The 230,686-nt window shown below is 51.8% G+C and carries 186 protein-coding genes, 2 tRNA genes, 3 rRNA genes and 1 other RNA gene (2 of these 192 running past the window's edge); 133 read left to right on the top strand and 59 right to left on the bottom strand.

Features of this window, described 5'->3' with window-relative positions:
• A protein-coding gene (gene fghA, locus E0F26_RS05100) for an S-formylglutathione hydrolase (RefSeq protein WP_279242964.1) crosses the window boundary here: on the top strand, positions 1-305 show its final stretch. 547 nt of this gene lie to the left of the window's left edge; 305 of the gene's 852 nt are visible here — the last part of the coding sequence; the start codon falls outside the window, past its left edge; it ends in the stop codon at positions 303-305.
• A 127-nt stretch (positions 306-432) separates the two neighbouring features.
• On the opposite strand, the gene E0F26_RS05105 is transcribed toward fghA, so the two are convergent.
• From E0F26_RS05105 to E0F26_RS05130, 6 genes are read right to left on the bottom strand one after another with little or no spacing between them, the layout of a single operon-like run.
• Entirely contained in the window at positions 433-687 is a 255-nt protein-coding gene (locus tag E0F26_RS05105) for a hypothetical protein (RefSeq protein ID WP_279242965.1), read from the bottom strand.
• 26 nt (positions 688-713) lie between these two features.
• Complete coding sequence (locus E0F26_RS05110) at positions 714-1,499, bottom strand: enoyl-CoA hydratase/isomerase family protein (protein ID WP_279242966.1); 786 nt, start codon at positions 1,497-1,499, stop codon at positions 714-716.
• Positions 1,500-1,535: 36 nt separating this feature from the next.
• Positions 1,536-2,021, bottom strand: a complete 486-nt coding sequence (locus E0F26_RS05115) for a GNAT family N-acetyltransferase (RefSeq protein WP_279242967.1) — start codon at positions 2,019-2,021, stop codon at positions 1,536-1,538.
• Positions 2,022-2,023: 2 nt separating this feature from the next.
• A complete protein-coding gene (locus E0F26_RS05120) occupies positions 2,024-2,176 on the bottom strand; it encodes a DUF5989 family protein (RefSeq protein ID WP_279242968.1) in 153 nt (50 codons plus the stop codon).
• Positions 2,176-2,625 (bottom strand): SxtJ family membrane protein, encoded by a 450-nt coding sequence (locus E0F26_RS05125; protein ID WP_279242969.1) that lies wholly within the window; start codon positions 2,623-2,625, stop codon positions 2,176-2,178. Before E0F26_RS05125 ends, E0F26_RS05120 begins: the two co-directional genes overlap by 1 nt.
• Entirely contained in the window at positions 2,598-4,451 is a 1,854-nt protein-coding gene (locus tag E0F26_RS05130; protein ID WP_279242970.1) for a carbamoyltransferase family protein, read from the bottom strand. Before E0F26_RS05130 ends, E0F26_RS05125 begins: the two co-directional genes overlap by 28 nt.
• A gap of 78 nt (positions 4,452-4,529) precedes the next feature.
• On the opposite strand from E0F26_RS05130, the gene E0F26_RS05135 reads away from it, so the two are divergent.
• The 3 genes from E0F26_RS05135 (at position 4,530) to E0F26_RS05145 (ending at position 7,897) form a co-directional block, all read left to right on the top strand.
• Complete coding sequence (locus tag E0F26_RS05135; protein ID WP_279242971.1) at positions 4,530-6,599, top strand: tetratricopeptide repeat protein; 2,070 nt, start codon at positions 4,530-4,532, stop codon at positions 6,597-6,599.
• A gap of 73 nt (positions 6,600-6,672) precedes the next feature.
• Complete coding sequence (locus E0F26_RS05140) at positions 6,673-7,464, top strand: enoyl-CoA hydratase (RefSeq protein WP_279242972.1); 792 nt, start codon at positions 6,673-6,675, stop codon at positions 7,462-7,464.
• Positions 7,465-7,468: 4 nt separating this feature from the next.
• Positions 7,469-7,897, top strand: a complete 429-nt coding sequence (locus E0F26_RS05145) for a CoA-binding protein (RefSeq protein WP_420887695.1) — start codon at positions 7,469-7,471, stop codon at positions 7,895-7,897.
• A gap of 54 nt (positions 7,898-7,951) precedes the next feature.
• Here the strand turns inward: E0F26_RS05145 and E0F26_RS05150 are convergent, their stop codons facing one another.
• Positions 7,952-9,268 carry an MFS transporter gene (locus tag E0F26_RS05150; RefSeq protein ID WP_279242973.1) on the bottom strand — a complete coding sequence of 439 codons (1,317 nt, stop codon included), beginning with the start codon at positions 9,266-9,268 and terminating at the stop codon, positions 7,952-7,954.
• Positions 9,269-9,494: 226 nt separating this feature from the next.
• Here E0F26_RS05150 and betB point away from each other — a divergent pair, with 226 nt between their 5' ends.
• From betB to E0F26_RS05165, 3 genes are all read left to right on the top strand, one after another.
• Complete coding sequence (betB, locus tag E0F26_RS05155; protein ID WP_279242974.1) at positions 9,495-11,000, top strand: betaine-aldehyde dehydrogenase; 1,506 nt, start codon at positions 9,495-9,497, stop codon at positions 10,998-11,000.
• A 129-nt stretch (positions 11,001-11,129) separates the two neighbouring features.
• A complete protein-coding gene (gene betA / locus E0F26_RS05160) occupies positions 11,130-12,839 on the top strand; it encodes a choline dehydrogenase (RefSeq protein ID WP_279242975.1) in 1,710 nt (569 codons plus the stop codon).
• Positions 12,839-13,957 carry a BCCT family transporter gene (locus E0F26_RS05165; RefSeq protein ID WP_279242976.1) on the top strand — a complete coding sequence of 373 codons (1,119 nt, stop codon included), beginning with the start codon at positions 12,839-12,841 and terminating at the stop codon, positions 13,955-13,957. The genes betA and E0F26_RS05165 overlap by 1 nt, the downstream gene beginning before the upstream one ends.
• A 16-nt stretch (positions 13,958-13,973) precedes the next feature.
• Here the strand turns inward: E0F26_RS05165 and E0F26_RS05170 are convergent, their stop codons facing one another.
• Entirely contained in the window at positions 13,974-15,332 is a 1,359-nt protein-coding gene (locus E0F26_RS05170) for an FAD-dependent oxidoreductase (RefSeq protein ID WP_279242977.1), read from the bottom strand.
• A gap of 225 nt (positions 15,333-15,557) precedes the next feature.
• Between E0F26_RS05170 and E0F26_RS05175 the strand changes: the two genes are divergently transcribed.
• Complete coding sequence (locus E0F26_RS05175) at positions 15,558-17,057, top strand: BCCT family transporter (RefSeq protein WP_279242978.1); 1,500 nt, start codon at positions 15,558-15,560, stop codon at positions 17,055-17,057.
• 21 nt (positions 17,058-17,078) lie between these two features.
• On the top strand, positions 17,079-18,749 hold the full coding sequence (locus E0F26_RS05180) for a carboxylesterase/lipase family protein (RefSeq protein WP_279242979.1): 1,671 nt from the start codon (positions 17,079-17,081) through the stop codon (positions 18,747-18,749).
• Positions 18,750-18,790: 41 nt separating this feature from the next.
• On the opposite strand, the gene E0F26_RS05185 is transcribed toward E0F26_RS05180, so the two are convergent.
• The gene (locus E0F26_RS05185) at positions 18,791-20,350 is read right to left on the bottom strand and encodes a molybdopterin-dependent oxidoreductase (protein ID WP_279242980.1); all 1,560 of its coding nucleotides are present in this window, start codon (positions 20,348-20,350) and stop codon (positions 18,791-18,793) included.
• A 21-nt stretch (positions 20,351-20,371) separates the two neighbouring features.
• Positions 20,372-20,947, bottom strand: coding sequence for a LysE family translocator (locus E0F26_RS05190; RefSeq protein WP_279242981.1), 576 nt, complete (start codon positions 20,945-20,947; stop codon positions 20,372-20,374).
• Between the two features lie 392 nt (positions 20,948-21,339).
• On the opposite strand from E0F26_RS05190, the gene E0F26_RS05195 reads away from it, so the two are divergent.
• From E0F26_RS05195 to E0F26_RS05210, 4 genes are all read left to right on the top strand, one after another.
• Entirely contained in the window at positions 21,340-22,542 is a 1,203-nt protein-coding gene (locus E0F26_RS05195) for an acyl-CoA dehydrogenase family protein (RefSeq protein WP_279242982.1), read from the top strand.
• Positions 22,543-22,559: 17 nt separating this feature from the next.
• Entirely contained in the window at positions 22,560-23,618 is a 1,059-nt protein-coding gene (locus tag E0F26_RS05200) for an acyl-CoA dehydrogenase family protein (RefSeq protein ID WP_279242983.1), read from the top strand.
• 2 nt (positions 23,619-23,620) lie between these two features.
• Positions 23,621-25,288 (top strand): carboxylesterase/lipase family protein, encoded by a 1,668-nt coding sequence (locus E0F26_RS05205; RefSeq protein WP_279242984.1) that lies wholly within the window; start codon positions 23,621-23,623, stop codon positions 25,286-25,288.
• A 94-nt stretch (positions 25,289-25,382) separates the two neighbouring features.
• Positions 25,383-26,969: an amidase gene (locus E0F26_RS05210; RefSeq protein WP_279242985.1), complete on the top strand. Its 1,587-nt coding sequence runs from the start codon at positions 25,383-25,385 to the stop codon at positions 26,967-26,969.
• A gap of 20 nt (positions 26,970-26,989) precedes the next feature.
• On the opposite strand, the gene E0F26_RS05215 is transcribed toward E0F26_RS05210, so the two are convergent.
• On the bottom strand, positions 26,990-28,927 hold the full coding sequence (locus tag E0F26_RS05215) for a class I SAM-dependent methyltransferase (protein ID WP_279242986.1): 1,938 nt from the start codon (positions 28,925-28,927) through the stop codon (positions 26,990-26,992).
• A gap of 325 nt (positions 28,928-29,252) precedes the next feature.
• Here E0F26_RS05215 and E0F26_RS05220 point away from each other — a divergent pair, with 325 nt between their 5' ends.
• The 5 genes from E0F26_RS05220 (at position 29,253) to E0F26_RS05240 (ending at position 33,757) form a co-directional block, all read left to right on the top strand.
• On the top strand, positions 29,253-30,041 hold the full coding sequence (locus tag E0F26_RS05220) for a hypothetical protein (RefSeq protein ID WP_279242987.1): 789 nt from the start codon (positions 29,253-29,255) through the stop codon (positions 30,039-30,041).
• 342 nt (positions 30,042-30,383) lie between these two features.
• On the top strand, positions 30,384-31,229 hold the full coding sequence (locus E0F26_RS05225) for an enoyl-CoA hydratase-related protein (protein ID WP_279242988.1): 846 nt from the start codon (positions 30,384-30,386) through the stop codon (positions 31,227-31,229).
• A 10-nt stretch (positions 31,230-31,239) separates the two neighbouring features.
• A complete protein-coding gene (locus E0F26_RS05230; protein ID WP_279242989.1) occupies positions 31,240-32,520 on the top strand; it encodes a dipeptidase in 1,281 nt (426 codons plus the stop codon).
• Between the two features lie 73 nt (positions 32,521-32,593).
• Positions 32,594-32,827, top strand: a complete 234-nt coding sequence (locus E0F26_RS05235; RefSeq protein ID WP_279242990.1) for a hypothetical protein — start codon at positions 32,594-32,596, stop codon at positions 32,825-32,827.
• A gap of 81 nt (positions 32,828-32,908) precedes the next feature.
• The gene (locus tag E0F26_RS05240; RefSeq protein WP_279242991.1) at positions 32,909-33,757 is read left to right on the top strand and encodes a thrombospondin type 3 repeat-containing protein; all 849 of its coding nucleotides are present in this window, start codon (positions 32,909-32,911) and stop codon (positions 33,755-33,757) included.
• 46 nt (positions 33,758-33,803) lie between these two features.
• Here the strand turns inward: E0F26_RS05240 and E0F26_RS05245 are convergent, their stop codons facing one another.
• Genes E0F26_RS05245 through E0F26_RS05255 form a run of 3 tightly spaced genes read right to left on the bottom strand, consistent with a single transcriptional unit; the run spans position 33,804 to position 36,139 of the window.
• Positions 33,804-34,724, bottom strand: coding sequence for an FAD:protein FMN transferase (locus E0F26_RS05245; RefSeq protein ID WP_279242992.1), 921 nt, complete (start codon positions 34,722-34,724; stop codon positions 33,804-33,806).
• Positions 34,717-35,910 carry a DUF3570 domain-containing protein gene (locus E0F26_RS05250; RefSeq protein ID WP_279242993.1) on the bottom strand — a complete coding sequence of 398 codons (1,194 nt, stop codon included), beginning with the start codon at positions 35,908-35,910 and terminating at the stop codon, positions 34,717-34,719. Before E0F26_RS05250 ends, E0F26_RS05245 begins: the two co-directional genes overlap by 8 nt.
• Positions 35,897-36,139, bottom strand: a complete 243-nt coding sequence (locus E0F26_RS05255) for a DUF4266 domain-containing protein (RefSeq protein ID WP_279242994.1) — start codon at positions 36,137-36,139, stop codon at positions 35,897-35,899. Before E0F26_RS05255 ends, E0F26_RS05250 begins: the two co-directional genes overlap by 14 nt.
• 226 nt (positions 36,140-36,365) lie before the next feature.
• On the opposite strand from E0F26_RS05255, the gene E0F26_RS05260 reads away from it, so the two are divergent.
• The 3 genes from E0F26_RS05260 to E0F26_RS05270 all read left to right on the top strand — a co-directional run bounded on the left by E0F26_RS05260 (position 36,366) and on the right by E0F26_RS05270 (position 40,113).
• Entirely contained in the window at positions 36,366-37,232 is an 867-nt protein-coding gene (locus E0F26_RS05260; RefSeq protein ID WP_279242995.1) for a DUF2306 domain-containing protein, read from the top strand.
• A 342-nt stretch (positions 37,233-37,574) separates the two neighbouring features.
• Positions 37,575-39,536, top strand: coding sequence for an ABC-F family ATP-binding cassette domain-containing protein (locus tag E0F26_RS05265; RefSeq protein ID WP_279242996.1), 1,962 nt, complete (start codon positions 37,575-37,577; stop codon positions 39,534-39,536).
• A complete protein-coding gene (locus E0F26_RS05270) occupies positions 39,526-40,113 on the top strand; it encodes a DUF1415 domain-containing protein (RefSeq protein WP_279242997.1) in 588 nt (195 codons plus the stop codon). Before E0F26_RS05265 ends, E0F26_RS05270 begins: the two co-directional genes overlap by 11 nt.
• A 71-nt stretch (positions 40,114-40,184) precedes the next feature.
• Here E0F26_RS05270 and E0F26_RS05275 read toward each other — a convergent pair whose 3' ends face one another.
• Complete coding sequence (locus E0F26_RS05275) at positions 40,185-41,639, bottom strand: spinster family MFS transporter (RefSeq protein WP_279242998.1); 1,455 nt, start codon at positions 41,637-41,639, stop codon at positions 40,185-40,187.
• 342 nt (positions 41,640-41,981) lie between these two features.
• Between E0F26_RS05275 and E0F26_RS05280 the strand changes: the two genes are divergently transcribed.
• The 5 genes from E0F26_RS05280 (at position 41,982) to E0F26_RS05300 (ending at position 48,505) form a co-directional block, all read left to right on the top strand.
• Positions 41,982-43,742, top strand: a complete 1,761-nt coding sequence (locus E0F26_RS05280; RefSeq protein WP_279242999.1) for a hypothetical protein — start codon at positions 41,982-41,984, stop codon at positions 43,740-43,742.
• A gap of 258 nt (positions 43,743-44,000) precedes the next feature.
• Positions 44,001-44,840 carry a metal-dependent hydrolase gene (locus E0F26_RS05285; RefSeq protein ID WP_279243000.1) on the top strand — a complete coding sequence of 280 codons (840 nt, stop codon included), beginning with the start codon at positions 44,001-44,003 and terminating at the stop codon, positions 44,838-44,840.
• Between the two features lie 2 nt (positions 44,841-44,842).
• Positions 44,843-45,934 carry a hypothetical protein gene (locus tag E0F26_RS05290; protein ID WP_279243001.1) on the top strand — a complete coding sequence of 364 codons (1,092 nt, stop codon included), beginning with the start codon at positions 44,843-44,845 and terminating at the stop codon, positions 45,932-45,934.
• 247 nt (positions 45,935-46,181) lie between these two features.
• On the top strand, positions 46,182-46,673 hold the full coding sequence (locus tag E0F26_RS05295; protein ID WP_279243002.1) for a DUF3015 family protein: 492 nt from the start codon (positions 46,182-46,184) through the stop codon (positions 46,671-46,673).
• Positions 46,674-46,684: 11 nt separating this feature from the next.
• Positions 46,685-48,505: an Lnb N-terminal periplasmic domain-containing protein gene (locus tag E0F26_RS05300; protein WP_279243003.1), complete on the top strand. Its 1,821-nt coding sequence runs from the start codon at positions 46,685-46,687 to the stop codon at positions 48,503-48,505.
• A 239-nt stretch (positions 48,506-48,744) separates the two neighbouring features.
• Here the strand turns inward: E0F26_RS05300 and E0F26_RS05305 are convergent, their stop codons facing one another.
• Positions 48,745-49,224, bottom strand: coding sequence for a hypothetical protein (locus E0F26_RS05305; protein ID WP_279243004.1), 480 nt, complete (start codon positions 49,222-49,224; stop codon positions 48,745-48,747).
• Between E0F26_RS05305 and E0F26_RS05310 the strand changes: the two genes are divergently transcribed.
• Positions 49,213-49,506 (top strand): hypothetical protein, encoded by a 294-nt coding sequence (locus E0F26_RS05310; protein ID WP_279243005.1) that lies wholly within the window; start codon positions 49,213-49,215, stop codon positions 49,504-49,506. The genes E0F26_RS05305 and E0F26_RS05310 overlap by 12 nt on opposite strands.
• Before the next feature lie 18 nt (positions 49,507-49,524).
• Here the strand turns inward: E0F26_RS05310 and E0F26_RS05315 are convergent, their stop codons facing one another.
• On the bottom strand, positions 49,525-49,905 hold the full coding sequence (locus E0F26_RS05315; RefSeq protein WP_279243006.1) for a hypothetical protein: 381 nt from the start codon (positions 49,903-49,905) through the stop codon (positions 49,525-49,527).
• A 188-nt stretch (positions 49,906-50,093) separates the two neighbouring features.
• Between E0F26_RS05315 and E0F26_RS05320 the strand changes: the two genes are divergently transcribed.
• On the top strand, positions 50,094-51,068 hold the full coding sequence (locus E0F26_RS05320) for an isopenicillin N synthase family dioxygenase (protein ID WP_279243007.1): 975 nt from the start codon (positions 50,094-50,096) through the stop codon (positions 51,066-51,068).
• Between the two features lie 340 nt (positions 51,069-51,408).
• On the opposite strand, the gene ssrA is transcribed toward E0F26_RS05320, so the two are convergent.
• Positions 51,409-51,799: a transfer-messenger RNA gene (gene ssrA, locus E0F26_RS05325) on the bottom strand.
• 63 nt (positions 51,800-51,862) lie between these two features.
• Between ssrA and E0F26_RS05330 the strand changes: the two genes are divergently transcribed.
• From E0F26_RS05330 to E0F26_RS05370, 9 genes are all read left to right on the top strand, one after another.
• On the top strand, positions 51,863-52,543 hold the full coding sequence (locus tag E0F26_RS05330; RefSeq protein ID WP_279243008.1) for an AzlC family ABC transporter permease: 681 nt from the start codon (positions 51,863-51,865) through the stop codon (positions 52,541-52,543).
• Complete coding sequence (locus tag E0F26_RS05335; RefSeq protein WP_279243009.1) at positions 52,540-52,851, top strand: AzlD domain-containing protein; 312 nt, start codon at positions 52,540-52,542, stop codon at positions 52,849-52,851. Before E0F26_RS05330 ends, E0F26_RS05335 begins: the two co-directional genes overlap by 4 nt.
• Positions 52,852-52,873: 22 nt before the next feature.
• Entirely contained in the window at positions 52,874-53,380 is a 507-nt protein-coding gene (locus E0F26_RS05340; protein ID WP_279243010.1) for an MOSC domain-containing protein, read from the top strand.
• A complete protein-coding gene (locus tag E0F26_RS05345; protein ID WP_279243011.1) occupies positions 53,380-53,802 on the top strand; it encodes an HIT domain-containing protein in 423 nt (140 codons plus the stop codon). The genes E0F26_RS05340 and E0F26_RS05345 overlap by 1 nt, the downstream gene beginning before the upstream one ends.
• A gap of 531 nt (positions 53,803-54,333) precedes the next feature.
• Positions 54,334-54,837 (top strand): EF-hand domain-containing protein, encoded by a 504-nt coding sequence (locus E0F26_RS05350; RefSeq protein WP_279243012.1) that lies wholly within the window; start codon positions 54,334-54,336, stop codon positions 54,835-54,837.
• A 36-nt stretch (positions 54,838-54,873) separates the two neighbouring features.
• A complete protein-coding gene (locus E0F26_RS05355) occupies positions 54,874-55,401 on the top strand; it encodes a sigma-70 family RNA polymerase sigma factor (RefSeq protein WP_279243013.1) in 528 nt (175 codons plus the stop codon).
• Positions 55,398-55,841 (top strand): hypothetical protein, encoded by a 444-nt coding sequence (locus E0F26_RS05360; RefSeq protein ID WP_279243014.1) that lies wholly within the window; start codon positions 55,398-55,400, stop codon positions 55,839-55,841. Before E0F26_RS05355 ends, E0F26_RS05360 begins: the two co-directional genes overlap by 4 nt.
• A gap of 1 nt (position 55,842) precedes the next feature.
• The gene (locus E0F26_RS05365) at positions 55,843-56,358 is read left to right on the top strand and encodes a periplasmic heavy metal sensor (protein WP_279243015.1); all 516 of its coding nucleotides are present in this window, start codon (positions 55,843-55,845) and stop codon (positions 56,356-56,358) included.
• A 102-nt stretch (positions 56,359-56,460) separates the two neighbouring features.
• Positions 56,461-57,216 carry a sulfite exporter TauE/SafE family protein gene (locus E0F26_RS05370; RefSeq protein ID WP_279243016.1) on the top strand — a complete coding sequence of 252 codons (756 nt, stop codon included), beginning with the start codon at positions 56,461-56,463 and terminating at the stop codon, positions 57,214-57,216.
• Positions 57,217-57,218: 2 nt separating this feature from the next.
• On the opposite strand, the gene smpB is transcribed toward E0F26_RS05370, so the two are convergent.
• The gene (gene smpB / locus E0F26_RS05375; protein ID WP_279243017.1) at positions 57,219-57,704 is read right to left on the bottom strand and encodes an SsrA-binding protein SmpB; all 486 of its coding nucleotides are present in this window, start codon (positions 57,702-57,704) and stop codon (positions 57,219-57,221) included.
• Positions 57,705-57,777: 73 nt separating this feature from the next.
• Between smpB and E0F26_RS05380 the strand changes: the two genes are divergently transcribed.
• Genes E0F26_RS05380 through E0F26_RS05390 form a run of 3 tightly spaced genes read left to right on the top strand, consistent with a single transcriptional unit; the run spans position 57,778 to position 59,863 of the window.
• Complete coding sequence (locus E0F26_RS05380) at positions 57,778-59,097, top strand: hypothetical protein (protein ID WP_279243018.1); 1,320 nt, start codon at positions 57,778-57,780, stop codon at positions 59,095-59,097.
• A gap of 10 nt (positions 59,098-59,107) precedes the next feature.
• Complete coding sequence (locus E0F26_RS05385) at positions 59,108-59,554, top strand: type II toxin-antitoxin system RatA family toxin (RefSeq protein WP_279243019.1); 447 nt, start codon at positions 59,108-59,110, stop codon at positions 59,552-59,554.
• Positions 59,555-59,557: 3 nt separating this feature from the next.
• On the top strand, positions 59,558-59,863 hold the full coding sequence (locus tag E0F26_RS05390) for an RnfH family protein (protein ID WP_279243020.1): 306 nt from the start codon (positions 59,558-59,560) through the stop codon (positions 59,861-59,863).
• On the opposite strand, the gene E0F26_RS05395 is transcribed toward E0F26_RS05390, so the two are convergent.
• A complete protein-coding gene (locus E0F26_RS05395; protein WP_279243021.1) occupies positions 59,860-60,339 on the bottom strand; it encodes an outer membrane protein assembly factor BamE in 480 nt (159 codons plus the stop codon). The two genes, E0F26_RS05390 and E0F26_RS05395, sit on opposite strands and share 4 nt — an antisense overlap.
• Before the next feature lie 30 nt (positions 60,340-60,369).
• Between E0F26_RS05395 and fur the strand changes: the two genes are divergently transcribed.
• Positions 60,370-60,783 carry a ferric iron uptake transcriptional regulator gene (gene fur / locus E0F26_RS05400; protein WP_279243022.1) on the top strand — a complete coding sequence of 138 codons (414 nt, stop codon included), beginning with the start codon at positions 60,370-60,372 and terminating at the stop codon, positions 60,781-60,783.
• Positions 60,784-60,900: 117 nt separating this feature from the next.
• On the opposite strand, the gene recN is transcribed toward fur, so the two are convergent.
• The gene (gene recN / locus E0F26_RS05405) at positions 60,901-62,547 is read right to left on the bottom strand and encodes a DNA repair protein RecN (RefSeq protein ID WP_279243023.1); all 1,647 of its coding nucleotides are present in this window, start codon (positions 62,545-62,547) and stop codon (positions 60,901-60,903) included.
• Positions 62,548-62,727: 180 nt separating this feature from the next.
• Between recN and hrcA the strand changes: the two genes are divergently transcribed.
• From hrcA to E0F26_RS05465, 12 genes are all read left to right on the top strand, one after another.
• Entirely contained in the window at positions 62,728-63,762 is a 1,035-nt protein-coding gene (hrcA, locus tag E0F26_RS05410) for a heat-inducible transcriptional repressor HrcA (RefSeq protein ID WP_279243024.1), read from the top strand.
• Positions 63,763-64,150: 388 nt separating this feature from the next.
• Entirely contained in the window at positions 64,151-64,720 is a 570-nt protein-coding gene (grpE, locus tag E0F26_RS05415; RefSeq protein ID WP_279243025.1) for a nucleotide exchange factor GrpE, read from the top strand.
• 127 nt (positions 64,721-64,847) lie between these two features.
• Positions 64,848-66,776, top strand: coding sequence for a molecular chaperone DnaK (dnaK, locus tag E0F26_RS05420; protein WP_279243026.1), 1,929 nt, complete (start codon positions 64,848-64,850; stop codon positions 66,774-66,776).
• A 120-nt stretch (positions 66,777-66,896) separates the two neighbouring features.
• Entirely contained in the window at positions 66,897-68,018 is a 1,122-nt protein-coding gene (gene dnaJ / locus E0F26_RS05425; RefSeq protein ID WP_279243027.1) for a molecular chaperone DnaJ, read from the top strand.
• A complete protein-coding gene (dapB, locus tag E0F26_RS05430; RefSeq protein WP_279243028.1) occupies positions 68,018-68,818 on the top strand; it encodes a 4-hydroxy-tetrahydrodipicolinate reductase in 801 nt (266 codons plus the stop codon). The genes dnaJ and dapB overlap by 1 nt, the downstream gene beginning before the upstream one ends.
• A gap of 20 nt (positions 68,819-68,838) precedes the next feature.
• Positions 68,839-69,687: a thioredoxin gene (gene trxA, locus E0F26_RS05435; RefSeq protein ID WP_279243029.1), complete on the top strand. Its 849-nt coding sequence runs from the start codon at positions 68,839-68,841 to the stop codon at positions 69,685-69,687.
• 144 nt (positions 69,688-69,831) lie between these two features.
• Positions 69,832-71,007: an acyl-CoA dehydrogenase family protein gene (locus E0F26_RS05440; RefSeq protein ID WP_279243030.1), complete on the top strand. Its 1,176-nt coding sequence runs from the start codon at positions 69,832-69,834 to the stop codon at positions 71,005-71,007.
• Between the two features lie 30 nt (positions 71,008-71,037).
• Positions 71,038-72,180 (top strand): acyl-CoA dehydrogenase family protein, encoded by a 1,143-nt coding sequence (locus E0F26_RS05445; protein ID WP_279243031.1) that lies wholly within the window; start codon positions 71,038-71,040, stop codon positions 72,178-72,180.
• Between the two features lie 2 nt (positions 72,181-72,182).
• Entirely contained in the window at positions 72,183-72,977 is a 795-nt protein-coding gene (locus E0F26_RS05450) for an SDR family oxidoreductase (RefSeq protein ID WP_279243032.1), read from the top strand.
• Positions 72,978-72,987: 10 nt separating this feature from the next.
• Positions 72,988-74,712, top strand: a complete 1,725-nt coding sequence (gene aceK / locus E0F26_RS05455; protein ID WP_279243033.1) for a bifunctional isocitrate dehydrogenase kinase/phosphatase — start codon at positions 72,988-72,990, stop codon at positions 74,710-74,712.
• Between the two features lie 11 nt (positions 74,713-74,723).
• Positions 74,724-75,431 carry a histidine phosphatase family protein gene (locus E0F26_RS05460; protein ID WP_279243034.1) on the top strand — a complete coding sequence of 236 codons (708 nt, stop codon included), beginning with the start codon at positions 74,724-74,726 and terminating at the stop codon, positions 75,429-75,431.
• Positions 75,428-75,979, top strand: coding sequence for a histidine phosphatase family protein (locus E0F26_RS05465; protein WP_279243035.1), 552 nt, complete (start codon positions 75,428-75,430; stop codon positions 75,977-75,979). The genes E0F26_RS05460 and E0F26_RS05465 overlap by 4 nt, the downstream gene beginning before the upstream one ends.
• Here E0F26_RS05465 and E0F26_RS05470 read toward each other — a convergent pair.
• Positions 75,972-76,829 (bottom strand): acyl-CoA thioesterase, encoded by an 858-nt coding sequence (locus E0F26_RS05470; protein WP_279243036.1) that lies wholly within the window; start codon positions 76,827-76,829, stop codon positions 75,972-75,974. The two genes, E0F26_RS05465 and E0F26_RS05470, sit on opposite strands and share 8 nt — an antisense overlap.
• A 29-nt stretch (positions 76,830-76,858) precedes the next feature.
• Entirely contained in the window at positions 76,859-78,142 is a 1,284-nt protein-coding gene (locus E0F26_RS05475) for a TetR/AcrR family transcriptional regulator (RefSeq protein WP_279243037.1), read from the bottom strand.
• A gap of 148 nt (positions 78,143-78,290) precedes the next feature.
• Between E0F26_RS05475 and E0F26_RS05480 the strand changes: the two genes are divergently transcribed.
• A complete protein-coding gene (locus tag E0F26_RS05480; protein ID WP_279243038.1) occupies positions 78,291-79,040 on the top strand; it encodes an enoyl-CoA hydratase/isomerase family protein in 750 nt (249 codons plus the stop codon).
• Here the strand turns inward: E0F26_RS05480 and E0F26_RS05485 are convergent.
• From E0F26_RS05485 to E0F26_RS05500, 4 genes are all read right to left on the bottom strand, one after another.
• Positions 79,027-83,379, bottom strand: coding sequence for a hybrid sensor histidine kinase/response regulator (locus E0F26_RS05485; RefSeq protein WP_279243039.1), 4,353 nt, complete (start codon positions 83,377-83,379; stop codon positions 79,027-79,029). The genes E0F26_RS05480 and E0F26_RS05485 overlap by 14 nt on opposite strands.
• A gap of 72 nt (positions 83,380-83,451) precedes the next feature.
• On the bottom strand, positions 83,452-83,778 hold the full coding sequence (locus E0F26_RS05490; protein WP_279243040.1) for a hypothetical protein: 327 nt from the start codon (positions 83,776-83,778) through the stop codon (positions 83,452-83,454).
• A 556-nt stretch (positions 83,779-84,334) separates the two neighbouring features.
• Positions 84,335-85,735, bottom strand: a complete 1,401-nt coding sequence (locus E0F26_RS05495) for a S8 family peptidase (RefSeq protein ID WP_279243041.1) — start codon at positions 85,733-85,735, stop codon at positions 84,335-84,337.
• Positions 85,732-87,534, bottom strand: coding sequence for a putative bifunctional diguanylate cyclase/phosphodiesterase (locus E0F26_RS05500; protein WP_279243042.1), 1,803 nt, complete (start codon positions 87,532-87,534; stop codon positions 85,732-85,734). Before E0F26_RS05500 ends, E0F26_RS05495 begins: the two co-directional genes overlap by 4 nt.
• Before the next feature lie 208 nt (positions 87,535-87,742).
• Here E0F26_RS05500 and nadA point away from each other — a divergent pair, with 208 nt between their 5' ends.
• Positions 87,743-88,816 (top strand): quinolinate synthase NadA, encoded by a 1,074-nt coding sequence (gene nadA, locus E0F26_RS05505; RefSeq protein ID WP_279243043.1) that lies wholly within the window; start codon positions 87,743-87,745, stop codon positions 88,814-88,816.
• On the opposite strand, the gene E0F26_RS05510 is transcribed toward nadA, so the two are convergent.
• Positions 88,813-90,279, bottom strand: a complete 1,467-nt coding sequence (locus tag E0F26_RS05510; RefSeq protein ID WP_279243044.1) for a M48 family metalloprotease — start codon at positions 90,277-90,279, stop codon at positions 88,813-88,815. The genes nadA and E0F26_RS05510 overlap by 4 nt on opposite strands.
• A gap of 109 nt (positions 90,280-90,388) precedes the next feature.
• Here E0F26_RS05510 and E0F26_RS05515 point away from each other — a divergent pair, with 109 nt between their 5' ends.
• The 5 genes from E0F26_RS05515 (at position 90,389) to aceF (ending at position 99,236) form a co-directional block, all read left to right on the top strand.
• Positions 90,389-90,637, top strand: coding sequence for a sulfurtransferase TusA family protein (locus tag E0F26_RS05515; protein WP_279243045.1), 249 nt, complete (start codon positions 90,389-90,391; stop codon positions 90,635-90,637).
• A complete protein-coding gene (locus E0F26_RS05520) occupies positions 90,634-91,689 on the top strand; it encodes an AI-2E family transporter (RefSeq protein WP_279243046.1) in 1,056 nt (351 codons plus the stop codon). The genes E0F26_RS05515 and E0F26_RS05520 overlap by 4 nt, the downstream gene beginning before the upstream one ends.
• Entirely contained in the window at positions 91,686-94,577 is a 2,892-nt protein-coding gene (locus tag E0F26_RS05525; RefSeq protein ID WP_279243047.1) for an insulinase family protein, read from the top strand. Before E0F26_RS05520 ends, E0F26_RS05525 begins: the two co-directional genes overlap by 4 nt.
• A gap of 324 nt (positions 94,578-94,901) precedes the next feature.
• Positions 94,902-97,553 (top strand): pyruvate dehydrogenase (acetyl-transferring), homodimeric type, encoded by a 2,652-nt coding sequence (aceE, locus tag E0F26_RS05530; protein WP_279243048.1) that lies wholly within the window; start codon positions 94,902-94,904, stop codon positions 97,551-97,553.
• Positions 97,554-97,565: 12 nt separating this feature from the next.
• The gene (gene aceF / locus E0F26_RS05535; protein ID WP_279243049.1) at positions 97,566-99,236 is read left to right on the top strand and encodes a dihydrolipoyllysine-residue acetyltransferase; all 1,671 of its coding nucleotides are present in this window, start codon (positions 97,566-97,568) and stop codon (positions 99,234-99,236) included.
• 107 nt (positions 99,237-99,343) lie between these two features.
• Here the strand turns inward: aceF and ppc are convergent, their stop codons facing one another.
• Positions 99,344-101,959 (bottom strand): phosphoenolpyruvate carboxylase, encoded by a 2,616-nt coding sequence (gene ppc, locus E0F26_RS05540; protein WP_279243050.1) that lies wholly within the window; start codon positions 101,957-101,959, stop codon positions 99,344-99,346.
• A gap of 3 nt (positions 101,960-101,962) precedes the next feature.
• On the bottom strand, positions 101,963-102,820 hold the full coding sequence (gene hexR, locus E0F26_RS05545; RefSeq protein ID WP_279243051.1) for a transcriptional regulator HexR: 858 nt from the start codon (positions 102,818-102,820) through the stop codon (positions 101,963-101,965).
• Positions 102,821-103,002: 182 nt separating this feature from the next.
• Between hexR and gap the strand changes: the two genes are divergently transcribed.
• On the top strand, positions 103,003-104,031 hold the full coding sequence (gap, locus tag E0F26_RS05550) for a type I glyceraldehyde-3-phosphate dehydrogenase (RefSeq protein ID WP_279243052.1): 1,029 nt from the start codon (positions 103,003-103,005) through the stop codon (positions 104,029-104,031).
• A gap of 267 nt (positions 104,032-104,298) precedes the next feature.
• Here the strand turns inward: gap and pgl are convergent, their stop codons facing one another.
• From pgl to E0F26_RS05585, 7 genes are all read right to left on the bottom strand, one after another.
• Positions 104,299-104,979, bottom strand: a complete 681-nt coding sequence (gene pgl, locus E0F26_RS05555) for a 6-phosphogluconolactonase (RefSeq protein ID WP_279243053.1) — start codon at positions 104,977-104,979, stop codon at positions 104,299-104,301.
• Entirely contained in the window at positions 104,972-106,420 is a 1,449-nt protein-coding gene (zwf, locus tag E0F26_RS05560; RefSeq protein ID WP_279243054.1) for a glucose-6-phosphate dehydrogenase, read from the bottom strand. The genes pgl and zwf overlap by 8 nt, the downstream gene beginning before the upstream one ends.
• Positions 106,421-106,435: 15 nt before the next feature.
• Positions 106,436-107,062 (bottom strand): bifunctional 4-hydroxy-2-oxoglutarate aldolase/2-dehydro-3-deoxy-phosphogluconate aldolase, encoded by a 627-nt coding sequence (gene eda, locus E0F26_RS05565; protein WP_279243055.1) that lies wholly within the window; start codon positions 107,060-107,062, stop codon positions 106,436-106,438.
• On the bottom strand, positions 107,063-108,058 hold the full coding sequence (glk, locus tag E0F26_RS05570) for a glucokinase (protein ID WP_279243056.1): 996 nt from the start codon (positions 108,056-108,058) through the stop codon (positions 107,063-107,065).
• A gap of 8 nt (positions 108,059-108,066) precedes the next feature.
• Entirely contained in the window at positions 108,067-109,872 is a 1,806-nt protein-coding gene (gene edd, locus E0F26_RS05575) for a phosphogluconate dehydratase (protein ID WP_279243057.1), read from the bottom strand.
• A gap of 112 nt (positions 109,873-109,984) precedes the next feature.
• Positions 109,985-110,884, bottom strand: coding sequence for an ROK family protein (locus E0F26_RS05580; protein ID WP_279243058.1), 900 nt, complete (start codon positions 110,882-110,884; stop codon positions 109,985-109,987).
• Positions 110,885-110,954: 70 nt separating this feature from the next.
• Positions 110,955-111,383 (bottom strand): MAPEG family protein, encoded by a 429-nt coding sequence (locus E0F26_RS05585; protein WP_279243059.1) that lies wholly within the window; start codon positions 111,381-111,383, stop codon positions 110,955-110,957.
• 160 nt (positions 111,384-111,543) lie between these two features.
• Here E0F26_RS05585 and fabV point away from each other — a divergent pair, with 160 nt between their 5' ends.
• The 21 genes from fabV (at position 111,544) to E0F26_RS05690 (ending at position 134,899) form a co-directional block, all read left to right on the top strand.
• On the top strand, positions 111,544-112,734 hold the full coding sequence (fabV, locus tag E0F26_RS05590) for an enoyl-ACP reductase FabV (protein ID WP_279243060.1): 1,191 nt from the start codon (positions 111,544-111,546) through the stop codon (positions 112,732-112,734).
• A gap of 1 nt (position 112,735) precedes the next feature.
• Positions 112,736-113,563, top strand: a complete 828-nt coding sequence (locus tag E0F26_RS05595; RefSeq protein WP_279243061.1) for an MBL fold metallo-hydrolase — start codon at positions 112,736-112,738, stop codon at positions 113,561-113,563.
• A 61-nt stretch (positions 113,564-113,624) separates the two neighbouring features.
• Positions 113,625-115,250 (top strand): long-chain-fatty-acid--CoA ligase, encoded by a 1,626-nt coding sequence (locus E0F26_RS05600; protein WP_279243062.1) that lies wholly within the window; start codon positions 113,625-113,627, stop codon positions 115,248-115,250.
• A 185-nt stretch (positions 115,251-115,435) separates the two neighbouring features.
• A complete protein-coding gene (locus E0F26_RS05605; RefSeq protein WP_279243063.1) occupies positions 115,436-116,947 on the top strand; it encodes an AmpG family muropeptide MFS transporter in 1,512 nt (503 codons plus the stop codon).
• Positions 116,944-117,510 (top strand): hypothetical protein, encoded by a 567-nt coding sequence (locus tag E0F26_RS05610; RefSeq protein ID WP_279243064.1) that lies wholly within the window; start codon positions 116,944-116,946, stop codon positions 117,508-117,510. The genes E0F26_RS05605 and E0F26_RS05610 overlap by 4 nt, the downstream gene beginning before the upstream one ends.
• Positions 117,511-117,595: 85 nt before the next feature.
• Positions 117,596-118,045 carry an FxsA family protein gene (locus tag E0F26_RS05615; protein ID WP_279243065.1) on the top strand — a complete coding sequence of 150 codons (450 nt, stop codon included), beginning with the start codon at positions 117,596-117,598 and terminating at the stop codon, positions 118,043-118,045.
• Between the two features lie 151 nt (positions 118,046-118,196).
• Complete coding sequence (locus E0F26_RS05620) at positions 118,197-118,487, top strand: co-chaperone GroES (RefSeq protein WP_279243066.1); 291 nt, start codon at positions 118,197-118,199, stop codon at positions 118,485-118,487.
• Positions 118,488-118,522: 35 nt separating this feature from the next.
• Positions 118,523-120,166 carry a chaperonin GroEL gene (groL, locus tag E0F26_RS05625; RefSeq protein ID WP_279243067.1) on the top strand — a complete coding sequence of 548 codons (1,644 nt, stop codon included), beginning with the start codon at positions 118,523-118,525 and terminating at the stop codon, positions 120,164-120,166.
• Positions 120,167-120,628: 462 nt separating this feature from the next.
• The gene (locus E0F26_RS05630) at positions 120,629-121,255 is read left to right on the top strand and encodes a urate hydroxylase PuuD (protein ID WP_279243068.1); all 627 of its coding nucleotides are present in this window, start codon (positions 120,629-120,631) and stop codon (positions 121,253-121,255) included.
• 112 nt (positions 121,256-121,367) lie between these two features.
• Positions 121,368-122,141: a kinetochore Spc7 family protein gene (locus E0F26_RS05635; RefSeq protein ID WP_279243069.1), complete on the top strand. Its 774-nt coding sequence runs from the start codon at positions 121,368-121,370 to the stop codon at positions 122,139-122,141.
• Positions 122,142-122,163: 22 nt separating this feature from the next.
• Entirely contained in the window at positions 122,164-123,681 is a 1,518-nt protein-coding gene (locus E0F26_RS05640) for a fumarate hydratase (RefSeq protein WP_279243070.1), read from the top strand.
• 36 nt (positions 123,682-123,717) lie between these two features.
• Complete coding sequence (sbcB, locus tag E0F26_RS05645; RefSeq protein ID WP_279243071.1) at positions 123,718-125,181, top strand: exodeoxyribonuclease I; 1,464 nt, start codon at positions 123,718-123,720, stop codon at positions 125,179-125,181.
• A 93-nt stretch (positions 125,182-125,274) separates the two neighbouring features.
• Positions 125,275-126,288: an aspartate carbamoyltransferase gene (locus E0F26_RS05650; protein ID WP_279243072.1), complete on the top strand. Its 1,014-nt coding sequence runs from the start codon at positions 125,275-125,277 to the stop codon at positions 126,286-126,288.
• Positions 126,285-126,911, top strand: coding sequence for an NUDIX domain-containing protein (locus E0F26_RS05655; RefSeq protein WP_279243073.1), 627 nt, complete (start codon positions 126,285-126,287; stop codon positions 126,909-126,911). Before E0F26_RS05650 ends, E0F26_RS05655 begins: the two co-directional genes overlap by 4 nt.
• A complete protein-coding gene (gene murJ, locus E0F26_RS05660; protein WP_279243074.1) occupies positions 126,908-128,500 on the top strand; it encodes a murein biosynthesis integral membrane protein MurJ in 1,593 nt (530 codons plus the stop codon). The genes E0F26_RS05655 and murJ (E0F26_RS05660) overlap by 4 nt, the downstream gene beginning before the upstream one ends.
• Before the next feature lie 62 nt (positions 128,501-128,562).
• The gene (gene ribF / locus E0F26_RS05665; protein ID WP_279243075.1) at positions 128,563-129,507 is read left to right on the top strand and encodes a bifunctional riboflavin kinase/FAD synthetase; all 945 of its coding nucleotides are present in this window, start codon (positions 128,563-128,565) and stop codon (positions 129,505-129,507) included.
• A 20-nt stretch (positions 129,508-129,527) separates the two neighbouring features.
• The gene (gene ileS / locus E0F26_RS05670; RefSeq protein ID WP_279243076.1) at positions 129,528-132,329 is read left to right on the top strand and encodes an isoleucine--tRNA ligase; all 2,802 of its coding nucleotides are present in this window, start codon (positions 129,528-129,530) and stop codon (positions 132,327-132,329) included.
• A 49-nt stretch (positions 132,330-132,378) separates the two neighbouring features.
• Complete coding sequence (gene lspA, locus E0F26_RS05675) at positions 132,379-132,867, top strand: signal peptidase II (RefSeq protein WP_279243196.1); 489 nt, start codon at positions 132,379-132,381, stop codon at positions 132,865-132,867.
• On the top strand, positions 132,864-133,316 hold the full coding sequence (locus E0F26_RS05680; protein ID WP_279243077.1) for an FKBP-type peptidyl-prolyl cis-trans isomerase: 453 nt from the start codon (positions 132,864-132,866) through the stop codon (positions 133,314-133,316). Before lspA ends, E0F26_RS05680 begins: the two co-directional genes overlap by 4 nt.
• On the top strand, positions 133,316-134,269 hold the full coding sequence (ispH, locus tag E0F26_RS05685; protein ID WP_279243078.1) for a 4-hydroxy-3-methylbut-2-enyl diphosphate reductase: 954 nt from the start codon (positions 133,316-133,318) through the stop codon (positions 134,267-134,269). Before E0F26_RS05680 ends, ispH begins: the two co-directional genes overlap by 1 nt.
• A 102-nt stretch (positions 134,270-134,371) precedes the next feature.
• Positions 134,372-134,899 carry a pilus assembly FimT family protein gene (locus E0F26_RS05690; RefSeq protein WP_279243079.1) on the top strand — a complete coding sequence of 176 codons (528 nt, stop codon included), beginning with the start codon at positions 134,372-134,374 and terminating at the stop codon, positions 134,897-134,899.
• Here the strand turns inward: E0F26_RS05690 and E0F26_RS05695 are convergent.
• Positions 134,896-136,287, bottom strand: coding sequence for a sigma-54-dependent transcriptional regulator (locus E0F26_RS05695; protein ID WP_279243080.1), 1,392 nt, complete (start codon positions 136,285-136,287; stop codon positions 134,896-134,898). The genes E0F26_RS05690 and E0F26_RS05695 overlap by 4 nt on opposite strands.
• A complete protein-coding gene (locus E0F26_RS05700; RefSeq protein ID WP_279243081.1) occupies positions 136,284-137,888 on the bottom strand; it encodes a sensor histidine kinase in 1,605 nt (534 codons plus the stop codon). The genes E0F26_RS05695 and E0F26_RS05700 overlap by 4 nt, the downstream gene beginning before the upstream one ends.
• Positions 137,889-137,990: 102 nt before the next feature.
• Here E0F26_RS05700 and E0F26_RS05705 point away from each other — a divergent pair, with 102 nt between their 5' ends.
• A complete protein-coding gene (locus E0F26_RS05705; RefSeq protein WP_279243082.1) occupies positions 137,991-139,610 on the top strand; it encodes an NAD+ synthase in 1,620 nt (539 codons plus the stop codon).
• 49 nt (positions 139,611-139,659) lie between these two features.
• Here the strand turns inward: E0F26_RS05705 and E0F26_RS05710 are convergent, their stop codons facing one another.
• A complete protein-coding gene (locus tag E0F26_RS05710; RefSeq protein WP_320416196.1) occupies positions 139,660-140,568 on the bottom strand; it encodes an outer membrane protein assembly factor BamD in 909 nt (302 codons plus the stop codon).
• A gap of 91 nt (positions 140,569-140,659) precedes the next feature.
• On the opposite strand from E0F26_RS05710, the gene rluD reads away from it, so the two are divergent.
• The 10 genes from rluD to E0F26_RS05760 all read left to right on the top strand — a co-directional run bounded on the left by rluD (position 140,660) and on the right by E0F26_RS05760 (position 154,523).
• Positions 140,660-141,631, top strand: a complete 972-nt coding sequence (gene rluD / locus E0F26_RS05715; protein ID WP_279243084.1) for a 23S rRNA pseudouridine(1911/1915/1917) synthase RluD — start codon at positions 140,660-140,662, stop codon at positions 141,629-141,631.
• Positions 141,621-142,376 carry a peptidoglycan editing factor PgeF gene (gene pgeF / locus E0F26_RS05720; RefSeq protein ID WP_279243085.1) on the top strand — a complete coding sequence of 252 codons (756 nt, stop codon included), beginning with the start codon at positions 141,621-141,623 and terminating at the stop codon, positions 142,374-142,376. The genes rluD and pgeF overlap by 11 nt, the downstream gene beginning before the upstream one ends.
• 132 nt (positions 142,377-142,508) lie before the next feature.
• A complete protein-coding gene (gene clpB, locus E0F26_RS05725; RefSeq protein WP_279243086.1) occupies positions 142,509-145,130 on the top strand; it encodes an ATP-dependent chaperone ClpB in 2,622 nt (873 codons plus the stop codon).
• 283 nt (positions 145,131-145,413) lie between these two features.
• Positions 145,414-145,833 (top strand): type IV pilin protein, encoded by a 420-nt coding sequence (locus E0F26_RS05730; RefSeq protein ID WP_279243087.1) that lies wholly within the window; start codon positions 145,414-145,416, stop codon positions 145,831-145,833.
• A gap of 37 nt (positions 145,834-145,870) precedes the next feature.
• A complete protein-coding gene (locus E0F26_RS05735; protein ID WP_279243088.1) occupies positions 145,871-146,230 on the top strand; it encodes a hypothetical protein in 360 nt (119 codons plus the stop codon).
• Complete coding sequence (locus tag E0F26_RS05740) at positions 146,227-147,294, top strand: hypothetical protein (RefSeq protein ID WP_279243089.1); 1,068 nt, start codon at positions 146,227-146,229, stop codon at positions 147,292-147,294. Before E0F26_RS05735 ends, E0F26_RS05740 begins: the two co-directional genes overlap by 4 nt.
• Positions 147,295-147,299: 5 nt before the next feature.
• On the top strand, positions 147,300-147,554 hold the full coding sequence (locus E0F26_RS05745; RefSeq protein ID WP_279243090.1) for a hypothetical protein: 255 nt from the start codon (positions 147,300-147,302) through the stop codon (positions 147,552-147,554).
• 475 nt (positions 147,555-148,029) lie between these two features.
• Positions 148,030-149,778 carry an acetolactate synthase 3 large subunit gene (locus E0F26_RS05750; protein ID WP_279243091.1) on the top strand — a complete coding sequence of 583 codons (1,749 nt, stop codon included), beginning with the start codon at positions 148,030-148,032 and terminating at the stop codon, positions 149,776-149,778.
• Between the two features lie 2 nt (positions 149,779-149,780).
• Complete coding sequence (ilvN, locus tag E0F26_RS05755; RefSeq protein WP_279243092.1) at positions 149,781-150,272, top strand: acetolactate synthase small subunit; 492 nt, start codon at positions 149,781-149,783, stop codon at positions 150,270-150,272.
• A gap of 336 nt (positions 150,273-150,608) precedes the next feature.
• The gene (locus E0F26_RS05760) at positions 150,609-154,523 is read left to right on the top strand and encodes a glycosyl hydrolase (RefSeq protein WP_279243093.1); all 3,915 of its coding nucleotides are present in this window, start codon (positions 150,609-150,611) and stop codon (positions 154,521-154,523) included.
• 236 nt (positions 154,524-154,759) lie between these two features.
• Here E0F26_RS05760 and E0F26_RS05765 read toward each other — a convergent pair whose 3' ends face one another.
• Both E0F26_RS05765 and E0F26_RS05770 read right to left on the bottom strand, forming a co-directional pair.
• The gene (locus E0F26_RS05765) at positions 154,760-155,581 is read right to left on the bottom strand and encodes a TauD/TfdA dioxygenase family protein (RefSeq protein WP_279243094.1); all 822 of its coding nucleotides are present in this window, start codon (positions 155,579-155,581) and stop codon (positions 154,760-154,762) included.
• A gap of 213 nt (positions 155,582-155,794) precedes the next feature.
• Positions 155,795-157,105 carry an MFS transporter gene (locus E0F26_RS05770; protein WP_279243095.1) on the bottom strand — a complete coding sequence of 437 codons (1,311 nt, stop codon included), beginning with the start codon at positions 157,103-157,105 and terminating at the stop codon, positions 155,795-155,797.
• 517 nt (positions 157,106-157,622) lie between these two features.
• Here E0F26_RS05770 and E0F26_RS05775 point away from each other — a divergent pair.
• From E0F26_RS05775 to E0F26_RS05790, 4 genes are all read left to right on the top strand, one after another.
• Entirely contained in the window at positions 157,623-158,834 is a 1,212-nt protein-coding gene (locus E0F26_RS05775) for a clavaminate synthase family protein (protein ID WP_279243096.1), read from the top strand.
• A 120-nt stretch (positions 158,835-158,954) separates the two neighbouring features.
• A complete protein-coding gene (locus tag E0F26_RS05780) occupies positions 158,955-159,866 on the top strand; it encodes a beta-keto acid cleavage family enzyme (protein ID WP_279243097.1) in 912 nt (303 codons plus the stop codon).
• Positions 159,866-160,864 carry a 3-hydroxyacyl-CoA dehydrogenase NAD-binding domain-containing protein gene (locus E0F26_RS05785; RefSeq protein ID WP_279243098.1) on the top strand — a complete coding sequence of 333 codons (999 nt, stop codon included), beginning with the start codon at positions 159,866-159,868 and terminating at the stop codon, positions 160,862-160,864. Before E0F26_RS05780 ends, E0F26_RS05785 begins: the two co-directional genes overlap by 1 nt.
• Positions 160,861-162,981 (top strand): acetoacetate--CoA ligase, encoded by a 2,121-nt coding sequence (locus E0F26_RS05790; protein WP_279243099.1) that lies wholly within the window; start codon positions 160,861-160,863, stop codon positions 162,979-162,981. Before E0F26_RS05785 ends, E0F26_RS05790 begins: the two co-directional genes overlap by 4 nt.
• 111 nt (positions 162,982-163,092) lie before the next feature.
• Here E0F26_RS05790 and E0F26_RS05795 read toward each other — a convergent pair whose 3' ends face one another.
• On the bottom strand, positions 163,093-163,863 hold the full coding sequence (locus E0F26_RS05795) for a DKNYY domain-containing protein (RefSeq protein ID WP_279243100.1): 771 nt from the start codon (positions 163,861-163,863) through the stop codon (positions 163,093-163,095).
• A gap of 81 nt (positions 163,864-163,944) precedes the next feature.
• Between E0F26_RS05795 and E0F26_RS05800 the strand changes: the two genes are divergently transcribed.
• Complete coding sequence (locus tag E0F26_RS05800) at positions 163,945-164,253, top strand: DUF2306 domain-containing protein (protein WP_279243101.1); 309 nt, start codon at positions 163,945-163,947, stop codon at positions 164,251-164,253.
• Positions 164,254-164,358: 105 nt separating this feature from the next.
• Here the strand turns inward: E0F26_RS05800 and E0F26_RS05805 are convergent, their stop codons facing one another.
• Positions 164,359-164,586 (bottom strand): DUF6356 family protein, encoded by a 228-nt coding sequence (locus E0F26_RS05805; RefSeq protein WP_279243102.1) that lies wholly within the window; start codon positions 164,584-164,586, stop codon positions 164,359-164,361.
• Between the two features lie 118 nt (positions 164,587-164,704).
• On the opposite strand from E0F26_RS05805, the gene E0F26_RS05810 reads away from it, so the two are divergent.
• Positions 164,705-165,163: an Lrp/AsnC family transcriptional regulator gene (locus tag E0F26_RS05810; RefSeq protein ID WP_279243103.1), complete on the top strand. Its 459-nt coding sequence runs from the start codon at positions 164,705-164,707 to the stop codon at positions 165,161-165,163.
• A gap of 167 nt (positions 165,164-165,330) precedes the next feature.
• Here the strand turns inward: E0F26_RS05810 and galE are convergent, their stop codons facing one another.
• Positions 165,331-166,314: a UDP-glucose 4-epimerase GalE gene (gene galE / locus E0F26_RS05815; protein ID WP_279243104.1), complete on the bottom strand. Its 984-nt coding sequence runs from the start codon at positions 166,312-166,314 to the stop codon at positions 165,331-165,333.
• Between the two features lie 221 nt (positions 166,315-166,535).
• Entirely contained in the window at positions 166,536-168,002 is a 1,467-nt protein-coding gene (ilvC, locus tag E0F26_RS05820) for a ketol-acid reductoisomerase (protein ID WP_279243105.1), read from the bottom strand.
• Between the two features lie 583 nt (positions 168,003-168,585).
• Between ilvC and msrP the strand changes: the two genes are divergently transcribed.
• The 6 genes from msrP (at position 168,586) to E0F26_RS05850 (ending at position 175,312) form a co-directional block, all read left to right on the top strand.
• Entirely contained in the window at positions 168,586-169,563 is a 978-nt protein-coding gene (gene msrP, locus E0F26_RS05825; protein WP_279243106.1) for a protein-methionine-sulfoxide reductase catalytic subunit MsrP, read from the top strand.
• Positions 169,547-170,188 (top strand): protein-methionine-sulfoxide reductase heme-binding subunit MsrQ, encoded by a 642-nt coding sequence (locus tag E0F26_RS05830; protein WP_279243107.1) that lies wholly within the window; start codon positions 169,547-169,549, stop codon positions 170,186-170,188. Before msrP ends, E0F26_RS05830 begins: the two co-directional genes overlap by 17 nt.
• A gap of 264 nt (positions 170,189-170,452) precedes the next feature.
• Positions 170,453-171,592, top strand: a complete 1,140-nt coding sequence (locus tag E0F26_RS05835) for a glycosyltransferase family 4 protein (protein WP_279243108.1) — start codon at positions 170,453-170,455, stop codon at positions 171,590-171,592.
• 159 nt (positions 171,593-171,751) lie between these two features.
• Positions 171,752-172,495, top strand: coding sequence for a hypothetical protein (locus E0F26_RS05840; protein ID WP_279243109.1), 744 nt, complete (start codon positions 171,752-171,754; stop codon positions 172,493-172,495).
• Between the two features lie 115 nt (positions 172,496-172,610).
• On the top strand, positions 172,611-174,749 hold the full coding sequence (locus E0F26_RS05845) for a YjbH domain-containing protein (RefSeq protein WP_279243110.1): 2,139 nt from the start codon (positions 172,611-172,613) through the stop codon (positions 174,747-174,749).
• Positions 174,746-175,312: a hypothetical protein gene (locus E0F26_RS05850; RefSeq protein WP_279243111.1), complete on the top strand. Its 567-nt coding sequence runs from the start codon at positions 174,746-174,748 to the stop codon at positions 175,310-175,312. The genes E0F26_RS05845 and E0F26_RS05850 overlap by 4 nt, the downstream gene beginning before the upstream one ends.
• 328 nt (positions 175,313-175,640) lie before the next feature.
• Here E0F26_RS05850 and E0F26_RS05855 read toward each other — a convergent pair whose 3' ends face one another.
• The 3 genes from E0F26_RS05855 to E0F26_RS05865 are packed head-to-tail and all read right to left on the bottom strand — an operon-like array spanning position 175,641 to position 179,583.
• Entirely contained in the window at positions 175,641-177,899 is a 2,259-nt protein-coding gene (locus E0F26_RS05855; protein WP_279243112.1) for a polysaccharide biosynthesis tyrosine autokinase, read from the bottom strand.
• A 34-nt stretch (positions 177,900-177,933) separates the two neighbouring features.
• Positions 177,934-178,365 carry a low molecular weight protein-tyrosine-phosphatase gene (locus E0F26_RS05860; RefSeq protein ID WP_279243113.1) on the bottom strand — a complete coding sequence of 144 codons (432 nt, stop codon included), beginning with the start codon at positions 178,363-178,365 and terminating at the stop codon, positions 177,934-177,936.
• A gap of 3 nt (positions 178,366-178,368) precedes the next feature.
• Positions 178,369-179,583 (bottom strand): polysaccharide export protein, encoded by a 1,215-nt coding sequence (locus E0F26_RS05865; RefSeq protein WP_279243114.1) that lies wholly within the window; start codon positions 179,581-179,583, stop codon positions 178,369-178,371.
• 88 nt (positions 179,584-179,671) lie between these two features.
• Here E0F26_RS05865 and E0F26_RS05870 point away from each other — a divergent pair, with 88 nt between their 5' ends.
• The 14 genes from E0F26_RS05870 (at position 179,672) to E0F26_RS05935 (ending at position 194,649) form a co-directional block, all read left to right on the top strand.
• Entirely contained in the window at positions 179,672-180,040 is a 369-nt protein-coding gene (locus tag E0F26_RS05870; RefSeq protein ID WP_279243115.1) for a MarR family EPS-associated transcriptional regulator, read from the top strand.
• Between the two features lie 47 nt (positions 180,041-180,087).
• Complete coding sequence (locus E0F26_RS05875) at positions 180,088-180,978, top strand: sterol desaturase family protein (RefSeq protein ID WP_279243116.1); 891 nt, start codon at positions 180,088-180,090, stop codon at positions 180,976-180,978.
• 115 nt (positions 180,979-181,093) lie between these two features.
• Positions 181,094-183,616 (top strand): polysaccharide biosynthesis protein, encoded by a 2,523-nt coding sequence (locus tag E0F26_RS05880; RefSeq protein WP_279243117.1) that lies wholly within the window; start codon positions 181,094-181,096, stop codon positions 183,614-183,616.
• A gap of 1 nt (position 183,617) precedes the next feature.
• Entirely contained in the window at positions 183,618-185,111 is a 1,494-nt protein-coding gene (gene murJ, locus E0F26_RS05885) for a murein biosynthesis integral membrane protein MurJ (protein WP_279243118.1), read from the top strand.
• A gap of 5 nt (positions 185,112-185,116) precedes the next feature.
• Positions 185,117-185,932 carry an aldolase/citrate lyase family protein gene (locus tag E0F26_RS05890; RefSeq protein ID WP_279243197.1) on the top strand — a complete coding sequence of 272 codons (816 nt, stop codon included), beginning with the start codon at positions 185,117-185,119 and terminating at the stop codon, positions 185,930-185,932.
• A gap of 22 nt (positions 185,933-185,954) precedes the next feature.
• Positions 185,955-186,731, top strand: coding sequence for a phytanoyl-CoA dioxygenase family protein (locus tag E0F26_RS05895; RefSeq protein WP_279243119.1), 777 nt, complete (start codon positions 185,955-185,957; stop codon positions 186,729-186,731).
• Entirely contained in the window at positions 186,722-187,342 is a 621-nt protein-coding gene (locus tag E0F26_RS05900) for a sugar transferase (RefSeq protein WP_279243120.1), read from the top strand. The genes E0F26_RS05895 and E0F26_RS05900 overlap by 10 nt, the downstream gene beginning before the upstream one ends.
• Before the next feature lie 23 nt (positions 187,343-187,365).
• Positions 187,366-189,144, top strand: coding sequence for an asparagine synthase (glutamine-hydrolyzing) (gene asnB, locus E0F26_RS05905; RefSeq protein WP_279243121.1), 1,779 nt, complete (start codon positions 187,366-187,368; stop codon positions 189,142-189,144).
• 69 nt (positions 189,145-189,213) lie between these two features.
• Positions 189,214-190,365 (top strand): O-antigen ligase family protein, encoded by a 1,152-nt coding sequence (locus E0F26_RS05910; protein WP_279243122.1) that lies wholly within the window; start codon positions 189,214-189,216, stop codon positions 190,363-190,365.
• Positions 190,362-191,537 (top strand): glycosyltransferase family protein, encoded by a 1,176-nt coding sequence (locus tag E0F26_RS05915; RefSeq protein ID WP_279243123.1) that lies wholly within the window; start codon positions 190,362-190,364, stop codon positions 191,535-191,537. Before E0F26_RS05910 ends, E0F26_RS05915 begins: the two co-directional genes overlap by 4 nt.
• Before the next feature lie 59 nt (positions 191,538-191,596).
• Positions 191,597-192,433, top strand: coding sequence for a 3-deoxy-8-phosphooctulonate synthase (kdsA, locus tag E0F26_RS05920; RefSeq protein WP_279243124.1), 837 nt, complete (start codon positions 191,597-191,599; stop codon positions 192,431-192,433).
• Positions 192,433-192,960 carry a KdsC family phosphatase gene (locus E0F26_RS05925; RefSeq protein WP_279243125.1) on the top strand — a complete coding sequence of 176 codons (528 nt, stop codon included), beginning with the start codon at positions 192,433-192,435 and terminating at the stop codon, positions 192,958-192,960. The genes kdsA and E0F26_RS05925 overlap by 1 nt, the downstream gene beginning before the upstream one ends.
• Positions 192,944-193,720 carry a 3-deoxy-manno-octulosonate cytidylyltransferase gene (gene kdsB / locus E0F26_RS05930; RefSeq protein ID WP_279243126.1) on the top strand — a complete coding sequence of 259 codons (777 nt, stop codon included), beginning with the start codon at positions 192,944-192,946 and terminating at the stop codon, positions 193,718-193,720. Before E0F26_RS05925 ends, kdsB begins: the two co-directional genes overlap by 17 nt.
• 5 nt (positions 193,721-193,725) lie before the next feature.
• Complete coding sequence (locus tag E0F26_RS05935) at positions 193,726-194,649, top strand: KpsF/GutQ family sugar-phosphate isomerase (protein ID WP_279243127.1); 924 nt, start codon at positions 193,726-193,728, stop codon at positions 194,647-194,649.
• Between the two features lie 37 nt (positions 194,650-194,686).
• On the opposite strand, the gene E0F26_RS05940 is transcribed toward E0F26_RS05935, so the two are convergent.
• A complete protein-coding gene (locus E0F26_RS05940; protein WP_279243128.1) occupies positions 194,687-195,109 on the bottom strand; it encodes a tyrosine-type recombinase/integrase in 423 nt (140 codons plus the stop codon).
• A gap of 528 nt (positions 195,110-195,637) precedes the next feature.
• Between E0F26_RS05940 and E0F26_RS05945 the strand changes: the two genes are divergently transcribed.
• The 8 genes from E0F26_RS05945 (at position 195,638) to rrf (ending at position 202,861) form a co-directional block, all read left to right on the top strand.
• Positions 195,638-195,859, top strand: a complete 222-nt coding sequence (locus E0F26_RS05945; protein WP_279243198.1) for a helix-turn-helix domain-containing protein — start codon at positions 195,638-195,640, stop codon at positions 195,857-195,859.
• A gap of 132 nt (positions 195,860-195,991) precedes the next feature.
• Positions 195,992-196,453, top strand: a complete 462-nt coding sequence (locus tag E0F26_RS05950) for a hypothetical protein (protein WP_279243129.1) — start codon at positions 195,992-195,994, stop codon at positions 196,451-196,453.
• Complete coding sequence (locus E0F26_RS05955) at positions 196,419-196,970, top strand: hypothetical protein (protein ID WP_279243130.1); 552 nt, start codon at positions 196,419-196,421, stop codon at positions 196,968-196,970. Before E0F26_RS05950 ends, E0F26_RS05955 begins: the two co-directional genes overlap by 35 nt.
• Before the next feature lie 554 nt (positions 196,971-197,524).
• A 16S ribosomal RNA gene (locus tag E0F26_RS05960) occupies positions 197,525-199,058 on the top strand.
• Positions 199,059-199,142: 84 nt separating this feature from the next.
• A tRNA-Ile gene (locus E0F26_RS05965) sits at positions 199,143-199,219 on the top strand.
• Between the two features lie 11 nt (positions 199,220-199,230).
• Positions 199,231-199,306: transfer RNA gene (locus E0F26_RS05970), tRNA-Ala, on the top strand.
• A 379-nt stretch (positions 199,307-199,685) separates the two neighbouring features.
• Positions 199,686-202,566 (top strand): 23S ribosomal RNA (locus E0F26_RS05975).
• A gap of 179 nt (positions 202,567-202,745) precedes the next feature.
• Positions 202,746-202,861 (top strand): 5S ribosomal RNA (rrf, locus tag E0F26_RS05980).
• Together the 16S, 23S and 5S rRNA genes with 2 tRNA genes alongside form the textbook arrangement of a ribosomal RNA operon.
• A gap of 958 nt (positions 202,862-203,819) precedes the next feature.
• Here the strand turns inward: rrf and E0F26_RS05985 are convergent.
• The 6 genes from E0F26_RS05985 to E0F26_RS06010 form a co-directional block, all read right to left on the bottom strand.
• A complete protein-coding gene (locus E0F26_RS05985; RefSeq protein WP_279243131.1) occupies positions 203,820-204,440 on the bottom strand; it encodes a sugar transferase in 621 nt (206 codons plus the stop codon).
• A gap of 258 nt (positions 204,441-204,698) precedes the next feature.
• Positions 204,699-205,985, bottom strand: coding sequence for an MATE family efflux transporter (locus tag E0F26_RS05990; RefSeq protein WP_279243132.1), 1,287 nt, complete (start codon positions 205,983-205,985; stop codon positions 204,699-204,701).
• Positions 205,982-207,328, bottom strand: coding sequence for a hypothetical protein (locus tag E0F26_RS05995; RefSeq protein WP_279243133.1), 1,347 nt, complete (start codon positions 207,326-207,328; stop codon positions 205,982-205,984). Before E0F26_RS05995 ends, E0F26_RS05990 begins: the two co-directional genes overlap by 4 nt.
• Positions 207,329-207,424: 96 nt before the next feature.
• Positions 207,425-208,588, bottom strand: a complete 1,164-nt coding sequence (locus E0F26_RS06000) for a glycosyltransferase family 2 protein (protein ID WP_279243134.1) — start codon at positions 208,586-208,588, stop codon at positions 207,425-207,427.
• Positions 208,589-208,596: 8 nt separating this feature from the next.
• Positions 208,597-209,556, bottom strand: coding sequence for a sulfotransferase family protein (locus E0F26_RS06005; protein WP_279243135.1), 960 nt, complete (start codon positions 209,554-209,556; stop codon positions 208,597-208,599).
• The gene (locus E0F26_RS06010) at positions 209,553-210,611 is read right to left on the bottom strand and encodes a glycosyltransferase family 4 protein (protein ID WP_279243136.1); all 1,059 of its coding nucleotides are present in this window, start codon (positions 210,609-210,611) and stop codon (positions 209,553-209,555) included. The genes E0F26_RS06005 and E0F26_RS06010 overlap by 4 nt, the downstream gene beginning before the upstream one ends.
• A gap of 227 nt (positions 210,612-210,838) precedes the next feature.
• On the opposite strand from E0F26_RS06010, the gene E0F26_RS06015 reads away from it, so the two are divergent.
• The 3 genes from E0F26_RS06015 to E0F26_RS06025 all read left to right on the top strand — a co-directional run bounded on the left by E0F26_RS06015 (position 210,839) and on the right by E0F26_RS06025 (position 212,751).
• Positions 210,839-211,210 carry a hypothetical protein gene (locus E0F26_RS06015; RefSeq protein ID WP_279243137.1) on the top strand — a complete coding sequence of 124 codons (372 nt, stop codon included), beginning with the start codon at positions 210,839-210,841 and terminating at the stop codon, positions 211,208-211,210.
• Between the two features lie 32 nt (positions 211,211-211,242).
• On the top strand, positions 211,243-211,782 hold the full coding sequence (locus E0F26_RS06020; RefSeq protein WP_279243138.1) for a hypothetical protein: 540 nt from the start codon (positions 211,243-211,245) through the stop codon (positions 211,780-211,782).
• Positions 211,783-212,115: 333 nt separating this feature from the next.
• Positions 212,116-212,751 carry a shikimate kinase gene (locus E0F26_RS06025; RefSeq protein ID WP_279243139.1) on the top strand — a complete coding sequence of 212 codons (636 nt, stop codon included), beginning with the start codon at positions 212,116-212,118 and terminating at the stop codon, positions 212,749-212,751.
• 47 nt (positions 212,752-212,798) lie between these two features.
• Here the strand turns inward: E0F26_RS06025 and E0F26_RS06030 are convergent, their stop codons facing one another.
• On the bottom strand, positions 212,799-214,070 hold the full coding sequence (locus E0F26_RS06030) for a Xaa-Pro dipeptidase (RefSeq protein ID WP_279243140.1): 1,272 nt from the start codon (positions 214,068-214,070) through the stop codon (positions 212,799-212,801).
• 34 nt (positions 214,071-214,104) lie between these two features.
• Positions 214,105-214,971: a DUF1295 domain-containing protein gene (locus tag E0F26_RS06035; RefSeq protein ID WP_279243141.1), complete on the bottom strand. Its 867-nt coding sequence runs from the start codon at positions 214,969-214,971 to the stop codon at positions 214,105-214,107.
• Between the two features lie 214 nt (positions 214,972-215,185).
• Here E0F26_RS06035 and E0F26_RS06040 point away from each other — a divergent pair, with 214 nt between their 5' ends.
• The 3 genes from E0F26_RS06040 (at position 215,186) to E0F26_RS06050 (ending at position 230,596) form a co-directional block, all read left to right on the top strand.
• Positions 215,186-216,856, top strand: coding sequence for a carotenoid oxygenase family protein (locus tag E0F26_RS06040; RefSeq protein ID WP_279243142.1), 1,671 nt, complete (start codon positions 215,186-215,188; stop codon positions 216,854-216,856).
• Positions 216,857-217,198: 342 nt separating this feature from the next.
• Positions 217,199-223,801, top strand: coding sequence for a S8 family serine peptidase (locus E0F26_RS06045; RefSeq protein ID WP_279243143.1), 6,603 nt, complete (start codon positions 217,199-217,201; stop codon positions 223,799-223,801).
• Between the two features lie 267 nt (positions 223,802-224,068).
• Positions 224,069-230,596, top strand: a complete 6,528-nt coding sequence (locus tag E0F26_RS06050) for a S8 family serine peptidase (protein WP_279243144.1) — start codon at positions 224,069-224,071, stop codon at positions 230,594-230,596.
• A gap of 66 nt (positions 230,597-230,662) precedes the next feature.
• Here E0F26_RS06050 and E0F26_RS06055 read toward each other — a convergent pair whose 3' ends face one another.
• Positions 230,663-230,686: the final stretch of a VanZ family protein gene (locus E0F26_RS06055; protein WP_279243145.1), read on the bottom strand. Its footprint extends 330 nt past the window's final position; 24 of the gene's 354 nt are visible here — the last part of the coding sequence; its start codon lies beyond the right edge, outside the window — the gene reads right to left on this strand; it ends in the stop codon at positions 230,663-230,665.

Consider the following 230,686-nt stretch of genomic DNA (forward strand, 5'->3'; position numbering starts at 1 on the left):
CTTGGGGGCATAAGGCGTTCTCCGCTTATCTTGGTGAAGATAAAGAAGAGTGGAAACTGCACGATAGCTCTGAGCTCATTCGCTCGGGCGCAAAAGCCATACCGCTCCTGGTTGATCAAGGTGCCTCAGATCAGTTTCTTGTCGAGCAGCTCAAACCTGAGTTACTCAAGGAGGCTTGCGACATAACCGCCTTTCCGCTCACCTACAGAGAGCATGATGGTTATGATCATAGCTATTTCTTCATCGCGACCTTTATGGAAGATCATCTGCGATTTCACGCAAAGCATTTGGCTCAATCAGAGTAAGCGTCCGCTGAGGCAGCACAGCTCGTTCGCTCACGGTGTCGTCCTCTCCTGACGAAAGAAACGACACCGTGTAATGCTTGGTACTATGGCGAGTCGGTTTGCGGCTAGGCGGTTTGCGACCTGTCAGTCAAATTGCGAGAAAGAGGTCGAGACCACTAAGCACCAATACTAGGCGCAAGATAAGTTTTGAGCGCTTGTCGAGTGCATCAAACTGCTTCTTGAGTTCCGCCAGTTCTTCTTTCGCAGTGTCACCTGCATCGACAATTTTCTCGCGACTTGCTGCTATTGCACTTGCGGCAGCGACACCGGCCGTCGATACCCCCATGGCACGGAGTAAGCGGCGGCGGCTCAGTAGTGATGTGTCAGTTTGGTCGTCGGTCATATCGGTAATTACGGACTCCTGCTCAATTAAGACTGATTAAACACGGGTTTTCGTTTCTCGAGGAAGGCTGCCATTCCCTCCTGCGAATCAGGCGTCCCGAGCGTCGCTGCGACGGCCCGTTTCTCATCGTCAATGGATTCATCGAGGGTTTTGGTTTCAAACCCGACAACGGTATCTAACACCGCTTTCACGGCAAGGCGGGGTTGCGCAGCCAGCTCTTCGCCAAGCGCTTGTGCGCGCGCTTTTAATTGCTCAAGCGGAACCACCTCCGTCACGAGACCCATCTTTAGTGCTTCGTTTCCGTCGATTTTACGGGCGCGCAAAATCATATCGAGCGCATGCGACCGACCCACGACACGAGGAAGGCGAGCTGATCCGCCCCAAGCAGGGACACTGCCTAAATCCATTTCGGGCAGTCCTATTTTTGCTCCTTCGCTCGCTGCGATACGAAAATGGCAAGCCAGAGGTAACTCAAGTCCAGCACCGAGGCAGTAGCCGAAGAAGGTGGCGATCGCGGGTGTCCCACCGTTTTCGATCATGCCCAGCACACGGTGGCGTTGTGCGAAAAACGCTTCTGGACTGCCCGCGCGTTTAATGCCCTCGGGGATTTGTCTGAGATTCATGCCAGCGGAGAAATTCGCTAGGCCCTCTGCGGTGAAGACCATGGCGCGAATCGCGTTATCAGCGAGCACCTCGGGCAGTTGCTCTTCCAGACGATCGATGTAACTCACCGGCATGAGATTGAAGGGCGCGTCGTTAACACTGAAGGTCGCAACGTGATTGGTTACCGAAAAAAGATAGGGATCGTTCATCACGGTGCTCTCCGTTGCAGCATCACTTTTGGTGTTTTAGTCAGCGAGCCATTTGTACATCACAAAGGCATCGACCAAACCCAGTGTCGGATGGTTAAAGGCCCGCGGCAAGGTCCCGACAATATCGAAACCCAATTTTTTCCAGAGTGCGACAGCGATGTCATTACTAGACGCGACAAAGTTGAATTGCATGGCGCGATAACCCATTTCGACGGCAATACCCTGAGAGTGCAGGCACATTTTTTGAGCCAAGCCTCTGCCGCGAGCCGCGTTTGTTACCATGTAGCCGCAATTACAGACGTGCTTACCCGGGCCATCCTGATTGGTTTTCAAGTAGTAGGTTCCCAGAATCTCGCCGTTTTCTTCCAAGACAAATGTTCGATCGGGCTTTGTCATCCATAACATTTCCGCGGTCGACCTGTCGGTGTCGACAGGGTAAGCATAGGTGTCGCCGGCCTTAGTTATTTCGCTGAAGATGGGCCAAATATTGGGCCAGTCAGCCGCCGTTGCCTCGCGGATCATATTTAAAAAATAGTGTAAATGAACGGTGCTAGCGCCGAGCCTTGTGTCATAACAACCAACACACCTAGCAGGAGCATGATGCCAATGATGGGTGCCATCCAGAGCTTCTTGCGCTCTAGCATGAAACCCCAGAGGTCCTTTAGTAGGTCAAACATTAATAAGGTCTCTCAAAGTGGTCAGCGTCTCGTTGACTGCTCGTCACGCGATAACTGTCTTGGGTGGTATCCCCTGTTTTGCGCAACAGCGCATCTCGACCGACGAGGCTCATGATTATGCCAAGCGGTGCGAATACCAAATAGTAAAGCATGAACATGATAATACGGGTATTGACGTAACCGGCGATCAGTCCGAACCGCATCCAGGCGCGGTAAAATGGCGTGAGTGCGCGGGGCAAAATAACGGCAATGGCGCTTAGAATGGCAGCAATAGCCCAAGGCCAAGGTGGGAATGGGTGTCCAAGCATCCACGGCAGCAAGACGCCAAACAGTGCGACAAGTATTGCGCTGAACAGGAGACCGAACTGGCGAAGTTCTCTCGGGGTTGTGGGTAGGTCGGGTGTTTGATTCATCACAATTGTCAGTCCAGCTGAAACGTTTCTTTCCATGATTCGTCGTCATGCCATTCGGGTTGCTCGGCTTTGATGAGTAGCGCATTTTCCAAAACCAGCAGATCCATCTCCGTTCGCATGAAGCAGCGATACGCATCTTCAGGCGAACAGACAATGGGCTCGCCGCGAACGTTGAACGAGGTGTTGATCAGCACGGGACAATCTGTCACCGCCTCAAAGGCTGAGAGCAGGCCATGAAAACGCGGGTTTGTCTCCTCGTGCACGGTCTGTAGTCTCGCAGAGTAGTCAACGTGCGTGATGGCGGGTACCTGTGAGCGCGCGACGTTGAGTTGATCAATGCCAAACAAGCTCTTCTCCTCATCAGACATGGGGAGGCGCCGCTCTTCCCTAACGGTTGCAACCTTAAGCATGTAGGGGCTTGTGCTCTCGGTATTGAACCATTGGGATACCGCGGCGGCTTTAATAGCAGGGGCAAACGGCCTGAACGACTCGCGATTTTTGATTTTAAGATTCATGACCGACTGCATGGTGGGTGAACGCGCATCACCAATAATCGATCGAGCACCCAGTGCACGCGGACCAAATTCCATTCGACCATTGAACCAGCCGACCACCGCACCACGATCCATCGCGGCGGCAATCTCGGGCATTAACTCGGTGTCATCGTATCGATGAAACGGGGCTTCGACACCCCTTAAGTAGTCTTCTATTTCGTCCTGACTGAATGACTTTCCAAGGTAAGCGCCGTGCATTGTATCGTTGAGATCATTGGCCTCTCGGGGTTTGTTTAGGTACTCATGCCATGTCGCAAGCGCTGCGCCCAAGGCACCGCCGGCATCGCCAGCTGCTGGTTGTATCCAAATCTGCTCGAAGGGTCCCTCGCGCTCGAGTCGACCATTGGCCACGCAGTTAAGCGCAACACCGCCGGCGAGGCACAGGTGATCAACTTCGAGCTCTTTATGAATCGTCGTGGCAAGCTTTAATACAATGTCTTCGGTTACCACTTGGATGGATGCGGCGATGTCCATTTCACGTTGCGTAAGCTCAGCCTCAGGCTTTCGAGGTGGACCACCAAACAAGGCATCAAAGCGGCGATTGGTCATGGTTAGCCCGGTCGCGTAGTCGAAGTAGCGCATGTCGAGTCTAAAGGTTCCGTCGGGCTTGATATCGATGAGATGGTTTTTGATGAGGTCGACGTACCGCGGTTCGCCGTAGGGTGCGAGCCCCATGAGTTTGTATTCACCGGAATTGACCTTGAAGCCGGTGTAGTAGGTGAATGCTGAATACAGCAGCCCTAAGGAGTGTGGGAAGCGTATTTCCCATTGCGGTATCAGTGTCGAGCCATCGCCCAGCCATACTGAGCTGGTCGCCCACTCGCCTACCCCGTCTAGGCAGAGCACGGCCGCTTTTTTGAACGGGCTGGCGAAAAAGGCCGAGGCGGCGTGCGACCCATGATGTTCGTGAAACAGAAGGGGTGGTAAAGCTGTCTGCTCCAGCCCCGATAAAGAGCCCAGTTCACGTTTCAGTGTTACTTTTAAAAAGAGTTTCTCTTTTAGCCAGACCGGTATGGCCATGACGAACGAGCGAAAACCTTTGGGGGCGAAAGCGAGATAGGTCTCCAGCAGCCGCTCAAACTTCACCAGCGGTTTGTCATAAAACGTAATGTAGTCGATCTCGTCGAGACTCAGGCCCGCCTCGTCGAGGCAATAGCTGATGGCATTTGCGGGGAAGGCGGCATCATGCTTTTTTCGCGTGAAGCGCTCCTCCTGCGCTGCGGCCACAATCTCGCCGTCGACCAGTAATACGGCGGCGCTGTCGTGGTAATACGCAGAGAGGCCTAGAATGTTGATTGACGTTCTCATTAGCTTTAGTGTCGTCCGCCTCCAGAGAGTCTGGCTATCTTTGTTACTGTGTAAGCAACGCCTTGAGGACTGTATCTCATGTCACAAGCAAGAAACGCATTATTCACCATCATAACGGCTGTCGTTATCCCTCTGCTATTTTTTGTCCTGCTCGAGGGTGTTTTACGTTTAGTGGGCGTTGGTACCGATTTCAATTACTTCAACGAGATCGAGATTGAGGGTGAGATTTACTATCAGGAAAACATCGATTTTGCTGATCAATTTTATCCGTCCTCGCTGAATGTAGGGCCTCTGCAAAACACGTTTGTAAAAACGGCGAGCGACAACCGTCTGCGAGTCTATGTATTGGGCGGCTCCGCCGCTATGGGGTTTCCGCACAAAAACCATGGTGTCGACAGACTACTCACTGCCCAGCTGAACGCGCTATTTCCCGACAAGGAAGTCGAGGTGATCAATACGGCGATGACGTCCGTCAATTCGCACGTTGTTTACCAGGTGGCTGAAACGATCCCTGCAAACTCGGCCGATGTGGCTGTGATACTCATGGGAAATAATGAGGTCGTAGGGCCCTATGGCCCTGGAACATTCAATCAAAACTTTCTTTCAAGTCTCGGTGCCATAAGAACGTTGCAGTGGGCAAAGCGGCTCCGTATCTGGCAGTGGCTCGATCAAGCCTTTCAAGGGGTCCAACCGAGCGACGCAAAGACTGACCTTGAGTGGCAAGGAATGCAGATGTTTGTCGAGAACGGCGTGGCTGAAAGCGACCCGCGCATGAGCGACGTGTATGCGCACTTTGAGGCTAACCTCAGAGATATCATCGATATTCTGTCGAGCAAAGGAATGCACGTTGTATTGTCCACCGTGCCGGTCAACCTTCGCCATTCAGCGCCATTTTTATCGGTGACAGATAACGCGTTGAGTCCTGAGCTGAGTCAGCAAGTCTCGGATCTTAAAGCGCGTGCCGCGGCACAATCTCGCAATTTACAATGGCGTGCGGCCTCAACCTTATGGCAGCAGGCCATCGAAATAGATCCAGGTCACGCTGACAGCCATTTTCAGCTGGCGACGAGTCTTGAGCGGCAGGGCGATCATCTCGGCGCTAAACGGCACTTCGAGCGTGCACTGGACCTCGATGCGCTGAGGTTTCGTGCCGATACCAAGATCAATGACCGTATCAGAACAGTGAGCAAAGATTACCCCTCAGCATCACTGAGCTTTGTGGACAGTGCCGCTGCGTTCGATCGTGCAAGCACGCCCTTTCCTCCCGGGTGGGAGTCTCTCGTGGAGCACGTGCACTACACGTTCGCAGGGAATGATGTTTTGGCCCGTATCTTTTCTCGCGCGATAGCAACTCAAGTCACAGGTGAAAGGCCGCAAGGCGTACTTAACAGTGAAGAGGTGGCAGAGCGTGTTGGTTATCCCAATCACGAGACAATTGAAAATATAAAAAACTTACAGGGTATGGCTGAGCAGCCTCCCTTCCCGGGTCAGAGTAATTACACGGATTACCTAGCGCAGATGGCCGTCGAGCTGTCAAAAATTAAGGGTCAAGTGGGCGAGCCCAAGGATGTGGTACGAAGACGTCAAAAGGTGCTGACACAGGGAAATGCTGACTGGAAAGTCCATTTCGAGATGGCTGCACTCGCGAAATACCTTAAAAATAAACAGGCTCAGTACTACCACCTAACAACCTTAAACGAGATTTATCCGCACAATCGTGAGAGTCAGATGAATCTTGCTACCTTACTGAGTCAAGATGGTCGATGGGCAGAGGCCATCCCCATTCTCGAGCGATCTTTGCGCTACACACGAGGCCGAGAACAACAAACAGTTGAGACTTTAGGTTGGCTGGGCACTGCGAAATTACGTGTAGGCGCCGTGCAAGAGGCTGTTGGGTTGCTTGAGTCGATACCAAAGGATTACCCGCAGCAAGTGGGTCTGAGCCTGAGGGCATATGGCAATTTGATCAAACACGCGGTTGACAGCGGCGACAGGCCATTGGTCGAGGCGTATCTTGATGATTTACAGACCTATGCGCAGCACCTAAAAGATACGGGTCTGGCCGATGACTACCCAATGCTTGCTCGAAGGATGTCTCAGCTACTCAATATGGGCGGCGATCCAGTTGCCGCCCGTCAATGGCGCTAACCCGGAGGCCTTTGCCAGCGGGCGCAAACTTCTGTTTAATCCGGTGAAATGTAACGACTTTGTCGAGGGCATTATGGCGACGGAACTTATTTTAAAAACGCTGGACAAGGGCGTCCTCTGGCTCACACTTAACAACGAAAAACAGCGGAACCCGCTCTCCAGCCAGATGCTGTCCACTCTTACCTCAGTTCTCGACGAGGCCTATGTCGATGATGCTGTGAGATGCATTGTCATCTCGGCCAAAGGCGCCGTTTTTTCCGCGGGACATGACTTAACGGAAATGGCGAGGGGGCCGGATGAGACGCAAGAAGCATGGCGCCCAAGGATTCTCTCAATCCTCGAAGCCTGCGCCACGATGATGCAGCGCATCGTCCACGGTCCCAAAGCAGTCATTGCCTGTGTGCAGGGCACTGCAACGGCAGCGGGCTGTCAGCTCGTGTCGGCTTGCGATATGGCGATTGCCTCCAGTGATTCCCGTTTCTGTACGCCGGGCGTAAATCTAGGTGCCTTTTGTACGACACCCCTAGTGGGCATTGGTCGCAACCTCTCTAGAAAGCACGCACTTGAAATGGCGCTCACGGGCGAGTTTTTCAGTGCGGCTGATGCAGAGCGATTTGGCCTGATCAATCGCAGTGTGTCACCTGACGACGTTGTAGCTGAGACCCAGGCCTTGGCGGCGCGCATCGCCTCGCGCTCGCCACAAAGTATCCGCGATGGTAAGACGGCCTTTTACACACAGATTGAAATGCCTCTCAACGATGCCTTTGAGCACGCCAACCGAGTCATGGTAGAGGCAATGACCTCCGATGAATCGCGCCAGGGTGTGAAGGCGTTCTTTGAAAAGCGTACCCCAGAGTGGGGGTGATCGCGTGCTGATCGAGTCCGATCAGGGTCTCGCCAATCTGCTTAAGACCGTGCGCCATGTTGCGCTGGTGGGTGCGAGCCATAAACCGGAGCGGCCGAGTTATCGAGTTCTGACGTTTCTTCTTGAGAAAGGCTATCGGGTCACGCCGGTAAATCCGGGTCTGGCGGGTCAAACCCTTCAGGGTCAGACCGTGGTCGGGGCACTGAGTGATATTGATGAACCCGTCGATATGGTGGATATCTTCAGGCAGGGTAGCGCGTTACCGGCGTTGGTCGACGAGGCCATCGCAATCGGTGCGCCTTCACTGTGGACACAGCTCGATGTTAGGCACCCTGAAGCTGAGCAAAAGGCGTTGGACAACGGGCTGACCGTCGTTATTGATAAATGCCCTGCGCAGGAATGGCCACGCCTAGAAGCGGGTGGCCTCATCTAAACGGGAGTAAGCGCCACCCGTTACATAACCGTAGCCTGGCAGGTTTGTAACTGCTCAGAGTGTGCTGCCCTTGGTTTCCTCCAAGTGAGATAGTGACCAGAGCGTCAGCAGGGCGGCAATCGCGATGTATACCGATACGTAGAAGATTCCGAAACTATCCCAAAGCAGAACGGCAATCGTCGGAGCCAAAGCCCCGCCGATAATGGCACCGAGTTGGTACCCGAGTGAGGCTCCTGAGTAGCGCACTTCAGTGCTGAATAGCTCCGTAAAATACGCCGCTTGCGGTCCGTACTGCATGCCGAGGAACAAGAGCCCAACAGTAATAGCTAAACAAATGAACAGCGGGTTACCCGTGTCAATCAGCGGGAACAAGGCAAAGCCCCAAGCGCCAGTAAGGATGGCGCCCCAACGATAGACATTTTTCCTGCCTATCCTGTCTGACAAGCCCGAGAAGTAGAATTGCGTCGGCACCATAATGGCGGCCGCCACGAGGACCGCAGTCAGCATCAAGTCTTTAGACAGCATTAGGTTGGGCGATTGCATCCCGTAAGAAATAACGAAAGCGATAAGAATATAAAACGTTACCTGTACGGAGAGAAACGCGCCGGCTGCCAACATAATGCGCTTTGGATATTTTCTAATGGCTTCAATAACGGGCGAGCGCTTAACGGTCTCAACCGGCTTGTCCGTTGCTGACTGTGCATTGCTGAGAGATTGAAACGCCTGGGTGTCCTCGATTTTGAGTTGTATGTACATCGAGATACCGATCAGCACGATGCTGGCAATAAAGGGAAGTCGCCAACCCCAATCCATGAACGCCTCGTCACTCATTGAGCTGCTGACGCCAATAAAGGCTAGGTTTGCCAGTACGACGCCGAGGGGCGCACCCGCTTGGGCATAGGCCCCGTACCACCCGCGCTGATCTGCCGGCGCACTCTCCGTGACTAACAACATGGCGCCACCCCACTGGCCACCAATCGCTAACCCTTGAACAAATCGCAGCAGCACAAGCAGTATTGGTGCAGCGACACCTATCGATGCATACGTGGGTAAAAAGCCGATGAGTGTGGTGGTAACGCCCATCATCATCAGGGCGACCACGAGTGTCCGCTTGCGACCAATACGATCACCGAAATGCCCAAAGACGACGCCACCAAGCGGGCGGGCTAAAAAGCCAACGGCGAGGGAACTGAAGCTAATTAGCAGCGCTGTCGTGGGATCTTCCTGCGGGAAAAATGCTATTGGGAAAATGACCGCCGCTGCGGTGGCGTAGAGAAAGAAGTCGTACCACTCGATGCTCGTCCCTGCGAGCGAAGTCAATGCGACCCGCCGCATGTTTTGCTGCTGATCCTGCCCTGTTGTGTCACTCATTGTTATATCTCTTAGTCTTGGCTTTTATTGTTAGTTCGATGATTGCTGAGCCATCAGCCTTCATCTAATAGCGAGATCGCGCGCGGGTCAATGGGTGGCGGGTGGGTTCAGAGCCTACTCAGGCTGCGGCAAAGGTGCATAAAGAGCGTATTAACTGCTCGGCTGAGGGCGATGACTGTGCAATCATTGTGCGACGAACCCATCAATAATAAGTGACAGTCACGCCATGGACGTACCAGCAACCGCGCCCTTTTATGACAAAACCAGCACCTTGGGACCACAACGCAGCTTCATCAACGGGAGTTACGTTTCATCCTCGTCGGGACAGACATTTCAAACGCGTCACCCCGGTACGGGCCATGTGATCTGCGACGTAGAAACTGCGGATGATCGTCTCGTCGACGCAGCAGTGGCTTCGGCTAGTGCGGCGTTTGCGGCGTGGTCCGCAATGCCCGTTGCCGAACGCGGCGCCATTTTGCGACGCGCGGCGGCGCTGCTGCGAGATCGAAATCAGGAGCTCGCGGAACTCGAGACGCTCGATACGGGGAAAGCGATTCAAGAGACAAGTGTTGTCGATATCATTAGCGGCGTTGAGGTGCTCGAATACTATGCGGGGGTTACGCAGAGCCTCGGTGGCTCGCACGTTGACCTACCACCCGAGGCCTTCGCCATTATGCGGCGAGAGCCGCTTGGCGTATGCGCCGCCATTGGTGCGTGGAACTACCCAATACAAATTGCGCTCTGGAAGTCGGCACCGGCGCTCGCTTGCGGTAATACGATGGTCTTTAAGCCCTCGGAAATGACACCGTTGACCGCCCTGAAGCTCGCTGAAATCTACACCGAAGCGGGTATGCCGGATGGGGTGTTCAACGTCGTGCTCGGCAGTGGTGAGACCGGTTCGGCCTTGGTGCAGCATCCCGACGTAGCGAAAATATCGCTCACGGGCTCTGTGGCGACGGGGAAGCGCGTTGCCGCATTGGCCGCCGAATCCCTAAAAAAAGTGACGCTCGAATTGGGTGGCAAGTCACCCATTGTGGTGTTCGATGACAGCGATATAGAGAGCGCTATTAACGCGGCTTTAGCGGGTAATTTTTATTCCACAGGTCAGGTTTGCTCCAACGGAACTCGGGTATTCGTTCATGACACTATCTTCGATCGTTTCGTTGAAGAGGTCGTAGAGCGGACGACGCGTATCCGCGTGGGTGATCCCTTTGACCCCGAAGTCCAAATGGGACCCTTGGTGTCAAAACAGCAACTTGAGAAGGTTGGCTCGTATCTCGAGCAAGCCAGCGCTTCAGACGATGTTGATATCCGCTGCGGCGGTGAGGTTCTCGCCACTGACGACCTTACTGGCGGCTACTTCGTCTCACCTGCCGTTGTGGTGGCCGCGAGCGATGACCATGCCGTTGTCACTGAGGAGGTGTTCGGGCCACTGATGACGATTTTAAAATTCACCGATGAGTCAGAGGTGATCGACCGCGCAAATGCCACGCGCCTGGGACTCGCCGCTGCCGTATTCAGCCAGGACTTTTCGCGCGCTCATCGGGTTGCTAATAAGCTTCAAGCCGGAATTGTGTGGATTAACGAATACAACATCACCCCGGCAGAAATTCCGTTTGGTGGATACAAAGAATCAGGAATCGGCCGTGAAAACGGCCTACAAACTATTGAGCATTTCACACAGACCAAGACGATCTATGCCAATCTAGGAAAGGTTGAACCGACGTATTAGTGCATGACTCACGAAGCAAGTCGCTCAGTGTGAGAGGGTGCGTAAAATCCTGAGTTCGAGAAAGAAAACAGGCCACAGAAATCTGTGCTTGTAGAGAAAAACAGGGAATAAAAAGAAGAGATTTTCGCGGTGGCACAAACATACGATTACATTATTGTCGGCGGCGGATCAGCGGGCTGTGTTCTGGCAAATCGGCTCTCCGCGAACAGCGAAGTCTCGGTTTTATTGCTGGAAGCCGGTGGCAGTGGTCGGAGTATCTTTGTTGATATGCCCAGTGCGTTCGCGATTCCCATGGCGTCAAAAGAATTTAATTGGGGCTTTTTTAGCGAGCCCGAGCCCGGTCTTGACGGTCGCCCAATGGATGCCGCTCGCGGTCGCGGTCTGGGCGGATCATCTGCAATCAATGGCATGGTCTATGTTCGTGGACACCCCGGTGATTTTGATGAGTGGGAGATGCTGGGAGCTGAGGGTTGGAACTACGCCAGCTGTCTTCCCTATTTTCAGCGTGCGGAGACGTGGATGCACGGTGGCGACGATTATCGGGGTGGCGACGGCCCGGTGGGAACCTGCAATGGCAATAACCGCAAAAATCCGCTTTATCAGGCTTTCGTCGATGCCGGCGAGGAGGCTGGGTATGGTCTAACCGATGACTACAATGGTTTCCGCCAAGAAGGGTTTGGCCCCATGCATATGACCGTCAAAGGTGGCATGCGGTCCTCGACCCGACGGGCCTATTTGGAGGCCGCGCGATCTCGCCCCAACCTCACCGTGATCACACGAGCTGAGGTCGAATGTGTCGGACTTGAAGCAGGCGTTGCAAGAACGGTCGCATACTGGCGCCACGGATCTCGTCAGGAGGTCGTAGCGAAACAGGAAATCATTTTAAGCGCAGGTAGTATTGGCTCACCCAGTATTTTGCAGCGCTCAGGTATTGGCCCACGCGATGTACTCGAGAAGGCAGACGTCTCCGTTATCCATGAGTTACCGGGGGTGGGTGCCAACCTGACCGATCACCTAGAGGTCTATTTTCAGTATCGTTGCAAGGCACCCATCACGCTCAACGGCGCGTTAGATCCTTTGTCAAAACTAAAAATCGGCGCACAGTGGCTCCTTACCAAAACGGGCCTCGGTGCCAGCAACCATTTTGAGTCTTGTGGCTTTATTCGAACACGCGCAGGCGTTGCATGGCCGGATATCCAGTATCATTTCTTACCCGGTGCTGTCCGCTATGACGGAAACGCCGCATTTGATGGTCACGGGTTCCAGGTCCATGTGGGTCCAAATAAACCCGAGAGCCGGGGCCATGTTCATATCCGCTCTCGCGATATACGGGAAGCCCCCGAGATTGTGTTCAATTACCTCGCCACCGAGAAGGATCGTGAAGATTGGCGTATTTGCCTTCGGCTCACCCGTGAAATTCTGAATCAACCCGCTCTCGATGGTTTCAGAGGGGCTGAAATCCAGCCGGCAATCGATCTGTCTGATGACGAGGCTGTCGATGCCTGGGTGCGCGACAACGTTGAGACCGCCTACCACCCGTCATGTAGTTGCCGCATGGGGGGGGCTGACGACGCCCTTGCCGTTGTCGACGCAAATTGTCGTGTTCGCGGGGTCACAGGACTTCGGGTCGTTGATTCGTCTGTCTTTCCCAGCATTCCCAACGGAAACCTTAATGCCCCGACGATCATGGTCGCCGAGCGCGCTGCCGCGCTTATTCGAAATGAGACGATGCTGGCGTCTGACGCTAAACGTTGGCAGCCAACTGATTGGCAGTCCACCCAGCGCGAGGGGTCAGCTCAGCGGCCTCTGGATACAGACATGTTGAGTGCTGCGCGTTGATGACCGTGCTGTCGATGGCCATGGCCATAGCACTCGCCACGACCGCCTATGTTGTTCTTCGGTGGCCGCGCTTTCGCTGCTTTGGTGACACGCCACTCCCGAGGGCCACATTTCTGGCCATACTGTTCACTTCAGGGCTCGACGTTGGACTCATCATGTTTCCCCTTATTGACTTTGAGACCTATGCCACCGGCGTGGACTATCAATTTGCCAGTCCCCTCGTCATCGAGTTTGGTTTTTGGGGCGGTTTAGTCTGGGGTTTTTATATACTCACGACATTGTATTTTTGCGCGTTGGAACCGCGCCTACAGCTATTTCAGCGACCTGCTGTGAAGTTCGTGCATAACCTCGTAGTGATTGCGACCTGCGCATTTACCGCCTACTTGTTCCTCGCGTATTTACCCTCTTATTTGCCCGGTATCAGCCAGGCGGTTACCTATTCGCTGGTTGTGCTCGTCGTGGGTTTAGCCGTTCTCTCAAGTACCCGGCTGACTGTCCTCAAATACTTAAGCGTTGGCTCGACGCTGTTGTTTTTGTGTCTCATCGGCGTGGTCTGGTTGGCGTCCGGTGTGGGACTTCGTCAGGCATGGAGTGAGCTCGCAGGGCTCAGTGCCTACGGACAACACCTCGGTCGTTTCCTTACGCCAATAAACGATTACCACGGTTTTTATCTCAGCTGGTGGTTTGCCTGGTCAATCATGATCGGACAGTTCGTTGCGCGATTTACGAATGGCATCGAGGCGTGGAAACTGGCGCTGGCGGTTCTGATCATCCCGTCTATCCCCATCGCGCTATGGTTTAGTGTGCTGTTTGGGCTATTCAAAATCGGGCAGCCGATGGCTACGGGCCTTAATTTAATGATGATGGGCGTAGGTGTTCTTTTCGTTATTAACTCGCTCGATTCGCTGACTCGACTTTATGCACAGAACCTCGATTGGACGGCAGAACGCTTAGGCTTTAAGACCTACATGCTGGCTCATATGACCTTACTTCTGGGCTTGGTTGCGTTGTATCAATTCACACCGCTTAAAATCGAATGGATTGGAATGATCGTTATCGCACTCTATGCGGTAGTTTATGTATTGATCCTCCGACATCGTGCGCTACTGAGTGTCTGAGACAGGTGTCGGGTTGTCAGTGTAGCCTCGCGCCTTGACGTTTGAGCTCTGTTTGAAGGGCAGAGACTGAAAGGCCTTCAAAACTATCGTTGTGCTTTACGGACAACGCTGCGGCGGTTCCAGCCGCCTGCCCGGTTACAGCACAACACATCATATTGCGTGTGGCGGCATGGCTTACCTTGTCGCCTCCGGTAATGCGCCCTGCACAGATCAGGTTTTTTACACCTTTTGGCAATAGGGTTCGGTAGGGGAGGTGGAAGTACCGTCCCGTAGTGGGGAGGATTAAAATCCCGTAACCGTCTATAAACTCAGGGAAAATACCCACGGACTCTTCAAAGCGCGCTTGCTCGCGCACGTCTAGCTCGGTCATGTTGTATGCGGCATCGATCTTGCGCGTGTCACGAATGCCCAGCGTCATGCCAAAGTTTCGCAATTTCGCGTTCTCACAGCCGGGTTGAAAGGCCTTAAGCGCATCCACCGCCATCATCGCTTGGCGCCGCCCCTCCATTTCGCCGCGTGTCAGGTCATTAGGATCAGTCCCGTCATACCCGAGAAGGTGCACGAGGTTCATGTATGTCAGGTCGCCTGTGTCATACAGTGCGCCCCATGTGCCTGAAATGGTATCGAGGCTTTTAGGGATCAAACCCTCGTTGCGTGCTCGCTCGAACGGTTTTCTCAGAAAAGGCGAGAACATGTCGTCTTCTTTGCCTGTCGTTTCGATCGTCCACTGGCCGTATGCCCAATCGGCATAAGTATGAGGCTCCGCTTTGACGTGTTCGATAAATCGCTGCTTTTCAACGCCGGTGAGGGAGAACATTACGGAGGCACCAATCATCTCCTCTTTGGGTTGCTTGATCGTTAGCGCGCCCGCTCGGTGAGCGACATCCGCATCACCCGTAGCGTCGACAACCCGTGAGGCCATAATCGCCTCACGACCGGCTTTGCTCTCAACGATTGCACCCGTGATGCAATCGCCCTCCATAACCGGCGCAACAAAGAGGCGATGGAGCATGGGTGTTATGCCTGCCTCAAGCACGAGGTCGTCTGCTACTGCCTTAAATGCCTCGCCGTCAATGGCATGGCTTTTCGACTGTGGCTCGGCCACCGATGCGCCAGCGGCTTTGGCCCGCTCTTCAAATTCAACACCAATTCCCTCGCTGTCGATCGTGGCATCGTGACGATACCAAGCAAAGCCCTCGACCCCCACGGCGGTGATGTTGCCCCCAAAGCAACCAAAGCGCTCCAGGAGGGTAACTTGCACACCTGTTCTTGCGGCCGCGATAGCGGCGGCTAGACCTGCGGGGCCGCTGCCAATAACCAGTACGTCGGTTACGTGGACGACATCAATTTCCCGTGCAGGTTCTGTAATTTTCATAATTCGCTCTCGGGCAAAATAAAGGTGCGGCCCATCCTTCAAAACGCATCTGGATGGCACAGCCAGGCCATAATTATTGAGAATACATTTTTTAAAAGGGCCTTTATCTAACACCCCGGCGTGATGCGCCGGGCCAGGGGTGTCAGCCAAAAACGGGTCGACAGATCTTATTTCTAAAATACGTTACCCTCTTTGCACTCTATAAAAAAAAACTGGGATGTTGCTATGGCGCCGGCGGTAGATCGCGTTAATTTTGTTCTAACCCTCTTTGTAATGTTGGGGCTTGCGGTTCCGCTGTTGTTATTTCCCGAGGCTAGCTCGCTGGCGCTGCAGACCTCTTACGATTGGATCGCCGAGACCTTCGGGTGGCTTTACATCCTGACGGCTATATCGGCTTTTGGTTCGGTGATTTTCATCGCATTTGGGCCCTACGCGAAAGTCACATTAGGCAAAGAGGCGCCCGAATTCAGCACGGCAAGCTGGGGTGCCATGCTGTTTGCCGCCGGTATTGGCGCAGGGATGATGTATTGGTCCGCCATAGAGTGGTCTTTTTATGTCGACGCCCCACCCTTTGGTGCGGCGCCAAGATCAGCGGAGGCGTACGTATGGGCCTCGTCGTTTGGGCTTCATCACTGGGGAATAGTGGCTTGGTCCTTCTACTGTCTACCGACCCTTGCCATCGCTTATCCTTTCTACGCGCGAGGTGTTCCTAAGCTTAAGTACAGCATTTCCGCATCTCACTTCATAAAGGGTGGGGAGTCCTCCATCGGCGCGCGGTTAATGGATAGCTTTTTCATGATTGCGCTAGTGGGCGGCATTGGCAGTTCGTTGGGCTTTTCAACGCCACTTATTGCCGCGTTACTCTCGCGACTCACGGGTATACCGACAAGTTTCGGTATGGAGCTTGCGGTCGTAGCTGTCTGCGTTGCCATGTTTGGCACCAGCGTTTGGCTCGGGCTTACCCGGGGTATTAAGCGCCTGAGTGATTTCAATATGGTGCTTGGGTTTGTGTTGCTTGCGGCGGTTTTACTCGCAAGTGATACGGTCTTCTTACTTCGAATGGCCATTAATTCGATAGGGCACACGCTGCAGAACACGGTTGGCATGATGTTCTGGACCGACCCGATCAATAACACCGGGTTTATTGAAGATTGGACGATATTCTATTGGGCGTGGTGGCTCGCTTACGGCCCATTTATCGGGATTTTTGTAACCCGTATCTCAAAAGGGCGGACATTACGTGAAGTCGTGCTCGGTATGCTGGGAATGGGTTCGCTCGGTGTGTGGTTGTTTTATCTGATTGTCGGTAACCATAGTTTGGGTCTTCAGCTAAGGGGTGAGGTTGATGTGCTGGCGGTCCTCGCTGAGTCTGGCGGCAACCAGGCAATTATTGCAGGTCTTGACGCCTTGCCGTTTGCAGCTGTCTTCGTTGTAGCCTTTATTCTTCTCACCAGTATCTTCACCGCGACGAGTTACGACAGCGCATCCTATGTGCTTGCGGCCAGTGCATCGAAGTCAATGAAACCGTCGGAAGATCCTCCCCGGTGGCACCGCGTTTTTTGGGCGGTGGCGATTGCGATATTACCCATAGCCCTAATGTATGCAGGTGGGCTCAAGGAGGCGCAGACGGTTGTGTTGGTGGTATCTCTTCCTCTCGTGTTCACGTTTTGGCTCTCTGGTATCTCGCTATTGCGATCACTGAAAGAAGATGCGCCTGAAGGCTGAGAGCTCGAGGACTTCGGAGTAATGGGCACTTATCCTCGCAGGCTTGCCCTGCGCGTTTTGGGTGTCTGTTTGAGCGGCTGCTGTTTAATAGGCTGCGAGGCCACAGGCGATAGGGCAAGCGGCCCTGACAATCGCGAGGCGGAACCCGCGGTTGGCCGCCCTATGACGCCCGTACCTCAGGTGACAAGCCAGGGAATCACTTACCGCGGTATCTTTACTCACCACAGTACAGATCAGAGCACGAATCAGAATGTAGATCAGAGCACGGGTCATGGTGTCGCCCGCTTCGCGGGCATCCCCTTCGCCGCGCCACCCGTTGGCAAGTTGCGTTGGGAGCGTCCTCAGCCTCTTGTGCCCGCTGCGAATTCAATTGATGCGACTCAATTTGCGCCCGCCTGCATGCAAACAGGCAGTGGTCTTGCGTGGTATCACGGCATGATGAGTCGTGTTGGTGTCGATCCGAGCTTGATGCAAGCGCCTGACTACGCAGAGGATTGTCTGTATCTCAATGTATGGACCGATCTCAGTATCACCCAAAAGAAACCCGTATTGGTGTTTATCCATGGTGGGTCGAATACCGGTGGTTGGAGCTACGAGCCAAACTACCATGGCGAGGCGCTTGCGAGAGAGGGCGTGGTGGTGGTTACGGTCGCGTATCGGTTGGGGGTCTTTGGCTGGCTTAGCCATCCCGATATGTCAGTTCAAAATGTCGGCTTGCATGATCTTGCGGCCTCATTGATGTGGGTCCGGGAGCATATTGAAGATTTCGGGGGAGACGCTTCACGTATTACGGTGTCGGGTGAGTCGGCTGGTGCTGACAATGCGCTGCACTTGGCACTAACGCCCAGCCTGCAGGACACGATTGCCGGCGTTATTCATCAGAGTGCTGGCTGGTCTGCCACCAGTAGTTTATCGCCACAGGCTGCGTTCTCTCTCGGTAAAGCGTTTGTCGAACACCATGTGGGGCCAAGGGGGCGTTTTAGTGATCTCAAGTCGGTACCGGCAGATGCGCTTCTAGAATCGCAGCAATCACTTTTTTCGAATCATTACTTCAGCCCGATACGTGATGTCGAAACGCTTCCAGTGACGCTTGAGACCCTGATAAAGTCAGGCGATTTACCGGCAATAAAGCTCTTAATCGGATCCAACCTCAACGAAGCGCTGATGTATCTCTCGGCAGACGCGTCGCTCAAAGAGGTACTCGATGAGCGCGTGCCTCAGGCGGCTCATACCAAGGTGGTTGCCGCACTGGGTCTTGAGTTAACTGAGCGACAACAGTTGGATCGACTAGCCTCTTCGCTTCAGTACACCTGCCCGTCTTTGGCCATTGCGTCCGCCGTAGCGTCGGCGGACGGTGAGGCCTGGGTCTACCGTTTTGACCGAGTTCGGGACGGGTTTGACCCGATCGGCGCTTACCATGGGGCAGAGCTGCCCTACGTATTCGATCGCCACGATGCGTGGCTACCAACCGACCAAACGGACAAAAACATCACTCAAGCGCTCGTGGGCTATTGGCGGGCGTTTATCGCCGCATCTGGCTCTGACTCAATCAAGACGGCTGTCCCAAGAGCCAAGGCGTGGCCTCAATGGGGACCTACTGAGCGAATTCTTCAGATAAACGGCTCGCTGCGAGTGGGACCTCATCCGGATGCCGAGCTGTGTAGGGTGCTTGCCCAGACCGGTGCCTTGTAGCGTGCCCTTCGTAACTATTTTCGGGTCAAAGGGCCCGGTCTCTACCGACCCTGAGTAATAAAGTCGACCAGTGCCGAAACTTCATTGTCACTTAACTGCTCGGCATAGGAGGGCATGGCACCAACACCTTGTGCAAGTGCGGCGCGGATCCGTTGCGCGTCGGGTTTCAGTTTATCGAGTTTAGGGCCAATGACGCCCTTGGCACCCGCCGCATCCAAGCTATGACAGGTAGCGCAGCTCGGTTGGGTTGCATGGTTGAAAAGCTGTCTTCCCAAACTTGCGTGTTCGCTGTGACGTGGCTTCGCTTCTTTTGCAGTGTAAGTGGCACCTGCACCGGTCGCGACCGTCTCTGTGGCCGTAAGTCGCGCAACGCCCGAGTTACTCTCACCTAATCGCGCTTCTGCTAGGGTGTTATCACTTACCGCGACCGACAAGCCGTGGTCGCGCCAGCCGTTGTGGCCATACCCGCGCTGATTTGCCGGGAAGTCGGCGGGCTGTTGGGCTCCGGTTTTGTCGGTGGCTCGACTGACAAGCAGGTATTCACCATTGTCGAGCTCAGTGTCCAGTGAAAAGGTGCGCCAAGCATTCGCACCCAAGTCAGGGCCGTACAACATCGCTTGTCGCCAGTTGCTCCCTCCATCAAGAGAGACTTCAACGCTCTCAATACCGCGTTCTCCCGCAAAGGCCACGCCGAAGATACGGTGTCGACCCGGGGGGATGGGTTGGCCGTCGGCCCCAGGGCTATTCACCCAGGACTTGACTGGCATGCGATACATCGATGGGTGACTCACGTTGCCACTCTTTCCCACAGGGCGAAGCCGATAGCCTGATTGCTGGATTTTATTGGATGACTCTTTCATTGTGGCAGCGAGGGTTCTCAGCCACTTCACATTGTTGACGCCGAAGTAGCCTGGAACCAAGAGCCGAACAGGTCCGCCGTGAACGAGTGGCAATGGTTCGCCATTCATCTCCCAAACAAGCAAGCAATCGTCGAGCCCTTTATCTAACGGTACAGAGCGCTCCACCGCGACGGTCTGTGGATCGATCCCCTCGGGTAACATCTCGCCACCCGTTCCAGTCAGGAAGGAGGCGTCATTATTAGCGCCGCCAAATTGTGCGAGGACATCTGCAACTCGAACGCCGGTCCATAGTGCACACCCAGCAGCTCCGACTGACCAAGGTGAACCGGACGGCTTGTGGTCAAAAAAAGCGCGACCGTTACCCGAACACTGAAGCACCGCAGCGACGGTGGTGGTCGGCAGTAATTTTAGGTCGGCAAGTGTGATGCCCCCCTCGGACTGACACCCTTTTACCTGAACGGTCCACGCATCTGGGTTGGCGACGAGGGTCGATTGAGGCATCGGCAGATTGTTGCGCACGAAAAAGTGACTGATCGGGGTAATAGGGCCTTGGCCATAAGCGTCCCGAGCGGTTTCAAGTGCTAAAGGCCGCTGGTTGTGCTCAATAAAGCGCGCTCGCGTCTTACCCGACGGCAGCAAGGGCTTAACAACCCCCCAGGCGACACTAGGGAGTGTCACTACCGCCATGGTCAGTAGTTTTAAAACGCTGCGTCGTGATGACGGATGTTCAACCGATTTCATTGGGACTATTCTCTGACGGCTTTACTGCATAACCGCCCACACGATGACGCCGAGTGTTAACAAAATCAATGCTCTGTGGACTATCAGACTTTGATCAAGCGCGCGGCTGAGTGCCGCACCGGCGAGACACCAAAGTGAGTGAAAGAAAAGTTGTGCGATAAGAAAGCTAAGAGGAACAATGACAATTCTCTCCCAATCAGTGGAGAAACCCTCGCCAAACTGTGAGAGCGCAAGCGTTGCCATCATCCAGGTTTTTGGGCTGAGCGGGTGCACGATGGCGCCCGTCCAAAACGAAAACCGATTTTGTGCAGATTGAGCAGACGGCGGTGTCCAGTTTCGAAGTGCCAGATAGGCCATGTAACCGGCAGAGGCGAAAACAAAGATGTCAGCGATGCCGGGAGAGGACTCCAGTAGCTTCATGAGTCCAAAGGCAAGCGCGATGTTCAACATGAGCTTGCCGACTAACAGTCCACCAATGAACGGAAGGGTTCGCAAATACCCTTGCTGTGCCCCCGCGGTCATGAGCAGCATATTGGCGGGTCCCGGTGTCGCTACCATGGCAATGATAAAGGCCCACAGGGCGAAGTAGGGATCCATAGGCATCTCATTTACTGGCATCTAGTCATGTGTTGTAGATGGTAACCGAGAGTCGCCGCTTGAGGTGAATGTGACCGGTTAATGCTCTGCCATATTGCCTGCTCGATGAGCCGTATCTGACTGTCTTGAAACAACCCAAGTGCACTTGCAGGCCGGAAAAGTGTTATTGCTTTTAGCAGTGCTCCGAAGGGGGGCATGGGCGATATGAGGGTTAGCATGGGGCGTCCGTTTTAACGGCGGGCCGTGAGAGGTCCGTGCTTTCGAACGGTTTCAATATCGTTCTATGTTGGTTGCGCTATAGTGCGAATTGGGCATTACAACTGCCTAGAAAAAGAATAAAAGAATAGCCAAAACAAGCTTGCACAACACCTTGAGCAACTTAGGGAGACGGTATGGATCTATCTTACGGGGCAGAATATGACGCGTTCCGAGAGGAAGTGCGCGGGTTCATTCAAGACAATAAAGAAAAGCAGCCACAGGCCGGCGACGGCATAAAAAGCCAAGCCATGCGTGAATGGCAAGCACTGTTGATCGAAAACGGCTACCACAGTCGAACCATTCCCAGCGAATACGGTGGCTTTGGCGCCGAGCCCGACATCATAAAGTCGCGCATCATTGCAGAGGAATTTGGTGCAGAACGTATGCACCGGGGCTTCAACGGTCAGGGGGTTACGATGCTCACGCCCGTCTTGTTGGAGATGGGTACTGAAGAGCAAAAGAAAGCCTTTGTTGAACCTACTATTCGTGCAGAGATGATTTGGTGTCAGGGTTACTCGGAGCCTGGAGCCGGTAGTGATTTAGCCAGCCTCACCACCAAAGCCGAGCTCGACGGCGATGACTGGGTGATTAATGGACAGAAAATTTGGACTAGCACTGCACACCACGCAGATTGGATATTTTGTCTTGTGCGAACAGAACCGGATGCACCCAAGCATCTGGGTATCTCGTTCCTGCTGTTTCGTATGGACACCCCCGGCATTGAAATCAGACCTCTCGTCGATATGACGGGCGATGCGAATTTTAACGAAGTCTTTTTTACCGATGTGCGCGTGCCGAAAAACCAAATTGTGGGCCAAAGAGGCCAGGGCTGGCAGGTGGCGAATGCGATCTTAGGTTATGAGCGCGGTTCTTTGGCAACGCCCGATGCGGCAGTCAATCGACTCAACGGAGTGAAGCGGCTGATGCGCGAGGAGAGCCTTAATGGCCAGGCAATGATTGAAAATCCTGTCTTTCGAGACCGACTACTGAGACTCGAGGGCCGCGTGCTCGCCATGCAATATAACGATATGCGTTTGCTCTCGGCGAAGATTAACAAGAATCAGGATGTGCGCTTGGCGAGCATGATCGTCAAGCTAATGGGTACCGAGCTGCGTCATGAAATCGAGTGTTTAGGCATCGATGTCATGGGCGAGATTGGCCTGAGCTATGGCGATAACCCCCATGTTCGCGGTCGTGGCTCGTGGCAGTACCAATACATGTTTTATCTCGGACTGATTATTGGCGGCGGCACCTCGCAGATTCAGAAAAATATCATCAGTGAGCGCGGACTTGGCATGCCCAAAGAGCCGAAAATTCCCGCGACGAGCGCCAAATAAGAGAGGGGGTCTGAAAAATGGAATTTGGATTATCACAAGATCAACTGCTTCTCGATGACAGTCTAAGAAAGTACTTGTCGACAGAAGTTTCACTCGAAAGCGTTCGAAAGGTCGCGGCGGGTGATATCTCTGATAACGACATGTGGCGTGGTCTCGCGGATATGGGACTAGCGGGCATGGTCATACCCGAGGCGCACGGGGGCGCCGAGCTCGGTATGCTCGATGCTGTCGCTGTTGCAGAGGCACTGGGTTACGCCGCGTGTCCCGGACCCTTTCTCAGTACTGCGATCATGGGTGCACACCTACTCAACCGCGCCGGGGCAACGGATCCACTCGCCGGTATGGCGAGGGGTGACTACCGTGTGGGCATTGCCTTCAGCGACTTCTTGGGGGCTCGAAAAGGCCGAGTGACCGAGGTTAATGGACAGTTATCAGGGCAGTCACTCTATGCACTGGATGCCGATGCGGATGCTTATTTGGTGGCTTTGACCGACGGTCGCGTTTACATGGTGGAAACGGAGCATCTAGCGCGTAAACCGCTTACGACGATCGATATGACGCGCAGTGTCTGTGAACTGAACTTTAATCAGACGCCGGCCTGTCTTGTGACGGACGATGCGGAGTTAGTTCGTGACACGGTCTACCGTGGCCGCAGCATTCAAGCGGCCGATACCTTGGGTGCGGCTCAATACATGCTCGATCAGGCCGTCGCCTATTCGTTAGACAGAAAGCAGTTCAATCGCGCGATTGGCTCCTTCCAAGCGGTGAAGCACATGTGCGCTGAAATGGCATCGCAACTCGAGCCCTGCCGTGCTTTTGCGTGGTACGCAGGGCATGCGTTTGACGAATCGGCCGACGATGCAGCAACCACGGCTTGTCATGCTAATGCGCATCTTGCCGAGGTCGGGCAGTTTGTGGCTAAAACGAGTACGGAAGTCCACGGTGGTATGGGCTTTACTGACCTTGTTGGCCTGCATTACTGGTTTAAACGAATTGGCTTTAACCGACAGCTGTTGGGCTCACCTGAGGCGGTTAGGCATGAAATTGCACTGTTGCAAGGCCTTTGCACCAGCTGACAATGGAGTTTGATTCACACAAAGTGGCAAGGCGAGAGGTGGCAGATATGCATGCTAACGCGATTAAAATGGTGAAGCGCTTAGCGCTACTGGTATTACTCTCACAATTATTGGGTTGTGGCGATGAATTCGGTGTTACAGCGTCTTCAGCGAGCGAGGTTAAGCAGCTTACTGAAGGTCAAGTAACGGGCATTGACTCACCGTTCGACGGCGCGATTACGGTTTTTCGCGGACTGCCTTACGCTGAACCACCGGTGGGTGACTTGCGATGGCAGGCGCCACAGCCACCTGCTAATTGGTCTGGCGTGAGGGTGGCCGATACATTTGCCGATAGCTGTCATCAACCGCGTCATTCCTCAAATTTCGTTTGGCGTCGCGAGGATTTTCCTGTCTCAGAGGACTGTCTCTACCTAAATATTTGGGCACCTGAGAGTGCAGAAAAATTACCGGTCATGGTGTGGTTTCACGGCGGGTCGCACGTCAGTGGGCAGGGCCACTCGCTGATTTTCGACGGCACCACACTTGCCCAACACGATGTACTGGTCGTCACCATCAATTACCGCCTTGGCCCGCTCGGGTTTCTCGCCCACCCATGGCTTTCTGAGGAGGCCGCGTCGGATTCAGCTGTCGGCACCTCTGGGAACTATGGGTTGATGGACAAGATTGCGGCGCTTCAATGGGTGAAGCGAAACATCGAAGTGCTTGGCGGTGACCCCCAAAACGTGACGATCTTCGGGCAGTCCGCGGGCTCTCAAAGTGTGTGCTCACTGATGACCGCGCCGAGTGCGCAAGGTCTCTTTCACAAAGCAATTGGCCAGTCTGCGGCGTGCGTGAATCAGTTAACGCAAGCGGATGCGAACGGCCATGAGCGCGGTCAGGCGCTAGTCGATGCATTAGGGGCGTCTTCCATTGAGGACCTACGCGGTGCTGAGCCTGATGCATTGCTTGTGGCAATGACCAAGTCAAATTGGGAGTCAGAGAGTCGCATTGTTATCGACGGGCGTGTGTTGCCAAGGTGGCCTCATGAGGTGTTTGCTGCGGGCGAGCAGAGCGATATACCCCTTATGCTCGGCTTTCTTGCCGACGAGGGCTACGAGCTTTTTGAAGTGGAGAGCGCCTTAACAGAAGCCGAACTACAGGGGTTTTTGGAGTATGTGGGGGGTAAGCGAGCGGCTGAGCTCAAGGCGGAATACGACGCGTCGAGCATGACGCCAGGTGAGCTCAAGCATGCAATCTCCACAGACTTATTCATGGCTTATGGTATGCGGCAGTGGGCCTCATACCACGCCGATGCAGGCCAAGATACCTACCTGTATTTTATGGATCACGTACCACCTGCGTTTCACATTTACATGCCAGATCAACCATTCTTGGCGCTTGAGGAGGGGCCCCGAAGCGGTGGGGCCTATCATTCGGGCGACTTGGCCTATGTATTTGGCACAATCGACAAGGTGGGTTATGACTGGACCGACACGGATCGCATGGTCTCAGCGCAAATGATGGCGTATTGGACCCACTTTGCGAGAACGGGTAGTCCCAATGTGCCCGGACAGTCTGACTGGCCTGCGTTTGACACTGTGGATCTCCACACCCGCGTTATAAATAGTGCGCCGACAACGGTGAACGGTGTGAGAAACACCATAATGAGCATATTCGCGAGCGCGGAGTAGAAGGGCACTGGGTGCCGAGGCCTATGGGTAGCCGCTTCAGCGACCTAAGGGCCGCTGTTGGTTTTTGTTAGTCGTTTTCACTGGGAGCGCATTTATGAGAAGACTATTCATCACAACATCGATCGCATTCATCCTTGGGGGCTGTGGTGCCCAAGATGAATCAGCGCACGCCACACAGGCTAAATCGGTCCCGACGGCGCCTGATGTGGTGTCGATGACACTACCTGAATTAAGTGTGGGCTTGGCGAATGAAGCGTTTTCGTCGGTCGACCTCGTTCAAGCTTACCTAGGACGAATTGAGCGCATTGATCGGGCTGGCCCTAAACTCAATGCGGTTATTTCGGTGAACAAAGATGCCCTGAAGCTTGCTCAAAAAAGCGACTTGCGGCGCGGAGAAGGGCGTGCGCTCAGTCCTCTCGATGGTATTCCTGTGCTGCTCAAAGACAATATAGAGTCTAGAGATCAGCTTGCGACCACTGCCGGCTCAACAGCGCTTCTTGACAATGTCACGGGGCGAGACAGCCCCCTTGTGGCGGCGCTTCGCGCATCGGGTGCGATTATTCTCGGCAAGACTAATCTGAGTCAGTGGGCGAATTTTCGGTCTTCCCACTCCGTTTCGGGATGGTCGTCAGTGGGTGGCTTAGTCAAGAATCCACACGTGCTAGATCGACAAGCCTGCGGTTCAAGTTCTGGGTCAGCGGCCGCAGCCGCAGCTAGCCTTGCAGCGGCGACGGTGGGTACTGAGACCAACGGCTCGATCATCTGTCCCTCGCAGGTAAATGGCGTGGTGGGACTGAAGCCTACGCATGGGCTTTTGCCCATTGAGCACATTGTTCCTATTGCGGCCACGCAGGACACGGCGGGGCCCATCACCAAGTCGGTGGTAGGGGCCGCGCTCATGCTGGATGGGATGACCGGGTGGCAGAACGATTACGCTGGTTCGTTGGACGCCAGTGTCATCAAGGGAATGCGCATCGGTGTTCTGGATTTTTCACGCAATGACAGCCCCCGTCTGAATGCGCAGTTCGACGCAGCGATTGCCCGAATGGCAGCCGCAGGCGCAACGCTTGTTCGCATCGAGGGAAATGACACACCACCTGAGTTCTGGGGAGCAGCGCGCTTAGTATTAGGCGCCGAGTTCAAGGTGTTCCTAACTGAATACCTGAGCGGATCACCCGCCGATATTCCCATTCGCAGTCTCGCTGAGCTCGTTGCGTTTAATAACGACAACGCTGAGGTCGAGCAGGCTGTCTTTGGTCAGGACATCCTCGAGTCGTCGCTGGATGCGCCCGCCATGGAAAGTGATACTTATCAGGACGCATTGGCACTGATCCGCAGAACCACCCGCGACAACGGTATCGACGCGCTACTTCGCGAACATGATATTCAGGTCTTAATGGGCCCCAGTGGTCCGGTTTCCCCACGAGTCGATGTCGTCAACGGTGATGTTTGGCCAGCTTGGGCGGGTGCAGGCGCAATGGCTGCCATCAGTGGCTACCCCAATCTGACGGTACCTATGGGGACGATTGCAGGCGTGCCAGTGGGTGTCTCGTTTATGGGCGGTCGTGGGGCTGACGCGCTGTTGTTATCTGTCGGAGTGGCCTTCGAGGCGTCGGGATCTGGATCTCCCGAGCCCCAATATAAGCCCTCAGTGGAGGCTGAGGACATGCGGGCGCTGTAGGCCCGCTTCATGACAAGCGATCAGTCCTCCGAAAGCTCGATGGGCGCCTCGTCTAGGCGCACCCAATGCCTTGCATCCAGAATGTACCGGGTTTGAACATCGTCAAGGTAGTCGAAAAAATTATGGGTGTGTCCCACGAAAAACCGGTTGTCTTCAACAGCAAAAATATCCCAGAAACGACGGTTATAGATGACGCACCCTTCGAGCTCATCTGACGCACACGGGTCATAATTATCAGGCCCGTTATTTCGGTAAAAGTTGATCGTCAGATTCTCAAATTCGTTAGTCCAGTCACCGGTATTGATCCGCGATTCACTGACGGTAACGATTCCGTCTCCATCTTGGTCTTCGGTCCATACACTGCGTGCCGTTCCATCCGCATTGATGTCGATCCAGAATTGAGAGTTACGATCGTCCAACCAGCTCCATTCGAGTGTGTAAACGCCGGGCGTAAAGGCATTCGCATCAACTTCACGTTTTCCGCCAAAGGCCACGTTCATTCCCACTACGAAATCAGAAGCGTCGCGTTCGATCACGCCCCACACTCGATTAGCAAGCGGCAAATACTCCAACGTTGTTCCATGCTCTGTGGTGATCAGGAGGTGGCCATCGGGATTGGCTCGCCATGAAAAGCTTCCAATCTCGGCGCCGGCTCCGGCATTTGCCGGATCAAAGATCATGAAGTCGAAAGTGATGTCACGACGGTAAAAACGACCATCGGGATAGTCCTCGGACCATCGACCCGGGATCGGCAGAATCCAATCTGAAATATCCGCTTGTGGTTGGTCAAAGGCATCACCGGTTGAGGCAAAAAATGCTTTTGCACCGCGGCCAGCGTCTTTGTCGTCGTATCTGTCGAAGGGCTGCGCCTCGAGAGCATCAGCATTATCTGGATAGCGCTTCATGAAATAGTCGACAATGTTGACTACATCATAATCAGACTGCTCAGATACAAAGGTTAAGTCTGTTTTCGTGAGAACGATTTCCTCCCTAACTTCTTCCTCTATGCCATCGCCATCGATATCAATCTTCACTGTCTTCGACTCAACAACCCAGTTGTCGTAATAAAGCTCGGTCGTTTTCTCCGCTTCAGTCCACGCAAACTCCCTCATCTCGTTCTGACTGTTGGTGAAGCGAATACCGGTGCCGTCGGGCAAGAACTGGTAGGCCGATGACCGATACCCTGGCTCAAAAATAAATACATTTTCGAGCGACGCCGGTCGCTGAAGCATGATCGTCGCGGCGCTCTCAATGGTTTCCATCTTGGCATCGACTTTTATGGTGCCCCCGGCGGCGTTCATCATTTCGACGGCGCTATGAAGTGCGTCAATGGAAGTTGCCAGGTCCATGGTGGTTGTGCCATCAGGAATCATTCCCGATTTCATATCAGGGTTGTTGATGGCTAGGCGGATGGCCGAGGATGCAATGAGGAGCTCTTCTGCATTGATATTTAACGTGGCGTTTCGCCACGCGACCGGCGAATCAGCCATAACACCGCTCTGCTCGATCATTGCCAGGCCAGCGGCTGCCGTGGTCATCTCTGAAATATGGGTTGCAGCGTACTCGTTGACCGTCAGTATATTGTCACTGCCAGCCAACGACTTCAGTGCTGATACCGCTCCGAGCACACTTTTAAATTCAATGAAGTCCTGACTACCCTGGCCTTGCGCATTTACGACTGCAAATCCGCTTTCGGAGACATCTTCATTTAAGGTGAGCTCATATCTACCTTGAGCATCGGTGGTTGTGGTGAACGTCTTCCCCGACAGGGAGAGGGAAACTAAGGTTCCCTGATCGAGGAAGCCAGGCACCGTACCCTCGATGACAAAGGGTGCTGGGGGTGTCGTTACGACAGGCTCGGGGGCACTGTCGTAGCCCGATCCGCCTCCGCCGCAGGCGGTGAGGCTGCCCGCAAAGGCAATAAGACCATAAGTAAATGATGTTGAGCGCGGGGACACGAGAGGTTCCTTATTTTAAGGTTACTAAAACAGATACGACAACGTATCTGATTTGGTGCGTAAAAACCTGCATGAAGAGGGCCGTTGTATTGGACACAAACTGAACTTCAGGGAGTCCTGACACCGGGAAAAGAGCGATTTTGCACTAAAGGGCGCGATCTGAGTTCCGCACCGAATGAGTGAAAAGGAGTCAAATCAGACACTGCTCAACGAAATTCATAGACAAGCTTGGTAAGCGATGTAGATTTTGGTTCGGGGCAGCGTTTGCGGTTCCACTTCGCTAACGTTCAGAGCTCCACAGACAATACTAATCTGGGGCAAGACAATGAAAGCATTTAAGCAAGTTGTATTAGGTTCCGTTGTATTCGCAATATCGCCGTTCCTAGCGGCAGATGACCACGCAACATTTACCGGAGGAATGGATCCCACAGAGCCGATGTCGGTTCAGGCGAATCTTTGCACGTTAAATGATGGCGTTTCTTTGAGTGACTATGAAAAATTCTTCGACCGATATCGAAAATGGGCGAAGAAAAATGACGCTGAGGTAGCGTCGGTCCGGCAGTTCCCCCTCGCTACCCACAACAATGCCATGAACCCCTATCCCGCTGACTTTGTCGATTTCTTAGTCACGGATTTTGAGAACGCGGGGACCTCTTGGGACAAGTGGTTGTCCGGTAAGTCAGGTCAGAAACTCAATGCGCAGTGGCAAGAGATGGCGTCGTGCAACGTTAAATTTGCACCGATGTTTACGATGTGGGCCGATGTGCCGGCAATGAATGCCGACAACGACCGAGTGGTGACGTGGAATTGGTGCACACGAAAAGACGGCGTGTCTCACGATGATCTAAATGCCGCTCACGCACAGTTTGTTAATGACAACCCTGACGGTATTGGAAACATAGCCTGGTTCATGATGTATCCAAACATTGGCGGAGGTGATGCAGCCGGTGAGTTCGCCCACGTCGTTGTTTATCCCGATATGGCAGGTTTGATGGAGCACCAAGAATGGTACGCCAAGGGCGGATGGCGCGGTCGGATGGATTACTACCAAATGGTGGACTGTACGGGCGAGGCGTTGATGACGGAGCAGGTTCTGGGTCGTCCCGGCGCTTAAGCCTATGGGCATTCTCAATAGCCGCGCTTGTCGCGGCTTTTTTATGCGGGCTTATTGAGGCGTGCTTACTTGTGTTGCGGGTTACCTGTGCGCGTCGGATGCCATGAACGCCCTCTAACATTGCATCATTGCACCCATTAGCTACCGAGGCGTCACAAGTGAACCCTCCTTTCGTTTATTCGGCTGTTGTTGGAAATGCACAGCGTGGGGTATCGAAGAGGGCGGCGTTTGAGACTTAACTTTGCACTCAGGGGTCGCGAGCGCTACCGTAGCGGAAATCAAAAAATAATCAGCGTTCAAATCTGCTGCGCTGGCATACAAATACCAAGAGGAGATCAACCCATGGCCTACGAATGCTTTGATTTAAATGTTTCAGAGGGCATTGCCCACATTCGTTTTAATCGTCCAGAGAAGGCGAATTCAATGATTCCTGCCTTTTGGACTGAACTACCGGCTGTGGTGAATGAACTCTCTCGCGATGCCGCGTGTCGGGTCATCGTGCTTTCTGCAGAAGGACGACACTTTTCTTCTGGCATGGATATCTCAGTGTTTACTGAGGGTGGCTTGGACGGTCCAGAGAATGGCAGTCGATTCGTGCGCGCGGAGGCGTTTAGGCATCACTGTATGGCGTTGCAGGATGCGTTCACTTGTCTTGAAGAAGCGCGAATGCCAGTACTGGTTGCAATTCAGGGGGCTGCGGTAGGTGGCGCGATGGACTTGATTACGGCCTGTGACTGTCGCTATGCAACGCGTGATGCGTTTTTCTCCGTCCATGAAACGGCAATTGGTATGACGGCCGATGTGGGCACCTATCCGCGCTTGGTGAAACTGATTCCAGAGGGGTGGGCGCGTCAAATGTCTTACACCGCTGAGCGAGTCAGTGCAGAGAAGGCGCGTGACATCGGGCTGGTTAACGATGTTTATGATTCGGCAGAAGACATGCTCGAGGCAGTCATGAATATCGCGCGTCAAATTGCCGCTCATGCGCCGCTTGCGGTTTCTGGAGCCAAGCGCATGGTGAACTATGCAAGAGATCACAGCACCGCTGATGGGCTTGACTACATTGCGACATGGAACGCCTCCATGCTCGATGGCGAAGCCATTCGCAACACGTTTATGGCGCAGGCCAAAGGTGAAACACCGCAGTATGAGGAACTATTGGCGGTGAAGAAGGCGGCCGGCGAGTAGCCGCTAACCCATGGGCAGCATGGTGAATAACCTCATAATAAAGGTGGTCCTGGCGTTTTTGACGGCAGTACTCCCGCTTGTCGCGTCGGCAAACCCTGACGAGGGACTTCTCGAGCGAGCGCGTGATATTCATGGGCAAAGTTTAACGCTCGACGCGCACGCAGATATTGAAATCCCGGGGAAACCCTCCATGTACGTGGGTCCAGACGGACTCTCGAAAGTCGCGCCACAAAAAATGCGGGATGGTCAGCTTGATGCGGTCGTAATGGCAATTGCCGTTGGACCCAAAGCGCGAACTGGACCCGGTTTCACCGAAGCGCGGCGTATTGCAGACGAAAAACTGAGGGCGGTTAAGGCGCTCGTTGAAGACACCCAAAATCAGACACGTCTTGTTACAAGCGCGGACGAGTTGCTGGCGACCGTCGCTCAAGGAGACCGGGCTATCATCTTGAGTGCCCAAAATGCGCTTATTTTTGGCATGGACGCCACCGCGATTGATCATTTTTACAGTCAAGGTGTTCGGATGTTCGCGCTGACACACATGGGGCATAACGACTTTGCAGACTCGTCTCGCCCCTTGTTCAACGCGGCAACGGGTGAGCGAGAGGTCAGCGCCGAACATGGAGGGCTGTCGGCACAGGGAGTCGAAGCCATCAAACGCTTTAACGCGTTAGGTGCCGTGATTGATGTCTCGCAGTTATCCACTGAAGCGACGCTACAGGTTGTGAGAGAGTCCCAAGCGCCAGTTGTTGCCAGTCATTCAAACGTGCGCGCATTAACCGATGTGAGCCGCAACCTGAGTGATAACGAAATACGGCGTATCGCAGCAATCGGTGGCGTGGTACACGTAGCGCCGTTTGCGGGTTATTTGTTTGATTCACAAGACCCCGCGATCGACGGTGCGATCCGCAAGATGCGCCGCGAGGCGGGTATCGATGAGGATTACCTGTATCCGTTTGAACTTTATTGGGAAATCACAGACCCCACGGTTAAAAGAACGTTTTTGCGTGGGGTGCGTGCTTTACTGGGTCCAATTTCACTCGACACGATGCTCGACCACATTGACTATATTGTGACTCTTGTGGGCGTTGATCACGTCGGCATTGGTACGGACTTTAATCATGGGAGTGGTATCCCCGGCTATAACGACGCCAGTGAGTCTTTGAACGTCACACTGGGCCTACTCCAGAGAGGCTATTCAGAGGCTGATATTCAAAAAATTTGGGGGGGCAACTTCGTTCGAGTTTGGAAAGCGGCAGAGAAGCAACGAACGATACCCAATGAGTCCTGAAGTCGAAGCCTGAGACGAGGTGAGTCTGCCTCGCCAGAAACGATAAAACGCCCGACCAGTCGACGCGTATCGTGTGCGTCCTCGGGCATTCACTCCCAACGCACCTGATTACCAACACCCAAAGCCCTTTTGGGGTACAAGCCGCTTCCCCATTGCAGTTATGGGTGTAGGTGTCGCAAGACTGAGGCTCGACTTCTTGGCGTCGTCAGAACTTGGCTTTGACGAACGACCCGAAGGTTCGGTATTGCTCGCTGTCAGCGTAGGCCTGCCGAACGGACCCCTCAAAACTGCCGACATGCTTCATTAAGTCAGGTCCGCCGAGGGCGGAGCTTTCAACGGCGCCGTCAACATTTTGTCTTTAGATAAGCGCTGTTCTTAGGTGGCTATGGTGACGCCTTCGCGTACACTCATTCCGATGACACCACAATTATTCAGACAGGGTTTGGTTTCGATCTTCGTTGCGGCGTTGAGTCTGCTTAGCGTGATCTCGGTTGCGGGGGTTCATGCAAGTGAGCCCAAGTCTGAGTCGGTCGTATCCACGCAGTCGACAACGCCGATCGCGCCGGAGATTATGTTTTTTATCCTAAAGGGCAATGGGGATGGCGGCGAAGACACCGTCCAAATTACAGATACAGACGCCGACGGTGTGGCGGACGCAGACGATCTATGTGCCAACACCCCAGCGGGTGCCGCGGTGAATGCGCAGGGGTGTGCGGACTCTCAAATCGATGACGATGGCGACAGTGTCACTAATGACCTTGATCAGTGCCCGTCGACGCCCACGGACGAAACTGCGGATGCCGTCGGATGTTCTCCCTCGCAGCTGGATTCTGACGACGATGGTGTATCAGATGACCTTGATCAGTGTCCCAATTCTTCTTCAGGCGTCGTTGTAGACGACTCGGGCTGCGAGGATACGAGTGGCTCCTTGCAAGATGACTATACACAGAATGTAAATCCGCTTATCGCCGATTTTCAGCGTGGCTGCACAAGTTCGGGCTGCCATGGCCGGGTGGGCGCACCTGGTGGACTGAGCTTATATGGTGCAAGTGTTACTGGTAGTCCTCAGCAAAACTACGACTCGATGGTCTCCTACATCGATCGCAGCAGTGCATCCCGACTCCTTGGTAAGTTATCAGGAACACTTGGTCATGGTGGTGGTGTTCGCTACGGGACTCAGACGTCGGGCTACCAAGTGATTAAAACATGGGCTGAGGCGGTTGAAGTGCGTCCGTAACCGATTGTCGTGACGACAAAGAGAGAGGCGCTCTCGCAAGAATGCCTCAGCGATTAGCTAAGGGTCCCTCGAGCTGGCCGAATTCATTAATAATCAACCACGGTAGGTCCGCAGCTAGCAGCCACGCCTTAGCGCTTTCACTGCCTTTTAGGCACGCGATGGTGGCAACGGCGCCAGCCATGAGTGCATTTTCACCAACGACGCTTACGCTGATTGCGCCCGCTACCGGGTAACCTGTCTTTGGGTTCAGGAAGTGGCTGTATCGCACTCCTTTATGCGTGAAGAAGCGTTGATAGGATCCGCTACTGGTGAGGGCTGCGTCCTTTAACTCGATTGTGGTCACGGGTTTATCGGGCTGACTGGGGTCAGCTACACCAATCCGCCATGGCATATCGTGGTCATTTGTGCCGCTCGCAAAAACATCGCCGGCGAGCTCGACAATCGCGTCGTTAAATCCGCGCTGCCTCAGTAATTTCACCGCCAGATCCACAGCATATTCCTTGACGACGCCGCCCAGGTCCAGCGAGGTGGTGGCTTCGGGCAGATACACGCCATCAGCACTAATGTTAACCTTGTGCCAGCCGATGCGATTAAGGAGGGTGGGCAGTCTTTCGGGCACATCAATCTGGCCACTTTGTAGATTCCAGACCGTGTTTAGTGTGCCAGCGGTTGGGTCAAATAGACCATCGCTTTGTTCGTGCAGTCGACTGCAAACGTGGAGTAGTCCTCGTGTTTCATCGTCTACTGTAGTGACGGTACCTGACCCTGCGTTGCGGTTTATCTCACTAATGACACTCCCTTCGACATAGCGGCTGTACTTCGCTTCAAGACGGTCGAGTTCTGCTCTCACTTCGTTACAGGCGTCCTCAGCCCGCTCGCGCATCGGCGCAATATGACGAAGGGTAAGCGAGGCCGGCCCTCCCATGACACGAAACTGCTGTTGGGTGAAGCTGCTTGGCTCAGTCAAAGCGCCACGACACTCCGACCGTCATGCGCCAGAAGTCCACTAGGGCGGGAGACTCTTCGCCACCCGATAAACCCCAGCTATGTTCACTCATGTAGCGTTCGACTTGACCTTCGAACTGCCAGTCGCCGACGGCTAAGACACCCCGAACACCTGCTGTGAGCGCCCCGTAAGAGGAAAGACGAAAATCGTCAGCATAATAACGCTCATCAAGCTGAGCTCTCGTTGAGAAGAAATCAGCCTGTTCTTGGCTGTAGTAGCGAATATACGGCTTTAGACTATGTCCTCGTATTTCCTGGTGCCAGGCGACTTCCGCAGTGTGAGAATGAGTGCCCCAGCTGTCGTCGTAGTAACGGTAATCGAGGTGAAGTGATCCCTGCGCTTCAATAAAGTGCCGGCGATAACCGGTGCTTATCGCGAAGCGTTCGTGCTGGTCGGGTCGCTGGTCAAACAGCTTGTAGGGGTCAGATAAATAACCGTCACTCACTGTGTAGCTAAGCCCGACTCGCATGAGCGCGGTGCTGGACAGAATTTGGCTCATGCCGAAATAGACTGACTGGGTGTCCAGAGATCCTCTCTCTATCGATACCGGTATATTGCCTTGCTCTGGCTCTAAAGAATCGTTCGAGCTGCTGAGTGATGTTGTCCAGGTTCTCGCATTGTCCTCACTGTTCCAAGAGGCATCAAATGCCCATGAGGTGGCTTCGTAATCGTCTTCTTTGGACTGTGCCACGTTAAATCCAGCATTACCGTCCGCCCAAAAATAGCGGGTAGTAACACCGACTTCGACACGCTGATCGGAGATGCTCGCGCCGCTCGTAATCACCCCGGGATCACCGTCAACATTGGTACCGATAAACCAAGGTGAGGCGCCGCTCATGACATCATTTTGCACATCGAGCGCAACGGACCACGATCCACCTACCGGCGTCTCGAACCAGAATTGGGTTATATCGATGTCGTAGCGATCCCTGCTCCCAAAGATGAAGGTCGACTCGGCCAGTTGATCCTCGTCGTAATGGGAATATCGGATACCCATTTCGGAATAGGCGGGCGGTGCGTCAGCTTGCGCTGACTGATAAGCGGGTATTGCTGCAATAGCGGTACCCAGGGCTTGTACTATCGGACTTTTGGCGCTGAGCTTTTGCGGCGCGCGGGACATTGGCGACTGATTCTTAGTTACAGCCACATCCACCTCCGGCGGCCTTTGCACCTCCCGAGGAGGCCTCTTTACTGGTGTAAACGTGACCCGCTAAGCGCCCCTCGCGCGGGAAGTTATCCCACTGCATGCCGGTTTTTGCTAAATAACCTCTTTCCCAGGCGGGCACCTCTTCAATGCCTGCGCACCCAGACATAATAAGCAGTAAGCCAATGGAGACAAAGGCGGCCCGCTGTGGTCTTAAAGCAAGGATACGCATGAGAAACGCCTATTTTGGAAAGCTGATAATCAGTTTAATGGTCCTTGAGGTGAAGCAAAAGGCTCGTCGAACTGATTGACAGACAATAGGGTTGAGTCTTCAGCACCACGACGCCCTAAGGGCTCGCCTATTTTTTTTCTTAGCGTGCTGGTTCATGATGCACTTGGAATAGGAGGGCCCTAGGCTCGGCTCGAACAAAAACAATAATCAAAAAAGGCTACGAACTATGCCACTCAGCGTGATGGGTTTTTATGGTGCGGTCCTCGTGTGGGGCGCGCTCATCAGTCGAGGTTTGTTCAGGCCAAAACAGTGGCCGCTCATTGCGGGCTTTGGGTTGGTCTTGCTGCTGTTTCTCAATATCAGATACGTGTTGGAGGGTGCGCCGGCTGGGATTGCGTTTTTCATTAGTCTCTATGATTTCTTCGACAACCTGGGTTTGCCTGCGGGCGAGGTGCCGTCGGCAATGACTACCTGTTCCAACAATGCATGTTCTTTGTGGGGGGGAACCTTTGAACTGCATCAGAGCTGGGGTGTGGCCTTCTTTGATCGATTTGTCGAGGCACCGTTACTGCGAACCAATGCGCTTTATGTCCACTTGGTTTGTAACTCAATCGTTTTCGTACTGATGCATATTCAGCTGTTTCGGCCGGGTCACAGTGTTGAGGGAGCAGGGCATGCTTGGGTGGGTCGACTGACCCTGATGTTCCTCACGATCGGGACGGTTGCCGCGTTGTTCCTGGCCAGTGAACATAATGCGGTTAAATCCTACGGTGGGATTTGGGCAGAGTGGGGCTTTTACTCGATGTCGCTGTGCGTTTACGGTGCGGCTGTCATGGGGGCGCGCACGGCTATTCGAGGGGACTGGGAGCGACATCGTATCTGGATGATCCGCTTTGTCGGGGCCATGTATGGCGCGTTTTGGGGATTCCGTGTGCTGCTTGTTATCACGGGGCCGCTACTTCGTGAGTGGGAAAGTGCCTCGCTGCTGATCTCTATCTGGGCCTCTGCGCCCTTAGGTTTAGTTATTGCAGACGGCCTGCGCCGCCACTGGGATCGGCAAGTGGCAACTCCCGCACCGTTGGCCACTCAATAACGCCCCGTCGATTCTTGCCAAGACACTCAAGACGGTAGGAAAACCCTCCGAAGGCTGTTCCCTCCCGTCAGTGCGCAGCGTCGACACCGATACGGCGGTATGGGAGCGAAGTGGTTGAGTGGTCTCCTCGGAACTTTCTATCTAATGAGTAAGCGACGCCAAGCACTAATATGAGACACTTGCGGCCTCGGCCTTCCTCTTTTCGGATATCCCCACACTAGGGAGATGAACCCGTTCCAATGACGGGTTAGGCGAGCGGTCCACTTGCTAGCCGTGAGAAGGCTCAAAGACAGGCAAGTGGGTAATGTAGGTAAGTAGGTAATTGAATAAAAAGTCTCCCAATTGATCATCCTAGACGACATCACCCTCCGCCGAGGGCCCAAACTCTTAATAGAGGGCGGCTCTGCCACGTTACAGCCGGGCCAGAAGCTTGCGCTCATTGGGGCGAATGGCACGGGCAAGTCGAGCTTGTTCGCCATGCTCATGGGAGCACTCGCCGCCGATAGCGGCACTATCCGCGGTATGGCAGGACTTCGACTGGCGCACATGGCGCAGGAGCTCGAGGCCAGCACCGCAACAGCACTGAATTTCGTGATGGCAGGCGATGCCGCTGTGTTCGCGCTTGTTCAATCAATTGCTAAAGCGGAGCGTGACGAGGACTTCGAGCACGCGGCATCGCTCTACCAGGATCTCGACGCACTTGATGGCTACGACGCACAGCGTCGTGCCGAACAACTGCTGCTGGGCTTGGGCTTCTCTTCATCTGAACTCAGTAACGCCGTTACCGATTTTTCGGGTGGTTGGCGCGTGCGCCTCAATTTGGCGCGGGCGTTGATGACGCCCTCCGATGTGCTCCTGCTCGATGAGCCCACAAACCACCTGGATCTCGACACCATGTTGTGGCTTGAGCAGTGGTTGCTTCGCTATGAAGGTACGTTGCTCATGATCTCTCATGACCGTGATTTCATTGATGCCATTTGCGATCGCACCTTGAGTTTGGAGGGGCAGGGGCTGGTGACTTATCGCGGTGGCTATTCAGCGTATGAGAAGCAACGTGCCGAACGCATGGCTCAGCAACGGGCACAGTTCGCGCGTCAGCAGCGCGAGATTGCGCACATTGAAGACTTTGTGCGTCGGTTCAGGGCGAAGGCAACCAAGGCTAAGCAGGCACAAAGTCGTCTAAAAGCACTCGAGCGCATGGAGACACTGGCGCCAGCGCATGCAGACTCGCCTTTTTATTTTCAGTTTCCCGAGCCGGGTAAGACCAGCGATCCCTTGCTGTCAGTCGATGAACTGACCCTAGGTTATGGCGAGGAAGCTGTCTTAGAGCGTGTGTCATTCTCACTCCACCCCGGCGACCGAATAGGCCTATTGGGTAAGAATGGCGCGGGAAAGTCCACGCTGCTTAAGGGCTTAATGGGGGCCCTGCAAGCTAAGAGCGGAAGGCGAGTTACGGGTGCACATTTGCGCATTGGTTATTTCGATCAGCAACAGTTAGACGTACTCGATCTCGATGCGAGTCCGCTCCTGCATTTGCAGCGACTCAGCCCAAATGCTCGCGAGCAAACCATCTTTGATTTTTTGGGTGGGTTTAATTTTAAGGGTGATCGTGCCAAGGAGATCATCCGACCGTTTTCGGGAGGCGAGAAAGCACGATTAGCGCTGGCTATGGTGGTTTGGCAGGACCCAAACGTGCTTATTCTCGACGAGCCCACTAACCACCTCGATTTGGAAATGCGTCATGCGCTAGCAATGGCCTTGCAAGGGTATACCGGCGCCATTGTCCTCGTCAGTCACGATCGCCACCTACTTCGCCATGTTGTCGAGTCGCTCTGGTTAGTCGAGGGCGGCTCGGTAACCGAATACCCCGATGACTTACCGACTTACGAGAAATGGGTTCTAGCGGGCGATAAAACCTCAAAACAGTCGGGTGCTGGTGAAGCCAAGAGCGCAACGCCAAAGCCGGGTGCGACCAATAAGGCGGCGCCAAGCAGCACGAGTGCGGGGGACCTCGCGCGTGAAAAGGGCGTGAAAGGCAAGGAGCTGCGTCAAAGCGGCGCGGAGCAACGCGTGCGTTTGAAGCCACTGCGTCAAGCATTGCAGAAAACAGAGAAACAACTCGAGCGTCTTCAAAATGAGCTAGCGAAACTACAGGAAGCGCTTGCTGACCCTGCTCTTTACGAGGCAGACCAGCGAGATCGGCTCGCAGCCATTGTAAAAGACGAAGGCGCTTTGAAGGCGGAAGTCGAGGGGGTAGAAGAGCAGTGGATGGAACAGCAACAGGCACTCGAAGATGCGAGCTAGTAAGGGCGACACCGCGGACACCGAAAAAGACAGCGTAGTAGAGGCTACGGAGCGAAAAACACGTGCATGGCTCGCCGCGTTTGTTGTGGGACTCAACCTCTGTCCGTTTGCTCGACCCGTTGTGGGATCCGATGCCTTGCGCATCGAAGTCTGCCAAGCGACCGACCCAGAGGGTATAGCCCGTGCCTTGGTAAATGAAATCGCGGTCATCCAAAACGCGTCCGAGGCGGAGGTGGCGACTACGCTGGTGGTATTCCCAAACGCATTGACAGAGTTTGAGGCCTATCTAGAATTTCTAGATAACGCTGAGTTGCTGCTTGAGGAGATGAATCTGCAGGGTGTTCTGCAGCTGGCGAGCTTTCACCCCGACTACCAATTTGCGGGTGAGCCTGTTGACGCCACAAGCCATTTTACTAATCGCGCACCGTTCCCAATTATTCATCTACTTCGTGAGGCTATGGTGACACGGGCGCTCGACGGCTTCCCAAACCCAGAGGAAATACCTGAGCGCAATATCCTCACGCTTGAAGGTTTGGGTCATGAGCGCATTCAGGCAATGCTTGCAGCGCTAGGCTGATACGCCGCTCTCCGGTAGCGGAGAGGTGAGTGCATACGCTAGGGTAAAAGTCCGGCAGTATGCACTCGCATTCAGCCCGGGTTGCGGTCAACCATGTCTTTACTCAGTCTTGGCCACGTCAGCAAGAAAAAGAGCGAGCAGACAGCGTAGAGGCTGGCGGTAATGAGTATTGCCGACTGAAGGCTCTGCGCGTAGACCGCACCGCACGCCTCTTGCAAGTTTGAATCCAAAAGCCCAATCACCTTCGGGTGGCACTGGTTGCGAGAGAGTTCCTCGACGGTCACACCAAGCTCAGTAATCCCATTAACAAAGAAGACGTCGGATATCGCGCCAATGAACAGGGGCCCAAACCCGTAGCCTAGTAGATTGACGATGAACAGAAGCACGGCGGTCGCGGTTGCACGGACACGCATGGTCACAACGCCCTGTCCAATGGTGTATTGCGCCGCGAGATAACCGTATTTTGAGAAGCCGGCAATGCTCAAACCGATACCTGCCCACAGCAAGCTTTCTGTCGTAAACGCAAAGAGATAGAAAGGGACTGAAATGCCAAGGCCTATGGCGGGTACCCAAGCAATAGCTCCTGGGTATATTTTGTAGAGCCTGGTGGCAATCCAGCCAGTTCCGAAGGTGCCAAAGGCTGCCGCAAGGGCGACCGGTGTATTAATCCAAATAGCGGCTTCGCCTGCAGTGATGCCGTGTGATCGCACAAAGAAAATAGATTGGAAGGAGCTGATGCCATAGCCGCAGAACGCGGCAATCGTGGCGCCTGCGGTCATGAGCCAAAAGGCAGGCTTCTTCGTCAACTCTTTGAGAGCTTCCCCTAATGCCACCTCGTCTTTAGGTTCGGTGCCCGTTGGGTCGGTGTATCCGCGCGGCGGCTCAGTGACGGTTAGTTTGAAAATAATGGCAATGAGGAGGCCCGGTAAGCCGAGAACAAAGAAGGCGGCTCGCCAGTCAAAGGCGTCGGTAACCCAGCCGCCGATGAGATTGGCAAATAATCCTCCGAGCGTTACCCCCATCGCATAGACACCGAGGGCTTGCGAGCGATCTCTCGGTGCGTAGTAATCTGCAATGAGTGAGTTTGCCGGCGGCGTGCAGCCCGCTTCGCCAATGCCAACCCCCACACGACATAGCAGCAAGATCCAGAACGCACCAATGGTCATCGAGCCAATCGTTACCTCGGTAGCCAAACCACACAGCGCAGTCATCATTGACCAGAGCGCAATACAGACCGTCATAATCCACACGCGGTGACCCGTATCAGCGACTCGCGCCAGTGGGATGCCAACAATCGTATAAAGCAGTGCGAACCCAAACCCGGTTAGCAAGCCAAACTGCGTATCTGAAATACCTAATTCCGGGACAAGCTCGGGACCGACCACGGCGAGTAGACCGCGATCGACAAAATTTAAGATGTAAATCAGTGTCAGCGCGGAGAGAACATAGGTTCGGTAGGGCTTCGTGCCAAAGCCCGTGTTGTTGCCAGGGCCCCCTGGCTCTGCAGGGGAGGTTACTGCTGTCATGTGAGAATTTCCCTAAAGAAATTAACGATCGTTATTGGTCTTATTAATGGCCTCGCTTATCAAGAGGAAACACGGCCACTTCTTGTGTTGTTTACGGCAATGAGTATGACCACACATGCCTTTAGAAGTCACGAGTTGGTTTTAACTTCTCTCCCCAAAACGCCGTCGTGGCGCTCTGAACTGACCTTACACACCCGTCATTAATCCTTCCCTCAGCCCAAGCGTAGGGTTTCACCGTGTCGGGGTTCGCATTTTCGTTATTTTGTTCTTCGCCCTAAAACGGCAGTACTTGAATGCCGGGGTGTTGGGGGTATCTTGAGCAGGGAGAAAAGAGGGGGTGTCATGCTTGTCGGCTCGGTTACAAAGTTTTTGAAAGGTGGGTTGTCGCCGGCTCATGTTTGGGTGAGCGTTAGTCTAGGGTTCCTCTTAGGAATGCTTCCAGACTACGGTGCCAGCGCGGGTCTGGTCGCCATTGTCTTCTTGTTTGCTTCGCTCACACGTGTGAATACGGGGTTATTCGTGCTGTCTTTTGTTGTCGCTAAGACCCTCTTACTGTTGGGCCTACCTTGGCTTTTTGCGTTGGGCCATTCAGCACTCCAGGGCGTGTTTGGCACGGCGCTGGTGAAGCTAAGCCAGCTACCTCTCTTGGCCTGGTTCGGGTTTGAACGCTATGCGACGGTGGGCGCTCTCATTGTCGGTGTGCCGCTTGCGCTGGCCACAGCTTTTATCGTCAATGGCGGTGTTCAAAAAATGCGTAACGCGAGCGCTGGCTTACAAGCGAATGCAACGTTCGACGCATTCGCACAATCATTTCTCGGTCGGACGGCACTCACTTTGCTGCTTGGCAAGTCGTCCAAAGAAGGCCTGGGCTCTGTGCTCAACAAATCCGTTCCCTTGTTTCGAGTAAAAGAGGGACTCATTGGCGCTGCGCTCATTGCACTCCTCGCGCTGGGTATTTGGCAATGGGCGAAATCAGATCTTAAGAGCGCCTTAGTGCCGGTGCTCGAGCGGGCCAATGGAGCCACGGTGGATATCGACCGCCTGAGCTTGAATATATGGACGGGAACGCTGGATGTGACTGGCTTGGAAGTGGCAGACCCGTCTGATCTGTCGGTGAACTTATTCTCGGCCACAGAGTTACGGATTTCGGTGTCCAGTGCGGCCCTGCTTTCCAAACGCATTTTGGTGAAGGAAGTTCGAGCTCAAGAGGCTCGCTCTGGTATGCCTAGAATGAGCCCCGGCCAATTGACGGGCCCTTTGATTGGGCCTGTAGCCGTCACGGCGCCCACGTCAGACGAAGTGGGTAGTTATGTGAAGGATGCAGAGGCCTGGCTCGATCGTTTAAGACAAGTTCAGGCGCTATTGAAGCGTTGGGAGGGCGTCATTCCAGAGGGCTCTGAGTCTGAGCCCGCTATCGGCTCCCCCAGTTACGCGGAGTGGTTAGACGAACAAATTGCGCAAAGTGGTTACACAGGGCTGTCATTTACGCCCATTGAAGATAGCTATTGGTCTGCGTTGGCAGAGAAGGTGTCAGTGGATTCAATTCGCATCGCCGCGTTCGCCGACAAGGACCTGTCCGTTCTGGCTGAAAATCTTGCCTCAAACCCCAAGCAACTCGCCGTCTCTCCGCGCATCGAGATGGCTTCAGACGACGGGTCAATTGGGATGCTCATGCAGCTCGATGAGTTAAGCGGCGCGGGGGCAAACCAGCTTGAGTTAAGTTTCGACGGCCTAGATGCAAAGAGCACTTTGTCGGCGTTGAAACCGGATATCGCCAAGCGCGTTAATGGCGGGCAGATCGATCTGAGCCTCGACGGAGAGTTCCGATACGCCGGTGAGGGTGAGTTAACTCTGGATTTACTCGCCACGCTGACAGATTCAGAGTTCATCATTAAGCGCCGAAAGCTTCCGGTGGCTAATTTTATGGTGCCCGTTAAGGTCCGGGGGTCATTCGCTGCACCCAAGGTCCGAGTGGATAACAAAGCCATGGAAGACCAACTCAAAGGCGTCGCTGAAGATGCCCTTAAGGATGAAGCTAAGTCGAGGGTGGAAGACAAGATTAAGAGCAAGCTGGGCGATCGGCTTAAGGGGTTTATCAGATAGACGTGTGTCTACTTCAGACGTGGTGAGACAGCCCTTTCTTATTCGGACAACTGACAAAACACTCCACAAAAATGAGACTTTGTGGACCCCGAAAACCCGCTCGAAATTTTGGTTTGGTGGGAAGTGGCACATCCACTCGAGCTGCTCTTAGATAATTCGCCATCCCGCAAATTGTCGTCGTCATCGGTAATGCCAGTGGTTCGAGGCATCTAAAACGGCTATCTTTTGGCCTTGGAGAACAGGAAGCGCAGCGACACTATGAGTAATTTAGTTGTCAGGCAAATTGACTTCGATGTAGATCAGGCCAAATTTATTTGGAATCCTGACAACCCCTCTTTCTCTGTTTTAATGAATCAAATTACGTTCTTTGTTGTCGGCTTTGAAAAGTACATGTGCCGTGTGATGCGCGATGCCGAAGCGCACATTACTGACGCGGCCGTGATGGAAGAGGCCCGAGCCTTCCGCATGCAAGAAGCCATCCACGCCCAAAAGCACATGCGTCATGCCCGAGCCCTCATAGCGCAATATCCGGCATTGCAGGGCGTGCTCGATAAAGTCCTCGCAAGCTACGACGATGTCTACAGCACCCACCCATTGGAATACCACTTAGCCTATGCGGGTGGCCTCGAAGCAATTTTCACCCCTTTTTTCAAAATGATTCTGGATCACCGTGTAGCCCTATTTGAAGAGGGTGAGGCTCAAGTGGCATCGCTTTTTGTTTGGCATTTTTGCGAAGAAATCGAGCACCGAAGTTCCGCCTACGATGTTTACAACCACGTGGTAGGCAGTCATTGGTACCGCATTCGAAACACCGGCGCATTTCAAAAGCATACTCGGGATCTTTTCGACATGATCAAGAACGAATTTGAGTTGGTGGTTAAAGACGTGCCCAAAAACGCTTATTCAGACAACCCCTTTGCGCGCATACCCATACGGGCGCAGTTACGATCAGCCGTCGGTGTCCTGGCCTCACAGTTCCCCTGGCACGACAGCGTGAACCAGCCTTTGCCCGACTATTATGGCGAGTGGCTTGGCCACTGGGAATCTGGGGCCGATGTTTCTCAAGTTGTCGGTAAAGTAACGCTCGGTGCTCAGTGACCGTGACTGAGACTGAGTCAGCACTCACGTTTACTCAGCTGGTTGAGCGTCTAGGTGGCTTTACCCCCCAAAATATTGAAAGTTGGGCCTTTGTAAAAAGCCCTTTTACGCTGTCCCACTGGACCATGAATGTCGTTGAAGTGTTGCTCATCGTCGGTGCGCTCTGGGGTCTGCGTCATAGCATCGCCCGTTTTAAGGCAGGCGAGTCTGTCTATTTAGGCTTTTGGCTAGCGTCAGTCATCTTTATGCTGGCGCTGGAAATTCCGGTGTATTTTCCTGAAAAACTGGGCGCACCCGACAACGCCCTGTTTTTTATTCATAACGAATTTTCAGTGCAGTTCTTCTTTGGGCGAGCGCCGCTGTACATCCTAGCGCTGTACCCCGCGATTATGTACGCAGCCTTTGTTCTTGTTCGGCAAGCGGGGCTCTTTGACCAACGCTGCGGGGCATTCATTGGAGCATTAGGCGTAGGCGTCGTTCACCATGTGTTCTATGAGATTTTTGATCACTTTGGGCCCCAGTATGGCTGGTGGACGTGGAACTACCCCAACTTCACCTCTTCCCTCGCCTCGGTGCCGGTCTCTAGTATGGTGAGCTTTGCCTTTGTGGGGCCGATAGCGCTAACGCTCGCCACACAACTTTTAGTCCCCAAGTCTGTCGCCATGGACAATGCAGACGCCAAGGACGCAAGTGGTCGGGTTCGACGCTTCGCGCTGGGCACTCTGCTGGCCGGGCTGTTAACCCCCGTCATTTTTGTGCTGCTCACACTCGACACCTGGTTCAGTCTACTCGGCATTGAGATGACCCCTCGCTCGGAGATGGTAGCCTCGGTGGCGCTTGTTGGGACGGCGTTACTCCTTACAGTGGGTCAATTGCTGCGATTAACCACTTTTTCGAGCCGGGGCTTGTGGGCGTATTCCAAAGCTTATCTCGCGCTGTTTCTCGGGGTTTTTGCGGGCCTGTGGTTATATGCGCTACCCGATTACTTTTCCGCAGTCGAGGGCGTCACCTCACAGGGGTACCCCATAGGCTCATTGCCCTATGTGCTGGGTTGCAGTGGCTTCGCCATCTTTTTTCTTTTGCGTGAACTGTAACTCTCAATCCCTAGCGAGTGTTTTTACGTGTCTCACGGTTAAAAAAATCTCAATTACATTCATGGGATATTGTCCAAGTGGGTGAGGGCTCTTCTGATTAACGTGACAATTCAGGCGAACAATAAATTCGTTTAGCTGGCGGGTATTGCGAGCACGTAATAAACATGCAACATTTAGTGCGTCACTAGGCGGTTCTTGCCCGGCGATTTTGAAGCAAGTAGAAAATTGAGTAATAAGGAAGCTGTATATGAAAATATTAAAGGCCGCAATAGGCGCAACGCTCATGTTAAATGCGTCGGTTGCCCTCTCGCAAATAGGTGAAGGGGAAGCCGGTGAAGGGCCAAGCCCGTATGTCGACTGTGGTATCGGTGGTGCGCTCTTCCCAACCACAAGTTGGGCTGCTGTGACTTCTAACGTGATCTGGGACGCCGGTACTACAGCTGTTACCTCGGCTACGATGAGCCCTGAAACGTGTAACGGTAAATCAGTAGCAATGGCTGAGTATGTTAAAGGCAGTTATGCCTCACTTGAGATGGATATTATCTCGGGCCGTGGTGCTTATCTGAATGGACTGAGTCAGGTTTCTGGGTGCGGTGCTGAGCCTTCCGAAGCATTTGTAACTGCTGTACGGAACTCTGTTAAGAACGCTGTGAGTTCTGAGTCTGCGGTGGTGGAGCAAGATAAGCAGGCAATGCTTTTCAATGCTGCTTACAACGCTAGCTTGTCCTGCACTTCGTAACAAAGTAGCTAATGATCTTTACTAAGGAGCCAATATGGCTCCTTTTTTTGGTCTTGCCATTATTTCTGAGTGAATCGGTTTACGCTTTTCCTAAGTACGGTCGAAGTGAGTCCGCTGCTTTTACGGCTCAGTGGTTAGAGATACTCCATGCTGACGTTCACGGAGACAGCTTTAAGACGCGAGTGGTGTCTGAAGGCTTTCTCATTACATCTGATTCAACAGTGTTCGACGCTGGTGAGGAATTGGTGGCGTCCTTGGAGCATTTTAAAGCAGGGATGGGAGTGTGTTCTCGACCCTCGCGGTACCTCTTTTTGGCTGGGGAATTCGGACTTCCAATTGAGGCGCTCGAACGATGTGAGTTCCTTGATGATTTGTCATTCTCCGACTTAGAAGGGTCAGATGTCACGGTCGTCTACGCTTCCGGTTACTTGGGAAATCCAGCGTCGTATTACGGACACATGTTTCTCACCGTAACGCCGCCGTCTTCTTCCAACAAACTTCTAGATAAAGCTATTAACTACGGAGCAATAAATGCGTCTGGAGATAATCCTGTGTCGTATATTGCGAAAGGCTTATTTGGCGGATACGAGGGCGCCTTCAGTCTCAGTAGCTACTATGTGTTTGATAATCAGTACAGGACGATTGAGAACCGCGATTTATGGGAATATCGCCTTCATCTGGATGACAAAGCGAAGCTGCAACTACTCACCCATATAGCTGAATTATCCAAACACAAGTTCAACTATTACTTTATGGGGCGCAACTGTGTCAGTGCCTTTGCCGAAATTATAAATGTCGTAGCTAAGAGAAACTTTGACGCCGCAAACACTGCTTTGGTTTATCCACATGCTTGGCTGAAGTATCTTGTTAGCGACAGCTCAATTCCTGTCTCTAGTCAATTGGTCCCATCACGCGCCACGGAATTTAGATCGCTCTATAAGAGACTCAGTACCACTCAATTGACAGCTATAAATAAATACGACGTTACTGAAGGTCCGGTGCTCTCGGTACAGCAAGACTCTGATGAGGTTGTTGTACTAGATACTCTTTTGCTCTACTCCCAGGCCTTCAAAGACGATGAGACTTTCAGAGAAGACGCCTTACGAGAGGTAACAGCAAAGCGACTCGATATTGACCTAGTGTCTGAGAGCTATGAGTTCCAGAGAGAGGCGAAACTGGAACCACACATTGGCCGCAATCCGGCAAAACTCAGCTGGGGGCTTGGCTCAACAGATGACGATGTTGTAAGGCTCTTTAGTTTGCGACCCGCATTTTATGATGAGGCGGACGGAGCGTCCCTCGGTTTCGGCGGCAATGCGCTGGTCATGATTGATAATCTTTTTTCGCAGGATGACCAGGGCGAAGTCAGGTTAGAGACACTCGACTTACTAGCCATTAATGAGATAAATCCTAAAGCCTCGGGTTTTCGCAATGATGGCAGCTTGGGATGGACGGGCCACATTTCCTACGAACGTAAAGGGTCGGCGTTCTGTCGTTCGTTATGTGCAGGACTGGAGTCTAAGTTGGGCCTTCTTACTAATATCAGTCCCAATGACAGTGGTTCATTGGCACTTGGCGGGGCTTTTTACCTGTCTCAACAGTCTGGCGCTCACTTTCGCGCGTCAGTTTTTGCTAGTGGAATAATTAATATCAGTGAAAATATTGCGGTTATTGGCAAAGTAAGTGCCTTTGACCGCTCAACTAGTCATCGGCCGAATACAATAAATCAATTGGGAGTTTCTGCTTGGATTACGGAAAATTTAAGATTCTCCTTAGAGTATCGAAAGCACAGGCGTGAGAGTGTTTCTGTAAATGTTGACCACTACTTTTAGCAGCAGATAAACGCGATTTTTGTTTCATAATTCCGAAAATTGCGATCAGCTGTAGCTGGCCTGGCCAGATGCTTGGTCACCTGTATTGAGTCTCTAGTAGAGCTGGTAGTCAGTGTGCTCTAGTCCCACAGACATAAGGCGACTTCGCTAGCGTTCGAAGGAGTGGCGCAGCGCGCCCCCAAGGCTGGTGCGCCCTGAGAAAATGGGTGCGCTAATCAATACAGAAACGGTTGTTATTGTTACTTCGAAGAGGCACTGGCTGCTTTTATTTCAACCTGAACGTCCATGGCATCTAAGGTCGCTCTCACGTCGTACGTAATCCACGCAGCCCAGAGGATTGCGGTCGCTGAAACCCAGGATGCAGGTAGCAAAACGAATGCTAACACCCATAGCGCAATAAAAAACGGCCAGCGCTTGAAAGCCTTCGCGAATCGTTTCGGTGTTGACTCTACGCCGGGAGAGTAGGCGAACGACCTTATGCCTAGGAACCAAGCGTTCGCCACAAGTGCCGCGATGAACACAAGTTTTGGCGGCGGTGCCGCATCGATCTCTGGGTTCTCGTCGAGTGGTGCGTGGACCCCATTGTTTCCAGTTTTCAGTGCCTGTTCAATGGCGTTCCAAACGTGCACCGGCGTGGGCCTTGCAACGGTGCCGTTGAGATTTTTCTCGGACGGCACGGATCGCCAGCGATAGAGAATCTCACACGATTGATTGATCACCAGCACGCCGGGCTGGAAAAAACCCTTAGGATGTTCGACCTTCCAGTTGGCACCGCGCTGCAGAAACTCGGTTTTTCCTCGGCTGGCGTAGAGAGTCAGCCAGTCGCGATCATTACAAATGCGCGGTATCTCCTGGTGTGGGTCACCAATATTTTCAAAGTTAAGGTCCCAGTGAGTATGCGCTTTATGCGCAAGATACTGTGGCTCGCTAGTTACGGCGAAGACCTCACCGCCTGCCGCGCGAATCTTCTCGACAACACCGTCGTCAATATAGCTCCGTAACTCGGAGCGACAGGGCGGTCACCAAAACCCTCGGTAAAACAGCAGGACCACGAATGAGTGCTGGGCAATGGTCGCGTCAAGCCACGGGAGGCGGGCGCCCGGAGGTGGGTCGAGCTCAGCCTGTGGCTTATTTTCTTCTGCTGGCTGGCTAACCACAAATTCAATCGACCAAGGGGTGCCCGTGCCGCTAACCCGAAACGAGTGTTGCTCGCAGCGATCGCCACCACAGAGAATTAGCTTTAAATCACCGGATTGATCGAGAGCGTTATCGGCGTCGATGATGCCCGTTGCGCTAAACGTATCACCCGCAGCAAGGTCAGAGTCATTGAAAAACGCCACCGCTGCATCAACACGTTCGCTGAGCGCGTAGGGGATTGTTTCGCTGACCTGATGGAGCATCGCTGTCTCGCAGAAGAGCCTGAGCCTATCAAACTAGTTAAAAAGACTATCAGAGGTCAACTTAAATACCTTCGGTGACTGGTATTTGGAGATAAAGCACAGTAGCCGCTAGGATGGTCTCGTACTCACGTACCGGAGTAGGCCAACTACACTGATGTGCAGAGGCCTAGCAAAGGAGAACTATAACCATGTCTACTGTGCCGACAATCGACTTATCTAATGTTGACGCTGCCGCGCTAGCTGCCATTGACCAAGCCTGTCTTGACCATGGATTTTTTAAGTTAAAAGGCCACGGTCTTAACGACGCTATTGATGAGATGTGGCGCGAAGCCAGGCGCTTTTTTGCGCTGCCCAGAGACATTAAGCAATCAGTGATGCGTCAGCCGGATCGCGCCTTTGGCTACTTTGATCGAGAGCTCACCAAGCAGAGGCGCGATAAAAAAGAGGTGTTCGATTACTCAGCGAAACCCGAGCCAATGTTTGGTTCGGGTGGGTCGAGCTACTGGCCTGACGATTCTGAGGGGCAGTTGACCGAACACGGTGCAGAGCGCTTTCAAGAGGTGCTTCTCAACTTTTACAAGAAGCAGCACGTTTTGGCGCACGAGATTATGCAGTTGGTGTGTCGGGCCATGGGCGCACCTGAGGACGCCTTGGATGACCTTTTTGGTGAGCGCCACACCAGCACGGCGCGTCTTAATAACTACCCCACAGAAGACCCTGTTCCCGAGGATGAGCGCGACTCCACGATTGAACTCGCCTCTGTAGCACTTGGTGAACACACCGACCCCGGCGCTGTCACGTTGCTGCTTCAGGATGATGTGGGTGGCTTGCAGACCGAAGCAGACTCTGTTGGCTGGGTAGACATTGAGCCCGAGGAACACACCTTCATCATCAACATCGGGGATATCGTGCAGGTTTGGTCTAATGGGCGCTACAAAGCCGCGGTTCATAGGGTCACTGCTGTACCCGACGGTGGGTCACGACTATCGATGCCGTTCTTCTACATGCCCAAGGCCGATGCGCTCATCAAGCCGATCACGTCGGGTGAAGACGCGAAATACAGAGCGTTCACTTGGCGCGAGTTCATTAACAAGCGTATTGCCGATAACTACGAAAAGGTGGGCGATGAGGATATGCAGGTGACGGATTATCTGCTGGGATAGCAGGACCTTTCACTTGCAGGGTAATCGGTAGGGCTTCTGCTGTCGCGTGCGCTCACTTGTCCAGCTCATTGCTTAATATTTTTCAGAGTCATTAAGGCTGCTTTTCAGATCTTCGTGTGCTCGTCTCTATCAACCGCTAAAACAAAAAACGGCCGCCTCGAGAGCTCCAGCACTGAATCGCGCACCGCTCGAGTTCGTTTCGATCTAAAGGAGGTCGCTCTCGGCCTTCCATGGCCTCCCGGGCTGGCCAACGTCGTGTTGGCCACCCATGCCGTACTCATCTCTGACTGCCGCTTAAAACAAAAAAAGGGCCACCTAGCGGCGACCCTTTTCTGGTTTTTGGTGGAGGCGGCGGGAGTTGAACCCGCGTCCGCCAGTACTCTGCCTTTGGCTCTACATGCTTAGTTTCCGTTAATTAATTTAACGGCCAACAGCCCAACGGTCAGGACGTAGACCGCGATTCTCGTAAAATTTGACGGTGACTCCCGAGACCTAAGCCACCGCGGTCCAGTTCTGAATGACAGTCACACCCGCGATACTGGCATCTTAGGTTAGACCGCCAGGGCCGAAGCACCTGGATGGTGTTACAAAGGGCTACTTACGCAGCCAGTTGTGCACCGTAGTTGTCGTCATTGGCAACTATTAAGTTACAGCTTTGGATTAACGTGATTGGCTGTCATCACGGCATGCACCGCAGGTTTCGTTACCGTCGTCGAATCCGTAACGCCCCCGTCTGAAAAGTATACATCACGCTCTCTAGAGCCACACTGAAATAGTTCACGTACACTCCGCGCATGAAAAATATCCCACCTATTGTCAGAGCGGCTTTTGCCGACATGGTGCCGCTGTTTCTGCCCGCCTTACCGTTTGCCCTGCTTTTTGGCGTGATGGTGGTTGAGTCTGGTGTCTCGAAGCTCCTTGGCTGGTCGAGTTCCGTCATTATGTTTGGTGGCTCGGCCCAAATGACATTGATTACGTTGGTGGGAGAGGGCGCTGCGGTGTCCGCCGCAATCACAACAACGCTCATTGTGACGGCCCGACACATTCTCTACTCGGTCACGCTCGCTCCACGATTTCAGGTGCAGCCTCGATGGTTTCGTTGGCTCGGTCCCTATGTATTGATCGATCAGGTCTTCGCTTTAACGCAGGTGCGCGACCTCAGCGATGACGACGACTTTCGTCGTTATTACCTAACGGCGGGTTTTACCTTTTGGGGTATGTGGGTGCTATTTACCGGCTTGGGCATTGTTCTCGCGCCCATCATTCCAGAAGGAATCGGCATAGAGATTGCCATAACGCTCATGTTCCTCGGCCTTTTGCTAATGGCAATTCGGCGTCGGGCCCAAGTGGTGACAGCGGTACTTAGCGGAGGTATTGCGCTCGTGTTTGCCCATCTCGACAATCAGCTCGGTCTCATCGTTGCGGTAGTGGCCTCGCTTTGTGTGGCCAGTGTCACCGAATGGAGGCGTTCATGAGTCTTTTCTGGGGCATCGTGCTGGCCGGCTTGGGGGCCTATACAATGCGCGCATCGTTTGTGGTGCTACTCTCAGGCGTCACGTTCCCTGACCGAGTTATTCGCATTCTCGATCACGTTGGGCCTGCAGTAATGGCCGCCTTGGTCGTGACGACACTCACCGGTCCCGGTGGGCAACTCGAGGCCGGTCCCGTTGAGTTTCTGACGCTTGGTATCATGGCTGGGGTGACCTTGTGGCGAAAGGACTTACTCATCGGCCTTCTTGTGGCCCTTGCCGTATTCTTTGCGTTAAACGCAGTGGTGGCTTAGCAGTGATTGCCAAGGAGAAAGTATGACAAAGCGACCTAACCCCCTCGACCGTTACGCGCGCGACCTTGCGCCGGGCGAGCTCACGTGGATCGGTGTTCGACCCAGGCGACGTGAGTCCTTACTTTCAGTAAAGTCTACGCAGGCAGTGGCGACGCTCGGCTTAGAGGGTGATCACCGAATGGGCAAAACGCCCGGCTCCGGGAGGCAGGTATCCATTATCTCTGAGGAGTTCATTGCGCAGGCGGCGCATTTCTTAGGTCGCGATGAGATAGACCCCGGACTGTTGCGTCGTAACTTGGTGGTGAAGGGTGTGAATCTCAATGCCTTGCGACGTCAGCGGTTTCAAATTGGTTCGGCTGTGTTTGAGGCAACCCAGCTGTGTCACCCCTGTGCGCGCATGGAAGAAAATCTTGGCAAAGGGGGTGTCGCCGCAATGATTGGTCACGGTGGCCTGTGCGCTAAAATTATTGAATCCGGCGATATTGCACTGGGCGATGCAATTACGGTGCTACCGCCGTTGGAGGGCTGATGGACGATCCTTACGCGTTTGAGCTCGACCCGCAATTGCAGGCCGACACGGTGCTTGTTTCAGATTGGCATCTTTGTCAGGTTCGGTTGATGAATGACAGTCGATACCCCTGGGTAATTTTGATTCCAAAAGTCCCGGGTGTTGCGGAGATTCACGAGCTGGCGAACGAGCAGCAGCATCTACTGCTTGAGGAGTCTATTCGACTCTCTACAGCGCTCGAGCAATTATTCTCTCCGCACAAGCTAAATGTGGCCGCGCTGGGGAACGTGGTCCGCCAGCTGCACGTTCATCACATTGTGCGTTTTCAAAATGACGAGACATTCCCGAAGCCTGTTTGGGGTATTGGTGACGCGATTCCCTACGATACGGATGCACTGCGCGATACCGTAAATGGACTTCAGATCGCCTTGGACATTCTTTAAGCGAGGTGTTTTTAGTTCGTTACCGCATCACGGGCGGTCATATTTGCCCTGTTCAGGGTAAGGCATTAACCTCGTTGAGCCCTAGTTTTTTGCAATCTGCAAAAATTTATGCGGCCAAGACCTCATTTTCTACGAGAAAGATTTGGCGGCAGTTACTCTTTTGTTTAAGACGCTGAACGAAGAATTTCGCATGGCTCAATGAGTTAAAAAAGACACTCTGGCGAGCGGTGTTTTCCAACCAAGAAACACTGTAGATCATAGCGGTGGCCCTCTTCTTCTAAGCATTTGTCACTGCGCTTTGCTTTTTTAAAAAAGGGCCCTTTTTATGGGGCCCAACCCAGAAAAGCCACTGTGACTGAGCGCAATTACGTATCACTCGAGAATGATATTCGCAAAATGCAATTATTATTGCAATATTAAATTCGCAAAATGCGAAAAATTAATCATCCCGGTCCGCGACGGGATTTGATATACCGCTGCGTATCAGTAACGTCATGAATAAACGCGCCAGTGGGCGTAAAGGAGAATGCTATGAATCGACGTCCTCTACTTATGTTAGCTATGGCTGCTGCGCTGAGTTTTCCCGCTGTGGCAATGGATCATGGTGACGAGTCGCGCGAACCGCACCGGGCGGTCAAGGCCCTTAAGCAGATGGATGCAAACGGCGACGGTATGATCAGCTTCGATGAGTTTCGCCCGCCTGAGGGACGCGATACGCCCGAGATGCGAATGGATAGCGATGGTGATGGCATCCTCAGTCGCGACGAGGTGAGTGCGGCAGCGACTGCGCGAACCGAAGAAGCGCTCGCCCATTTCGACCGACTGGACGCGGACGGAAATGGTGTCGTCACGCAAAGCGAGCGCCGCCGCAATGCATTTAATCGGATGGACAGCGATGGTGACGGGCTCATTACGAAGCGAGAGCTGAAAGAGGCGCGCGGTGAACGCAGGCGGAAGATGCAAGAGCGCGGCGGTCGCCGCGGACATCATCCCAAGGATGGGCACCGAGGTGCGCACGCTGATAGGCCGAACTAGGCTTTTATCGATTTCTGTTTGAGTTAACCGATTACAGTGCACAGTGACGAGGCAAAGCTGGTCGATCTTGTTTGCAAGGGGGATCAGCGTGCCTACACCGAGTTGGTGATGCGCCACCTGTCCTCCATTGAGGTGTACGCCAAGCGCATCGTCAGTGATGAGGCGCTCGCACAAGACATTGCTCAAGAGGTGATGACGGTTCTTTGGCAGCGGTCGAGTGATTTTAATCCGGCTAAAGCGCGCCTTACGACCTGGCTGCACCGCATCGCACATAATCGGTGTGTTGATGTGCTGAGAAAGCGAAAACGCGAGGTTAGTCTAGACTCGGATGAGCCGCAGCGAGAGGCATTAGCGCCCGCGCCGAGTACTCTAGCTCAGCCGTCGATTGATGCAGGGCTTAGACGATTACCTGAGAGCCAGCGCACGGCACTGGTGCTCACTTATTATCAAAACTTATCGAACCGTGAAGTTGCAGAGATTATGAATTCCTCGGTTCGCGCCGTAGAGTCCTTGTTGGTGAGGGCGCGCGGTAATCTAAAAAAGCAGCTGGAGGCACAGCAATGAGCCTAGAAGATAAATCACACAAACGGGCACGTGATGTTGTGGCCGCCTACGGTGCCGAGCCGAGTGCTTGGCCTGACGAGTATCGCGCCGATGTGCATCATGCGCTGTCAGCACATGATGACTTAGCGCAGCAGCTGTCTGAAGCGAGGACGTTGGACGACTATTTGAACCAGTCTTCGATTGTTGCCGCTCTGGATGGAGAGCGCGTAGCTAGGCAAATCGCGCAGCACGTCTCGCAGCAGTCGACATGGCGCGCACGACTCAGTGTTCGTCTCGAAGCCTTGGCAGAGTCGATGTCATCAAATGCTTGGAAACCCGCCTTTGCGGCGAGCATTACACTCAGTGCAGGGGTTGCGTTGGGCTCGGCGGCTTACGTGCCGGTTGAGGACTGGTCGGGAGTTGAGCAATACAGCTTCACCATGGTGGGCGAGGACTATTGATATGAGTCACAGAGCATTGATTGGTTTGGTTGTTGTATCGGTTGCGCTGAATTTATTACTCGCCGGGGTGATCGGCGGGCATGTGCTTTCAGGGCAAGGGAGGTCCATCCAGCCTTTGGCATGGGCGCTTAGGGATATACCGCCCGATATTCGTGCGCAGGTCCGACCGATTGTGCGCGCGCATTCGCGCGAGGTGATGTCAGTGCAGCGCGACGTTCGAAGATCCGAGCGTCGACTGCGTCAGCTTATCGAGTCAGACACGTTAAATCGCGAGGATTTACAGCAGGCCTTGACTGACATGCGGGGGTCGGCCGTTCGCTATTACGAGGTTATCCATGCGGTGGGATTGGATGTCCTTTTGTCTCTTGAGGTGGATGAGCGTATTAAGGCGGCCCCGTACTTGTTTCGCCCGCCGGGCGCTAAGTCGGCGATGAGAAAGGGCGAAGGACGTCCTAGGCCACCTCGGCGTGATGCCGCCCCAAAACCCGATGAAACGGCGCCGCAGCCACAAAATTAGTCCTCTTATCGCAACCGCAATTATTCCCGGGTGAATAAATTAGGGTGAGGAAACCTGCGGGTTGGCCTACTATAGCCGCGCCTAAGAGGAGGGTAGCGGTACATGGAGTTTGTTTTCGATTTATTGTCGCCACTTCAGCTTGCTGCTGTGGGCGTCACGGCGTTCGCCGCTGCGCTCCTCAGAGCGTTTACGGGTTTTGGCTTTGCCATGATCGCAGTGCCCGTCTTCTCTTTACTCCTTTTACCCAATGAAGCGGTGGTGCTTGCCGCTGCGTTGACGGTCGTTGTGAGTTCAACGAGCTACAAAGAGTGGTGGGGTAAGTTTCCAGTGGATCAGTTCCTGCCAATGATCGCGGGTTCGTTGGCGGGCACGGCTGTGGGAGTTTATCTCTTAAGCGGTATGTCTCGCTCAGAGTTTCAACTTTGGATTGGTCTGTGCGTTATTGCTGCGACGCTGGCTACGGCCCTTGTTAAACCATCGACAAAGCAGAGGGTCCCTAAGCCTCTCACAGCCGGTACGGGTGTAGCATCGGGTTTGATGAACGGTGCTTTTGCGATTCCCGGACCACCGGTGGTGGTCTATGCCATGGCCGTTATTGCCGAGCCCGCTGCGGCTCGCGCCTTTCTTATGGCGTTTTTCTTCGCCTCCAATGTGCTCGCGGTCATGATGTTCAGTGTCGCGGGAATGGTCACGGCGACGCCGCTGGTGCTGTTGCTCTTAGCATTTCCGCTGAGCTTCTTAGGTGATTTGTTAGGGCATTACGCTTTTCGCCGATTTGGCGGCGCGTCTTATCGCCCAGTTGCGCTTTTGGTGGCCCTAGCCCTGGGTGGTTGGAATACCTACGCGGGCTTGCAGTAGCCTTACTGCTTCACGTTTTCCCGAACAATCCGGGCTTTATCGCGCTGCCAATCGCGCTGCCTTTCTGTGTCGCGCTTGTCATGCTGCTTCTTACCTTGAGCTATGGCGATCTTGGCTTTCACGAGGTGGCCTTTCCAGTAAAGCGCGGTACAGACACAGGTTTGGCCCTGTTGAGTGATCGCCTGATTGAGCTTGGCGAGCTCTTTTTTGTGCAAGAGTAGTTTTCGTGAACGAGCTTTTTCTACCACGTAGTGCGTGGATACCGTATCGAGGGGACTTAACTGCGCGCCGAGCAAAAAGGCCTCGCCTTTGGTCATAACAACAAAGGAATCAGTGAGCTGAACGCGACCGGCTCGAAGCGCCTTGACCTCCCACCCCATAAGGGCGACACCCGCTTCAAATGTGTCGAGCAGGTGGTATTCAAACCGAGCACGTTTGTTCTGCGCTATGGTGTTGTCTGCTGGTTTTTTTGTTTTGCCTTTACCCATCGCCGCATTATACGCATGGCGGACTGCACTGTCTGATGTTTATAGTATCGGTATTGTTTAGTGGAAGATTGAATTGGACAACAACGTTCAACAGCCGTGGCGAGGCCAAACCACCCTCGTTCTAGCGCTTCTTGCTGTCGCCCTCGGGTTGGGCAATGTCCTCCGTTTGCCGTTCATCATCGGTGAGCAAGGCGGTGGTGCCTTCTTGCTCGTTTACTGTGCCGTGCTTGCGATCGTGGTGGGGCCTTTGCTCATTGCAGAGTTAACACTGGGAAGTTTGGGGCGCGCATCCCCCATGGGTTCGATTCAATGGGTGGCGTCGCTTGCGGGGCGCGATACGCGTTGGCGTTGGATTGGCGCGTTGCAGGCGCTACTTGCTTTCTTGGTCGCTACGTTATTGCTGGTGCCGATTGTCGTGGGGACTGAAGCGGCCTATGCCATCTATCAGGGCCAGTGGGGCGCTGCGAGCGCCGGAGAGATCGTTAGTGCGCTGTCGGAAATTGAAACGGCAGACCACCTCAGAATCTTAGCCCTAGTTGTTGGGGTCGTTGTCTTTATTGCGCTACCTGGGCCACAGGTTGTACTGAGTATCGTTGGCTGGATTCTCGTGCCCCTGATCCTTGGCATGCTCTACGTGGCGCTCGGCTTTGCTTTAGATGTGGGTGATTTATCGGCTGCCAATGAATGGCTTTTTAAGTTTCGTCCAGAGCAACTCTCTCGGCAGGGCATTCTAACGGCGGCGCTCGCCGCGTTATCAACACTTGGCGCTGGGGTGGGCATCGGGCTTGTCTTTGGCAGCCGCTCGCCACAAGGGCTACCGCTCATTCGGTCTGTGGTTGCCGTTGGCATTCTCGACACCGCTATCATGCTCGTCACAGCCATCGTTATTGTGGCGGTTACCGCGGCAGTTGATGTGGAGATGACACAGGGCTTGGCGCTACTTGTGGTATCACTGCCCTATGCCTTCGTAAATCTTCCAACGGGCGAGCTTTATGGCTTGTTGATTATGGCGTCGATCTTGTTATCAAGCCTCGCGGCGCTGATTGCCCTCATCGAACCCATGGTTGCCATATTGCGGCGCGAAATGGAAATACCCCGCTTCATTGCCATGAGCATTATTGCGCTCTTGTTGTATGGTGCGTCGTCAGTGGCGATTACCGAAGATGGCCTTCGGCAGACCATTGACGGATGGCTGGTACCACTCCTGATTCCCTGTGTGCTGGGCATTACCGCGCTCTTCACGGGCTGGCGGATTCCCAGGCCCATTTTGCGAGCTGAGAAGTATCGCGAGCCCTTCCTATTATTTTATGGCTGGTTTTTGTTACTTCGCTGGGTGGCGCCTATTTTGTGTTTCACGCTCGGTATACTCACGCTACTTAGATTGACGAATTAATGGAGTCAGTTTGGCAACAACCATAAACAAGACGGCACTCCTGCCACACTCGGCCCAGACCATGTTTGATCTTGTCGCTGACATTGCCCGCTACCCCGAGTTTTTGCCGGGTTGCTCGGGTGCACAGGTTCTTGAGCAAACAGATAATGAAGTGGTTGCGCGTCTCGATCTGACCAAAGCGGGCGTGACGCAGTCGTTTGTAACGCGCAACACGAACACCCCACACACCTCCATTACTCTGGCACTTGAAGACGGTCCCTTTGACTCGCTAGGGGGGGAGTGGCGATTTGACGCGTTGAGCGAGGATGCCTGTCGTGTATCGCTCGATCTGTCGTTCCAATTGCGATCCGGTCTGCTTAAGATGGCGGCCAGTCGTTTGTTCGAAAGCGTCGCCAACGATATGGTTGACGCCATGGTGTTACGTGCGAATCAACTTAAAAAAGAGAAGGCTAATTAGCGCATGTCGGAAATGATCACCGTTGAAGTCGCCTATGCGCTGCCAGAGAAGCAGCGTATAGAGAGGTTGTCTGTGGCGACGGGGACGTCGGCGCTGCAGGCGGTTGAGCAAGCGAACCTTGGGCGTTTCTTTGATGAACTACCCGACACTTCCGCTATGAAGCTTGGGATCTTTGGGAAGGCGATTCCCCCCACACATGAGTTGCAGGATGGCGAACGAATCGAAATTTATCGTGACCTACTCATTGACCCGAAAGCGGTTAGGCGCGCCAGAGCCGAAAAAGCGAAAGCGGAACGCGCGGAGACCTAGAGCGCAGTACTTTCGTTAGCCCCTTGGTCAGGCGTTTTTTCTGAGAGTTCTTCTGATGCGTCATCGGCCGACTCAACGGGGTCAGGCTCTGGCCAGTTCTCGCCAACCAAGTCACCCTCAACGTCGACTAAGACGTCATTTTCAAAGACTACCGTCAGTCGTCTTCGCAAAAGCGTGTCATTTCCGCGACGAACGAGACGAATGTAATCCCATCGGTCGTTGTTGAACGTATCTTCAACAATTGGGGTGCCCAGTAGAAACCGAACCTGCCGGCGCGTCATCTCAGGCTTGAGCTGATCAACCATTTCTTGATCGACAATGTTTCCCTGGTCGATATTGATCAGGTAGACGCCTGGGAAGCCAATGTTATTGCAACCTGAGAGCGCCAGGGTGGGCACGAGAAGAGATAAAAGAATGATCAGACGCGTTCGGTACACTACGATGGCCTTTCCTGTTAAGACAACGGCTGGCATCATAACTCTATTAACCGTCCTCGAGGAAATCTTGTGAGTAATCAAAACGTCGACCTTAAGCGCGCCGGCCTAAAAGTTACGCTTCCTAGGTTAAATATCCTCTCTATCTTGAGTGAATCGGCCGGTGAGGGTGCTCACTTAAGTGCGGAAGATGTATACCAGCGACTGCGTGACGCAGGAGATGACGTGGGTCTAGCAACCGTCTATCGCGTGCTGACACAGTTTGAAACCGCGGGTTTGGTGGAGCGCCACAATTTCGAATCTGGCCACTCGGTGTTCGAGCTTGCAACCGACGATCACCACGACCATATGGTCGATGTTGATAACAATGAGGTGATCGAGTTTGTCGATGAGGAGATCGAGGCACGGCAACACGCCATTGCGGCTGAGCGTGGCTACGAGATCATCGATCACTCGCTGGTGTTATACGTCCGTAAGAAGCGATAACAAGACGCGTCACAGAAAGAGGCGCGCTCTCGCTTGCTTTGACGCCTTGCCGTGCTTGCTCTCGCCTTACTGCTAAGGTGTTGCACTGTGAACGTGTCGCGCGATAGGGGTGAGCGGCTAATCTGCTGCAAGCAACTCACGGGCATTCTCACGCGTAGCTTCAGTGACCACGGCACCGCCCAACATTCGACTGAGCTCCTCCACACGTGCATCTCCAGACAGGTAGCTCAGGCTTGTGGTGACCACCTCATTACCTGCTTTACTCACCTGAATATGCCTGTGACCTTTTGCGGCAACCTGTGGCAGGTGGGTGACGCACAACACCTGAACATTACTGGACAGTCTTCTCAGTAATTTTCCGACAACATCAGCCACGGCGCCGCCGACGCCGACATCGACTTCGTCGAAAATCATGGTCGGTGCTGTTGCCATATCAGAGACCGCTACTTGCAGGGCCAGCGAGATGCGGGAGAGCTCGCCCCCAGACGCCACTTTGTTGAGCGGGCCGGGTTTACTGCCGGGGTTGGTAGCAATCCAGATTTCTATTTCCTCGAGGCCGCGCGGATCGAGCTTGTCAGGTTCAATGGCTATGAAACCCACCTCTAAGGTGCAGCGCTCCATTGCGAGCTGGGCCAGAAGTTCCATTGCGCGTTCGGCTAATGCCTGGGCACCTGCAGCTCTCTTTTTGCTCAGGGCTTTTGCTGCTTTAAGCCATGCCTGCTCTCGTTCGCTTATTTCAAGCTCTAGCTCGTCAAGTCGCTGATTTCCCTGTTCTAGCCCCTCAAGTTCGTCGCTCAGAACCGTGAGATGACTAGCGAGTGCCTCCGCCTTAATTCGATGCTTTCTCGCAAGCGTGTAGGCAGCGTCGAGGCGCTTCTCGACTTCTTGAAGTTTCTGCGGGTCGAGCTCGATTCGGTCAAGGTAGCGCCGTAACTCTGAGGCGGCTTCCTCAAGTTGTATCTGTGAGGACGCGACCATTTCACGGCTCTCGTCGATTTTTGCCCCTAAACGCTCGTCGCTGAGTGCCGTAACGGAGGAGCGTAACTGATCGCCCAGTTGAGCACAGTGCTCGGACACCTCATGAACGGTCTCTCTAATCCAGTTGGCATTGCTAAGCAGCGTCTGCTCTGACTCCAGAGACTCGAGCTCACCTTCGGCGAAGTTCAGTTCGAGAAGCTCCTCGATCTGATAATTGAGAAGGTCTCTTCGCTCTTCAAGCTCTTTGCTAGAGGATGCCAAGGCGATGAGCTCTTGCTTGAGTGCGCGGATGGCCTCGGCCTCGGCGGCGACGCCGCTTGCTTCCTCGCCTATTTCGGAAAATTCATCGAGTAATTCACGTTGGACGGCACGACGCAGCAGCGATTGATGCGCGTGTTGACTGTGAATGTCTACGAGAAGCTCACCGAGCTCAGAGCACTGTGCGAGCGTTGCGGGCGAGCCGTTTATGAAGGCCCGGGATCTGCCGTCTGACGTAACGGTGCGGCGAATGAGGCACTCATGACCTTCAAGCAAAGCCGCTCGCTCGAGCCACGCTTGGGCTAGGGGTAAATGCTCGACCGAGAACAAGGCTGATATTTCTGCTCGGTCTGCCCCAGCTCGAACAGCGCGAGCGTCGGCACGGTCGCCAATGCACAAGCCCAGCGCGTCCAACATGATCGACTTGCCAGCGCCTGTCTCGCCCGTCACGCACGTCATACCATCGTGCAACTCAATATCGAGTCGCTGCACAATGGCGTAGTCGCGTATGGAAAGGTCAGTAAGCATAGGCTGTCAGTGTTTTTTGGGCGTAAGCCCGCGTCGTCAATAACCAGCGTTTTTATTTAATAGTGACGTTATAGCCCAGCCGCAGAAATTTCGGAACAGCAAGTGAAGCAAACCTGCAGATCCTATTCGTTCTTTTCGAGTCAGGTTCGGTGTGCTAAAACCCATGGAGGAGAATAAAACATGGCATTTGAAGGTTTATCACCACGAGCAGAGTCCTTACTACGGACGCTCGTCGATATGCATATCCGCGAGGGACAGCCGGTAGGCTCCAAAGCGCTGCACGTCGAAAGTGGTATGTCGGTTAGCCCGGCAACGATAAGAAATGTCATGTCAGACCTTGAGGATCGCGGGTTCTTGTTGTCGCCGCACACCTCTGCAGGAAGAATCCCTACTGCGCAGGGATACCGGCTGTTCGTCGACAGTCTTCTGCAAATGAGCCCCATTGATGAAAACGCCATTCAAGCGCTCAAGAGTGAATTAAACCCCTCTCGCCCATCATCGGAGCTGATTGCTTCTGCCTCCAACCTCCTGACCCAAGTGACTTCTCAGGCGGGAATTGTGACCGTTCCAAAACAAAAGGCATCACAGCTTCGTCAAATTGAATTCCTGCCGCTTTCGGATTCTCGTGTGCTCGTCATTTTGGTCGTGAACGAAAAGGAAGTGCAGAACCGTGTCATTGAGTTGTCGAAGCCACTGTCGGAGGAGCAGCTTCGCTCGGCTGCCGATCGGATAAACAGGCGTTACGCGGGCAACGATTTAGCCAGTGTGAAACAGTTGCTCGTCGCTGAGATGGCAGAGGCGCGCTCGCGCATCGATGAGCATCTTGAGGCCGCATTGCAGTTGGCCAAGGACGCGATGGATGTAGAGGACGCAAAAGATGAGTATGTCGTCGCGGGTGAGCGCCGATTGCTTCAGCAGGCGTCCGCTGGTGATATGGATAAGCTGCGCGAGCTCTTCGATGCCTTTGAGCGCAAGCGCGACCTACTCGAACTTTTAGATCGGTGCTCCCGCGCTGACGGTGTTCAGATCTTTATTGGTGAAGAGGCGGGCTACGAGGTGCTGGGCGACTACAGCGTGATCACGGCGCCCTACGCACAGGGCACGCAGCCCGTAGGCGTGCTGGGTGTCATTGGGCCAACGCGCATGGCTTACGAGCGCGTCATCCCACTCGTCGACATTACCGCCCGACTTCTTACCGCCGCACTGTCGCGTTGAGCGCGCGGGCCTTGGCTGCGGCAGTGCGAATGCGCTAGCGAGCTCGAGCCGAGCTTAGCTATTTGTCTCCCCCAGGCTTTTGAATGACACGTGGCAAGCACGCCGTTACCGTGACGTGTTTTTCCTAGGCCGGGGTGGCGAATCCGCCGCTCCGCTTGTTTGTTTTCTCAACCTTTTTTCGCCGGCTATGCGCGTGCGCTTAGCCCCTCGCTCAGAAGCCTGCAGCAGTTGTTTTTAGAGCGGTTTTTCGTCGATCACGATCTCTGACTGCGTTGTCCTTGGACTCAAAATGTAAATATCCCCAAAAGTTGAGGGTTTTTACCTTGAAAACTTAATTCAACGCCCCATTTACCCCGTATTGAGAGAATTCACTAGCAGGAGACGTTGCATGTCGAGCGAGAACAACGACATTCAAGACAACAAGGAAGAGATGGAATCCCAGGCGGAGGTCGAGTCGGCTGAGGTTGATACGGCCGATGTTGAGATCGACGAGCTGTCGGAGGTAGAGGCGCTTCAAGAGGAAGTGGCTATGGCCAAAGATGCTGTCCTCAGAGCACAGGCTGATGCCATCAACGCCCAGCGTCGAGCAGAGATGGAAGTTGAGAAAGCGCGCAAGTTTGCGCTCGAGCGATTCGCGCAAGATTTGCTTCCCGTCGTCGACAACCTCGAGCGGGCTCTTGAGGCCTCATCGGGCTCAGAGGGTGACGATCTTTCTGCGGTTGTTGAAGGTGTTGAGCTGACGCTGAAGAGTTTGGTTGATGTGCTGTCGAAAAATGGCATAACCCCGGTCGATCCACACGGGGAGCCCTTTGATCCGCAAGTTGCGCAAGCTATGAGCATGATCGAAAACCCAGACGTTGAACCGAATACGGTTATCGCCGTGATGCAAAAAGGTTACCTGCTCAAAGACCGGCTTTTACGGCCTGCCATGGTCATGGTGTCAAAGGCTGCCTCGTAGGGTGTGACTGACAGCACGACAACAATTTTTTAACGCTTTTTGACGGGCGCGCTTGAAAAACGAAGAGCAAGACCCATCTAGAGAGACAAGATGAAACGCCGGGTGTGCCCGGTTGTAGGAGAGAGAAATGGGAAAGATTATCGGTATTGACCTCGGGACCACCAATAGCTGTGTGTCGGTTCTTGAGAGTGGCAAGCCTCGCGTTATTGAGAATGCTGAAGGCGGCCGCACCACACCTTCCATTGTGGCGTACGCGGACGACAGCGAAGTCCTCGTTGGTCAGTCAGCCAAGCGTCAGGCAGTTACCAACCCAACGAATACGTTGTTTGCGGTGAAGCGCCTGATCGGTCGAAGATTTGAAGACAAGGTTGTTCAAAAGGACATCTCCATGGTGCCTTACAACATTGTTAAAGCCGACAATGGAGATGCTTGGGTTGAAGCGAAGGGCGAGAAGATGGCGCCACCGCAGGTCTCCGCTGAAGTGCTTCGTAAGATGAAGAAGACGGCGGAAGAGTACCTCGGCGAGTCAGTAACTGAAGCCGTGATCACAGTACCCGCCTATTTCAACGACTCGCAGCGTCAAGCGACGAAAGACGCTGGCCGTATCGCGGGACTCGAAGTAAAGCGAATCATTAACGAGCCAACAGCGGCGGCACTTGCCTACGGCATGGACAAAGCGCAGGGCGATCGTACGGTTGCGGTCTACGATCTTGGCGGCGGCACCTTCGATATCTCCATCATCGAGATTGCGGAAGTTGACGGTGAGCATCAGTTCGAAGTACTTGCGACGAACGGTGATACCTTCCTAGGCGGTGAGGATTTCGACCTGCGCCTGATCGAGTTCTTAGCCGATGAGTTCAAAAACGAGAACGGCATCGACCTGCACAACGACCCTCTTGCGCTGCAGCGCCTGAAGGAGGCGGCCGAGAAAGCGAAGATTGAGCTGTCGAGCTCGCAGCAAACAGAAGTGAATCTGCCCTACATCACAGCGGATGCAACCGGTCCTAAGCACCTTGTGGTGAAGCTGACACGTGCCAAGCTTGAGTCTTTGGTGGGCGAGCTTGTTTCGCGCTCTCTTGAGCCCTTGAAGGTTGCGCTCACAGACTCGGGTCTCTCAGCAAGTGAGATTGACGATGTCATTTTGGTTGGCGGTCAGACACGTATGCCGCTGGTCCAGCAGACGGTAGCGGATTTCTTTTCAAAAGAGCCTCGCAAAGATGTAAACCCTGATGAAGCGGTCGCCATGGGTGCATCGATTCAAGGTGCGGTCCTTGCGGGTGATGTAAAAGATGTTCTGTTGCTTGACGTGACACCGCTCACGTTGGGTATTGAGACTATGGGCGGTGTTGCAACACCCCTCATCGAGAAGAACACAACCATTCCGACCAAGAAGTCGCAGGTGTTCTCTACAGCAGATGACAACCAGACTGCAGTGACTATTCACGTGGTTCAAGGTGAGCGAAAGCAAGCGGCATCGAACAAGTCATTGGGTCGTTTTGACCTCGCCGATATCCCGCCGGCGCCACGCGGTATGCCGCAAATCGAAGTGACGTTTGACCTTGATGCAAACGGCATTCTGAACGTGTCTGCGAAGGACAAGGCTACAGGCAAAGAGCAGTCAATTCGTATCACGGCGTCTGGTGGCCTCTCGGAGGACGACATCGAGCAAATGGTTGCTGATGCAGAGGCAAACGCCGAAGCTGACAAGAAGTTCGAAGAGTTGGTTACGGCCCGCAACGCGGCAGACGGCATGATCAACGCGGCGAAGAAAACGCTTGAAGAAGCCGGTGAGCACGCAACCGATGATGAGCGTTCATCAATCGAAGCGGCAATCAGTGAAGCGGAAGAAGCACTCAAGAGTGATGACAAAGACACTATTGAGGCTGCAACCACGAAGCTTACTGAAGCGACAAGTGGTGTTGCTCAAAAGATGTATGCCGCTCAAGCAGAAGCAGGTGAAGCACCTTCAGAGCAAGCAGCGCCCGAGGACGATGTCGTTGACGGCGATGTCGTTGATGCAGAGTTCGAAGAGGTTCGTGAAGACGACAAGCGTTAATTTTTGCGGTCTTGAACCGCTTAGGTTTGTGACACGTTAAACGCTGTACGGGTTCTGGCTATGGGTCGGAATCCGTTTTTTTTTAAGTAGGCCGCTCATGTTCGAGTGGCGGGAATGACTATGTCAAAGCGCGATTATTATGAGGTGTTGGGGGTCGAGAAGTCGTCTTCAGCACAAGACATCAAAAAGGCGTATCGACGCGTTGCGATGAAGTACCACCCGGACCGCAATCCGGATGATGAAAACGCAGACGAAAAGTTCAAGGAAGCGTCCGAAGCATACGAAATTTTGAGCGATGCGGAGAAGCGGCAGGCTTACGATCAATACGGCCATGCGGGTGTCGATCCACAAATGGGTGGCGGCGGCTTCCAGGGCGGCAGTTTCAGCGACATTTTCGGTGATGTTTTTGGTGACATCTTTGGTGGGGGCGGTGGCGGCAGACGTCAGGGCCCTCAGCGAGGCGCTGACCTTCGTTACACCTTGGAAGTATCGCTTGAAGATGCAGTTCGGGGAAAAACGGCAGAGATCAAGGTGCCCTCACTGCAGCACTGCGATACCTGTGATGGGTCGGGCGCAAAACCGGGAACGTCAGTCAAAACCTGTGGTACCTGCGGTGGCTCCGGCCAGGTTCGTATGCAGCAGGGTTTCTTTCAGGTTCAACAAACCTGTCCCACCTGCCGTGGTCGCGGAAAAGTCATCGAATCGCCATGCAATGTTTGTCATGGAGAAGGGCTTGTTGAGAAAACGAAGACGCTGTCCGTTAAGGTGCCACCGGGTGTCGATACGGGCGATCGTATTCGTCTTAGCGGCGAGGGAGAGGCAGGGCCTTCTGGCGGTCCCAACGGTGACCTCTATGTGCAGATCTCTGTAAAGCAGCACCCCTTGTTTGAGCGCGACGGTCGAAACCTCTACTGCGAATTTCCCATCAGCTTTGCCGATGCGGCGCTCGGTGGAGAGCATGAGATCCCCACGCTCGATGGGCGCGTGAAGCTTCGAATACCTGCGGAGACGCAAACGGGGAAGTTATTCCGTCTGCGTGGGAAGGGCGTTAAGCCTGTGCGTGGTGGCCCCGTGGGAGACCTGCTTTGTCGCGCGGTTGTAGAAACTCCTGTTAACCTGAACGCAGAACAAGCTGAGTTACTCGAAAAGTTCCGCAAGAGTCTGGGCGAGAGCGGTGATCAGTCGCCTCGACAATCCAGCTGGTTCGACGGGGTGAAGAGTTTCTTCGAAGGACTGAATTGATGGCGTTGAGAGTTGCCGTAACGGGTGCGAGCGGGCGAATGGGCCAGGCGGTTGCTCGTGCGGTGATTGCCGACGATGCGGCCGAGTTGGTGGCGTTTGTTGCGCGGCCGGGCAGCGCACTTGTTGGCACTGAGGTCACAGCATTGCTTGGCGCTGATGCACCCGGCTTGTTGATATCAGAGACGCTCGTGCTCGAGGGCGTAGATGTCGTCGTCGATTTCACGTTGCCAGAGTCAACACTTCACACTGCGAAGCTTTGCGCGACAGCGGGTATCCCCGTCGTCATTGGCACAACAGGCTTTTCGGGAGAGGAACTTTCGAGCTTAGAGCGCAGTCTGTCCTCGCTGGCATTTTGCCGTGCAGCTAACTTTAGTACCGGCGTCAATCTCGCCTATCGTTTACTGACGATTGCAGCTGAGGTCATGGGCGGCGATGCTGACATCGAAATCCACGAGGCACATCACAAACACAAAATCGATGCGCCATCGGGAACGGCGTTGGCCATGGGGCAGGTAATTGCGGATGCCATGGGAACATCGCTCGATGAGGTGGCGCGCCATGATCGGTCTTCACAACGCGCGGCGCGTGAGCCAGGTTCGATCGGCTTTTCTGTCACGCGGGCGGGAGACATTGTGGGTGAGCACACCGTGATGTTCGGCACCGAAGGTGAGCGACTCGAAGTCACCCACAAGGCGAGCAGTCGCCATGCTTTTGCTGCAGGCGCATTGCGAGCTGCACATTTCTTACGGGACAAGCCTGCTGGGAGCTATAGCATGGCCGATGTCCTGGGTCTGTCATAAAACAACCGTCAGAGGAATTCATGAACGTTATCGATATCGATCAAGAAAACGCGCAACAGTATTTGATCGATGAGTCGTTCAATCGTCCCGTGGTTGTCGACTTCTGGGCTGATTGGTGTGCGCCTTGCAAGCAGTTGATGCCGCTACTGGAAAAGCTAGCGGATGAATATGCCGGTGCTTTTTTACTGGCAAAGATAAACGCCGATGAGCAACAGGGTATCTCTCAGCAGCTGGGCGTCAGAAGCCTCCCTACCGTAATGGTGTTTAAGGACGGTCAGCCTGTTGATGGCTTTGCTGGCGCGCAACCAGAGACGGCTGTGCGCGAGCTGCTGCAAAAGCACTTGCCTTCACCCTGGGATGCCAAGATTGCCGAGGCCACTGAATTGCTTGATCAAGGCAATACGGCCGATGCAGTAGGGCTTCTAAGAGCCGCCTGGGAGGAATCGAATAAGCTACTCGATGTCACACTTGCCTATGCTGGCGCGCTGATCGAGGCGAATCGTTTAGATGAGGCTGAGCAGGTGTTGGACGAGGTTCGCCTAGTTGATCGAGAGGCCGTGCATGAGCAGCTCATGGCGCAGATTGAACTAAAGCGTGAAGCGGGTAAGTCTCCAGAGATTGAGGCGCTTGAGCGAGAACTAGGATTAGACGAGTCGAACCACGGCATTCGCGTGAAGTTAGCCGTTCAGCTCTCGGCAGCATCACACTTTCGCGATGCGCTGGAGCATCTATTGGTTGTTCTGCGATCCGACCGAGACTGGAATAACGGTGAAGCCAAGCGAATGTACCTTGATACAATTGCCACAATTGGAAAAGGCGACCCGTTAGCCGCTGAGTATCAGCGAAAACTATTCTCTATACTGTATTAAACGAGCGAATTAAGGCTGCTTTAGCCGCACTTTTTCTTGCAAACAATTACCAAAAAGCCTACATTCGCTCCGTTGAAAAAACCTACTCAAGGTTCAAATTTGCCGGCATTCCTCGGCGATGACGCACTCATGGGAGCATAGACAATGGATATTGCATTAGCAGCAGAAGATCTCGCGTTCCGCGACGAGGTCCGCAACTTCCTCGATACTGAATTCGACGCCGAAATGCAGGCGCACCTTAAGAGCCGCGGCTCTAAGGGCATGATCGAGTGGCAGAAAAAGCTTTACGCCAAGGGGTGGGTAGCACCCAACTGGCCCGTTGAGCACGGCGGTACAGGTTGGTCGGCAACTCAAAAGTACATCTGGGAATCAGAGCGGTCGTTGCGTGGTATTCCCGACGTGGTGCCCTTTGGCTTGGTTATGGTGGCGAACGTTATTATGGCGTTTGGTACGGATGAGCAAAAATCCTATTTCTTGCCGCGTATTCTTCAGAGTGAAGACTGGTGGTGTCAGGGCTATTCTGAACCCGGTTCGGGCTCGGACCTTGCGAGCTTAAAGACAAAAGCTGAGCGCGACGGTGACGATTACATCATCAATGGCGCCAAGATCTGGACGACCTACGCACAGCACGCGGACTGGATTTTCTGTCTTGTTAGAACGGACAACAGTGGTAAGAAGCAGGAAGGCATTACGTTCATCCTGGTCGACATGAAGTCAGAGGGCATCAAGGTCAACCCCATTATCGGTATCGATAACGAGCACAACCTCAACGAAGTTGAATTCAACAATGTCCGCGTTCCAGCAAAGAACGTTGTCGGCGAAGTTGGAAAGGGTTGGACTGTGGCGAAGGCGCTGTTGGCGCACGAGCGCACAGGCATTGCTGGCGTTGCCGACATTAAGCGCAACGTTCGCTTATTGCGCGATGCGGCTGCGGCTGAAGTGAATGGTGGTCAGAGACTACTTGATGATCCGGGGTTTCAGCAGCGTCTTGCGGATATTGAAGTTGAACTGATGGCGCTTGAGTTCACTGAGCTTCGCACGCTGGCGGCGATGGCGGCAGGTGGATTCCCAGGGCCTGAGTCTTCGCTTTTGAAAATTAAAGGCACCGAGCTTCAGCAGGCGACGCAGGAGCTTCGCATGGATATCGCGGCGTACTATCAGGGTGTTTTACCAACCGATATGGACCCCGAGGTACTGGGTCATGAGTTCGGATCAGATGCACGTCGGGCGTTTATGTACGGCCGTGCTGCAACAATTTATGGTGGTTCTAACGAGGTTCAAAAGAACATCATTTCCAAGTATGTACTTGGTCTCGAGTAAGGACGCATTTCCCGAAGGAGCTATGAAAAAATGAACTTCGATTACACAGAAGAACAGCAAATGGTCCGCGATTCGATCGCGCGCTTTGTACAAGATGATTACGACTGGGACACGCGACGTGCAATTGTCTCAAGTGATGAAGGCATGAGTCGCAGCAACTGGCAGACCATGGCCGAGTTGGGCTGGTTGTCCATTCCCTTTTCAGAGGCCGATGGCGGTTTTGGCGGAAACATTGTCGATTTATCCGTTGTTATGGAGGAGATGGGTAAGGGTCTTGTGGTCGAGCCTTTCTTCCCAACGGTTGTCCTGTTTGGCGGCCTAGTCGCGCGGGCGGGTGACGAGGCACAGCGTGCTTCTATCCTTGAGAGCGTTATTGGTGGTGAGACCTTGGGCGCTTTTGCTTACGTTGAGCGCCAGAGTCGATTCGCGATTGCCGACTGCAAAACGTCAGCGACGAAAAACGGCGACGGCTACACTCTCAACGGTGAGAAGGTTGTGGTCTTCAACGGCGAGAACGCAGACACACTGGTCGTACTAGCTCGCACCTCTGGCGACCAATCTGATGAAGACGGTTTGTCACTGTTTGTCGTGGACGCGAATGCCGAGGGTGTTTCAAAGGTTTGTTACCCCATGATGGACGCGCAGCGCGTTGCAAACATCACGTTTGATAATGTGCAGTTGGATGCCGGTAGCCTCTTGGGTGCTGAGGGCGGTGCCGCTCCCGTCGTCCACGAAGTAGTCCGCGAGGCGTTGGTTGCGCTGGCATCCGAAGCCGTGGGCATCATGGGTACGTTGAATGCGAAGACGCTGGAGTACACAAAGACGCGAGAGCAGTTCGGTGTGGCAATTGGTTCGTTCCAGGCCTTACAACACCGAATGGTCGATGCCATGATGGCCTACGAGCAATCTAAGTCCTTGCTATTCAAAGCGCTCTGCGAATACAAAATCGATCCTGCTTCAGCTGAAGCAACGATCCACGCATTGAAGGTCCTTATCGATCGCAATAGTAAGCTGATCTATGGCGAAGCCATTCAGATGCACGGCGGTATGGGTATCACTGACGAGCTTGATATCGGTCACTACGCAAAGCGTCTTATGATGATTAACGCGACGCTTGGCGACGGTAGTTTCCACCGTAGCAAGTTCATCGAAACCACCTACGCGGCGGCATAGAGATGAAGATCGCTGGCAAGGTCTGTGTTGTAACGGGTGGCGCCAGCGGTATCGGCAAAGCGCTTGCAAGTCGTTTTGTTGCGGAGGGCGCGAGCGCTGTGGTCATAGCTGACCTTAACGGCGATGCGGTCTCTGCCGTTGCTTCTGAAATTGGCGCTCAATCCTTTGCGGTGGACGTGCGCGACGAGTCTGCCATAGCGGCCATGGTGGCAGCGGTAGAGTCTGAGCACGGTCAAATCGATCTGTTTTGTTCTAACGCCGGGATCATTGGCGTCGATGGTGAGCCTTGGTGGGCGACAGGTGCTGACAATGCGCTGTGGCAGCGCATGTGGGAAATCCATGTGATGTCCCACGTTTACGCTGCGCGAGCGTGCTTACCGTCTATGATTGCGCGTGGGGACGGATACTTTCTCAACACGGCCTCGGCGGCAGGGCTGTTAGCGCAGATAGGTTCGGCACCGTATTCGGTTACTAAGCACGCAGCGGTATCGTTTGCTGAGAGCCTCTCTATTACACACGGAGACGATGGCATTAAAGTCAGCTGTCTCTGCCCCCAAGCTGTGGATACAGCCATGACGGCTGGGACCGAAGGTGGCGGTGTGGCGGGCGTTGACGGCATGTTATCTGCCGATGCTGTGGCTGACGCCGTTGTGAGTGGACTCGATGCCGAGTCATTTTTGATTCTTCCTCATCCAGAGGTCGAGGATTACCGTCAAAATAAGGCCCGCAGCTACGATCGTTGGCTGGGTGGCATGCGAAAACTGAGACGTCTGTTCACGGATCCTGTCGGTCAGTAGACTGCTTGGCATGGACAAACAGTCCCGGCTAGCCCGCACCATTCTAAATGGCTTCACGGCCTATTTCGCAGAGTTTGAAAATATCACGCTCTCGGCCCGTACGCGTTTTGAAAACGCGGAATGGCGAGCTGCGCAAGAAGCGTCAATGCGTCGCATTGATATCTATAAGATCAAAGTGCTTGAGACGATCGACGTCGTTGAATACATCGCGGCGGATCGTTTGCACGATCTGGATTTTTGGGCAGAGACACGCGATATCTACGCACAGCTCGTGCGCGGCATGACCAATTTTGAAATTGCCGAGACGTATTACAACTCAATCTTTAACTCAGTATTCAAGCATCGCTGGATTCGCGACGACTATGCGTTCGTATTTTCACCTCAGGGTGACATGCCGCCTGTGGACGTGCGGCGCGTTCTTAATACGTATCGGACACGAGGGGAAATTCGTCAGGCAGTTGAAGCGATGCTGCTTGAGTATGCGATGTCATATCCCTATGAGGATTTTCAGCGAGAGCTTAATCGCGTTACTGAGGTCATGACTGAGGCGGTCGTTGATGCAGGTATCGATAAGCGGGCGGATATTGAACTTCATGCGTTAGAGCACCACTTCTTTCGAAACAAAGCGGCGTATATCGTGGGGCGCATAGCGGGGAAGGGGCTTCAGATTCCCTTTGTGATACCGATGCTGCATACCGAGAGTGACGAGACACCGGCAATATACCTCGACGCCTGTCTACTGGGCTCTGACATCATCTCGAAATTGTTCAGCTTCACCCGAACCTATTTTATGGTGGATGCGTCGATTCCTTCGCAGTATGTGTTGTTTTTGCAGCAGCTTATGCCCCGTAAAGCGGTATCTGAGATTTACAGTTGTATCGGCCATCACCGACACGGCAAAACCTACTACTACCGAACAGCGACCCGCCATATGCGCGCGACCGAGGACGCGTTTGTCCCCGCGCCGGGTATCAAGGGTATGGTGATGGCGGTGTTTACGCTGCCATCTTATGAATATGTGTTCAAAATCATAAAAGATCGATTTACCCCGCCGAAAGAAGTCACACACCAAGAAGTGCGTGATAAGTATCAGTTGGTAAAACGCTGGGACCGGGCTGGACGGATGGCGGATACGCAGGAATTCGCCAACTTGGTTTTTGATGCGTCTCGCTTCTCAGAAGAGTTGCTGGAGGAGCTCAACGCAACCTGTCCTTCGCAGTTCGAGATTAGCGGTCGGGCACTCATTATCAAGCACTGTTATGTTGAACGGCGCATGCAACCGCTGAACCTTTACTTAAAGGATGCGACGGACGAAGAAGTCGATGCGGTGATGTTCGACTACGGCAATGCGATCAAGGAATTAGCCGCTGCAAATATCTTCCCAGGTGACATGCTACTTAAGAACTTTGGCGTCACCCGGCACGGGCGGGTGGTCTTTTACGACTACGATGAAATTCAGCCGCTTTTGGAAGTGAATTTTCGAAAAATCCCGCCACCGCGAGACGATTACGAGGAGATGTCGAGCCGTCCTTGGTACACGGTTGGGCCGAATGACGTTTTCCCCGAGGAATTCCGGCTCTTTTTCTCCGGTAATGCGCGCGCGAGAAAGGCATTTGATCAGCTTCACAGCGACCTCTACGAAGCCTCGTTTTGGACCAATTTACAGGACAAGCTCCGCGATGGCTTTGTGGAGGATTTCTTTCCGTACTCTAGCAAGCTGCGTTTTCAGCGGTAGGCGATTTTTATATGGCTAATCTTCTTGTAATTAGACACGGTCAAGCGTCGTTCGGCGCCGAAAACTACGACCAACTCTCGCCTTTGGGGCAGCGTCAGGCAGACCTTACCGGTCAGTTCTTGGCAAAAATGGGTGTGACATTCAGTGCTGCCTACAGCGGTGACCTCTCCCGGCAGCGTGAAACGGGACAGCGCGTCATTGATCAGCTTGAGAAGCCCCCCCAACTCATTATCGACCCCCGATTTAATGAAGTGCAGACCGACGAGCAGATTGAGGTAATGATGCCACTGCTCAAGGAGCGTGATGCGCGTTTCGCAGACCTCGTTGCGGCGATGGACACAGACACAAAGTCATTTCAAAAGATCATTGAAACGGTCTTTAATTATTGGGTGAGTTCGGACTGTGATGTTTCCGGCATTCAAAGTTGGGCCGATTACAGCGAGGGTGTGGTCAGTGCGTTTGAGGGGGCTATGGCATCTGCTGCCTCTGGGACCGACACAGCGATTTTTACGTCGGGCGGTACCATCGCAACCATTGTCGGGCATGTCTTGAGGTTAACCTCTGACCGTGTCTACGAGTTTTACGAGCCGGTGTTTAACTGCTCCATTACCCGGATTATTTTTAATTCACGCAAGTGTTCACTCTCAACATTCAACGACGTAGGTCATTTGCAGCTGATGAGTGCTCAGTTAGAAGAGCGGTTGGTAACGTATCGATGACACAAATTTGGATTGTCAGGCATGGCGAGGCGGCGGCGAGTTGGGAGAAAGATCCTGACCCGGGACTTTCGGAGCTTGGACAACAGCAAGCCGAAAAAACAGCCCTCGCCTTGTTGGATATAGTGCCCGAAGGCGCGACGCTTCTATCGAGTCCACTAAAACGGGCTCAAGAGACGGCGGCAGCCTTTGCGCAAAAATACGGTGCGCAGGTCAGTATTGACTCGCGTTTCTCTGAGGTGCGCTCGCCTGTGCCTCTGAGTGGTCGGAAGCTGTGGTTACAAGAATTCATGCAGCAGGATTGGTCAGAGCAGACTCAAGACTTATGGGATTGGCGCCACGATATCGTCGCAGGGCTAAGGGGCTGTGAGGGCCCCACCGTCATTTTCTGCCATTTCTTGGTGATTAACGCCGTGATATCCGAGCTTCAAAACAAATCAGCCGTGCTACAAGTGTTCCCAGCGAACGCCTCTTATCATGAACTTGCTCTGAAAGATGGAACACTCTCGCTGGTACAGCTAGGCGAGCAAATGCAAACGCGGGTTAACTAGCCCGATCTCTTCGGATTCGCATCAAGCCCTCCTGGGCTGTTGATGCTATGAGTTTTCCGTCTCGACTCCACAGCGTGCCCCGGTTGTAGCCTCGACCGCCACCGGACCAGGGACTGTAGGTGTCATAGAGCACCCAATCCTGCATGCGAGGTACCTCGTGGAACCAAATGGCATGATCCAGTGAGGCTCCAATAAAGACTTTTTCAGGGCGCTCGTAGGGGAAAGCAGAAAAGGCCGTGCTGTATAGCGAAAAGTCAGAAATCATGGCTAGGGCCGCTTGCTGCGTTCGCACATTGTCCTCAAAGGGCCCGATGACGCGAAACCATGACTGACTCACCGGCTCTTGCGCTTGGGGTAGTCGCTCAGTGACGCGTTCCCGCTCAGTGCCAAAGAGGTCGAGCAGCGTTCGCGGCATATTATTGTCGCGCTCGGCATTGAGGGCTGCTGCCTCTTCCGGTGAAATGACGTCGGGCATCGATAAAGAATGAGACATGCCTTCTTCATGCACGTGATAAGAAATAGAGGTGTTAAAAATGGCCTCGCCCTTCTGCCTTGCTACGACGCGGCGTGTGCAAAAAGATCGACCATTTCGGATCGGGTCGACTTCGAGCTCAATTGGTACGTTGGCATCGCCTGCACGCAGGAAATAGCAGTGCATGGAGTGTGCCGTTAGGTGCTCCTCGACTGTCTCGTAGGCGGCAAGCAGGCACTGTGCGACCACCTGACCGCCAAAGAGGCGAAACTGCGGTTTTAAGCTATCGCCAATAAACCAGTAATCGCCAACGCGCTTGGGTGTCACCACGTCCAGGACCTCAGAAAAGGTCAATCTGGGGATTTCATTTGTACTCATTGTTACCTCGAGCTTTTTACTCTGGGCCGTTACCGCGGGCGGAGTCCAAAGAAAAAGACATTAAAAAAGTCATGGGCAGCAGACGTCACGTCGTCGAATCGTCGCCATTGGTCAATGTCCGCTGCTGCGTTTATGGCGCTCACTAAAAGAAATCGAGACACCAAGGTGTTTGGGGTTTCCATCGTACCCTCGGCTACACCCTGCGAAATGAGTTTATCAATTTTTGCGTGTGTCTCTTCGGAGCGATTGAGCACCTGACGTCGGATATCGCCAGGAAGCGCTGTGATTGTATTGTATCGGATGAGTGGCCCACTTTCAGAGTTCTGAAGGCCAAAGATGGCCAGGCAAATATCCCCTAATTTCTCAAGCGGCGGCGTCATCTTGTCGTCCTGCAGCGAGATGATGCTGTCGAACTGGTCTATGGTGAACTCATAGCACTGAGCGAGTAACGCTTCCTTGCTCGAGAAGTGATAATAGAAGGCACCTTTGGACACGTCTAAGGACTCGGCAATGTCGTCGAGTGACGTGCCGTTGAACCCTTTGCGATTGAAATGACGTATCCCCGCGCGCAGAAACGCCTCTTGTTTCATGCGGTTTTGCGCTTCTCGATTGAAGCCTTGGCTCGCGGTGCTTGTTGCCCGAGGGCGAACGTTGCCCAGCGAAAAACCGGCCTCATGGGGAACGAGACCATTGGAGAAGAGCGTTCTGACAACTTGTGTTGCCTGTTTTGCGTCGCGCTCTGGCATTTCGTAAAGCCAGTAAAAAGACCAATCCAATGCAGTTAATAAGGCGCGTGTCGCACTGGTCGTGTGGCAGTCACGAATAACGCCCTTGGCAATTCCGTCGCGCAAATAACCTCTGAAACGCTTAAACACCCTTAGGTAATCCAGCTCAAGCTCTGTTCGTTGCTCGGTTGGCAATACGGCGAGTTCTAGGGGCGCCGCGTAGTAATCTCCGCGTCCGGCGAGCGAGTCCAAACTTATCTCAATATGCCGTTCCATAGCGCGAATGACACGCTCGAGGGGGTCGTCTGTTTCCTGCTCTACCTCGTCTAACGAGCGGTGCAGTCGCTCCATGGCGCTGACATAGCACTGATAGATCAAATCTTCTTTTGTTTTGACGTAGTAGTAGAGACTTGTTTTGGTAAGTCCCAAGCGATTTGCAACATCCGCAAGCGTCGTTGACCGAGCCCCTTTGGTGTTAAAGAGCTTTGCAGCGCGTGACAAAATAGCAGCACGCTTTGCTGAGTGTTGAGCGCCACGACTGAAGGGCGATCCAGTACCCGTTTTGTTTGGAATTGCAGAATCTGGCATCGGACTCGGTTTGGGCTCTTAATGTTGTTTGACGCCGAGGGACATTCCCGGCGTTCGAATATTTGAACTTTAAGTATTTTTTTTGAACCTGTCCATCCAGACGGACCGACTCGTGACACAATAAGCATTGAAAAGAAGGAGAGAGCAGATGGCAGATTCGATTCGCTTTACTATTGATGGCTCCTTAGCTGAGCTGACACTCGCTGCACCCGAGCGTCGCAATGCAATTGGCTCACAGGAAATTCAAGCGGTGAAGGCGGCTCTATCCTCCATTCCAGAGAGCTGCCGGCTTTTCGTGATTCGCTCCGAGGGCCCGGTATTTTGTGCCGGCGCCAATTTAAAAGAAATAACAGACGGCACCATGAACGGTGATGACTTTCAGTCCATGACGAATGCCATCGCAGAGCTTCCGATTCCGACTCTCGCGATTGTCGAGGCGGATGTTTTTGGCGGCGGAGCTGAGCTTTTATTCAGTTGTGATTTTCGTCTCGCGGTTGAAGGCAAGAAACTTATGATTCCGGCTGCGGCCGTTGGCTTGTGCTACCCGGTAGAGGGTATTCAGCGAATGACTCAGCGACTAGGGAGCACCTTGGTCAGGCGCTTACTGCTGACAACAGAACCCGTATTATTCAAAACGCTATTCGACTACGGTGCTATCGATTGGTTGGTGACCGAGGCGTCGGTTGGTGCCCGATCAGCTGCGGTTATCAATAAGCTCACAGGCCTTGCGCCTATGTCGCTTTCCGCGATGTTGCGCATCATAAAAATGGTTGAGACCAATACGTTTGATCGATCAGAGGCGCAACTACTTGCGGATGAATGCAGTGCGTCAGAGGACTTGCAAGAGGGGTTACGAGCGCAACGTGAGAAACGCGCTCCTGTCTTTAAGCGCCGTTAGACCCGTCGACGCCTGTATGTTCTGAGCGTAGCCGAACGTAAGCTGCGAGTAACTGTCGGAGACTCTCTCGTACGAGCTCGTCCAGTTCGTTGGCCTCTTCTGGTGTGAGTGTGTGGTGATCATCCTTGGCTGATGCCTCGATCTCCGCTAAGCGGTCGCCAAGTACGAATGCACCGATATTCCTCGCGGAAGATTTGTATGCGTGCGCCAAGCGGCGTGTTTCTGCTGCATCGCCCTCGCGGGTGGCCATTTCTATTTCGTTTATGAAGGTAGGTGTCTGCTGCTCGAACAATCCCACAACCTGGTCTACTAAATCCATGCCGGATTCAGGATTGATTTGTGCGATAGCAAGCAGCGTTTCTTCGTTGATTAGCGTATCTACATTACTCGCTTTAACAGGCCTTTCTGGAGTTGCTTGGGCATGGGTCAACAGCATTCGTCTGAGATCGCCTGTGGAGAAGGGCTTTACCATAACGTCGGTCATACCAGCTTGCAGTGCTTCATCGAAGTCACCTGCCGAGGCTGATGCAGTGGCGGCAATAATGGGAAGTTCATAACCTTTGGTACGAATTGCCCGAGTCGCTTCGAAGCCGTCCATCACGGGCATTAAACAGTCCATAAGCACGATGTCGAATTGCTGCTCATCGACCGCCTGTACTGCGAGTAAACCATTCTCTACCGCTTTGTATGAGGCGCCTAGGCCCGTCAGCATGCTCTCCACAAGCAGTTGGTTCACGGGATTATCCTCAGCTATCAACACACGCAGACCGTTGAGCTGTTGCGCGGTATCAGGACTCGTTTCTGACTCGAAGCTGTTAAATGCCTCGCGTAGCGTCGCGCCCGTGACAGGTTTGTGTATGAAGTCCCAGGTTTTGGTTGCGATTAGCGGGTTGTCGCTGCGTATTTCTGTTAGCAGCAGTCGATGGTCGAACTTATCTTGGTCAGCAAATGCTCTGAGGGTTTCTGTATCGCTGATCTCGTCGACAACCACAGCGACGGTATCGAGGGGAGCCTCGTCGGGGTGGCTAATACGTAGCGTCTCAAAACCAAGGCGTAAGGCTTGAGATTGAAAGCTCAGAGCGAGCTTGTCGTCTTCAGTGCACAGCGCCACCGTACCGCGTTGACTTACGCGTGCCTCAGTTTCTCTGGTCAGTGGGATGGTTATATGAGCGAGCGTCCCTTTGCTGTTAGGTCCATCAAACAGCTCAAGATTGCCACCCATAAAGGTCATGTAGCTCTTGCAAATAGCAAGGCCAAGACCCGTACCACCAAAGCGACGTGTGGTTGTTGCGTCGGCTTGCGTGAATTTGTCAAAAACCTTGTCACGCGACTCTTTTGGGATGCCCACGCCAGTATCGGCTACGGCGATTACAACCGCGTCGTTCTCATCGAGGAAGGTTTTGATATCAACACTACCAACCTCGGTGAACTTCACAGCATTACCAATAACATTTGTCAGCACTTGTCTGAGTTTTTGCGCGTCACCACGGTAGGCGCCGGCGACGTTGTAATCGTGAATAACACTGAGCTCTACTGACTTACGCTGCGCGGGCTCACCCTGCAGGTAGGTCACGTCATCGACAAGGTCGCAGACGTCGAATAGTTCCTCATCAAGCTCAAGTTTGTCTGCTTCAATTTTAGAAATATCTAAGATTTCATTTATGAGGTTAAGTAACGTTTTACCGCTGTTCATAGCGGTGCGCGCGAGCCGCGACTGCCGAGGCGAAACACCTGTATTGAGCAGGAGTTCATTCATTCCAATGATGCCGTGCAGGGGTGTCCTTATTTCGTGACTCATTACGGCCAAGAATTCAGTCTTGGCTTGGCTTGCCTTTTCGGCGTCTCGTTTAGCCAGTTCTAGCTGATGGGTGCGTTCTATTACCTGCTGTTTCATTTCAGCTGCACGATCGATGGAGATCTGCAGCGCGCGTCGTGAACGCAGTACAAAGAGCAAAATAGTCAGCAAAATGGCAGCGGTGTAACCAACATATGCTTGCACCGTTTGGTACCAGGGTGGTGCAACGATAATGGGGAGCGATAAGCCGCCGCGATTCCAGACACCATTACTACCCCGGGCCGCTAATTCAAGCGTGTAAGATCCTGGGCGCAATGTCGTTAGCTGAACCTTGCCGTCGGTTGATTCCCAATTGTAAATGGGAGTGAGGCGGTGTTCGTACTCGATATTCCAGGGGGCACGGTAATCTGCTGCGAAAAACTCCACCGTGGTCAGCGTATCGCTGGCATCGAGTTCTAACATGTCATCGGTTGAGGTGGGGTAGAAGCTGCGACCCATTATGTCGATCGAGCCAAAGCCCATATCAACCGGTCGTTTATCAAGTGTTTCTAGGCGCCCGTCAAGATAGGTGACGCCTCTCGGACTTCCAAAGAAAAGCATGCCGTCGGCGCTCTTATAACTTGCACCCGAGTTGTACTCTTCAGCGGTCACACCCAGCCGAGAGGCGAAATGTTGGACCGAGCCGGTTTCCTCAACGACTCGTGTCAGGCCGTCGTTATGAGCCAGCCACAGAGCACCATTATTGTCGTATTGAATACCAACGATCGCGAGGCTGGGTAGCTCAAACTGCCGTGAAAGATTCAAAAGCTCGGTGCCTTCACCTGAGGCGTCACGGCTTACGCGATAAATCCCCGAATCATCAGTACCCAGAAGTAGCGAACCATCGGGTTCAACCTCAATATCGATGATGGTGGTATCGACCCCTATAGCTTCACTTAATGCCGTGCCATCCACCGATAGCGGTCTTATAGCTGTGAGGGTGGGGTCGATGACGCCTAAGCTCTGTGACATTCCTACAAATACGGATCCAGCTTTATCCTCGGCGAGGGTAATGGGATAGTCACTTAAGTACTCACCAGGCGGATTGCGCAGAACTCTTTTCACTCGACCTGATGGAGCGACAATCGCGGTCCCGCCTCCGAACGTCGACACCACGACATCGCCAGAGGAGTGCGGAAGAATAGAAGTCACGCCAGGCGCTTGAAGCGCAAAAGGATTATTTGAATCGAGCGCAATAGCCTCCATTTGGTCGGATACCGTGTTTAGCCGGTACAGCCCTGCATCAAAAGTGCCTATCCATAAAATCTCGGCCTGACTCGCGAGAGACATAATTTGATTACTGCGTAGCTCAGGGGTGTTAGCAGTATTAATCCAGCGAAATCTTGTTTCGCCCGGCGCGAGTCGACTCAGACCGTCCTGTGTTCCAACCCAAATAGTACCGTCGCTCGTCTGGTGAACCGCGTTAACGTGATTGTGAGAGAGGTTAGAGTTGGTGGCATTGAAAGCGTCAAACTGCGTCTGCGCGCCTTGCGCGAGACCCGCGCGCGTTCCCACCCAGTAACTACCATCCGAGGACTTATAAAGCCCTACGATCCAGTTACTGGGAAGGCCAGTGAAGGAATCACCGTAATACCTGAAGGTCCTGCCCGCATCCGCTGTGAACACCAAGCCGTTTTGGGTGCCTAACCATACGCCCGTATCGTCGCTGTATGCACTTGTAATTAAGTTCGATGGTAGGTCGTCGCTACCCGGCCCTTCAGTTACATGTCTCACAGAATCTCTTTCAAGATTAACAACAAAGAGGCCACTCGAAATCGTTCCGATGAACACATTTTCGCCATGGATTGCCGCAGAAGTAGTGATTACTGGCGTGTCGATGGCCGACAGCTTTGCCCGCTCAGCTATGCGGACTTCACCAGTATCTGTGATGCTAAATTCGTAGACGGCCTCAGAATTGATACCGATCATCTTATTCCCAAGAGGAATAAGTTTTACGATAGGGGTGGCTCTAATTCTTTTGCCCTGTTCTCGAATGTTTGGCTCAGGGAGTTCAAATAATTCCGCGCGACCAACCCCCGGCCTGTAAAGACCGATAGAGTCCTTAAGACCAATCCATAGTCGGTCCTGACTGTCGAATGCAATCGAGTTAGATTCGCCCTCACTTACAAATGTTACGGGCGTTTCGAACTGTTGTGTTCCGGGGTTGAAAACCTGAAGAGAGCGAGTAAGCACCCAGAGCCTCCCCGCTGAGGATACGGCTAGCGCCTTTACACCGCCAGGCTTTAAACCTCCATCATCCGCATTTGCAGCAGTGAAGATATCAACGTCCTCACCCCGCTGGCGCGTTAAGCCCTCTTGCGTTGCGAACCACAGTGCGCCACTTCCGTCTTGTGCTATTTCACTGACTTCAATCGAGTTCAGCTTGCTGTTGACTGGGGATTCCCAAAAACTGATATCTGTCGTAGCTTTTGCGAAGGCACAAAAAACCAGTAAGGTCGCCCCCACTGGCTGCGCTAAGAGTCTTTTGTGCCACGTTGTGTTCATAGCCCCATTATCAAGGGTCTGAACATTACCTCAAGTACGGCTTGAGGGTGTTTTACGCTGGTCTTAGAAATCTTATTTGTCTTTTTTGTCTCGTCGCGAGGGCATTGTTGTGCCACCTGTCGTGCTTGGCCACGTGATCACCGAAGGCTTCACCGCAAGACTCTTTGCTTTTACGACGCGCTCTGCAGTTACTTGTGTGCGAACAGGAGTACTGCCCCACTGGAAAGACTTGATCTGACTCGCTGCGAGTTCTGTACCAGCGGTCTGAGTCACGGTAGCAGCTGTCTGCGGAACAACTTTTGTTGAAACCATCGCAGCACCCACAGGCTGGCCGGCGAAGGTGACATTGGACAGTGCGAGAGTAGCTACTGCTGCTGCAACGGTGATTACATTTTTCATCTTTAGCTCCTAGCGTCTGTGCGCTGAATTAAGTCAAAACGCCGATGGCTCTACCTTGGCTATCGGTTGGGTTCAGACTAGGGAGCAGTGGCATCGAGTTACAGTTTGTGAATAACCCACGCGGTTTGATCCGGGTGCCCAAGATGGGTGAAGACTTTTGGGCAGGATTTTTTAAAAAAGTAGGTTCTTGGGTTTCGAGTTTTTCTTTTTAAGCGCCTTGGGGTGTGGGGTTTAAGTCCGGCCCCACTGCAAGCCCCTATCTACGCCAATAAATAACCCACAAAAGTCGTTGCCTATTTGCATTGCACATTATTTATACCGCAAAAACAAAATGTGGCGGACGGGCTCGGTGATCTGACGTGACCCGAAGGTTGGGTATCAGACACCGATGTCAGCCCCCAATCTGTCAGAGGGGTTACACGGTGCATGCGACAACTGGTGTATCCCGTCTCAAGCACGTGATGCCACATACAGGGAGTCTGCGTGCCTGAGACGACCTAATTACAGCGGTAGATGGGTATGCGCGCCTTCAATCCTTGCGTCTATATACGCGCGTCTATTTATGCGGGTCTAATGTGTAAGCGCCTTCGATAACAGTACCGGGCGATAAACCCTCGAATCGCTCCTCACAGTCAGTGTCAGTTGCACGAAGTGCAGCACTGATATCAATCAAGCCTCTTCCTTGTGACATCGGTGAGATGGGTGTTTTGCTTTCCCTTGCCAGCGGCCTCGCTGTATTTGCAAGTAAGCATTTGACGTCATTATTTGACAGTTCTGGTCTCGCTTCGAGCAACAGTGTTACCAGTCCCGCAACAACCGCTGAGGCCTGTGAGGCACCACTCGTTACCCACAGTCCGTCCTTCGTAAATTCCGTTGGTTCGTGGCTTGGACGGCTGACGGTTGGTGGCAAAAATGCCGCGAGACGCGTCCCCGGCGCCACAATGTTCGGTTTGATGTGTCCTGAGTGTGTTGGGCCTCTTCCTGAGAAGGGTGCAACGCGAATTTCGCTCGCAGAATTATCGAAAGAAGCCGCTCCGACGGTAATCAACCAGGGATTGTTTCCGGGCGCTGTCACCGAGGAAAGGTGGGGTCCTAGATTGCCCGCCGAGACCACCACAACGAGGCCCGCATCCCAAGCGGCTGTCAGGGCGCGATTGAGGGGATCTAGATTGTAAGGGAGTTCTGTTGATGCGCTGATGGATAAATTAAGGACCCGAATACCGAATCGTTCTTTATTCACTGTCACCCACTGAACAGCTCGAATCACGTCTAAAAACTGTGCGCGTTCCTGCGCATCGAAGGCTTTGACAATAACCAGTGACGCAAGGGGTGCTATACCCGCCCAATTACTGCCTGCCCCCACAATAAGGCTACTTACATGTGTTCCGTGCCCCGTACTGTCTGAGACGTCACCACCCTCAATATCGGTAACTGAGTTGTAGCGTGCAATGATTCTTGGAGATGGCTCACCCCAGGTGGCATTTTTTGAGATACCGGTGTCGACGATGGCCAAACCAACACCTTGGCCTGTGAGGCCTTGCTCGTCTCGAGCAATAAGCGTCTCTAACCAATCGTTCTGAACGGGGGCGCCTCGTTCACTTCGCAACCAATCTGCAGCGTGTTTGGTGATGGCGTACTCGGGTGCCTCCTCGTCAGATAGCGCGGCATCGATAATGATGTTATCAATCTTCCGATTTTCGGAGAGTTTCTGGATGCTTTGCGGCGACAGTAAAGCGCCAACGGCGTTAAGTAACGGTAGGTTGTGCGTAATGATGCCGCCCGCTGCCAAAACTTGCGCTTTAGCGAGAGCCTGCGTCTTTGCGACAACCAGTGCGCTTTTTTGTGGCCGTTCGCTCTCTCTGTCAGGTGCGTTTTGCGTGTGGGTGGGCAGTGGTGAGCAGCCGATTAGAAGTAAACTCAGGATGAGCCCCAGCCAAGGTCTTGTCCGCAGGATCATCCGTCTTCTGAGTCTAGACCGACAGTTGCGCGGAAGTCGTGTTGACAAAGCCTGGCGAGTTCATCGATCGGCACAGGCTTCGAGATAAGGTAGCCCTGTATAGAATAACAACCGCGTTCGCGTAGATAGGTTGCTTGTTCTGCCGTTTCAACCCCCTCAGCAACTAAATCAAGCCCTAGCGCCTGTGCCATCGAAACAATGGCATTGACGATTGCGTTACCTGATTCTGAGCCGAGATCATTAACGAAAGTCCGATCAATCTTCAGCGTGTTGAGTGGGAATTGCCGTAAATAATTCAACGATGAGTAGCCTGTGCCGAAGTCATCGATTGCGAGTTTAAAGCCCAAGTTTCTGAGCTGGTGGAGCTTGCCAATACTGTCATCACCACTGTTCATGATGGCGCTTTCGGTGAGCTCAAGCGCAATTTTGTATTGAATCTCTAGCTGTTTGAGTGTCGAGGTTAAGCGCTCTACAAAATTACTTTGATTAAATTGTAGCGGCGATAGATTTATGGCCAAAGACATCTTACTTGGTAGCTGCCCGGCATAGGCCTTTGCATCGGCATTGACCCGATTCAAAATCCAATCGCCAAGCTCATTAATCAGTCCACTTCTCTCCGCCACAGGAATAAATCGGTCGGGTGAGATGGCATTTCCCTGCTCGTCCTCCCAACGCACAAGCGCCTCTGCACCGATAATGGCACCGGTAAATAAATCGACTTGTGGCTGATAAACCAGCGAGAGTCCCGTTGTGAGTAACGAGTGACGCAGTCCCTCTTCGATCGAGAGTTCTTGCGCAGAGTCGTAAGCAATAGAGCTGTCGTACATTCTCGCGCGCTGACGACCTTCCGCTTTGGCGGCGTAGGCCGCGGAGTCGGCGCGAACAAGTAGTTCTTCAGGTGCACGGCCGTGATCTGGGGCCATCGCAATGCCAATGCTGGGTGTAATGACCAACGTATGACCCGGGATTTGAATCGGTTCAGACAAACAGTCTATAAGGTGCTCGGCAATTTGGTTGAGTTGCTCTTCGCCGTAGGGGTTTCTGACAATGACTGAAAATTCATCGCCGCCGGGGCGGGCAATTTCCAACGCAAAGGCATCGAGTGGATATGTTTTCTTCGCGCCGGGGTATTCGGAAGCGATGGGACCAATCTCAGCCGCGCACGTCTGCAGACGAGACGCTATTTTCTTGAGGACAAGATCACCGCGCTCATGCCCAATGGAGTCATTGATCCGCTTGAAGTGATCGATATCGATCATGATCAAGCCTGTCTGGCCTTCGTTCTTTTCGGAGTTGACCAAATTTCTTCGTAACTGCTCGGTAAAGCTACGTCGATTAGGAAGGTCGGTTAAATGGTCAAAGTAGGCCAGATATCGAAGGTGATCTTCTTTTGATTTAAGTTCTTTGTAGGTGTCGGCAGAGCGCAACATGTATTTGACCAGCCTGCCTAGCAGCGGCCAATTCAAGGGCTTGGTAATGTAGTGGGTGGCGCCGGCTTCGAACCCCAGGTCAATCGTTTCCTGGTCATCCGCCCCAGTAACAATAAGTATGGGGGTGTCTTCGCTCTCTACCCGGGCACGCAGATGTCGGCAGGTTTCAATGCCACTGATACCCGGCATATCGACATCCATAAAGACAAAGTCAGGGTTGTTATTGGCGACGAGGTCGAGCGCCTCGTGCCCGTCTTGGGCTTCTAAGATTCGCATACCCTCCGACTCTAGGCACTGTCGGATAAGAAGGCGTTGCATGCTGTCATCGTCACATACAAGTACCAATGGGTTGTCGTTTGGTTTTACCACCAAGTCTTCATTCCCTTATGTACGCATTGCTTCTCAGTCATGTCATCGGTATTACTTTATTATTAGGTCGTCACCCTAGCTGAGTCTTTACGCTTCATCACTCACCGGCTGGCGACACAGCCTTACTGAGGCAAAGCCTGAACTTCGGGCTTTTACTTCCTTCATATGAAGGTAAACTGCGCGCTACGCATTGTGAAGGCTTTTTTTGGTGTCGATTGCAGATCAAAAACTCCGTGAGATACGCGAGCAAGTTCAGACGCATTTAGCGAGCGTACCCGCTCGGTTGACGCCCGAGCGGCAGTCAGCGTTGGAGAATAAGATTCGTGCACAGTTAGATGCCCATAACGCAGTGATTGTCGCGCATTACTACACCTCACCAGAGATACAGGCCCTGGCCGAGGCCACTGGTGGCTGTGTGTCGGACTCCCTGGAGATGGCGCGCTTTGGGCGAGATCATCCCGCTGAGACCCTGCTCGTAGCGGGCGTACGATTTATGGGGGAGACCGCAAAAATACTGACGCCAAACAAGCGCGTGTTGATGCCTACACTCGAAGCTACCTGTTCGCTCGATGAAGGGTGTCCTATCGACGAGTTTTCCGCTTTTTGTGATGCGCATCCAGATCGGGATGTGGTCGTCTACGCCAACACCTCTGCGGCGGTGAAGGCGCGAGCCGATTGGGTGGTCACCTCAAGCATTGCGCTTGACGTTGCCGAGCACCTCGCAGATGAGGGTAAAAAGGTGCTGTGGGCACCCGATCGACATTTAGGCGATTATGTTCGCCGCGAGAGTGGTGCGGATATTTTGGTCTGGGATGGTGCTTGTATCGTGCACGAGGAGTTCAAGGCCAAAGGCATATTAGATCTCAAAAACGTACACCCAGATGCCGCGGTGCTAGCGCATCCAGAGTCGCCTGCCTCGGTACTTGAGATAGCAGACCACATCGGATCAACGACACAAATCATAAGAGCCGCAACCGAATTACCCCAGCAAAAATTTATCGTGGCGACGGATCAGGGCATCTTCTACAAGCTGCAGAAAGCCGCTCCTGACAAAACCTTTTTGATTGCGCCAACGGCGGGAGAGGGTGCTACCTGCAGAAGCTGTGCCAACTGTCCCTGGATGGCCATGAATGAACTCGAATTGCTCTCTGACGTGCTCGATGCGCCGGAAGGTCGGGAGGTTTTTGTTGATCCTGCGCTGGCTGACCGCGCTATGAAGCCGCTAGACCGAATGTTGTCATTTGCGCAGTCGTTAAACACGAGTGTCGTAGGGCGAGCTTAAGAGTTCTCCAGCTCCTCTCTTATGTCCATTACATCTCGCAGCCGCTCATTAATGGTGGCCGACTGCGTGAAGTTATTGTTCACAAGCTTAAGCGCATAGCTGAGCTGGCTCTGGGCGGCATCGAGCGCGCCGACCAAAATGAAGTATTCGGCCCTAGATTGATGAAGACCAATAATGTCACCTGCTAAACCCTGCACTTCAGCTAAGCGGTACCAAACGCCAGGGTCCTCTGGCTTGCGCTTGCTTTGAGTCTTCAATATCTGGGCGGCGATGTGGGGCATTCCCGCCTGCCATAGGGCATCGGCATAAGCCATGGTGAGGGGATGGTTGCCAGGTGACAAATTCAATCGCCGCTTGAGTTGTTTCAAAGCCGACTGATGTCTTCCTAGAGCCGTGTCGATGGTTGCATTAGCGATAAGAAAGGCGATGTTGTTGGGATCCGGTTTCATCGCTTGTTCGAGCGCATTGCGAGCTTTTACAGGCTCGTTAGAGTCTAGCTGAGCTAGCGCCAGTCCGTACCATCCGGCGGCGGCCTCAGTTCCGCCTTTGAGTGTCTGCTCTTTGAAAAGATCGATGGCTGCCTTAGGCGTTCTGGCGAGTTGGTGCCGGACGCGTGCTTGCATGAGTTGAAAATCAAAGCTCTTGGGCCGTATAACGCGTCGCTCGGCCCGAGCACGGTTGCGCATATCGGCAACGCGCTTCTCCGAGAGCGGGTGTGTTCGCAAAAACTCGGGAAGTCGATTGGTGCTGTAAAGGCGGTGGGATGCAAGCATTCGCTCGTGCATATCGGCCGCTGCATGAGGGTCACGACCAGAGGCAACGAGCGTTCTTAGACCAATGCGATCGGCTTCGGATTCGTTAGCGCGTGAGTACCGTAGCCGGGAGTCTTGAGCCGCCGCTTGTGTGGCCGTCATCGCCGCAAGTCCCGCATCGGATCCGGCAGTAGCTGCCAGCGCGATAGCGGCCATCAGTCCGGCAATGGTTAAAGAGCTTTGACTCTGCGCTTGTTCCCGCTGTCGAGAGAAGTGGCGCTGACTTAAGTGCGCGATTTCGTGCGCGAGGACCGCCGCGAGCTCGTCTTCAGTTTCAGCCTGGTGGACCAGACCATTGTGAACGCCAACAATGCCACCTGGTACCGCGAACGCGTTAATCGTGGGGTTGTCAACGACGACAAGCTGAAGCTGTCTGTCGTGAAGATCGCTGTGAAGAACCAATTGAAAAATTAAATTCTCGATATAATCGTAGAGCAGAGGGTCATCGAGAACAGGAGCCTGTGCGCGAAAAACTTTTAGCCACAAGCTACCAAGCCGACGCTCGTATTCCTCGGAGTAGAGACTCGTGCTCGAAGCACCGAGATTCGGAATCTTTAAGTTCTCATTAGCGGCTAAGGCTTGTGCGAAGCCGAGCGTCACCATCGCGGTTGCGATAAAAATAAACAGGCGGTGAAGGAAGGCTTTTAGCATGGCGAGACTTTAACTGACTTTCGCGTCTGTGGCTTCGTAAGGTGTGACAAAAGAACCGCTTGTTGGTTCCTAATGAGGGTATACTCGCCCCGGAGGCTCTGGATTCTCGATGTTTAATGTCCAAACAATAGATGCTCGCGGCAAGCGATGTCCCATACCGGTGTTAATGGCGAAACGCGCTATTGCCAAGGGGGTACTTACAGACAGCCTCAAGGTTTTGGTAACAGACCCATCAGCTCCGAAAGATTTTGAAACCTTTGCGCGACTCGAAGGTCATACCGTCAGCTGGGAGCGATTGGAAGCGATGTTTGCGATTACACTTAAGCTGAAATCGCCGGCGCCTGGAGATAGTCCATGATCGATACAATCAAGCAGTGGTACGAGCAACACTTGACTCACAAAGAGTCTGTGATCCTCGTGATCATTATGGCGCTAACGTTCTTGCTGCTAACGACAATGGGCGATGTATTAATGCCTGTGTTCGTCGCGCTGATTCTGGCTTATCTCATGCAAGGTGTCGCAGATAGACTTGTGGGCTGGGGGCTTAATGAAACGCTTGCACTGGCCGGGTCAGCCTTTCTGTTTTTGGGTATCTTCACAGGCTTTACGGTGGGTCTTGCGCCGTTGGTTTGGCGCCAGCTTGGCAGTCTGATTAGAGAAGCACCGGCCATGGTGGAGGCGGTACAGACTGAGGTTGCAGGAATTGTTGCGAAGTATCCCACCATGATTGAGCAAGCGCCGATCGACGAGTTGATGTCGACCCTCCAAGGGCAAGTTGCATCGTTTGGGCAAGCAGCCTTGGGTTTTGGCCTCTCATCGATACCGGGAGTCCTGACGTTTGCTATTTATATGGTGCTTATTCCGCTCATGGTGTTCTTTTTCCTTAAAGACCGTGAAGTCATTTTGCAATGGGTGCTCAATTTCTTTCCGACGGAGCGGCCGCAGCTTGATCAAATTGGGCGGTTAATGAACGTGCAAATTGCGAACTATGTTCGTGGCAAGGGTATCGAGATTTCTATTATCGGCGCCGTGAGTTATGCCGCCTTCACAACCTTCGATTTGAACTACACCGCTTTACTGGCACTACTGGTTGGGTTGAGTGTCATCGTGCCCTATATCGGAGCGTTTCTGGTGACAATTCCCGTCATGCTGGTGGCGCTACTTCAGTTTGGTCTTGCAGGTGACTTTTACTGGGTGGTTGGGCTTTACATGCTGATACAAGTGCTCGATGGCAACGTGCTTGTTCCACTCTTATTTTCTGAGGCGGTAAATTTGCATCCGGTGGCGATCATTATTGCGGTGCTCGTCTTTGGCGGTTTGTGGGGTGTTTGGGGCGTCTTTTTTGCTATACCCCTGGCAACACTTTGCAACGTCCTACTCGTATCTTGGCCAAAGGCAGCCACTGAATGAATCAATTGAAGGGAGAAGCTATGCAGGTTTGGGGTTGTCTTCGCGCGGGTATTGGCGCTGTTTTATTGGCCCTTATGGTTGGGTGTGGTTCAGAGGAAACTGAATCGATTGAGCCCGTGGTCGTCAATAAAAGCCCTAACGATAATCGTAGTTACGCGGCAGTAACCTTGGATAATGGTCTAAAGGTACTGATGGTCTCAGATAGCGAAACTGAGAAATCAGCGGCCGCCTTGAGTGTCGGTGTTGGTGCGTTCTCGGATCCAATGGATTTCCAAGGGATGGCTCACTATTTAGAGCATATGTTGTTCATGGGCTCAGAGAGCTTCCCAGAGCCCGATGGTTATATGAATTTCGCGGCTGAGAATGGGGGCAGTTCGAATGCCTACACCTCGAGTGAAATCACGAACTATATGATTACCATCGAGAATCAGGCGTTCCCGGAGGCCTTACATAGACTCTCGGAGTTCTTCTCGGCACCTATATTGGATCCGGATTACATCCAAAAAGAAAAAAATGCCGTTAATGCCGAGTGGTCTATGCGCCGAGAATCAGAAGGTCGCTCGATTTACCGGCTACAGCGTGAGTTGTTGGGGGAGCACCCGGCGAACCGATTCACAATCGGGAATCTTGAAACGCTGGCTGACAAGGAGACCCGTCAGCTTCACCCGGCGACGGTCGAGTTCTTTGAGCAGTACTACTCCGCCAATCTTATGGCGTTGGTTTTGATTAGCCCGCTGCCTGTTGCCGAAATGGAAGCCTTGGCAAGTCAATACTTTGCACTGATTCCCAATAAAGAAACTGATAAACCCACCGTGACGACCGAGCTCGATTTCTCGAAAGTGGCGGGTAAGTTAATTCGGTTTAAACCTCAGCGCGATCTCCGGGAAATGCGGATCAGCTACATTATCGATAACAATCAGGCCGAGTGGCGGAGTAAGCCCGGTGATTACCTTGGTTATGTTATCGGCTCTGAGATGCCCGGTGCCCCGGCCGATAAGCTTAAGTCGCTCGGTTTGATCAGTGAGCTCTACACATCAAGCTACGAATCGCTCTATGGTAACTACGGAACCTTTGAGGTCAGCGTTCAGCTGACCCCTCAGGGGATGAAACGCCGCGAGGAAATTTATGATGTTGTGACGGGCTATATTGAGCTACTTCGCCGCGAGGGCGTGGATGATCGATACGTCGAGGAATACCGGCAATCGCTGCAGAATCGATTTACGTTCCTCGAGAAGACAGATGACTTCTCCTATGCGTCCAGCCTAGCTGCGGCCATGCAGGATTACCCGATTGAAAATGTCATTGATGCCCCCTACCGATTTGATGGCTTTAACCAGGAAGCCGTTGATACATTGCTGTCCCAGCTGGTCGCTGAGCGCTCCAACGTATGGTTTATTTCGCAGGAAGAGCCGACAGACAAAGAATTGCAATTCTATGTCGCCCCGCACTCGGTTGAAGAGTGGCTGCCTCGTGATACATCGGCAGCGCTTGCGTTGGTTGATCGACTAGGGCTGACCTTGCCTAGCCAGAATGCGCTGCTACCTGAACGTTTTGATATCAAGTCCCCGCCTCAGGTCGCCACGGCGGTCGAGGTCGCTGATAACGTGACGTTCTGGCTGAAAGGAAGTGAGAACTTTGAGGGGCTTCCCAAGGGCTTTACGCGCATCCAGATAAATACGCCGAAGGCTTTTAATGATGTGGATAGCTTTGTTTATCTGGCGTTGTGGGAGTCACTTTACAACCTCAAGCAGGCGCGTCTAGCGACAGAGGCTTCCGTTGCCGGTATGTCATTGTCGATGTCCGCTGGAAGTGGTGTCTCCCTCACCATGTCGGGCTTCACCGATAAGCAGCCAGAGTTGCTGTCTCGGGCTTTAGCGGGTCTTCGGGTTGAGGCGACTGAGCTTGAATTAGGTCAGGCGGTCGAGCGTTATCTCCGGTCAATAGAAAACGCGAAGCGGGCCTTCCCCTACACTCGGCTATCACCTTTACTCGGGCTTCTGACGAGAGAGGGCCAATTCACCGACAGTGCACTTGCCTTGTCCGCGGCAAAAGCGACGCTAACCAACTTGGAAGCGTTTATCGACGCAACGTTGTCCGAGAGTCACTTGCGCGGCTTCTTCTTTGGTAATTACGATGAGGCCGATGTCATTTCGACCTACGAGCGGATGGCTAAAGTGGTTAATGCAAGTCCAAGTGCCGGTTATGCCCGAGCTGATGTGTACGATCCCCAGCCAGGTGCAACCTACCTACTCAACCGCGATGTTCCGGTAGAGGATCTTGGCATGCTGTACGCCTTTGCTGCGCCGGAGGCGAGTGTGAAGAATCGTGCGCTGAGTCGGATTCTTGCGAGGCACCTGCGCGTGCGAGCCTTTGAGACGCTTCGCACGGAAGAGCAGTTGGGCTATGCAGCGGGCGGAGGGTCGCTCGATCTATATCAACACCCGATGGTCATTTTTTATATCCAAACACCCGTGAAGGGACCGCAGGATATGCTCGATCGCTTCAATCAATACACGATTGAATATCGGGAGGAATTGGCTGACTTGTCACAAGATTCCTTTGAGAAGTTTAAAGCTGGAGTTTTAACCTCTCTAACTGAACCGCCCAAAAATTTATCGTCGGAGGCGGGTCCCTTTGCGTCTGATTGGGCGATCGAAAATTATGATTTCGATAGTCGCGACGAACTGATTACGGCGGTTGAGTCTGCCACGCTCGATGATGTTAGAGCGTTTTTTGACAGCACCGTTTTCTCAGAGGAGCGCTCAAGGTTGGTGATTCAGCTGCGTGGAAAACGTTTCGCCGATGAAGCCTTTGCGACCCTAGATGGCGGTGTGGTGGTCGATGACATCGACCAATTCCATAGCGAAATGGCCGTTCAGGCCAAATAAGCTTGTTTCTCGCTCGGCCATCGTCTCACAGTAAGAGAGTCGATGGTCTGAATGGGAAGGGTCTCGTTACACCGTACCCCCAGCGTTATCACCCATTACTTTGCAGCAACGTTCCGCCAGTCCGTCAATAAGGCGCCGCATTACGTGGCGCCGTAGCGCGACGTAAAACCGCCAACCCCTCTCCAGCGCACGCTTTTCGCGCTATTTTGTTGTTTTTAAGTTCTAAAACAGAACTATATAGAAAGATTAGGGCTAAATGTGTAGTCTGCGCGCTGAGAAGAAGCAATAAATAAGTTCTAAAATAGAATCTATAGCGGGGATACGATGAGTTCGCAGCTTGATCCAATTGAAACACGAGAGTGGTTAGAGTCATTTGATGCGCTTAAGCGCGTTAACGGGGAAGGTGCATCGAGTGAGTTGATCGGCAAACTGACTGCGCATGCGCGCGATCAAGGTGTCAGCTTACCCGCGGCCATAACAACGCCCTTTAAAAATACGATTAATCCGAGGGATGAGCGGGTCATGCCGGGCGATCTCTTCATGGAGCGTCGTATTCGGTCGTTAATTCGATGGAATGCAATGGCGATGGTTATGCGCGCCAATGACAATGAAGACGGCCTGGGCGGTCACATCTCAAGTTTCAGCTCCAGCGCGACCTTGTATGACGTTGGAATGAACTACTTCTTCAGAGGAACGGCAAACGGCCATCCCGGTGATCTTGTTTTTTACCAAGGTCACAGTGCACCTGGCATGTACGCCCGCTCATACTTAGAAGGGGTGTTTGACGAAAATCATTTAGAGAACTTCCGACGTGAGGTGTCAGGGGATGGACTGTCCTCTTACCCACACCCCTGGTTAATGCCGGATTACTGGCAATTCCCGACAGTATCTATGGGCCTGGGGCCGATTCAGGCGATCTACCAAGCACACGTTATGAAATATCAGCAAAAGCGGGGACTGGTTGACCATCGGGACCGCAAGATCTGGTGTTTCCTCGGGGATGGGGAGTGCGATGAGCCGGAATCGTTGGGCGCGATCGGTCTTGCTGGCCGCGAGGGCTTGGGAAATCTCCACTTCGTTGTGAACTGCAATTTGCAGCGGCTTGATGGGCCGGTCCGAGGTAATAGCAAGATCATTCAAGAGCTCGAAGGCGTTTTCCGCGGGGCCGGTTGGAACGTCATCAAAGTTATTTGGGGGCGCAGATGGGATCCGCTGTTTGACCGTGATGAGTCGGGCATGCTGCTAAAACGCATGGATGAAGTCTGCGATGGAGAGCTGCAGAATTGTAAATTCAACGGCGGCGCGTACACGCGTGAGCACTTCTTTGGAAAGTACCCAGAGACCCTGGATCTCGTCAAAGACCTGAGTGACGACGACATCATGTACCTCAACAGAGGAGGGCATGATCCCTATAAGGTCTATGCAGCCTATGCGGCAGCTTGTGAAGAAACTGAGCGACCCACTGTCATTTTAGCAATGACTGTTAAAGGGTACGGCACCAGTGAAGCGGGAGAGGCCAGTAACGAAACCCACTCGCTGAAAAAGCTGGACATCAAGAGTCTCAAGGCCTTTCGCGACCGTTTTGGCGTGCCAATACCGGATAAAGATCTGAAGGATGTGCCTTTCTACAGGCCTCCCGAGGACAGTCCGGAAATGCGTTATTTGCGAGAGAAGCGTGCGGAACTCGGGGGTAGCATACCGGCGCGACGAGCGACGTCTTATAGCTTGCCTGTTCCCGCCAAGTCCGTTTATGCAAGTCAGCTAAAAGGCAGTGGTAAACGCGAAATATCGACCACCATGGCGTTTGTGCGTGTGTTGTCATCCCTCGTGAAGGATAAGCAAATTGGCGAGCGTGTCGTGCCAATTGTGCCTGATGAGGCAAGAACATTTGGCATGGAAGGCATGTTCCGCCAGCTGGGCATTTACTCTTCAGTGGGGCAGCAATACACGCCTCACGATGCAGGTCAGATCCTCTACTACAAAGAGGAAGAGACCGGGCAGATCTTAGAAGAAGGTATTAATGAGGCGGGCGCTATGTCTGCCTGGCTAGCTGCGGCTACCTCTTATTCGGTCTCTGATTACCCTATGGTGCCGTTTTACATCTTCTATTCGATGTTTGGCTTCCAACGTATTCACGATCTAGCCTGGGCGGCGGGCGATAGCCAAGCACGAGGTTTTCTCATGGGAGCGACGGCGGGTCGGACTACGCTCAATGGCGAGGGGCTGCAGCACCAAGACGGGCACAGTCACTTGATGGCAACAACGATTCCAAACTGTATTTCATACGATCCAACCTACAGTTACGAGCTAGCGACCATTATTAGCTCGGGTATGAAGCGCATGTTCGAGGACGGCGAAAACGTTTTCTATTACATCACGACGATGAACGAAAACTATGTCCACCCGGATATGCCCGAGGGTGTCGAGGACGGCATCGTAAAGGGGCTTTACCCGCTTAAAGTATCGACAGCTAAGTCGAAGAAGCGTGTGCAGTTGATGAGCGCGGGAACGATCATGCGTGAAGTCGAAGCGGCGGCAGAAATTCTAGAAAGCGACTACGGTGTTGCTGCAGACATCTGGAGCATGACGAGTGTTAACGAGCTCGCTCGTGATGGCCAAAGAGTGGTTCGACAAAACATGATGAATCCTGCTGAGGCGCCTCAGATCCCCTATGTTACGCAATGCCTCGAAGCGACTGAGGGGCCTATCATTGCCGCCACGGATTATATACGAGCGCATACGAACCAAATCCGAGAATTCATGCCGAGGTCCTTCACGGTACTGGGTACTGATGGCTTTGGTCGAAGTGATACCCGAGCTCGGCTCCGAGAGTTTTTTGAGGTTGATCGCCGGTACGTTGTATTCGCCGCGATGACCGCTTTGGCTGACGAGGGTGTCATCCCGCGATCAGACTTGGCAAAAGTGATGAGTGATCTCGGCATTGATCCCTCAAAGCCTGATCCTACAACGGTTTAAGGAGGAGCAGTCGTGGCGAATTATACGATTTGTGTTCCTGATATTGGCGGTGCTGAAGGCGCTGAGGTTGTTGAGCTCCTCGTTGGGGTGGGCGATCAGATTGACGTCGAGCAGAGCCTGATTGTGCTTGAGTCAGACAAAGCCTCTATGGAAATTCCGGCTTCCCATGCGGGCATTGTCTCCGAGCTAAAAATGGCTCTTGGCGATGAGCTCTCAGAGGGCGATGCGATCTTGGTCATTGAACTCGCAGACGGCGAAGCCGTGGCCACTGTGCAGGAGGAGACCCCGTCTGTCACCGCCGAGGAAAGTGCGGTCGTCGCGGTGGACAACGCTGCCGTGAACGATCAGCCGGCGGATACGAGTGGTAGCGATGCAGTGCGCGACATTGTTATCGCAGTACCTGATATTGGTACCGACGGTGATGTCGAGGTTGTTGAAATCCCAGTTGCCGTGGGAGACGTGTTGGAAGAGGGGGATTCGATCGTCGTTCTCGAGTCCGATAAAGCGTCTATGGAAGTTCCGTCAACGACTGGCGGAGAGGTACTCGCTTTATTGGTTGAGGAAGGTGCTCAGGTGAAGGAGGGGTCTTCCTTAGTACGGATACGCACTTCAGGCTCTAGTGAGTCTGCGGGAGCAGCATCTGAAGCACCAGCACCAGCACCAGCACCAGCACCAGCACCAGCAGCACCAGCACCCGCACCCGCACCAGCACCCGCACCTATGGCACCGCGACAGCCGGCAGAAGCGGCGCAATCTGCTGAATCAAATGATTCCAGCAGTCTTTATGTGGGGCCTGCGGTGAGAAAGTTGGCTCGGGAGTTCGGTGTTGATCTGTTCAAGGTCACGGGGTCTGGTCCGAAAGGGCGCATTATTAAAGAGGATGTTCAGGCGTACGTTGCCAAGCGACTGTCAGAGCCGTCCGCGGGGTCCGTTGTAACAGAGTCCGGGATCCCATCCGTCGCCGATATCGATTTCTCAAAATTTGGCGCCATTCGGCATGAAGATCGGTCGCGTATTGAGAAAGTCACCGCCGCTAACATGTCGAAGTCTTGGCTCAACGTACCGCATGTGACGCAATTTGATGATGCTGACATTACCGATATGGAAGAGTTCCGTAAGTCTTTAAAAGCGGAGGCCGAAAGGCGAGGAAGTAAGCTTTCGCCGCTTCCGTTCATCATTAAAGCTGTGGCGCTTGCGCTCAATGAAAACCCCAAAATTAAATCCTCCCTCGCAGAGCAGGGCGAGGCACTGATTTACAAGGACTACTGTCATATCGGTATGGCGGTCGATACACCTAATGGGTTGGTGGTTCCGGTTATCCGGGATGCGGATAAGAAGTCGATCTGGGTGTTATCCGATGAGATTCGCGATCTCGCTGCAAAGGCGAAAGATAAGAAGCTCAGGCCTGATGAAATGCAGGGCGCTGTATTTACTATCAGCAGTCTCGGGAATATTGGCGGTCGCGGTTTTACGCCCATCGTTAATACCCCAGAGGTGGGCATTTTAGGTGTGAGTAAGGCATCCACTCAGCCAGTCTGGGATGGTGAGGCGTTTCAGCCAAGGGTGATGTTGCCCGTTGCGCTGTCATACGATCATCGCGTTGTTAACGGCGGGGATGCGGGACGCTTCCTGACCTACCTTGTGTCCTTGTTGAGTGACATCCGCCAGTTGGCTATGAGCTAGCTATACGGCTGGGGCGTTGCATAACGCCCTAGGCGTTGGTGTTTTGAAGGGCCATATCAGCCCTTCACGATCAGCGGGTTAGCGCTCTTTTAGGGTTTGGTGTGCCACTAGCCGGTGTTACGCATGCCCGCAGCGACGCCGGCAATGGAGACCATCAGCGCACGCTGTACCGATTCACTCTCACTTTCTCTCACCCGGCGTAGCAGCTCTATCTGCACCAGATTCAATGGCGCAGTGTAGACGTTGCGAAGACCTATGGATTCGAGGCCCCAGGGGTCTGAAGCCATAAGCGTGTCCACGTCGAGAATCTCCATGAGTGATTCAATGTCAGCGCCGAGCTGCTGTCGCAAATCGCGCCCCAAGCTTCGTAAGTCCTCGCGCACGAGCGTGTCGTCGTAAAGCGAATTGATGACGAGGTCGGATTTGGCGTACACCATATCCAACATTGACAGACGCGATGCAAAGAAAGGCCACTGGTCACGCATTTCTCTTAGCTCGGCCAACTTGCCATTCTGGACGGCCGCGCTGAGCGCCGAGCCTGCACCTAGCCATGCTGGCAATACCAGGCGACTTTGGGACCATGCAAATATCCAGGGAATGGCTCTAAGCGTCTCGATGCCTCCGCCGGTTCGTCGCCGAGCGGGACGTGAGCCGAGGGGGAGGCTTGCCAGTTCAGGCTCGGGTGTCGCTTGCCTGAAGAACTCGACAAAATTTGGATTGTCGCGTACCCAACTCCGGTAGTCTGCGCAGGCTTGGTCAGCAAGTGCATTCATGAGCTCTCGCCACTCAGGTTTTGGGATAGGCGGTGGCGTTAGGTTGCCTCGCAAGATGGCACTGGTGTATTGCCCCAGCGTATTGCTCGCTAGGGGTTTGAGCCCTAACTTAACCCGAATCATCTCGCCTTGTTCAGTTACTCTGAGCCCTTGCTCAAGGGAGCCAGGAGGTTGTGACAAGAGTGCCTGGTGAGCGGGCGCTCCACCTCGACCAATTGTGCCGCCACGCCCATGAAATAATTGCAGGCTTACATTGTGGGACCGGCAGATATTCAGCAGGGCTTCTTGCGCTCGATACTGCGCCCAGCCAGCTGACAGCATGCCAGCATCCTTTGCACTGTCTGAATAGCCGATCATGACAACCATCGAATGATCGATTCTCGATCGGAACTCAGCATCACTGAGCAGCGCGTCAAGCGTGCTCGGTGCGCCGTCTAGATCGTCCAATGTTTCAAAGAGCGGTGATACGGGTAAATCGAGTGGGCCGCCCGTTGCCTTCAGGAGTAATTGAACCGCCAGCACATCTGACGGTTCTGCTGCCATTGAAATGACATAGCAGCCTAATGCTTCACGCGGTGTGTCGGCGATTACACGAAACGTATCGATAACTTCCTGACAGGGCTCTGAGGCCGCAAAGTCCAATGGCAGAAGTGGCCGTGGATTCGTGATTTCTGCCTTTAAAAACGCCTGCTTATCCTCTTCGGACCACGAGGTGTAATCACCGAGTCCAAGTGCAGTTGTAATTTCGTTAATGACGTCACTGTGGCGAGTGCTTTCCTGGCGCACATCAAGCGTAACGAGATGCGCTCCAAATGACTCGAGTCGGCGAACGAGATCCAGCAGCTTTCCGTCACCGATAGCTGACAAGCCGACTTCAGATAGCGAATTTCTGCATTTTTCCAGTGTTGCAATGATATCGGCGGTGAAAAGCACCGGTGGCAGCGGATTTACGCTGTCCTGAATATAGGCGCCAAGCTCATCGCGTTGTCGTCGCACGCTATCGCGCAGTGGTTTTAAAATAGCGCGGTAGGGCTCTCTTGCATCGGCCGCTTCTGCGCGAAGGTCGTCGGTTGCGCGGGTGACAGATAACTCTTCGTAGATGGCCTCGAGATCCCGGTTTATAAGGTCTGCAGCTTGCCATCGACTGATGATCATGACCCGCCGCGTCACTTTGGCTGTGACGTTGGGGTTACCGTCGCGATCACCCCCGATCCAGCTCGAGAGACGCACAACGGGTTTCGTTCGTGGGGGTAATTGAAGGTCAAATTTACGCGCAATCGCGTCAAGGTCTCTCATAAACTCGGGAATCGCATTCCACAGCGAGTTTTCGATAACGGCAAAGCTCCACCGCGCTTCGTCGATGGGAGTTGGCCGCTGCTCTAAGAACTCTTCGGTATGCCAGATTTGCGCGATGAGATCCGCTAACCTCGACTGAATTCGGGCCTCATCAGCAAGGCCTGATTCGAGGTCAGAAAGACAGTCATGTATCTCCCCATGCTTATGAATCAGTGTGCGTCGCGTGATCTCAGTCGGATGGGCCGTAAGCACAAGGTCGATGTGCAAATTAGCGATCGCCTCCGCCAGCGATGCCTTGCTTACAGACTGGCTTAAATCCTCAATGGTGCTTGATATGCGGTTGTATGCGCCGAAGTGATCACTCACCGACTTGCTGGTGGTGAAATGCTGGTCGGCAATATTTGCCAGGTTTAGAAACTGTGCAAAGCCGCGCGATATCAGTAGCAGCTGCTCCGAATCAAGCCTTTGCAGCGCGTTGAAAAGCGCCGTGGTTTGCTCTCGTTCGGTAGCAGACTTCGACGCTTGTCGAATCGATTCGATGGTTTGATAGAGCTCTTCGCCGACCGTGGAACGAATAACGTCGCCCAGCGTATCGCCGAGCAGTCGCACATTCTGCCGCAAGGGCGATGTGTCCAATAGCGCATTGTTTGTCATGTCTTAACTCGTTGGGAATCGGGTGTCCTTAAGGCTGTCTTTGATTCGAGCGAGATGTGGTGTGAAGCCCTCTCCACGGCGCAATGTCACGCCTGTGGCAAGAACATCCAAAATGACAAGCTGTACCAGTCGAGACGTCATGGGCAAATATTGCTCTGTGTCTTCTTCTACTTTTACATTGATACAGCAGTGACTTTTTTCAGCCAGGGGCGAGCCCTCGGCAGTCAAAGAGACGACGGTCGCCTCGGTTTGGCGGGCAATCTCTGCTGCCTCAATCAAAACTTTCGTCCGGCCCGTGTGTGATATGAAAAAGAACAAATCACCCACCCCTGCCGATGCGGCAAGCATTCGCTGCATTAGAGGGTCTTCATGCGTGAAGACAGGGACGTTAAATCGAAAAAACTTGTGTTCTGCATCCCGCGCAACCGCGGCTGATGTGCCAAGGCCAAAGAAATAGACGCGTCTCGCTTGTGCGATTTGATCAACGGCCTGTGCGATAGCCTTTAGTGGTAGTCCTTCTTTTGCCGTCAAGAGCGCATTAATGGCGTTATCAAAAAGCTTCGATGGGAATGTATTGATGTCGTCTGAAAATTCTACCGCGCGGCTAACGTATTTAACGCCCGAAGCCAGCGAGGTGGCGAGTTGTAATTTGAAGTCAGGGAAGCCTGTTGCACCGAAGCGCTTACAAAATCGATTAACGCTTGGTTCGCTTACACCTGCTGCCGCGGCTAAAGACGCAATACTGGACCGTGTCGCTTCTTCCGGCGCCTTGAGTATGGCCTTCGCTACTTTTGCTTCAGACTTATTCAGCTCGCCAAGTTGGCGCTGGATGACCGCAAGCAGATTGGGTTCAGACGTCATTATGAAGTCTTCGTTGGTAAGAATATTACGAATAATGCCTCAATTACGTAGCTTTCGCACCGAAATTTTCAAGTTCTTCTTCAATAATTTGTAATAAAACTAAAATTTAGCCCATTTTTCTGATTTTATGTTTGTAATTTTGTAAATTTACTACATAATGTCGGTCATTAGAGGGGGACCTTATGGTTAACGTAGCTATCAACGGTTTTGGCCGTATTGGACGCAATATCTTGCGGGCGCTGTATGAGCGACCTGAAATGGCGTCTCAACTTCGTATTGTTGCGATTAATGATCTTGGCACCCCCGAAATCAACGCCCATCTTCTGCAGTTTGATACAACGCACGGACGCTTCGGCGCATCCGTGGTCGTGGAAGACGACGCGATGGTGGTTAACGGTGATCGCATCGCGGTTTTTGCTGAGCGGAATCCAGAAGATTTACCTTGGGGTGATCTCAATATTGATGTCGTGTTTGAGTGCACGGGCATCTTTACATCTCGCGATAAGGCCGCCGCTCATCTCAGAGCCGGTGCCCGCAAGGTTTTAATATCAGCTCCGTCAAACGACGCGGATGCAACCATCGTCTATGGCGTTAATCACGACGTAATAAATGATGATGCCGTCATTGTTTCCAACGCCTCCTGCACAACGAATTGCTTAGCACCCATTGTGGCCCCCTTGAATGCGTCTGTTGGCGTTGAGAGTGGTCTGATGACGACGGTTCATGCCTACACAAACGATCAGAACTTGAGCGATGTGTATCATTCGGATTTATACCGTGCGCGCTCAGCAACGCACAGCATGATTCCTACAAAGACAGGTGCAGCGGCAGCCATTGGCTTGGTTTTACCCGAATTGAAAGGCCGACTCGATGGGTTGGCGGTTCGTGTCCCTACAATCAACGTATCGCTGGTTGATCTGACCTTTACCGCTTCCCGGGATACGTCCATTGAAGAAATTAATGCCATTTTGGCAAAGGCGGCGGCAGCAGATCGTTTGGGCGTTTTGTCTTGCAACACGCAGCCTCTCGTATCAGCTGACTTTAACCACAACTCGTTTTCGAGCAACTTCGACGCAAACCACACGCGTGTAAGTGGACGCCTAGTTAAGGTGCTCGCTTGGTATGACAACGAATGGGGTTTTTCGAATCGGATGTTGGATACCGGCTGTCTGCTAGCAGCGGGTAGTTTACCGGTCAGTAACGCGGCATAGATTTTTGAGTGTGAGTGTTTGGGGGCCTTAGTGCCCCCTTTTTTTTTTGGCTTCAAAAGCCCCTTGGTTCAAAAGCCCCTTGGTTCTTAAGTCACTGTTGGTGAGGACAGGGCACGCGTGATTTACAAAAGAAGACGCTTTGCATGCGCATGCCTTCTGGTCGGCGTCGCAACCCTGACAGCCGAATGGGCTATTTTCTGTAGAGGTCCTAGCCTCTTTAAGCCCTAGTGAACTTCAAATAGAGAAGTCACGATTGAGTAGCCGAATTTATTCAGCAAACCAGAGGCTAAACTCGTCGTGATGAGCGAAGTGACTAATCGGGTGCATGTCGTCATCGGCGTACTTTGTAGCCTTGTCGAAGACCTCTAACTTGCTGGCACCCACGATATGAATTACGCCAAGCTTGGTATCCAGAAGTCGCTTTTTTGAAAGCGATAATCGACGATGAGGTGCGGTCGTTGGCTGCGTCATCAGTGCATCGTTTTGTGTTGTTAATCCCTCGTCGAGCTCAATGGCGCAAGGAAACAGCGATGCTGTGTGAGCGTCGTTGCCCATCCCTAGAATGACAACATCAAAGGTGCCTAAATGAGCCAGCGATTCGTTTACCTGCCGCAATTTCCCGTCAACATCTATGCTACCCGCACCGAAGTCGACCCAGTTTGCTTGCTTGGCCGCATTTTGCAGAAGCAACGTCTTTACCATGGCGGAATTGCTGTCTTCGTGGGTTTCATCGACCCAACGCTCATCCGCTAACAGAACGGTGATGTTTTTCCAGTCCAGCTCGGTTTGAGACAGCGCTGCGAAGAGACCCTTTGGTGTACTTCCGCCCGAGACGACCAGCGACGCACAGCCTTTGTCCACGAGACCCGCGCTGAGTTGTTCGCTAATTTTTTTGGCTAGCGCGGTGTCTAGTTCAACTCGCGATGAAAAATTATGCCGACTAGACATGCCAGCTCCGGAAATCTTTCTCGATGAGTACCTCTGCTTTGGCTGGCCCCCAGGCGCCTGCCTGATAGGGGAGCGCTGGCACTTGTTGTTCTTTACAGGCTTCAATGAGTTGATCACACCATCGCCAGCTTTCCTCAATCTCCTCGCGACCGACAAACAACGATTGGTCACCCTGAATGGCGTCTAGGAAAAGACGTTCGTAGGCATCGGGGATGCGGTCAAGATCGCTGCCTTCTCTGAAGTCCAGATCTAAAAGATGTGATTGAAGCGACATGCGCTCCTTCAAACTTTGTTTCTTGGAGACCATGCTGAGCTCGATACCCTCGTTAGGCTGGAGGCGAATAACGAGCTTGTTTGGGATGTTTGCGCCGTTTCCGAAGATGTTATGTGGAAGACTCTTGTACTGGATAACAATTTCGGTGACTTTTTCTGGTAATCGCTTCCCAGTGCGCAAGTAAAAGGGCACTCCCGACCAACGCCAGTTGTCGATGTGAGCCTTAATGGCAATGTAAGTTTCGGTATCACTACTGTCCATCTCACAGCCGTCTTCATCTAAATAGCCCGGAACCGCCGTGCCGCGGATCCAACCGTTGATGTACTGACCTCGGACAACTTTTTCATTGACGGACTGAGAATCGATACGTCGCAATGCACGAACAATCTTTACCTTCTCGTCGCGAATACTCTCAGCTTCGAGCGAGTTTGGTGGCTCCATGGCAACCAGGCACATGAGTTGCATTAGGTGGTTCTGCACCATGTCGCGCAGCTGTCCGACCTTGTCGTAATAGGACCATCGACCCTCGATGCCTACCATCTCCCCTACCGTGATTTGAACGTGATCGATGCAGGTGTTGTCCCATTGGCTATTGATGAAGCTGTTTGCGAAACGCAAAACCAGCAGATTTTGGACCGTTTCTTTACCCAAATAGTGGTCGATTCGGTAGATCGCCTTTTCATCAAAGTATCTTGAAAGCGCCTCATTAACATTGATCGACGACTCAAGATTTTCGCCAATCGGTTTTTCAACAACAATGCGACAGTCACCGGCTAGGCAATTTGTGGTGCTGAGGTGTTCGCAAATTGGCGCAAAAAGTGAGGGCGGCGTCGCGAAGTAGAACAGGCTTACTCGCTCGTCATCCAGCCATTCCCGTAACTCACCGTATTCATCCGGCTCTGAGAAATTGACAGCGACGTAGCTAAAACGCTGAGTAAAGCTCGCCCACTCATCGTCGCTGGGCGCGTCATCTCCCATATAGGAGGCCATCTTGCCCTTCAATACGGGCAAAAACTCATCAAGTGTTTGCTTGGTTCTCGCGACGGCTGCGATGCGCAGGTCTTTTTGCAGTAGGTTCAGGCGCTCCAGTTGGAAGAGAGCGGGAAACAACTTTCTCGCGGAAAGGTCGCCAGAGGCGCCAAAAATAATCAGATCGACAGCTGCCATGTAAGGGTCTCCCAGCTATTTGCTTAAGGTTGAAGCGCGGCGAGCGATGGCTTCGATTTCGTCCCAGCGTCCGGTTTGAATGGCTTCACTGGGGGTCAGCCAGGTCCCTCCCACTGCTCGCACGTTGGAGAGTGAGAGGTATTCGTGAGCGTTATCAGGCTTGATGCCACCTGTTGGCACAAACTGAATGTCCGCAAAAGGGCCGCTAAATGCTTTGATCGCAGCAGCGCCACCCGATGTTCCTGCTGGGAAAAATTTTAAAATAGAAAATCCTGCTGTTTTCGCCGCCATCACTTCAGTGGCCGTCACAGCACCGGGTAAAAACGGTATATCAGTCAGTAAAGCACGCTCAAATAGCTCATCAGATTGACCCGGCGACACCACAAACGACGCACCTGCATCGAGCGCCGCATCAAATTCTTTAGCTGAGCACACGGTACCAACACCCACGTTCGCAGCCGGCACATGCTCACTGATTTGTCGGATTGCGTCCAACCCGTACTGAGTGCGAAGCGTCACCTCTAAGTTAATGATGCCACCGGCGACTAAGGCTTCGGCAAGTGGGATCGCATGTTCAAGTGACTCAATCGCAATAACCGGAATCACAGGTGATGCGTTTAGAAAATCGTAAGAAGCGGTCATTTAAGTTTTATCCCTCAGCCACAAGGCGGCTCCGAGCAGCCCCGGATCTTCATGAGTTATGACATAGGTGCCAATGTTTGTTGTGTAGTCGGCAAAGCGACCTTTTGCTAAAAATCGTGCGCGAAAGTCGCTTCGGCGAAGCAGGTCGATGTATCTCGGCGCAATGCCCCCAGCAATAAAGACACCACCCATGGCGCCTGCGGTCAGTGCGAGATTCCCGGCCGACGATCCGAGCACCGCAAAGAACATAGCCATCGCTTCGCTGGCAATGGGGTTACCTTGCTGGGCCGCTTCACCGATATCACCGGGCGCTTCAAATTCGGCATGCTGCCCTCTGATTTCGGCGAGCGCTTGATAAATGTTGACGATGCCAGCACCGCAAAGCAGTCGCTCGATCGAAACGCGGCCGAAACGCGCTCGCAGACGTTTCAGTAATTCAAATTCCATATCAGTGATAGGTGCAAAATCGACGTGTCCACCTTCACCCTCTAAAACGACCGACCTTCCGCGTTCGTCAAAGACGACTGTTGCAACACCTGTGCCGGTTCCTGGCCCAAGGGCGACCATGGGTTTCTGGCTTTTCGATTCACCGGCGCCAATTTGCTCTACATCGCTCGCGGTAAGCGCCGGTAACGCTCTCGCAATGGCAGCAAAGTCGTTAATAATTTCAATGCCTGAGTTTCCCAAGTGCTCCGAAAGGAGTGCGCGATCAAAGCGCCACGGACTATTAGTGAAGCTAATGGTGTTCAAATGGGGTGGCGCAGCGACGGCGAGACAGGTCTGAGAGGGACCGGAAGTAGGCAGCCCTTGCGCCTGCCAGTCTGCCGTCAAGTGTGCGAGTACGTCGGCAAAGCTAGCAAAATCGGCGACACGATACTTTGCAAGCGGTAATGGCGATGCCGACTCAGGTGTAACGTATGCAAAACGTGCATTCGTCCCCCCAATATCGCCAACGAGGTAATGCCCTTTGTCTGTCTCAGAATTTGCTGTCGTCATAGGGTTACTCAGCTAAAGAGCGAGGACGCTCCCTCTTCTGCACTGCTCACGGCATTGCGGTTATTAGCGAACATCTGACGACCAATTGTTCGGGGAACAACCGGCGCCACTGCCGCAACGCGGCTCGATAGAACATCTTGATCAACCAGTGCGGACAATACGCCTGTCGTCGCATCAAGACGAATCACGTCGCCATTATGTATTTTAGCAAGTAAGCCGCCTTGGGAGGCTTCGGGAACCAAGTGGATTGCAGCCGGTACTTTTCCCGAGGCACCGCTCATGCGCCCATCTGTAACGAGCGCTATTTTGTATCCTTTGTCCTGCAGAACACCAAGCATTGGCGTTAATTTATGGAGCTCTGGCATGCCGTTGGCGGCTGGGCCCTGGAAACGCACAACCACAATGCAGTCCTTATCAAGTTCTCCGGCTTCAAACAGCGGCTTCAGGTCATCTTGATCATCGATTACCACGGCAGGTGCTTCGATAATGTAGTGCTTTTCCTGTACCGCTGACGTTTTGATCACGCTCCGTCCCAGGTTTCCTTCAAGCAACTTCACGCCGCCGTTGGCTGCAAAAGGTGTAGAAGCTGTGGTGAGAATCTCAGAGTCGAGGCTCTCTTTTGCCGCGGGTCGCCATTTAATTTGCTTGTCAGTCAGCACCGGCTCTTGGCAAAAATCGCCAAAACTGTCGCCAAAACACGTTTTGGCATCATTATGCATGAGACCTGCATCAAGAAGCGCTGTGAACAACGTGCCTGTACCACCTGCCGCATGAAAGTGATTCACGTCAGCCGAGCCATTGGGATAAACCCGCGCAATAAGTGGGGTAACCGCTGAAACCGCGTTGAAGTCAGACCAGTTCATTCGGTAGCCGGCCGCGCGAGCGATCGCAATGAGGTGGATACAGTGGTTGGTGGAGCCGCCTGAAGCGAGTAGGGCCACGAGCGCATTAACCAATGCCCGGGCATCCACGACGTCCGCCATTGGGCGATAGTCTCGGCTTTGTGCCGTTATTCGGGTTACGTGTTCAGCGGCAAAGTCGGTGAGCGCGTCTCGCAAGGGCGTGCCGGGATTAACAAATGAGCTGCCGGGCAGTTGAAGCCCCATAGCCTCAACCATGACTTGGTTGCTATTAGCCGTGCCATAAAAAGTGCAGGTTCCCGGCGAGTGGTAAGACTGACTTTCTGCCTCGAGTAGCTCGTCGCGCCCTATCTTGCCTTCAGCGAAAAGCTGTCGAATGCGCACCTTTTCCTTATTAGGTAACCCTGACGTCATGGGTCCCGCAGGGACGGTCATCACCGGAAGGTGTCCAAATTGCAGGGCGCCAATCAGTAGTCCCGGAATAATCTTGTCACACACACCCAGTAGGAGTGCCGCATCAAACATTTGATGTGACAGTGAAACCGCTGTTGCTTGGGCGATAATATCTCGACTGAATAGGCTCAATTCCATGCCGGGTTGGCCCTGTGTGACACCGTCGCACATGGCGGGAACACCACCGGCAATTTGGGCGGTGCTACCCACTTTTCTTACCGCAGCTTTAATGCGTTCAGGGTAGTCCTTGTAAGGTTCGTGCGCCGACAGCATGTCATTGTGCGCAGTCACAATGGCAATGTTGGCAGAATCCATCAACTTGATGACAGATTTGTCATCGCTCGAACAAGCGGCCATGCCGTGAGCAAGGTTGCCACAGCTCAATTGCTTGCGATCGGGAGCTCCCGTGCGCATGGCTTCTACATCGCCCAAGTACTCATCACGAAGATCTTTACTGCGATCTTCGATAGCGCGCGTTACCCGCACAATTTCAGCGTGCATAGCGGTTCCAGTCCCCCAATAATCTGCCGCGCATTATGTAATAAAAATACATAATTGGCGATAAAAAACAGATTATGCGTCTATTTTTGTAATTTTATTACGCGCGTGGGCCTTAAGCTGACGCCGCACCGAGCATAAACGCCCCTCGGATGCCGGAATCTAGGCCGAGACGTGCTGGCTGGATTAAATCTGCAACAGCGTCAGCATTGTCTAAGTTGGGTAGGTAGCCGGCGAGCGCAACTTGAAATTGCTCTCGAATTCGGGGAAGTAGGTGGGGTGTTTGGTTAACGCCACCGCCGAGAATTAGTCTCTCAGGTCGATGATGAAGAACAATATGCATGGCGAGCTGGCCGAGGTAATACGCTTCAATCTCATGCGCAATATGGTCAGTGTCGAGATCAGACAGTGTCGCCTGCCATCGCGCAAAAATGGCGGGGCCCGATGCCATGCCCTCTATACAATTTCCATGGAACGGACACACGCCAGAGAACGCAGTGTCCTTTGAATGTGGCGGTACACGGATGTGGCCCATTTCTGGGTGGCCAGTACCGTTAGCAATAATTCCGTTGTGGATAACGCCCACCCCAATACCGGTGCCCACCGTGACATAAGCCAGGTGGTTGATCGGGATTGGCCGTCCCCAGTGCGCTTCAGCCAGCGCGGCGCCGTTTACGTCCGACTCAATGCCAGTAGGGCAGTCAAACGCCTGTGAAAAATAGCTTTGCAAATTAACGCCTGCCCAGCCGGCCTTGGGCGTGGCGCCTATTTCTCCGTAGGTTTGGCTTTGTTTATCAATGTCTATGGGACCAAAGCTTGCGATGCCAATTGCGTTAAGCGTATCGCCGTCGAGTTCGATTTTGATGGCATCGACCACGGCTGAGAGCGTGGTATTGGGATCAGTCGTGGGAATGGTTACCCGTGCGCCTATCTGATCACCGCGACCGATCGCGACCACAAATTTGGTGCCACCTGCTTCAATCGCGGCGACGGTCTTGCTGGTTGTGAGGTCCATGTGGTCGGTTTAGCGGTGAGGTCAATAAAAGGCCGACCCTTTCGGGTCGGCCATGACGTCATAGGTCAGATTAGAGTTGAACGGTAAACATGACTGCGTGAACGGTCAGTACCGTAAGTGCCAGTGTTCCGATTAGGAACAACAAAAATCGCACCGTAATTGTGTTGACGTACATTTGCCAAAAGCTGTGAACAATGCGAGATAGGGTGTATGTCCAGGCAGCATAGAGCGAGTAGATGGAGGTATCTCCCGCCATTGCCAAGATGAGAACAGCCGCATAAAAGATCGTGGGCTGTTCCATCAGGTGGGTATAGTTGTGAGCGGTCCAGTTCGCACCCTGTGGCATTGACGCCTCACCGTCAGCGCCTCGCATGCCGGGTGGCAGGTCTCCGAGTTTCATCCCGCCGCCAACGCGTCGTGCCACTAGGATAAAGGTCATAAGTGTTGACCAAAGTGCAAGTACGGCGGCAGCGCCGAGAATTGGATTAAGCGTCTCCATTGTTGATCTCCGTTGTTGTCGTCTGTGTCGTTATTAATCTTATAGTCCGCGAGTCACTTGTCAGCCTGAGGCATGCATACGACCGCGTGCCCAGAGTGTCTAACGAAATGCTGGATGCATGCTAGACTCTTGCACCGAAATTTTGAGTGAGAGCGTTACCATGGTTATCAAACCCAAAGTCCGCGGATTTTTATGCACTACCACGCATCCTGTTGGATGCGATGAAAATGTCCGTCGTCAGATTGATCACGTTAAGTCAAAGGGCGAGATATCTGATGGGCCCAAGCGAGTGCTGGTGCTGGGATCCTCTACTGGTTACGGTCTAGCCTCTCGCATCACGGCGGCTTTTGGCTCAGGCGCTTCGACCATCGGTGTATTTTTCGAGAAAGAAGGTAATGAGAAAAAACCTGGAACGGCTGGCTGGTACAACTCCGCTGCCTTCCATCGTTATGCAGATGAAGCGGGTCTTTACGCAAAAAGTATCAACGGAGATGCGTTCTCGGCAGAGCTCAAAGATCGTGTTATCGACTTGATTAAAGAAGATCTTGGACAGGTTGACCTTGTGGTTTACAGCCTTGCGGCGCCACGTCGTACGCATCCGCTCACAGGTGATGTCCACGTCTCAACACTAAAGCCCATTGGTGCTCCGGCTGTTCAAAAAGGCATCAACACTGATAAAGGGTTGATTCAAGAGTTTCATTTGGAGCCTGCATCCCAAGAGGAGATCGATAACACCGTTGCCGTTATGGGTGGTGAGGATTGGGAGATGTGGATCGATGCTCTGGATGACGCTGGTGTCTTAGCCGCGGGCGCTAAGACCACGGCGTACACTTATATTGGCGAAAAAATCACCTGGGACATTTATTGGCACGGAACCATTGGTGCGGCGAAAAAGGATCTCGATAAACGCGTTCTCGCCATACGAGAGCGCCTGGCTGCTAAGGGCGGTGATGCCCGCGTATCCGTTTTGAAAGCGGTCGTAACACAGGCCTCAGCGGCGATTCCTGCCATGCCCATCTATTTGGCGATCTTATTTAAGGTCATGAAATCGAGGGGTACACATGAAGGTTGTATCGAGCAGATTGATCGCCTATTCCGCGACGCTATGTATGGCGATAAGGCATTAGATGAAGAGGGTCGCCAGCGGGTGGACGACCTGGAGCTGCTGCCGGAGGTTCAAGCAGAGGTGGCTGATCTGTGGGCGCAGATAGGCACCGATAACCTCGACGAGTTGTCTGACTTTGCGGGCTATCGCGAGGAATTTCTTCAGTTATTCGGTTTCGAAGTTGAGGGAGTCGATTACGACGCGGATGTCGATCCGGCGGTCACCATAGCGCAAGTGGTGAGTTGAGATGCAGGCCTACGACGAAGCTGTTCAAGTCTCGCCAAGGATCCGGCGCTTAGTGGCACCGAATCCCAGTGTCATGACAGGGCCTGGCACCAATACCTACATCATAGGAACGGATGATCTAGCGGTAATTGATCCGGGTCCGGCGATTGACGAGCACATTGAGCACATTTTGAAAGTAGGCGATGGCCGCATAACACGCATTCTCTGTACCCATACACACCCTGATCACTCGCCGGCGGCAGCGCATTTAGCGCGAAAGCTCGACGTGCCCATGATTGGTGCGGTGACCGCAGATGATCAACATCAAGATCTTACGTTTCAGCCAGACGTCCATCTGACCCAAGACGCGATATTCTCAGGTCAGGATTGGTCGATTCGTGCAATTCATACTCCGGGGCATGTGGACAATCACTATTGCTTCCTTTTAGAGGAGGAGGGGATGGTGTTTGCAGGTGACCACATTATGAATGGCTCCACGGTGGTCATTGTGCCGCCGGGCGGCAATATGAAAGATTACATTGACTCTCTAAAGCGCTTACTCGATTACGACGTTAAAGCGATTGCACCAGGGCACGGCGAGGTGATTCAAGGTTGCCGCGACGAGGTTGAAAAGTTGGTGCGGCACCGACTCATGCGAGAGGCTAAGGTGGTTGCAAATCTTGAGCGGGGGGGGGCTGTCCCTATCGAAACGCTTGTAGTATCCGTATACGATGACGTCCCTGAGACAATGCATCGGTGGGCGCAGCTGTCGCTGTTAGCTCATCTGCTAAAACTAGAAATTGAAGGCCGAGCCAGACAAGCGGCGGGTGTGTGGTCGCTCACCCATTAGTTGTAAAAGCAGACGGTCAGGCAAATATACTAACGATAATAGCGAGACAGAGAGGTAGCTCATGCAAGGCTTGATGATGGATTTCCCATTAACAATTACGTCAATCATGGAGCACGCTGAGCGTGTTCATGGGGCGCAGGAGATCGTATCCGTAACGCGAGATAACCCAAGACACCGATACACCTATGCCGACGCATTTGGGCGGGTCCGCCAACTAGCCAATGCGATGAACGCGTGGGGCATGGCTTCGAGTGATCGCATTGCAACGCTTGCTTGGAACGATTATCGGCACTTTGAGACTTATTACGCATCAGCCTGCTCAGGGTATGTCTGCCACACGATCAACCCGCGCCTGTTCCCGGAACAAATCGTCTACATCATTAATCATGCTGAAGATCAGTTTGTCTTTTTAGATCCGGATTTTTGGCCGCTGATAGAGCAGGTTGCGCCTCAGTGTCCCGGTGTCAAAGGCTGGGTGGTAATGACAACCGCGGAACATATGCCCGAGACAACTTTGGCAAACGTTCACTGCTACGAGGATGTGATAGCGAATCAGCCTGACAGCTTCGATTGGCCTGCGATCGATGAGAACGAAGCCTGTGCGCTTTGCTATACCTCGGGTACCACCGGCAACCCTAAGGGTGTTCTCTACAGCCACCGCTCAACGGTCCTTCACACGTACGCGACCATGATGCCCGATTCGATGAATATTTCGTCTGCCGACGTCGTGCTGCCAATTGTCCCTATGTTCCACGTCAACGCTTGGGGTAACCCCTATGCCTGTCCAGTGGCGGGCGCCAAGATGGTCATGCCGGGCAATAAAATGGGCGATGGCCCGACGCTTGCGGCGCTTATCAACGAGGAAGGTGTCACCATGTCAGCGGGTGTGCCCACTGTTTGGCTGAACCTCCTGGCGCATTTGCGCTCAACTGGTGAGCGTGTGGATACGCTGCAGCGGGTTGTTGTAGGCGGCTCCGCCTGCCCGCTCTCGGTGATGGAGGAGTTTGATACCTACGGTGTTGATACTCGCCATGCCTGGGGTATGACTGAGATGAGTCCGCTTGGCACTTCAAACTCTTCGGGCGCCCGCCGGCATCAGTACGACGCTGAGACGTTTGCAAACATGCGAACCAACGTAGGTCAGCCTATTTTTGGCGTTGAAGTAAAGATTACCGACGATGACAACAAAGAGCTCCCTTGGGATGGCGTTGCGTTTGGTGCGTTGAAAGTGCGGGGACCGTGGATCTGCTCGAGTTACTTCAAGCTCGACGGCAGCTCTGCACATGAGGACGGAGACTGGTTTGAGACCGGTGATGTGGCGAGTATCGACTCCCGCGGCAATGTATCGATCACAGACCGAACCAAGGATGTCATCAAGTCCGGTGGTGAGTGGATTTCTTCGATTGAAGTCGAGAACTGTGCGACAGGGCACCCCATGGTGGCCGAGGCCGCGGTTATTGGTCGTATCCACCCTAAATGGGGTGAGCGGCCACTTCTGATTGTGGTTAAAAATGGTGAGGGTGATGTTTCGCCCAGTGAGCTAAAAGCCTTCTTGGACGGGAAGATTGCCAAGTGGTGGATCCCCGACGATGTGCAGTACATTGAGGAAATGCCTCATACGGCTACCGGTAAAATTCAGAAGATGAAACTCAGGGAAATGTTCAACGACTATCAATTCCCAGCCTAACTTTTTAAGCCCCGTTCTTGCGGGGCTTTTTGTTTCTGCTCGTTTATGGGTACAGTCCTTGTAGTGATGGGGGCCATGTTCCAAGGGATAGCGTCTTGGGTTTCAGCATGCTTGCTTCTCAGCAGCCTCCTACCGGGAATGACAGATCAAGCTGGATAGTTCAGATGCAAGGTTTTCTTGACTCAATGTCTACGTACACGCATCCCCGCGTGCTGGCCATGTTGTTTCTCGGCTTTTCGGCAGGGCTGCCGTTGTTACTTATTTTCTCGACCTTGTCTATTTGGCTGAGCGAGGCGGGTGTTGAACGCAGTGCCGTGACCTACTTCAGCTGGGCTGCGCTCGGTTATTCGTTCAAGTTTGTTTGGGCGCCACTGGTCGATAAATTGCCTTTGCCGCTTCTCGAACATTGGTTGGGTAAGCGACGAAGCTGGCTATTGCTATCGCAGTTGATGGTGATTTCAGCAATGTTGTGGATGGCTATGAGCGATCCGGCGAGTACTGAGGGCCTTCGGTACATGGCATTTGCGGCCGTCTTGCTCGGTTTCTCGTCCGCCACACAAGACATCGTCATCGACGCTTACCGGATTGAAGCTGTTGAAGAAAAATTACAAGCGTTAATGTCAGCCTCTTACGTGGCAGGCTACCGGATAGGGATGATTGCTGCGGGTGCGGGCGCACTCTATCTCGCCGCGGGGCTGGGTACCACGAAAGAAGCCTACGTCTATTCGTCATGGCAACTCACTTACATAGCGATGGCGGGCACCATGCTGGTTGGTGTCGCCACCACCTTGATGATCGAAGAACCGCGTCGTCGCAGTGAGTTAAGTTTCCTTGAGTCAACCAGTGACTACCTCCGATTCTTACTTTTGTTTGCCTGTTTTGTTTCCACGCTTGTGGGTGGCTACGTTTTGCTTGCCGATGGCATTACTGAACTTCGGATAGGGCTTGAGGGCCTTGGCCTCGGTGCGTCACTAGCGGCATTCTCGGCTGAGGCTATCTGGCTGCTGGCCACTGTTGCCATGGCGGCGGTCACGAGTTGGATGCTGGTGATGTTAAACATTGCTAATCGGCGGGCACTGCAAGAAACCTATGTTAATCCGATTGCTGAGTTTTTTGGCCGCTACGGCAGGATGGCGTTCTTGGTGTTGCTACTCATTGGCTTCTATCGCGTTTCCGATATTGTGTTGGGCGTGATCTCCAACGTCTTCTACGTGGATATGGGGTTCAGTAAAAATCAGATCGCGACCGTCACTAAAGTGTTCGGTCTATGGATGACTATTCTGGGTGGCTTTGTCGGGGGTTTCCTCACCATCCGATACGGTGTGCTCAAGATCTTGATGTTAGGTGCTGTGATGACCGTCATCACGAATTTGTTATTCATCCCCCTTGCCAATAACCCCGGAAATCTCTCGTTGCTCTATGTCGTCATCGGCGCAGATAACCTCACCGCCGGGTTAGCGGCTGCTGCCTTCATTGCTTATCTCTCAAGCCTGACAAACCTGTCTTTTACTGCGATGCAATACGCCATGTTCAGTTCAATGATGACCCTATTCCCCAAATTACTGGGTGGCTATTCAGGCTCAATCGTTGACTCACTGGGCTATGAAAGCTTTTTCCTCATCTCATCCATGATGGGTGTGCCGGTCCTCGTTTTAATTTGGGCTGTTGATCGCTACGTGAAAGAGATCAAGCCGTGAGTTTCGTAGAGTTCACAGATAGCACCACGAAGACTGCACATACACCGACTGGGATGAAAAACGTCAAGAAAGACGCTCTCGTCGCAACAAGACACCTTAATGGGCCGCCCCTTGGATGGGCGATACGTCTCACCCTGTTAATCTGCTTTGCAACCTCAGCGCTTGGGATGGAGGCAGAGTCCAGTAGCGAAGAAGAATTAACGAGCCGCCCCGTGGGAAAGACACAACTTACAACCGCTCAGATTACCGACCTATTTTCTGATGTCATTGATCGTGGCGAGGTTCAGAACCAGCGCGGTATATCCGCAGAGACACGCTGGCACGCAGATGGAACCTTTGTCAGCCAATGGACCAGAGAAGCCAATGGCGATGGTGACCCGATAAAACGGCAGGTCAGGGGTCGTTGGCGAGTCGAGAATGACCTCCGATGCGTGACGTTTAGCACAGGAAATCAGTCTGATTGGTCATGCGCTGAGGTCTGGATGCTTGACGATGAACGCGTGCTGTCTCTCAACCCTGATGGGAGCATTCACGGCCTGCATCGGCTGTCTCCCTTGAAATGAGCGCTAAAAACCCACATTACCTAACATATCGCGGCGCAATGGAACGACGTACACTGGGTACAGATGCGTGGGCGAGGAAAACCTTATGCCGTTTTTGCTGATTGCATATCCGTTTTTGGAGTTTTGGTCATTACTTGAGCTCAGCGCTCAAGCCGGTGCACTCGCTACCGTCGGTTACATCCTACTCATGATCACCCTAGGCTATTGGCTACTTCAATTAGCAGGACGTTCTGCACTACTCACTGCAGGACGATTCCCTTCGGCCGCGGCTATTCGTGGCCAGCTCTTTGCTGGAGAGATAAGCGTGGCCTTCGGTGCCGTGCTGTTAATGATCCCCGGGTTAATCTCTGATTTCCTCGCCCTCTACGTTTTTTTGAGGGCGGCTGTAAAAGCTGTGTTTGGTGGGGTGAGTTCACGCACAAGTTCACGTTCCGCGGCACCTGAGCGAGACATTCCTGATCGCACGCCAGATATCCCCACCGATCGCGGCCCCATTACGCTCGAGGGTGATTATTCGCGCGTTGAAGACGATTAAAGCGCGGTTATTTCTGTTTTTTTTTAATGCTTTTTAGCACTCTCACCTCTTGAGTGCTAAAAAAGGCTTGAAATTGTTTTTGGAGTCCCCATTATTCCCTCAGCCCTCAGTGGGGGATAAAAAATAATCGTCATTTTGGAGATTGAAACCCATGAATATTCGTCCGTTGTACGACCGTGTTGTCGTGCGTCGTAAGGAAGAAGAGCAGACTTCGGCTGGTGGTATCGTCCTGCCTGGTTCTGCACAAGAGAAGCCTAATCAGGGTGAAGTTGTCGCAGTTGGTGCCGGAAAGGTATTGGACAACGGTGAGCAGCGCCCTTTGACCGTGCAAGTTGGCGATCAAATCGTGTTCGGGCAGTACGCAGGCAGCAACACCATCGAAGTAAATGGTGAAGAGCTGATCCTGATGAGCGAAGGCGAAATTTACGCCGTTATCGACTAAGTAATTCAGACCAACGAAAGTTAAGGAATTTAGACATGGCAGCTAAAGACGTATTTTTTGGTGATTCTGCTCGCCAGCGCATGCTGGTTGGTGTGAACACACTGGCTGATGCCGTTAAAGCAACACTTGGTCCAAAGGGCCGTAATGTAATTCTCGAGAAGTCATTCGGCGCGCCGACTGTCACCAAAGACGGTGTCTCAGTCGCTAAAGAAATCGAATTGGCGGATCGTTTCGAGAACATGGGTGCACAGATGGTGAAGGAAGTAGCTTCGCAGGCATCTGACGTCGCTGGCGACGGTACAACCACTGCAACCGTTCTCGCTCAATCGATTGTAAACGAAGGCCTTAAAGCGGTTGCGGCGGGTATGAACCCCATGGACCTCAAGCGTGGCATCGACAAAGCTGTTGCGGCAGCCGTTGACGCGGTTGGTGGCATGGCATCAGCTTGTGAAGACAACAAAGCAATTGCTCAGGTCGGCACTATCTCAGCGAACAGCGATACGTCTGTAGGCGAAATCATTGCTGAGGCGATGGAGAAAGTCGGCAAAGAGGGTGTCATTACGGTTGAAGAAGGTTCAGGTCTTGAGAACGAACTCGACGTAGTCGAGGGTATGCAGTTCGATCGTGGTTACCTGTCCCCCTACTTCATCAACAACCAAGACAACATGTCAGCTGAAGTCGAAGACCCCTTCGTACTGCTAGTTGACAAGAAGATCTCTAACATTCGCGAGCTTCTTCCTGTTCTTGAGCAAGTAGCCAAGGCATCGCGCCCGCTCGTGATTATTGCGGAAGACGTTGAAGGCGAAGCATTGGCGACACTGGTTGTTAACAACATGCGCGGCATCGTTAAAGTAGCCGCATGTAAGGCACCAGGGTTTGGCGATCGTCGCAAGGCGATGCTCCAGGACATTGCTATTTTGACCGGCGGTACGGTGATTTCTGAAGAAGTGGGCCTCGATCTCGAGAGCACAAGTCTTGAGCACCTCGGTAATGCCAAGCGCATCACCATGGACAAAGACAACACAACGCTGGTCGATGGCGCGGGTGATGCTGATGCGATTCAAGGTCGCGTTGGCGAGATTCGTGTTCAGATCGAGAATACCTCGTCTGACTATGATCGCGAGAAGCTCCAGGAGCGCGTCGCGAAGTTGGCAGGTGGTGTTGCTGTGATCAAGGTAGGTGCAGCGACTGAAATCGAAATGAAAGAAAAGAAAGCACGTGTTGAAGACGCACTTCATGCAACTCGCGCAGCGGTTGAAGAAGGTGTGGTTGCTGGCGGCGGTGTTGCGCTTATTCGCGCAATTGCGTCTGTTGACGGCCTGACAGGTGATAACGAAGACCAAAACACGGGTATCGCAGCTGCATTGCGCGCCATGGAAGGTCCTCTGCGTCAGATCGTTACCAATGCAGGTGATGAAGCGTCAGTTGTTCTCGATAAAATTCGCCAAGGCGAAGGTAACTTCGGTTACAACGCGGCGACGGGTGAGTACGGCGATATGATCGGTATGGGTATTCTTGACCCAGCGAAAGTAACTCGTACAGCACTTCAGGCGGCGGGCTCGGTTGCAGGTCTTATGATCACAACTGAAGTTATGATTGCTGAAGCGCCAAAGGAAGAAGGTGCAGCGCCTGCAATGCCTGATATGGGCGGCATGGGCGGTATGGGCGGCATGATGTAAGCCACGCTCATTGCGACTTAGAAACCCGGCCGAGCGCCGGGTTTTTTTTGCGCAGAAAAACGTGTGTCCGCGATTTAGGCGCTTCTCAGCCCGCCACCTAAGCTAGTTTTTGGTTAACTAATGGTGAGTGCGTGATGGGTGCGTGGTGGGTGGCCGAGAGGTTCCGAGAGCATTCACCCTTACCGACAGGCACTCGGGTCATTTGCAGGGTTTTTGACCTTGGCGTCTGTCGCGCCTTGCCATCACGCAGTATAAACATTGGCAGGCGTTCTTATTGCGATGTGTCAGCCTCCGATTGTTGCTTTGCATATCGTGCACTGCACAAACCGCTTCTCATTAAACGGATTATGGTGAAAGCCGCCCTTTAAAACGGTGGTTGCGGGTTCTTTTTTTTTGATGTGCGGATATACTGACCCTAGGGCAGGGCGTCGAAGACGCTGTTTTACAAAAGAGGAAAAATAAATGGAATACGCGATCGGTTTCATCTTTCGTTACGTGCATGTGCTTGCCGGTATCACTTGGATCGGCATGCTTTACTACTTCAACTTTGTACAAACTGAGTACTTCAAAGAGGCTGAGGCTGAGGCGAAGAAAGACGCCATGGCGAAGCTTGCGCCGCGTGCGTTGTGGTGGTTCCGTTGGGGTGCAATGTTTACCTTCATCACCGGTCTTTACCTGTTCCACAAGTTAGGTGCATTTACCAACTTTAATCAGGCAGCTATTTGGGTAGGCGCCACGGCCGGAACATTTATGTTTCTCAATGTGTGGCTCATCATTTGGCCAAACCAGCAAGTTGTCCTGGGTATGAAGGAAGGTGACGGTCCTTCAAGTGCTGCGAAGGCAGGACTAGCAAGCCGCACTAACACTTTGTTCTCGGGTCCAATGCTGCTCGGTATGCTCGGATCGAAGCATCTCTCGCCCATTTTGGGTGGTAGCTCAACAGGACTGATGCTCGCATTGGGTTTGATCGTCTTGCTGGAGATTAATGCCATCATGGGTAAGCAGGGTCCGATGACCACTGTGAAAGGTGTGATCCATATGTCGTTGCTACTCACAGTCGTGGTTTGGGCTCTGCTCAACTACGTTTAAGTTGCTGGGTTGTGCAATGAGGGCGGCTTAGGCCGCCTTTTTTGTGCCCGAATAATCGCCACGAACCCCGGTTGGTCGCGGTATACTGATGCTTCTAGGGGGGAGGAGTGACATGGCCCAAGATGAGCTAACCGAAATTCCATCATTTGCGGCTCGGCGAGATGAAGCCGTAGACAGCGCGCCGCGCAACGCGATACCGAGTCGAGGCCGTGAAACCGTGGGGATGTCGAGTGCGGGTAAATTTGCGCTGGCGTTTTCGTTTATCGCGGTTTGTTTTCTGTCGGCTTATGCCTGGTATAGCCATCAACTCATTACTGAATTGACGGTCGATCAAGCGCGGACAGGGAAGCAGGTGCAAGGTCTTGAAAATTTACTGACAGATACAGACGAAACGGTCACCAAATCGGCGGCCGCCATGGGTGCCCAGCTCAACTTACTCGATACTGAGGTGCGCAAACTTTGGGATGCACGAAAGATCTCTAACAGAAAGCTTTCTGATCTGGAAAAGACTGATAAATCAGCCGCCAAAACCGTACAGACACTCCAAGACAACGGTTTCCGGCAGAAAAAGACCTTAGATGCCCTCACAGCCGACCTTAAGGCTCTACAGACACTCTCTGCCGATATTGAGCGTCTAGCGGGGTCCGCTCGGCAAATACAGAGCGATGTTGAGCGGCTCGCGGACAACGTCAACCGATCGAAGTTAGAGCGTGCGGCGCTAGGGAAGCGCGTTGGAGCGAATGAAGAGTGGGTCGCTTCGATAAATAATTTCCGGAAGCAAGTGAACACGAACGTTAACCAACTTAGGGCGGATATTCGCGCGTTATCCGCAAAAGTTGATGCGATAGGTGCGGCGCCGGCGGTAGTGACGCCCGCGGTTCAGTAATACGAGTTTAAAGAGGTAATGCATGACGGTAATTCAAGACCGCGACGTTGTTGAAAGTGTAGCCGACGCACTTCAGTTCATCTCCTACTACCATCCACAGGATTTTGTGCAGGCGGTGCACCGAGCCTATGAAATGGAGCAAAGTCAGGCTGCAAAGGATGCGCTAGCTCAGATTTTGATTAACAGCCGAATGTGCGCAATGGGTAAGCGACCCATCTGCCAGGACACCGGTATTGTGACGGTGTTTGTCGACATCGGTATGGCGGTTCGCTGGGAAACGTCACAACCGCTGGAGGACCTGATCAATGAAGGCGTCCGACGCGCTTATTTGCACCCAGATAATAAGCTTCGTGCATCGATTCTTGATGACCCTGCCGGTGCACGAAAAAACACTAAGGACAACACGCCCGCCGTTATTCATACCCGCATGGTCGCAGGCAATACCGTCGATTTTCGCGTTGCAGCGAAAGGTGGTGGATCCGAGAACAAATCAAAGCTTGCCATGTTGAACCCGTCTGACAGCATCGTCGATTGGGTTGTAAAGACAGTGCCCACTATGGGAGCTGGGTGGTGCCCTCCCGGCATGCTCGGTATCGGAATTGGTGGTACGGCTGAAAAGGCCATGGTGATGGCGAAAGAGTCTCTGATGGATCCCGTTGATATTCACGAACTTCGTGAGCGTGGTGCGTCAAGCAAAGCCGAAGAACTTCGCATTGAGATTATGGATGCCGTCAACAAGTTGGGGATTGGTGCGCAAGGTTTAGGCGGGCTCACCACAGTGCTCGATGTGAAAATCATGGATTACCCCACACACGCGGCGTCGCTACCTGTGGCAATGATCCCGAATTGCGCTGCAACGCGTCACGCCCACTTCGAGCTTAATGGTGAGGGACCGGTTTATCAGGAAGCACCGAGTTTAGAGGCATGGCCGGAGGTAACTTGGGAGCCGGGTGAGTCAGTACGGCGGGTTGATCTGGATACTGTGACCCAAGCGGAAACACTGACTTGGCAGCCCGGCGATACGCTGTTGCTATCGGGCACGATGTATACCGGTCGAGATGCCGCCCACAAGCGCATGACGCAGATGATTGCCGACGGGGAGGAGCTCCCGGTTAACTTGCAGGGCAAGTTTATTTACTACGTCGGCCCGGTGGATCCTGTGGGTGACGAGGTGGTGGGTCCTGCAGGCCCTACAACATCGACACGAATGGATAAATTCACCGACAACATTCTCGAACATACGTGCCTATTAGGCATGATCGGTAAGGCTGAGCGGGGACCCGTTGCCATCGAAGCGATTCGCAAGCACAAAGCGGTTTATCTCATGGCCGTTGGGGGCGCTGCTTATTTGGTCTCAAAAGCCATTACGAACGCGGAGGTTGTCGCGTTTGAAGATCTCGGCATGGAAGCAATTTACGCGTTTACCGTAAAAGATATGCCAGTAAGCGTAGCGGTGGATGCTCAAGGTGAGTCGGTTCACATTACCGGACCCAAGGTGTGGCAAGCAGCTATTGAAGAGCAGGCGATTGAGCTGTTCTAGAGGCTGTTTAGTCGCTGCGAGAGCGGAGGACTGACCTTGCCGGTCGAGACGCTTTATTGGCACGATTATGAAACTTCGGGTGCGTCACCGGCGCATGACCGGCCCTGGCAGTTTGCCGGGGTCAGGACCACGCTAGATCTTGAAGTGATTGGCGAGCCTCTGACGGTCTATGCCAAGCCCTCTCTCGACGTGATTCCCCACCCTACAGCCATCAGGGTGACGGGAATCTCGCCCTACGAATGCGAAGCCAAGGGATTAACTGAGCAGGGTTTTATTGCCCGTATTCATGATGAATTATCTCAGCCTGGTACCTGTGGCGTTGGCTACAATTCCTTGCGGTTCGACGATGAGGTTACGCGCTTTAGCCTGTGGCGAAATTTTTACGACCCCTACGCTCGTGAGTACAGCAGAGGTAATAGCCGCTGGGATCTTATCGATGTCGCGCGCGCTTTCTATGCTTTACGCCCCGATAGCCTCCAATGGCCCACTCACGATGATGGCTCTCCAAGCTTTAAGCTTGAGGACTTAACCACCGCTAATGGCTTGGAGCATGGCGCGGCGCACGATGCCATGTCGGATGTGACGGCGACACTGGCATTGGCGCGGGCATTGAGATTGGCGGACACCCCCTTGTTTGAGCGCCTTCTGGGCCAGCGCTTCAAAGCGAGGACCGAGGCGATGGTGGATACACAGCGTATGACACCGCTGCTACATATATCGGGGCTTTTTGGTACCGATCGTCATTGTCTTGGAGTCATTGTCCCGTTAGCTATTCATCCCGAATACAAGTCCGACGTGATTTGCGCTGATATTACGCGCGAGCCGAAATTCCTTGATATGTCAGTTGAGGAGGTCAAGGTGCGCTTGTTTGCGAAAAAGGAAGATTTGCCGTCTCCCAATGACCGCCCTAGCTTGATGACCATTAAGGTCAATCGAGCACCCGTACTGCTGCCTATGTCGGAGATTAACGCTGAGGATGCTAAGCGTCTGGGACTTGATGGGGATCGTTTGCGCGATCGCTTGAGTCAAGTGCGAGTCGCGCGGCAGGAGCGTGGACAAGCCTTTATCACCCAATGCCAAGACATTTACCGCTCGGCATCAAAGCCTGTAGATACCAATCCAGATACGGCGTTGTACGGCAGCTTCGTCCCCAATGCGGATAAGCGCTTAATGCAAGAGGTGCGAGATGCCTCACCCGCAGAGCTGCGCGATAGACGCTTTGCATTTGTCGACTCGCGGTTGCCCGATCTCTTATTTCGCTACCGAGCCCGAAATTGGCCAGAGATACTCGACAATGAGGAGCAATCAGCGTGGCGGGAGCACTGTAAGGTGCAATGGGAAACCAGTGATCACCTCAATTTGTCTGTGTTTCACTCGGCCCTTGAGGTGGAAGAGCGCACCGAGGGCTTGAGCGCAAAGCAGCAAAGCGCACTCAAGGATTTACGGCGCTGGGTGTCCGAGAATGCCAAAGTTTTAGGTGTTAACGCGGCATCGGTTTAAACTACGCTCCCAAGAGCGTACGCGTCCTATGTTGAGCGTTGCGCTACGTCATGTGCCTGATATGCGCAAACCGATGCGCTTGGAGAACGTGCTGTGAAATTTGCCGGCCATCACATTTTGGGGATCAGCCAGTTCGACCGCGGTCATGTAGACCGCATCTTTGAGGTGGCGGATCGCATGAGGCCTTACGCTCGACGCGAGCGAAAAACCTCAGTACTTGAGGGCGCCATTCTCGGTTCTATGTTCTTTGAGCCATCGACGCGGACGCGAATCAGTTTTGGCAGTGCGTTTAATCTACTCGGCGGTCATGTGAGAGAGACCACGGGTTTTGAAAGCACGGCCATCGCCAAAGGCGAGTCGTTGTACGACACAGCACGGGTTCTTAGCGGGTATTCCGATGCAATCGTTATGCGCCACCCCACCGAGGGTTCGGTAAGTGAATTTGCTACGGCCAGCCGTGTGCCGGTCATAAACGGGGGGGATGGTGCTAACGAACACCCCAGTCAAGCGTTATTGGACCTTTTCACCATTCGCAGTGAACTAGCCGATCGAGGAAGAGGTATCGACGGGCTTCGAATCGCTATGGTGGGTGACCTTCGGTTTGGCCGGACGGTCCATTCGTTGTCGCGTCTCCTCACCCGTTTTAGCAACGTGCGCGTGAGTCTCGTTTCACCATCGGAACTTCGCATGCCCGAGGCGTTAGTCGAAGAAATGCGAGAAAGGGGTGTCGATGTTGTGGAGACTGATCAACTTGAGGTCGGCATTGCTAATGTCGACATTGTCTATTCAACGCGGATTCAAGAGGAACGTTTTGCCTCACAGGCTGATGCTGATCTCTATCGTGGGCGATTCCGACTGAACCAGAGTATTTATACAGCGCTTTGCGAGCCAAATACGGTCATCATGCATCCGCTGCCCCGAGACTCGCGCGTGGGTGCACAAGAGCTCGATGAGGATCTGAACGACGATCCCAACCTGGCCATTTTTAGGCAGTCTGACAACGGAGTTTTGGTCAGAATGGCGCTCTTCGCGCTGATCCTCGATGTAGCAGACCAAGTCGATGATTACTCAAAGCCTGTTAATTGGAGCACGGAGCGCCGATTTTGAGCGAGCTGTCCCTCGCCTACGGTGCCGATGATGCACAGGTGATCACGCAAGACACGGTATTTCAGGGGTACTTCCGGATGGACGCACTCACACTGCGTCATAAGCGATTTGACGGCAGTTGGACCAGCGGCATCCGCAGAGAGCTGTTTCAACGCGGTGATGCAGTGGCGGTGCTCCCCTGGGATGTTGAAGCAGACCGCGTCATCCTGATTGAGCAGTTTCGACCCGGTGCCATTCGAGGGGCTGAATCTCCCTGGATGCTTGAGGCGATTGCAGGCGTTGTTGAAGCGGGCGAGACAGACGAGGCGGTTGCGCACCGCGAAGCATCAGAAGAGGCGGGGTGTACCATGGATGCACTAATGCCCATTGTCTCCTACTACCCAAGTCCGGGTGCCTGCACCGAACAAATACGGCTTTTCATTGGACGTCTTACCGAAGCCGCAATTGGCGAAGTGCGAGGCGTTGAAACCGAGCATGAGGACATTTTGGTGCACTCGGTTGCGCGTGAGGACGCTATTGCATTGCTCGATGCCGGTAAGATCAACAATGGACTCACCCTCATCGCCCTGCATTGGCTGGCACGCCATGGCGATCGTTTGCGCTCGGAGTGGCGTCCCTCATGACTGAGGTGAGCGAGGTGGCTCCGGTTAAGAAGCGCGGTTTACTGGGCTCAAGTTTTGTCGTGAGCATGGGCACATTGTTGTCGCGTGTGCTTGGGCTGGTGCGTGATGTTGTCTTCGCCAATTTACTCGGTGCGGCGCCCAACGCAGACGCCTTTTTTGTTGCCTTTAAAATACCGAATTTTCTCCGGCGCTTATTCGCAGAAGGCGCATTCTCGCAGGCCTTTGTGCCCGTGCTCACCCAAGTGAAAGAGACGGGAACTCACGCCGAGGTAAAGGCGCTGATTGACCGCGTGGCGGGGGTGCTTGGCGGTTCGCTATTCGTGCTAACGGCGTTTGCCATGCTGATGGCACCCTGGGTGGCGCTCATTTTTGCTCCCGGTTTTAGCCGCGATGTGGCGAAACTTGCGCTGACGGCGGACCTTATCGTCTGGACCTTCCCCTATTTACTACTCATCAGCCTAACGGGTTTCTGTGGGGCTATTCTCAATACGTACGGGCGCTTCGCTGTGCCCGCGTATACGCCTGTATTACTCAACCTGTCACTTATTTCAGCGGCTATCTTTTGGGCGCCCACTATGCCTGAGCCTGCCCTCGGTTTGGCGATGGGCGTTGCGCTGGCAGGTGTCATTCAGCTGCTCTTTCAGCTGCCCTCTTTACACACCTTGAAACTGACGCCTCGGCCCGTTTGGGATACACGTGATAAAGGCGTTCGAAAAATTTTGGCACTGATGGTCCCGGCGCTCTTTGGTGTCTCAGTCAGTCAAATCAATTTGTTGTTCGATACGGTGCTTGCGAGCTTATTGCCCGATGGCAGTGTCGCGTGGCTGTACTACTCCGACCGGCTGACGGAGCTGCCCCTAGGTGTATTTGCGATTGCCATTGCAACCGTGATTTTGCCGACTTTATCGGCGCTCAATACACGAGCTGATCCAGACGCCTTCTCTCAAACATTGGTATGGGCGATTCGAAATGTTCTGCTGATAGCAGTGCCTGCTACCGCGGCCTTGTGGCTCCTTGCCGAGCCGATTTTAGCGACCCTATTTCAGTACGGTGCGTTCTCTGAAAGCGATGTCACCATGGCTGCAGCAAGCCTCCGCGCTTACACCATTGGCTTGGGGGCGTTTATGCTCATCAAGGTTTTGGCCCCGGGCTATTACGCGCGTCAGGATATGAAAACACCTGTGAAGATCGGCATCATCGCGATGGTGAGTAATATGGTGCTGAACGTGGTCTTTGTCTTCCCGCTGATGTGGTATTTCGACATGGGCCATGTGGGGCTCGCACTCGCAACAAGCGTATCGGCTTGGCTTAATGCGGGGCTCTTGTTTATGGGACTTCGACGCGGTGGTGTTTCGCTATCGGGTTTATTCGCCGGTAAGTATGCGCTGCGTTTATTGCTATCCGTCATGGTGATGGCAGCTGTGTTGGCATACGCGACGCCCAGTGTTCAAGAGTGGCTCGCGGCGGATGTCTGGTGGCGTGTGTCTCACATCCTCGGATTGGTTACGGCAGGAATGGGCGCGTTTGTCGTCTTGCTTGCCGTTCTCGGTACGCGGCTTCAGGAGATTCGGGATCCCGGCTACCACTGAGCCGGAGATTGTCGGGCCGCGCTTCTGTATACTGCGCATACTTTGTAGATCGTCTGATAAACATGAACCTCATACGCGGATTGCACAACCTGTCTGATTTGAGCCTCTCAGAGAGCGCAGTCACGATTGGCGCCTTTGATGGTGTTCATCGAGGGCATCAGGAGGTATTGGGACATCTCAAGCGCGAAGCGAATGCCCGAAAATTGACGACGACGGTTATAACGTTTGAACCCCTGCCCGGAGAGTTCCTTTTTCCCGATCGGGCGCCGCCTCGATTAATGACGTTTAGGGAGAAATTCACAGCGCTTGCGGAGCAGGGCATCGATAATTTGCTTTGTCTGCGCTTTAACAACCCGTTAAGAGCCATGAGCCCTCGAGCCTTTGTGGAAGATATTTTTGTGAAGGGACTCAATGCGCGCTACATCGCCTTTGGAGATGACTTTCGCTTTGGCAAAGATCGTGCGGGTGATCTTGCTTTCACTGAGTCGCTTGGTGCTGAGTTCGGTTACGAGGTGGTTCCCACATCCACCTTCGATTTCGCGGGGGAGCGAGTAAGCAGTACACGTATCCGCGCTTCATTGGTCGACGCAGATTTCGTTCAAGCGGCGGATTTATTGGGTAAACCCTTCAAACTTTCGGGAAAAGTACTCAAAGGCAAGCAGTTAGGGCGAACTATTGGCTCGCCAACCGCCAATATTGCGCTCAAGCGTGTAAAGTCGCCGCTGCATGGTGTTTACGCTGTAAGGGTGTCAGGGGGCGGATTGACCGAGGCGCCCGGTGTGGCAAATGTCGGCGTTCGACCCACTGTTAACGATGGCATGCTCGCCAACCTTGAGGTTCATCTGCTTAATTTTAACGGTGATCTCTATGGTGAACGTTTAGACGTGGAGTTTATGACAAAGCTCCGGGATGAGAAGAAATTTGACTCGTTGGATGCATTGAAGACGGCCATCGCGGCTGACCAGCAGGCTGCTAGGCAGTGGCATGCATCGCATCCTGTGACATAAAAAGAGAAGACAGTTCAAAAATGACTGACTACAAAACTACATTAAACCTGCCACAAACAGCGTTTCCCATGAAGGCTAACCTGACCCAACGTGAGCCACAGCGGCTCAAGCAATGGGAGGGCATGGGGCTCTATCAGAAAATGCGCGCAGCTGGCGCGGGCAAGCCAACGTTTATTCTTCATGATGGCCCTCCCTATGCGAACGGGGAGCTGCACGTTGGCCACGCCGTTAACAAGATTCTCAAAGATATAATTACCAAGTCGAAAACCCTGTCGGGTTTTGATGCGCCGTATATTCCGGGATGGGATTGTCACGGTCTTCCGATTGAGCTCAATGTTGAAAAGAAGGTGGGTAAGCCGGGACATAAAGTTACCGCTGCCGAGTTTCGTCAAAAGTGTCGTGACTATGCGGCGAAACAAGTCGATAACCAGCGTGAAGATTTTAAGCGCATGGGGGTTGTGGGCGACTGGGACGAGCCTTATCTGACAATGAATTTTAAGTTCGAGGCGAACATTGTTCGAACGCTCGGCAAGATCATTGAAAACGGGCATCTACAGCAAGGTGCTAAGCCTGTTCATTGGTGCTTGGACTGTGGGTCTGCGCTTGCGGAAGCGGAGGTTGAATACCAAGATAAAGTCTCCTCGGCGGTGGATGTAGCGTTTCCTTTCGCCGATTCTAAACAAGCCGCCGCGCTGATCGGTGACACGGGACTCGATGAGTTATCAGTGGCCATATGGACGACAACACCTTGGACGCTTGTGGCGAACCGCGGTGTCAGTCTTGCTGCAGATCTTGATTACGTTGTGCTGAATGTGGGTGGTCGAGGCGTTTTAGTGGCCGAGGCGCTAGCTGAGCAATGCGCTGCGCGTTTTGGTGTCGATGAGGTGGATATCCGTGCCACTGTAAAAGGCGAGGTGCTTGATCGTATTTTGGTGGTGCCGCCTTTTTCTAACGAGCCCGTACCGATTATGCTGGGCGATCACGTCACCACAGATGCGGGTACTGGCTGCGTGCATACGGCACCGGCGCACGGTCTTGAAGATTTTCAGATAGGCAAGACTTATGACCTCGAGGTCTATAACCCCGTCGGTGGAAACGGTGTTTATTTGCCAGGCACACCGGTTTTCGAAGGCAAACATATTTTTAAAGCGAACGATGAGATCGTGGCGGAGCTAGAGGCGCGTAATGTGCTTCTGTGCCACAAGCCGTTTACGCATTCCTACCCTCATTGCTGGCGCCATAAAACACCGATTATTTTCCGGGCGACACCACAGTGGTTCATCTCGATGGAGCGTCAGGGACTACTCGAGGAGGCCAAGAAGGCGGTTGATGTCGTAACGTGGATACCCGATTGGGGACGCGCACGTATCGACGCTATGTTGGAGAGCCGGCCTGACTGGTGTGTCTCGCGTCAGCGCACGTGGGGCGCGCCGATTCCACTGTTCGTCAATAAAGTTGATGGATCTCTGCACCCCAATAGCGTATCGCTCATCGAGGATGTGGCCGTGCGCATTGAATCCAGAGGGGTGGATGCGTGGTTTGATCTCGAGCCAGTTGAATTGCTGGGTGATGACGCTGAGCAGTACTACAAGATTACCGACACGCTTGATGTATGGTTTGACTCCGGCGTCACGCACGCCTGCGTTTTACGCGATCGAGACGGTCTGTCCTCCCCAGCAGACTTATATTTAGAGGGGTCGGATCAGCATCGAGGCTGGTTTCAGTCATCCTTGCTTACAGGTATCGGTGCCTTTAACGAGTCGCCCTACCGTCAGGTATTGACGCACGGGTTTACGGTGGACGGTGAAGGTCGAAAGATGTCTAAGTCGATCGGCAATATCATCCCCGCTAAAAAAGCGATGAACGATATGGGAGCGGATATCTTGCGCCTATGGGTGTCGTCCGCTGATTACCGAAATGAAATCGCTGCAAGCGATGAGATTTTCAAGCGTACGTCCGATACGTATCGACGGATCCGAAACACTGCGCGTTTTCTACTGGCAAATTTGGCAGGCTTTGAACCGGCCACTGACTTGGTGGATAGCACCGAACTCCTTCCGCTTGACCGTTGGATCGTTTCAAAGACACGAGACTTGCAGGCCGAGCTGATCGAGGCTTACGACACCTATCAGTTCCATCACGTGTATCACAAAGTTCATAACTTCTGCAGCGGTGAGCTCGGTGGTTTTTACCTGGACGTGATTAAGGATCGGCAGTACACCACACAGACCAACTCGGTGGCGCGACGATCTTGTCAGACCGCGCTGTATCACATGGCGGAGGCGATAAGCCGGTGGATTGCCCCTGTCCTTAGCTTCACAGCGGAAGAAATTTGGGAAAACTTACCAGGCGAGCGGGCAGAGTCGGTATTCTTGTCTGAGTGGTATGACTTACCCTCGATGGACGCCGACGACGAGATGGGCGATGCCTTCTGGACGACCTGTCTAGCGGTGCGACAAGACGTTAACAAAGCCATGGAAGCTGAGCGTGCGGCTGGCAATATTCGCGGCTCGCTCGATGCAAGCGTTGCGCTGTATGTCTCGGACGAGCTTATGTCAGCGCTTGCAGCCCTTGGCGATGAGCTGAGGTTTGTCCTGATTACATCGGGTGCCACGCTCTTGTCTCTAGGGGATGCTCCTGAGGAGGCATTGGCCGGTGACGTTCAAGGACTAAAGGTCGTTGTCGGCGCAAGTGACGCGGCAAAGTGTGAGCGCTGTTGGCACCGACGGGATGACGTAGGTGCGCACGCTGAGCACCCAACACTGTGCGGACGCTGCGTCTCAAATGTCGCAGGTGATGGCGAGACACGGCACTATGCCTAAGGACGCGCTGGCGGCTAATACCCAGGCAAATGGATCCTCCTCGGTTTGGATGAGAGCACTCGCCAACCCTTGGATTGGATTCTTGCTGGCTGTGATAGTGATTGGTCTTGATCAGTACACTAAGGCGTTGGCAACGGCGCAGCTGGCGTATCGTGTGCCGGTTGAGGTCACTTCTTGGTTTGATCTCATGCTTGCTCACAACACGGGCGCCGCCTTCAGTTTTTTGGCGAGCGCCGGCGGATGGCAGCGCTGGTTTCTAACGGCAGTCGCTGTTGCCGTGAGTGTTGTTGTCGTCATTTGGCTGACGCGACTCAAGCAGTCTGAGCGGATGTTAGGTGTTGCCCTAGGGTTGGTACTGGGCGGCGGTGTTGGGAATCTTATCGATCGCGTGAGTCTTGGTTACGTCGTTGATTTCATTTCATGGCACTACAACGATTGGTACTGGCCAGCATTTAATATTGCAGACGCCGCCATATGTCTCGGTGCGGTGTTGCTGGTGTGGGATAGCTTCTTTGGCGAGACGAGTAAGCAAGTATGACGAGCGATCTTCAAGTCACCGAAAATACAAAAGTATCGTTGAATTTCTCAATAACGCTCGACACGGGTGAGGTGGTCGATGGTAATTTTGACCGCGAGCCCGCCAGTTTCGTCATGGGCGACGGCTCCCTACTGCCTGGCTTTGAGGCCTGCTTAGTTGGTATGAAAGCCGGCGAGGAGGGCGCTTTCACGATCCTGCCGGAACAGGGGTTCGGTGAGCCTCAAGAGGCGAACTATCAAGACATACCGCGTCATACGTTTAGCAGCGACTCAGAACTCGAAGTTGGCATGGTATTTAGCTTCGCCGATGCAGCGGGTGGCGAGGTCCCAGGTGTTGTTGACTCTTTCGACGAAGATACAGTCCGTGTTAACTTCAACCACCCACTCGCGGGACGCACCCTCAGGTTTGAGGTGAAAATCGACCGCGTGGAACCAGCGGAGTTGCACTGATGACAGTGATGCTTGCCAACCCGCGCGGATTTTGTGCTGGTGTCGACCGTGCTATCGACATCGTTAATCGCGCGCTTGAGGTCTTCGGACAGCCCATATACGTTCGTCACGAAGTGGTGCACAACAAAACAGTCGTGGACGATTTGCGTAATCGCGGTGCGGTGTTTGTAGAGGAGCTCGATGAGGTTCCCGATGACGCGATAGTGATTTTCAGCGCTCACGGCGTCTCAAAAGCGGTCCAAGATGAAGCAGCGACCCGCGGCTTGCAGGTGTTCGATGCAACCTGCCCATTGGTAACGAAAGTGCATGTTGAGGTGACGGCGTTTAGCCGCTCGGGCAAAGAGTGCATTCTTATTGGGCACGAGGGGCACCCCGAGGTTGAGGGCACAATGGGCCAATACAACAGCGCTAACGGCGGAAAAATGTACCTTGTCGAAGACGAGGAACAGGCCTCAAACCTTGTAGTGCGAGACCCAGATAATTTGTCGTACGTCACGCAAACGACACTTTCAGTCGATGATACGGCGAAGGTAATCGAGGCGCTGAGAGTGCGATTTCCCAATATTCAGGGGCCGCGCAAAGACGATATTTGCTATGCCACGCAAAACCGTCAGGATGCGGTGAGAGCCTTGGCAGAGAAAGCGAATGTTGTTCTCGTGGTCGGCTCGCCCAATAGTTCAAATTCAAATCGCTTGAAAGAGCTCGCGGAACGTTGTGGCGCGAGCGCCTACCTCATTGATTCTGCGGACATGATAGAGCCAGAATGGGTATCCGAGGGAGATACGGTGGGTGTCACCGCTGGCGCCTCTGCCCCAGAACATTTGGTTGAAGGCGTGATCTCTTGGCTTAAAAACCAGGGTCATACGAATGTTGAGTCCCTCGATGGTCAGCCAGAGAATATTACGTTTTCGCTCCCGAAAGAGCTGCGCATACCGACCACGGAGATAAGCTGACGATCAGCTCTTTTCTGGCCATTTTTCTGTCAGCTTGTTCGTAAAACACCTTGTCTAACCACGGATCTGTATCGTTCTTGCCGCGGCTCTACCGTCACAAGGATGAAGGCTAGAGCGTATCGATCCGGATTTACTGTCGTGGAGTGCCTCATCACGCTTGCGGTACTTAGTATTCTGCAGGCGCTTGCGTTGCCCTCACTTAGCTTCCTTCGCGATCGAGCGCTGCAACTTCATACCGTCGACCAGTTGGAAACAGCCGTTGCAGCCGCACGGCATTTCTCGGTCAACAACGGGACGACCGTAACCCTCTGTGGATGGTCCGGGCCTCCGGGTTCCGTCGCGTTGCAAGCCACTGACTTTCCGCGCTGCGGTGAAGACTATGCGAAGGGTGTCAGTATTTGGGTTCTCGAGACGTTCGGCTGGCGCTTATACCGGGTATGGGAGTGGGAGCAACGCACCGTCACCAATCGCTCGGGAAGCCGCTTGGTAAGCGAGCATGTCGTTTTTTCGGAAAGGGGACTCGCCCATCGGAATATGACGTGGTCAACCTGTGCAAACGGCGCGAATTTATCGTTGGTGCTCAACCGCGTGGGTCGGCCTAGTAGACGAATGGGCTGGGGCAGTTGTTAGTCTTCGAGCCCTAATTTTTTGAGACGATAGCGCAGGCTTCTAAAGCTAACCCCCAGCGCCTTAGCGGCCGCTGTTTTATTCCAGCGATATTCGGTCATGGCATTTTGCAGAATCATTCTCTCGATCGAATCCATATGGCCCTCAAGGTCACCGCCGACAGCCGCAAGCGTTGTGACGTCTTGCGTGACGGTTGCCTCCAGAGCAAAGTCCAGATCGTGGCTTTGCGGATGTTGCGAAGCAACGATGGTGCTTGAGGAGCCTATTATCTCGAGGTCGTCGATCTGGATAACCTCGCCCTCTGCTAGGGCTGCGGCTCGCGCTAATACGTTCTCAAGTTGGCGCACGTTTCCAGGAAAGTCTGCGTGGCTTAGATGCGATAGCGCAGAGGGTGAAAGCCGTTTTACTGGCTCAGCATTCTCCTCGGCTATTTTTTCGAGAAGGTACGACGTGAGATCTGGAATATCGTCTCGGCGCTCTTTGAGGGCGGGTACCGCAATGTCAATGACATTGATCCGATAAAAAAGATCGTCTCTAAAGCGCCCGGCTGCTACCTCTTGATTTAGCTGTTTGTGGGTCGCACTGATGAGTCTTACGTCAATACCAATCTCGGTTTCGCTGCCCACCGGACGAACGGCTTTTTCTTGCAGGACGCGAAGAAGCTTTACTTGGGTGGCAAGAGGTAGGTCTGCCACCTCGTCAAGGAGCAGCGTGCCGCCCTCTGCCGCCTTAAAAAGCCCTTGTTTGTCGTGCATCGCACCTGTGAAAGATCCTTTTAAGTGACCAAAGAGCTCACTTTCAACCAACTCTGGCGGGATAGCACCGCAATTGACTGCGATAAAGGGACCGTCCTGACGAGAGCTCGATTGATGAATGAGTCGGGCAACAACTTCTTTACCTGCACCGGATTCGCCATGGACATGAATCGGAGCCTGACTCCGCGCAACTTTCGCGATTTTCCCTCTCAATCGCTCTGTTGCCGGCGAGGGCCCAATAAGGTCACGCACGTTGCGAGCGCCGTCCGTTCGCTTCAAATTGAGTGCGTGCCCAACCAATTCACGCAGTTTGTCCAGCGCTACCGGTTTCGAGACAAAATCAAAGGCGCCGAGTTTTAGTGCGTCGATGGCCGCTTCAACACTACCGTGAGCGGTAATCACCGCTACGGGAAGCTCTCTCTCCATTTGCTGCACATGCTCCACGAGCTGAAGGCCGTTGCCGTCGGGAAGTCGCATGTCGGTGAGGCATAGATCGGGCTCATGGTGCGCAAGCAGCTGCAGAGCCTCGGTGAGTGACTTTGCGCTCAACGTATTGAGGTTCATTCGCGCAAGCGCGATCTCCAGCAAGTGAAGAATATCGGGCTCATCATCGACTAAAAGTACTGTTTGATTCACTGCGCATCCCTTGACTGCATTCGCAGGCTTAGCCGGAAGCTACTTCGGCCATCATGCGTACGACGATAACTAATTTCCGCGCCATTACTCTCGCAAAGCTCTTTGCATAAATAAAGACCCAACCCTGTTCCGTCAGGGCGCGTGGTGAAGAAGGGCTCGAACAAACGCGCCTGCGCACTATCGGGTACACCGTCACCGTTGTCGATAACATCGATAAAGCATAGGCGTTGCACGACACTTTGCCCGATATGCAAATCCACCGCACGCTGACCTGTTGCTGACGCGCTGTGTCGTAATCCGTTGTCGATGAGATTATCCAGTACGCGTTTCAGTTGACTCTTATCGATTGAGATTGGCCACGTACAACCGCCAGTGACTGTGAGAGACGCTTCTTCTGAACTTGCTTCTTTGAATTCGTGCACAACCCCCAGAATCCAGTCATTGACGTCAACTTGCGTTAGGTTTGGAGGAACGCGTCGTGATAGTTCGAGCACATTACTGACAGTGTCGTTCATGCGTTGGGTGTTGCGGACAACAATATTTGCCAGTTCGCGATCGCCATCACTCATGTTTTCGTTTTCTGCGAGTAACTGAACGGCATTGCTGACCGCGGCAAGCGGATTACGAATTTCGTGCGCAATGCTGCCGGTAAGTCTGCCCAAGGAGTTCAGTTTGAGAGATTGGGCAAACTGAGTCATGGGTGTGTAATCGTCGATGAACAAAAGGGCGTCGCCCTCTCTACCACTCTCAAGTGTCGTGAAGCGCGGCAGTAGTGTCCGGTGCCCTCCGTCGGGTTTGAAAGGCGACGGCATTAATGTATCGCCATTGCGCCACTCGTCGAGCGCCATGGCCAGCTGCGAGTCCACCAATTTCGCGGGTCGCTCGCTATTTGATTCCAGCATGAGCAAGTCTTTTGCCGCAGAGTTGACGGGCTTTAGGCTGTCTTTGGGTGTGACAAGCAAAATGCCAGTTTGCATATGTTCAACGATTTGATCATTAAACAATTTGAGGCGACGTGCTTGGCTGGAGGCCACCTCTGCACGTTGCGCGGCCTGCACTAAAGTGGCCGCGGCAAGCTGGCCCAACCATCCAACCAGAAAGACAAGGACGCCTCGGAGCCCCGCATACAAAAGACCCCCTGTTTCCGAGCCGCCGCGTGAAATGATAAACAGCGTATCGGCCAGCATGGCTAGGACCGTTAGCGCCGCAACGAGCGTTGCGAGCTGTCGACTAACCAGTAACATGCTTGCCGCCGCAACGGTGACGAGATACAACGTGGTAAATCCGCTGGTGAGCGATGTGGTGGGGTCCGCAACGAGCGTTGTGGCTAACACGTCGATCATCATTACGCCGAAAATGCCGCTTTCAGTCGTAAACTTTGAGGGTGAACCCAACAGCGCGATAATGAGGCTGCTGATAATGAAAATGCTGGCGCCGATCATCTGGAGTGCACTATCGTCCGATAACAGTCCAGATCCTGTGTCAGCGAGAGTAAGTGCGAATAAAACCGATCCGATTACTAGCCGGTAAACGTTGTAAACAGCGAAGACCTGAGTGCGGTCGATGGTATTTTTGTCGCCCAGAGATGTGCCGTCAGACATCGTTAGATCGTTTGCTTTATCATTGTTCCTGCACTATAGCAGTGCGCACGATGGCAGTAACAGTACCGCGAGTAATCAACTCGTGATGAGGAGAAACAGCGCATGAAAGTTGTCATGGGACAGCTCAATACTTGGGTAGGAGACCTGCAGGGCAATACTGACAAGGTGATTAAGACCGCTTTGGCAGTAGAGCAGCAGGAAGAGCCCATCATGCTCGTTTTTCCAGAGCTCACGCTAACGGGTTATCCGCCCGAAGACTTATTGATGCGAGAGAGCCTGCATGACCAGATCGAGGTCGCCTTGCAACGCTTAGCATCTGAGCTGCCCCCTGAGCTCTACGTGGTCGTCGGGTATCCGCGTCGCGCGGGCGAGCAGTTGTTTAATGCGGCGGGGGTTATCCACGGCGGTGACCTTGTTGGTGAGTACTTCAAGCAGCGTCTCCCAAATTATCAAGTCTTCGACGAGAAGCGGTATTTTGCTGAAGGCGTAAGAGCCTGTGTCGTGGATGTGGCAGGTATCAAAGTTGGCATCACCATTTGCGAGGATATTTGGCACAAGGAGCCGGCGGATGCGGCTGCAAACTTAGGTGCTGAGTTTCTAATCAACCTAAACGCAAGTCCGTTTCACCGGGGTAAGCACAAGGAGCGTTGGCAGGTACTCGCTCAACGCGCCACGGAGCAGAATATTCCAATGGTGTACGTCAACCAGGTAGGCGGACAAGACGAGCTGGTATTTGACGGTGGATCTTTTGCGGTTAATGCCAACGGCGAGCTTGCGATGGTGGCGCCCGATTTCGAGGAGGGGACATATGAACTGTCTGTTTCGCGAACTGTCCGTGGTGTCGAAATCGACCAGGGCGTAGCGGCCTCCGCACTGTCAGACACAGCCGCTGTGTGGCAGGCATTGGTCCTAGGTGTTCGTGATTATGTTGAAAAAAATGGCTTTCCAGGCGTTGTTCTGGGGCTCTCAGGTGGCATTGACTCAGCGGTGACCCTCGCGGTGGCGGTAGATGCGCTGGGTGCTGATCGCGTGCAAGCTGTGATGATGCCCTTTAAGTACACGGCAGATATGAGCGTCGAAGATGCGGGTGAGCAAGCCGCGACGATGGGGGTTGAGTACGATGTTATCTCGATCGAGCGTATCTACGAGATGTTCATGTCGGGGTTATCAGAGCAGTTCGAGGGCACGAAGGCCGATACAACTGAGGAGAATCTTCAGGCGCGTTGTCGGGGTGTGCTCCTGATGTCGATTTCAAACAAAAAGCATCGTCTTGTGCTCACCACGGGTAACAAGAGCGAGTTGGCGGTGGGCTATTCCACATTGTACGGTGATATGGCCGGTGGCTTTGATGCCCTGAAAGACTGTCCAAAGATGCTTGTGTACGCGTTGGCGCGTTACCGCAACACACTGAGTTATTGCATCCCCCAACGAGTGATTGATCGACCACCTTCAGCTGAGCTGGCGCCGGATCAGACGGATCAAGACAATCTTCCACCCTATGACGAACTCGATGAAATTATTGAGCGCTACGTGGAAGGTGACGAGAGCGTTGAGCAAATTGTTGCGGCCGGCTTTGCTGAGTCCGATGTCAGGCGTGTGGTGAGATTAATCGATCTAAACGAGTACAAACGGCGACAAGCGCCTGTTGGAGTCCGCATCACAACTCGCGGCTTTGGACGAGATCGGCGCTATCCCATTTCGTGGGCGTGGCGCAAGAGCTAGCATGACGGCAGAGACGGGGAAGGCATAGTGCCCGCCGCGCTGATGTTGCCTAAGACTCGAAGCCCGGTCGGTAATCGAATTGTGGTGCCTTCGGCGGATCGAGTAGGCCAAATGTTGCTTCGTTGAGCCAAGATCGCTCGAAGCCCTCGATGTCATACCCGCCTTTAAAGTTGCACTCTGCATCCATGTTGGGGTGCTCTGGGTAGTTAGCACAGAGGACGCGGACTGAATCTTTAGCAAGCTCGCTCATTTCCAGCAGAATATAGGCTTGGGCCATAACGGCCAGGCCATCTGCAACGGCCGTTGTCTCCTGCATATTCTCAACAACGTTCTGGCCTCGCTTGAGGGCGGCCATGTACGCGCCACGCTTGAAATAATAGTTCGCCACATGAATTTCGTGGCGCGCGAGCATGTTACGGATATAAACCATCCGCGCCCGCGCGTCCTGTGCATAGCGACTGTTGGGATATCGAGTCAGTAGCTGGGTGAATTCGTCAAAAGCTTCACGGACGCCACTGACATCACGTTTTGAATCGTCGCTAGGAATGAGCGAGGAAAAGAAGTTCTCGTTCATGTCGTAGGCTGAGACGCCTTTCATGTAATACGCGTAGTCTACGCTTGGGTGTTGAGGGTGAAGACGGATAAAGCGGTCGGCTGCCTCGATGGCGGCTTCACTCTGGTAGGCGCCATGATGGGCATAAATCAGCTCGAGCTGCGCTTGTTCTGCATACTTGCCAAACGGGTATCGACTTTCCAGCTGCTGTAATGCGCTAATCGCCAGGTCAAAATTCGACGTGTCCAAGAATCGTTGGGCACGGCGATACATTTGTTGCTCACCGGAGTTGAGATCAACTTCCAGTTCGTCGTCACTCTCAAATAGCGCACAACCCGATAACCCAAAACTCAATATGAGTAGGGTAATGAGCCATTTGCCCCCAAAATTTACAGGCTTAGTCACTGCTGTTGCTTCCATCTGATAGCATCACACCTTCACATTCTAACCCGCGGTTCCGCTTTGATCACAGCTCTCATTTCATTTGGTAGAAAAGATGTCGACGATTGATCCCAACAGCAACATCTTGACTGCCCAGGTGCCTATCCAGCAGCACGGCATGCGATTGGACCAAGCTGCTGTCGAATTGTTCCCGGACTATTCTCGAAATCGTCTCGCCACCTGGATAAAGGAGGGTCGATTAACGCTGGACGGAAAGCAGGTTAAGCCGAGGGAGAAGGCTCTCGCAGGCGCTTTGCTTCGACTCGAGGTGGATGACGAACCCGCTGTCGATTGGCAGCCGCAGGAGATGCCACTCGACGTGTTGTATGAGGACGAGCATATCCTCGTCATTAATAAACCGATGGGTGTGGTGGTACATCCGGCCGCCGGTCATGCCGACGGCACGCTGGTGAATGCGCTGCTTGCTTATGCACCCGAACTCGACGCTCTGCCACGCGGCGGTATTGTCCATCGCCTAGATAAAGAAACCTCGGGCATCATGTTTGTTGCGCGATCGCCGCTGGCGCACAAATCTTTGGTGGCTCAGTTATCCGAGAGGTCAGTATCACGAACGTATTGCGCGGTTTGTACGGGTGCGCTCACCGGCGGAGGTAAAATCGATGCCCCGATCGATCGACACCCGAGTGCTCGAACTAAAATGGCCGTGGTGGCCGATGGTAAGCCGGCTGTAACGCATTACCGCATCGCACATCGCTTCAAGCATTACACGCAGCTGCAGGTGAATTTGGAAACGGGACGAACTCACCAGATTCGCGTGCACATGGCGCATCGAAAATGGCCGCTGATAGGCGATCCGGTATACGGCGGTCGGCAGCGGGTTCCGGCCGGAGCATCCGAGCTACTGATTACGACATTGCGTAATTTCCCAAGACAGGCGCTCCACGCGCAGGCGTTGGAGTTTGAGCATCCGGCGACGGGCGATTGGATGGAGTTCGAGACCGATCTCCCGGACGATCTGATGAATCTCCTTGAGGTATTGGACAGCGAGGATCGCTTTGGCAGCTGACCAAAAGGTATCGACATGGCTTGAGCCCGATCTTGGCGTGCCTGGTGTGCGCGTGGTAAGTACCCGTCGCCAAGGAGGGGTAAGTACCGGCCGCTATGCCGGACTTAATTTGGGCGATCATGTTGGTGACGACATAGAATGTGTCGAGAGTAATAGGGCTCTGCTTGATGCCTATCTGCCTCCTGAGCGCGCCGTAACCTGGCTAGCGCAGGTCCACGGCACTCGAGTTCTCTATGCACCGACCGATTATGTTCAAGGTGTACAGGCCGACGCCATCTGGACTGATACGGAAACCTTTGCCTGCACCATCATGACAGCTGACTGCTTGCCAATCGTGCTTGCTGACCGCAAAGGGCGCTGTATTGCGGCGATACACGGAGGCTGGCGTGGTCTAGCGAATCATATTCTTCGCCAAACAGTCGAAGCGTTGCCAGTGCCTGCGAGTGAATTGATTGCCTGGCTAGGACCTGCCATTGGACCAACTGCGTTTGAGGTCGGCGGTGATGTATTGGCAGCATTTTATCTTGCTGAGACCGACGCCGCGGTCAGCCGCATTTCAGGGGTCGATGATAAATACCTTTTAGATCTCAACATGATAGCGAGGCGTCAGCTTTTATCGCTGGGACTCGATGCTCAGCACGTCACCGGTGGAGACATCTGTACATTTTCGGATTCGAGTGATTTCTATTCGTATCGCCGCGATGGCGTCACAGGTCGGATGGCAACCGTTATTTATTTTGACTAGTGCGCTCGCTTCTCGGCAAACCGCAAGGTCTTGAAAAATAACCTTACAAATCCCATGTCTATTGCTAAGAAGGAACAAAGGCACCGAAGCGGTGCTTTTTTGAGCTCAATAAGAGCTTGTTAGGAGACAGACATGCGAATGGATAAACTGACGAATCCGCTGCAGCAGGCGCTCGGTGACGCGCAGTCACTGGCCGTCGGCCGCGATCATTCGATGATCGAGCCGGCGCACCTATTAAGTGCATTGATTAACCAGTCAGGCAGCGCAATATTGCCGTTGCTGCAAAAAGCCGGTGCAAATATTTCAGTGCTGCACGCAGGCGTAGACAAAGCGCTGTCAAAGGTGGCAAAGCTTGCCGATAGCACCGGTGATGTTCAGGGCTCACAGGCTTTGGGACGGTTACTTAATCGAGCGGATAAGCTGTCACAGGAGCGCGGAGATGCCTACATTTCCAGTGATGTCGTCTTACTGGCAATGGCCGAGAAAAACTCTGCGCTCTCTGCCCTAATCAGGGATGCTGGTCTGACCGAGGCCTCGCTTAAAAAAGCGATCGATGACGTTCGCGGGGGTGAGGCCGTCCAATCAGCCGATGCCGAGGAGCAGCGTCAAGCTCTGGAGAAATACACGGTTGATCTAACAGCGCGCGCCGAAGCCGGAGAGCTCGACCCCGTTATTGGGCGCGATGACGAGATTCGTCGAACGATTCAAGTACTTCAGCGACGAACAAAAAATAATCCGGTTTTAATCGGTGAGCCTGGCGTTGGGAAGACAGCGATTATCGAGGGACTGGCGCAGCGCGTAGTAAATGGTGAGGTGCCCGAAGGGCTCAAAGGTAAGCGGATCTTGGCCTTGGATCTCGGGTCGCTTCTCGCCGGTGCCAAATTCCGCGGTGATTTTGAGGAGCGCTTGAAAGCGGTGCTCAATGAGCTTAGTAAGGAAGACGGACGTGTGATTCTGTTCGTCGATGAGCTCCACACCATGGTGGGGGCGGGTAAGTCTGAAGGTTCTATGGATGCGGGGAACATGCTCAAGCCTGCCCTTGCTCGGGGCGAATTGCACTGCGTGGGCGCGACGACGCTTGATGAGTATCGGCAATACGTTGAAAAGGACGCCGCGCTTGAGCGCCGGTTCCAGCGCGTACTGGTAGATGAGCCCAACGAGGAAGATACGATTGCGATTCTTCGCGGCTTGAAGGAGCGCTACGAAGTGCACCACAGCGTCGCCATTACTGACAGCGCGATTATTGCAGCGGCGCGCTTGAGCCAGCGTTACATCACCGATCGGCAGCTCCCAGATAAAGCGATTGACCTGATTGACGAGGCGGCGAGTCGAATAAGAATGGAAATCGACTCCAAGCCCGAGTCAATGGACAAGTTAGAACGACGTCTTATTCAGCTCAAAATTGAGCGTGAGGCGGTAAAAAAAGACACTACAGAGGCAGCGACTAAACAAGTTGAGCTGCTGGATGAGCAGATAGACCTTGTACAACGCGAATTTGCCGACCTCGAAGAAGTATGGACGGCGGAGAAGGCCGTGGTCCAAGGGTCCGCTCAGATCAAGAGCGATATTGAGCAGGCGAAACAAGAGCTCGAAGCGGCGCACCGTAACGGCGACTTGGCACGTATGTCAGAGATTCAATACGGTGTGATTCCTGAGCTTGAGAAGCGATTAGAGGCCGCCGAGGGCGCTGATATGCCAGAGCCTACCCTGTTGAAGTCGCGGGTAACCGAAGATGAGGTGGCCGGTGTCGTCTCGCGTTGGACGGGCATTCCCGTATCGAAAATGCTGGAGGGGGACCGCAGTCGTCTGCTTCGTATGGAGGCATCGCTCAAGGAGAGAGTGGTGGGTCAGGATGAGGCAGTAACGGTTGTTGCAAACGCGGTAAGGCGCTCGCGAGCCGGGCTCTCTGATCCCAAGCGCCCCAACGGTTCTTTTTTGTTCTTAGGGCCGACAGGGGTTGGAAAAACCGAGCTTTGCAAGGCACTTGCGGAGTTCTTGTTTGATTCTGAGCAATCCATGGTGCGTATCGATATGTCGGAGTTCATGGAAAAACACTCAGTCGCTCGTTTGATTGGCGCGCCTCCGGGGTACGTCGGTTATGAAGAGGGAGGGTACCTTACCGAGGCCGTGCGCCGTCGACCCTACTCGGTGCTGCTGCTGGACGAAATTGAAAAGGCGCATCCTGATGTGTTCAATATTTTATTGCAGGTATTAGACGATGGGCGTCTCACAGATGGTCAGGGCCGCACGGTGGATTTTCGCAACACGGTCATTGTCATGACCTCAAATTTAGGCTCCGACATTATTCAAGATATGGCGGACGATGATTACGACGAAATGAAGCGTGAGGTCATGGGTGCGGTAGCAGAGAATTTCCGTCCCGAGTTCATTAACCGTATTGACGAGTCTGTGGTCTTCCATCCGTTGGGCGCAGACAACATACGCGCAATTGCCAAGATACAACTTGCAGGGCTTGCTGAGCGACTTGAGGAACGCGAGCTGACACTCGAAATTTCGGATGCGGTATTCGAGCAGCTGTCTCGCGTTGGGTTCGATCCGGTGTTTGGTGCGCGGCCCTTGAAGCGCGCTATTCAACAATTGGTTGAAAATCCATTGGCTCAGGCGATTCTCGAAGGGCAATTCAACCCTGGTGACAGAGTTTACGCGGCGCTCGATGGGTCATCGCTTAAGTTCGCTCGCGAGGCAGTACGCGATCGAGCACCCGAAGCGCCGGCAACAAAGAGTTTGCATTAACTCAAAGGGACGTCCGCCCCCAGGCCTGTTGTGACAGGCCTTTTTATAGGGGCTCTCCTTGCGATGCCCTTCGCACAGCCCTTCGCACAGCCCTTCGCAATGCCCTTCGTAATGCCGTGAGTGATGCCCATTGCGATGTCGACTTCTCTTGCAGTGCAACTAAGCGTCGCGCGACTCGAGGGCATCAAAAAAAACCAGGTACTGACACAAGCAACCTCAGATGTCTGAGTTATTGAAAAAGTGCGGATCATGAGACCCGTGCTTCTTTGAAAGGAAAGGGTGGGTGCCGCAACAGGTTAAGTCGGGTGGAACGCTGAAAGAGGCCCGATCCAAAAGTGGTTTTAGCTTAATCGAACTCGCGGTCGTTCTCGCCATCATAGGAATTCTTGCGTCGATCAGCTATCCCAGCTACCTGCATCAGGTGGCACGCTCAACAATGACTGAAGGACGGCTTTATCTCGAGGTTTTAGCGGCGCTACAGGCGCAGTCGCGATTAGAGAACGGAAGGTTTTTGCTACTTGAAGACCTCCTCGACAAAGCATCGCCCTCTAGCCGTATGGCCAAATCATTTGAGGTGTCACAAACACTCAGTCCGGATTTTCTCCGTTTCCGAATCTTGCTTGTGCCTAAAGCCGGTAAGGACCTGCTAGGTCCAATGACGCTGGATAACTGGGGCCAGTTTCACAGCGATTACGCGTGGTAGAGGCGTTTTGGGCAAGGTTGGGGGGAGGGTGTGAGCCATGCTGATTGACTACTTGGTAGGCGCCGCCTTAGCGATCTCAGGTATGCTGGCCCTGCTCGTTTTCGGCACAGATATCATTCGCATGAACACTGAGGCGCGAGAGAACTGGCAGGCCCAAAATGCGCTGGCGGATTTTGCGGGGCGCAGATCAATCAACCCGAGTCATGACCTTGCCTCAGGCGACCTTTGTCAGGGGAGCGATCCAGCGTGGGTCGCGGCCTGGTGTCAATCACCCCAAGTTCAGTCGCTACCTAATGTCTGCGTGCACCTGAATCTCGAGAGCGCGAACATGACCCTTCGCTGGGGACAAGATGGCTGTGCGGGTGAGCGAGCGCTCTTTGCAATGCGCAGACTGTGAAGAAACACGGCACCATAGCGTCGCCTGTTAAGTACGCGCTGGGTTTTACCCTTACCGAACTGATGATCTCCCTGACTCTGGGGTTGGGGCTTGTGACGCTCATGATCGACACCATCGCTAGCATTTCTCGAGCGGGTCGGGTATCCGCTGAGGCCGCTGAAGCGACCGAGCGAGCCTATTTTATGATTGATGTCCTCGACGCCTGGGTGAGCCAGGCCGCTCCACTCATTGATCTTCCTTGGTTATCAATGAGTGAATCAGAACCCGTGAATGCAGGCTTAGTCTCTAAAAAAACCAGGACGGCAGGTGTTGCTTGGGCCTCGAACGCGTCGGGTGCAAGCGCTGCCCTTGGAAAAAAGAAAGCGCCTCTAGACATGGCACAAGAAATAGAGACGGTCCAAGCGACCCAAAAAGAGGGGAGCCCGAGAGTCGTTTATCCAATCCTGCTCAGTGATGATTCCATTGCAGCCGTCGATTTATGTGAATCGCCCACCATGTCGATATTTCCTTTAAACCGCTGGGGAGTAGCCGTCGCGAGTCCTGATAACTTGGCGTGCATCCCAGCACGTTATCGTGATACGTCAGCGCCCGCTCTCTTTATAGAGCGGCGTCTCAGATGCCCAAAGAATTGCAGCGGTGCCGGATTTTACGCGCTGTCACCCACCTGCTTTTGGGGTGATGAGACACGGCACTATCGTATTATCTGGGTGGAGGATCCGAGTGTGTTTTCCAAATGTTTCGCTACCGGAGATGCCGTTCGAGTATCTCGTTCGCTCGTCTATGTCCGAGACTACTCTTGGCGCGTCGGTGACGGTATGCCCGCAGTGATGTTGCGTGATTTGGCTCGCGAGCCGGATGCGCGATGGCTCCGCTCGACAATGCTTGCCCACAATACCAACGACTGGCGGATAATCTGCGTGAGCGAATGTAATGCTTTGGGCGGTGGCGCGCTCCTTGCGGGTGCCATTGATGTTCATTTCATAGCAACCCATCGGGACCAGTCGATCGGTATCCATCGAGTGCTTCCATCGGCGGATCGAGACGGTCCACAGAAGGATCCATAGCAAGCGTGACTAAGAACAAGGAACTTCGCCTCTCCTTGAGTAAACCCTCTAGGGATTTTGGAGCTGACAGGGTGTTGATGCCGCGTGAAGAGGGACGCGTGCTGTCGAGTGGTAGCGCTAAATCGACTGCTGTAACACGGGGTGGGCAGCGCGGCATGATCGTCACACTCACCGTAGCGCTTCTTTTGAGCATTGGACTGTTTCTATTGTTGGGGCCCTTTGAAATGGCGAGAGCAACGTGGTTATTGAGTCAAGGGTGAGAACCTAGATGCGACGACAGCGTTATTAGGTAAGCGCTCATTTTGTCAGCTGGGCGCGCTTGCGGGGTGGTTTTAGGCTGTTTGTCGATCAAAAAGTGGTCTTAGAATCGTCAATAATCACGATTTTGGCTCATTGCTTGACTTCAATAGGGGCGATAAAGACACTACGGAAAGTCACGCGAACGGCAACGGTTATTGGTGAGTACCCTTACCCTCTGACCCACTCTTATGACGGGATAGTTATTTGGGCTGTTTGCGGGTTCCGTCAGTGTTGCGCAGGTCTATGCGCCTCACGCTCGGGCTCGACACTGCGCTACCTCGCAGGACGGCCGAACACGGGTTTCGTGATCGATGTTCTGGATGGTGTCCGGAGCGATCCGGCCAGTGGTTCGTGCGACAGACCTCGGTGCGCACGCAAGAAGCAAACTCATTCAGCGTTCTCACCGTAAGGCATTAACACGGAGGGAGCGACACAGTGGAACAACTTTCAGGCGGAGACATGATCGTTCGCGCACTCGAAGACGAGGGCGTGGAATACATCTTTGGTTACCCCGGCGGTGCAGCACTGCACATCTATGACGCCATTTTTAAAGCCGATTCGGTACCCCATATTCTGGTTCGACACGAGCAGGCGGCAACGCACGCGGCGGACGGTTATGCGCGTGCAACCGGTAAGCCCGGTGTCGTCCTGGTGACCTCAGGGCCTGGCGCAACCAATGCTATTACGGGCATTGCGACGGCCTACATGGACTCGATACCAATGGTCGTTATTTCTGGTCAGGTACAGAGTCACCTGATCGGTGAGGATGCGTTCCAAGAAACCGATATGGTGGGGATTTCGCGGCCAATCGTGAAGCACTCCTTCATGGTTCAGCGGACTGAAGACATCCCAAGCATTATCAAAAAGGCGTTTTACATTGCGACGACAGGACGACCCGGCCCTGTTGTTGTTGATGTTCCGAAGGATCTCACGCATCCCGAACACAAATTCGATTACGCCTACCCAGAGACAGTCTCGATGCGCTCGTATCAACCGTCCGAAAAAGGTCATTCAGGACAAGTTCGCAAGGCGGCGCGGTTGTTGCTTAACGCCAAGCGCCCCGTGATCTATGCAGGTGGCGGCGTTATTCAGGGTGAGGGTAGTGAGTTGCTCACCCAATTGGCGCGTAAGCTCAATTATCCAGTGACTAACACCTTAATGGGTCTTGGCGCATACCCTGCGACCGATCGTCAGTTCCTCGGGATGCTCGGCATGCATGGTTTCTATGAAGCGAACATGGCTATGCATCACAGCGACGTCATTTTGGCTGTGGGCGCGCGCTTCGATGACCGGGTGACCAACACCGTTAGTAAGTTCTGTCCCGGCGCCAAGATCATTCACATCGATGTCGATCCTGCATCGATTGCAAAGATTGTCCCAGTTGACGTCCCTATCGTCGGCCCTGTGACCACCGTGCTGAAAGATCTCGACACACAGATTGATCAGCAGATGGTGGCCTCTGAGCGTGTCATGCCTGACGCAGACGCACTCGCTGAATGGTGGACACAAATCGAAAGCTGGCGCGAAGCGCATGGCTTGTGGCACGGGCGACGTTACGGTGAGTCCGATTTCATCATGCCGCAAGACGCGATTACGGCCTTATATGAGGCTACAAACGGTGAAGCGTATGTCACATCAGATGTTGGTCAGCATCAGATGTTTGCCGCGCAGTACTACAAGTTCGATTATCCGCGTCGCTGGATTAACTCAGGTGGCTTAGGGACGATGGGTTTCGGCTTGCCTGCGGCCATGGGTATTAAGCTTGCTTTGCCCGATTCGGACGTAGCGTGTGTCACGGGTGAGGGGAGTATTCAGATGAATATTCAGGAATTATCGACCTGCGCTCAGTACGACGTGCCCGTGAAGATAGTAAATCTTAGAAACAATTACTTGGGAATGGTGAAGCAGTGGCAGGACATGCAATACGACAGCCGTTATTCAGAGAGTCACTATGCAAGTTCCCTGCCTGATTTTGTGAAATTGGCCGAGGCCTATGGGCATGTAGGTATGCAGATCAAGGAAAAAGCGGATCTGGCACCCGCAATGCGAGAGGCCTTTGCAATGAAAGATCGTTTGGTGTTCCTCGATATTTTCGTAGAGCCACACGAGCATGTGTATCCCATGCACGTAGCACCCAACGGCGCGATGAAAGATATGTGGTTGAGCAAGACGGAGAGAACCTAGATATGAGACGTATACTTTCCGTTTTGATGGAGAACGAGCCCGGGGCGTTGTCGCGGGTGGTGGGGTTGTTCTCCCAGCGTGGTTACAACATTGAAAGTCTTAATGTGGCACCGACGACTGATCATACGTTGTCGCGGCTGACACTAACCACAACCGGTGACGATCTGAAGATTGAGCAAATTACGAAGCACCTTAACAAGATTGTTGATGTGGTGAAGGTTGTCGATCTCACAGAGGGTGCACACGTTGAGCGCGACATGCTGTTAGTTAAAGTTCGGGCTGAGGGTGCTCATCGAGATGAGGTTAAGCGAACAACCGATATCTTTCGGGGGCAGATCATCGACGTGGGTCCTTGCACTTACATCATTCAGCTTACAGGACCTATCGATAAGCTAGACTCGTTCCTTGCGGCACTCGGTGAGGCCGAAGTACTCGAGGTCGTTCGATCAGGGGTTGCGGGTATGGCACGAGGTGAAAAGGTACTCTCTGCCTGAGCGACGTGTTTGCGAGTGTTAGGAGCCTAGTGCGTCTATGCAATGTGTTTGAGTAGGTAAGGGGCCCTTGGCTGCCGTGCTGTGGGCTTTTCAACTAAATGAGCAGCCTCCATTTGAGAAAGCGCCCTTTCAATTGCCCCAACCGAAAGGCTTCCTGTCTTGTCGTCCGTCACTAATTTACGGGTGCTAAAGTAGTGGTTGACTCGCCGAAAGAATGGCCTTTTCGGCGAGTTAAAGAGCCGGTTTACCTTATTTCGATTCCCCGTCATACCGGTGGTGGGTAATCTTCGTGCGCCAGATATTTTTATTTTAATTAAGACACTCAGGGGTTACTTAATGACGCGACTATTCGGACTGAAACAAACGTTACTTTTGTCGTTTGTTCTTACCGCTGGACTCGTCACGGTTCTGTCTTCGGATAGGGCTAGAGCAAGTGAACCTCTCTCACCGACACTCCTGTCGGCGATTATGGTCATCATGGGCGGAGACGTGGACTCCGACGGTGATGGTGTTTCCGATCTTGATGATGCGTTTCCTGACGATGCGAGTGAGTCTGCCGACGCCGACGGTGACGGTGTCGGCAACAATGCAGATGCCTTCCCGTCAGATGCCAGCGAGACCCTTGATACCGATGGTGATTTAGTCGGTAATAACGCAGACAGTGATGACGATGGTGACGGCATTGATGATGACTACGATCCGCAACCACTCGTAGTGACCGATGTGGCGCCCTTGCTTGCTGACTTTAGTGAGGCATTTGGTGGCGCTGTCGTAGGCGATGATGGCTCATTTAGCTTCCCATCAGGTGCCGAATCGTGGGCCGGATTTGCTAACGAAAATACCTCTATTTACCCCATTGTCTTTGAATACGGTGGGCGCATTCAGTTCACGGCCTCAGTGCCCAGTGGTGGATCGGCTGATGTTCGCTTCCGGTTCGAGCGTCTGCCTCACCCTGACGTAGACCCCGCATACAATACTGAAGCCGTTACGGTATCGGGAGACGCGCCCACGCGTTACACGATCGATGTGCCTGCTCAAGGCAGCAAGACGTTTAGGTCCCTCATTCTGTATCTCAACGATAGGGATGTGGCGGTGGTTATCACCGATATTCTGGTTCGCCCTGCGAAAGCGCCGGTTGAGACCGATACTGATGGCGACGGTGTCGCCGACAGTGATGATGCTTTCCCCAATGATGCGAGTGAGAGTTTGGATACCGATGGCGATGGCATCGGTAATAACGAAGACACAGACGACGATAATGACGGCGTGCTGGACGGGGACGATTACGCGCCCTTAGACCCAGACGTCACAGAGCAACCGGCCGATGAGGTGCTCAGTGTATACGTTGATGGCGTAGTGGGCGGCGAGTGGGATCGAGGCATCAACGCCTTCGATCAGGCGCTTAACTGGGGTGATTGCAGTGTGAGCAGCGATTGCCCGTCGATCTCATGGGAAACCGTGACCGACGCGGAGCGGGGCGATGTGCTCCAGATCTCTCACGCAAATAACGCCAATCTGGCTGGGCTCTTCTTTGGGTCAACAACCGGTGTAGATGTATTAGGATTCATTAATGGCGCTATCGAATTCGATATCAAAGTAGTTTCGGGCGATGCGAACATTACGATGAAACTCGATTGCACCTACCCCTGCACTTCAGGCGATAAGCTCCTGGGTGAAAAGGGTGTCGGTGGCTGGGAGTCAGTCAGTGTCGCAATGGCGGGCTTAAATTCGAGTGGACTGGATTTATCAAAGGTGAATACAGGACTCGTCATTTGGGCGACGAAATTCCAGGATACCGTGTTTCAAATCGATAACGTTCGGTTTACCGGCTTTGATGCGGATGCTGACTCAACACCGGCGCCCGTAACGGTACCCTTTAAGCTCACCGAAATGGGTCTGGGCAGTTATTCAGATACGATAAATCCTGCGAGCTATCAGTGCGTGGAAGATTACGGCGCATGGCTTTACAACGCAGGTGTTGTTCCATTTACTAACCTAGGCACTTGCACCAACGTTGCCAACGCCAACCCCGTCAAGCGTTTGCCTCAGCTGGGCGGCGACGCGGCGCAAATGCACACGATGACGCACCGCTGGTGGGGCTCGTTGTCGTTCATTGGCGAAATGCGTACGGGTGACGCTAACGGTGCGGGTTACATCACTCCCGACCCCTTCATTGCGCGTATTTCAGAGCGTGGCCTGAGATTTATGAGTATTCCAACAGGTCTCTCGGGCGGCCAAGGTGGCTTTGGTTACAACATTCCAGACCCCTTCTCCGAAGTCTTCGATGGTGCCGCTATTGGTAACTCAGCGCACAGCAATATGGATGCGAAGCTTCTCGACTACTCTGAGGGCGCGGTCACAGCTGGCTGGTATGACGGTAGCACCTTGGTCATGGAAGCCACGTTTGTCTACGGTTCGCCGTATATCTTCTTCGAGGTGTACTCGGGCTCACCGCAGATCAAGACTTGGCCGAATGCGACATCGGGTCAACGAGGTATTTGGCATGAGGGTGGCAACAGCCTCGGCGTATGGACCGCCATCGCAGGGGGTCGAAATAATTTCCTTGTGGTTGGGGACGCGGGTACGAGTTTTAGTAATACCGAGACCGCCGTTGTAACGATCGACTCGCCCAATAATTCATTTACCTTGGCTTGGTCACCGGATGACTCAACGGCAACGCGCCAGAGTCTCGAGGCGTATGCCCGAAATGTGGTGCGCGATGTAGTGATTGATTACGCCGTCGATCGTGCGGATAACAGCGTTACGGTGAGCCATCGCTATATGGACACAAGCGGTGAGGCTGTGCAGACGATGGCTGGGCTTATGCCACTTCACTGGAAACGTGCCTCAGGTCTGACGTATGCCATTTCCACACGCAGTGCGAGAGGCGTAATCAAGTTCGCTCCCGCGAGTGGGTTTGACTACGAGCTGCCCACTGTTGGTGTTCTCCCATCGCTCCCGGTCATTGACGGGTCGCTGGACAATGACACGCTGCGCAGCTTAGTAAGTGAGTTTGTCGCGCTTGGGTCGGGTGCGTGGAATGCCCGCGTTGACACCTACTGGAACGGTAAAGAGGTCGGTCGCGTGGCGGAGGTGTTGGCGCTTGCAGACCAGCTTGAAATGACTTCAGAGGCAACCGCTTTACGCGATTGGCTAAAGGAAGAGCTCGCTGACTGGATGAGTGCCGAGCGCAATGGCACGCTCGACGATGGTAACTACTTTGTTTATGACGACGACTGGAACACGCTGTTAGGTATGGAAGAGTCGTTCTATGCACACACGTTGTTGCAAGACCATCATTTCCACTACGGCTACTTCATTCGCGCCGCTGCAGAGGTTTGTCGCGTTGACAAAGCCTTCTGTAGCGCAGAGCAATACGGTTCCATGTTCGAGATGCTCATTCGAGATTATGCGGCCGGGCGTGATGACGCGCTGTTCCCTTACCTGCGTAATTTTGACCCAGCTAATGGTTTCTCTTGGGCATCGGGTGAGGTGAATTTCGCAAGGGGTAACAACAACGAGTCTACTTCCGAGGCGGCAAATGCCTACGGCGCAATGGTGCTTTATGGCCTAGTGACTGGAAACGACGACATTGCCGAGCGTGGCATGTATCTCCACGCTTCGACCTCAGCGAGCTACTGGGAGTACTGGAACGACATCGATGGGTGGCGTGGTGGCGACCCTGAGAAGCGTAACTTCCCACCGGATTACCCTCGAATTACGACCTCGATTATTTGGGGTGAGGGCAGTGCGTTTTCTACATGGTTCAGTCCCGCTTTTGCGCATATTTTGGGCATTCAGGGATTACCCTCTAATCCATTAATCATGCACGTGGGTCTCTACGCTGACTACCTCGACGACTACGTGGCCTTGGGTCTGGAAGAGTCGTCAAACGATAAGCCTTCTGGGTTGCCGGCTGGGCAGTGGACCGATCTTTGGTGGAATCTTTGGGCAATGACTGACGCCGACAGCGCCATTGCTGACTATGAGGCGACTGCCAGCTATGAGCCGGAGTACGGTGAAGCGCCAGCCCATACTTATCACTGGCTTTACACGATGAGGGCCCTCGGTGAGCTTCAAACGGGCACCGGAGAGCTTACGGCAGACTATCCTGCGTCAATGGCTTTCAAAACGGGCGGCACCACGCACTATGTGGTCTATAACTATGGCGACAGTGCGCGAACAGTAACCTTTAGTGATGGCACGACCGTCACGGCGGCAGCTAACGCGTTTACGCTCGAGCAGCGATAGGCCTTGCGATGTGGTGGGGGTGCGAAGGCATCCCCCTCCATTACAAGCGCTTCATCAGGACGCCTAAAAAGACCTGACGTCACCTAGCACCAAGCGAGTCATCACTTAGGTATCTGAGCGAGCGCGCTCGGCGCAGGCTTCTCGGGGTGTTTGCTTGCCATGCCATAGCGACATTTTAGAGAAAGCCTAGCGAAGGCCGATCTGATGCGAACAAAAATCGAGGTGAAAGCGAGTATTCAGCCGGCGCGGTTGTCAGAGTTAACCGTTACGCGGTTCATGCAACGATAACCGGGTAGGTAATCTGCCAGTGCGTAGTGTTGGGTCACTCGGTTGTCCCACATTGCAACTGAATTGTCGCGCCACCGAAATCGAACTTGATGTTCAGGTTGATCAATGTGTTGGTAGATGTACTCAAGCAAGCGGTCGCTCTCAGCTCTTAGCATGCCAACGATGTGCTGTGTAAAGGAGCGGTTCACGTTTATGTACTTTGCACCGGTAACAGGGTGAGTTCCAATGACCGGATGAACCCATGCACCGTTACTTCTGACTCCTTCGTTCATAGCTTCTACATTTTTATCAGGGCCTAAGTAGTCATTTCGGAAGCAACCAATATCATGCACGGCTTCAAGTGGGTCTAGCATCGCGCGCATAGCGGGCGCCAAGTTGTCATAAGCAAGCGCCATATTCGCCCAGAGAGTGTCCCCCCCTGTTTCGGGAACTGATTTTGCATAAAGAATCGACATGAAGGGCGGGGCCTCGCGGAACGTGAGGTCCTTGTGCCAGTCATTGGTGTCAGGGGGTCGATTTTCATCATTTTCCAACACCGTAATGGCGGGGATGCGTTCGTGGTTTTGGTACACAGGGTGGGGGATATCGATCTCACCAAAGTGCGCACCGAGTGCAATGTGTTGCTCAGGTGTTATCTCTTGATCGCGAAAAAACACCACTTGGTGCGCCATCAACGCGTCATAGACGGCCTGTGCACCCTCGGCATTGATATGTCCTAAGTCAATATCTAATTCGGCACCAAGAGCTGGTGTGAGACGCTCAATTCGCACTGTTTTTCCCCGCTGTCTGGACCTTTGACCTGAGTCATCGATTCGGTTTTTTTGGCGAGGATAGACCCGAGCCTGGCACCTGCGCAATAGAAACCGAGTAACTTTAAACGGCAATTCGTTGCGCGCTAAAGACGCTAGGTGACGGCGTTATGATCGTAAACGTTATGTCGGAATTAAAACGGGCAGCGTAGCCTCTCCTTATCAGAGGAGGGGTCATGCAGTGCTTGGAAGCTCGCGGTTGATGGTTGCTGATAACTCGGTTTCAGTGCTCAATTCGGCGGGGACCAACTGGTCTTCTTCGGCAATGTCACCTGCGCGTGGATCTTGCTGCAGGGCTGCAGGGGCCGTGGCCGAAGTGGCTGCGACAAAACTGCTTTGCTCTTCAGTGGCAACGGCGGTAATGCCCTTAGGCTGAATGGCAATAAAGACGGCAATCAGCGCGCAAGCGATGGCTATGAGCGTGAAAAGGATGTCGCCCTCTGCCGAGCGCATGGCCCAGCCAAAGATGAATGAACCAATGGCGGCGCCCACAGCATTGAGTAACAGCACAGACGAACCAATCATCACGAACTCGCCGCGCTCTGAGTTATCGGCTGCTTTCGCTAGGGAGATGGCATAGAGCGAGTTGCTGGCGGCGCCAAAGGCGGCTGCACCAATGAGTAGCGATACAGTATCGGTGGCTATCGAGAGATAAAGCGCGGCCAAGCTGCTCATTACGCAAAGGAAGGTTAAGACGTAGCGCCGGTCAATATGATCGGATGCGAGACCGATCGGGTACTGAACGAGCGCACCTCCCAAGATGCTCACGGCAATAAACGTTGGTGCGAACTCTGCATCCCCTGTGACGCTCACGACATGAACTGCGCCGAGTGTCCAGAACGTGCCAATCACAACACCTGACCCCAGCGCGCCTGCGAAGGCAGTGTGCGAGCGTCGGTATAACTTCAAAAAGTCGATGCGCGTTGCGGGTACGGGGGCGGGTGCGAGTGAACTGGTGAGGCTTACCGGAATGATCGCGCACCCAATCAGAATAGAGATTACGGCAAATACTTGTGCCGCGTCCCCGTAAGTCAGTCCCAGAATGCCTTGGCCTGCCGCCATGGCGGTCAACACAATGAAGGTATAGATGCCCAGCACACGGCCATGGCTTCGCTCATCTGCTTGGTCCGATAGCCAGCTTTCAACCACCGTGTAGGCACCGCACATAACGGCGCCCAGTAGGAAGCGCGTGAGAATCCATACCCAACCTGCATCGGTCATCGGTAGTACCTGGAAGCAACACAGGAATACAGCCATCAAAGTAGTAAAGCTGCGAATGTGCCCAACTTTGGCGATGATGTGTGGTGTGACGAGCGCGCCTGAAATAAACCCAACAAAGTAGGCTGAGCCGGAGAGTCCAATGACCGCTTGCGACAGACCAATCTCGCTCGCCATTAGCGGCAAGAAAGTCATGTGAAGACCGTGCCCCGTTAACAAAAACGCGGTAGTCAGTAGCAGTGAAAATACAGATCGAACGCAGCTCATTTCGCTCGGCCAAGGTGATTTCGGAGCGCGCATTCTCAATATTTTTTGTTGCCGCGCAAGTGTTCTAATTTGTGAATTTTGCGCTTAACGCAACCTGTGAATTTTCACTCCGTTTGAGTGCAAAGTAATTCGTCTTATCCACCGTGAATACTGCGTTTCGGGATGATTTGATCGCGATGTGTTACAGCTGACTGGGGATGGATTTTTACAGTTTTCGACTTACCAAAAGAGGAAGTTAAATGGCGTAGACCCTCATCCGATTAGTGAGGTGATGAGTTTGTGAAATCCCTTAATTGGTTCGTGGCAGAATGAATCGATAGACCTTCCTCTTTTTCAGGTTTATTTGGGAAGAAATAAATTTGCTGAAAACACAGTGAAAAAAACTTTTCGCAAGCGGGTTGTTGCAGTAGGTTTTGTCCTGAAGTTGTAGCCCTTTAGCCGCTACCACTCGAACATAATAAATAAAAAAAGGTCGCGCTATGGGCGGGGCCAAGGTCGCCGCAGGAGGCGATGCAGTATGAACACACTTACTTCTCTTTCGAGTCAGGCGTTAACGCCTGACTTTTATGACTACGAACCAAACCCTATTGCCTCAGTGGTTTGCGAGGGTGACTTTGTTTGCGTCTTTTGGCCCGATGACGTGAAACTTGCCTGTTACAAGTTTTGGCTGCGCGAGAATACGGTGGGACAGGGCGGCATCGATCTCGCAACGCGTGAGTGCATATTAGACCCTGCGGACCTAAGCGATGACATGTCGGTAAAGTCGGCGGTGGTGGATAGCGCGGGGGACCTGATCGTTCAGTGGTGTCATGACCAACAGCGCTCGGTCTATCACTCAGGTTGGTTGCGCCATATTGCTGAAAACCAACATAGGCCAAGTAGTTGGCTGCCCATGGCCCAGGCGTGGACGACAAGCTCGATGGACGAGGTACCACGGGTCGACGGTGCTTGGGCATTGGAGAGCGATGAGGCGATTCTTGCTCTGCTAAACAATCTCATGGTGTCTGGTGCGTGCGTCCTTGAGAACTCGCCAACACACGAAGGCTATTTGTTGGACTTAGCGGAGCGTATTGGTCCGGTACGCGATAGTAATTTTGGTCGCTTGTGGGATGTTCGTGCTGATATTGATTTAGCCGGAGATGCAAAAACCAATACGACAGCTAATACAGGCCTGCGCCTTGGGCCGCATTCAGACTTACCAACGCGAGAAACGCCGCCCGGATTTCAGTTTTTGCACTGCCTTATCAATGATGCAGATGGCGGGGCGTCCACCCTCACCGACGGCGCTGCCCTAGTTCAAGCGCTGGAGCGTGAATACCCCGAGGCGTTTGAGCTTTTGTGCACGCGACATTGGATTTTCTTCAACCGAGGCCCTGGCATCGACCATCGTTGGTCTGCGCCCATCATCGATTATTTACCGGGCTCAGACATTCCAACGATTCGCGCCTTTTACCCTGTTCGGGCTTTTCCCTCTATGGCTGTTGAGGATGTGGCGGGGTGTTACGAGGCCCTTCGCTTGTTCCATCGTATGGCAGATGAGCCCGAGTTTGAGCTGAAGTTTCGATTAACAGCCGGCGATATTCTGTGTTTCGATAATCGGCGTGTACTCCATGGGCGTGATGCATTTACGGGGTCGGGCAAGCGACACTTACAAGGTATCTATATCGATCGCGATGAAATTATGTCGCGTGGTCGCGCTTTGAATCGAGCCGCGAAAATAAATGCATAACAACCGACGAGTAATAGCAAAGGGCTCGATAGCCGGCAGGAAATAGTCGGTCATAAAGCGTCAACAAACAAAAAAAGCGCTCTGAAACAGAGACTCATAACGTAAAAAGGAGAGGTCGCTATGCCACTGGCGATGCGCAAAAAGGTTTTTATCACCGCTGCACTGACAGGTTCTGGTGGGACACAAGATCGAAGCGAGAAAGTCCCGCGTAGTCCAGAGCAGATTGCCAATGATGCCATTGAAGCGGCGCAGGCAGGCGCTGCCGTTGTCCACTGTCATGTGCGCGACCCAGAGAGCGGCGTGCCCGCACGGGATGTCGATCTTTATCGTGAAGTTGTTGAGCGTATTCGCGCTTCGAGCACCGATGTGGTGGTGAACCTCACAGCCGGAATGGGTGGTGACCTGGTTTTTGGGCCGCCGGATGCACCATTACCCCTGCAAGATGCGGGCACCGACATGGTCTCCAGCGCGGAGCGCGTTGCGCACCTTGAAGTCTGCCGCCCTGAAATTGCCACGTTGGATTGCGGAACCATGAATTTTGCAGAGGCGGACTATGTCATGACCAATACTCCCGGCATGCTTCGCGATATGGCCCGGCGTATGACGGAACTGGGAATCCAAATTGAGATCGAGGCGTTTGATACCGGCCATCTTTGGTTTGCAAAACAATTGGTAGAAGAGGGACTCATTAAAGACTCGGTAATGGTTCAGTTGTGCATGGGCGTCCCCTGGGGTGCGCCTGATGACATGAACACCTTCATGGCCATGGTGAACAATGTCCCGAGCAATTGGGTGCACTCAGCGTTTAGCATCGGCAAGAACCAAATGCCCTTCGTGGCAGCCGCGGTTTTATCGGGCGGGAACGTGCGCGTGGGCCTAGAAGATAATCTCTGGCTTGAGCGTGGCCGCTTGGCGTCCAATGCCGAACTGGTTGAAAAAGCATCTGGGATTATTTCCGCCATGGGCGTACAGGTCATGACGCCCGCTGAAGTGCGCGCAGAGCTTAATCTGGTTAAGCGAGACCCCCTTTGATGAGCGAAATACCCGGTCGCTCTCGACCCACTGCTGCGATTATTGGGGGTGGTGTCATTGGCTCGGGGTGGGCGACACGCTTCTTACTAAACGGTTGGGATGTTCGCTTTTTCGACCCAAGTGAAGACGCTGAGCGCATTCTGCATGCGGTCATCGCGCGCGGTCGTGACGCCCTGCCTGCCCTGTGTGATGTAGTGCCCGAGGAGGGCACTCTTACGATTGCGAGTTCGACGGCCGATGCTGTAGTAGGAGCCCGTTACATTCAGGAGTCGACGCCAGAGCGTATCGAAGTAAAGCGCGCGGTACTGAGATCGATTCAGGAGGCTTGCGAGGCCGAAGCAATTGTTGCGTCATCTACCTCAGGGTTTATGCCGAGCGAGCTACAGGACGGATCGCTGCGTCCTGAGCAGATTATTGTCTCGCACCCCTATAACCCGGTTTATCTATTGCCGCTGGTTGAGGTGGTAGGGTCTGACAACGTCTCAAAGGAACTACTCGATCGTGCAAGTCGTTATTTGGAGTCAGTATCGATGAAGCCCGTGGTGCTGGGCGCAGAAGTGCCAGCGCACGTGGGCGATAGGCTCCTTGAGGCGCTGTGGCGGGAGGCGCTTTGGTTGGTAAAGGACGGTGTTGCGACAACGGGTCAAATCGACGACATCATCACCCATAGTTTTGGCTTGCGTTGGGCACAGAAAGGGTTGTTTGAAACCTACCGCGTCGCGGGTGGACAAGCGGGGATGAAGCACTTCTTGGAGCAGTTTGGTCCCTGCCTTGAGTGGCCTTGGACCAAGTTGATGGACGTACCAGATCTCAACGAGGAACTGATCGACCGCATCGTTGAGCAGTCGGACGAACAGGCGGCGGGTCGAACCGTGATGCAGCTGGAAAATGAGCGAGACCGAAATTTGGTGGCGCTCTTAAAAGCCTTGCGAGAGGAAGATGCGGCAGCAGGTGCTTTTCTCAACGAGGTTAACCGACGTCATCAGGGCGAGGAATGAGTCAGATTTCGGGTGACTCGGTAGATACTGGCGTCTCGTCGGACTCGACTAGCGGGTCAGGGTCGATAAGTAGTAGTGGCTTTATAGATAACCGAATCCCTCTATGGTCTCCGAGTGCTGAGCGAATCGCTCAAGCTGAGCTCACTGCGTTTAGCGCCTTTGTCACTGAGCGCTTTCCGGAGACTCATGTATCCACTTATGAAGCCTTGCATCACTGGTCAATAACGGCGACGCATGATTTTTGGCGATGTATTTGGGATTACTGCGACGTTATTGCGAGCCGTGATAGCGAGGTGGTCGTTCGAGATTTGGAGAAAATGCCGGGTGCGACGTGGTTTCCTGATGCGCGACTGAACTTCGCGGAGAACCTGCTTCGTCGGCGCGGCGACCAAACGGCCATTATTTCGCTTTTGGAGAATGGGACTCGCAGAGAAACCTCATTCGATGATCTTTATTCACAGGTGGCAGCGATAGCGGCCGCCCTAAAAGCACGGGGTGTCGAGTCGGGTGACCGCGTCGCGGGGTTTATGCCCAATGTGACCGAAACTGTGGTGGCAATGTTAGCCGCAACGAGTCTGGGTGCAGTTTGGACGTCGTGTTCCCCTGATTTTGGTTTTCAGGGTGTGATGGATCGATTTGGTCAGGTCAAACCCAAGGTCTTATTTGCAGCAAACGGCTATTTCTACAACGGTAAGGCGCACGACTCGCTACGTAAGGTGCGTCAAATAGCCGAAGAGATCGACAGTCTCGAGCACGTCGTTGTCGTTGAAGTTATTGTTGAGGATGTTGTTGAGGGTGAGGTTGAGGGTGTTGTTGAAGCTGTTATAGAAACTGCCGAGCAAGCCCGCGATACAGCAGGCATAGCCAATATAAAGGGCGCAGCACTATTTTCGGACTGGGCTCGTGCGCAGGCCGAGGTAACGCAAATTGAATTTGCACAACTGCCCTTTAATCACCCGCTTTACATCATGTATTCGTCGGGCACGACCGGCGTGCCCAAGTGCATCGTGCATGGCGCCGGTGGCACGCTCGTCCAGCACCTAAAAGAGCACAGACTCCACTGTGATATCGGGCCTGCGGATACGCTCTTCTACTTCACTACTTGCGGTTGGATGATGTGGAACTGGCTGGTATCGGGTCTTGCTTGTGGTGCAACATTGGTTTTGTACGACGGCTCACCCTTTGCTGACGAGGGGAGGGTGCTGCTGGATGCGATCGATCGCGAGCGCATTACTGTATTTGGCACGAGTGCTAAGTTCATCTCGGGTATCGAGAAGGCGGGACTTAAGCCTCGACTAACGCACGACCTGTCGAGTCTCAAAACCGTGTTATCAACGGGATCACCGCTGTCTCATGAGAGCTTTGAGTACGTTTATCGGGATTTTAAAACCGATGTTCTGCTCGCTTCGATCGCCGGCGGCACTGACATTATTTCCTGTTTTGTTGGCGGTTGTCCGACGCGACCTGTTTATACGGGGCAAATTCAGTGTCGCGCACTCGGTATGGCGGTTGAATTTTGGGATGAGACAGGTACATCCCTTACTAAGGGCAAGGGCGAGCTTGTTTGTAAGACGCCTTTTCCTAGCATGCCGATTGGTTTTTGGAGCGATGAAGACGGCGGAAAATACCACCGCGCTTACTTCGCTCAGTTCGACAACGTCTGGTGTCACGGTGACTACGGCGAGCTCACGGCGGAGGACGGTGCAATTATTCATGGGCGGTCCGATGCCGTGCTGAACCCAGGTGGCGTGCGCATAGGCACCGCTGAGATTTATCGTCAGGTCGAAAAGCTCGAGAGCATTGTTGAGAGCATCGTGATTGGGCAAGACTGGCAGGACGACGTCCGCGTTGTTCTGTTTGTGGTACTTCGAGAGGGTGAGGTACTTGACGAGCAACTGGCCCAGGCAGTGCGAGTCACGATTCGCGAGAACGCCACGCCTCGCCATGTGCCAGCAAAGATTATTCAAGTCCCTGAAATCCCTCGAACGTTGAGTGGCAAGATTGTAGAGCTCGCGGTGCGAGAAGTAGTCCACGGACGTCCGGTCAATAATGTTGATGCACTTGCCAACCCAGAGGCGCTCGAGCACTTTGCGGATATCACCGAGCTTAAGTTTTAAATCAGTAACAGTAGCTCCATCACAATCACTGAGGACTTCAAGGTCCGGCTGAATCGGCCAGGTGCAAAGTGGCTTAGGTAGAAGAGGTCATAGGCAGACCTGGCCAAACGTTTAACAGCGGCAATATTCCTGTCCCTCGGGATTCAGCTCGTCGCACGTCACAGCATCGGGTCCAATAAAGCATTGATTGGCATCGCGTGCGAGCGACTGCATCCGGTCATCCTTGACTTCAAATGTCTCAGGACTCGCGCCGTCAACAATATGGTCTAGCCAATAGACACGAGATCGGTCCTTAGCGTAGACACCCCACAATATTTCTAGGCTCGCGCGATCAACTTCGGTTAAGCGCTCGGCTTGGATGTAATAACACTTGCTGTCGACAGCCCGCCACATCGAAAAGTATTCAAAGGTGTCGATATCGCAGATGTCCAAACGTCGGTTGCCAGAGTAGACATCATCGACATCGCGTGACCACCCATCACCTAAGCGCTCAAACGTTGCGAGGTCTGCCCCTTCCAGCCGTGTTCGGCCATAGAAGACTTGCGTTGCATCTTTCGAATAGCCGTTTGACAAGCGTTCATAGGTCGCTGGGTCCGCGTGGAGAATCGGAATATCCCACTCGTATACCGTTGTTGTGTCCTTCCCATGTTCACTGTCGATGGTCTCGAACGTATCGGGGTCTGCGTCTTCCAACACTCGGGTGTGGTACCGCATTGCCATGGGGTTCCATCGAAAGTAAGTAACTTTGCCGCCAAAGACTTCGTAGTAGGAGTAGGTGCCGGTTACTGCTTTGAGTGTGCTGGTGCAGCCCGGTGAGAGAAGGAGAGCGACGCCCACCGATAAGAACGTGAGTGCCATTACGGCGACCTTGCGATGTGTCATATATCGATCGCCTTTGGTGATGCGCGCCATAGGGTTCATGTGACGCATTGCCTGTATAGTCTGACAAAGATTGTTCGTGAAGTGCGAAAGCCTAATATGGAAGTCTTGTTTCTGGAAGCTAAACCCATTCCAAGCCATGCCATAACAGCGCTGGTAGCAGTCATCATCGGCGGCATTCAACTCGCAAGTGCTAAGGGTACGATACAGCATCAACTAATCGGCTACCTCTGGGTAAGCATGATGATGTATGTCTCGATTTCCTCGTTCTTTATCTCGGAGATTCAGCTTTGGGGTGCGTTCAGTCCCATACATCTCTTAAGTGCCTGGACTGTCTTTACGCTCTGCACCGGTGTGTATTTTGCGCGTGTTGGCAATATCAAAGTCCATTAAAGTCCATTAATGGAATATGGTTTTGCTCTTCGTATTGGCGTTGATACTCACGGGGCTTTTTACGCTTCTACCTAATCGAGTGATGGGACAGATGCTGTTCGGCGGCTAGGCAGACCTGGCCGAATCATGCCGGCTTCTGTGGGTCACCATCATGTGATGAAGGCGCCTGATGTTATTGCTGCCCGTATCTTTGAAGAGAAACGGTAGTAACCCATGAAAGAGGCAGGCGACTCCCGTCAAGCAAAGCAGCGTGCCAAAGCGCAGAGCTTGTCCCATGTGCTGCCAATATGACTCGCCAACAGACGCTGGATGTTCGAGAAATAGATGTTTCATGATTGCCCCCTCCTTGAAACATAATAGTGAGAGGATGGATCAAATTTCTTTCTTTTTTCGACAATATTGGGTAAAAATTAGAAAATGATTCTTTTTTTTATAAATATTTTGAAATTTAATGGACTCTATTGACCGAAAAATTTTGCGTGAGCTACAGCGAGACTGTTCGGATTCTATTGCTGAGATCGCGGATCGGGCTGGGGTGTCTCAGACGCCCTGCTGGCGACGAATAAAAAAGCTCGAGGAGGCAGGCTACATAAAGCAGCGTGTTGCAGTTCTGGATCAAGATTTACTCAATCTTGGCATGACGGCCTACGTCATGATTAAAACCTCCCATCACGACGACAGCTGGCTGGCGCGTTTTTCTGAGGGTGTATCGCTCATACCTGAGGTCATAGAGATCCACCGTATGGCAGGTGACATCGATTACTTGCTGAAAATTGTTGCAACAGACATGAGCGACTACGACCGTATTTATAAGCGCTTGATTACCGTCGCTGAGCTATTCGATGTTAGCGCTTCGTTCTCTATGGAACGCATAAAGTCGTCAACCGAGTTACCACTGGATCGAACTTAAGTTCAGGTGTTCTTTTCGGCTTACGCAGCGCTGATGCTGACACATAGCCACTAAACCAAGGCCACACTGACAACGATCGCGCAGCTCTAATGCGTAGCAACTGCAACTGCAACTGCTAGAAGTGCGCCGCGTTTGTATTCTTCAGCGGTTTGGTGGACGTCGACGCCTTACGTCAGGTTATCCCGCCGATGGCACTCCCAATTCCAAGCGCTCCGGGCAATCTCATCGATGCTGTCGTGTTCTGGGGTCCAACCTAGTTCGCTGCGTGCCTTTGCAGAGCTGGCAACCAGCGTGGCCGGATCGCCCTCACGCCGCGATCCGATAGTGTAGGGAATCTCAGCGCCTACCGCTTTTTCGCAAGCGGTAATCACTTCTTTGACGGAATAGCCGTTGCCGTTCCCCAAGTTGAAGGCGTTAAAGCCACTCGATGAGTTCATCTTCTCGATGGCCGCCACATGGGCGCTCGCAAGATCATCAACGTGGATATAGTCGCGGACACATGTACCGTCGTTGGTTGGGTAATCGTCGCCAAATAAGGTCAGCGGGTTTCCTGTACCTGCCGCTGCGCGTAATGCATTGGGGATAAGATGGGTTTCAGGTTCGTGCCATTCACCGAGCTTGGCGTCGTTGTTAGCACCCGCGGCGTTGAAATAGCGTAAGCAGGTGGCGCTGAACTCTGAGCTCTCACAGACAGCTTGCAACATCTGCTCGACGACGAGTTTCGTTTGTCCGTAGACATTGATTGGAGCTTTTGGATGGTCTTCGTCAATCAAGTCAGAAACCGGGTTGCCAAAAATGGCAGCGGTTGATGAGAAGACCAGTCGTGGAATATCTGCCGCTTGCATGGCGCGAACTAGGTTGGTCGTGCCACCGACATTGTTCTGGTAGTAAATCGCTGGGTGGTTTTTTGACTCGCCGACGAGTGACTTAGCTGCAAAATGAAGCACGCCTTCAAAGCCTCGCTTTTTAAGCCTCCGACTGAGGTTGTGGGTGTCTCGCAGATCTACGGGTATAAGTTCACAACCCTGCAGGGCCCATCGATGTCCAGTGCTCAGGTTGTCGAGAATGGTAACGTCATGCCCCGCGGCTAACAGTGCTCTGACTGTATGCGACCCAACGTAACCTGCCCCACCTGTAACCAAAAGCTTCATCTTGTTTGGCTCTTTGCCTCGTTTTTCGGCTTTTTATTTTTGAGTTCTATTTTTTTGGAACCCTAAATGCCAGTAGGAGTGTGCCCGCAGTTGGGCCTAATTACGAAACAAAAATACACATGATCTTCGCAGGCTGGTGGACGAGGGTTTATCCACGTCAAAAAAAAACGGCCCGTTGCTTGCGCAGCGGGCCGTTTGATTCGTTCATGATGTTAGAGGCTTTAGATCGCCTGCATACCTGTCATGTAACCACGAAGCTCTTCACCAATGAGCTCGACGGGGTGGTTGCGGATTTCCGCGTTAACTGCGATGAGTGTCTTGTTGTCTACCGCATTGTTGCCACCCATGCCACCACCGATAACATCAGCGCCAAGACCGGCTACGAAGTCCTTGAGCATTGGACGTGCTGCTTGGTCGAATAGGTAGTTACCGTATTCGGCCGTGTCAGAGATCACCACGTTCATCTCGTAAAGCTTCTTACGTGCAATGGTGTTGGCGATAAGTGGTGTTTCGTGGAGCGACTCGTAATAAGCCGACTCGTCGATAATGCCCGCGGAGACCATAGTCTCGAAAGCAAGCTCCACGCCCGCCTTAACCATGGCAACCATGAGAATGCCTTGGTCGTAGTAAGTCTGCTCATCGATGTTCTGATCAGTGAGCGGCTGCTCTTCAAACGCGGTTGCGTTAGTTTCAGCACGCCATGTCAGCAGATTGATATCGTCGTTCGCCCAGTCAGCCATCATGGTCTCTGAGAAGTGACCAGACATGATGTCGTCTTGGTGCTTCTCAAAAAGAGGACGAAGAATTTCTTTCATATCCTCAGCAAGATCGTATGCCTTGATCTTCGCTGGGTTGCTCAGGCGATCCATCATGTTCGTGATGCCGCCGTGCTTAAGTCCTTCGGTGACGGTCTCCCAGCCGTTCTGAACAAGCTTGGCTGCATAGCCACGCTCAATGCCGAGTTCAACCATGCGGTCGAAGCAGAGGATCGACCCCGTTTGGAGCATACCGCAGAGGATTGTCTGCTCACCCATGAGATCTGATTTCACTTCAGCGATGAACGATGACTCGAGGACGCCTGCGCGGTGACCGCCCGTACCGGCCGCATACGCTTTAGCCAGTTCGAAGCCCTCACCGTTTGGATCGTTCTCACGGTGAACTGCGATTAAAGTAGGGACACCAAAGCCGCGGAGGTATTCCTCGCGCACTTCAGTTCCAGGGCACTTAGGCGCGACCATGATGACAGTAATGTCATCACGAACCTTCATACCTTCCTCAACGATGTTGAAACCGTGTGAGTATGAAAGGCAGGAGCCGTGCTTCATAAGTGGCTGCACTGCGTTAACGACATCGGTGTGCTGCTTGTCAGGAGTGAGGTTGAGAACCATATCTGCCTGAGGGATGAGGTCTTCATAAGTGCCGACAGTGAACCCGTTCTCAGTGGCGCGAAGGAAAGACGCGCGCTGCTCAGTGATCGCTGCCTCGCGCAGTGCGTAGGACACATCCAAACCGCTATCGCGAAGATTCAATCCTTGGTTAAGGCCCTGAGCACCACAACCGACGATGACGATCTTTTTGTCCTTAATGGCCTCGACGCCGTTGGAAAACTCTTCTGGCTCCATGAAACGGCACTTGCCAAGTTCTTCCAGCTGCACGCGTAAGGGCAGGGTGTTGAAGTAGTTACTCACTAGGGACTCCTCGTCTCGAAATTCTAGGTGGTGCTTTTAATGCGTTGTTAATACGGGGCGCATAATGTAGTGGTTGACGAGGCCTGCGTAAATGTTAGGACCGCACAAAGCGCGGGAAAAAATCTAATTACCGGGCATTTCGGTGCGTGATCTAGCTCATTCACCAAAATATGCCGGAATTTAAGCCGCCAGAACCCGCGATGATTGCGTTGATGTTGGGACCGTCCGAAGAGTGCTTTGCAGCCAATGCAGTGCCGCTCTGCGACGAGGGAGTTAGGACCTTCGTTCTTTTAAAATGATGTTTCATAAACCACAGGGCCATGTGGTCTTGCCTTACTCCAAGTGAGTTCGTGTCTTCGTGGTTAGGTGCCGGTCTAGGCTGTGAATATCACCGCATATTTTCACATTTAATGACGAACTCGAGACGCGTTTTAAACTCCAAGTCGTATAGCATTTGGAAGGTACACGTAATCACCCGAAGCGTTGTTTGCCTCTTGGCACATTTAGGTGGTCAAGTGCGGTGCCCGCGCAACACTGAATTGCGGCCGCAATAAATTGATCATGGAGAATTGGAGCAGTAAAAATGTCGAAAAAGCCTTGGCAGGATTATCCCCAGATAGCCTCTTCTGAGATAACACCGGAGTCGGTATGGCTTAATCGCCGAAACCTTATGAAAGCGGCGACCGCGAGTGCAGGTTTGGTCATGGCCGGTGAGACGCTCGCTCAACCAAAACAGCTCAAGGAACTTTCTTTTTTACCCGCAGTCGACGGCACCCCCTTTAAAGCCACCGAAGAATTGACGCCATACGAGGCGGCCACTACCTACAACAACTTTTACGAGTTCGGCACCAATAAGTCGGACCCTGCACGGTATGCGGGTAGCATGACTACCGATCCGTGGGAGATAAAAGTCGGTGGTCTGGTAAATAAGCCAGGCAAACTGAACCTCGAGGACATTATGAGCGACTTCGACCTAGAAGAGCGCATCTACCGTTTTCGCTGTGTTGAGGCGTGGTCAATGGTGGTGCCGTGGATTGGTTTTCCACTTTCAAAGCTTCTTGAGCGTTTCGATCCCAAGTCAGAAGGTAAGTTTGTTGAGTTTAAAACCTTATATCGCCGAAGTGAGATGCGCGGTACGCGATCCTTCACCTCAATCATTGATTGGCCCTACCGGGAAGGATTGCGCATGGATGAGGCAATGAATCCCCTGACATTAATGACGGTTGGTTTATACGGAAAAACGCTGCCTAACCAGAGCGGGGCGCCGCTTAGGCTGGTTGTTCCGTGGAAATACGGCTTTAAGAACATCAAGTCGATTGTTGAAATAAACGTGACTGATCGTCAGCCAAAGACGAGTTGGCAAGACCTTGCACCTCAAGAATACGGCTTTTACGCAAACGTAAACCCCAAGGTGAGCCACCCCCGGTGGTCGCAAGCTTATGAACGTCGCTTGCCTTCTTCGCTATTCAATCCAAGCCGTGTGAAAACCCAAATGTTTAACGGCTACGGTGGGCAAGTTGCGAGTATGTACAAAGGAATGGATCTTGCCCGCTTCTACTAGCAGTCGCCGTTTTCCAGTGGTGATACCGCCTGCATGGAATCCCGCTGCGCGGGCTTTTTTCTTCTTACTCTGCTTGGTTCCATTTCTCGCGCTGAGTAACGCCGTTATTTCAGACTCGCTTGGTCCCGACCCTGCCGAGCATTTGATGCACGTCACGGGCGAATGGGTCATGCGTTTCATGGTGTTGGTGCTCGCCGCAACGCCACTCGCACGGTGGGGTTGGCCGCGCCTTGCGCGATATCGCCGGATGCTGGGTTTATATGCCTGGTTTTATGCAACGTTGCATTTACTTGTCTTTGCTCAGGTCTATATCGGATGGAGTGGCGGGATACTTGTTGAGGAATTGGCAAAGCGCCCATATGTGTTGGTTGGGTTTCTCGCTTGGCTCATCTTAGTGCCGCTCGGTATTACCTCGGCCAACAGCATACGTCGCAAAATGGGTCGCAATTGGCGCAAGCTCCACAAGCTGACTTATGCGGTAGCCATTCTGGGCTGGTTACATTTGCTCTGGCTGTCTCGATCAGATGTGGGCGATGCTGTGGTGTACGGGGTTATATTCGTCCTGCTCTTTCTATATCGCCTGTGGAACTGGCAATCTAAAGCAGTGCTTCACAAAGCGAGTTGATTGCTTTTTACGGAGCGCGGGAGGCACCGTCGTGCGACTTGCTGTGCGCTGGCGTGATTTGGTTCGACAAACAAAATTCAGCCCCTTAACCAGGCAGAGCTCTCCCTATTTCGGTCATCCGACCCCTGTCGCTTTTGTTGCAATGTGCAAATCACCTAAAGAAAAACCTGCCGCTGCCGCGTATCTGTAACAAAGACATGAAACACTGCCCACAAATGAGATGACGCCGCTGGGAGCGCCATCGTCCACAGGTATCGACCGATCATGAGTTTCACAGACCGTTTAGGATTTACCGTCAGTCAGGCTATTGCGGCCTGGGTGCTGGTGTTCCTTGTCGGTGGCGCCGCAGGTGTCGTGGCGATGCTTTTGTGTCACTACCTGATGACGTTTGGTGGTGAAGACTCAGCTGACAAACATGGCATTTCGAAGGTGACCGCGAGCCGAGTGGGTGGTATCGCAGTCGTTGGGTACATGCTCATTCACCTCGGCTATCAATATTTCACAGGTTTGTATTCGCCGTCATTTGCCGAAAACTCAGTTTTCCTCACGGCCATCACATACTTTGCGCTGGGCTTCTTCGAAGATTTACGCGGCAATCTATCTGCAAAGTTGCGGTTTGGGCTGATGGCAGTGATCGCTGCTGGGACACTCCTGCTCTCACCTCACCTAGTATTGGGGCCTGTTGGAATTTTCTTCGTTGATGCGGCTGTTTCAACACAGATCACAGCACTCTTGTTTACTGCCCTTTGCGTTGCTTACATTCCAAATGCTTTCAATACGGCTGATGGGGCTAACGGGCTGGTGTCTGGTGTATCATTTGCAACACTTACGGGCCTGAGCGCGGTTGCTCCCCCAGAGTTGTTACCTTTTATTGCGTCGGGCGCAGTGGGTTGTCTGATCTTTATGATTTTCAACGTCATTAGCGGGCGTTTTTTCCTTGGAGATGGCGGTGCTTATTTCCTCGGAGCGTTTTGTGGTCTCTCTGTCGTGCTTATTGCTAACCAAACCGACGCCTCTGTCTGGTGGCTGCTTTCGATGATTTTTTATCCGGTAGTAGACTTAATGTGGAGCATGGGTAGACGCGCTTTGGACCGTAAATCACCGTTTGAGCCCGATAATCAGCATTTTCACAACGTACTCTTTGCTTGGTTGGACACAGACAAGCGAAGCAGTGTCGTTGCAAATACGAGCTGCGGTATTGGCATCGCGGTGGTTTTTGCCGGCTTACCATTGGCCATTTTTTCCACTGGATTTATTGCTGCAGACTCACTCAATTGGTTCTGGGTGGTAGTATTACAGTGGCTGGTATATGGCGCTGGATGGCGCTACCTGAATCAGCGTCTCTGTTTGTTGCCAGATGACTCGCCGGTTGAGAGCGCTAGGGTACAGGGCGCGGCAAGTTAAGAAAAAGCCGGCTTGGTTGGTTTAACTTGCTAAAAGCCAAGGTTAGGTGCTGATTTGTGACTTTTCAGGCACATATGTGTTGAGAGTAGTCGAATTCAGGCCTATAGTTCTTACGACAGTCGACAATTGTTCCCAAAATTCGACGGGGGATTTTGAAACGTGAATTTCAAGACAAAACGATCAGTAGCCACTACGCGCGCAGTGATCTCAGCTATGTTGTCCACGCAGCTGATGATTGGGCAGGTGTACGGACAGACCGGAAGTGAAGGTGCTGCAGGTACGCCCGGCGCCACAGGTGGCGCGGCCGGAAGCACAGGCGGTGCTGCAGGTGGAGCAACCGGTGGTGCGGCAGGAGGAGCGACCGGTGGTGCTGCTGGTGCAGGTACGCCCGGGGCCACAGGTGGTGCGGCCGGTAGTACAGGCGGTGCTGCAGGTGGAGCAACCGGTGGTGCGGCAGGAGGAGCGACCGGTGGTGCTGCTGGTGGCGCGGCAGGCGGAGCAGCGGGTGGCGCAGCAGGAGCTGTTTCCGGTGCCGTTGGCTCAGTCGTTGGGACGCTGGGTGTGGCGGGTGCTGTAGCAGCCGGTGTTGTTGCGGCAGCCGCGGTTGTAGAGGTTGCTGACCAAATTAGTGACGACCCTGAGCCAGAACCAGAACCTCAGCCTGAACCGGAGCCAGAACCCGAACCTCAGCCTGAGCCAGAACCCGAACCTCAGCCTGAACCGGAGCCTGAACCCGAACCTCAGCCTGAACCGGAGCCTGAACCGGAGCCTGAACCCGAACCTCAGCCTGAACCCGAACCTGAGCCGCCAATTACGACAGGCACAACCACTACGGGTACAACGGGCACAGGTGGCAGTGGCGGTGGCACGGGTACGACGACGACGGGTACGACCGGCACCTAATATCTGGGAAGTTTAAAAGGGGCCAATTGGCCCCTTTTTTCTATCTACTCGCCGTTTGCAGTTGTTTTCAGAAGGTATATTGGATGCTGGTGGCGCAATAGTTGAAAAGAAATAAATGAAGAGAGTTTCCTGCACGCTATTTAGGTTGACTACGCTGGGTCTAGCAGCGAACACGCTGTCTCGTTGCGGGGCGTGTCTTGTTCTGCTGATTCTGAGTGCAAGCTTGTCATTTAGTACGACGAAGGTTTACGCCTCTGACTACGGTACCACTGGACTCATCGATATACCGACCGCGCGCATGCGCAGTGACGCGACGTTGGCCTTTACTGCTGGATATGATCAGCGCCACCGCCAGTTTGCCATTACTTATCAAGCGACACCTTGGCTTGAGGCCACGTATCGATACACAGGCTTTACTGAGTTTTTCTACTGGGATCGAAACTATGAAGCCAAGGTCCGTTTGTTTGAGGAGGATGATTATTTTCCTTACCAACCGGCGCTTGCAGTGGGTATCCGCGACATGGTGGGAACCGGTGTTTTTGGCTCCGAGTATGTGGTTGCGTCAAAACGTTTCGGTAACTTAGACGCCACCCTCGGTGTGGGTTGGGGGCGCCTTGCGGGTAAAGGACAGTTTGACAACCCCCTTGGTTACATTGCCGAGCGATTTGAGACGCGTCCCCGCTATTCGGGTCAGGGTGGAACGGTAGAGCTTGGTAACTTTTTCTCCGGTAAAAAAGCGAGCTTGTTTGGTGGTTTCAGCTACGAGTTCGACAGCCTTCCAATTACCTTTACTGCTGAGTACAACCCTGACCAGTATGATTGGGATTTCAGTCGGGGCGGTGATCGACCTAGCTCTCCGATCTCCGCAGGGATCACGTGGCACGCTCAGGATAACGTTGATATCGCTATTACTGCGCAACACGGTGATGAGCTTGCTCTTCGCTTTACCTCCTACTTTGATGGGCTAGCCGAGCCAGCCAAACAGTTGCCTGAGGAAGTTATCTCGAGTTTTTACTTGCCGCAGGATAAATTTCCCGCGGGTTATCAAAAAGCGCGTTGGTTTGACCGCTTAGTGTTTGATGCAGAGAGAACGGGCTTAATCGTACTCGAGGCAAGCTTATCGCGCGACGAGTCTCAAGTTGAGCTGGTAGTGGGTAACGCCGATTTTCAACTCTGGAGCGACGCGCTGTCTCAGCATATCGCTTTGGCTGACTTGCACCTCCCAGCCACTGTGGAGACGTTGTATTTTGTTGTTGAAGAGGCAGGTCATCGCGTTGCTAGCGTGGTATTGCCCCGTCCTTCTTATGGTGCGGGGGTAGAGGATCGCGATCTACTTGGGCGCTCACGCTTGCTGTCAGGTCGAACACTAACTGATCCCACCTATCGCACCTCATTCGTTACAGGACAGCTTAATACGGCGGTTAATCTACGAACCCGATTTCAATTTTTTGATCCCGACGACCCTGCACGCTATCAGCTCTATGTGGCGGTAGATTCTGAATATGCGCTTTCCAATCACTGGTCGATTAAGTCATCCCTTGCTTTCAATATTGAGCAAAACTTTGATGAAAGTAAGCGTCGCGAATCGGACTCTGTGTTACCACCGGTTAGAACGGATGTGGTGAAGTACCTCGATGACGGCGCAACGAGAGTTGAAGCGCTTATTGTCGAGGGGCGAGACACAATAGGCACTAATCTGCATTACCGGGTCTTCGGAGGCGTACTTGAGCAGATGTTCTCGGGCGCGGGCGGTGAGGTGCTTTACTGGCCCTCGCAAAGTCGCCTTGCCTTTGGCGCGAGTCTCGCGTACGCGAAACAGCGTGATTATGACGGTCGATTTGGGCTGAGGGGCTACGACGCGGTAACGGGGTTCGTATCGGCCTACTATGCTTCGCGCTTTTACAACTACGACTTTGGCGTACACCTAGGACAGTACTTGGCGAAAGATAAGGGCGCCACGTTTGAGGTTCGTCGAACCTTCCGTAATGGCTGGCAGGTCGGTCTGTGGGCAACATTTACCGACGTGTCTTCCGAGGACTTTGGCGAGGGATCTTTCGACAAGGGTATGTTCTTTCAAATACCCTTAAGCAGTCTTTTCAATAATGCGCCGTCGCGCTCAATGCTTAGCTCGGGACTTAGGCCCATCCAGCGCGATGGTGGGCAACGCCTAGATGGATACGCCGGACAAATTTTCTGGGACGTACGCTCTGCGCGGTATGAAGCCTTCCAACCAGAGGAGAGGATGCTGCCATGATCAATTCCCTAAAGGGTTTGAAAACATCATCCTGCGTTTCGCTGTCAGTCGCACTGTTACTCATGGTTATCAGTGGCTGTGCGGTCAGGTTCCCGCAGGTGGAAGCGCTGAGTGAATTAGTTGAGGCTGAATTTGCTCAGCGCGGAATCACCGCGGATGTTCCGAGCGATACCCGGTGGCAGGCAAGTTACAATGGCGCAGGGCGTCTGCTGACACCTTATTCCGAGGGCGATCTCACGGTCTTTGTCAGTAAGGAGGGCGACGCCATTGCCTTTGACGGCTGGGTTGTTCGCTCACTGGGAGGCTTCGGTGAGAACACAATAGCCAGCGTAGTCGATACAGAACACTATCGTGTCTATCGCTCTGGTGGCGAGGTGGTTGCGCGTGAACCGCTTTGCGAAGCCTGGGTCAGTGCCCCTATAGAAGGCGAGGGCCAGGAGTGGCGCCAGGCGTGTGGCAGCCATGGGACGAATTTTATAACGTTGAATGACGATGGTCTCATTGTCGGTATCGAGCAAGTGATGAATGCTGCGGGTATGCGCATCTCATTGCGCAAGCTCTGAATCAAGTTAGTTCGGCTGATGTCCAAAACTTTGCACGGATTTGAGAATAGGCTCGGTGATTGGCCCTTTCATTCCCGTTGTCCACGTTACACAGCCGTCAGGTCTAAATTAAGACACACGCAATCCAACGTATAGTAAAGAAAGGTTCACTTAGCTAGAGGTGGATCAGCCCTATCATTTACCGATTTTACGATCGTGTGTAAGCCCACTCCAGTTGCAACGGCAGCAGGACTGCGACCACACTCTATTGAGGGACTCAAAATTTGAGCGAATGAGCTTTGAGCATGACTGCGTCATGCTCACAGAGATGAGCAAAATAGAATTTGCCCTAGGCTTTTTCTGATTTGTAGGTGTATCCATAACCGTAGCCGTAGTAGCCACCGTAGCCGTAGTAGTTGCTGAGACGTTTCTCGACACCATTGAGTACTGCGCCTGTAACCTTTGACCCATCCCGCGCCAGTCGGCTGGTTGCATGCTCAATCTCGCGCTTAGAGGTTTTGTCAAAGCGGCAAACGAGCAAAGTGTTACCAGTGACCTGTCCGACAATCGCAGCGTCTGTGACCGCCAAGATGGGGGGCGTATCGAAAATAATCAAATCGTAGTCGTTGCAGGCCTCATCTACCAACGCCTGCAGCCGCTGGTGGTGTAGGAGCTCTGATGGGTTGGGTGGTGTTTTACCCCGGGTCACAACATCGAGATTCTCGATGTTACTCGAAAACACGACGTCTGAGAGTGCCGACTGGCCACTCAAGTATTCCGAAAGGCCATCCTTGTTAGTTTTGTTCATATACCGATGCAGGTAACCTCGTCGCATATCCGCGTCAACCAAAAGCACCTTCTGACCGGCTAAAGCACACACCGTGGCCAAGTTTACTGAAATAAAGGATTTACCCACGCCGGGGCTTGGCCCCGAGATCATGACCGCCTTGTTGGAGGCTTCGGAGAGATTAAAATATAGGCTGGTGCGAAGGTTACGAAGCATCTCGACCGCAAGGTCGGTAGGCTCTTTCTCCGCCAGAATATTTAAACCCTTCTTTGCCTTATGCCCTTTCTTACCGTCATTAAACAGGTCATCCCAGCGCTGTTGCTCGTCTGAGAACGGAATACTGGAAAAAACAGACAAGCCCGTAGACTCAATTTGGTCTGCTGATTCAACTCCTCGATAAATAGCTCTTTGCAATAACACCCACACGACACCGGTCAAGCCACCTAAGAGCGTGCCAAGCACGACAATTAGTGATTTTTGAGGTGCCACTGGCGCAGAGCGATCGACAATGGCGGTGTCGATAATACGTACGTTACCCACGGTACTTGCGCGGGCAACTTCCATCTCCTGGGCTTTGTAAAGCAACAGCTCATAGATACCACTCGCCACTTCAACGTCGCGGCGCAGACTGACAAGTTGCTGCTGGGTATCGGGCAGCGCCTCGATGCGTCGGTTAAAACGCGCACGCTCTGAAGTGAGCTGGCGGTACTGCTCTTCCGCCGCAAGTACGTTAGGGTGGTTGCTTGTAAAACGACGATTCAGCTCGACGCGCTCTAGTTCAAGTTCTTGAATGCGTGTGTCAAGTTCTACCAACTGGGAGAGTACCGCTTGGTTTTCGGCAGTCACATCGATCGATTGATTCTCAGACGCAAACTGGTTGAACGCAGCTTCCGCTGTCTGCACGTCTCTCTGGATGTAGGGGATCTGCTCACGCATAAAATTGAGGCTGTTCTCCGCCTCAGCGGATAACCGACTGATATTTTGGTCAACATAGACTTTAGCAACCTCGTTGAGGATGGCCTCAGCACGACCTGCGTCGGCGTCTTTATAGGAGATGCGTATGATGCCGGACTGTCTTCCTGCCTCACTAACCGATAACGATTCCTGCACCTCTTGAATGGCTGCAAGCCAATGATTCTCGAATATTAAAAATTCCGTGCCTGGGCGTGCAGAGAGATCGGAGACGAACACTGACACAAGGTCACCGTCGGCTGCTTCGCCAACTGCACCGCTCACCAAAGTGAGCCCTGCTTCGGTAATAAGAGAGAAGGTGTCTCCACCCTTTGAGACGAGTGTGAGTGGTTCCCCAAGCAATGAGGAATCAACTTCAAGCCGATCTACGGCTATGCGCTCCCCCCCCCACGCGTACGTGCTGAGTCCGAAAAATGGACTGCCAAACTTCGATTCATCAGAAGGCTCGAATCGTCTTGCCAGCGCCTTGCCAATTAAAGGGGAGTATTTTGGTTCAACATTGGTCGTCAGCGACAAGTTCTCGACCGCCGTGCCAATGACCGATCGTGATTTGATGATCTCTAGCTCAGCTTGAGTAGAAGACTCTGAGGCAAACGCTTCAGCAAGGTCCTCAAGACCGGGAAGGCTGGCAGTCTTCTCCTCGACCTGAAGGAGCGCACCGGCCTGATAAATCGGTGTTGAGATAAGTGCTACGGCAACAGAGAGTATTATTGCTACGGTTGTGATGCTGATAATTGTCCATCTTTTATCGAGCAGGGCCCCGAGGAGGCCAAGCAGGTCTATCTCGTCTTCGGCCGTACCTGTGTTTTGGGTTCCTTGCGGAAAATCGCTCTTTGCTTGCTGATCCATTGTGTTTTTGTGTCCCCAGATTGTCACGCGTAGTTTACGCGAGGTGCTTTAGCCATGTCTCGATCGCGGCGTCTATTTCGTCATAAACCAGCGAGAAAAAGGTCGCGGGTTTAAGGTGGGGGTCAACAATGTTTTTATTACCCAGCCATTTCCCCAGTTTAAAGGTTTTTCCTCGGGCTTCGGGGTAGCGCTTGATAAGGCGACGTAAGTGGTCGTCGTCCATCACTAAAATTAAGTCAGCGCTCGATACGATGGGCGTGTTTATTTGCCGCGCAAGGTGCGACCCCATGTTAACACCTCGCTCCAAAGCTACCTCGCAGCCAGTTGCCTCTGCGCCCTTGTCAACGAGCGCGGAGAGTCCTGCAGAAGATACGCCAACGCTGGGTGCCTTTGAGGTGAGCGCATACTCTGCGTAGGGGCTCCGGCAGATATTGCCAGTGCAAACCATAAGCACATTCTTAAACATCTGCTACTGCCCAAGACGGTCTATGTTGAATAGCCCTTGTAATGAAGGCAGTACATTAGAGACCCAACGGTTCCAGCGTGTAATGGGGGCGGCGGTTACGTACACCACATCCCGCTGTTGCAGCATAAACTGATCTCCCAGTGCCAGCGCCCAAGCCTCGGAGACGTCAAGCTGGAAAATATCAACGACACCGTCGTATTCCGACCGGCGTATTACGTACACCCCACGTCCATCAGCTCGCGCCTCTTGAATACCGCCCGCATTCGATAGCGCCTGCGTGAGGCTAAGCGGACGGTTCGTCATTGGTAGCGTCTGGGGTTGAACAACTTCTCCCAGGACAAACACCTGTCGAAGCTCATTGGGGGCTACATGCACCACGTCACCATGCTGCAGCCGAACATTAGCTGTCAGATCCCCTTCGTAAAGGATGTTGTAGAGCGGTGTGACCGCGGTGGTGTCGCCTCGCGTCAATCGAACGTCAAATAGGTCCGCATTGTCGGTTAGACCGCCCGCGAGATTGATGGCTTCCACAAGCTTTATGGGGACATCGGTAATGGGGTAGGTGCCTGGCGTCGTCACCGACCCCGCCATAAAAAATCGCTGGCTGCGGTATTCGGCAATGCGCACTTCTAATTGTGGGCTTTCAATGAAATTAGCGAGTTTTTGCGCAAGCTCAGTCCGAAGCTCTGCGACCGTTCGGCCTTTTGCCAAGACTGACCCAACAAACGGGTAGTAAATAGTACCGTCGTCTCGGACCACATTGCCTTGCTCGCGGGCGTTGTTGAACGAGCCAAAGGGCGCAGTGAGCTCTGGGTGGTCCCAAACAATAATACTGAGTACATCCCCAACGCCCATTCGGTACTGGTAGGGTCTGCTTAAGTCGTCCTCGACTAACAGTGAGTTCACCACTGGGGTTGGTCGTTGAGACGTATTCGAGCCGCTCAACATGGCGGGCGTTATCTTAATCCTTGACACAGCAAGCGCTGGCGAATCCACCTTGGCACTGGGCCACGCAAATACTTCTGAGCTCATACCGCTGCCTGGTATGACGGTGCACCCAGTAGAGAGTGCGCTAAGTATCAAAGCACCCCATGTTAGCTTTAAATATTCAGCTTTAAACGTTTTAACCACTTTTGGTCCCCAGAGTTTAATCAATTGCGTCCAACCGTTGATATTATCACCTGTTTGCCGCTCTGCGACGACAAAAAGAATAGGCATTTCTCACCATTGTCACTAATGTCGCAAAAGAGCAATTCTTCAATGAATCGGCATACAGTTTCGCACTGCCTATGTTAGTGTTCACGTCATGAACAGTGATTATCAGCAATCCACTAAGATAAACCGCGAAAAACTGCGCCTCGAGGTCATGCGTGTGGTTGAGGCAAACCCCGAGAAGAGCCAGCGCGAGATTGCACGCGAGCTTGGCGTGTCGCTTGGTGGCGTAAATTACGCAATGAAGGCTCTCGTTGAGCGAGGGCTGGTAAAGGCAAAGAATTTTGGTCGGTCTGATAACAAGCTCGGCTACGTCTATGTACTGACGCCTCAGGGAATTAAGCAGAAAAGTGAGCTCGCGGCGAGCTTTTTGAGTCGAAAGCTCGAGGAGTATGAGTTGCTTAGGCAGGAGATAGAGGTCCTGAGGAGGGAGATTGTCGACGAGGAAGAGGCTGGGTCGTGATAAAGGCTCTTATCGTATTTTATATTAATGGGATAGTTTAAAGCTAAATGATTGACGCATTATATAATAAAATTTTTAGTCATTTTTATGATTCTAGCTGGATATACTCTGGCTTAATGCTTTTGTCATTTTCCATTCTGTTAATTATTGATTTCTTTATTAATAGACAAGAGAGCGCCATTTCCCGATTAGTAGCTAAAGAAAAATCTATCAAAATAGATTGTATCGTCTTTTTGCTAGATGCACTGAAGTTATTTCCATTTCTTGTTTTTATATGGACTTTCGGTATTCCTTGGCTTGTTAAATACCCTATTAATAGCAATTTAAACATTAATTTCTTGCATATTATTCACAACCCAATTTTACAATCTATTATTTATATTGTTGCATTGGACTTCTTGGGTTACTGGGCTCATAGGGTTTTACATAGAATAGATTTTCTCTGGGAAATTCATAAACTTCATCATTCAGCTAGCAGTATGAATATAATGACCGCAAACCGCAGACACCCACTTGAAACGGGATTTAGATGGGTTTTTTTTGCGTTACCTTTAGCTCTTATTGGAGCGCCAATCGAAACTTTTATTGCCGCAACGCTTTTTTCAATAGTTTCAGGTCAGGTCCATCACTTGAACGCTAATTGGTGCTTCGGAATTATTGGTAAATATTTACTTGTTTCGCCGATGTACCACAAAATACATCACTCAATAGAAGATCATCATTTTGACAAAAATTTCGCTATTAGATTCTGCATATGGGATAGAGTTTTTGGTACCTACTGCGCACCAGAAATACAACCAATTACTATAGGGTTGCGATGTAATAACTTTAATGAACTCGGATATCTTAAGGCGCTAATAAGTTCTACACAATCATCAATTCAAAAAGTAAAAATTCGATGTTCATATCCTAAATTCATAAAGGACGATGTAAAATAATGTCATCCTTATTGCCGTATGTCCATTACCATCACTATACTATTAAATTAATCGCTATATGATATTGTGCTAAATATCCTGATATTCCTTAATACGGTTTTCAACGGTGTTAGATATGTTTAAAAGCAATGAAAATAACTCAGAATCTGAAATACACATAGACTGGATTCAAGCTATTTGTAGCATCCCTAGGGGGCTTAAAAAAATTATTCAGATAATATTCGATTTTTCGGTGTTGCTGCCCTTATATGTATTTGTATCATGGTTATTGTATGAAGATGTAAATATTAAAAATGAAATTTTATTTGGGTTGATATTTGTAGTAATTTCATTGACGGCGCTTTATTGGCTAAAAATATATGGTGTGGTCGTCCGATTTTCGGGCTTTAAAATGATGCAGTTGATTGTAATCGCTCAATTAATATCAGTTGTTATTTTGGGTTTAATATCTGTTTTGGTTGATCGCCAGATTATACCGGCAAGCTTTATTCTGTTATTTTTTACGTCTGTATTTTTTATCGGAGGCGGTCGCCTTATGGCCCGTAAAATACTAGATTTTTCAGATACTAATGGAAAAAGAGTTCTCATATATGGAGTGGGAAAAGTAGCAGTTCAACTAATGACTTCAATTAGACGGGAACCAGGGTATGATGTTCTGGGGTTTATTGATGATGGTATCAATTTAACGGGTTTAGAGCTGCACGGATTACCAGTTTTTGCGAATGTAGATTTAGAAGATAAAATAATTGCAAATCAAGTTTCAATAGTCGTTCTTGCTAATCGTGAGCAGGCCATCTTCAAAAATTCAAACCTTCTTGATCGTTTAGAAATTCTTCCGGTGGAAGTAAAGTGTGCACCATTAATAAATGCATATTTGAAGGAAAATGATAATGGTGTCAACTACCTAGAGGAACTAAGGGTCGAAGATATAGTAGGGCGTGAGAGTGTACAGCCAGACCAAGATCTTATGAGAAACAACATCACCAGAAAAGTTGTTTTGATTACTGGCGCTGGTGGTTCCATTGGAAGTGAGTTATGTCGTCAAGTGATTAATCTCTCCCCTCAAAAACTAATTTTGCTTGAGGCCAGTGAGTATGCTTTATTTAGTATCCACCAAGAGCTCGCTGATTATTCTGATAGAGTTCTCCCAGTTCTAGGTTCGGTTTGCGATATCGATTTGGTGGAAAATCTATTGAATAACGAAAAAATTGATACTGTCTATCATGCTGCTGCATACAAGCATGTTCCTTTAGTGGAAGCTAACCCGTTCGTGGGGGTTTACAATAATGTGTTTGGTACAAAAATAATTCTTGATGCTTCAATTCGAGCGGGTGTTAGTTCCTTTACTCTCATTTCAACTGATAAGGCAGTTCGACCAACCAATATTATGGGAGCGTCAAAACGCATTGCTGAAATATTATGTCAGATTGCATCAGCCAGAGGGGCAGCCACAACTATTGCTTCAGTTCGATTTGGGAATGTTATAGGTTCTTCTGGTTCAGTTATTCCAAAATTTAGAGAACAGATACGTAATGGTGGCCCTGTAACAGTGACTCACCCGGAGATTACTCGTTTCTTTATGGGAATACCTGAGGCTTCTGAGTTGGTTATACAAGCTTCATCTATGGCGAAGGGAGGTGATGTTTTTGTATTAGATATGGGAGACCAGGTAAAAATTCTTGATCTAGTTAAAAAATTGATTCGGTTTTCGGGGAAAGTTGTCGAAACTGAGCAGAATAAACATTTAAATCCCATCAAAATTATTTATACAGGGCTTAGGCCAGGAGAAAAACTATATGAAGAGTTGTTGATATCGGGTGAATTTAAAAAGACGTCGCATCCTAAAATAATGCAGTTGAAAGAGCCATGCCCCGATGATCGCAATCATGAACAGTTTTTGGAAAACCTTAATGATGTACTAAAGGTTAGAGATATTAGTGCACTGAAATTGTTGTTGTCGAAAAACAACTTAGGTTACGTGAGTCAAAATGACTCGCAAATTGTTCAGACTAAAAACGAAAAGTCTTTTCAAGCGCTTGGTTCTAAAGACTTATTAGAGGCTACGGAAAAAAAATCAGTGGCAGGTGATACAGGGCTTGAGGATTCACGGGCTGAATGTGAAAGTGCTTTGCAGTCTAAAAGTTTTCCACCTAAATCTGTTCTCGGACTAAAGCAAAAATATTTAATTAATGTCCTACACAAGTATTTTTTGTTGTCCCGAGGTTTAACGATGGGTGTACGTTGTGCGGTATTCAATGATAAAGAAGAAGTACTGTTAGTCAAACATACATATATAGAAGGCTGGCATCTTCCTGGAGGAGGTATAGATATTGATGAATCTGCGGAGGAAGCAGTTTTTCGTGAGGTGCGCGAAGAAACGTCAATTATGCTAAGGGAAAAGCCGAAATTATTAGGTGTTTATCATTCCAAACATGTTAGTAAGCGCGATCATGTAGTGCTTTTCATAGCTGACAAATACTCTAAGGACGAGTCTGTGGATAGTTCATTTGAGATTAGCGCTTCCAAATTTATACCCATAAATAGCCTTCCTGATGATTTAGAAGCTTCATCAAGGTATTGGTTAACTGAGGCCCTTTCAAGAAGAGGTAATAAAACCGATAAGGCCTTAATTTGTTAATATGATAAAGCATATTCTTTTTTCCACCTTAGTAATAAACCTAGGTTTATTGCTGGGTAGGCTTTCTGGCTTTATTAGAGAGTCCTTTGTTGCTGCCACTTTTGGTGTTAGCTCTCAAGCTGATGTTACTTTGCTCATGCTAACTGTGCCCGACTTGCTAGTTAATATTTTGGTTGGTGGAGCTATGGGTGCCGTATTAATTCCCGAATTTAAAGCGAAACCCGACTTTGCAAGAAAGCTACTTTTTCAGGCGGCAGTGTTTTTTGGAGTAATTTTTACATTGGTATCTGCGTTTTTATACTTGAATTCCGTCCTACTTGTTGAAGTGTTTGCTCCAGGATTTGAGGGTGAAAAAAAAATAAAAGCATCCACCAGTTTAAGTTGGGTAATATGGCTTGTTCCACTAACAGTATTGGCTGGAATCACGACAGCCTTCTTACACTCCAAGGAAAAGTTTGCTATTGCTTCATTAGGTACCTTAATAATGAATTCCTCAATTATATCAGGTCTTTTGCTTGTTCAATTTGGACTTGGCTCTGTTTATTGGGTGGCCTTGTTTGTTTTGTTAGGCGGTTTTTTAAGGTTGTCTAGTCAGATTGTTTTCGTTGGATTAAAGTGGGCTCCTATTAGCTCATTTGATTCAATTTTATTGTCCAGAAAAATCGTATACCGATATGTTGGAGCTATCTTCTCAGGAAGTATTTTGCTTATTATCCCAGTTTTAGTAAGAGCATTTTCCTCGTTTTTCGGTGAGGGTAGTTTGGCTGTTATGAACTATTCAAGTAGGCTAATTGAATTTCCGCTTGCTATTGCAATAACAGTCTTATCAGTTAGTTTATTCCCAAAATTGTCAGAAAGTTTTTTATATAATCGTAATCTTTACAAAACCTTGGTTGGCTATGGCTCTCAAGCAATATTAGGAATATCTCTTCTAATAATGATTACTTTGCTTACACTTAGTAGTAATTACATTGATGTTATTTTTAATTATGGAAATATGAAAGACGAGGACCTTCTTGCCATTAAGCAAGTTATTTCTATTGGCCTGTTTGCTCTTCCTTTGCAGGGTATGGCTGTATTTTTGTCAGCGGTGTTTTACTCGCAAAAAAATACGAAAACACCATTAATAATAAATTTTTTAGGTCTGGTAGTATTTTATTTAACATATACAAGCAACGCGTTTGGCTTTGAACTTAGTTCAATAATGATGAGTATGGTTTGCGGGTACGGATTTATATTTTTGTTGCAGATATTTTTGGTCAAAATAGACGGAGAAGGTATTTTTCATCTAATTCTTAAAAGTGAATTTTTAACTGGCTTGGTTTTTTCGTCAATTTTGCTTTATCTCTTAATTTCGATTTTAGATACTGCGAATTTTGATCCCCTTCTTACTATTCTACTGGCTATTTTAATTGGATTGCTGTCACTGTTTTCTCTTGCTATGTTCAATTGCGATTTCAGATTAATGATCAAAAAAAGGGTGCCACTCAATTGAAGTTTATGTTGATTACAAACAGTCCAGAATTGGCGAATTATGCAGAGGATTGCGGTGTCGCCCGAATATTTATTGATTTAGAAGTTAATGGTAAAAAAGAACGCCAAGGTCATTTGGATACCTTGATAAGCCAGCATTCAATCAAGGATATTTCCTTGGTAAAAAAAAGTATTAAAAAGGCAGAGTTATTGGTGCGATTAAATCCACTACATGAACATACGCAGATTGAACTTGACCAAGTTATTGAGTCGGGTGCAGATTTAGTTATGTTGCCTATGTTTAAGACTGCTGCTGACTTGAAGTTATTTTCTAACATGGTTGCGGGTCGAGCTGGAATTGTTCCCCTTGTGGAGACATATAGCGCACTTAAAGATATGAGTAATATTGTTGATGTGACAGGATTGTCAGAAATTTATATAGGTTTGAATGATCTGCATCTTGATATGGGCTTAAGTTTTATGTTTGAACCGCTTGCCAATGGATTGATAGATACTGCAACAGATATAATAAAACGCGCTAATTTGCCATTTGGATTTGGTGGTGTAGCCCGCGTAGGTGAGGGGGATATTCCGGGTGAATTGGTTTTGGCTGAACATGTTCGCCTTGGTTCAAATTCAGTTATTCTTTCTCGAACATTTCATAAAAGTGGAAGTGGATTGCTTTCTTTTAGGCAAAATACTGACCTCGAAGGTGAAATTAATAAATTATTTCTCACGTTAAAATCTTTGAGACATAGAGGCACAAAACAGGTTGAATCAGATCGTAAGGTTTTAATTGAGAGAGTTTTAAAGGTTGTAAAACTTAAACATCAGATTGTCTGATTAAGCGTTAGGAGTTGCTAGTATGAGTGGAAAATATATGCCCTTTCATGAATTGTTACATGAGGAGCATTTGCTTAATTATTTTGGCTATCAGGTCTTTAGGCATGGCAACATGGAGAGCTTTTATGATTTAAAAGAAAAGTTTACCAACCATCTTAAAGACAAGCTAATTAGCTTTTCGGGTGATACGAAAGTAGGAGATTCATTTAAAATAGAAAAGTATCACAAAGTAATTAATGAAAATAATATTGATCATGATGCATTTATTAAAAAATATGGCCGTGACCTAGATATAGGGATTGAAACGCATCCTTTCTTATTAGAGCTAATTGAGATTGCGGAAAAAAGCACAAAACAGAATCTTAGAATTTTTCGTAATAATATTGAATTTAGGGTAGTAAGGCCTGGAAGTAATGATAACAACCCAATGCATCGAGACCATTGGTTTCCCTATTTCACACCTTTATTAAATATCTACTTGCCTCTTTCTGGGAGTTATTTTAACTCTTCTTTAGCTGTAGTTCCTTTTTCCCATAAATGGACTGATCAAGAGATTGTTCCAACACTTTCCTATGACGATATATTGACAGGGAAAAAAACCTTGAAAGAAAATGGGGTGGAAACTTCTGTTCCAAAAATTAAAGAAACTTCCAAAGACATAGTTATGCATAGACCGGATGTGCTTGAGGGTGATTTTATGCTTTTCTCTCCCATGTCGGTGCATGGAGGAGGTAACAATGAAGGATTTGACACAAGATTTTCTTTCGAAATTCGCTTGGAAATAGTCCCATGGGATTGATTCAAATTAGACTTAAAAGTGCACTTGATCGAGTAGTAGCCTTTTTTGGATTAGGTATACTTTTTCCTGTAATTGTAATAATAGGATTTTTTGTCAAAGTAGGTTCACCTGGACCTGTTTTTTTTAAACAAAAAAGAGTTGGAAAATCTGAAATTTTTTTCGAAATATATAAATTTAGAAGTATGTATCTAGCAGAATCTCATACTGGGGATGTTTCAGAAGGGATGTCAGCTGAAGAGGCTAGATCTAAATATCAAACAACTGTTAAAAACGATCCACGGATTACCCCGATAGGCAAATTTATTAGAAAATATTATTTAGATGAATTGCCGCAATTGATTAACGTACTTAAGGGGGAAATGAGTCTTGTAGGGCCCAGACCTTACACGCCTTCGGAGATAGTAGATTACAAACCTTCACATTGGAAACAGCGACATCTTGTAAAGCCTGGTATCACTGGGCTCAGTCAACTATTCCTTAAAGGGAGAAATGGAAAACAGTATTCTCGTATTTGTTTAGATTTAGCTTATGTAAAAAATCAGAGTTTTTTACTCGATATGTATATCTTTTTTTATACATTTATTAAGTTAATTAAAGGGAGTAGTTTTTAACCTTCCAGTTTTAAGGATTAGAAATGTGCGGAATATATGGTTATTTTGATTGTGGTAAGAATACTATTTCAACCACAGTACTTGATCAAATGGGTGATGTTATTGAGCATCGTGGACCCGATGGGCGTGGTCAATATTATGATACAGAAGCAAGAGTCGCGCTAGGCAATCAAAGACTAGCTATTTTAGACGTCGAGCATGGCCAGCAACCCTTTTTGTCAGATGATAAGAATATCGTAGTTGTTCAGAATGGAGAGATTTTTAACCATATCGAAGTCGCTAAAGAATTATCTGCTGACGGTTATCATTGTAAAACAAGTTGTGATACTGAGGTAATCCTCAGACTTTATGAAAGAGACGGAATTGAGGGATTGCCGATACTAAATGGTATGTTTGCAATCGCTATTTATGATAAAAATATTGACGCTCTTTTCTTAATAAGGGATCGGGTTGGAGAAAAACCACTACATTTCTCTCATGCAAATGGATTACTCCTTTTTTCCTCTGAAATTAAGTCAATACTCCAAGCAATAAATAAAAAAACCCCCAATCTTGAGGCAATTAATCAATTTTTGACTTTTAATTATGTGCCGCCACCCTTGACGATGTTTGAGGGAATCTTTCATGTAATGCCAGGAACTTATTTGAAAATTACTAAGGATAGCATTGAAGAATTTACTTGGTATGACCTATCAAAGATCGAGATCAATGAGCAGTCAGAGTCAAAATGGATTGAAGATTTTAATTCTGTGCTAGATGACGCTGTACGTATTCGTTTAAGATCAGATGTTCCATTCGGAGCCTTTCTTTCAGGTGGCGTAGATTCAAGCTCTGTTGTTGGATTGATGAGCAAGCATCTTCCTATGCCAGTGAATACTTTTTGTATCGGTTTCAACGATCAAAAATATGACGAATCTCCTTTTGCTGCTGCTGCTGCAAAAAGATTTAACACATGTCATATGATGGAAAAAGTTGAAGAAAATATGACCAGTCTTTGGCCAACGGCCACATACCATTGTGATCAACCTCATGGTGATGTCTCTTTTTTGCCGACCTTCAAAGTCGCACAGCTTGCGGCTAAAAAAGTCAAGATGGTGTTGACTGGAGATGGAGCAGATGAGCTTTTCGCTGGGTATGATAAGTATAGAGATTTTTTTGGTGAAGATACCGATATGCTTTCAGACTATGATTTTCAGGTTAGATATCTTGATAATATTTCGTTGTTCAATGAAGATTCTAAAAGTAAATTACTATCGAAAAAGTCTAAGAAAAGAATAAAGGATTTGAGCGTTTTTAATGTTGTAAAACCCCTCTTTGATAAATCTAAAAGTATGGATCGCATAAATCAAGCACTTTACATTGATTCTATGCTCCTTCTTCCGGGAAATAATCTTGTAAAGCCTGATAGGATGGGTATGGCAGTTTCGATTGAAAATAGAGCCCCATTCCTAGATTACCGTATGTTATCTCTTGCATTCTCTATGCCTGGAAATTTGAAATTAAAAAATGGGACAACTAAGTATTTGTACAAAAAAGCAGTAACTCCCCTGATAGGTGAAAATTTGTCCTACAGGAAAAAACAAATGTTTACAGTACCAATTGGCGAATGGTTTAAAACTGATTTGGCAGAAATGTGTAAAGATTTGCTACTTTCAAAAAAGACAAAACAAAGAGGAATTTTTAATTATGAGTATGTGGCTAGTATTTTAGAGTCTCATCAAAACGGAAATGAAAACAATACTCGTGAAATTAGAGCATTGATGGCTATAGAAATATGGTTTAGGGAGTTTTTTGATAAATGACTTTATTAAAAACCCCTTACTTATCGTTTTGAAATTATGTAAATTTCTTAAAGCATTAGAACTTTCCAATTGAAACCTAATAATGGGCTTATGAAATTATCTAGGCAATCGTCTTCTCTTTTTATTATCAACTTTGCATATATTTCATCAATTATCTATGTGCCAATAATTATTGCGAATAATGCAGTAACAAATAAAATACTGCCTTTTGCTTCCTTATGTTGCCTTCTTATAGTATCGGGAAATGAAATTAAGTCCACGCATTTAATGAAGTTTCCAGTCGTTTTTTTGTTAGCACTATCTTCAATTTTAAGCGTTGGTGGTTATATATCTTTAGCTTACACTCTGGTTTTTATATCTCTGATCGCTTTTGTATTTCCCTATTATACATTGTTATCTTTATACGGAGAGGGATTTCTCAATAGGCATCTTAAATTTATAATTACAGTTTCTGTGATTTCCGTAATTATGGGTTGGATAGAGTTTTTATACCCATCTGTTATAGGTGAAGTATTTTTTTTGAGAGGCTCTATATATTTACACAAAGGCCAGGTATCTTCACTTTTTTCAAATCCCAATGTATTTGGATTGATGATGGCATTTTCATTTCAAATTGCCATGCTACTTTATAAAAATATTTTAGCCGTTATAATTTTCTTCGCCATTTTTGTATCAGGAACTCTATTATCTGAATCACGCATGGCGATTTCTATTATTTGTATAATGTTATTTTTGAAAATAATCCCTATAAATAAAATCTCTCAAAAATTGACAGTATTAATAATTACTCTTTTGGCACTTTTCATGTCATTTAATTTTAATTTGGTCTTTGATCTCATTAATTTAAATTTAAGAGATGAGATATGGCAGGGAGCGATAGGTGCATTTTACTCTCACCCTCTGTTCGGCATTGGTTTAGGTCAGTTTCAAGAAGATATATCAATATATGCCAGTGGCTATTCAGAACAGTCGGCAAATAACCTATTCATTGGATTACTTTCTGAGCTTGGCATAATTGGATTCCTTCTATTTAATTATTTTTGGTTAAAACCGATCCTTTCACACAAAAAACAAGAAAACAAACATTTATGGTATCAATCTTCTACTATTCTGCTGTTCCTTATTGTGAGTCAGTTTAGTGAATATATGCTTCTTTATGTGGGACCATATGTTTTACTCATAGTTTTATTTATAGCTGTAGTTCGATGGAGTAGTAAATGAAGAAAATCCTTTTTGTTAGTTATGGGGGTGGTCACGTCAAATCACTTCTACCAGTAGCAGAAAAAATGCAAGACATGAATTGTGAAGTCGCTTTTTTAGCGCTCACAACTGCTATTAATAACTTACGAAAAAGTGATGTCAGACATTACACTTATGCAGATTTTTTTGATACCCCGGAAGTGCAAGAAATAGGTAAACGATTGGCTGGTTCGATCGATGCTAATATACTTCCAATATATGATACTTCAGTTTATTTGGGTCAAAATTATCTCGATCTGGTTTCAGAACACGGAGATAAAGCTGCCAAAAAACTTTATGAACAATCAGGAAGGCTTATATTTCACCCTCTCGAAAGTATGACCAGAGTTTTATTAAAACTTCAACCAGATGTTGTTGTTTCAACGAGCTCTCCTAGAAGTGAAAAAGCAATAATTTATGCTGCTGGACAACTTGGCATTAAGAGTGTAGTTCTCAGTGATTTATTTGTTGAAAGGCCATTATCATGGTTTATTGATAAAAGTTTTTCTTCGAAAATTTGTGTTCCATCTAGCTTTGCGCGAGATGTATTAATTGAAAATGGTAGGCCACACAGCGATGTTGTGATAACTGGGAATCCGGCTTTTGATACTTTAGTTTCTGCCTCACAAGCCCAAAAAAAACACAAAAAACTTTCTTATAGAGTACTTTGGGCCTCCCAACCAGAGCCAGAATACTTTGCTGAAAATGATACTTATGGCGACCCACTACTTCCTAGTAAGATTGAATCAGAGCTAATTAAAATATTTGATGCTAGAAGGAATTGGAAATTAGTGATTCGAAACCATCCAAATGAAATGCCAAGGCAATACCCGGAATTTATTGAATCAAGCAGTAATGATGAAAAGCTATCAGATTTATTGCCTACTATTGATTTGGTTGTAACTTGCACGTCCATTGTTGGGTTTGAGGCTCTAATACTAGGAAAAGGTTTCATTACAATTGATAAGTCTGTTTTAACTCCGATGCTTCCATTCTCAAAATATGGATACTCCAAAGGTATTGATTCTATCGATTCTATTGAGGATCATTTGATTGACTTTTATTCAAACAATAAAGATACAAATACGCCATACAATATAGAAAATGCAACTGATAATGTTTGCAATGTGATTTTAGACTTGATGATGTACTAAAATACGGTTTTATTGGTGTATTTCCAACTTGTAGTGTTATTCAAAGATATGGAGAATTTATGAAATTTAAAAAAATCGAACTTCTGAACGAATCACCATTTGTCTTGTTTGGTGGCATTAATGTTTTGGAGAGCGAAGAACTTACATTGTCTGTTTGTGAGAAATTTATTAGAGAAACTCAAAATTTAAAAATTCCATTTGTGTTTAAAGCATCTTTTGATAAGGCGAATAGGTCATCAATAAATTCATACAGAGGTGTGGGTCTCGAGCAGGGTTTAAAGATATTTTCTGCCGTAAAAGAAGAATTTGGTGTCCCAATAATAACTGATGTTCATGAAATTGATCAGGTGGCACCTGTCGCTGAAATTGTAGATGTTTTACAAATTCCTGCCTTTTTAGCAAGACAAACTGACTTAGTCGTTGAAATTGCAAGGACTGACAAGCCAATAAATATTAAAAAGCCACAATTTATGAGTCCTGGCCAGATGAAAAATATTGTTGATAAATGTCTGGAAACTGGTAATTCTGATGTAATTTTATGTGAGCGCGGAAGCAGTTTTGGATACGATAACTTAGTAGTAGATATGCTTGGTTTTCAGGTTATGAAAGAAACTACTAATAATGCGCCAATAATTTTCGATGTAACACATAGTTTACAATGCAGAGATCCTGTGGGCGAAGCCTCAGGGGGGCGAAGAAATCAACTTGTTGAGCTTGCTAGAGCAGGCATGGCGACAGGCTTGGCAGGGTTATTCTTGGAAGCACACCCTGATCCAAACAAAGCACGTTGTGATGGTCCCAGTGCTTTACCACTGCACCAGCTTGGACCTTTTCTTGAGCAAGTCAAAGCTATCGACGACACTGTCAAATCATTACCTAGATTAGAAATTGTCTGATGGTCAATACTGATCAAATTCGTTTGGTACTATTTGATGTTGACGGTGTTTTGACTGATGGTTCTCTTTTTATTGGCCCCGATGGAGAGGTCTGCAAGCCTTTTAACGCGAGGGATGGCGTTGCGGTTTCGTTACTTCAAAAACATGAAATTATGGTTGGCATCATATCTGGAAAAGCAAGCAAAGCATTGGACTATAGAATCAAACAGTTAAATTTTGACTTTGCAGTCACCGGATGTAACGACAAGTTAAATGCACTAAATGAAATAATAAAATCTTCAAGCCTCAATCTGAGTCAAATTGCGTTCGTTGGCGATGATATTATTGATGTGCCGATCATGAAAAAGGTGGCACTAGGTATTGCTCCCTCTGATGCACATCAGTTAGTGATTGATTGCGCCAATTACGTAACGCAATCAAAAGGTGGTAATGGAGTAGCGAGAGAAGCTGCTGAGTTTATTTTGAATAATGCCGGCCTTTCAATAGAAAAAATGTATTTGGGATTGGTTGGTGACATTACACAGTAGAAAATTAAAAGTAGTTATTCCTGCGCGTTATAACTCCAGCAGATTGCGTGGTAAGCCGCTAATTGATCTATGCGGCAAGCCAATGATAATTCGTGTTGCAGATCGTGTTCGATGCGCGTTGCCCTCGATCGATATCTGGATTGCTACTGATGATGATCGAATAAAAAGGACTGTTGAGCATTTTGGTTACAGCTCTCTAATAACATCTACAAGGCATGAAAGTGGCTCGGATCGAATTGCGGAGGTTGCAAACAAACTTGAGTGGCCAGATGACTCGATTATCATCAATGTTCAAGGAGACGAGCCTTTAATTGATACCGAATTGCTAAAAGCCTTCACTATATTTTGCTTTGCCAATGAAGCGTTTGAAATGGCTAGCGTCATGGTGCCAATGGATTCTGTTAGTAATATTAATGATCCAAATGTAGTTAAAGTCCTAGTTAACAAGAATAGAGAGGCAATTACATTTTCTCGTTCGCCGATTCCGTTTTTTAGAGATCTTTCTCCAACGGAATGGCCTGTCGAATGTTATAATCGACATGTTGGTATTTATGCATACCGAGGGAGTGTTCTTAAAAAATTGGCATCAACATCACAGTGCGACATTGAAAAATTAGAAAAGCTCGAACAGTTACGCGCTGTTTGGCTTGGTTATTCTATAAGTATGATGTCATGGCAAGCATCATTGGATGGGGGCGTTGATACAGCGGATGATGTCGAGCGAGTTAAAAAAATTATAAAGAAAAAAGGTGATAAATAAGGTTTATGTCATTTCATGAGATTGCAAAAGAAGTATTTGAAATAGAGTCTAAAGCTGTATTGGATTTATCTGATAATCTAGACGATGATTTCTCTGCGGCTATCGATTCTATTTTAGCCTCTAAGGGTCGCTTGATTATTTGTGGGATGGGTAAATCAGGAATAATTGGTAAGAAAATCGCGGCAACTTTAGCTAGCACTGGCACCCCTTGTTTCTTTATGCACCCTGGTGAGGCTTACCATGGTGATTTAGGTATGGTGACTCCTGAAGATGTTTTCCTTGCTTTATCTAATTCAGGCGAAACTGACGAGGTTATTAAGTTAATACCCTTTCTAAAGGATAATAAAAACATTTTAATATCAATGACAGGTAATCCAGATTCGACACTGGCAATTTCCTCCAAGTTTCATTTAAACATTGCAGTAGAAAAAGAAGCATGTCCACTTCAGTTGGCTCCAACGGCCTCTACGACAGCTACGTTAGCAATGGGAGACGCAATGGCAGTTACCCTCATGAAAGCTAGAAATTTTCTGCCTGAAAATTTTGCTAGATTCCACCCAGGTGGATCACTTGGTAGGCGACTATTAAGCCGTGTAGAAAATGAAATGGTAACTGATAACTTACCATTTGTAGATGGTGATGCGGGCATTCTGGATTTGATAGAAACAATTAGTCAAGGATCTCTTGGAATATGTATTGTTAATGGGGAGGAAATTGGCATTGTCACTGATGGTGATATTCGAAGAGCGTTAGGAACCTATGGAGATTCAATTTTTTCGATTTCTGCATCGAATATTATGACTCACAATCCATGTTCTGTTGAAAAAGGAACAAGAATGGAGGATGCTCTCCTGTTAATGGATTCACGTCAAATTACGACACTCATAATCAAAGATAATGATTGTGTGGTAGGGGTTCTGAAAAAGTAGATTAAATTCTATCCTTTTATTTTAAATGTAACTGACTTTAGAAACACCAAATTCTTGTATACTTCATCGCCGTTGAATCCGACTGCCATCCCCCTCTAATTATAATCTTCTCAAGCGATTCGCCTTGCTCTAGCAGATCAAGTGTTGCACCTACCCTAAATGAATGACCGCTGAGCGTTTGTTGGTTTGATCCAGATTTTAACCCCTCCTGTAGTGTCTTTAAAATAGTACTAATACTCGCTGGGTTTAGGCTACCGCCAATATGTCCATGTTTGTTAATGGATCTTAGAATATAGCCTTGGTTTCCTGCTATCCCTTTCCATTGATTTAATAGGCCAAGCAACTCTTCGCTGATAGGAAGCACTTTACCCGTTCCATATTGGTCGGTCTTTGAGAAGTTGAGTCTGATAATTGGTTTGCCATTGGGTGCACAATCTATATTTTCAAATTTTAAAGGCACAGAGTTCGGATCGTCTTCGCATGGTTTCGTAGCCCAGTCGCAGGAGCACGTGGTTTCTTATTCCCATTGTGCTGTTGTCGCAGTTGTTGAGTAGCTGATTCAATAATATTTTAGTCAATGGTGTTGCCTGTTCTTGAGCTCGTCCTATTTTGCGGTGCATGCGCTTTAGGGCGAGTATCACTTCTGGTTATTTTGTAGGGTCATGATTTTTGGAAAGTTTGAGTGCGGTGCCTAGGCTATTGATTCGCCTCTGGATAGTGGCACTTTTGTTGGTTTGGCTTAGATAATCAATGTACATTGCCACGGTCTCTGCGGTAGCAGGGATTGGCTCTAGGTTATTTTGTAGACACCAGTTTTGGTACTGGGCAAAGTCTGATCTACAGGCCCTGATGGTATTTTTGGCAAAGGCGCCATCAAATTTGGCGAATATATGGTCAATCATGTTATTCTGCGAATATGGATAATAAAAATCCTTATAATCGAATAAAATAATCCATAAATGGATAATAAACGGTTTCTTCTGAACAAATCAGGGCCTCTCGTACACTTTTAGGTTGGAGTGCAGCTGAGCTTGCGAAACGAAGTAATGTTGGTGCGACAACCCTGCGTCGTTATGAGATGGTTGGTGGTGTTCCGAGTGCAAACTTGTCAGTTTTGTTGAAGTTTAAATCTACGTTAGAAAATGCGGGCATCCAATTCGCCGGTGACCCTCTGGTCAATCCCGGCGTTACCCTTAACTTCAAGGGGTAGGGGATATCTCTGTGGCAGATCATAAAAAAACTCCCTCAATCTGCTAGCTACAGCAATCTTCCTGAATACAAAGACCATGTAGATCAAATCCTTAACAGCTACGACTTGCCCGAGGGTGTGTTGGGTGAGTTGGTGCGCCAGTTGGCGGATGCGATGTGGTGGGTTAAGACCTATCAGAAGGACAAGGACCACCTGATTGTGATGAAGATGGTAATGCTTATTAAGAGCCGAAGTGATCTGGGTATGGATGCAGAGGAAAAAGCGCTTCGGTTTTTTGACTGCCTGTTAGGTTCTTGGTCGGGTCAGGTATTAGATCCTGATGATCAAGCATTCTTGGATAGTGCAATGCGATCAAAGTGCCATAACATGGCATCGCTTAGGGCGGATGCAGTTAGGCGGTCAATCAAGGAGCTTGAGGTGATTGATCGGTTAATTGAGTGGCAGTTTAAGAATATGCGCCTGTTGATGCAGTCCTATGAGTCGTTCCGGTTCGCTCCGCAGCTGCTTAAGAAGATAGACCTTGAGATCAGGCAGCTAGAGCAGGGTATCGAGAAGGCTATTGAAGATCAGCGTCGAGAAGTTAGTCGCCAATAGGGCGAACGCGCAAAAATCCTCTGGCCCTCAAAGCAACGAGGGTAAGTTGCGCAGTGCTAGGAATGCTCTAAAGCACGGCCTAGGTGCTAAATCCTCAAATTCCTCTCAAAATCCTCCCTTGCTAAATCATTTCCCCGAACTTGAATCCTATCAACAAGAGTCAACTAACCTTGGTTACTCTGATGCGCAATCACAGGGGATTATTGAGGCGCTATTGACTGCGCGTCAGGTTATTGATGCAAAGCACAGCGCCTATACAGCCAGGTTAGGTGAAGACCGTCTGGGTGATATGACACCCGATGCGGTGGCAGGCTTTGTGCGTGAGATGGAGGACCCGCTATTAACGGTAACCCCTATGGAAAGGGCCAGAGTAGTGGCTTTGTTATTCAAGCAGGTGCAGAAGGATAATGACCTTCCGGGTCTGCTGTTTGAGAAGTTCGAGGCGCATCGTAAATTAATGCGCAATGAACAGCGTGCCTTTAATCAGCTGCGCAAGAAGAGTCCGGTTAAAAAGTAACAAAACGAAGCCAAAGGCTTTGGGATGCGATAAATAGTTTTATCGCCAATTACGCGGACGGGCATGTGCCTTGCACAACTATTACGATTTCAGATGTGATCGTAAACAACTATTTCCTGCCTTAGTCTCAATCTTAATTGCACTACTGACACCGCTGTTAGATACTGCGCCTCCCGCGGCAAAACTGCCTCGGGATCGGTGCTCCATTCTCGTTGTCAAAACAACCCGAAATATGCACACAGCACTTTTTTTAAATTAATTGAAAAAAGGGCTTGCACGGCTCAGATTGCTATGTAGAATGCGCACCTCGCTTCGGGGGTAACCCAAAGCAGCAAAGCCAGCCCAAGCGGCGGTTTGACCCTTAAAAACAAGATAAAGACAGATGTGTGGGCACTTGTTGGAATGGTTGTTAAGTAACTATTCAGATACAACAAGTGACCAACAGTTCATTACAGAACTTTTGATTTCGAAATTGTATCTGAGCTGAGATTTGGTAGGTAAAGCAAGCTTTGCGTAACTTACCCCTCTTGCTTCGGCAGAGGTAAAAGATTCTTCAACTGAAGAGTTTGATCATGGCTCAGATTGAACGCTGGCGGCAGGCCTAAGACATGCAAGTCGAGCGAGGAAGCCCTTCGGGGTGAGTACAGCGGCGGACGGGTGAGTAACGCGTAGGAATCTACCCAGTAGTGGGGGACAACTAGTGGAAACGCTAGCTAATACCGCATACGCCCTAAGGGGGAAAGCGGGGGATCTTCGGACCTCGTGCTATTGGATGAGCCTGCGTAAGATTAGCTTGTTGGTGAGGTAATGGCTCACCAAGGCGACGATCTTTAGCTGGTCTGAGAGGATGATCAGCCACACCGGGACTGAGACACGGCCCGGACTCCTACGGGAGGCAGCAGTCGGGAATATTGCGCAATGGGGGAAACCCTGACGCAGCCATGCCGCGTGTGTGAAGAAGGCCCTAGGGTTGTAAAGCACTTTCAATTGGGAGGAAAAGCTAATGGTTAATAACCATTAGCCCTGACGTTACCTTTAGAAGAAGCACCGGCTAACTCCGTGCCAGCAGCCGCGGTAATACGGAGGGTGCAAGCGTTAATCGGAATTACTGGGCGTAAAGCGCGCGTAGGCGGTTTTTTAAGTCGGATGTGAAAGCCCCGGGCTCAACCTGGGAACTGCATCCGATACTGGATCACTAGAATGCGGGAGAGGGAGGTAGAATTCCATGTGTAGCAGTGAAATGCGTAGATATATGGAGGAATACCAGTGGCGAAGGCGGCCTCCTGGCTCGACATTGACGCTGAGGTGCGAAAGCGTGGGGAGCAAACGGGATTAGATACCCCGGTAGTCCACGCCGTAAACGATGTCTACTAGCTGTAGGGGTACTTGAGACCTTTGTAGCGCAGCTAACGCAATAAGTAGACCGCCTGGGGAGTACGGCCGCAAGGTTAAAACTCAAATGAATTGACGGGGGCCCGCACAAGCAGTGGAGCATGTGGTTTAATTCGATGCAACGCGAAGAACCTTACCAGGCCTTGACATCCCCGGAACTTTCTAGAGATAGATTGGTGCCTTCGGGAACCGGGTGACAGGTGCTGCATGGCTGTCGTCAGCTCGTGTCGTGAGATGTTGGGTTAAGTCCCGTAACGAGCGCAACCCTTGTCCTTAGTTGCCAGCACGTAATGGTGGGAACTCTAAGGAGACTGCCGGTGACAAACCGGAGGAAGGTGGGGACGACGTCAAGTCATCATGGCCCTTACGGCCTGGGCTACACACGTGCTACAATGGCTAGGACAGACGGCTGCAAACCAGCGATGGGGAGCTAATCCGACAAACCTAGTCGTAGTCCGGATTGGAGTCTGCAACTCGACTCCATGAAGTCGGAATTGCTAGTAATCGCGAATCAGAATGTCGCGGTGAATACGTTCCCGGGCCTTGTACACACCGCCCGTCACACCATGGGAGTGGGTTGCTCCAGAAGTGGTTAGTCTAACCTTCGGGAGGACGATCACCACGGAGTGATTCATGACTGGGGTGAAGTCGTAACAAGGTAGCCCTAGGGGAACCTGGGGCTGGATCACCTCCTTAAACGAACTAACACCATCCTTCAAGTGTTCACACATTTGTCTTTATCTCTACGTTGTTGCGACGTTACTTTCGGGTGCACCTTATAGGCCTGTAGCTCAGTTGGTTAGAGCGCACCCCTGATAAGGGTGAGGTCGGCAGTTCAAATCTGCCCAGGCCTACCATTCCTAAAAATGGGGCTATAGCTCAGCTGGGAGAGCGCTTGATTTGCATTCAAGAGGTCCGCGGTTCGATCCCGCGTAGCTCCACCACTTATCGTATGTCGCAGCGAAATTAGTCAAGAGCACACAAGTCGTGTGTTGTTGACTGGTTTCGGCAACCAGTTGTTCTTTAACAAGGTAAATTAAGCTGAGTCTTTGAATTAGAAATCAGCATTTGAGTTCGCTCAAGTGATGAGGATAATTCTTAGATAAAAGTTTTCAGGCACGGTTTTCAATTCCCGTGCCTGTAAATCGAGTTTTTAAAATATACATACTGTGACTTAAGCGTCACAACATCCGGCGCGTTGATGCATTAACCTTTGCATCAGCGTTCATAAGTACCTGGCCTACGCACAAGGGGGTCGGGGAAATGTCTTCTTGAGCTCTTCGGAGCGATATCCTCGGATATCACAGATAACTTCGGTTATATGGTCAAGTGACTAAGCGCATACGGTGGATGCCTTGGCAGTCAGAGGCGATGAAGGACGTTGTAGCCTGCGTTAAGCTTCGGGGAGTCGGCAAACAGACTTTGATCCGGAGATTTCCGAATGGGGAAACCCACCCTTTACGGGTATCTTATACTGAATACATAGGTATAAGAGGCGAACCCGGGGAACTGAAACATCTAAGTACCCGGAGGAAAAGAAATCAATTGAGATTCCCACAGTAGCGGCGAGCGACCTGGGATCAGCCCTAAAGAACTTGGTGTGATAGCGGAACGGTCTGGAAAGTCCGGCAATAGAGGGTGATAGCCCCGTACGCGAAATCTATCCTTGTTTTATTCGAGTAGGTCGGGACACGTGTTATCTTGACTGAACATGGGGGGACCATCCTCCAAGGCTAAATACTACTGACTGACCGATAGTGAACCAGTACCGTGAGGGAAAGGCGAAAAGAACCCCGGAGAGGGGAGTGAAATAGAACCTGAAACCGTATGCGTACAAGCAGTGGGAGCACCTTCGTGGTGTGACTGCGTACCTTTTGTATAATGGGTCAGCGACTTATTGTCTGTAGCAAGCTTAACCGTGTAGGGGAGGCGTAGGGAAACCGAGTCTTAATAGGGCGCATAGTTGCAGGCAATAGACCCGAAACCGGGCGATCTATCCATGGCCAGGTTGAAGGTGCCGTAACAGGCACTGGAGGACCGAACCCACTAACGTTGAAAAGTTAGGGGATGAGCTGTGGATCGGAGTGAAAGGCTAATCAAGCTCGGAGATAGCTGGTTCTCCTCGAAATCTATTTAGGTAGAGCGTCGTGTCTTACCCTGGGGGGTAGAGCACTGTTTGGGCTAGGGGGTCATCCCGACTTACCAAACCCATGCAAACTCCGAATACCCAGGAGTACAATCACGGCAGACAGACAGCGGGTGCTAACGTCCGTTGTCAAGAGGGAAACAACCCAGACCGCCAGCTAAGGTCCCAAATACCAATTAAGTGGGAAACGATGTGGGAAGGCTTAGACAGCTAGGAGGTTGGCTTAGAAGCAGCCATCCTTTAAAGAAAGCGTAATAGCTCACTAGTCGAGTCGGCCTGCGCGGAAGATGTAACGGGGCTAAATTGGTAACCGAAGCTGCGGATGCATGCTTGCATGCATGGTAGAGGAGCGTTCTGTAAGCCGTTGAAGGTGAACCGAGAGGTTTGCTGGAGGTATCAGAAGTGCGAATGCTGACATGAGTAACGACAAAGGGGGTGAAAAACCCCCTCGCCGGAAGATCAAGGTTTCCTACGCAACGCTAATCGGCGTAGGGTGAGTCGGCCCCTAAGGCGAGGGAGAAATCCGTAGTCGATGGGAAACAGGTTAATATTCCTGTACTTCTTCTTACTGCGATGGAGGGACGGAGAAGGCTAGGCCAGCGCGGCGATGGTTGTCCGCGTTTAAGGTAGTAGGCTGGAATCTTAGGCAAATCCGGGATTCTAAGGCCGAGAACTGATGACGAGTCCTCTTTTGGACGAAGTGGTTGATGCCATGCTTCCAGGAAAAGCTTCTAAGCTTCAGGTAAGAAGGAACCGTACTGTAAACCGACACAGGTGATCAGGTAGAGAATACCAAGGCGCTTGAGAGAACTCGGGTGAAGGAACTAGGCAAAATGGTACCGTAACTTCGGGAGAAGGTACGCCGGTTTTGGTGATGGGACTTGCTCCCTAAGCTGAGGCTGGCCGAAGTGACCAGGTGGCTGCGACTGTTTATTAAAAACATAGCACTCTGCAAACACGTAAGTGGACGTATAGGGTGTGACGCCTGCCCGGTGCCGGAAGGTTAATTGATGGGGTTATCTTCGGAGAAGCTCTTGATCGAAGCCCCGGTAAACGGCGGCCGTAACTATAACGGTCCTAAGGTAGCGAAATTCCTTGTCGGGTAAGTTCCGACCTGCACGAATGGCGTAACGATGGCCACGCTGTCTCCACCCGAGACTCAGTGAAATTGAAATCGCTGTTAAGATGCAGTGTACCCGCGGCTAGACGGAAAGACCCCGTGAACCTTTACTATAGCTTCACACTGGACTTTGACTTTATTTGTGTAGGATAGCTGGGAGGCTTTGAACTATGGACGCCAGTTCATAGGGAGCCGACCTTGAAATACCAGCCTGGTAACGTTGAGGTTCTAACCTAGGTCCATTATCTGGATCGGGGACAGTGTGTGGTGGGTAGTTTGACTGGGGCGGTCTCCTCCCAAAGAGTAACGGAGGAGCACGAAGGTGCGCTAATCATGGTCGGAAATCATGAGGTTAGTGTAAAGGCACAAGCGCGCTTGACTGAGAGTCTGACAAGACGATCAGGTACGAAAGTAGGTCTTAGTGATCCGGTGGTTCTGTATGGAAGGGCCATCGCTCAACGGATAAAAGGTACTCCGGGGATAACAGGCTGATACCGCCCAAGAGTTCACATCGACGGCGGTGTTTGGCACCTCGATGTCGGCTCATCACATCCTGGGGCTGAAGCCGGTCCCAAGGGTATGGCTGTTCGCCATTTAAAGTGGTACGCGAGCTGGGTTTAGAACGTCGTGAGACAGTTCGGTCCCTATCTGCCGTGGGCGTTGGAGAATTGAGGGAAGCTGCTCCTAGTACGAGAGGACCGGAGTGGACGAACCCCTGGTGTTCCGGTTGTGTCGCCAGACGCATTGCCGGGTAGCTACGTTCGGACAGGATAACCGCTGAAAGCATCTAAGCGGGAAGCCCCTCCCAAGACTAGTTCTCCCTAACCCCCTTGAGGGTTCTTAAGAGCCGTCCAAGACTAGGACGTTGATAGGCTGGATGTGGAAGCGTTGTAAGGCGTTGAGCTAACCAGTACTAATTGCTCGTGCGGCTTGACCATATAATCCAAGTTGTTTTGTGTGCGCTGTATAAAGCACACGTAAGAAGACACTGGGTGTTGTGACAAGTCATTGTGTGTAGCAGGGTTTATCACCTGCGAAAGGCTCAGCTTAATTTACCTACCCTATTTAGATGGCCTTTGGGCTGCTTTGCAGAACATCTGTCATCTATGCCGATTTGCCTGGCGACAACAGAGCATTGGAACCACCTGACTCCATCCCGAACTCAGAAGTGAAACGATGCATCGCCGATGGTAGTGTGGGGTTTCCCCATGTGAGAGTAGGTCATCGCCAGGCTTCTAAATAAAAGAACCCAGCCAATCGGCTGGGTTTTTTTTGTGTAGGATTTAATGGATTGATGAATTCCTGCTTTCCCCGTGACGCATCGAAGCGGAGTATGTGAACCAAAAAGCAGTCGCTGACCCTCCTAGGCAGAGACCACCACGCCTGTACTGTAGGTGCGGCAGCGGGTGCGCCGGAGGCGTCACGTAGTGATTGACAGCAGCGCTTTGAACAGATTGAAGGTCATCGCCAGGCTTCTAAATAAGAGAACCTAGCCAATAGGCTGGTTTTTTTGTATAGGATTTTATGAATTACTGTTTTTCCCGTGATGGAACTATGCCTCAAAAAGCAGTCGCTGACGCCCCTAGGTAGAGACCAGCGCGTCTTCGCCGAAGGTGCGGCGGTGGGTGCGTTGGAGGCGTAATGTAGTGATTGAAAGTAGCCCTTTTAACACATTGTAGGTCATCTCCAGCCATCTAAATTACCAAGGGCTATCCGTGAGGGTGGCCCTTTTTTACTTATGGGTTGTTGGTTGCGGTTATCTGAGGTTCGCCATCAAAGAGTAGGATGAGGCCGGAAGCAACAAAGCCAATAGCTTGGTTAGGGCTGGAGGCTAGCGGCTGGCTCAAGAGCATTAACCGGCAGACGCACTAGCCTTCCCAGAAAGGGAAAAGTCGGCCATCCGGATGGCTTTTTCTATACGAGTGAAAACGAATTATGCGTCCCTTGTGAACTGTCGAACAGAAGTATGAGCGCCAAAAAGCAGTTGCTCGCGCCCACCTAAGCAAAGACTTCAGTGGTTGGAGCATGGCCGCCGCCGCGTGCTGCCCACGTCCTCAGGTTTCGGTAAGGAGCAGTTCAATCGTTGGGCTTATAAAGTCTCTTAGCTATTGTGAAAGGGATGCAAGGCAGTTGGTGAGCTTGGATTCTCAGCGTCCTAAGTTAGTCAGTCGTCAGTCTTCGGAGCGGCTAGTTAGTAAGCTCCGCGATGCGTAAATACCACTCGAATTGTTTTAAGCAGTATTCGCAGGTCAAGCTTGTGACTCCACTGGTGAATGTAGGTTACATCGAGTGACACGCGTTCATCGTAGTCCAGATCGTTGCGGCCAGAGACCTGCCATAGCCCGGTGATGCCCGGTCTTACCGTGAGATAATCGGATGCGTAATCCCCGTAGAGCCGCAGTTCTTCCTCAATCACTGGCCTTGGCCCAACGAGACTCATATCGCCTTTAAGCACATTGAAGAGCTGTGGAAGCTCATCCAGACTGGATTTTCGTAGTATCCGGCCTAAGCTCGTAACTCGGGGATCGGTCTTCAATTTAAAATGGGTTTCCCACTCGTGTTTTGCTTCTTCATCCTTCGACAGCAAATCTGAGAGTCGACGCGCTGCGTCCGTATGCATGGTTCGGAACTTGTAGCATTTAAATAGCGTGCCATTGCGGCCTACGCGGGTATGGGCAAAAACCGCGGATCCGCCACCCAGCTTTAGAACAACGACTAATAACGCAAGCACTGGGGCTAACGCCGCAATACCCGTGAGACTGACAACGACGTCTGCACCACGTTTTATCTTAGATGTCCCAACCAAACTCAAAACGACTCACCCACTTTCGTCCTGAGACTGAAAGTTCATTCTTGTTGCGCAATTGAAGCGAAGCATTATCACTCACAACTTGGGTTGTGACAATTGTGACGTTTTGGATCGCTGCATGCAGCACCACCAAACTTTGGTCGAGAGGGTAACAGCATTGTAGAACTAAGAAAACGGCTGACGCACGATGCGGTTGTATTCTGGCTACTCAGATAGCTGAGAGCCTGAGAGATATTATCTGTTACTGCAGAGGCATCTGTTTCAATTGGCTCGCAAAATGGGTGGAAGAACGGTCATTCCTAGGCGTTTTCGAACCATGGTAACTGTTGCGATATTTTGGATCGCAATGGCCAGCGCGGTAGCTATAGCTCCGCCCAAAACACCATAAACAGGTATCAAACAGGCGCACACAATAACGGCGATGGCTGCCCCGGTGTAGTAGGTGAACTTCAGCGCATCCTCATTGCCCGTGCTTACCAAGAGCATGTTGGCACTTCCGGTTGCGATGTTCACAACTTGTCCTAGCGTGATTATTTGAAGGAGTACTGCCGCTGGCGCGAAGTCAGGCCCAAAGCTAGACATTATTTGAGATGAGAAGACCAACATGAATAAAGCGACTGGCATGCCAACTATGAGCATGAGCTTAGTGGCGTCGATGGCGAGATTTTCTAACTCACTGAATTTCTTCTGCTCATACAGAGCCGAAAATTTGGGCGTTACGACCATATTTACAGCGAGTAAAATAAAGGGCGTTAGCATGGCGGTTCGCTGAGCTGTGGTGAGTAGCGCGACGTCTTGGGATGACAACCAGATACCACAGACAATTTGGCTGGATAGCAACATGATTTGCTGGGCGATTTGCCCTAACCATAGTGGTCGACTGCTATCCTTAAACTCTGGCCACGATATTTTATGACCTATTGCGTTGATGGGCCTCAAGTAACGAAACAGTGCTCCGCCTACCAGACCGGCCAGGAGCATGGAGCCCGCATAAAGCGCTGCTAGGTCATTCGCCTCGGCGAAGGATACTTGGAAGACAATAGCGATGAACAGGACCGGCCCAGCAATCTTAAGCGTTAACACAGAGGTTACGGTCCTATGAAGTCCCTGTAAGCCCATGCCATAAACAGTAAGTAATGTAATGCCCGGCAAGGCCAGACCCATCATTACTAGAACAGGTCCAAGTGCCACCTTTTTAAAAACGTGAGCAGCTATATTGTCACCGGCGAAGAATAAAACCAACGACGCCAAAAGGGTTAAGGGAATCGTGAGAGTGAGAGCTCTAGTAGTCACGCTTTGTATGCGAACTCCCTGATTCTTACCCTCCGCAGCGCCAATGAATCGTACGATACTTATATCGACGCCGGCTCGAGTTGCCGTCCCGAGAAAGGTGATAATCGCGAGCGCCAAAAAAAAGAGCCCCGCCTGTTCAGCACCATAATATCGCGCAATGACCCAGCTCATCAGCAACGACGTCAGGGCGCCAACGCCGCGTATCAATGCGCTGATGACACTGCTTTTCAGGAGTTTGTGGTCTGAGAATTTCACTGCGGTGAATTTGCGAGGGGAAGCCGACGGTAACGCTGTGTCTGCTCCAAAATCGTTGCAGAGAGTGCTGAGGCCACAATGCCTATGATCGCAAGCTCACCCTTGTTACCTACGCCAAAACGGGTGAGTAAAATGAGAAAACAGGCCACTGCAGCCAAGCCAAACCAAACTTCATGCTGCTCGCCTCCCTTTGTAAACCTGATGACATTTACGCATAGTCCTGCCACATACAAAAACAAACAAAGCGCCGGCAATGCCATGATGAGTCCCCCTTGATGCAGAAAAAATAGCACCAGGTTGTGTGCATAGTGTCCATTTGAGACCAGCGGCCCGAGGCCATTTCCAAACAGTGTGGTGCCCATACTTCCCAGCGTCTCTGAGAAAACTAGGTTGACTTGGTAGATCCTAGAGTTAGTAAGGACATCAACGATGTATCTGTCTTGTAGCGAGGCCACAACCGCCGAAGGGATATTTGCGATCAAAATGATGGTGCCAATTGAGACAATTGTTGTGCCCGCGATTAGCCACACGCGATAGCGGTCTGATATCGCTTTCCCAAGGTGGCGATACTCAAGGCTCAACGCGACGAGGTAAAAGATTAAGACGGTTAGCGTCACCTTCCTACTCACACCCACAAAGACCACAAGCGCGAGCATCGATAGCTCTATCAGGTCGAACGAGAAAGGCTTTCTTGTTCGCTCGTCGAGCAAGCGAGCACATCGCAAAAACGCAGCGAGTAGAAACAGCACATACATTAATGTGTGTCTTGCTGCCGATGTCTCGCCGGCAATACCCTCGTATATCTTCCTGAACAGAAGAAATTGAAGCGTTCCGTCGCCCGCAACATACTTTCTGAATACTTCAGGAATTGAAACATCGGCAAGTGCGGCGAGCCACAAAATGCCAGCCATCGCCATCAATATGAAAATGATGCTAATACGATAGAGCAGTTGGTAGTCGAGCAGCATTCTGCGCCGAAAAAAGCTAAAAGTGATTAATAAAAGCGGTATCACGAGAACGTGCTCAGTGAACAACAACAGGAAGTCTTCATGAGGCGCTACTATCAGTGCGTTCACTAGCCAACCCGCAGCGCTTATCATGTAAAACCAAATGAGCACTACTAGAAAGTAAGGAAGTCTCAGCGTAAACCTGCCTGATAACGCCTTGGTAGTTGCGGCATGAAGAGCAAAAAAGAGTAACAACAGATGCTGCACCTTGACTAAGAAACCGCTCAGTTCAAATAAGGGAATAAACTGAAATGAGATGCCCCATAGCGCTGCAGCAACTAAGAACGCATTGCGAAAGCCTTTGCTTGCGTCGTATTCGTTGGGTAACTCAGTCATGGGGCCAAGTATCACGGCCCATGTGGTCTGAGCACAAGTTTGAGTAGTGTCCCTTTATCAAATGTGACGTTTCAAAGTCGTTCACGCTTGCTCCAATCATCGGCTTGACGACGGAGACGCCCAGATTGTGGTCTTTCTCCCCAAGAGCGACTGACAAATACCGATTGCGTTGGCGGCATTCGCCATCACGAAATAATACCAAGAACCAACGAGCGGTAATTTCAGTGACGGTAGGGCATGTTTGGTTAGTGCGAGCGAGTAGGCGACTACCTGACATGCCAGTAGGACCTCATACCCCAAGTTTGTGGTGCCAAGAACAATGGCTGCGTTCGATATCAACGCGACCAATAAAAAGATAAACGATATCCACCTGAGCCACTTATGAGAAATGAACTTCCATGTATCAAAGAGGCTAAGGTTGCCGACCAGAGAGAGCGCTCGATAACTGTTGAATGAGCGATTAGCGATGCGGACTTTACGTTTAAACTCTTCTGAGCTTTTTTCGGCACTTTTTTCGTAGGCTTTTATGCGAGCGTCGAAAGCGAAGGTGTATCCTTGCAAAACAATCCCCATGGACGTGCAGAAGTCATCCATTACATGGTTCGGAAGTTGCCGAAAAAAATGCGACTTAATGGCAAAGATAGAGCCATCCGCGCCCATGATTGAACCGCACAACCCCTCATTACGCTTTATAAATTCCTCGTATCGCCAGTAAAGCCCGCCTGATTGAGCCGTCTCGCTTGCTTCAGGATTCACATACGTTAGTTGTCCTGCGACCCCGCCTACCGATGGTGCCGCAAGGGAGGCTGCAATGTGGTTGAGTGAGTCGACGTCAAGTACCACGTTGGTGTCGGTAAAAACCGTGATGTCACTCTCTACTGTCCGCATGACCGAGTTTATACCTGCCGTCTTTCCGCCACGATTGGTCATCCGGTGGAGGCGAAGTTGCTCCGGCCTCTCACTCTCAAAGGTGTTGACGATGGAATCTGTATCGTCTGTAGAACCATCAGATACCACGACGATATCGAGCAGTTCCGCGGGGTAGTCCAGCGACAAACAATTCTCAAGTTTTGCCCCTATGACGTCTTCCTCATTGTAGGCGGGAACGACGACAGTGATGGTGGGAATTGAATGATTGTTAGCTGCAAGGTCGTGAGTGTGCTTAGTGAATTTGGCTCGGGCCATCCCCCAGATAATTAAGGGATAGAGCAGGTACACGTAAACCAGGAGGAATGTTGATAACCAAAACCAATAAATCACTGTTTTCCTCAGCGGAGCAAAATTTGGGCTAATCGATAGCGTATGCCGCCGATCAGCCCTTTATCCTTTATGTGCCTAAGTGTACTTCCCATCAGGTCGTAGAGCGACAGAATCGCTAGCTCAAGCTGACTGAAATCACGGGTGTTTCGTGGCTTTGCGCATTCATAGCCAAATTCCGCCATTTCTTTATGTATATAGGAGGTAAACAGTTCGTGTTCGTGCTCACTCAACGCCGCTTCAAATTTTCCAGCATTGTCTGTTTTGACCCCGGGATAGCCAGCGGCATCACCCATTTTTTCGCGCGATCCGGTGAGTTCAAGCAATGATTCATCAAATTGCAGGTTTAAAAAGTTACAGACACCCAATAGCTCAGTGCGGGAATCAGCGAGCAAGTCTTCGTAGCGAACAGTAAGGATGTTGTCAGGATGCTTTTGCGCGAAGTGATAAGCGGCAGCCACCCCGCGTTGCCATTGGTGAGCGGCTCGTATCAATGATTTTTTCCACGCCTTTCTAGCCGACAATGCAACATCCCGTGGGTCACGGACAACATGAATAAACTTCGATCTGGGAAAGCTCTCTGTGATCGCTTCTAGGTAAAGCAAGTTATTGGGCGTTTTGTCTCCCACATATCGCAGGTCCGAAAAAGTTTCCTTCGGCGCGAAATGCCGCAGCGTCTCTGAAATGACCTCTGGCAACGTTGCGCGCTTGGGCCGCCAGTTACCAAGAGGGGTGTCGGCTTTTCTGTGATGATAAAATGCTGATCTTTTTACGATGGTTAGATAGCGGTTGATGTCAGTGTCATGGAGCTTAGCTTTAGACCCAAACCGCTTTATCAGAAAAGGTATGAGCTGAAATTCATCCTGGGGCATCGCCACTTCTGGATGTCTTGAGATAAGGTCACGCACCAGCGTCGTTCCACTGCGTGGCACGCCTACTATGAATACATGACCCATATCGCCTTTAGTCATTGCATTTCCGAAATGATGCGGGCCGCGTGTGAATCCCAGTTGAAATCTTGGGTGGCACGTCGGTGCGCCGCGAGACCAATGGAATTTAACTGGCCGCGGTTAGCGACACACCAAGACAGCTCATGAGCGATGTCGTCTGAGTCACAAACGTTCAACGATAAACCCGTCAACTTATGATCTATGAGCTCTTTGGTACCACCATTCGCACCAGCGATAACGACGCAACCATGCGCCATGGCATCGGCCACCACTAGGCCAAATCCCTCGACGTCACCGGTACCTTTCATTTCTAGCTGCGGGTGGAGAAAGATCTCAGCATTTGCGAACTCGTTGTTCAGCTGATTCTCTGAAATCCGACCTAAGAGCGTTACGTTTGCACTTGGGTGTTTTTTTAGCAGTTCTTTCAACTTGTTAGTCTCGGGCCCTGATCCAGCAATACGATATTCGCCCTTGATACCGCTAGAAATAAAGCCCTCGATCGCCGCAAATAAATTTTTACGAGACTCGTGCCGACATACTGTGAAAGTTGTTAGTGGCTGGTCGGGCCGTAACCACTTTTCTTCGACGTCTTGGATGCGCTTTGAGTTTGAGACGCCGTTATAGTTGACGAGTGTCCGGGTGTCCAAAGAGGAGACGGTCTCCCGGAGTAATGATTGGGTGTAGCCGCTAACACAGACGAGTAAGTCGGCTTGTTGCATCACCCATCGCATGAGTATTTTAAGAGGCAATGACGTTACCAAAATTTCATTGCCGTGAACTGTTATCAGAAGCTTTGAGCGCGGGAATACAAGGGCAGCCGGTATCGCCATTCGCCAAGTTGTCGCGTGAATCACATCGAATTTGTCACCTTTAATGCGGTGGCACAGTAACTGTTTCACAAAACGCATAAGTAGTGCGAGTTGTGAGCTTCCACGTAAGCTTCTTACTTCGCTCAGCCGGGTTGTTTCATCGGGAACCCTGCCGTCAGTCGAGGCTGTTATGAGCGTTACCCGCCTGCAAATGCGCGCAAATGCTTGGCTTACAGCCCAGCTGTAGGATTCGACCCCACCCGTCATTGGGGGAATTCCTTTCGACAAGACCAATAGCGAAAAAGAGCTTTGCACGTCGAGTCCACGAACACAGAGGTGAGAATGAGCTTCAAAGTTTAGAGTTATTTCCGATAAACGCCTAATGAAATCAGATAAACGGGCGCTACGTTATTTGCAGTTGTGATTTGAAGTTGTAATATTGGCTCAACAGATCGCTGTTTGCGTGACGACGGAAATTAAACGGAGAATTTATCGTGAAAAAGATACTGGTTGGTTTGCTGATTGCTTTCGTTGCTATTCCGGCAGGAGCGGCGACAAAGAAAGTTTACACAGGTGTGAACCGCATCCTGATGTCGGACAGCAACGAGTATGGTGGCTGTCTGATTCAGCCCTCAAAGCGTATTTACACTAGCGGCACAACCTGCCCCTTCAAGTACATCTCACTTGACTGTGCGAATGCCACCGGCGGTGAGGGGTCCTCGAAAGCCGACGGGCAGCGTCGCTTGGATCTTGCATTGTTGGCGCGCCTCACAAGTACCGAACTTGCATTCACTATCAATGATGCTCGTAAAGTTAACGGTTGGTGTGTTGCCGATCGAGTGGAAATGCTGCCAGAAGCTGGCTAAGACACCCGATCTCACCCAGAAGCGGGCTCCATATGAGTCGTCTGGTGACCGTTCTAGTAGCGCTGACCCTCGTTGGGGTCGGCGCTTTTTATTTTGGGCTCTCGGAACCCTCTACAAGGACCGTCAGCGTCGAGTCGAGGGAACAAGTTTCCGCGCCGACCGGGGCGGGAGACGATAACCTACCTGCGCCCTCGCCTGAAGACGTTGCGGTACTGGTCACGAAGTTAGATGCTACACGTCCTCTGTTGGGTGAGGATGGCGAGCTCGGCGTGTCAGAGTTTCCACCCGTCAGCGTGGGTGAGTTTTTAGACCCTGAGGACATTCCTCCGCGGCAAGATCAGCCTTTGGTGAGTGTTGGAGAGCCACGTGATCCCGACGATGAGGACCAGCGTGTCTTCCTTACTGAAGTTTCGGTTGGTGAGTTCAAAGACCCGGACGATGAGCTGGCTACACTAACTGAGGTTGCCGAGCCAGTGTCGTATGGGGACTTTAAGGACCCTGATGAATTGGCTTTGCCCTCAGGCGTGGTGTCCTTGGGAGAACTCAAGGACCCTGACGACGATAATCCCTAGTCATATCTCAGTCACTTCTTGAACCGCCGGTCGACACTCCCATTATTTGCGAAGCTGGAGCAAGGTGACTTAGAGTCTCCGCGATTTAGGGGCTGGCTATTCGACTACGAGTTCATCCCTAAAATAATGCCGACAAGGCGAGCGCGCAGGGTTCCAATGCTGAAATTGTGAGCGACGCCTGCTTCTTGCTAAGACTTTCTAACTGCGTATCTTGCTGGATCCTTAAGGTGACCTTTCGCTTGATGCCGTGCGTGGAGTTCCTTAGTTAAAAGAAGACATCAATAATGCGCGACATTCACATATGAGGTTTTATCTGTCGGCTACAATCGCAACATGACGCCTATGGATGCCTTCAAACAGTACCACCCGCTATTTGTTGAGGGCATGGGCGGTTACGATACGCGCGACCCAACGCGAGTTGCTAGCAACGTAGTGACTTCGCTCATAGCACACTGGGAGCAACACCCACCGGGTAAGCCACCATTGCTTATCCTTCAGGGCGACCCACTGGAGCCTAAGGGAATTTCAGCCATCACGCCTCGTGTAGCCAAAACGCTGCAATTGGAACGAGCTCTGATTGTGCTTGACGAAGACTTAGCTGATTACCACTCGCCAAATGCTGACCGGGACAACGTCATTTTAGAGACTCGCTACTCGGAGGCCGTTGCGCAGCTGGAAAGTATGCGACCGGGTTCAGTTACTAAAATTGAAACTGCCGTAGATGCGCTTCTTGCAGAAAAAAACCAAAAGCGCCTATCGCTCAGTAAGCCCCCAATGGCTGATTACTACCGGATGTTTGCGCTACTCCAGGAAGTCTCAAAGGCCGCGTTTTCGGCGCTTTGTGGCGAGATCACGCTAGTGCACACAAGTCGTGAGATTGGCGAATTCTCGGTAACGAGCTTTGGTCGAGTGGGGTTAGATCTCGGCCTCATGAGCAATGCCGATGTTGCGCCATTTCTGGACCATTAAACCCGCCTACGTAAGTTTCAACAGGGTCTGAGCAAACAAAGGGTCGCTTAGCGATACCTAACCCCTCCCTTGATCACAGCGGCGGGCTCCTCGAGCAGCTCAATGTTCTCAAGCGGGTTTCCTTTTACTGCCACAAAGTCTGCGACATACCCAGCTTCAATCTTGCCGACCTCATAGCCCCAGCCCATCACCTTAGCGGCGGTCATCGTGGCTGACTGAATCGCTTGGAGTGGCGTCATACCAAACCGTGTCATGCGCGATAGCTGTTTGGCGTTCTGGCCGTGTGGATACACGCCCGCGTCTGTGCCGTAAACAATCGTCGCGCCTGCCTCGACGGCTTTTCGGAAGTTAGCGCGTTGAGTGGCGCCGGTCTTGCGCTCTTTTTCCAGTGACTCTTCCAAAATCCCAGCACTGGCACCTTCACCCAGGATATATTCCGTGACATAGATATCCATCGACAGCGCCGCGTCGTTCTCAATAGCAAGTCGAATGCCCTCATCGTCGATGAAACTTGCGTGTTCAATCGTATCAGCGCCAGCTTTGAGCGCGTTGATGATGCCCTCTGAGCCGTGTGCGTGGGAGGCCACCTTCAATCCTCGACTGTGGGCTTCATCAGCGAGTGCCGTTAGTTCCTCGAGCGTGTATTGAGGTGCACCGACTTTGGTGCCTTTCGAGAGTACGCCGCCCGTGGAGCAGGTTTTGATGAGGTCTGCGCCGTATTTGATATTTCGTCTGACAGCTGCGCGCGCCGCCCAAGGGCCATCGGCTACGCCTTCTCCGGTAATGTTGTACTCAGGCGGTAATAGGTTGTTATCTGAGCAGTGGCCGCCCGTGATGCCAATCGGTGGTCCTGAAACCAACATGCGAGGACCCGGAATGTCTCCTTCGTTGATGGCATCGCGCAGTGCGACATCACCAAATGATCCTGCACCCACGTTTCGTACCGTGGTGAACCCCGCCATCAATGTTTGCTTGGCGTGCACTACACCCAAAATCGCACGGCGCTCGTCGGTGAGCTTCAATCGCTCATAGCCGTGATAGCCGCCACCTGATGTCAGGTGCACGTGCATATCGATTAAACCTGGCATCAATGTGTGGCCCTGGAGATCTACCACCTCAACACCTTTTGGCAGCTCGGTTGATGAACTCGGACTTATCTGCGCAATACGCCCATCATCGACCACTACAAGATGATTCCTTACTATTTCGCCATTGGTGACGTCCAAGATATTTGCGCCTTTGATCACCATGGACTGCGCTTGTGCCTGGGTTGCTGTCGTTACAAGTGCAAGAAGCAATAATCGATTAAGTACCTTCATCTTCAGTCTCCATTAAAAGGGCTTTGTAGGACGCCTATGACTTTGGTGGGAGTGGCATAAAGCCCGACACACGCTTCATGTGCTCACCGTATGCGGGTCTGCGCTCAAGACTCCGCTTATCAATCATAGGGATGCTCGCTGCAAGGAACATAACCAACATGGCAACCGAGCCGGGCACTGTCCACCACCAGCTCGCAGGGACAGCGGCCACGCCAAATAACGCGAGCCCCGCCCAAAACAGCCACTCACCAAAGTAGTTAGGGTGGCGAGACAACGCCCAAAGCCCTGTCTTCATGATTTCACCTTCTTTTCGGTGGCTCAGGAAACGATGAAGCTGAATATCGGCGACGAGCTCGATCAATATCGCGATGGCAGTTACCGCTGCCGCGACATAGTCCAGCCAATTGAGGGGCTGAGCATCCATTGCAACAGCGGCATAAATGGGTAGGCATGAGACAAAGACAATGACCGTAGGGAACAAGTGAATCGCCGAAAAGTCAGCCAGCGCATCTAACTTGCCTGCGTTGTCTTTAATGGGTCCGTACCGCCAATCCTCATGCTCAAGGCCGGGCCAGAACGTCGCCCAGTTGGCGGTGAGGCGAATGCCCCACAGCCAAACGAGAATTATTACGAGCCACGCTCGTGTTACATCTACGCCAGAAGCTGTGGCTTCCAGCGCCCAATACAAAGCAATAAGCGGAGGAATCACACTCCAATAGGCGTCGTAGAAGCTCGAGTTTTTATAAAGACGACTGAAAACAAAGATCGCAAGGGTCGCTGCGATATCCGCCCAAAACATATCCCAAATAGGGCGCTGCCCGAGCGCCTCTAGCGTTGCCCACGCAACACCGACAGTAACGATATATGCGAGGGTAATGTGAGCTAAGCCTCGTAACTTCATGATGATGGCCTTGTTATTTTTCGTTTGATGTTTGCGTTATAGCTTAATTACAGCGCAGTGCCGATAGGCGAGATGCCACTCCTTGACGATGCAAAGCCTGACTCGGTGAGGGGCGGCCAAAGGCGGTTGCATCAAAGCCGGTCATCGCCTCGGGTGTAAGCCCCTTAGCAACCCAAAATCTCTGAGGTTGAGAATATCATGCGCAGGATTCTCAGTGAGTTCCACGTTTAGTGCAGCTGAGGTAAAGACCTTCTGCGAACTATCTGTCTCACTTGCCATGCCCCGCAGACGCGGTAAGCTCAAGCATCTAATGATTTCTATTGGCGAATGCCGTTCGCCCTATGAGGTGTTTGTCATGACAGCACATCAAGCGCCGAAAGAAGCCCGCACGCCGCTTTCTGAATTCCCTGTTAGCGACAAATGCTTGGGTGAGACACCGCGATTTGACGACGCGCCGGCGTGGATTTACAACCACGACAACCCTTATCTTCATGGTGTTTATGCGCCCACGACTCGCGAGCTTAATCAAGATAAGCTCGAGGTGATCGGCGAGCTACCTACCGACTTACGCGGTACTTATTACCGCAATGGCGCCAACCCCGTTTTTGAGCCGAAGAATCGTTATCACCCATTCGACGGTGACGGCATGGTTCACGCGCTTCATGTCAGCGACGATGGCGCTCGATACGTGAACCGTTGGATCGAAACTCCTGCCTACACTGATGAGGGGGCCGCCGGTGAATCGGTCTCGCCGGGCGTCATGGGACCCTTCGACTACAGCGTCTCGGAGTTCGGCATCAAAGACACATCCAATACCGATATCTTTTGTTTGAACGGAGACCTAGTAAGTCTTTGGTACAACGCGGGTAACCCTATCGCGCTCGATCCAATGACTCTGGAGACGCGCAAAGCGTTCCATTTGGATGGACGGAATAAGCCCAAGATGTCCGCGCACTCGAAGGTCGATTGGCGCACGGGAGAGCTCTTGTACTTCGATTACAACGATACCCCGCCTTACATGACCTACGGTGTGGCAAACGCCAAGGGTGAAGTGGTGCATGAGGTGCCTATCGATTTACCTGGCGCGCGCCTGCCCCACGATATTGGTTTTACGAAAAACTTCACGGTGCTGCACGATTTGCCGTTCTTCCACGACCTCGATGTCCTGAAAAACCACAAGCTGCGCGTGCTGACTTTCCATCGCGATATTCCGACGCGCTTTGGTTTGATTCCACGATTCGGCGAGAGCAACACCGTTCGCTGGTTCGACTGTGAGCCCTGTTACATCCTTCACGTATCAAACTGCTGGGAGGACGACGATTGGGTCATTATGGACGGTTGTCGCTCGGTGAATCCGATGCCCAGGGCGTATGGCGACGAAGGTGAGCTGTCGCACATGCTTGCCTACATGCGCCTTGAGGCGAACAACTACCGGTGGCGTTTTAACCTCGTTACGGGAGAGGTACGCGAGGGAGACATCGACGATCTCAACACGGAGTTCAATAAAACGAACCCTCTCTACGGCGGTCAAAAGAGCCGCTACGCCTACCATCAATATATCCCGACCCATGACGAGGGCGGTTACACGCTGCGCTTCACCGGTCTTGTGAAGTACGACAACGAAACCGGCGAAAGCGGGCGCTACGACTATGGTGTTGGTGTGCTTGGAAGCGAGGCAGTGTATGCGCCTAAAGTGGGCGCAACCTCTGAGAGTGAAGAAGACGACGGTTACGTCGTGAACTTTGTGCATGACACCAAGGACTGGAGTTCATGGTTTTGTGTTTTTGATGCCAAAGACATCGAGCAAGGCCCAATCGCCAAAGTGCGGCTCCCCGGCCGAGTCCCCGCAGGGTTCCATGCGACATGGGTGCCGCAGTCGAGATAGTTGGTTGGCTAATGGGTGCGCTGGCATGAAACACGCCCTGCAAGTCTCAATGTAAAAACAATTGCTCGAGCAGATAGAGACCGGTAAAGATGCGGATGTTAGCCTTTAATACACAATGAATGCCGACGTCTGTTTCTGACGGAAATTAGCGAAATTTTCGAGTTTTTACAGCCCGTTAAATTGTGACTAAACACGCTCTCCAGATAACACCCAGCGTGGCAAAAGAGGCAAAACAGGCGGAATTACGTCACAAAATTATTTAATTGCATCAAAGCTCTAAACTCATGGCTGGACCATCCGCTATTACTGACAGCGTAATCAAATGGTGGTGGATGTAGCGTGGTGAAGTTTGCGGTTAGGTTGTTGTGGTTAGTCCCAATTTTGTGGACAGGTGTAGCTCTCTCTCAGATCGATGAATCCGATGTTCAGGCTCAAGCGAAGGCCGATGAAGCTCAAACAGCCGCGGTGTCTGAGCCAAATTACGAAGTGCTCGACCGCATGCGCAATTTCCGCGGGCCTTATACCAATCTCGATGACCCTGTTCGCGCGCTTGAGCGTAAACGCGAAATCGAGCGTGTTGGTGTCGACATGGCTGCACCTGCCTGTAAGCCCCCAAGCTGCAGCATGGGCGAGCGCAGCGTCATCGTTAAGTTAGCCAACACAAACAACCTCTATAAAGGCGGAGTCCCCTCAGTCACAGGGAAGGTGCCTAGTCGCTTTTATTCGGACGCGGCGCTTACACCTGTCTTTAACGAAAAGCTCGTCTCGCGTGCGGTCTCCAAGTATCGCGCGGCCAACGCAAAAGCCGCAACAAACTCCAAAGGCAATGAAGTTGATCTGACTCGCTGGTACAGCCTGCGCCTACCTACCGGCGCAGATATCAGCGAGGCCGTTAAGGACTTGAGCCGCGACCCGCGCATTGAGGAAGTCGAGCCGATCGTCACATACAAGACCATGGACTCCAAACGTGAAGGTGCTGTGTCGGCAAACGATAGCCAGATTGCGGCAATTAACACCAATGACCCTCGACGAGTGGATCAATGGCACCTTGAGCGAACTAAGACTGAAGATGCTTGGACATGGCTACAGGGCGATGGTAAGGAAAAATGGGGTGATCGAGCGATTGTTGTTGCTGTCATCGATACAGGAATAGATTACCTCCACGAGGATTTAGCGGGCAACATGTGGGTGAACTCTGGGGAGACACCAGATGATGATATCGATAACGATAATAACGGAATTATAGACGACTATTACGGAGCCAGTTTTAAAGGTGGGCAGAACGACCACACTGGCGATCCAACGGACAAAAACGGGCACGGCACCCACGTGGCCGGCATTATCGCAGCTCAAGGTGATAATAACTTGGGAGTCATTGGAGTCGCTCCAAATGTCACGTTGATGGCGGTTAACTCAGGAGGTGACAACGGCTCTTTTGCGAGTATCGATATCGCTGAGGGCATTCTCTACGCCTACAACCAAGGCGCCGACATCATCAACATGTCACTCGGAGGAGGTGCTCGGTCGACACTCGTTGAAGAGGCCCTAGCCACTGCCTACAGCAGTGCAGTTCTGATCGCAGCAGCAGGTAATGATGGTGATTACAACGACAGCGCGTGCGGAGACTATGCGCGTCCAATGTATCCTGCTGCCTACAATTATGTCCTCGGCGTCATGGCAGAGGCTGAGTACTCGGATAATGACGGCAATTGGCTGACTGGGTTTTCTAACTGGGATTGCACAGCCAAAAATGCGGTGGAATACGAAGTCATGGCGCCCGGTCAGGACATCATGTCGACGGTCCCCGGTGGAGGTTACGCCGCTTGGGACGGAACCTCCATGGCGGCGCCAGTAGTCGCTGGTATAGCCGCGCTTGTTCGCACTCGCTTTCCAGACAAAACGATTCATTCTTCGCGCTTTATCATGGGTCAGCTCGCATCAACAGGTGCGGCTAAGCAAGGTAGAGTTCATCCCGGAACTGGCCAACCTATTTCGTATTCGTCATCGGACGCCTATAGAGCACTTACCGAGACACCAGAACCAGACCTCGCTTATCTCAGTCATTTTGTCTGGGACAATGTGCAAGCCGGAACCCCGAATGACAATGATGGCAAAGTTGATGCAGGAGAGCGCATCGAGCTGGCAGTGACCATTAAAAACCTGTGGGGGCAAGCGGATAACGTCACGGTTACTCTGCGTGCACAAGCTCAGCAAGGTGAGGGTATTTCCATTGAAGACCAATACGTCACCTTTGAGACTGACAGTCTGAACTATGGCTCAACAGGCAGCTTCGCCGAGGCCGACAACGGCCTGGAGTATGACGAAGACGGTTTACTGACAGGTGTCTCGAGTCCGTTTGTCTTTACCGTTGATCCTGACACTCCCAACGAACACGTCATTCCGATGCTTGTCACCATTACCGCTAACAATGGGCTCGACGACAACGATCAAGCAACCTACACATTCGAATCTCGCTTCAACCTTTTGGTACTAAGTGGTCGAGAACTTCCTCGTGTCATTGACTGCAATGCTAATGACACGGCCGGGACGATTATGGAAAGTTGCGTCGATGGCGTTGTCACTATCGACGACAGCGCCCGCTGGATTATCGACAAGCCGGTCCTGGTTGCAGGGGGAACGACGCTTAAGATTGGCCCTGGAGCAGTTGTACAATTTTGGGGCAGTCAATCTGACGCTGCATATGCGGTATTTGAGAATGCCTATTTGCAGGTGGACGGTGAGCTCATTGTTGAGGGCACTGCCGATAAACCTGTGACTCTCACTCCTTCAGACCTCTTCAACTACCGAGCAGTCGTCATTGAAAATCGAGGGAAAGTATCGATCAGCTACGCAAACTTATGGAATTTAGTATCGACCAAAGGTAGCTCAAATGATTTTAGAGACGGTGTTAATGCTTTTGACGTGATTAATAATTCATTCGTTGGCCGTATTCGGCCAGACGTTAGGGTTTACCACAGCAGGTCTGAGGCTGGCGACTGGTTCACAGTTCCTGGCCCGGTAATTAAATCAGAGGTGGTGTCGAATTCACGATTAGTTCGGTTGGGATTTGAAGACCCCTCATATCGCCTAGAAGCGATTGATATTGGGCCCACCGTATACTCTGGGAACTTATTTTCTTGGATCATTAACTCCAATCCAATACTAAAGGTCGATCGGCTACAAGACTCTGTATTGGTAGACAACTACTTGTCCGGGCTTTACCCCGCGTCTACCTCAGGGGTTGTGTTTCTGAACTCTCGACAAACACGAATCAACACGAATGGGGATGCTGAGACGCTTGGCGGAAGACTCACCTTGAGCACTGCTCAGGCCAGTGCCCGCGCCACAGTGCTGGATACCCTAGATTATGACGGAAAAACGTACGTTCTTGCTTGGCCGGGACACCCCACACTTGGATACCCCTCTGACAAAACCGCGCGTGCCAAATTATATGTCGACCGTGCCCGAAATTTTGCCGTGTCGCAAAACGGTGATCTTGCGGTGTATTCAAATGACGCAGAGGCGAATGCGATCAGCGCGTGGTTTGGTGATTTGAACGTTGCTGTGAATGCCAACGATGCCGACACTTTGCGTGGTCAGATTAATATTTGTGATGACCGACCCAAGGTATGCGCTAAATTAGAGACAACGAACAGCAAGTGGTGGAGCTCGCTTGTCATTGGAGCTAAGAAGTCCGGTGATACGTGGTCTTGGGTTACCGATGAAGAGCCATTACTTTTAGCTGAAAATGACCCGCTGGCCACCATCACTGAAGATGCGGCGCTAGCGTCTGATTATTTGGTTTCTTCTGTTTCCGCAGCGGGTACCTCAGGCTTCTCAACGGGTACGGCAGCAACCACCAATCAAGTTCCGCTGGTTCTTATTGAGCTCTCCAGTCAAATGACTTTGGTACAGGTTCAGACCGCCTGGGATGCGTGGGACGATGTTCCCGGTGGGTTACCTGATTCCGCTATTTTAGACCCCACGTTCAATGTCAATCCCGACACTTGGTTGGTGAGTTCCTCGCGCGCCAAGATTGATGAAGACGATGGTTTTAATGTGAGTGGCGACCTCACGAATGTGTACTGGGGCGGCGTCGGAGAGTCGGTGATTCAATACGCGGTAAATGGTCAGGCACGTGACTTCAATAAAATGCCACTCGACTACACACCACTCGCAACCATTGTGCCTGAGTCTGCATATCCATTTGTTGCCAAGCTCGAGATTTTAGATGGCGATCGTGCTGAACGCCCTGATCAACGTTTTGCCGCAGAGCAGACGATCTGGCGCGTCACGTTTAACCGAGATATGGATCAAACCGTTCAACCTTTGGTCACTTATGGTCCGGCCGAGCCCTTCACTGACTTTGTGGTAACCGGTGCGTGGGAGGGTGCTCGGGTATGGGAGGGTAATTTAAGGATCTCTCCTGTCGCGACAGATGGCTATCAATATGTCCGAATTGCGGGAGCTGTTGCTGCTGATGATGCCTTTATGGTGACCGGCGTTGACCGCGCCCGCTTCCGATTTGAAGTAAGTACGTCGGGTGCTGAATCGCTGAACCTGCAGGCGACGGGGGGTGAAGGTTATGTCGATCTCTCTTGGAATCAGGATGATTTCGAGACAATGCTGGGCTTTCATATCTATAGATCAGAAAGCCAGGACTCGGGATTCACTCGAATCAACCAAACATTGGTCGGCGATCAGATTAGGACATATCGTGACGAGAATACTGAACCGGGAGTGACATACTATTACTACTTCACGGTGGCTTTGGACGGTGCAGAATCAGAGCCTTCGAATATTGCCTCAGCGCAACCGGTTGATACAGAAAAGCCAGTGATTACACACACCGTGGCGACGCAAGGTGTTTATCAGTCTCCCCGACTGCTACAAGCAGAGGTCACTGATAATATTGCTGTAAATGCAGTCACACTTTACTACAGAGCGGTCGGAGCAACTGATTACATTTCGGCGGCCATGAACAATTCTGAGGGTAATACGTATGCAGCGTCTATTCCTGGCAGTGCCATGTTGCCGCCGGGTGTTCAGTACTACATTGAAGCGACAGACGGAGCTAGTTTCGCCTACAGTGGTCGTACCAATACGCCACACACAATAACAGTCGAAAACAGCCCCGTTGTGACGAATGTCTCCCCGAGCTCTGGTTCACAGGCGGGTGGTACTCCAATCATTATTTCTGGCAATAACTTTGTTGATGGTGCACAGGTTTTGCTGGGAGCTGCGACCTGTCAGAACGTGACTGTCACCTCGTCGTCTAGGATTTCTTGTACGACGCCCGCTAACGTTCCCGAAACAGTGGCGGTTAGGGTGACAAACCCGAATAACTCAACTGGGTTGTTACAGAACGCCTTTACCTTTGTGGGTAACGAAACCGTCCTCTCGTTGCCCGACGTTGAGGGTAACGCCGGTTCCACACTCGACGTGCCATTGACGGTAGGTGCAGTCGCGGGATTACAGAGTTTCTCGACGACTATTACCTGGAACGCTGAGCACATCCAATTACAACAAGTGCGAAAAGGATCATTGGTGAGCGGATGGCAAATGGCTTCCAATGTCACAGGGAATTCAGTCACTGTTGCTGCAGCAAGTAGCTCTACGGTCACTGGATCGGGCGAATTGCTGATGCTCGAGTTCACTGTATTGGCGGGGGGTGATGCAAACTCACCCATCTCAATAACATCAGCTCGGCTGAATGACGGCAATTTCACAGTGACGACGCAAGATGGCTCTTTTACAGCGTTTGCAGGTTTTACAGTCAGCGGGAATGTGACGTTTTGGGATGAGGATCAAACACCGGTGTCCGCTGTCATCACCCTAGACGACGGGAGTAATGAAACGAGCAGCCAGGTGGACGGTGGCTTCGCATTTGCACGAGTTCTCGATGGTCAGCGAAGGCTGGTGGCGTCAAAAGACGATGAGGCTAACAACTCGGTGAGGGTTTACGACGCATCTTTGGTACTGAGTCAGGTGGTGGGAACCCTCAGCCTATCGGATAACGCTTTGATCGCAGCAGATGTCACTGGCAACAACATTGTGACAGAGCAAGATGCGGCCAAAATCCTTGAAGTTGCGGCAGGTCTTAAGACCTTACCGTTCGCTAATATCGGGAAATTATGGACGTTCACTCCGGAGGAAATTACATACGACGGCCTCACCGAAAACGTCACTAATGCTAATTTCACAGCAATCTTCATGGGGGACGTGTCCGGTAGCTGGATTAACCCCGCGGGCATCCTCTCGAGCATTAGCACACGGTTCGAACTAGATAATATTTCGAAAGAGGGCATTGCTACGGTGAATGTCTTCGCACGTCCACCAGCGCCCTCTATGAAGATCAGCGCGTTCGAGCTACTTCTAGCAACAACGCCTGGAGCGTCTTTGATAGAAGTCGCGAAAACGGCGCCATTTGCCGGATGGACCTCTCCTCACATCGTTATCGATGGCAGTCAGTCTCGCATCAGCCTGTATGACGATGTGAGCGGTGCTTTCTCAGTGGAGATGCATATCCTGACGTTGCGTTATTCGCTCGCTAATGGCTACCAGTCAATTGCCTCGGCGCGCGGCTGGCTCAACGAGACCAAGATATTTAGTGGCAAGCCGCTCGCCTTCCGTCTCGATGACGACATGGATGGTGACTGGGTACCCGACCATGAAGATGCCTTCCCAGATGATGTCTCTGCCTCAGAGGATACCGACGGTGATGGCATGCCGGATAACTGGAACCCGGGTTATAGCGAACGTGATTCTGAATCGGGCTTGATACTCGACCTCGACGACGATAACGATGGCTACACGGATAAGGAAGAGGCTGACGCGGGTACGAACTCGCAGGACGCCAGCGATCAACCTGTCTTCGGTATGAATATCATCCTGTTAAAAATGGCATTGGATAAAGTAGCTGACCAAACCACAAATTCACCGTAGTGAACCGGCCCAGCAATAAGCTGGTGCTCTGGGGGACTTGAAACGCTGCCACCTTGTGGTGGCGTTTTTTTTACCTTGAGAAAAGGTGTGACGGATTGTTTATGTCGGTTTTAGGTGCTATCCCGCGACAGCATAGGGCCAACAACTAAAAGCCAAATCAATGTGCACCCGGTCCTTTGGCTCGTCACATTTGAGTGATTTGCTTTATGCTCTTCCTTTGTACAGTGATACTCGTCTGTGGATTTCATTTTCTCGCTGGGGTTGCTCATGCGTTTTGTCAAAGTCGTATCACTGGGTTTACTCTTCTCCGCGATTGCTTACGCGCAAGAGCCGTTAAACGGGCAAGACGGCAGTGACGCAAAACCCGACGCAGAAATTGGTATTGCTGAGCCAGACCTCCACTTTTTGAAACGCATGAGAACGTTTCGGGGGCCCTACACAGATCAGGATGACCCACTTTTAACAGCTAAACAGGCGAAAGAAGCAGACCGCACTGGCGTCACGGCAGCTGAGTTGACCTGCCGACCTCCACATTGCTCACGGGAAGAAGCGCTGCTCATTGTGAAGCTAGCAACACCAGCGAGCTCGCAAATCTTGGCAAAGACCCCCAACCTTGGCACGAAACAAAGTGCTTTTTATGTTGATAGCGCGCTAACGCCAATTTTTTCTCAAGAGCTTGTTTCCAAGGCGCGTACCAAATATGCAGCTTCAAGCGCCAAGCAGCCCGTTAATTCGCTTGGGAAGCCTGTTGACCTATCGCGCTGGCACAGTCTCAAGTTACCTAAAGGCACAAATCTCGACGAGGCGATCAAGGATCTCTCGCTCGACCCTCGCATCGAGCTGGTCGAATCGAGCTTTGAGCGTCAGTTAAAAGGCGAGCCAACCAGTAAAGACCCGGGTACTGATTTCTCGGGTCTTGCGATCGCCGCGAACGACCCCCGAAAAGCGGAGCAGTGGGCACTGGAGCGCACTCGTACAGAAGACGCTTGGCAGTGGCTTGAGGACAACGGATACCCCGCCTGGGGAGACCGAAACATTGTCGTCGCAGTCATCGACTCCGGGGTGGACTACACCCACGAGGATCTTGCGGGCAACATGTGGGTGAACGCGGGTGAGATTCCTGACAACAACATTGATGATGACAACAATAGCTTTATCGATGACGTTTATGGCGCTGATGTCGTCGGCTCAACCTATGACCACGACGGCGACCCGCAAGATGACAATGGTCACGGAACCCACGTTGCAGGCATTATTGCCGCGCAAGGTAACAACGACATCGGCATCATAGGTGTTGCTCCGAATTCGCAGATTATGGCCATTAAGGCCGCTCAGTACTCGGGGGTGCTCACCTCTACCGACATTGCTGAAGCGATTCTTTATGCCTACCAACAGGGCGCGGATATTATCAACATGTCCTTCGGTGGCTCAGGACGATCGGTGCTTGAAGAGGAGGCGTTAGCCGTTGCCTTCAGTAACGCGGTACTCATTGCCGCAGCAGGTAACCAAGGCATTTACAACGACACCAATTGCGGCATTTTGGCGCGCCCTTCATATCCCGCCGCACACCCTTACGTACTGGGGGTTATGGCGGAAGCACAGTTCCCAGATGACAAGGGTGCTTACCTAGCGCGCTTCTCTAACTGGGATTGCAAGGCACGAAACGGCATCGAGTATGAAGTAATGGCGCCGGGTGTCGATATTCTCTCGACAATTCCAGGCGACGGTTACGCAGCGTGGGACGGCACGTCTATGGCAGCGCCTGTCGTCGCGGGTATGGCGGCACTCGTACGTACCCGATTCGAAGATAAGTCCGTTTATTCATCTCGTTTCATCATGGGGCAGCTTGGTTCAACCGGCGCCTCCCGAAAAGCGATCGCCTTTGATGACGGTTCGTCTAAGAGCTATTTTTCTGCTGATGCTTTGCAATCGCTGGTAAACGTCCCTAGCCCGAGTCTTTCTTACCTCCAGCACTACCTGTTTGATGGATCTGACCAAGGCGCAAGTAATGACGATGATGGCATCGCCGATGCCGGCGAAACCATTGAAGTGGCAATCGTTGTCAAAAACTACTGGGGCATGGCCGACAATGTAGAGGTTACCCTTGAAGCGCAAGCAGAGGGCGCTGTTGCCGGCCCCGATCCTTACGTGACATGGGACGTGCCGACCGTGAATTACGGCGGCGTAGGATCATTTAACGAGGACGATAACGGCCTGATTTATGACGAGGGCGGTCTGATAACGGGCGTACGCGTGCCTTTCAGGTTCACGGTCGCAGAGAACACCCCCAACGAACATATTATTCCCATGTTGGTCACCATGACAGCCAACAACGGACTAGACCCTGACGATCCGGAGTCCTATACGACCACCTCTCGCTTCAATTTAATCGTCCAGCGAGGCCGAGAATTACCAAGCATTATTGGCTCCGACGCGCCGGGCACACCCGGTGGAAACCTTGATACCGACGGTGTTGAAGACGGAATTGTGACGCTGGATGACAGTGCACTTTGGTTAGTTGAAAAGCCGGTTTTGGTGGAGACTGGTGCCCATCTGCGCGTCGGCCCAGGCGCTATCTTACAATTCGGAAACAATCAGGCTGACGATGTTTACGCTGAGATTCAGCGTATCTTCCTTCAATACAACGGTACATTTGAAACTGCGGGGACAGCGGAGAATCCAGTAACGATAAAACCCTCGGATCTTTTCCCTCAAACCGGAGCGGTTATTACAAGAAGCGTTGACATGGGGGGAGGTAGTTCAGGAACTGCCACATTTCAATACACCAATCTCTTCAACCCAATAGTTGATGGTAAAAGCGCTGATCACGTGAGCGTTACCCGAACAATTCTAAATGGTGACGTAATCTACCGGACGGGTGAGTACAGGGATTCTTCCTGTAACCCCCGATTCAATATGTATGACTATGAGTCTCAAAATTCTGGCGGCGTTACAAATTCTCGGTTCAGAAGGCTGGGGCAGGAATCTTGGGGTTATTACGATAATGGAGTGAAGCCAGTTGGGGGGTGCTCTTGGTCTCTCGGAGCATCCCGGGTAGCCAGCTCCCTTATTGAGAATACGATGTTGAGTGGTTTCCCAACCGGTAACAGCTCAAAAGTCTCAGGGACTGTTTTACTAAATAATAATCAACGCTGGGTGCTTGGCGATGGAAGTTACATCACGAAGGGCAGTGACTTCTATCTTAATGAGCCACAGATATCCGACCTCCTTGTGTTAGATACTCATCAGTTCGACGGTAAAACTTACGCTTTGATTTATTCATTTATGGAGAATGAATATGGAAGTGGTGTTCAACAAATCAACAATGTTGACAGAGTAGCTGCGCTCGCGCGTGCGCTTGAGGGAGAGCTGTTCATTCCATCCGACGATGCGGAAATATCGGGTGTTCAACCCTGGCTACAGCAAGTTCGGGAGGATATGAATACGGCAAGTAAAGCTGGTGAATTCACAGGTATAGACTGCGGTACTTGGGATGAAGTTTGTGAGCGGTTAAGAGATCCCTCCGTGTTTTCCATGGGCTTCATATACGCCGATGGTGTAATTAAAACCGTGACGGGTGAGACGCCAACTTATGAAAATCCAAATAATCCAATGTCAGAGCAATTTCTCACAGACTTAGAAAATGCAAATAGAACGGATGGATACCTAACTTACTATGTCTACTGCGATTCGCTTCAGTGCATGGACGCTTACAGGACAGGCACATCGCTCGCGGTGGTGGAGCTGCCGCATCAGATTGATAAATCTCAATTGCAGATTGAAATTAACGATGCAGCGGTATCGTATTCTTCCAATACCCTCGGCGGGAACGCGGTCCTTAATCAGTGGCATGATCCAAATATCTACCACTGGGCAAGAGTCAGATTGCCCAGCACCAGTACTGAAAAAACTTTTTTTAATAGTGTTATCGATTTATCGGGAGTGTATTGGGGCGACGTCAGCGAGGAGGTCATTCGCCTTGGTATTGCTGACTATCAGAGCGACTTCAACAAGATGCCAGTTCGCCTGCAGCCCATTCGAACTGAGCCACCGGAAAACGCTTATCCCTTCGTGGCTAAGCTCGATGTATTAGACGCCGATGCCAATGAGCGCCCTGATCAACGATTCGCTAATGAGCAAACCGTCTGGCGTGTCACGTTTAATCGTGACATGAATCAGGAGATTCAACCCTTTGTCACCTTTGGGCCCGACGAGCCCTACACCGACTTTATCGTTCCAGGTGATTGGGTTGATGCGCGGACCTGGGAGGGCAGAGTCACCATTTCACCTGTGGCAACTGATGGCTACCAATACGTCCGCGTTGCGGGTGCAGTCGCTGCTGACGACCCATGGTTGATTACCGGCGACGACAAGCGTCGCTTCCGTTTCGAGGTCATCACCTCCGGAACCGAGTCGCTCAACCTTCAGGCGTCAGGCGGAGAAGGCTACGTCGACCTGTCTTGGAACCAAGACGACTACGACACTTTGATGGGCTTCAATATCTACCGCTCGACCTCACAAGACGGTAACTACGTGCGCATCAACCAGACGCTCGTTGGGAATGAGGACCGTGAGTACCGTGACTCGAATACAGAGCCGGGCGTGCAGTACTTCTATTACTTTACGGTAGCGCTTGATGGGTCTGAGTCGGAGCCCTCCAACAAGGCCTCGGCGACACCTATCGATACGGTGAAGCCGGTGATGAGCCACAACATCATCTCCACAGCCACTTTTGGCAGTACAGTCATGGTTCAGGCCAACGTCACCGACAACATATCGGTGCAGTCGGTCACGCTTTACTACCGTGCTATTGGCGAGACGAACTACACGAGCGCCGATATGGTGAACACCTCGGGTAGTACCTATCGTGCGTCCATCCTGGCAAGTGCGACACAGCCGCCCGGTGTTGAGTACTACATCGCAGCTACCGACGGTTCGAGCTACACCTACAGCGGACGCGCATCGAGCCCGAACAAAATCACGATTGAAAATAATCCGGTGGTGACATCGGTTAGCCCGTCGGCCGGAAGCACTGCTGGCGGTGAGGTGATCACGGTTTCGGGTAACAACTTTGTTGACGGGGCCAAAATCACGCTCGGCTCAGCGACCTGTCAGAACGTGGTTTGGGCGTCTGAATCGCGGCTCACCTGCACGACACCTGCGAGCTCGCCTAATTTGGTGGCGGTGACGGTTGAAAACCCCGATGGTGGCACAGGTGTTCTAACCTCTGCATTCACGTTTGTGGGCAACAGCACGACCATGGCGCTGCCGGATATCACCGCCTCTCAAGGGCAAACCCGTGACGTGGCGCTTACCGTGGACCCGGTAACAGGTATGCAGAGTTTCACGGCGGTCATTTCTTGGAATGGCGACCACCTTCAGTACGCTGGCTTCACCAAGGGTGCCTTGGTCAGTGGCTGGGATGTTGTCTCTCAGTTGAACGGCACGACGCTTACGATTGCAGGTAGTAGCAGTACGTCAGTATCGGGCTCTGGAGAGCTGGTGCTTCTCGAGTTCGCCGTCATCGCTGAGGGCGACGTTAACTCCGTCATTGACCTGGTTTCGGCAAAAATCAATGAAGGATATATAGAGACTGCACTGGTTGATGGGTCTTTCACCATGGCCACGGGTTTTGATATCTCGGGCCGCGTGCGGTTCTGGGATTCCTCGCGGACGCCTATTGAGGCAACGGTCACCTTGGATAACTCACTTGAAGAGGTGAGTGATGCGGTAACGGGGCAGTTCCAGTTCTCGGGCGTCCTCGACGGCACCCATACGCTCAATATTGAAAAGGAAGATGGCATTAACGATTCTGTTCGCGGCTATGACGCCTCGTTAATTCTGAGCCATGTTGTTGGGTCCGCCACGTTAACGGGTTCCGCCTTAGCCGCGGCCGATGTGACGGGTAACGGCGAGATCTCAGCGCTCGATGCGTCAAAGGTTCTGGAGGTTGCAGCAGGGCTTGAGACGGTGCCTTTCGCTAATCAAGCCTCGCCCTGGGCCTTTGAGCCAGCAGAGCGTCGTTATGACGAGATTACATCCAACATCACTAACGCGGACTTCACCGCTATTTTCATGGGTGATGTTTCCGGTAACTGGGGCGACCTTTCTACGCAATCCCTGACTGGGGTAAGGCTCGAGCTGGATTCGGTTACCCGTGAGGGTGTTGCGACAGTTAATGTCCTTGCGGCGCCGCCCGTTGAGGGAGCCGCCATTAGCTCTGTAGAGCTGACGCTCAACACCACGGCAGGTGTAAGCCTCATTCAAGCGAGCAGAACACCGGCGACGACCAACTGGTCTGAGCCGTTGGTAACCGTTGGTGATAACGCATTCTCTACCATCATCTACGATGATGTGAGCGGTGCGTTCTCGACCGAAACCCACGTGCTGAGTCTTGAGTTATCGCTCACCAATGGGCAGCAAGCGGTGACGTCCATGGGCGGCTGGCTGAATGAAATGCAGCTGTACAGCAGTCAAGCCTTTGCATTGAAGTCGGCGAATGATACCGACGGTGACTTTGTCGATGACGACGAAGACGCCTTCCCGAGCGATCCATCCGCCTCAACTGACACCGACGGTGACGGCCTGCCAGATGACTGGAACCCGGGGTACACCGCGCTCGATAGCACAACAGGCTTATTGGTAGATCGCGATGACGATAACGATGGCTATACCGATAAAGAGGAAGAGGAGGCGGGTACTGACTCCTTGGATGCAGGGGATCAACCTGTGAGCGGCATGGGCATTCTGCTTATCAAGCAAGCGATCGATGCGGCGGCTGCACGAGGTCAGTAGTCGGCGCTAGGTCTAAGCGAAAGGCCGTCGGACTAAAGGCGCTGAAGCGAAAGTCCCCAAAAACGTTCATTGCTTGTCAGGCCAAAGTTG

Source organism: Candidatus Paraluminiphilus aquimaris (assembly GCF_026230195.1).
GTDB classification, from domain to species: domain Bacteria; phylum Pseudomonadota; class Gammaproteobacteria; order Pseudomonadales; family Halieaceae; genus Luminiphilus; species Luminiphilus aquimaris.

Excerpts from the sequence above, each read along its gene's own strand:
- E0F26_RS05780 (WP_279243097.1), top strand. The coding sequence starts at position 158,955 with ATGCCACTGGCGATGCGCAAAAAGGTTTTTATCACCGCTGCACTGACA.
- E0F26_RS05700 (WP_279243081.1), bottom strand. The coding sequence starts at position 137,888 with ATGTCTGACGGCACATCTCTGGGCGACAAAAATACCATCGACCGCACT.
- E0F26_RS05195 (WP_279242982.1), top strand. The coding sequence starts at position 21,340 with ATGGATCTATCTTACGGGGCAGAATATGACGCGTTCCGAGAGGAAGTG.
- E0F26_RS05760 (WP_279243093.1), top strand. The coding sequence starts at position 150,609 with ATGACGCGACTATTCGGACTGAAACAAACGTTACTTTTGTCGTTTGTT.
- E0F26_RS05315 (WP_279243006.1), bottom strand. The coding sequence starts at position 49,905 with ATGCTCCATCAGGTCAGCGAAACAATCCCCTACGCGCTCAGCGAACGT.
- dnaJ (WP_279243027.1), top strand. The coding sequence starts at position 66,897 with ATGTCAAAGCGCGATTATTATGAGGTGTTGGGGGTCGAGAAGTCGTCT.
- edd (WP_279243057.1), bottom strand. The coding sequence starts at position 109,872 with ATGCACGCTGAAATTGTGCGGGTAACGCGCGCTATCGAAGATCGCAGT.
- E0F26_RS05520 (WP_279243046.1), top strand. The coding sequence starts at position 90,634 with ATGATCGATACAATCAAGCAGTGGTACGAGCAACACTTGACTCACAAA.
- E0F26_RS05180 (WP_279242979.1), top strand. The coding sequence starts at position 17,079 with ATGGGCACTTATCCTCGCAGGCTTGCCCTGCGCGTTTTGGGTGTCTGT.
- E0F26_RS05390 (WP_279243020.1), top strand. The coding sequence starts at position 59,558 with ATGTCGGAAATGATCACCGTTGAAGTCGCCTATGCGCTGCCAGAGAAG.
- trxA (WP_279243029.1), top strand. The coding sequence starts at position 68,839 with ATGAACGTTATCGATATCGATCAAGAAAACGCGCAACAGTATTTGATC.
- ppc (WP_279243050.1), bottom strand. The coding sequence starts at position 101,959 with ATGACAAACAATGCGCTATTGGACACATCGCCCTTGCGGCAGAATGTG.
- E0F26_RS05270 (WP_279242997.1), top strand. The coding sequence starts at position 39,526 with ATGCGAGCTAGTAAGGGCGACACCGCGGACACCGAAAAAGACAGCGTA.
- E0F26_RS05480 (WP_279243038.1), top strand. The coding sequence starts at position 78,291 with ATGGCAGATTCGATTCGCTTTACTATTGATGGCTCCTTAGCTGAGCTG.
- E0F26_RS05470 (WP_279243036.1), bottom strand. The coding sequence starts at position 76,829 with ATGAGTACAAATGAAATCCCCAGATTGACCTTTTCTGAGGTCCTGGAC.
- E0F26_RS05485 (WP_279243039.1), bottom strand. The coding sequence starts at position 83,379 with ATGAACACAACGTGGCACAAAAGACTCTTAGCGCAGCCAGTGGGGGCG.
- E0F26_RS05210 (WP_279242985.1), top strand. The coding sequence starts at position 25,383 with ATGAGAAGACTATTCATCACAACATCGATCGCATTCATCCTTGGGGGC.
- E0F26_RS05185 (WP_279242980.1), bottom strand. The coding sequence starts at position 20,350 with ATGAAATCGGTTGAACATCCGTCATCACGACGCAGCGTTTTAAAACTA.
- ispH (WP_279243078.1), top strand. The coding sequence starts at position 133,316 with ATGACAGTGATGCTTGCCAACCCGCGCGGATTTTGTGCTGGTGTCGAC.
- E0F26_RS05895 (WP_279243119.1), top strand. The coding sequence starts at position 185,955 with ATGAGTGGAAAATATATGCCCTTTCATGAATTGTTACATGAGGAGCAT.
- E0F26_RS05595 (WP_279243061.1), top strand. The coding sequence starts at position 112,736 with ATGCAGGCCTACGACGAAGCTGTTCAAGTCTCGCCAAGGATCCGGCGC.
- recN (WP_279243023.1), bottom strand. The coding sequence starts at position 62,547 with ATGCTTACTGACCTTTCCATACGCGACTACGCCATTGTGCAGCGACTC.
- rluD (WP_279243084.1), top strand. The coding sequence starts at position 140,660 with ATGTCGACGATTGATCCCAACAGCAACATCTTGACTGCCCAGGTGCCT.
- E0F26_RS05125 (WP_279242969.1), bottom strand. The coding sequence starts at position 2,625 with ATGGAAAGAAACGTTTCAGCTGGACTGACAATTGTGATGAATCAAACA.
- E0F26_RS05200 (WP_279242983.1), top strand. The coding sequence starts at position 22,560 with ATGGAATTTGGATTATCACAAGATCAACTGCTTCTCGATGACAGTCTA.
- E0F26_RS05510 (WP_279243044.1), bottom strand. The coding sequence starts at position 90,279 with ATGCTAAAAGCCTTCCTTCACCGCCTGTTTATTTTTATCGCAACCGCG.
- E0F26_RS05395 (WP_279243021.1), bottom strand. The coding sequence starts at position 60,339 with ATGATGCCAGCCGTTGTCTTAACAGGAAAGGCCATCGTAGTGTACCGA.
- E0F26_RS05705 (WP_279243082.1), top strand. The coding sequence starts at position 137,991 with ATGAAAGTTGTCATGGGACAGCTCAATACTTGGGTAGGAGACCTGCAG.
- E0F26_RS05735 (WP_279243088.1), top strand. The coding sequence starts at position 145,871 with ATGCTGATTGACTACTTGGTAGGCGCCGCCTTAGCGATCTCAGGTATG.
- E0F26_RS05220 (WP_279242987.1), top strand. The coding sequence starts at position 29,253 with ATGAAAGCATTTAAGCAAGTTGTATTAGGTTCCGTTGTATTCGCAATA.
- msrP (WP_279243106.1), top strand. The coding sequence starts at position 168,586 with ATGTCGAAAAAGCCTTGGCAGGATTATCCCCAGATAGCCTCTTCTGAG.
- E0F26_RS05275 (WP_279242998.1), bottom strand. The coding sequence starts at position 41,639 with ATGACAGCAGTAACCTCCCCTGCAGAGCCAGGGGGCCCTGGCAACAAC.
- E0F26_RS05490 (WP_279243040.1), bottom strand. The coding sequence starts at position 83,778 with ATGAAAAATGTAATCACCGTTGCAGCAGCAGTAGCTACTCTCGCACTG.
- groL (WP_279243067.1), top strand. The coding sequence starts at position 118,523 with ATGGCAGCTAAAGACGTATTTTTTGGTGATTCTGCTCGCCAGCGCATG.
- E0F26_RS05620 (WP_279243066.1), top strand. The coding sequence starts at position 118,197 with ATGAATATTCGTCCGTTGTACGACCGTGTTGTCGTGCGTCGTAAGGAA.
- E0F26_RS05865 (WP_279243114.1), bottom strand. The coding sequence starts at position 179,583 with ATGCCTATTCTTTTTGTCGTCGCAGAGCGGCAAACAGGTGATAATATC.
- pgl (WP_279243053.1), bottom strand. The coding sequence starts at position 104,979 with ATGTCTAGTCGGCATAATTTTTCATCGCGAGTTGAACTAGACACCGCG.
- murJ (WP_279243118.1), top strand. The coding sequence starts at position 183,618 with ATGATAAAGCATATTCTTTTTTCCACCTTAGTAATAAACCTAGGTTTA.
- E0F26_RS05115 (WP_279242967.1), bottom strand. The coding sequence starts at position 2,021 with ATGATCCGCGAGGCAACGGCGGCTGACTGGCCCAATATTTGGCCCATC.
- E0F26_RS05870 (WP_279243115.1), top strand. The coding sequence starts at position 179,672 with ATGAACAGTGATTATCAGCAATCCACTAAGATAAACCGCGAAAAACTG.
- E0F26_RS05635 (WP_279243069.1), top strand. The coding sequence starts at position 121,368 with ATGGCCCAAGATGAGCTAACCGAAATTCCATCATTTGCGGCTCGGCGA.
- E0F26_RS05890 (WP_279243197.1), top strand. The coding sequence starts at position 185,117 with ATGTTGATTACAAACAGTCCAGAATTGGCGAATTATGCAGAGGATTGC.
- E0F26_RS05165 (WP_279242976.1), top strand. The coding sequence starts at position 12,839 with ATGACCGTGCTGTCGATGGCCATGGCCATAGCACTCGCCACGACCGCC.
- E0F26_RS05170 (WP_279242977.1), bottom strand. The coding sequence starts at position 15,332 with ATGAAAATTACAGAACCTGCACGGGAAATTGATGTCGTCCACGTAACC.
- E0F26_RS05460 (WP_279243034.1), top strand. The coding sequence starts at position 74,724 with ATGGCTAATCTTCTTGTAATTAGACACGGTCAAGCGTCGTTCGGCGCC.
- E0F26_RS05810 (WP_279243103.1), top strand. The coding sequence starts at position 164,705 with ATGGACTCTATTGACCGAAAAATTTTGCGTGAGCTACAGCGAGACTGT.
- E0F26_RS05225 (WP_279242988.1), top strand. The coding sequence starts at position 30,384 with ATGGCCTACGAATGCTTTGATTTAAATGTTTCAGAGGGCATTGCCCAC.
- ribF (WP_279243075.1), top strand. The coding sequence starts at position 128,563 with ATGAACCTCATACGCGGATTGCACAACCTGTCTGATTTGAGCCTCTCA.
- gap (WP_279243052.1), top strand. The coding sequence starts at position 103,003 with ATGGTTAACGTAGCTATCAACGGTTTTGGCCGTATTGGACGCAATATC.
- E0F26_RS06035 (WP_279243141.1), bottom strand. The coding sequence starts at position 214,971 with ATGAAGTTACGAGGCTTAGCTCACATTACCCTCGCATATATCGTTACT.
- E0F26_RS05775 (WP_279243096.1), top strand. The coding sequence starts at position 157,623 with ATGAACACACTTACTTCTCTTTCGAGTCAGGCGTTAACGCCTGACTTT.
- E0F26_RS05255 (WP_279242994.1), bottom strand. The coding sequence starts at position 36,139 with ATGCGTATCCTTGCTTTAAGACCACAGCGGGCCGCCTTTGTCTCCATT.
- E0F26_RS05770 (WP_279243095.1), bottom strand. The coding sequence starts at position 157,105 with ATGAGCTGCGTTCGATCTGTATTTTCACTGCTACTGACTACCGCGTTT.
- E0F26_RS05900 (WP_279243120.1), top strand. The coding sequence starts at position 186,722 with ATGGGATTGATTCAAATTAGACTTAAAAGTGCACTTGATCGAGTAGTA.
- asnB (WP_279243121.1), top strand. The coding sequence starts at position 187,366 with ATGTGCGGAATATATGGTTATTTTGATTGTGGTAAGAATACTATTTCA.
- E0F26_RS05925 (WP_279243125.1), top strand. The coding sequence starts at position 192,433 with ATGGTCAATACTGATCAAATTCGTTTGGTACTATTTGATGTTGACGGT.
- E0F26_RS05260 (WP_279242995.1), top strand. The coding sequence starts at position 36,366 with ATGCCACTCAGCGTGATGGGTTTTTATGGTGCGGTCCTCGTGTGGGGC.
- E0F26_RS05300 (WP_279243003.1), top strand. The coding sequence starts at position 46,685 with ATGATCTTTACTAAGGAGCCAATATGGCTCCTTTTTTTGGTCTTGCCA.
- E0F26_RS05345 (WP_279243011.1), top strand. The coding sequence starts at position 53,380 with ATGGACGATCCTTACGCGTTTGAGCTCGACCCGCAATTGCAGGCCGAC.
- E0F26_RS05790 (WP_279243099.1), top strand. The coding sequence starts at position 160,861 with ATGAGTCAGATTTCGGGTGACTCGGTAGATACTGGCGTCTCGTCGGAC.
- E0F26_RS05935 (WP_279243127.1), top strand. The coding sequence starts at position 193,726 with ATGTCATTTCATGAGATTGCAAAAGAAGTATTTGAAATAGAGTCTAAA.
- E0F26_RS05585 (WP_279243059.1), bottom strand. The coding sequence starts at position 111,383 with ATGGAGACGCTTAATCCAATTCTCGGCGCTGCCGCCGTACTTGCACTT.
- E0F26_RS05230 (WP_279242989.1), top strand. The coding sequence starts at position 31,240 with ATGGGCAGCATGGTGAATAACCTCATAATAAAGGTGGTCCTGGCGTTT.
- E0F26_RS05850 (WP_279243111.1), top strand. The coding sequence starts at position 174,746 with ATGATCAATTCCCTAAAGGGTTTGAAAACATCATCCTGCGTTTCGCTG.
- E0F26_RS05680 (WP_279243077.1), top strand. The coding sequence starts at position 132,864 with ATGACGAGCGATCTTCAAGTCACCGAAAATACAAAAGTATCGTTGAAT.
- ileS (WP_279243076.1), top strand. The coding sequence starts at position 129,528 with ATGACTGACTACAAAACTACATTAAACCTGCCACAAACAGCGTTTCCC.
- E0F26_RS05350 (WP_279243012.1), top strand. The coding sequence starts at position 54,334 with ATGAATCGACGTCCTCTACTTATGTTAGCTATGGCTGCTGCGCTGAGT.
- dapB (WP_279243028.1), top strand. The coding sequence starts at position 68,018 with ATGGCGTTGAGAGTTGCCGTAACGGGTGCGAGCGGGCGAATGGGCCAG.
- ilvN (WP_279243092.1), top strand. The coding sequence starts at position 149,781 with ATGAGACGTATACTTTCCGTTTTGATGGAGAACGAGCCCGGGGCGTTG.
- E0F26_RS05175 (WP_279242978.1), top strand. The coding sequence starts at position 15,558 with ATGGCGCCGGCGGTAGATCGCGTTAATTTTGTTCTAACCCTCTTTGTA.
- fabV (WP_279243060.1), top strand. The coding sequence starts at position 111,544 with ATGGTTATCAAACCCAAAGTCCGCGGATTTTTATGCACTACCACGCAT.
- E0F26_RS05605 (WP_279243063.1), top strand. The coding sequence starts at position 115,436 with ATGTCTACGTACACGCATCCCCGCGTGCTGGCCATGTTGTTTCTCGGC.
- galE (WP_279243104.1), bottom strand. The coding sequence starts at position 166,314 with ATGAAGCTTTTGGTTACAGGTGGGGCAGGTTACGTTGGGTCGCATACA.
- E0F26_RS05365 (WP_279243015.1), top strand. The coding sequence starts at position 55,843 with ATGAGTCACAGAGCATTGATTGGTTTGGTTGTTGTATCGGTTGCGCTG.
- E0F26_RS05130 (WP_279242970.1), bottom strand. The coding sequence starts at position 4,451 with ATGAGAACGTCAATCAACATTCTAGGCCTCTCTGCGTATTACCACGAC.
- E0F26_RS05845 (WP_279243110.1), top strand. The coding sequence starts at position 172,611 with ATGAAGAGAGTTTCCTGCACGCTATTTAGGTTGACTACGCTGGGTCTA.
- E0F26_RS05295 (WP_279243002.1), top strand. The coding sequence starts at position 46,182 with ATGAAAATATTAAAGGCCGCAATAGGCGCAACGCTCATGTTAAATGCG.
- E0F26_RS05360 (WP_279243014.1), top strand. The coding sequence starts at position 55,398 with ATGAGCCTAGAAGATAAATCACACAAACGGGCACGTGATGTTGTGGCC.
- E0F26_RS05450 (WP_279243032.1), top strand. The coding sequence starts at position 72,183 with ATGAAGATCGCTGGCAAGGTCTGTGTTGTAACGGGTGGCGCCAGCGGT.
- smpB (WP_279243017.1), bottom strand. The coding sequence starts at position 57,704 with ATGGGTAAAGGCAAAACAAAAAAACCAGCAGACAACACCATAGCGCAG.
- E0F26_RS06005 (WP_279243135.1), bottom strand. The coding sequence starts at position 209,556 with ATGACTAAAGGCGATATGGGTCATGTATTCATAGTAGGCGTGCCACGC.
- E0F26_RS05135 (WP_279242971.1), top strand. The coding sequence starts at position 4,530 with ATGTCACAAGCAAGAAACGCATTATTCACCATCATAACGGCTGTCGTT.
- E0F26_RS05640 (WP_279243070.1), top strand. The coding sequence starts at position 122,164 with ATGACGGTAATTCAAGACCGCGACGTTGTTGAAAGTGTAGCCGACGCA.
- E0F26_RS05495 (WP_279243041.1), bottom strand. The coding sequence starts at position 85,735 with ATGATCCTGCGGACAAGACCTTGGCTGGGGCTCATCCTGAGTTTACTT.
- E0F26_RS05860 (WP_279243113.1), bottom strand. The coding sequence starts at position 178,365 with ATGTTTAAGAATGTGCTTATGGTTTGCACTGGCAATATCTGCCGGAGC.
- zwf (WP_279243054.1), bottom strand. The coding sequence starts at position 106,420 with ATGGCAGCTGTCGATCTGATTATTTTTGGCGCCTCTGGCGACCTTTCC.
- E0F26_RS06025 (WP_279243139.1), top strand. The coding sequence starts at position 212,116 with ATGACGCCTATGGATGCCTTCAAACAGTACCACCCGCTATTTGTTGAG.
- E0F26_RS05785 (WP_279243098.1), top strand. The coding sequence starts at position 159,866 with ATGAGCGAAATACCCGGTCGCTCTCGACCCACTGCTGCGATTATTGGG.
- E0F26_RS05580 (WP_279243058.1), bottom strand. The coding sequence starts at position 110,884 with ATGGACCTCACAACCAGCAAGACCGTCGCCGCGATTGAAGCAGGTGGC.
- E0F26_RS05615 (WP_279243065.1), top strand. The coding sequence starts at position 117,596 with ATGCCGTTTTTGCTGATTGCATATCCGTTTTTGGAGTTTTGGTCATTA.
- E0F26_RS05915 (WP_279243123.1), top strand. The coding sequence starts at position 190,362 with ATGAAGAAAATCCTTTTTGTTAGTTATGGGGGTGGTCACGTCAAATCA.
- betB (WP_279242974.1), top strand. The coding sequence starts at position 9,495 with ATGGACGTACCAGCAACCGCGCCCTTTTATGACAAAACCAGCACCTTG.
- E0F26_RS05140 (WP_279242972.1), top strand. The coding sequence starts at position 6,673 with ATGGCGACGGAACTTATTTTAAAAACGCTGGACAAGGGCGTCCTCTGG.
- hexR (WP_279243051.1), bottom strand. The coding sequence starts at position 102,820 with ATGACGTCTGAACCCAATCTGCTTGCGGTCATCCAGCGCCAACTTGGC.
- E0F26_RS06020 (WP_279243138.1), top strand. The coding sequence starts at position 211,243 with ATGAGTCGTCTGGTGACCGTTCTAGTAGCGCTGACCCTCGTTGGGGTC.
- glk (WP_279243056.1), bottom strand. The coding sequence starts at position 108,058 with ATGACGACAGCAAATTCTGAGACAGACAAAGGGCATTACCTCGTTGGC.
- E0F26_RS05835 (WP_279243108.1), top strand. The coding sequence starts at position 170,453 with ATGAGTTTCACAGACCGTTTAGGATTTACCGTCAGTCAGGCTATTGCG.
- E0F26_RS05190 (WP_279242981.1), bottom strand. The coding sequence starts at position 20,947 with ATGGATCCCTACTTCGCCCTGTGGGCCTTTATCATTGCCATGGTAGCG.
- E0F26_RS05120 (WP_279242968.1), bottom strand. The coding sequence starts at position 2,176 with ATGTTTGACCTACTAAAGGACCTCTGGGGTTTCATGCTAGAGCGCAAG.
- E0F26_RS05205 (WP_279242984.1), top strand. The coding sequence starts at position 23,621 with ATGGAGTTTGATTCACACAAAGTGGCAAGGCGAGAGGTGGCAGATATG.
- hrcA (WP_279243024.1), top strand. The coding sequence starts at position 62,728 with ATGGCATTTGAAGGTTTATCACCACGAGCAGAGTCCTTACTACGGACG.
- E0F26_RS05690 (WP_279243079.1), top strand. The coding sequence starts at position 134,372 with ATGAAGGCTAGAGCGTATCGATCCGGATTTACTGTCGTGGAGTGCCTC.
- E0F26_RS06030 (WP_279243140.1), bottom strand. The coding sequence starts at position 214,070 with ATGAAGGTACTTAATCGATTATTGCTTCTTGCACTTGTAACGACAGCA.
- E0F26_RS05150 (WP_279242973.1), bottom strand. The coding sequence starts at position 9,268 with ATGAGTGACACAACAGGGCAGGATCAGCAGCAAAACATGCGGCGGGTC.
- E0F26_RS05280 (WP_279242999.1), top strand. The coding sequence starts at position 41,982 with ATGCTTGTCGGCTCGGTTACAAAGTTTTTGAAAGGTGGGTTGTCGCCG.
- E0F26_RS05285 (WP_279243000.1), top strand. The coding sequence starts at position 44,001 with ATGAGTAATTTAGTTGTCAGGCAAATTGACTTCGATGTAGATCAGGCC.
- E0F26_RS05995 (WP_279243133.1), bottom strand. The coding sequence starts at position 207,328 with ATGACTGAGTTACCCAACGAATACGACGCAAGCAAAGGCTTTCGCAAT.
- aceK (WP_279243033.1), top strand. The coding sequence starts at position 72,988 with ATGGACAAACAGTCCCGGCTAGCCCGCACCATTCTAAATGGCTTCACG.
- E0F26_RS05320 (WP_279243007.1), top strand. The coding sequence starts at position 50,094 with ATGTCTACTGTGCCGACAATCGACTTATCTAATGTTGACGCTGCCGCG.
- murJ (WP_279243074.1), top strand. The coding sequence starts at position 126,908 with ATGACTGAGGTGAGCGAGGTGGCTCCGGTTAAGAAGCGCGGTTTACTG.
- grpE (WP_279243025.1), top strand. The coding sequence starts at position 64,151 with ATGTCGAGCGAGAACAACGACATTCAAGACAACAAGGAAGAGATGGAA.
- E0F26_RS05330 (WP_279243008.1), top strand. The coding sequence starts at position 51,863 with ATGAAAAATATCCCACCTATTGTCAGAGCGGCTTTTGCCGACATGGTG.
- eda (WP_279243055.1), bottom strand. The coding sequence starts at position 107,062 with ATGACCGCTTCTTACGATTTTCTAAACGCATCACCTGTGATTCCGGTT.
- E0F26_RS05465 (WP_279243035.1), top strand. The coding sequence starts at position 75,428 with ATGACACAAATTTGGATTGTCAGGCATGGCGAGGCGGCGGCGAGTTGG.
- E0F26_RS05110 (WP_279242966.1), bottom strand. The coding sequence starts at position 1,499 with ATGAACGATCCCTATCTTTTTTCGGTAACCAATCACGTTGCGACCTTC.
- E0F26_RS05600 (WP_279243062.1), top strand. The coding sequence starts at position 113,625 with ATGCAAGGCTTGATGATGGATTTCCCATTAACAATTACGTCAATCATG.
- kdsA (WP_279243124.1), top strand. The coding sequence starts at position 191,597 with ATGAAATTTAAAAAAATCGAACTTCTGAACGAATCACCATTTGTCTTG.
- lspA (WP_279243196.1), top strand. The coding sequence starts at position 132,379 with ATGAGAGCACTCGCCAACCCTTGGATTGGATTCTTGCTGGCTGTGATA.
- dnaK (WP_279243026.1), top strand. The coding sequence starts at position 64,848 with ATGGGAAAGATTATCGGTATTGACCTCGGGACCACCAATAGCTGTGTG.
- E0F26_RS05440 (WP_279243030.1), top strand. The coding sequence starts at position 69,832 with ATGGATATTGCATTAGCAGCAGAAGATCTCGCGTTCCGCGACGAGGTC.
- E0F26_RS05855 (WP_279243112.1), bottom strand. The coding sequence starts at position 177,899 with ATGGATCAGCAAGCAAAGAGCGATTTTCCGCAAGGAACCCAAAACACA.
- clpB (WP_279243086.1), top strand. The coding sequence starts at position 142,509 with ATGCGAATGGATAAACTGACGAATCCGCTGCAGCAGGCGCTCGGTGAC.
- E0F26_RS05445 (WP_279243031.1), top strand. The coding sequence starts at position 71,038 with ATGAACTTCGATTACACAGAAGAACAGCAAATGGTCCGCGATTCGATC.
- E0F26_RS05630 (WP_279243068.1), top strand. The coding sequence starts at position 120,629 with ATGGAATACGCGATCGGTTTCATCTTTCGTTACGTGCATGTGCTTGCC.
- E0F26_RS05875 (WP_279243116.1), top strand. The coding sequence starts at position 180,088 with ATGATTGACGCATTATATAATAAAATTTTTAGTCATTTTTATGATTCT.
- E0F26_RS05475 (WP_279243037.1), bottom strand. The coding sequence starts at position 78,142 with ATGCCAGATTCTGCAATTCCAAACAAAACGGGTACTGGATCGCCCTTC.
- aceE (WP_279243048.1), top strand. The coding sequence starts at position 94,902 with ATGAGTTCGCAGCTTGATCCAATTGAAACACGAGAGTGGTTAGAGTCA.
- E0F26_RS05805 (WP_279243102.1), bottom strand. The coding sequence starts at position 164,586 with ATGAAACATCTATTTCTCGAACATCCAGCGTCTGTTGGCGAGTCATAT.
- E0F26_RS06050 (WP_279243144.1), top strand. The coding sequence starts at position 224,069 with ATGCGTTTTGTCAAAGTCGTATCACTGGGTTTACTCTTCTCCGCGATT.
- E0F26_RS05105 (WP_279242965.1), bottom strand. The coding sequence starts at position 687 with ATGACCGACGACCAAACTGACACATCACTACTGAGCCGCCGCCGCTTA.
- E0F26_RS05370 (WP_279243016.1), top strand. The coding sequence starts at position 56,461 with ATGGAGTTTGTTTTCGATTTATTGTCGCCACTTCAGCTTGCTGCTGTG.
- E0F26_RS05335 (WP_279243009.1), top strand. The coding sequence starts at position 52,540 with ATGAGTCTTTTCTGGGGCATCGTGCTGGCCGGCTTGGGGGCCTATACA.
- E0F26_RS05515 (WP_279243045.1), top strand. The coding sequence starts at position 90,389 with ATGTTTAATGTCCAAACAATAGATGCTCGCGGCAAGCGATGTCCCATA.
- E0F26_RS05795 (WP_279243100.1), bottom strand. The coding sequence starts at position 163,863 with ATGACACATCGCAAGGTCGCCGTAATGGCACTCACGTTCTTATCGGTG.
- E0F26_RS05880 (WP_279243117.1), top strand. The coding sequence starts at position 181,094 with ATGTTTAAAAGCAATGAAAATAACTCAGAATCTGAAATACACATAGAC.
- E0F26_RS06010 (WP_279243136.1), bottom strand. The coding sequence starts at position 210,611 with ATGACGGGTGGGGTCGAATCCTACAGCTGGGCTGTAAGCCAAGCATTT.
- E0F26_RS05340 (WP_279243010.1), top strand. The coding sequence starts at position 52,874 with ATGACAAAGCGACCTAACCCCCTCGACCGTTACGCGCGCGACCTTGCG.
- E0F26_RS05525 (WP_279243047.1), top strand. The coding sequence starts at position 91,686 with ATGAATCAATTGAAGGGAGAAGCTATGCAGGTTTGGGGTTGTCTTCGC.